Below are 224,411 nucleotides of genomic sequence, written 5' to 3'. Positions count from 1 at the left end.
AAAATAAAATGGCATGTAAGGTTTTTTGTGTTTTTCATTTTTTAATGTGAATGAATGATTGGGTTGCTTGATGTTATTCCCGTGGGCGCGGAATAACACAATAGACGGTGTTGTGGCCTCTGGAATTATGTCGGTGATTGACGTGTTGCGCGGTTTATTAGCGTGTGTGTCCTGTAAGGGCATGTCGGCCCCGTTTGATACGCGGCATTCCTCTGGAAGTCATGGGGAAAAGTCTGAAGATTCAGTTTGGTTTCCTTATATGAAGCGCGATTTCAGGAACTCGATGGCGTGATGTTCCACGAATGTAATGACTGTGAAGCAACGCCGTTGTTCGCAGCCCCTACAGACTATCGCTTCCCTGGCCAACTAACGTACGTCAGGCCGCGCTGAATAAGGAACTTGCTAATGTCGCTATCGATCAATAACTCCCCCTTTGTCAATGTTGATAAGTCGGTCTATGACCGTAGCCCAGCTTCAGCCGATGTCAATAAAAGTGCGCTGCCTGCCAAGGCAGATACTCGGGCGCCGGTTCGCAGTGACTGTTTCCAAGTTGCGCCCAATAACGTGATAGTCAATGGCGGTGCACTCACCAAGTTGTTTGACATGTTTGATATGGTCTTCAGGGCCATGCGCGAGGTGCTTTCCGGAAGAAACATAGCCGCTGATGTACTGCCCCAGTCGGGGCAATTGCCGGGCGTTAAGCCGGACGCGCGCCAGCTGCCTGTGACCCCTGACAAGGGCAACCTGCCGTTGAAACCACAGCAGCGCGACTTGCCAGGCGTGAAGCTGCCGATGGAGCCTCGGTACGTTGATCCGGCATGGGTGCGGCCTGACGAGCACGAGCACGAGCCGCATGAGGAACTGGTTTTACCTCCCCACATCAGCGTGAACAACGATGCCAAGGCCAATGTGCATGTGAACGTGAACGTCGGCCATTGCCATTGCCCGGATACGCAGTCGTTACCGGACGGCGGGTTGAAGCCGCGGGTGCTGCCGGACGTGCCCAAGCCCGTCGTGGAACCCAGGCTGAATGTGAAACCCTGGGTAACGCCCCGCCCCAAGCCCGAGGTCAAGCCAGGCGTGACGCCAAGCCCACGGCCGGAGGTCGAGCTGAATGTGAAACCCTGGGTAACGCCCCGCCCCAAGCCCGAGGTCAAGCCAGGCGTAACGCCAAGCCCACGGCCTGAGGCCGAGCTGAATGTGAAACCCTGGGTAACGCCCCGTCCCAAGCCCGAGGTCAAGCCAGGCGTAACGCCAAGCCCACGGCCTGAGGTCGAGCTGAATGTGAAACCCTGGGTAACGCCCCGTCCCAAGCCCGAGGTCAAGCCAGGCGTAACGCCAAGCCCACGGTCTGAGGTCAAGCTGAACATGAACCCCGACACAACACCCAGCCCGAAGCCTGAAGTCCAGTCGGATGTAAAACCCAACGTAACGCCGACGCCTGAGGTCACGCCACAGCCGGCACCTCCTGTTACCCCGGACTTAACCAGCCCAGCCCCTACGGATAATCGATTCGACCCCAGGAGTTGGCGGTTCGCGCCGCGTCCGAAGTTCATGTCCTGACCTGGCTTACTTGATCTCGATACTTTGAATAGAGCGCGTACTTCCTGAACTTAACCGTTTAGCGAAGTACCTGCTCGTGGAGGGCTGCATGTCGTGTTGTTCAATTAATAATATTGCGCGTGTCGGGGATATGCGCCAGGTACTGCCTACGGATTCTCTGAGTGTCAGTAATGACTCAACCCCGCCATCCACTAGTGCCGGGCAGGGTGTTCGTTTCGCGCCCACTGCGCAGGGAAGTACGATGGGAGTGGGTGATAATTCAGACGCTATCCAGACTATGGTGGCGCTGTTTTCCTCATTTTTTACTCAACTGATTAACCTGCTATCGGATAGAAAAGACAAAACAGTCCCCGATATACCGCCTCCGCGCCCCGAGGTGGCACCGCGAGTGGTACCAGAACCTGTGGCGCCACGGCCGGCGCCAGCGGTGTATATCCCAGGCCTTTCGAATAAGCGAAACGGCGCCAAGCCGGACAATATCTGGAGCGGATTTCGCCAGGGGCCCGACGGCAACTGTGTGACGGTATCGGCCATCAAGGCGGCGATGTATCGATTCGGCCAAAGCCCCACGGATATTTTCAAAGAGGTGCAAAAAACGGGCGATGGTTATCACGTGGTCATGCGTGATGACTTCCGGCTTACCCTGAGTGATCGTGAATTGATTGAAGGTGCGCGGGGCGCGAAGTTTGCCGGTACCGACAGAGGCATGCTTCAGGATGCGCAGTTTCTCTTCGCCGTCAGTGCCAAGCGGGCACAGATGGAAAACAACGATCGCACGGCGGGCCGCAGTTATCAGGCTGCGATCCGCAGTTTGAATGATGGCGAGGATGAGACCGGGCCAGGGGAGGGGTTTTTGCGACTGGGATTAAGGAAACACATGAAGCGCGTCCACGTCAGTGAACTCGCTCGCGGCCAACTGGGGATGTGCAATCGAACCGGGCATTCGGTGGCGGTCATCAATGGTCGGGAGGAGTTATGGGGCAGCCCGGGCTGGGCGCCAACCCACGGTGATGCTGTAGCGCTTATGTGACTGACGTGAAGGAAGAACGCAGCAGCCCTCTGGGGCGTACTCGATCAACGCTGGGGCGGTGTGCGTGCGTCCTGGCTGCGCGTTCTGCGGTTTAGATAAACATCAGGAATCCAGTGGATGAATATCTCGGTATTGGCTCGTCCGGTGACCCCGATGGGTGTGCAAGGCCAGGGCTTGTCGGAATCTTCCTCGAAGCATGCAGGGGAAAAGCCCGCCGACATCGCCCGGGCATTTAACGCGACGCAACGTCGGTTCGGCGAGAACTTTGATTGCAGCAGCCATGCGGCGGTCATCAAGTTGATGATGATGACCTTCGGACAACATCCTGCCGGGATGTTCAACGAGGTCAAGCGTTCAGGTGATGGCTATGAAGTCACGATGAAGGATGAATTCAAGGTTCGTCTTTCGCGCCAGGAAATGGAACAGGCGGCGCAGGCCTCACGCTTTGCCGGTGAGGACGACGGTGCGGTCAGGGATGCCAACTTTGTGTTCGCCGCCTTTGTGAAACGCAAGCAGGTGACCCAAGGCTACTCGACGTTTGGCGCGGCCTTGTCAAAGACCGTCGAGGGCGAGACGCTCAAGCGGTGTTTGCAGGGCATGGGGGTGTACGGCCTTTCGCAGTTTGTCTCGTCGAACGACATGAAGCTCAACGGGGCGGTGGGCGTCATGCAGACGCATGACTTTGGTGCCGCGTTAGTCAAAGAGGGGGGCAGGCATCAGGACTACGGGTATGTATTGTTTGACGATAGGAAACCGCTGCGCAGCGATGCCCGGGCGGTGTCCCATAAGGCCGAAAACCCGTCGCCTGGGCAAATCTGGGAGGGGTTCTATCAAGGTGCGGAAGGTAATTGCGTCACCGTTTCAGCGATCAAGGCGGCCCTGATGCGCTTCGGGCAGGACTCCCAGGGTATCTATAAGCACATTCACCTCACCCCGGATGGCTTTGACGTGACCATGCGGGATTCCTTCAGGCTGCAATTGAGCCATGATGAAGTCAGCCAGGCGACACAAGCCTCGAACTTTCGTGGCGCCCACCCGCAATTGCTGAGCTATGCGAACTTTTTGTACGCCGTCAGCGCCAAGCGCGCGCAATTGGAGAATAACGATTCGCGGGCCGGGCAGGGTTATGCGGTGGCTTTGGAAACCCTCAACGACGGGGAAACGCCAGGGGAGGCGCTGCGGCGTCTCGGGCTGTTTGGCTATATGCGCGAAAGTACTGTTGAGGAGCTGGCGAACGGTGCGATCGGTACCCTGGCGGACCGTTTCCATTCGGTCGCGGTGGTCAACGGTGCGGTTGACTACTATGGGCAAAAACACCGCCTGGCGTCATCGCGATGGATGAATACCGGGTTGCGGGCCTTGAAGCTGGCGTGAGGGCTATTCCAGCAACCGTCTGAACGCTTCGATCGGCAATGGCCGGCTGTGCAAATACCCTTGGAACAAATGGCACCCCAGCTTTTGCAGGAACGCCAGTTGCTCCGCGGTCTCCACCCCTTCGGCGATGACTTCCAGGTTCAGGCTGCGGGCCATGGCCACGATGGCACGGATGATTTCCGCGTCGTTGGGGTCGTGGGTGGCATCGCGGACAAAGGACTGATCGATCTTCAGCGCATCCACCGGCAGGCGCTTGAGGTAGGTCAGGGAGGAATAGCCGGTGCCGAAATCGTCCATGGCAAAGCTGACGCCGAGTTTTTTCAGGCGGCGCATCTTGGCCACGGTGTCTTCCAGGTTCTGGATCACGATGCCTTCGGTGATTTCCAGTTTCAGCAGGCTGTGGGGCAGTTGATGTTGCTTGAGGCTGTGCTCCACCCGTTCGACAAAATCGGCCTGGCGAAACTGCCGGGGGCTGATGTTCACGCACAGGCTGAAGTTCAGCGGGTCTACCAGACCTTCGGTAATCAGTTGCTGAAACGCGGCGCAGGCTTCATCGAGGATCCAGGTGCCCACTTCGAGGATCAGGCCACTGTCTTCCAGGACCTTGATAAATTCCGATGGCGACTGTGCGCCCAGCTGCGGATGCTGCCAGCGCACCAGGGCTTCGGCACCGACAATCTTGTTGCCGCGCGCATCCACCTGGGGCTGGTAATGCACGCTGAATTCGCCGCGTGACAGGGCCAGGCGCAGGTCGGTTTCCATGCGCAGCCGCTCGCTGGCGGTCTTCTGCATGCTGTTGTGGAACATCTGCGTGGTGTTGCGCCCGGAATCCTTGGCGCGATACAGGGCGATGTCGGCACGCTTGAGCAGGTCCGCCGGGGTCGAGCCATGGTCGGGAATCAGCGCTACGCCAATGCTTGGCGTGACTTGCAGCCGATGGCCGTCGAGGAACATCGGTTCCGAGAGCAGTTCGCGCAGGGTATCGGCCAGTTCCTGTACCTGGGCGCTGACTGCCGTGCGGGTGCCGTCCAGGCCGCTGAGCAGCACCACGAATTCATCGCCTCCCAGGCGCGCCACGGTGTCTTCCATGCGCACGCTGGCTTCCAGGCGGGCAGTGACGATTTTCAATACGGTGTCGCCCACCGGATGGCCGAGGGAGTCGTTGATGTGCTTGAAGTGATCGAGGTCGAGAAACAGCAGGGCGCCGCGCAAATTATGGCGCTTGAGCAAGGCAATCTGTTGGCTCAGCCGGTCCATCAGCAAGGCGCGGTTGGGCAGGTTGGTCAGCGGGTCGTGATAGGCCAGGTGGCGAATCTGAGCCTGCGCGTTTTTCAGCAGGCTCACGTCCCGAGCGGTCAGCAGCAGGCACGGGGTTTCATTGAGAGTGATCGGTTCGACCGACACTTCCACCGTCAATACCTCGCCGCGCTTGTTGTGCCAGAGCATTTCCAGGTGATGGATGCGCCCCTTGAGCTGCAATTCGGCCAGCAGCGCGGCGCGTTGTTTTTCATCGGCCCAGATGCCGATCTGGTAGAGCGTCAGGCCGATGGCTTCTTCGGCGCGAAAACCGGTCAGCCGGCAGAAGCCATCGTTGACTTCCACATAGCGGCCGGTGTCGCGCTCGGTGATGGAAATCGCGTCGGGGCTGGAGTGGAACGCCTTGGCGAATTTTTCTTCGCTGGCCTTCAGCGCGGCTTCCGAGCGTTGCTGCTGGGTGATGTCCCGCAGCGTCGTGACGATGCACGGCTGGTCGCCGACCTTGATCAGTCGGCTGGAAATCACGCACGTCAGGCTTTGGCCGTCCTTGTGGTGCACCACGATGGCGACATTGTTCAGCGCCTGGTCGCGTATGACTTGTTCGATTCGTTGCAGGCGCCTGCTCGACTCATCCCACAGGCCGATCTGTTCGGCGCTCTTGTCGAGCACTTCGGCGGCGGTGAAGCCAAAGGTCTGGGTGAAGGCCGGGTTGATTTCGATAAACGCGCCACTTTCCAGGCAAGTGACGCAAATCGGGTCGGGGCTGGCCTGGAACAGGCTGGCGAATTTTTCTTCGGAGGCGGTCAGCCGTTGTTCGCGCTCGACCTGGTCGGTGATATCCAGCAGGGTGCCGGCCATGCGCAGCGGAGCGCCTTTTTCGTCGCGGTACAGGCGCGCGCGGCTTTCCAGGTAGCGTGAGCTGCCGTCTTCCAGTTGCACGCGGTAAGTCAGTTGATAATTGCCGGCCGGGCCTTCGCGCAGGGTGCGATAGGCGTTGCGCATGTTCTCGCGCTCTTCCTTGGGCATGCCCTCGAAAAATGCCTCGAAGGATTCATGGAAGGGCTCGGCCGGCAGGCCATGCAGCTGGGCGGCACGGGCTGAGCCGTAGAGCATGCCGCTGGGGATATGCCAATCCCAGGTGCCCAACTGCGCCGAGTCCAGCGCCAGGTCGAGGCGTTCCTGGCTGTCCTTGAGGGCCTGCTCGGCGTTTTTGCGTTCGGTGGTGTCGAGGAAGGTGCTGAGCAAATAGGCCTCGCCCTCCAGCTCGACTTTTTGCGCGCTGAGGGTGCCATCGTGGATCTGTCCACTGCTTGCGCAGAACTGTACTTCCATGGTGATGGGTTCACCTTTGCGCTGGGTCGCCTTGACCAGTTGCGCGCGTTGCTCGGGATGGCGCCACAGGCCCAGTTCCAGGGTGGTGCGGCCTATCGCTTCGGCCAATGGCCAGCCGAACAGCATCTGGAAATACTGGTTGGCCTCGCTGATCAGGCCATCCGACTGGCGGGTCAGCAGGACCATGTTCGGGCACAGGTGAAACAGCGTCGCGAAGCGCTTTTCGGAGTGGCTGAGGGCGTGTTCCCGTTCGCGTTGGCGGGTGGTCTCGCGGATCACCCCGATCATGCGGCGCCGGCCGGCCTTGTCCGGTGCCAGGTTGCCGTTGATCTCCAGCCAGTGGTGGCTGCCATCCGGCCATTGGATGTGGTGGTGCATGGCCTGTTCGAACGGCTCGCCGGCCAGCACCGCGTGGAAGGCCCGAACGACCCGGGCGCGATCCTGCGGTGCCAGCAGGTCAAGGTAATCCACGTCCCTGGGCAGCGGCTGGTGGGGGTCGAAGCCAAACAGCGCCTGGGTGCCTCGGGACCAACTGATCCGGCCGGTTTCGATTTCCCAGCACCACGCTCCCAGCCGTGCGGCGTTCAGAGCTGCCAGCAACTGCGGAGCGCTGTCCCAGCTTCGTTCCGCCTCTTGAGGGTCAAGGGCGTAGATGCGGGGTAAGGGTGGCACGGAATCGACGGGGTTGCGCATTATCAAAGGGCCTTGGCTCGATGGGCAAACAGCGCGGGTTCAGTCAGGCCTTGAGGCCGCACAGTGTCATGCCGATGCTCCGGGCAGATCGACTTGTGCATCCAGCAGGCTCATGAACGCCCGCGCAGCGTTCGACAGCGTCCTTTCAGTGTGCACGATATAGCCTAGCTGGCGACTGAGTTGTATGCCCGGCAAAGCGATACTTGCCACCTGGTCATCGAGCATTGTGCGCGGCAGCACGCTCCAGGCCAGGCCAATGGAAACCATCATCTTGATGGTTTCCAGGTAGTTAGTGCTCATGGCGATGTTTGGCGTCAGGCCCTGGGCCTCGAACAAGCGGCTGACAATATGATGGGTAAAGGTATTGCCGCCGGGAAAGACCGCCGGGTGCCCGGCGATATCGGCCAGGTTGACCGGGCCGTTGCTGATCAGGCTGTGCTCCGGTGCCACCACGAAATCCAGTGGGTCGTCCCACACAGGAGTGGCGCGCACCAGGTTGTGGGGGGCGGGCGCCAGGGTGATCACCGCCACTTCGGCGCGACCGTGCAGAATTTCATCATAGGCGACCTCCGAATCGAGAAACTGGATGTCCAGTGCCACGTTCGGGTACGTGCGGGTGAACGTGCGCAATACCGGCGGCAGACGGTGCAGGCCGATATGGTGGCTGGTGGCCAAGGTGAGGCGCCCGCTGACTTCGCCGGTGAGGTTGGTGAGGGCGCGGCGGGTGTCGTCCAGCACGTTGAGAATCTGATAAGCGCGCGGCAGCAGGGCGCGGCCGGCCTCGGTCAGGCCGACTTCACGGCCCAGGCGATCGAATAAACGCACCTTCAATTGCTGTTCCAGGCCGGCGATGCGCTTGCTGATGGCCGGTTGGGTCAGGTGCAGGCGTTCACCAGCGCCGGAGAAGCTGCCGGTCTCGGCGATGGCAATAAAGGCATTGAGGTTGGCCAGGTCCATTGTTGTATTCCAGTTGGTAATCCAAAGCATAAAAAATATGAATTTGAGTTATTTAATGTAGCGCCATACCATCAGCCTCACAAGCCAAAGGGTTATTGAATGTCTCAAGACCCGGGGCATAGAAATACCGCTGATGAGGACCGACTGATGGCCGGCAAAACGCTTTACGACAAGCTTTGGGATTCCCATGAAGTGAAACGGCGCGACGATGGCTCGTCGCTGATCTATATCGACCGTCACATCATCCATGAAGTGACCTCGCCCCAAGCGTTCGAAGGCCTGCGGCTGGCCGGGCGCAAGCCCTGGCGCGTCGACTCCATCATCGCCACCCCGGACCACAACGTGCCGACCACCCCGGAACGCAAGGGCGGGATCGACGCCATTGTCGACACGGTGTCGCGTTTGCAGGTACAGACCCTCGACGATTACTGCGACGAATATGGCATCACCGAATTCAAGATGAATGACGTGCGTCAAGGGATCGTTCACGTGATTGGCCCGGAGCAGGGCGCCACCTTGCCGGGCATGACCGTGGTCTGCGGCGACTCCCACACCTCGACCCACGGTGCGTTCGGCGCCTTGGCCCATGGCATCGGCACCTCCGAGGTGGAACATGTGTTCGCCACCCAGTGCCTGGTCGCCAAAAAAATGAAGAACATGTTGGTGAAGGTCGAAGGCAAGTTGCCGTTCGGCGTCACCGCCAAGGACATCGTGCTCGCGGTGATCGGCAAGATCGGCACCGCCGGCGGTAACGGCCATGCCATCGAGTTCGCCGGCAGCGCCATTCGCGACCTGTCCATCGAAGGCCGCATGACCATCTGCAACATGTCCATCGAGGCCGGTGCCCGTGTGGGGATGGTGGCGGCGGACGAAAAAACCATCGAATACGTCAAAGGTCGTCCATTTGCCCCGAAAGGCGCTGATTGGGACGCGGCTGTCGAAGCCTGGAAAGACCTGGTCTCCGACGCCGACGCGGTGTTCGACACCGTGGTCGAGTTGGACGCTGCCCAGATCAAGCCGCAAGTCAGCTGGGGCACCTCGCCGGAAATGGTCCTGGCCGTCGACCAGAACGTGCCGGACCCGGCGCAGGAAGCCGACCTGGTCAAGCGTGGCTCCATCGAGCGTGCATTGAAGTACATGGGCTTGAAAGCCAACCAGGCGATCACCGACATCCAGTTGGATCGCGTGTTTATCGGCTCCTGCACCAACTCGCGGATCGAAGACCTGCGCGCTGCGGCGGTGATCGCCAAGGGCCGTAAAGTCGCCTCGACCATCAAGCAAGCCATCGTGGTGCCGGGGTCGGGCCTGGTCAAGGCGCAAGCCGAAGCGGAAGGCTTGGACAAGATCTTCCTCGACGCCGGTTTTGAATGGCGTGAGCCGGGCTGCTCGATGTGCCTGGCGATGAACCCGGACCGCCTGGAGTCCGGCGAGCATTGCGCGTCCACCTCCAACCGTAACTTTGAAGGGCGCCAGGGCGCCGGTGGTCGTACCCACCTGGTCAGCCCGGCCATGGCCGCCGCGGCTGCCGTCAACGGTCGTTTCATCGACGTTCGCGAATTGATCTGAGGAATACCCGATGAGAGCTTTTACCCAACACACAGGCCTTGTCGCGCCGTTGGACCGTGCCAACGTGGACACCGACCAGATCATCCCCAAGCAGTTCTTGAAGTCGATCAAGCGCACCGGTTTCGGCCCTAACCTGTTCGACGAGTGGCGCTACCTGGACGTGGGCTACGCCTACCAGGACAACTCCAAGCGCCCGTTGAACAAGGACTTCGTGCTCAACGCCGAGCGCTACCAGGGCGCCAGCGTGCTGCTGGCCCGCGAGAACTTCGGCTGCGGCTCCAGCCGTGAGCACGCGCCGTGGGCCCTGGAAGAATATGGCTTTCGCAGCATCATCGCGCCGAGCTATGCCGACATCTTCTTCAACAACAGCTTCAAGAACGGCCTGTTGCCGATCATCTTGAGCGATGCGGAAGTGGATGAGCTGTTCAAAGCGGTGGAAGCCGATGTGGGTTATCAGTTGACCATTGACCTGGCCGCGCAAACCGTGACCCGCCCGGATGGCAAGGTGTATCACTTTGAAGTCGATGCGTTCCGCAAGCACTGCCTGCTCAACGGCCTGGACGATATCGGCCTGACCTTGCAGGACGGCGATGCGATTGCGGCGTTTGAAGCCAAGCACCGGGCGAGCCAGCCATGGTTGTTTCGTGACGCCTGAATTGATGTAGGCAGGACCGGCCTCATCGGGGGCAAGCCCTCTCCCACATTTGGAATGCGTTCCCCTGTGGGAGGGGGCTTGCCCCCGATAGGGCCGGTACTAGCAACACAACCCTTGAAGGATGCCACCATGACCAACACCGCCCACACCCAAGTCGTGCAAAAACAATTCGGCGAACAAGCCTCTGCCTACCTGAGCAGTGCCGTGCACGCCCAAGGCACCGAATTCGCGTTGCTCCAGGCCGAACTGGCCGGGCAGGGCGCTGCGCGACTGCTGGACCTGGGTTGCGGTGCCGGTCACGTGAGTTTCCATGTGGCCCCGCTGGTCAAGGAAGTGGTGGCCTACGACCTGTCCCAGCAGATGCTCGACGTGGTGGCAGCCGCTGCCAAGGATCGCGGCCTGGGCAACATCAGCACCGTGCACGGCGCTGCCGAGCGCCTGCCGTTTGCCGATGGCGAATTCGACTTCGTGTTCAGCCGCTATTCGGCGCACCATTGGAGTGACCTCGGCCTGGCCCTGCGCGAAGTCCGCCGGGTGCTCAAACCGGGCGGCGTGGCGGCGTTTGTCGACGTCTTGTCACCGGGCAGCCCGCTGTTGGACACTTACCTGCAAACCGTCGAAGTGCTGCGCGATACCAGCCACGTGCGCGATTATTCCGCCGCCGAGTGGATGCGCCAGCTCAGCGAAGCCGGCTTGCATGTGCGCAACAGCAGTCGCCAGCGCCTGCGCCTGGAATACAGCTCATGGGTCGAGCGCATGCGCACGCCACCGGCCTTGCGTGCTGCGATCCTGCAACTGCAGCAGGCAATGGGCCAGGAAGTGCGCGATTACTACGAAATTCAGGCCGACGGCACCTTCAGCACCGACGTACTGGTGGTCTGGGCCGAACGCTGATTATTTTTCCCGACCTGCCCACGGGCGGGTCGCTTGATGAAATGAGGAACGCATGAGCAAGCAGATTCTGATTCTCCCTGGCGACGGTATTGGCCCGGAAATCATGGCCGAAGCGGTCAAGGTCCTGGAACTGGCCAACACCAAGTACAGCCTGGGCTTCGAATTGAGCCACGACGTGATCGGCGGCGCGGCCATCGACAAGCACGGCGTGCCTCTGGCCGATGAAACCCTGGACCGCGCCCGTGCGGCCGACGCTGTGCTGCTCGGCGCCGTGGGTGGCCCGAAATGGGACAAGATCGAGCGTGATATCCGCCCTGAGCGCGGCCTGCTGAAGATCCGTGCGCAACTGGGCCTGTTCGGCAACCTGCGCCCGGCGATTCTCTACCCGCAACTGGCCGACGCTTCCAGCCTCAAGCCGGAAGTGGTGGCGGGCCTGGATATCCTGATCGTGCGTGAGCTGACCGGCGGTATCTACTTCGGCTCGCCACGTGGCGTGCGTGAGTTGGAAAATGGTGAGCGTCAGGCCTACGACACCCTGCCGTACAGCGAGAGTGAAATCCGCCGTATCGTCCGTGTCGGTTTCGACATGGCCCGTGTGCGCGGCAAGAAAATTTGCTCGGTGGACAAGGCCAACGTCCTGGCGTCCAGCCAACTGTGGCGCGAAATCGTTGAAGAAGTGGCCAAGGACTACCCGGACGTTGAACTGAGCCACATGTACGTCGACAACGCCGCCATGCAACTGGTGCGCGCGCCGAAGCAGTTTGACGTGATCGTTACCGACAACCTGTTCGGCGACATCCTGTCCGACCAGGCCTCGATGCTCACCGGTTCCATCGGCATGCTGCCGTCGGCGTCCCTGGACACCCACAACAAGGGCATGTACGAGCCATGCCACGGGTCGGCACCGGACATCGCCGGCCAGGGTATCGCCAACCCGTTGGCGACCATTTTGTCGGTGTCGATGATGCTGCGCTACAGCTTCAACCAGGGCATTGCGGCGGACGCGATCGAGAAGGCGGTGAGCCTGGTGCTGGACCAAGGCCTGCGCACGGGCGACATCTGGTCGCAGGGTTGCACCAAAGTCGGTACGCAAGAAATGGGCGACGCAGTAGTCGCCGCGTTGCGGAATCTGTAATCTCTCGGGCCCGCTTGCAGTTGTTGCTGCAAGGCGGCCCACTTTTTAACAAGGTGTAGTTGCGATGAAACGTGTAGGTCTGATCGGTTGGCGCGGTATGGTCGGTTCCGTGCTCATGCAGCGGATGCTGGAAGAGCAGGATTTCGATCTTATCGAGCCGGTGTTTTTCACCACCTCGAACGTGGGTGGCCAAGGGCCGTCCGTGGGCAAGGATATTGCCCCGCTCAAGGACGCCTACAGCATTGACGAGCTCAAAACCCTCGACGTGATCCTGACCTGCCAGGGTGGCGACTACACCAGCGAAGTCTTCCCCAAGCTGCGCGACGCCGGCTGGCAGGGTTATTGGATCGACGCCGCGTCGAGCCTGCGCATGCAGGACGACGCCGTGATCATCCTTGACCCGGTCAACCGCAAGGTCATCGACCAGCAGCTGGACGCAGGTACCAAGAACTACGTCGGCGGCAACTGCACCGTCAGCCTGATGCTGATGGGCCTGGGCGGCTTGTTCGAAGCCGGCCTGGTCGAGTGGATGAGCGCCATGACGTATCAGGCAGCCTCCGGTGCCGGCGCGCAGAACATGCGTGAGCTGATCAAGCAGATGGGCGCGACCCACGCGGCGGTCGCTGATCAACTGGCCGATCCGGCCAGCGCGATCCTCGACATCGACCGCCGCGTGGCCGAAGCCATGCGCAGCGACGCGTACCCGACCGAGAACTTCGGCGTGCCGTTGGCTGGCAGCCTGATCCCGTGGATCGACAAAGAGCTGCCGAACGGCCAGAGCCGTGAAGAGTGGAAGGCCCAGGCCGAAACCAACAAGATCCTCGGCCGCTTCAAGAGCCCGATCCCGGTGGATGGCATCTGCGTACGCATCGGCGCCATGCGCTGCCACAGCCAGGCGCTGACCATCAAGCTGAACAAAGACGTGCCGATCGCCGATATCGAAGGGCTGATCAGCCAGCACAACCCTTGGGTCAAGCTGGTGCCGAACAACCGCGACATCAGCATGCAGGAGCTGAGCCCGACCAAGGTCACCGGCACCCTGAATGTACCGGTGGGCCGTCTGCGCAAGTTGAACATGGGCACCCAGTACCTGGGCGCGTTTACCGTCGGCGACCAACTGCTGTGGGGCGCGGCCGAGCCGCTGCGTCGCATGCTGCGGATCCTGCTGGAGCGTTGATCGCCTGAGGCAATACAAGAAACCCGCGACTGGTGACAGGCGCGGGTTTTTTGTTGTTCTTTCGGGCGCTATCGGGGGCAAGCCCCCTCCCACATTCGACCGAATTCCAACGTTGAAATGCTGTTCACTGTGGGAGGGGGGCTTGCCCCCGATAGCATCATCAGCCCACCACCAGCCCCAGCTTAATTGCCTGCCCCCCCAAGCACCCGGTAAAGTGCCGCTCCCCCCGCAATGCCCGAGGCAGCCTCCATGACCCAGACCTTTGATATCGCCGTGATCGGCGCCACCGGCACCGTTGGCGAAACCCTGGTACAGATTCTCGAAGAGCTGAATTTCCCGGTCGGCGTCCTGCATCTGTTAGCGGGCAGCAATTCTGCCGGTGCGTCGGTGCCGTTTCGTGGCAAGAACGTGCGCGTGCGCGAAGTCGATGAGTTCGATTTCAGCAAGGTGCAACTGGCCTTCTTCGCGGCCGGTCCGGCGGCGACACTGAGCTTTGCGCCGCGTGCCACGGCGGCCGGCTGTTCGGTGATCGACCTGTCGGGAGCCTTGCCCGCCGATCAGGCACCCCAGGTGGTGCCGGAGGCCAATGCCCACGTGCTCGAGGGTCTGAAAGCGCCATTCCAGCTGAGCAGCCCGAGCCCGTCCGCGACCAACCTCGCCGTCGTCCTGGCGCCGTTGCGCGGTTTGCTGGATATCCAGCGGGTCGCCGTCACCGCCAACCTGGCGGTCTCGGCCCAAGGCCGTGAAGCGGTCAGCGAACTGGCCCGGCAAACCGCCGAGCTGTTGAATGTGCGCCCGCTGGAGCCGCAGTTCTTTGATCGGCAGATGGCCTTCAACCTGCTGGCACAAGTCGGCAAGCCAGACGCCCAAGGTCATACGGCCTTGGAGAAACGTCTCGTACACGAACTGCGTGCCGTGCTGGAAACTCCTTTGCTAAAGATTTCCGCAACTTGCGTTCAAGCCCCGGTGTTTTTTGGCGATAGCCTGACTGTGTCCTTGCAATTGGGCGCGCCGGTCGACCTTGCCGCCGTTAACCGTGTGCTTGAAGCAGCACCGGGCATCGAGCTGGTGGAAGAGGGCGATTACCCTACTGCCGTGGGCGATGCGGTGGGTCAGGATGTGGTGTATGTAGGACGGGTTCGCGCCGGTGTGGACGACCCGGCGGAACTTAATTTGTGGCTGACGTCAGATAACGTACGCAAAGGCGCCGCCCTGAATGCCGTGCAACTGGCGCAGTTGTTGATAAAAGGCCTTGTGTAAAAGATACTTGGCGGCAATTTGTAGATTGATTCTAACCAGGCGCTATGCTTGGCCCCAAGCAGGAACAGAAGCGCGTCGGTGACCTATCGGCTCGCCATGCCTTATGGCAGCGGTTACCAACCTTCTCGCAGGCCGGGGAGTGTTCAAACAAAGGATGAGGCTATGGTTCAAGTTCGCAAACTGGTGTTAGCAATAGCGGCCGCCTCGGCGCTGTCCTCCGGTATGGCGCAGGCGCTGCAGCTGGGGGAGATGACCCTCAAGTCGAAGTTGAACCAGCCATTGTCGGTGGAAATCGAATTGCTCGATGTCGGCGGCCTCACAGCCTCCGAGATCACGCCGAGCCTGGCTTCATCCCAGGCGTTCGTGGATGCCGGCGTCGATCGCCAGGCATTCCTCAACGACCTGACGTTCACGCCGGTGATCAATCCCAACGGCCGCAGTGTGGTGCGTGTCACCTCCAGCAAGCCGCTGCCGGACTCCTATGTGCGCTTCCTGTTGCAGGTGCAATGGCCCAATGGTCGCCTCATGCGCGACTACAGCGTGCTGCTCGACCCGGCCAAGTTCGACCAGCAGGCGCCAGCCGCAGCCCCTACAGCCCCAGCAGCCCCTGCGCCGCGCCTGAGTGCGCCGGCCAATACGGCGCCCGCCGTGAGCAAGCCCGCCCAGCATACGACTACCTCCCACGACACCCTGTGGGAAATTGCCGAGAAGTACCACAATGGCGGTTCGGTACAGCAGACGATGCTGGCCATCCAGGCACTGAACCCCGACGCCTTTATCGACGGCAATATCAACCGCTTGAAAACCGGCAAGGTGCTGCGCCTGCCGGACACGGTACAAAGCACGGCACTCGCGCAACCCAAGGCGATCGCCGAAGTGTCGGCGCAGAACCTCGCCTGGCGCCAGGGGCGCCGTACGGCGAGCAATCAAGCCGCGGGCAAGCAGCAACTGGATGCCACCAGGCGCACCCAGGCAGGCAATGCGCCGTCGAGCACCAATGCCAAGGACAACTTGAGCCTGGTCTCGGCCGATGCGAAGAAGGGCGCCAAGGGCAAGGCGGGCGATAGCCAGGCCCTGAGCGACAAACTGGCGATGACCCAGGAACAACTGGACACCACCCGTCGCGACAACGAAGAACTGAAAAGCCGTGCTGCCGACCTGCAGAGCCAGTTGGACAAGCTGCAAAAGCTGATCCAACTGAAAAATGATCAATTGGCCAGGCTGCAGGCGGATAAATCGGCTGCCCCGGCGACGGCGGCGATGCCTGCTCAGTTGGCGGTTGACCCGGCCGCCGCGGCGGCAGCACCGGCTGCAACGCCGGCCGCTCCGGCCCCTGCCGAGCCTTCGCCCGCCCCTATCAAGGCGGATGCCGCCCCGACCACTGCCGAAGGCAAATTCAACGACCTGCTGACCAACCCGATAGTCCTGGGGGTGATCGGCGGTGCCGCTGGCTTATTGGTGTTGTTGCTCCTGTTGCTGTGGGCACGCCATCGCAACGCGCGCCGCGAAGAGGAAAAGCACCTGCGCATGGCGCGGGCCCTGGCCGAAGAGCCGGAATTCACCTCGAATATCGATCAAGACCTGCCGCCGGACAGCTTCGAGGGCCTTGAGGTCACGCCGCCGAACGTCAAGCTGGCGGCGGCTCCTGCGCCGGCTCCCGCTCCCGCTGCGGTCGTGGTGCCGAGCGTGGCGTCGGTGCTGTCGCCGCTGGCGGTTGCGGTCGCACCCGAGCACTCGTCCGACGCCTTGGCTCAGGCCCAGTCCCATATCGACCGTGGCCACCTGAACCAGGCCGCCGATGTTCTGGAGCAGGCGATCAAGCACGAACCCAAGCGCAGCGACCTGCGTTTGAAGCTGATGGAAGTCTACGGCCTGCAAAGTGACAAGGACGGTTTCGTGACCCAGGAGCGCCAGCTGGTGGCCAATGGTGAAAACCATGCCCAGGTCGAGCAGCTCAAGTCGCGCTTCCCGGCCATGGCCGTGTTGGCGGCGGGTGTAAGCGCTGCGGTAGCCGCTGCCGCGCTGGACGCTCAATACGTCAAGGACCTGCTGGAAGACAAGCCAGCGCCAACGCCCGCGCCAGCGCCGGTAGCTGAAGCCGATGCGCTCGACACTGACTTCGACCTCAGCCTGGATGACCTGGAAGCGGCCTCGCCAGCGAACCTGGAAGACGAATTGAGTTTCGAGTCGGTCCTGCAGCAGCAGACAGAAGCCAAGGCAAGCCAGGACGACTTGTCGGATTTTGACCTGGACCTGCAACTCGATGCGCCGTCTGCGCTGTCTGATGATGACTTCCTCTCCGGTCTTGAGGAGCAGATGAAGGATGCGCCGGCGGTCGAACCGCCGACACTGACGCCGGCCGCGTTGGACGACTTCGATCTGCCGGAAGACTTTGACCTGTCCCTGGCCGATGAGCCAGAGGCTCCGGCGACGGCCAAGCCTGATGGCTTCGCTTCCGAACTGAATGATGTCAACGCCGAGCTCGACCGCCTGTCCCAGAGCTTGGAGAACCCGCCGATCGAGCCTTCCTTCACGGCTGAAGATGCAGCGTTGGGTGACGATGAGCCGGAGTTCGATTTCCTTTCCGGGACCAATGAGGTCGCCACCAAGCTCGACCTGGCCCAGGCTTATATCGACATGGGGGATGCTGATGGCGCGCGGGATATCCTCTCCGAAGTGCTGACCGAAGGCGATGATGTCCAGCGCAGCGAAGCCAAGGAAATGCTCGGCAAAATCTGAAGTTCGACGCACGTCCAGTGTGGGAGGGGTCAATCCCTAACAAAAGCGCACGCCACTCAGCTGCCGCATTTATAATGGCCGCCTTTGCGCAACTCATCAGGCTCTCAGTTCTTGGCAAATATAGATAACGCGGCCGCCGAAATGGCGGCCGCAGGCTTTTACCGGATCGCCCTGGGCGTGGAATACAAAGGTTCGCGCTACCGCGGCTGGCAGCGCCAGGCCTCGGGTGTGCTGACGGTGCAGGAAACCTTGGAGAACGCGCTGTCGAAAGTCGCCGACTCACCGGTCTCGCTGATGTGCGCCGGGCGCACCGATGCGGGCGTACACGCGTGTGGCCAGGTAGTGCACTTCGACACTCAGGCTGAGCGTTCGATGAAGGCGTGGGTCATGGGCGCCAATATCAATTTGCCCCATGATGTCAGCGTCAGCTGGGCCAAGGTCATGCCCGCGCATTTTCATGCGCGTTTCAAGGCCATCGCCCGGCGCTATCGCTATGTGATCTACAACGACCAGATCCGTCCGGCGCACCTCAACGAAGAAATTACCTGGAACCACCGTCCGCTGGATGCCGAGCGCATGGCCGAAGCAGCGCAGCACTTGGTCGGTGTCCACGATTTCAGTGCGTTCCGCGCCGGTCAGTGCCAGGCCAAGTCGCCGATCAAGGAAGTCCACCACCTGCGGGTAACCCGCCATGGCAAGATGATTGTGCTGGATATCCGCGCGGGGGCGTTCCTGCACCATATGGTGCGCAATATCGCCGGCGTACTGATGACCATAGGCAGCGGCGAGCGGCCGGTTGAGTGGGCCAAGGAAGTGCTGGAAAGCCGCATTCGCCGTACCGGCGGCGTCACGGCCCATCCGTTCGGCCTGTACCTGGTGGATGTGGAGTACCGCGACGAGTTCGAGCTGCCGCAGCGTTTCATCGGACCACACTTCCTCACAGGTTTCAGCGAACTTGGCGGCTGACGCCCGGAAAAGCTTTTGTTACCATCCGGGACTTTCTCGGTTTCCCCCTGAGGTTTCTACAATATGTCTGCCGTTCGCAGCAAGATTTGCGGGATTACCCGCATAGAAGACGCGCTGGCGGCCGTCGAGGCGGGGGCGGATGCCATTGGCTTGGTGTTTTATGCCAGGAGCCCACGGGCGGTGAATGTGTTGCAGGCGCGGGCTATCATCGCCGCGTTGCCGCCGTTCGTGACCACTGTCGGCTTGTTCGTCAACGCCAGCCGCTGCGAACTCAACGAAACCCTGGATGCCGTACCGCTGGACATGCTGCAGTTCCACGGCGACGAAACCCCTGATGAATGCGAAAGCTATCAACGCCCATATATCAAGGCGTTGCGGGTCAAGGCCGGTGACGATATCGCTGGCGCCTGCGCTGCTTATACTGGTGCACGCGGGATTTTGCTGGACACCTATGTCGAGGGGGTACCTGGCGGCACGGGCGAAGCGTTCGACTGGGCGCTGATTCCCGAGGGGCTGAGCAAGCCGATCATCCTGGCGGGTGGGCTCAATCCCGCGAATGTCGGGGCGGCGATCGCGCAGGTTCGCCCGTATGCCGTGGATGTCAGCGGTGGCGTAGAGCAGGGCAAGGGCATCAAGGACCACAGCAAGATTCGCGCATTCATGCAGGCCGTGCGCAACAGCAGGGAGGCGATGTGACGGCGGGCAGTCTGCCGCCGTCCATAGTGACCACTGTGTAAAACAGCCCGGTGCCGCCTGCGGGAGGCCCGGAAATGAAGTGGCGACCGTGCATTGGCCGGTTGTCTGGAAGGCTGAGGATGCATGCGGGAAATGGCTGGTCGAACGCCTGACCCCGTCCAGCATGTGTCATCGCCACATATGAATTTAGCTCAAGGGCATACGCGGGGCTGTGTTCAAGCCACCGGTACTGGAGAAAGAAAGCATGAGCAACTGGTTAGTAGACAAACTGATCCCTTCGATCATGCGTTCCGAGGTGAAAAAAAGCTCGGTTCCTGAAGGTCTGTGGCACAAGTGCCCATCCTGCGACGCGGTGCTGTACCGCCCGGAACTGGAAAAGACCCTGGACGTTTGCCCTAAGTGCAACCATCACATGCGTATTGGCGCCCGCGCCCGCATTGACATCTTCCTCGACGCCGATGGCCGTAACGAGCTGGGTGCTGACCTTGAACCGGTTGACCGCCTCAAGTTCCGCGACGGCAAGAAGTACAAGGACCGTTTGACCGCTGCGCAGAAGCAGACCGGTGAGAAGGATGCGCTGATTTCCGTCAGCGGCAAGCTGCTGGGCATGCCGGTGGTGGTGTCTGCGTTTGAATTTTCCTTCATGGGCGGCTCCATGGGTGCCATCGTCGGTGAGCGTTTTGTACGTGCCGCCAACTACGCCCTGGAAAACCGTTGCCCGATGATCTGCTTCGCCGCCTCCGGTGGTGCGCGTATGCAGGAAGCGTTGATCTCCTTGATGCAAATGGCCAAGACCTCCGCGGTATTGGCGCGTCTGCGCGAAGAAGGTATTCCGTTCATCTCCGTACTGACTGATCCGGTCTACGGCGGCGTTTCCGCCAGCCTGGCGATGCTGGGGGATGTGATCGTTGGCGAGCCAAAAGCCCTGATCGGCTTTGCCGGGCCGCGAGTGATCGAGCAGACCGTTCGCGAAAAACTGCCCGAAGGCTTCCAGCGCAGCGAGTTCTTGCTGGAGCACGGCGCGATCGACCTGATCATCCCGCGCGGTGAGCTGCGTCCACGCCTGGGTAGCCTGCTGGCGCAGATGATGGGCCTGCCGACGCCGGTCTACGTTGCCCCGAAGGTTGAGCCGATGGTCGTGCCGCCGGTGCCAGCAAACCTATGACCCAACGTACCCTGGGCGAATGGCTCGCCTACCTGGAGCAGTTGCATCCGTCCGCCATCGACATGGGCCTGGAGCGCTCGCAACAGGTAGCGGCCCGCCTTGGGTTGGGCCGCCCGGCACCGCGCGTGATCACGGTGACCGGCACCAACGGCAAGGGCTCTACTTGTGCCTTTGTCGCGGCGCTGCTGCAAGCTCAAGGGCTGAAAGTGGGCGTCTATAATTCCCCGCACCTGCTGCGTTACAACGAGCGGGTGCAACTCAATGGCGTCGAAGCCACTGACCAGCAACTCTGCGAAGCCTTCGCGGCCCTCGATGCAGGGCGTGGCGAGATCTCCCTGACCTACTTCGAAATGGGCACCCTGGCGGCGTTCTGGCTGTTCGAGCGTGCGCAACTGGACGTGGTTGTGCTGGAAGTCGGGCTGGGCGGGCGCCTGGACACGGTCAACGTGGTGGATGCCGACTTGGCGCTGGTCACCAGCATCGGTGTCGATCATGCCGATTACCTGGGTAATACCCGCGAGTCCGTGGCCTATGAAAAGGCCGGGATCTTTCGCCGGGGCAAGCCAGCGCTGTGCGGCGACCTGGATCCGCCTCATACCTTGCTCGACAAGGTGCGCGAGCTGGATTGTCCGTTCTTCCTGCGCGGGCATGAATTCAATCTTGAGATTGGCGCTGAGCATTGGCAGTGGCGCGGGCGTGATGCGCGTGGCCAAGTGGTCGAACTGCATGATTTGCCGCTGCTGAACCTGCCGATGGAAAATGCGGCGCTCGCGCTGCAAGCCTACCTGCTGCTGGACTTGCCATGGGACGCCGAGCAGATTGCCGCGACGTTGTTGGCGACCCGGGTGGTCGGGCGCCTGGATCGCCGGGTGTTCAACTGGGCAGGCAAGCGCCTGAACCTGCTGCTGGACGTGGGTCATAACCCGCATGCGGCCCAATACCTGGCGCAGCGCCTGTCGCGCACGCCGCCGGTGGGTCGTCGTCTGGCAGTCTTCGGTTTGTTGGCCGACAAGGACCTGGATGGCGTGGTTTCACCCTTGTTGGGCAGTGTCCAGGCGTGGGCGGTGGCGCCGCTGGATACGCCGCGCAGCCGTGCGGCCGCCGAACTGGTAGTGGCCTTGCAGAACCTTGGCGCGTCCGTGACGTCTTATGCAAGCGTTACCGCTGCCCTTGAGGCTCAGTGTGCGGTAGCAACGGCCGAGGATGAAATTCTGTTGTTCGGATCATTTTATTGTGTTGCCGAGGCGCTTGAGTGGTTGGCCCGGCGCTCCACGGAGGAAGCTGCACATGGCATTACTGGATAGCGCATACAAGCAGCGAATGGTCGGAGCCTTGGTGCTGGTGGCATTGGCGGTGATTTTCCTGCCGATGCTCTTCTCTCGCCAGGATGAACAGCGCCAGGTTGTCGTGGACGTGCCCGCAGCGCCCCAGGCTTCGGCCGTGCCGCAGGTGCAGGTTGAGCCGGTGGTGGTGCCGGAGCCGCAGGCATTGCCTGAGGAGGAGCCGGTGCCGACCGATGATGAAGTGGCCGCCCAGCAAGCGCCTTCGATGCCGGTGCAGCCAAGTGTGCCGGTGGTCAAGCCGACACCGGCTCCGGCTGTCGCCGCGAAGCCTGTTACGCCAGCCGCGGCGCCCAAGCCGGTCGCACCGCAACCGGCTGCACCGGGCAAGCCGGATGTGGGCCAGAGCCGTATCGACCCTAATGGCCTGCCGATCAGTTGGTCGATTCAGGTCGCTAGCCTTGGCAATCGCGACGGCGCCGACGCCTTGCAGAAAAAACTGCGTAGCCAGGGGTATAACGCTTATATCCGCAGTGCCGATGGCAAGAATCGGGTGTTTATCGGGCCGCTGATCGAGCGCGCCGAGGCGGACCGCTTGCGGGATTTGCTGGATCGCCAGCAGAACCTGAAGGGTTTCGTCACCCGTTTCCAGCCTGAGCGCGGCTGAGTTCGCCTCGCGTTCAGCCTGGAATGCAGTCAAATGTGGGAGGGGGCTTGCTCCCGATAGCGATGGGTCAGTATCCGATGTGCTGACTGACCCACCGCCATCGGGAGCAAGCCCCCTCCCGCTTTGCTTTTGTGCGGGACTTGAAATGCGCTCAACTCGCCACAAACTATTGATTTGCAAAGCACCCGCAATCACAGCTTACCGATAGCCCGGAGCTCTGCTAAAATGCGCCGCCTCATCCGTCCGTAGGCTCAAACGTGCCATTTACCTGGGTTGATTGGGCGATTGTTGCAATCGTCGCCATCTCCGCTTTGATCAGTCTAAGCCGCGGCTTCGTCAAAGAAGCACTGTCGCTGCTGACCTGGATCATCGCAGGAGTCGTCGCCTGGATGTTCGGCGGTTCGCTGTCGGTCTACCTGAGCGGATACATCGAGACACCCTCGGCTCGCGTCATCGCGGGCTGCGCCATCATGTTCATCGCCACGCTGCTGGTGGGGGCAATGGTCAATTATCTTATTGGCGAGTTGATACGTGTCACCGGCCTCTCCGGGACCGATCGATTTCTCGGCATGGCCTTTGGCGCCGCGCGTGGCGCGTTGCTGGTGGTCGTGGCGGTCGGGCTGTTGAGCCTGGGGCCGGTACAGCAGGATGCATGGTGGCAGGAGTCGGTACTCGTGCCAAAATTTCTATTGGTTGCAGATTGGTCCAAGAACCTCATTCTGGGGTGGAGCAGTCAGTGGCTGGCCAGCGGAATCAGCGTACCCGCTGATCTTCCGTTCAAGGAACACCTCTTGCCGGCCAAAACGCCTCAGTAAGCAGTGTTCAGTCAAGATTCATTAAGTAGGGGTTGCGTCGCATGTGTGGCATCGTCGGTATCGTCGGTAAGTCGAACGTCAATCAGGCGCTGTATGACGCGCTAACCGTCCTCCAGCACCGCGGCCAGGACGCTGCCGGTATTGTGACCAGCCACGACGGCCGGTTATTCCTGCGCAAGGACAATGGGTTGGTACGTGACGTGTTCCATCAGCGTCACATGCAGCGCCTCGTCGGGCACATGGGCATTGGCCATGTGCGTTACCCGACTGCCGGTAGCTCGACCTCGGCCGAAGCTCAACCGTTCTACGTCAACTCGCCTTACGGCATCACCCTGGCGCACAACGGTAACCTGACCAACGTTGAACAACTGGCCAAGGAGATTTACGAATCTGACCTGCGCCACGTCAACACCAGTTCCGACTCGGAAGTGCTGCTCAACGTGTTCGCCCACGAGCTGGCCCAGCGCGGCAAGCTGCAGCCGACCGAAGAAGATGTGTTCGCCGCCGTGACCGACGTGCACAACCGTTGCGTCGGTGGTTACGCGGTGGTGGCCATGGTCACCGGCTATGGCATCGTGGGTTTCCGCGACCCGCATGGCATCCGCCCGATCGTGTTCGGCCAGCGTCACACCGACGAAGGCGTCGAGTACATGATTGCCTCCGAAAGCGTGTCCCTGGACGTGCTGGGCTTCACCCTGATCCGTGACCTGGCGCCGGGCGAAGCGGTGTACATCACCGAAGATGGCAAGCTGCATACCCGTCAGTGCGCTGTCGCGCCGAAACTCACCCCGTGCATCTTCGAACACGTCTACCTGGCGCGTCCGGATTCGATCATCGACGGCGTCTCGGTCTACAAGGCGCGCCTGCGCATGGGCGAGAAGCTGGCCGAGAAGATCCTGCGCGAGCGTCCTGAGCACGATATCGACGTGGTGATCCCTATTCCGGACACCAGCCGTACCGCCGCGCTGGAGCTGGCCAACCACCTGGGCGTCAAGTTCCGCGAAGGCTTCGTCAAGAACCGCTACATCGGCCGCACCTTCATCATGCCTGGCCAGGCGGCGCGCAAGAAGTCGGTACGCCAGAAGCTCAACGCCATTGAGCTGGAGTTTCGCGGCAAGAACGTGATGCTGGTGGACGACTCCATCGTGCGGGGTACCACGTGCAAGCAGATCATCCAGATGGCCCGTGAAGCCGGTGCGAAGAACGTGTACTTCTGTTCCGCAGCGCCTGCCGTGCGCTACCCGAACGTATACGGCATCGACATGCCGAGCGCTCACGAACTGATCGCCCACAACCGTACGACCCAGGACGTCGCTGACCTGATTGGCGCCGACTGGTTGATCTACCAGGACCTGTCGGACCTGATCGAAGCGGTTGGCGGTGGCAAGATCAAGATCGACCAGTTCGACTGCGCCGTGTTCGACGGCAAGTACGTGACCGGGGATGTTGACGAGGCCTATCTGAACAAGATCGAGCAGGCGCGTAACGACTCGTCGAAGATCAAGACCCAGGCGGTCAGCGCGATCATCGACCTGTACAACAACTGAGTAGACACCGGCCCTGAGGGGCCGGTTTTGTATCTTAAATAAAGAATTGAGTAAGGAGTCGCAGCATGAGTCAGGAATGGGATGCCGGTCGGTTGGACAGCGACCTCGATGGCGTAGCTTTCGATACCCTGGCAGTGCGCGCTGGCCAGCACCGCACCCCCGAAGGTGAGCACGGTGACCCGATGTTCTTCACTTCCAGCTACGTGTTCCGCACTGCTGCCGACGCCGCCGCGCGTTTTGCCGGCGAAGTGCCGGGCAATGTCTATTCGCGTTATACCAATCCGACTGTGCGAGCGTTCGAAGAGCGTATTGCTGCGCTGGAAGGTGCTGAGCAGGCGGTAGCCACGGCTACCGGCATGGCGGCGATCCTGGCGGTGGTGATGAGCCTGTGCAGCGCCGGCGACCACGTGTTGGTGTCGCGCAGCGTGTTCGGTTCGACCATCAGCCTGTTCGAGAAGTATTTCAAGCGCTTCGGTATCGAAGTGGACTACGTGCCCTTGGCGGACCTTTCCGGCTGGGATGTGGCGATCAAGGCCAACACCAAGTTGCTGTTCGTCGAGTCGCCGTCCAATCCGTTGGCCGAGTTGGTGGATATCGCCGCGCTGTCCGAAGTGGCCCACGCCAAAGGCGCGATGCTGGTGGTCGACAACTGCTTCTGCACGCCTGCCTTGCAGCAGCCGCTGAAGTTGGGCGCGGACATTGTGGTGCACTCGGCGACCAAGTTTATCGACGGCCAGGGTCGTTGCATGGGCGGTGTTGTTGCCGGTCGCAGCGAGCAGATGAAGGAAGTGGTGGGCTTCTTGCGCACTGCCGGTCCGACCCTGAGCCCGTTCAACGCCTGGATCTTCCTCAAGGGGTTGGAAACCCTCAGCCTGCGTATGAAGGCCCATTGTGCCAACGCCCAGGCCCTGGCCGAATGGCTGGAGCAGCAGGATGGTATCGAGAAGGTTCACTACGCCGGTCTCAAGAGCCATCCACAACACGAGTTGGCCCAGCGCCAGCAGCGCGGTTTTGGCGCCGTGGTGAGTTTTGAAGTGAAGGGCGGCAAAGAGGGCGCCTGGCGCTTTATCGATGCGACGCGCCTGATCTCCATCACCGCCAACCTGGGTGATAGCAAGACCACGATTACCCACCCGAGCACCACCTCCCACGGCCGTCTTGCGCCACAAGAGCGTGAAGCGGCGGGTATTCGTGACAGCCTGATCCGCATTGCGGTGGGCCTGGAAGACGTGGCTGACTTGCAGGCTGACCTGTCTCGTGGACTGGCGGCCTTGTGATCGAGTGGTCCATGGAGGCTGCAACAGCCAGTAACGGGCGTGTCGCCTTGGTGACGGGCGCTGCACGGGGCATTGGCCTGGGGATTGCGGCGTGGTTGATCAGCGAAGGCTGGCAGGTGGTATTGACCGACCTGGACCGCGAGCGCGGGTCCAAGGTGTCCGGGGTGCTGGGCGACAACGCCTGGTTTATTACCATGGACGTGGCTGATGAAAAGCAGGTCGCCCAGGGCGTGGCCGAAGTGCTCGGGCAATTCGGGCGCCTGGACGCGCTGGTCTGCAATGCAGCAGTGGCCGACCCGCGCAATATCACCTTGGAAAGCCTCGACCTGGCCTACTGGAATCGCGTGCTGGCGGTGAACCTCAGCGGGCCGATGCTGCTGGCCAAGCACTGTGCGCCTTACCTGCGTGCCCATGGGGGAGCCATCGTCAACCTGGCGTCGACCCGCGCTCGTCAGTCGGAGCCAGACACCGAAGCCTACGCCGCGAGCAAGGGCGGCCTGTTGGCGCTCACGCACGCCCTGGCGATGAGCCTTGGGCCGGAAGTGCGGGTCAATGCGGTCAGCCCTGGCTGGATCGATGCGCGTGACCCCGCTGCGCGACGTGCAGAACCACTGACCGAAGCCGATCATGCCCAGCATCCGGCGGGGAGGGTTGGCACGGTGGAGGATGTGGCTGCGATGGTGGCATGGCTGCTATCGCGTCAGGCTGGGTTTGTCACGGGGCAAGAGTTTGTGGTGGACGGTGGCATGAGCAAGAAGATGATTTACAGCGAGTAGGGCGGTTAGCGCTCTTGAAGCAATTTTGTCTTTTTCAGAAAAACTTCAAGCGGGCTATTGACTTAGGTCCTCTACCTGCGTAAATTTCGCGGCCTCAACGAAGCAAAGGGTGATTAGCTCAGCTGGGAGAGCATCTGCCTTACAAGCAGAGGGTCGGCGGTTCGATCCCGTCATCACCCACCACTTCTTGAGAGTTTTGCCTTCGGGCAAGACGCAACGTTAAAGGTTGCACCGACGCGCAGCGGTAGTTCAGTCGGTTAGAATACCGGCCTGTCACGCCGGGGGTCGCGGGTTCGAGTCCCGTCCGCTGCGCCATATTTTCCAGGCCTGACTTGTCGGGCTTGAGATTGAACAGCAAAGGCTGATTGATCAGATGTTTAAAGACGGTTGAGGCATCACGCGCAACCGGTCAAGCGATACGCAGCGGTAGTTCAGTCGGTTAGAATACCGGCCTGTCACGCCGGGGGTCGCGGGTTCGAGTCCCGTCCGCTGCGCCATATCTGCATCAAGGCCCACTGAACGCCTTGAAGCACAAAGAAAGCCACTGGCTACTTTGATCCGATAGCAAAGACCCTGGTCGAAAGACCGGGGTTTTTTGTGCCTGCAATTTGGTGCTGGTCAATGCGCCCGCGCAAGCCATCGCAACGCGATGGCGGCTGGCTTGCCTGCGATAGCAACGACTGGGTCTCATCATGAGCCCGCATTGTCACATCCCAGGCAAACTTTCCAATCAGAACCCCAGCTTGTCTCGCAGCCCGTAATACCAAGCCCCCATCGCCGCAAACGGCGTGCGCAGCAGTTGCCCGCCCGGGAACGGGTAGTGCGGCAGGTCGGCAAACGCATCAAAGCGCTCGGCCTGGCCTCTGAGTGCCTCGGCCAATACCTTGCCCGCCAGGTGTGTGTACGTCACGCCGTGGCCACTGCAACCCTGGGAGTAATAGATGTTGTCGCCCAGGCGGCCGACTTGCGGCAAGCGCGACAGGGTCAGCAGGAAGTTGCCGGTCCAGGCGTAGTCGATCTTCACGTCCTTGAGCTGAGGGAAGGCTTTGAGCATTTTCGGGCGGATGATCGCTTCGATATTTGCCGGGTCGCGCGCGCCATACACTACGCCACCGCCGAAGATCAGTCGTTTGTCACGGGTGAGTCGGTAGTAGTCGAGCAGGTAGTTGCAGTCCTCGACGCAGTAATCCTGCGGCAATAGCGATTGGGCCAGTTCATCCCCGAGTGGTGCGGTTGTGATCACCTGAGTGCCGCAGGGCATCGACTTGGCTGCTAACTCCGGCACCAGGTTGCCCAGGTAGGCATTGCCCGCCACGATGATGAACTTGGCCCTGACCTTGCCTTCGGTCGTGTGCACCACCGGGTTGGCGCCGCGCTCAATGCGTACAGCTGCTGACTGCTCATAGATCGTGCCACCGAGAGACTCCACGGCCGCCGCTTCACCCAGCGCCAGGTTGAGTGGGTGGATATGCCCGCCGCTCATGTCCAGCAGGCCGCCGACATAGTTGTCACAGGCTACTACTTCGCGGATACGGCGCTCGTCGAGCAGCTCCAGTTGTGTGTGGCCATAACGTTCCCAGAGGCGCTTCTGCGATTCCAAGTGGCCCATGTGCTTGCTGTTGAGTGCGGCGAAGACACCGCCGTCCTTCAAGTCGCACTGGATCTGATACTTGGCCACCCGCTCGCGAATGATCCGGCCGCCTTCAAACGCCATGTCCCCCAGCAATTGCGCCTGCTTGGGCCCGACGCTGCGTTCGATCACATCGATATCGCGGCTGTAGCTGTTGACGATCTGCCCGCCATTGCGGCCCGACGCGCCAAAGCCGACCTTGGCGGCTTCCAGCACCGTCACGCGAAAACCGTTTTCCAGTAGAAACAGTGCGCTGGACAAGCCGGTATAGCCGGCACCAATCACGCACACATCGGTTTCCACTTCGCCTTGCAGTACCGGACGCGGAGGGACCGCGTTGGCGGACGCAGCGTAATACGACTGGGGGTAGGGGGTGTTCGCCATCCTGGAACCTCTGTTTTATATTTTTTACGAGTGCCCCGATCCTACCTGAGTTGAAAATTGCCTGCCAGCCACCCGAAAAATGCAAATGCACCAGCCGCAAATAAAAAATTCGCATATTCATAGGGTTAGCTGCAAAAAAGATGTTGACACCCCTCCGAAATTCCGTAGAATGCCGCCTCACAGCAGGCACGTAGCTCAGTTGGTTAGAGCACCACCTTGACATGGTGGGGGTCGTTGGTTCGAGTCCAATCGCGCCTACCAAACAAAATCCGCTCTGCTGGGCGGTCTAGAAGGGCTCACCGAAAGGTGGGCCCTTTTTTGTTGTCTGGAATTTGGGCACGGCGTCGCCTGGCCACTGACGCGGCTCGCTTTGAAAAGTGAGGGCGGATCGATCAGCAGAAAAGCTGAGCCACCGCGAGCAGGCAGATGATCTGGGCTATCATCTGGCAGCGTATTTCACCATTCGTTGTCGCCATACCCATTTGCCCGGCGTACATGTTGGCTACCTCTTTGTCGGCAATCATGCCGTAAACGATGCGCAGGAATGCGCACCGTATTGGTTGAGTATAGTTTCGGATTGGGATTCTTCACTGTCTAGCCTCAGGCCAGCTCTGATACAGGGCTGTCTTGAGGGGGCGCGATCGCAGGGCCAACCGAGAGGTTGGCCCTTTTTTGCAGGGTTGACGCCATACTGGGCACTGTTTGAATTCAACCGGGGAGGCAGCGATGGAGCAGTTAATGGAAGTGTCGTTCGACGTGACGGCACAGGAGCGTGAGGCAATCCTCAAACCGTTGAGGGCGTATAACCTCAGTCATACCGGCGATATGGCGTTCGAAACCGTAGGGATTTTGCTGCGGGATCCTGTCACTGAAGAGGTGGTCGGTGGGCTGTATGGGAAGATTTCATACGGATGGTTGTTCATTGAGTTGTTGAGTGTTCCCGATCAGTTACGCACCCAAGGTACTGGCTCCCGCCTGATGCGCGCCGCTGAAGAGTTGGCTAGGCAGCATGGCTGCACCGGGATCTGGCTGGATACCTTCAGTTTCCAGGCGCCCGGGTTTTATCGAAAGCTGGGGTTCACTGAGTTCGGGCATATTGCCGATTATCCACCGGGACACCAACGTCACTTTTTCCAGAAACGTCTGGTCTGAATCCTGCCAGGGCGCCGGTTCACCTGGCGCCCATTACCCACAAAATTTATTGGTTTACAGCAACAACTTTTCTTGTTGGACACCCCCCGCCCCAAGCGGCAAAGATGCCGCCACCGACGCTCGACCTTCCAGGTCAACAATAAAAAACCGAGCCGACTGCACGCCACTTTCTTGCTGTGAACCCTTTGTTCACATCCTGCTGTAATGGCGCCGCAGCGCGCACTTAAGGACCTCACCGCCATGCAAACTGTTGTGAATCTATGGCCGTTGATCGGCGTACTCGTCATCGTGGTTGGCTTTGTCTTGCGCTTCAATCCCCTGTTGGTGGTCACCGCCGCCGCTATCGCCACCGGGCTCGCTGCCCATTTCCCGCTGGAGAAAATCCTCGCCACCATGGGCGATGGTTTCCTTCAGACCCGCGCCCTGCAATTGATTCTGTTGCTGCCATTGGCTGTCATCGGGCTGTTGGAGCGCCATGGCTTGCGCCTGCATGCACAGAATTGGATCGCTCGTTTCGAACGCGCCACGGTCGGGCGTTTGTTGATCATCTACCTGTTTGTGCGTGAGTCGACCGCTGCCATGGGGCTGACCAGCCTTGGTGGGCATCCGCAGATGGTGCGCCCGCTGCTCGCGCCGATGGCCGAAGGTGCGGCGGAAAAGCGCTTTGGCAAATTGCCGGACAAACTGCGTCACAAGGTGCTGGCCATGTGCGCGGCGACCGATAACGTCGGGCTGTTTTTCGGTGAGGACATCTTTGTCGCCTTTGGCGCAATCGCGCTGATGCACACCTTCTTGCTTGGTTCGGGGATAGATGTGGAACCGCTGCACATCGCGGTATGGGGCATTCCCACGGCGATTTGCGCCTTTATCATCCACGCGATTCGGTTGCATCGATTTGATCGACGGTTGACGCGGGAAATGACCGCCGTCGCCACGCCAGTGGAGGCCGCCCAATGATCATTTCCATTCAATACCTGTATTGGCTCGCCGGTGTGTTGCTGTTGATCACTGCCAGCATGATCCTGCTGGATCGTAGCCACCCGAAGCGCTGGTCCAGCACCCTGTTTTGGTTGCTGTTCGCTATTCCGTTTCTGGTGGGCGAGCGCCTGCCGTCGGTGGTGATCGGGGCGGGTGTGGTGGTGATGGCGTTGATCGCAGGGTTGGGCGGCGTTGGCCGTGGCGCCCATGCCGAATTGCACGACAAGGCTTCCCGCGCGAGTGCCGGCCGACTGGGCCACAAGTTGTTTATCCCGGCGCTGGCCATTCCGCTGACGACGGTGATTGGTTCGGTGTTGCTCAAGCACACCGAGATCGGCGGCGTACCGCTGCTGGACCCGAAGAACACCACCTTTGTGTCCCTCGGTATCGGCTGCCTGATCGCCCTCGGCCTGGCCTGCTGGTTGACTCGCGACACCCCGGTGCAAGCCTTGCGCGAATCCCGCCGCCTGACCGAAGCCCTTGGCTGGGCGATGGTGCTCCCGCAAATGTTGGCGATGCTCGGGCTGCTGTTCAATGAAGCCGGAGTGGGCACGGCCGTCGCCCACGTCACCACCACCTACATCAACCTGGATTACAAGTTGGTGGCAGTGATGGTTTATGTGCTGGGCATGGCCTTGTTTACGGTGATCATGGGCAACGGCTTTGCGGCTTTCCCGGTGATGACGGGTGGCGTCGGTGTGCCAGTGCTGGTGGGTATCTACGGTGGCAACCCGGCGGTGATGGCGGCGATCGGCATGTTTTCCGGCTACTGCGGTACGCTGATGACGCCGATGGCGGCCAACTTCAATATCGTCCCGGCCGCCTTGTTGGAGCTACCGGACAAAAACGCGGTGATCAAGGCGCAGTTGCCGACCGCGTTGATGATGCTGGTGGTCAATATTGTCCTGCTTTACCTGTTGATGTGAGGCCAGGATGCGAATCGTTCTGCTGACGGGCTTCGAGCCCTTTGATCAAGACGCGATCAATCCATCCTGGGAGGCCGTGCGTCAGTTGGATGGCATGCCGTTGGGTGACGATGTGCAAATTGTTGCGCGTCGTTTGCCTTGCGCCTTTGCCACTGCCGGCGAGTGCCTGGCCCAACTGATAGATGAGTTGCACCCAGCCCTGATCATCGCGACGGGCCTGGGGCCTGGGCGTGGCGAGATATCCATAGAGCGGGTGGCGATCAACCTGAATGACGCCCGTATTCCCGACAACCTGGGGGAGCAACCGATTGACACGGCTGTAGTGGTCGATGGGCCCGCAGCCTACTTCTCCACGTTGCCGATCAAGGCCATGGTCAAGGCCGTGCGCGAGGCGGGTATAGCAGCCTCAGTCTCGCAGACAGCGGGGACGTTCGTTTGCAACCAAGTGTTCTACCGTTTGCAGCACTCACTCGCAGGAACGGGTGTACGCAGTGGTTTCATTCACGTGCCGTACCTGCCGGAGCAGGTGGTTGTCTCGGGGCAGCCTTCAATGGCGTTGACCACGCTGGTCAAAGGGTTGCAGGTGGCTGTGCTGACGGCGTGGCAAACATCCGTGGATGTAACGGAAGCGGGCGGGCAGGTCAGCTGATCTGTCGGGTTGACTTCAGGTGGCAAGCAGTCGGGTAAGCCCGAAGGTGATCGCACAGGCCAGGCCTGTCATGGCGAACGCCGTTGCGACATACCATTTGATGAGATTCAGTTCAGTGGTTGCGAGGTCCGCCTTGGTAGCGAAATGCTTTTCCATGGAGTCTGCCCTGTTTGAAACGGTGAATAGCTTCTCTTTCATTTCAGCCAGCCTCTTTTCCAGTGAGCTCAATCGTTTTTCCACACCGGGACCTCCGTCATTTCCTCCGCCCGCTCTGCCTTGAGTCGGGGTATTCAGCGTATTCGTCGAGCCAAATCGATACTGTTTTTTCTGCAAAGCCTGACACCTGTTTTAAATCGTGTGAGAGAGCGCTTGGGAGAAAAGAATAGTGGGAGTCAGAGCAGAGGGTGACCGACAAATTTTTGCAAAATACCACCGAGGTTCTGGCCCGCGACGCTCAGTGACCCCGTTGCGGAAAGAACAACTCAAAACACGTCACGCCGTCCTGGCTGCTGACGCTGTACCGGCCGCTATGCAACTGCATGATGGTGGCCACGATCGACAACCCTAGCCCATTGGACTGTGCCGACCGCTCCCGTGACTCATCCACCCGGTAGAACCGCTCGAACAGTCGCGGCAAATGTTCGGCAGCAATGGTGTCGCCCTGGTTGCTGACCCTCAGGTGGATGCCTTCGGCATTGGGAAGCGCCTGGATCAACAGATCGGAATCAGGAGCGCCATACTTGATGGCATTGGCGCACAGGTTGGCCAATGCGCGGCGCAGCAGCATCGGCTCGGCCCAGATCACGCCCGCGCCCTCGGCGATGATGTGCATATTTGCATCACTCGCCAATCCTTCGAAGTAATCAGCCATGCGTTCCACTTCGTCTGCTGCACTTAATTCCTGGCGCTGGCGCAATGCACTTGCCGGGTCGGTGCGGGCGAGGAATAACATGTTATCGAGCATGCGGGCCAGGCGTTCAAGCTCTTCTACATTAGACGCGAGCAACTGCTGGTAGCTTTCGACGTTGCGGCTCTGTTGCAAGGCGACCTGGGTTTCCCCCAGCAAGTTGTTGATCGGTGTACGCAGTTCGTGGGCCATGTCGGTGGATACCTGGCCCAGTTGCGTAAAGCCCTTGGCCAGGCGTTCAAGCATGGTATTGAACGAGTCGATCATCGGCAGCAACTCCTTGGGCGTGCCACGACTGTCGAGGCGTTCAGCCAGGTTGCCGACACCGATGCCCCGGGCATGCCGCGCCAGGCGTCGCAAGGGCAGCAGGCCACGGTGTACCAGCAGGTAGCCCACCAGGGCGAGGAAGATTGCCGCGATGCTGGCTAGGATATACACACTCAATCGGTAGCTGGCGAGCACGGCGGTGCGTTCAGTCATCAGGCGGCCGGTGGTGACTTGCAGGCTGCCCAGGTCGCCAGAGTCGATGGAGGCCGCAACGATGGCGAACGGTACGCCATTCACGCCGGGAAAATGGTGTACGTCAGTCAACGCCAGGGTATGGTTTTTCGGCACGGGGGGGACGGATGGCACCTCGATGTTGCCGGGGTTGACGACCAGCAGGGGGGGCTGGCCAGGCGCTGTGATGCTCAGCACCGACTCGCGATTGCCCAGCATGTTCTGGAACAGCTCCGGCTTGGTCTTGATCAGGTCCAGGGTGTTGCTGTCGTTGAGCAGGTTGCGCAACTGGTCGATACGGTAGATCAATGCGGCGTCGTCGCGCATGATCAGCTCACGCTCCAGCTCACGGTACAGCGCCACGCCCAGGGTGGCCAGCAGCACAAAGGCCAGCAAGGCGAAGATCAACGCCAGGCGCAAGGTCAAGGAGTAATGTCGATTTGGGCTCATGGCTGGGTATCGAAACGGTAGCCGATGCCCCGCACACTGTGGATCAGCTTGAGCTGGAACGGGTCATCGATTTTCAGGCGCAGGCGCCGCACGGCTACGTCCACCACATTGGTGTCGCTGTCGAAATTCATGTCCCAGACCCGCGAGGCAATCAACGAGCGGGACAACGGCTGGTCCTGATGCGTGGCAAACAGGTGCAGCAGGGCGAACTCTTTATTGGTCAGGGTGATGCGCGTACCGGCACGGGTGACACGGCGCTTGAGCACGTCGATGTGCAGGTCGGCGATGTTCAGGTGTTCTTCTTCGCGGCTCGGGCCGCGTCGGGTCAAGGTGCGCAGGCGCGCGACCAGTTCGGCAAAGGAGAAAGGTTTGATCAGGTAGTCATCAGCCCCCAGTTCCAAGCCCTTGATGCGATCGGCAATGTCATCGCGGGCGGTGAGGAACAGCACCGGCGTGTCGGCCTCCTTGCGCAAGCGCCGCAGCACTTCCCAGCCGTCCATTTTCGGCATCATCACGTCGAGTACGATCACATCGAATGGCGTTTCCAAGGCCTGGTGCAAGCCATCTACCCCGTCACGGGCGAGGCTTACGGAGTAGCCCAGCTCCTGCAGGCCGTTGAGCAGGTAATTGCCGGCCTTGGGCTCGTCTTCAACGACAAGGATGTTCATGGGAAGTGCCCTGGTTCAGTGCGTGGCGCAAGTGTAGCCCGATCAATTGTCATTGGCGCAGCCGATGCCTTGGACCTGATAGTCCAGCACATGTTCGCGGTCCTGGTGGTCCAGGTATTTGAGTTGTGCCGGGACGATTCCACATTGGCCGTAAGTGTCGGTACTCGACAGGACTTTGGCGACGTCCAGGTGTACGAAGAAGCCGGTTTTGTCGTGGATCACGTCCGTGGCAGCTGGAGTGTCGGCCGCGAATACCGAACCGGTGGCCAGTAAAGCGGCAAAACCAAGGGCAAACAGTTTCATGGAGGTATCTCTCGTTAAGGGCGGGTTGCCCGGTCGTTGGCAGTGAGTTCACAGTAACCAGGCGACACAAACAGCCAACCAACAGGATCATGACAAGTTCGTAATAAGAGGAAGGCGTCCTGGCTCAGGGTGAGGTAGCCGTCGTGCTTTTCCACTCCATTGCGCACGGGCAGCCACATACACCAATGCGCTGACCTTCGGGTTTACTCCCGAGTCGCTGACCACGCTGCCGGCGTAGGAATGGCCGACCAGTACGGTAGGGGCGGCTTGGAGTCGGGTGATCACTTCGGACCAGCTGGAGCCGTCAGCCCAGGAACCATGAAATCGCTGGAGTGCTTGTCCGCCGCGTTTACAACTGCAGAGCTGACCCGTAGATTGCAACGGGCTCATCATTTGTCACCGTCCAAGAGGAAGCCCAGCAGTGTCCATCCGCGTCTTTACCCGGCCTTACCGCGCCTTCCTGTTCGATATGGACGGGACCCTGCTCAACTCCATTGCTGCCGCCGAGCGGGTCTGGAGTATGTGGGCTGAACGTCACGGCTTGGACGTGAAGGCCTTCCTGACTACCATTCATGGCGCTCGGGCCATCGATACCATTACCCGCCAGGCGTTGCCTGGGGTTGATCCTGAGGTGGAGGCGCAATGGATTACCGAGGCGGAGTTGAATGATGTCGAAGGCGTCGTGGCGATTCCCGGTGCCGTTGAGTTTTTGAACCGTCTGCCTGGCGACCAATGGGCGCTGGTGACGTCTGCCCCCCGGGAGTTGGCGTTGCGCCGGCTACAAGCGGCCGGCATCACTCCGCCTGCGGTGCTGGTGACGGCTGAAGATGTGGCCAGTGGTAAGCCTGACCCTGCCTGTTATGTGCTGGGCGCACAGCGCCTGGGGGCGGCGGTACAGGACTGCCTGGTGTTCGAAGATGCGACGGTAGGTATTCGGGCAGGCGAGGCCGCTGGCGCGGATGTGATGGTCGTGACCTCGACTCACCTGACGACCATGCACACTGCGCATGCCACCACCGATGGGTATGAACACTTGCACGTCGAGCACGACGGTGGCGGTTTGCTGCGCTTGCGGCGCCTGGCAGGTTGATGCGAAAAAGCCGAGCCCGGTTTGGCGGTCTCGGTCCTATTCGCAGGATGTATGACCAGGCGGCACCTGTTGCAGTCGGCTGCTTCTCATGCCCTGGCGTGACAGCACCATTTCCCTGAGGATTTCATTGGCCAGGCGGGCAATCGCTTCAGTCCCGCGATAATGCGCGCGCACAATGCCGGTAATCGCGAAGTGGTCGGTTTCCGGGCCGCTGAGGATGGCGGAGAGGGTGCCGTCGGCATGCAACGTGCAATTGACGGTATAGCTGGGCAGGCGGCTTGCCAGGACAGATTCGATTTGGGATTTGCTGAGGGTGTCCATCTGCGTAAGCACCTTTCACTGATCGTGCAAACCCAAGCATAGATCCTGTTGGAAGACTGTAAACACCGGTGATCTATTAGCGAAACTGCGGCCTATCAACCCGCGTTTTTTGGGTGGGCGCGGTGGGTGGCTCGCTGGCACAACTTGCGCTGGATGGCCTTCTGGATCGGTTTGAGACAGAACATGAACAGGTAGCCGCACAAAAACAAAGCCAGATCCAGCCATGAAGGGGCGTCGGTGGCGTCTGTCCTTTCAATTTCGAACCTCAAACCATATTCCAGGCCGGCAAAGGCCAACCCGATCAGCACGGCGATCGCCCAGGAATAGGTGATAAAGCGTTGTGTTGAGGTGCGCCTCATCGGCGTGCTCCTGAGTGTGCTCAGATGTCGGCAGAGTGAGTCAGGAGTTTCGGCTGCGAATCGCGCGACAAGTTCCAGGGATGAAGACAGTTTCATCTGCCAATGCAGATGCAAGGGCAGTGCGCGGGACAAGAATAAGGCGCGAGCAGGTCTAGGCAGTTTTCGCCAGCCGTTACAGAGCGAAAAGGCTGGCTACTGGAGTGCTTCAAGGAGTCTGGTTTTTGTCCGGAGCTGTCAGGCCAGCCTGGATGCGCTGGTAGATCTCCTCGCGATGCACGGCAACGTCCTTGGGTGCGTTGATGCCGATTCGTACTTGCTGGCCGCTGACGCCCAGGATGGTGATCGTAATGTCATCACCGATGTTTATGCTTTCACCAACTTTGCGGGTGAGTATCAGCATGGACTTCTCCTTGATTACTTTTAAGGACACATGTTTCAGACAGGGCAGGTGTCGGATGTGTGTAGCTTACTGCTAAGCGCTTCCCTGTGACTGCCTCTTTTTAGGACGCATAGAGGCAACATTAATTCCCATGGCGGCATCATACAGGTCTGCGATACATCATTCGCATTGTTTAAGCCAACGTTTATGACGGCCAGAATAGACAGTGAATGATAAAGTTGCCTCTTTATCCTTTAAGGAGCAGGGCAGTGCGTAAAGTAGCGATGGCAATTGCGGTGTTGGCATTGGCCGGTTGCGGTGAAGGCAAACCTGTCGAAGCGCCCAAGGCCAAGCCTGCCGTGACTGAAAACCAGGCACAGACCGGCGCGATTGCTGCCCAGGAATGGGACGTTTGGGTAGGCCCGCCTGACCACAAGCTACAGGCGATCACCGACCTGACCGCGTGGTTGCTGGAGCATGGTTTCAATTTTTATATCGTGAAGGAAAACGGCAAGGACGAAGTGTACTTGGGGCCATTCGCAACCAAGGCCGATGCGGAAGCCAAGCAGGCCCTGCTCACGGAAAAGCTGGCCCGCGCCAAGAAAAACGACACCGAATCGCAGGTTGTCGAGCACAAGACTGCGCAGTAACCGGCAGGTAGGGCGAGAGCACGCCGAGTGCTCCCGCCCGCGTTCAACCGCAGGCCTTGAGGTTCACCGGGCCGACAAACTCATTTCCACGCCCCATCACACAGGCCACGGTCTGGTTGCGCTGACGCTCCCAATGCTGCACAGGGTAGGTCTTGTCCCAGGCTTCATAAAGTTGCCGGTCCTGTTTCGACAGGCGCAAGCCGTATTGTTTGCTCATATAGAAATACGTCCGGGCAATCATTCCGCGTATGGACGGGCGCGGCATCACCTTCTTGGCCTTGAAGTCGACCTGGGTCAAGCATGAGCCGTACTGCCCGCTTTGCACCGGCAGCCAGCCAAAACTGAAGTTGTTACGATCGCCGTTGACCTCACCGATACTCGGCACCAGGTTGTGCAGGTCCGCCTCGGCACGCTTGAACACCTCATCATGGCGTGTGCAGTTCTTGCGTCCGCCATTCTGCCAGCACTGGCGCTGGTGCCCGATCTGCCAGGCCGGAACAATGTGTTCCCATTCGATGCGTGCAGCGCGGCTGGCGTTTTTACGAGGGATATAACCGCAGGCTTTCAAGTCCACGCGGTTACCGGTGTATTTGCAGCCGCAGTAGAACTCAGTGGATTGTGGGGCGTAGAGTTTCCAGGCGATTTTTTTGGCTTCGCTGAACGTTCGGGGCGCTTGGGCATGGGCGGTGACGGCAAAAAACAAGCAAAGCACAGCAATAAAACGGACACTCATTGAATCAGTCTTCCTTCGGCACAACCCAGAAAATCTGCACGCCACCGTCGTCCCGATAGGCGAGGGTAACGTTGTCGTTTTCTGCGATCTCTTCAAGCAAACGCGCCCACTCGTCCTCTGGCTCATCCGGCAAACGGAAGATCAAGGCCGCCTTGTTTTTTTGGGCATTGGTCGAATTGATGACTTTTTGCACGCGAACGGCCAGGCGTTGATAGGCATCGGGCAGGGTTGGTGCTGCGGAAGAGGACGTTGCCACGGAATATTCCTTAGTTAGCTGTACGTGCATACAGTATTTAACTGTAGGCAGTTTCGCAACTGCTTAAAGTTAAACAAGGCCGTCTGACAGTGATTTGGGATTTTTGTGTAGCGGCGGGGCGGGGGGGCGAAGAGTTGTAGGGGCGGGCGTGCTCGCGAAAGACTTGAAGGCAATAGGTTAAGCCAGACGGACCGCGTCATCGTTAACCACTTTCGCGAGCAAGCTCGTCCCTACAGGGTATGGCTAGTAATCAGTATTCCCAGAACATCCGTTGCAGTTCCTTGCTGTCCTGGGTCTTGGTCAGTGCAACCATTGCCAGGATCCGCGCTTTCTGCGGGTTCAGGTCGTGGGCGGCGACCCAGTCATACTTGTCGTCAGGCTGTTCGGCATTGCGTAGTACGAAACCGCCGGCATTCACGTGGGACGAGCGAATGATTTGCACACCTTGCTTGCGCAGCTCCTGCAGGGCAGGAACAACCTTGGACGACACTGAACCGTTGCCGGTACCGGCATAGATGATGGCTTTGGCGCCGGCCTGGGCCAGGGCCTTGGCGGCAGTGTCGCCTACGTTGCCGTAGCCGTAGGCGATTTCGACGTCGGGCAGGCTCTTGATGGTCTTGATATCGAATTCCGAATCCATGGTGTGACGCTTGGCCGGCAGGCGGAACCAGTAGGATTTACCCTCGACCACCATGCCCAGCGGACCCCATGGGCTCTTGAAGGCTTCGGTCTTGATGTTGACCATCTTGCTGACGTCGCGACCCGACTGGATCTCGTCATTCATGGTTACCAGCACGCCTTTGCCGCGGGCATCTTTGCTACCGGCAACGGCGACAGCGTTGTACAGGTTGAGCATGCCATCGGCTGACATGGCGGTGCCTGGACGCATGGAGCCGACGACCACGATAGGCTTGTCGGTTTTTTCCACCAGGTTCAGGAAGTAGGCGGTTTCTTCGAGGGTGTCGGTCCCGTGGGTGATCACGATGCCATCCACGTCCTTGCTGTCGGCCAGTTCGGCGACGCGGCGGCCCAGTTGCAGCAGGTTTTCGTTGTTGATGCTTTCCGATGCGATTTGCATCACTTGCTCGCCACGCACATTGGCAAGCTGGCTCAGTTCAGGAACACCGGCAATCAACTGCTCGATGCCGACCTTGGCTGCCTGGTAAGTAGCGCTGTTGGCCGTGCTGGCACCAGCGCCAGCAATGGTGCCACCGGTAGCAAGGATCACTACGTTGGAGAGTTTGGCCTTGGTTTCAACTTCCTTTGCCTGGGCGGCAACGGGGAACAGCAGCAGGAGGGCTAATGCGCCCGGAACAATGTTCTTCAGTGCAGATTTCATTATTTTTCTCTCTGGTTTTTGATGAGTGCGGTAGCAAGTTCATCTAGAACACCCGGGCGGTTCTGAACGCCGCGAGGTGTTAGGGAAGAGCAGGATCTGTACCAGTCTGATTGTGGCCTTGTATATAAATTAAGTTGTTGATTTAAAAAGATTTATTTTCACTGTTTCGGACCGGTTGGCTGGCCCGTTGTCCGGCTTTCCGAACATCAGAGTGGGTTCGCGTTCGGTTGTCCGAAAGCAGTGACGAACTCTCCGGACACCCTGCGCGACGGAGGCGTCATGGCCTGTCGTTTTAGAGAACGACTGGGCGCAGGTGATGTTTACTGATCGCTGCGATCGAGCGGCAAGGCAGGGGATAGAGGGCCTGGATGAAAGGTTGTTTTCCAGCGTTGACAAATCTCGACAAGGTTCTCATAGTTTGAATAACGCAAACGTTTGCGAGATATTTCACGGGTGGCTCCCTGAGTCTCGTGAAAGCTCGTTTCAGCCACCCAGGTGGGAGGGCTGCCGAAGCGCTTTTCGGTGCAAGCGTTGCTCACAATAATCATAAGATCGGAGTGAACCCATGAAGCTGCCATTTGCTGGACGTCTTCTTGCTGTCGCTGTGCTTGCTGCCGCATCCGTCGCTTTACCGCTCTCCTCTGCATTCGCTGACGATACTGCCGCCAAACCCAAGGTCGGCCTGGTGATGAAGTCCCTTGCCAACGAGTTTTTCGTGACGATGCAGGAGGGGGCGAAAGATTACCAAAAGGCGCACTCCGCTGATTTCGACATGATCACCAACGGTATCAAGAACGAAACCGATACCAGCGCGCAGATCGATATCGTCAATCAAATGATCCTTGCCAAGGTCAACGCTATCGTCATCGCCCCAGCCGATTCCAAGGCGCTGGTCACCGTGCTGAAGAAAGCCTCCGACGCCGGTATCAAAGTCGTCAACATCGACAATCGATTGGACCCGGACGTACTGAAAAGCAAAAACCTCAATATCCCATTCGTAGGCCCCGACAACCGCAAAGGCTCCAAGCTGGTGGGCGACTACCTGGCCAAGAAACTGGCCTCGGGTGACAAGGTCGGCATCATTGAAGGTGTGCCGACCACTACCAATGCCCAGCAGCGCACCGCAGGCTTCAAGGATGCGATGGACGCTGCCGGTATGAAAATCGTCTCCACCCAATCCGGTAACTGGGAAATCGACCAGGGCCAGAAAGTGGCGTCTGCGATGCTGAGCGAATACCCGGACATCAAGGCTCTGCTGGCGGGTAATGACAATATGGCCTTGGGCGCAGTGTCTGCGGTACGTGCAGCAGGCAAGGCGGGGAAAGTGATGGTGGTGGGCTACGACAACATCGAGGCCATCAAGCCGATGCTGCAGGACGGCCGAGTCTTGGCGACTGCTGACCAGGCTGCCGCCCAGCAAGCCGTGTTCGGTATCCAGAATGCCCTGAAGTTGGTCAAGGGTGAAAAAGTCGACGCCAAAGACGGTGTGATCGAAACTCCGGTCGAACTCGTTACCAAGCAGTAATCCTGGCAGCACCAACAGCGTCCGCTCGTCCTGAGCGGGCGCCTGGAGATTTTCCTATGTCATCTTCCGCCCCGAACGCTGTCCTCTCGGTCAGCGGTATCGGCAAGACCTATGCCCAACCGGTTCTGTCCGACATCACCCTGACGCTCAATCGCGGGGAAGTGCTGGCGTTGACCGGTGAAAATGGCGCAGGCAAAAGTACCTTGTCGAAGATCATCGGCGGTTTGGTCACACCGACCACCGGGCATATGCAGTTCAATGGCGAGGACTTCCGTCCAGGCAGTCGCACCCAGGCCGAAGGGTTGGGCGTACGTATGGTTATGCAGGAACTCAACCTGCTGCCAACGCTGACCGTGGCCGAAAACCTGTTCCTGGACAACCTGCCCAGCCACTGTGGCTGGATCAGCCGCAAGCAACTGCGTAAAGCCGCGATCGACGCCATGGCTCAGGTCGGCCTGGATGCAATCGACCCTGACACCTTGGTTGGCAGCCTGGGCATCGGCCATCAACAAATGGTCGAAATCGCGCGCAACCTGATCGGCGACTGCCATGTGCTGATCCTCGACGAACCTACGGCCATGCTGACCGCCCGTGAAGTCGAGATGCTGTTTGAACAAATCACTCGCCTGCAGGCCCGGGGCGTGGCGATCATTTATATTTCGCACCGGCTCGAAGAGTTGGCCCGTGTAGCCCAGCGCATTGCGGTACTGCGCGACGGCAAGTTGGTCTGTGTCGAGCCGATGGCCAATTACAACAGTGAGCAACTGGTCACCTTGATGGTCGGTCGCGAGCTCGGCGAGCACATCGATCTGGGCCCGCGGACAATCGGCGGTCCCGCCTTGACGGTGAAAAACCTGACGCGTTCGGACAAGGTTCGTGATGTGTCCTTTGAAGTGCGTGCTGGCGAGATCTATGGCATCTCCGGCCTGATCGGCGCTGGTCGTACCGAGTTGCTACGCCTCATTTTCGGTGCCGACCTCGCCGACAGCGGCACCGTGGCGCTGGGCTCCCCAGCCCAGGTTGTCAGCATTCGTTCACCTGTGGACGCGGTAGGCCACGGCATTGCCCTGATCACCGAAGACCGTAAGGGCGAAGGCCTGCTGCTGACCCAGTCCATCAGCGCCAATATTGCCTTGGGCAACATGCCGGAAATTTCTGGCGGCGGTGTAGTGAATCGCCGCGATGAAACCGCCTTGGCCAAGCGCCAGATCGATGCCATGCGCATTCGCAGTTCCAGCCCGGCGCAGTTGGTGTCCGAGCTCTCCGGCGGCAACCAGCAAAAGGTGGTAATAGGCCGCTGGCTGGAGCGCGACTGCTCGGTGATGCTGTTCGATGAGCCGACCCGCGGTATCGATGTGGGGGCCAAGTTCGATATTTATGCCTTGCTCGGCGAGTTGACTCGCCAGGGTAAAGCGCTGGTGGTGGTGTCCAGTGACCTGCGTGAGCTGATGCTGATCTGCGACCGCATCGGCGTGCTGTCCGCCGGGCGCCTGATCGAGACCTTCGAACGTGACAGCTGGACCCAGGACGAATTGCTCGCCGCCGCGTTTGCCGGCTATCAGAAACGTGATGCGCTGCTCAATGAAGCCGCGCTTAGGGATACCCCATGAAAACAACAACTTCCCCCGGTAAAGCAGCTGGCAACTTCTACGGCCTGGGCACCTACCTGGGGCTGGCAGGTGCGTTGCTGGCGATGATTGCGCTGTTTTCGGTGCTCAGTGATCACTTCCTGTCCTACGACACCTTCAGCACCCTGGCCAACCAGATTCCAGACCTGATGGTGCTGGCAGTGGGCATGACCTTCATCCTGATTATCGGCGGTATCGACCTGTCAGTGGGCTCGGTGCTGGCACTGGCGGCATCGGCCGTCAGCGTGGCGATTCTTGGCTGGGGTTGGAGCGTGTTGCCGGCAGCCTTGCTCGGCATGGGCTGCGCCGCATTGGCAGGCACGATTACGGGTTCGATCACGGTGGCCTGGCGCATTCCGTCGTTCATCGTGTCCCTTGGCGTGCTGGAAATGGCACGCGGTGTGGCGTACCAGATGACCGGCTCGCGCACCGCCTATATCGGTGATTCCTTCGCCTGGTTGTCCAACCCGATTGCCTTCGGCATTTCGCCGTCATTTATCATCGCGTTGCTGGTGATCATCGTTGCCCAACTGGTGTTGACCCGTACCGTGTTTGGTCGTTACCTGATCGGCATCGGCACCAACGAAGAAGCCGTGCGCCTGGCAGGGATCAATCCCAAGCCCTACAAGATTCTGGTGTTCAGCCTCATGGGCCTGCTGGCTGGCGTGGCGGCGTTGTTCCAGATATCACGCCTGGAAGCGGCAGACCCGAACGCCGGTTCCGGCCTGGAACTGCAAGTGATCGCTGCGGTGGTGATCGGCGGCACCAGCTTGATGGGTGGGCGCGGCTCGGTCATCAGTACGTTCTTTGGTGTGTTGATTATTTCGGTGCTGGCCGCTGGCTTGGCGCAGATCGGTGCCACGGAGCCCACCAAGCGCATCATCACCGGTGCTGTGATCGTGATTGCCGTGGTCCTCGATACCTACCGCAGCCAACGCGCCAGTCGGCGAGGCTGAGCCATGGCAACGATCAAGGATGTGGCAGCGCTTGCCGGTATTTCCTACACCACCGTGTCTCATGTGGTGAACAAGACGCGTCCGGTCAGCGAGCCGGTGCGCATCAAGGTGGAAGCCGCGATCAAGCAGTTGGACTACGTGCCCAGCGCCGTCGCGCGCTCGCTCAAGGCCAAGACCACGGCGACTATTGGCCTGCTGGTACCCAACAGCCTCAACCCGTATTTTGCCGAGCTGGCCCGAGGCATCGAGGATTACTGCGAGCGCAATGGCTATTGCGTGATCCTGTGTAATTCCGACGACAATGCTGAAAAGCAACGCAGCTACCTGCGGGTGTTGCTGGAAAAACGTGTCGATGGCTTGATCGTGACCTCCGTGGGCGGTGACGACAGCGGCCTCGCCGCGGGTTTGAGCGCGGTGCGCACGCCCATGGTCATCGTCGACCGGGCATTGGACGGCATTGACGTTGACCTGGTGCGTATCGACCACGAGGAGGGCGCTTACCTGGCCACCCGGCACTTGCTTGAACTGGGTCACCGGGACATCGCCTGTATTGGCGGCCCAGTCCATACCCGCGTGGCGCAGATGCGCCTGGCGGGGTATCACCGTGCGCTGCGCGAGGCGGGTGTGGAGGTGGCGGCTGATCGCACCCGGGAAAGCGACTTCACCAGTACCGGTGGTTATGCTGCGGCTGTGCAGTTATTGGCAGAAAACCCGCCCAGCGCAATCTTCGCCAGCAACGACATGATCGGCTTTGGTGTGCTGCGCGCGGCGGCTGAACGTAATCTCCGCGTGCCCGGCGAGCTGTCGGTGATTGGTTTCGACGATATTCAAATGGGCCGTTACGTCTACCCGGCGCTGACCACGGTCGGGCAATCGATCGTGCAACTGGGCGAGACGGCTGCCGAACTTTTACTGCGACGGATTGCGACACCCCAACTGCCGATCGATCAACGCATCGTGACGCCGAGCATCGTGTTGCGTGAGTCGACGGCGCCAATTGCCGGTGTGTTCGCCCAATACCGCTGAACCGAATTGATGAGTATTGATGTATGCCAGCAAAAGTAGTGGTAGTAGGCAGCTTGAACATGGACCTGGTGACCCGTGCCAGTCGCTTGCCCCGTGCCGGTGAAACCTTGATCGGCCAATCGTTTTCCACCGTTCCCGGCGGCAAGGGCGCCAACCAGGCCGTGGCTTCGGCGCGGTTGGGGGCCGAGGTTGCGATGATCGGTTGTGTCGGCACTGATGCCTACGGCAGCCAGCTGCGCGATGCGCTGCGGGTGGAAGGCATCGATTGCGGGGCTGTGAGCACCGTTGCCGGCTCCAGCGGCGTGGCGCTGATTGTCGTAGATGACAGCAGCCAGAACGCCATTGTGATCGTCGCGGGCAGTAACGGTGAACTCACGCCGGCTTCATTGCAGGCGTCTGACGCGGTGCTGCAGGCCGCCGATGTGATCGTCTGCCAGCTTGAAGTGCCAATGGAGACTGTGGGGCATGCGCTCAAGCGCGGTCGTGAGCTGGGTAAGACGGTTATTCTTAACCCGGCGCCGGTCAGCGGTCCTTTGCCGACCGAGTGGTATGCCTCGATCGACTACCTGATTCCCAATGAAAGCGAGGCGACCGCGCTGAGCGGTGTGACGGTCGACTCCCTCGACAGCGCCAGGCTGGCTGCGACCGAATTGATCAAGGCGGGCGCGGGTAAAGTCATCATTACCCTTGGTGCCCAGGGCGCATTGTTCGCCGATGGTCATGGCTTTGAACACCTGGTGGCGCCCAAGGTCAAGGCGGTGGATACCACGGCGGCCGGTGATACTTTTGTGGGTGGCTTTGCCGCGGCATTGGCCAGCGGCAAGAGCGAAGCCGAGGCCATTCGATTCGGCCAAGTGGCGGCGGCGCTGTCGGTGACCCGTGACGGCGCCCAGCCTTCCATCCCTACGCTGCACGACGTACAAGGTTTTGTGCCCTCATGAAAAAGACACCCCTGCTCAATATTGCTCTGTCGCGCGTGATCGCCTCCCTGGGGCACGGCGATATTCTGGTCATCGGCGATGCTGGTCTGCCAGTACCGCCGGGTGTCGAGTTGATCGACCTGGCGCTGACCCAGGGCATTCCCGATTTCATCAGTACCTTGCGCATCGTGCTCAGTGAAATGCAGGTGGAAAGCCATGTGCTGGCCGAAGAAATCCTGCTTAAGCAGCCACCGGCGCTGACTGAGCTGAACAGTCTGAACGCACAGGCCCATCTCGGCGAGCGTCGTCTGGTCAGCCATGAAGCGTTCAAGCAGCTCAGCCGTAACGCGCGCGCCATTGTTCGCACCGGTGAGTGCCAGCCTTATTGCAATATCGCGCTGGTGTCCGGCGTCACGTTCTAGCGTTTCCCAACGACAAGGAGTGTTCCATGCAACGTAGTCTTCCCACCCTGAGAAATCTGTTCCGGAGTGTCCTGCTTTTGTCCGCACTCACTGCAGCAAGCGCCCAAGCGGCGGAAAAAATCGACCTGATCATCGACACCGACCCGGGCGCTGACGACGTGGTGGCCTTGCTGTTTGCCATGGCTTCCCCGGAGGAGTTGAATATTCGCGCGCTGACCACCGTCGCAGGTAACGTGCGCCTGGACAAGACATCGCGCAATGCGCGCCTGGCCCGCGAGTGGGCGGGGCGTGAGGACATCCCGGTGTACGCCGGTGCGCCAAAACCGCTGCTGCGTACGCCTATCTATGCCGAGAATATCCATGGCAAGGAAGGCATTTCCGGTGTGACGGTGCATGAGCCGAAAAAAGGCCTGGCCGAAGGCAATGCTGTCGACTACCTGATCAAGACCCTCAGTACCGCCAAGCCCCACAGCATCACCATCGCCATGCTCGGCCCACAGACCAACCTGGCGCTGGCATTGACCCAGGCTCCTGACATTACCCAAGGCATCAAGGAAGTGGTGGTGATGGGCGGCGCGCACTTCAATGGCGGCAATATCACGCCGGTGGCTGAGTTCAACCTGTTCGCCGACCCGATAGCGGCCGAGATCGTGCTCAAGAGTGGCGTCAAGCTGACCTACCTGCCGCTGGACGTGACCCACAAGGTGCTGACCAGCGAGGCGCGCCTGAAAAAGATCGCGGACATCAAGAACAACGCGAGCAAGGTCGTCGGCGATATTCTCAATGAATACGTCAAGGGTGACATGGAGCACTACGGCATCCCAGGTGGCCCGGTGCACGACGCCACCGTGATTGCCTACCTGCTCAAGCCTTCTCTGTTCAGTGGGCGTCAGGCCAATATGGTGGTGGACAGCCGCGAAGGACCGACCTTCGGCCAGACCATCGTCGACTGGTATGACGGCCTGAAGCAGGAAAAGAATGTGTTCTGGGTTGAGAACGGCGATGCCCAGGGCTTCTTCGATCTGTTGACCGAGCGCTTGGCACGCCTGAAGTAATGCAGTTGCCGGTTGGCGCTCGCCGGCCGGTTCTTAATCGCGCTCGGGGTCGTGTGCACCCCGGTAATCGGTCGGGTATTTCTCGAATATCTGGCCGATGAATGCCTGTGCGGCTTGGGTGCCGAGTTCCTTGACCAGCAGGTCGATGCCAATGATCGCCAATTCTTCCGGGCTTCCGGGGCTGTAGGAGCTCTGTCCTTGGTGCCATTTGGCTTTGATATCGGCTTGAAGGGTTACGGTACTCATGGGCGGCTCACGATCTGAAAAGTGCTGGGCAGTGCGCTGAAACTCGGTTCTTGCGGGCGCAGTTAACCATTTTGCGCAGGGTTTGGCACTGCTACTTAGGCATGAGGGGGTGGCTGTGCGACACTGGTCGCCTGTCTAACTGCCGGGGACACCAGGTGCAGATCGATTTGAATAACCCCGAAAGCCTGACGCTGATGGCCGTGCGCCAATTGATCGCCAGTGCCAGCGACGATGAACATACCCAGTTGCGCGTGACCAAGAGCGGTATCGCCTATATCTCATCGGGCAAAGCGGTGGGTGGCGTTGATATTGATGGGTTGCTGTTTCGTCTGGAAACGTGGGCCAAGGGCTCTGGGTATGTAGGCAATGTGGCGGCCAGCGACGAAGTCTGGGTCATGCAGATTTTCAATGCGCTGAAGGAGAACTGGCCGACGCCACGGTTTGACTACATTGATATCTACTGAGTACGTTCATATGTGGTCACGATTGGCCGGGCGAATGCCCGCGCTGAGTCAGGCAGACTTGCCCGCAGGCGATTTACGTCTTGAAACCAATCCGTCTGACGGCTGTCGCACGATCTCTGTTCATTTTTTATCATTAGGAGGCTTCATGCCTTGGAAGCTCGCATCATTCGGTACTTTGTTGGCAGCACTCGCGTTGGCGGGTTGCAGCACCCCAGGTGCCTCTGAGCCAGCCAAAGACGCCGCCACGGCCGACACCGGCCATAGCCGCTGTGAGTCGAAGGCCGCCGAGTTCGCGATTGGCCAGAAAGCCTCGCCCCAACTGCTGGAGCAGGCGCGCGCCCGTGCCGGTGCGCAGAATGCACGGATCCTCAAGCCCAACGATATGATCACCCTGGAATACCGCTCCGACCGCCTGAACCTGAACACCGACGACAACCTGGTGATCACGCGGGTCAATTGCGGCTGACAGCCTCCGGGTTTTTGCGCCACCCATAAAAAACCCCGTCACATGGACGGGGTTTTTTTAGCTCAGCGGAGAATTACTCGCCGCGAACCTGTGCAGCTTGCATACCCTTTTGGCCTTTCTCAGCCACGAAGGAAACGGTTTGGCCTTCTTTCAGGCTTTTGAAACCGTCGCTTTCGATAGCTTTGAAGTGTACGAACAGGTCGTCACCGCCACCTTGAGGAGTGATGAAGCCGAAGCCTTTTTCATCGTTGAACCATTTAACGGTGCCGGTTTGGCGATTAGACATGGTGTATCTCCAAGAAACATATATTTTCAGTAGTGCTGTGCTGCTCAGGCCAACTGGGCACACCGGGCTATCATAGTCGAAATGTTCGACTTGGGAGCCCCCCCAAGGCATTGTTTGCGAGTCAATAGCGTTGCGTTTACTACCTGAATCGGCTGAAAGCCCCGATCTACGGGGCTTTTGTGCGAAATATAAGCTGGTAAAAAAAGCCGTAAAAGCTGCGTAATTTGTGAGAAATGGCAGTTTTCGAGGTGTTTTTCCAGCAAAACGGCCGTCTGATCAGGGGTGAATATTACTTTTTCTTCACGACCTTGCAGGACGAAATAGCCGCGACCGCCTTGTTTTTAAGGTCCGGGCTGGCGTTCTGGTTGGTCATCAGCTCTTTGATCTCGGCCGTGCTCAATTCGGCGTTGATTTTGTTCGCGCCACATTCGCAATGGTCTTTGGCGGTTTTGACGTCCACATTTTGGCTGGCGGCAGAGGTGCAGTCTTTAACGAAGCTGTCACGGGCACCGGCTGGCCAGTTGGAAGGCGCAGCTGCTTGTGCGCCGAGGGAAAGGAGGCTCAGGGTAGCGGCGAGAGCGAGGGTCGAGGTAAAACGCATCATGGGATGCTCCTTTGGGTCGAGGACGAACAGCGATTCTCAGTGGGTTTGAGGCGTCGCGTACAGCTCAAGTTCACTTTTACCGCTATAAAGGCTGGAATTTGTCTTTACGTCGGATGGCGCCGGCGCGATGACCGTTCATCTGTGCTAGCATCAGCCACCTGGCTATTCCCGGGCGCGCCATTTGCCGCCTTGCCATGTTCCTTTTGTTCACTCCAGTCACTCTGGTTCGATTATCGGTTTGCCGAAAGGCTCCTGCCGCTGTAAGGCAGGCGTTCGTTGCTGAACGGCCTGGTGTTGGATCTTGTACTGGCTCATCCCAACCCACGTGACCTTTGGTAGGGGTCACCACTAGGAGAGGAGGCGCCATGCCAACTATTACTCTTCCCGATGGCAGTCAACGTTCATTCGATCATTCGGTTTCCGTCGCCGAGGTCGCCGCATCCATTGGTGCCGGCCTGGCCAAGGCCACCGTGGCCGGCAAGGTCGACGGCAAGCTGGTCGACGCCAGCGACCTGATTACCTCCGACGCCAGCCTGCAGATCATCACGCCCAAGGATCAAGAGGGGCTGGAGATCATTCGTCACTCTTGCGCGCACCTGATTGGCCACGCGGTCAAGCAGTTGTACCCCACCGCGAAAATGGTGATCGGCCCGGTCATTGACGAAGGTTTCTATTACGACATCGCCTACGAGCGTCCTTTTACGCCGGACGACCTGGCCGCCATCGAACAGCGCATGCACGCGCTGATCGAAAAAGATTACGACGTCATCAAGAAAGTCACCCCGCGCGCCGAAGTGATCGACGTGTTTACTGCGCGTGGCGAAGACTACAAGCTGCGCCTGGTAGAAGACATGCCGGACGAACAGGCCATGGGCCTGTATTACCATGAAGAATACGTCGACATGTGCCGTGGCCCGCACGTACCGAATACGCGTTTCCTCAAGTCGTTCAAGCTGACCAAGCTGTCCGGTGCCTACTGGCGCGGCGATGCCAAGAACGAGCAACTGCAGCGGATCTACGGCACCGCCTGGGCTGACAAGAAGCAGCTGGCGGCCTACATCCAGCGCATCGAAGAAGCCGAGAAACGCGACCACCGCAAGATCGGCAAGCGTCTGAACCTGTTTCACCTCCAGGAAGAAGCCCCGGGCATGGTGTTCTGGCACCCGAACGGCTGGACCCTGTACCAGGTGCTTGAACAGTACATGCGCAAGGTGCAGCGTGAGAACGGCTACCTGGAGATCAAGACTCCTCAGGTTGTTGACCGTAGCCTGTGGGAGAAATCCGGGCACTGGGCCAACTACGCCGACAATATGTTCACCACCCAGTCGGAAAACCGCGACTACGCCATCAAGCCGATGAACTGCCCTTGCCACGTGCAGGTGTTCAACCAGGGCTTGAAGAGCTACCGCGAGTTGCCGATGCGCCTGGCCGAGTTCGGTGCCTGCCACCGTAACGAGCCATCGGGTGCATTGCACGGCATCATGCGCGTACGCGGCTTCACCCAGGACGACGCACACATCTTCTGCACCGAAGAACAGATGCAGGCGGAGTCCGCTGCATTTATCAAGCTGACCATGGACGTTTATCGCGATTTCGGTTTTACCGAAGTCGAAATGAAGCTGTCCACTCGTCCGGAAAAGCGCGTCGGTTCCGACGAGCTATGGGACCGCGCCGAAGCGGCACTCGCCGCTGCGCTAGACAGCGCGGGCCTTGCGTACGATCTTCAACCGGGTGAGGGCGCGTTCTACGGGCCTAAAATCGAGTTCTCGCTGAAAGATTGCCTTGGCCGTGTCTGGCAATGTGGTACCTTGCAGCTCGATTTTAACCTGCCGATCCGTCTGGGAGCCGAATACGTCTCCGAAGACAACAGCCGTAAACACCCGGTCATGTTGCACCGGGCGATCCTTGGCTCGTTCGAACGGTTCGTCGGGATCCTGATCGAGCACTACGAGGGTGCGTTCCCCGCGTGGCTGGCTCCGACCCAGGCAGTGATCATGAATATCACTGATAAACAGGCAGATTTTGCCGCTGAAGTTGAAAAAACTCTCAACGAAAGCGGATTTCGTGCCAAGTCCGACTTGAGAAATGAAAAGATCGGCTTTAAAATCCGCGAGCATACTTTGCTCAAGGTTCCCTATCTTTTGGTTATCGGAGATCGGGAAGTCGAGATGCAGACTGTCGCTGTGCGTACTCGTGAAGGTGCTGACCTGGGCTCGATGCCCGTCGCCCAGTTCGCTGAGTTCCTCGCGCAAGCGGTTTCCCGGCGTGGTCGCCCAGATTCGGAGTAATTATTATTAAGCGTGAAATGAGACAAGATAAACGAGCTGCACCGAAAGCCCCGATCAACGAGAATATCTCGGCACGCGAGGTTCGGTTAATTGGCGCTGACGGCGAGCAGATTGGCATCGTCTCGATTGATGAAGCGCTTCGTATCGCTGAAGAGTCCAAATTGGACCTGGTGGAAATTTCCGCCGACGCAGTCCCGCCTGTTTGCCGGGTGATGGACTACGGCAAGTCGATCTTCGAAAAGAAGAAGCAGATTGCTGCGGCGAAGAAGAACCAGAAGCAGATTCAAGTAAAAGAAATCAAGTTTCGTCCAGGGACGGAGGAAGGGGATTACCAGGTAAAACTGCGCAACCTGGTACGTTTCCTGAGTGATGGGGACAGGGCCAAGGTATCCTTGCGATTCCGCGGCCGTGAGATGGCCCACCAGGAGCTGGGGATGGAACTCCTCAAGCGGGTTGAAGCTGACCTGCTCGAGTACGGTTCGGTCGAACAGCATCCTAAGATGGAAGGACGCCAGCTGATCATGGTCATCGCCCCGAAAAAGAAGAAGTAATCAACAGGGCACGGCAGGCCTTCTGATTATGTTTATCAACTGAATGCGGAGTATCCGAACATGCCAAAGATGAAGACTAAAAGTGGTGCTGCTAAGCGGTTTCTGAAAACTGCTAACGGTATCAAGCACAAGCACGCTTTCAAGAGCCACATCCTGACCAAAATGTCGACCAAGCGTAAGCGTCAACTGCGCGGTAGCAGCTTGCTGCATCCGTCTGACGTGGCAAAAGTCGAGCGCATGCTGCGCCTTCGTTAATTTTTGGATCAAGACTAGAGGAAGTAACTCATGGCTCGTGTAAAGCGTGGCGTCATTGCCCGTAAACGTCACAAAAAAATTCTGAAACTTGCTAAAGGCTACTACGGCGCACGCTCACGCGTATTCCGTGTTGCCAAGCAAGCGGTAATCAAGGCAGGCCAATACGCCTACCGTGACCGTCGTCAGAAAAAACGTCAGTTCCGCGCTCTGTGGATCGCTCGTATCAACGCTGGTGCTCGTGTTAACGGTCTGTCCTACAGCCGTTTCATTGCTGGCCTGAAAAAAGCGTCCATCGAGATCGACCGTAAGGTTCTGGCTGATCTGGCAGTGAACGAAAAAGCGGCGTTTGCTGCGATTGTCGAGAAAGCTAAAGCCACCTTGGCTTAAGTACCCCCGACAGTCACCCTGGGTTACTCTGTAGCCCAAGGTGTTAAACGTCTTAAATAGGGGAAGAGCCTTCAAGCTCTTCCCCTATTTTGTATCTGGAGTCTGTACATGGAAAACCTGGACGCGCTCGTCGCTCAAGCTCTTGAGGCTGTGCAAAGCGCTGAAGATATCAATGCCCTGGAGCAAATCCGGGTTCACTACCTTGGCAAGAAGGGTGAATTGACTCAGGTGATGAAGACCCTGGGAAATTTGCCGGCTGAAGAGCGTCCGCAAGTCGGTGCGCTGATCAACGTTGCCAAGGAGCGTGTCACAGAGGTTCTCAATGCGCGCAAGGCGTCGCTCGAGGAGGCCGATCTTGCGGCCAAGCTCGCCGCCGAGTCCATTGACGTGACCCTGCCTGGCCGTGGCCAGGCTTCGGGCGGTCTGCATCCGATTACCCGGACTCTGGAGCGTATCGAGCAGTTCTTCACTCACATCGGCTACGGCATCGCCGAAGGCCCTGAGGTCGAAGACGACTATCACAACTTCGAGGCGCTCAACATCCCCGGCCATCACCCGGCCCGGTCGATGCACGACACCTTCTATTTCAATGCGAACATGCTGTTGCGCACCCATACCTCGCCGGTACAGGTCCGCACCATGGAAGCGCAGAAGCCGCCGATCCGCATCGTCTGCCCAGGCCGTGTGTACCGTAGCGACTCCGATATCACCCACTCGCCGATGTTCCACCAGGTCGAAGGCCTGCTGGTTGATCGCGATATCAACTTCGCCGACCTCAAGGGCACCATCGAAGAGTTCCTGCGGGTGTTCTTCGAGAAAGAGTTGGCGGTGCGTTTCCGTCCATCGTTCTTCCCGTTTACCGAGCCGTCCGCTGAAGTCGACATGGAATGTGTGATGTGCAGCGGTAAAGGCTGCCGCGTCTGCAAGCAGACGGGTTGGTTGGAAGTGATGGGCTGCGGCATGGTTCACCCCAACGTGCTGCGCATGTCCGGGATCGACCCGGAAGAGTTCTCGGGCTTTGCCTTCGGCATGGGCGTTGAGCGTCTGGCCATGCTGCGTTACGGCGTGAACGACTTGCGTCTGTTCTTCGACAACGACTTGCGGTTCCTCGCGCAATTTCGCTAGTCGTAACGAATCATTAGGAGAGCAGGATGAAATTCAGTGAACAATGGCTGCGTGGCTGGGTAAGCCCGCAGGTAAATCGCGACGAGCTGGTTGCTCGTCTGTCGATGGCCGGTCTTGAGGTTGATAGTGTTACCCCGGCTGCTGGCGTATTCAGTGGCGTGGTTGTGGGCGAGGTGCTGAGCACCGAGCAGCATCCTGACGCCGACAAGTTGCGTGTATGCCAGGTCAGCAATGGCACGGAAACCTTCCAGGTCGTATGCGGAGCGCCCAACGTGCGTCCGGGCCTGAAGATCCCGTTCGCCATGATCGGTGCCGAACTGCCAGGTGACTTCAAGATCAAGAAAGCCAAGCTGCGCGGTGTCGAGTCCAACGGGATGCTGTGCTCCCAGGCTGAGCTGCAGGTAGGCGAGGGCAATGATGGCCTGATGGAACTGCCGGCCGACGCGCCTGTGGGCCAGGACATTCGTGCCTATTTGGAACTGGAAGACGCCAGCATCGAGGTTGACCTGACCCCGAACCGTGGCGACTGCCTGTCCCTGGCGGGCCTGGCGCGTGAAGTGGGCGCGCTGTACGACGTCCCGGTCACCCGGCCCGTGATTACCGCCGTCCCTGCGGTGCACGACGAAGTCCGCCCGATTGAGGTGCTGGCGCCAAACGCGTGCCCTCGTTACCTGGGCCGTGTGATCCGCAACGTCGACCTGTCCAAGCCCACCCCGCTATGGATGGTTGAGCGCCTGCGTCGCGCTGACGTGCGCAGCATCGACGCTGCCGTCGACATCACCAACTATGTGATGATCGAGCTGGGCCAACCACTGCACGCGTTCGATCTCGCCGAAATCAATGGCGGCATCCGTGTGCGCATGGCAGAAGAAGGCGAGAAGCTGGTACTGCTTGACGGCCAGGAAGTAACGCTACGGGCTGACACCCTGGTAATCGCCGACCATTCCCGCGCCCTGGCGATTGCTGGCGTGATGGGGGGTGAGCACAGCGGCGTGTCCGCGACCACGCGTGACATCTTCCTTGAGAGCGCATTCTTCGACCAGATCGCCATCGCTGGCAAGGCCCGTTCCTATGGCCTGCATACCGATGCGTCGCACCGCTATGAGCGTGGCGTAGACTGGCAGCTCGCCCGTGAAGCCATGGAGCGCGCCACTGGCCTGCTGCTGGACATCACCGGTGGCGAAGCCGGCCCGATTACCGAGGCCGTGAGCGAACAGCATCTGCCGTCCGTTGCACCTATCACCCTGCGCGCCAAGAGCGTCGAGCAAATGCTCGGCCTGATGATTGAGCCTGCAGAGATTGAGCGACTTCTGTCGGCTCTCGGGCTGGGTATTTCCGCAGGTGGGGAAGGGCAGTGGCGCGTTGAAGTGCCAAGCCATCGTTTCGATATCAGCCTGGAAGTCGACCTGATCGAAGAACTCGCCCGCCTGTACGGCTACAACCGTCTACCGGTTCGTTACCCGCAAGCACGCCTGGCACCGCAACCCAAGGCGGAGGCGCGTGCACACCTGCCTGAGCTGCGTCGTCTGCTGGTTGCCCGTGGTTACCAGGAAGCCGTGACCTACAGCTTCATCGATCCGAAGCAGTTCGAACTGTTCAACCCCGGTGTCGAGCCGTTGTTGTTGGCCAATCCGATTTCCAACGACATGGCCGCCATGCGTTCGTCCCTGTGGCCAGGCCTGGTGAAAGCGCTTTCCCACAACCTGAATCGTCAGCAGGATCGCGTGCGCATGTTCGAAAGCGGCCTGCGTTTTGTCGGCCAACTGGACGGTTTGAAGCAGGAACCGATGCTGGCCGGTGTAGTGTGCGGTAGCCGTCTGCCGGAAGGCTGGGCACAAGGTCGTGATGCGGTGGACTTCTTCGACGTCAAGGCTGACGTGGAAGCCGTATTGGGTTTTGCCGGTGCATTGGGTGATTTCACCTTCGTTCCAGGCAACCACCCGGCGCTGCACCCTGGCCAGACCGCGCGTATCGAGCGCGAAGGTCGCCTGGTAGGCTTCGTCGGCGCCATTCACCCGGAACTGTCGAAAACCCTCGGCCTTGACCGTCCGGTCTTCGTCTTTGAGTTGGTCCTGGCGGAAGTCGCTTCGGGCAAGATGCCTAAATTCAGCGAGCTGTCGCGCTTCCCTGAAGTGCGTCGAGACCTGGCCCTGATCGCCGACCGCGAAGTCGCCGCCACTGCCGTCCTGGATGTAATCCGTGAAAATGCAGGGGAATGGCTGACAGACCTCAGGCTATTTGACGTCTATCAGGGTAAAGGCATTGATCCGCATAGAAAAAGCCTTGCAGTTGGCTTGACCTGGCAGCATCCATCGCGCACTCTTAATGACGATGAGGTGAACACCACGACACAAAATATCCTCACCTCGCTCGAACAAAGGTTAAACGCCACGTTAAGGAAGTGACGTATGGGGGCTTTGACGAAAGCTGAGATGGCGGAACGTCTGTACGAAGAGTTGGGTCTGAACAAGCGCGAGGCCAAGGAATTGGTTGAGCTGTTTTTTGAAGAAATCAGACACGCTCTGGAAGACAATGAACAGGTCAAATTGTCCGGTTTCGGCAATTTTGACCTGCGGGACAAACGCCAGCGGCCTGGCCGCAATCCAAAAACGGGAGAAGAAATCCCGATCACGGCTCGCCGTGTGGTCACCTTTCGTCCAGGGCAGAAGTTGAAGGCCCGAGTTGAGGCTTATGCTGGAACCAAGTCATAACGACGAGCTACCCGTCATCCCAGGCAAACGCTACTTCACCATTGGTGAAGTCAGCGAGCTATGTGCGGTAAAACCGCACGTGCTGCGCTATTGGGAGCAGGAGTTTCCTCAACTCAACCCCGTCAAGCGTACCGGGAATCGTCGGTATTATCAGCGCCAGGATGTGCTGATGATCCGACAGATCCGTGCGTTGCTGTATGACCAGGGGTTCACCATCAGCGGCGCCCGCCAGCGCATGTCTGGTGATGAAGCCAAAGACGACACCACCCAATACAAGCAACTGATCCGCCAGATGATCTCCGAACTCGAAGATGTGCTGGTGGTGTTGAAGAAATGATTCAGGCTTTTAAAATACTTCCACATTTCAAAAGCTTGCGGTATATTCCTGATCGCTTCGTTGCGAAGCGAACCCAGTAACACGCCTAGTCGGGGCGTAGCGCAGTCCGGTAGCGCACTAGCATGGGGTGCTAGGGGTCGAGTGTTCGAATCACTCCGTCCCGACCATATTATTCAATGACTTAGCCCAATCTGAAAAGGTTTGGCTTTTTCATGCCTGAAAAATACTCCCACATTTACTCCCACGGAAATCTTGGATCTCGGTGGATGTGCCACTTGAGAGGCGTTCGACGCTTGTTAAACGGGGGCCTATTTAGAGAACGGTTGATGCTGAGTCGCGCCGCAAGGCATGGTAAGCCGCAAGTCTGTAAACACAGTCAAAGGTCGTTCTCTCCAAAGAACATTTTGACTGGGCTCTAGAGCAGTATTTTCAGGCAGATAAGTTTCACATATGTTCCCAGTTTTGCCCCAGGTGTATCAGGTGCGCGAGTGGAGATCTCCGACAGAGGCCAGATGGGTTCATGGCAACTCCTGGTGTAAGGCTGTCCTGGCACGAGGGGCCAGGACTCAATCTAGCTTCCGATTTTGCCTAGGTTCGATGCAACTCAAGTGGATGCATTTGGTACCCATCGCCAAGAGAAGCGGGGCATTCAACAGCTCGTCAGAGCGTCACTTCACCCTTGAGTGGCCAGCCCTCTGGCACCAACGCCGGAGGTTTGCTCCAAGGTGCCTCGACCAGAGACTTCTGGAACCAGTCATCCCGTAGATTTGCATGCTCCGTGATGATGATCTGGAAGCCTGGTACGTCTTCGACCGTGAACTGGTATAGCAGGTTGAACAGCTTGCGTACCGAGTCCATATCGGCATCGGATTGCTCGGTGTTCAATACCGTACCGTCGACCGATTTGTAGGATTCCTCTGAGGGGAAATACACTTGGGTCGGCTGATCGATCAACAAGAAGCGCGGCATGGGTCGATTGCTCTTGGCGCAGTACCAATGCAGAGCGAGCAGCGCGGAGAGATGATAGGCCAGGTAGTTTTCACCGCCGCCTGTCCGAGCCATGGGCACAGAACGCTCGGGGCGGTCAAAAATGATGGTCAGCTTCTTCAGGTCGAATCGGGCAGGGTAGGCACTGAATTCAGATTCGAAGCGTTTGTTGTACAGATTGAACTGTGCCGAGATGCTGTTCATGATCGACGCCAGGCGGTCTTCCACATCAACATCTGCCAGTGCCTTTTCAAGTTCCTGTACGCGCATTTCCCGACGGCGATAGTCAGCCTCTTGCTGTTTTAGCGAATTGTCTGGGACGAAGCCCTCAAGGAAAAAGCTGATGCGCCCCACCACATACCTGGCTGCGTCGCTTTGCTTCTGTGCGTTCATCAGCATCGTATTGGCGGCGATGGCGGCTGTCAGCTCCGCTTCCTTCTCGACAATTGACTTGCTTGTGTCCTGAAGGCGTTGGTTTTCCTCCGCCAGGTAGCCCTGAATCTGCGGACGTTGGCCCATCACCGTCTGCATTTCTGCTTCCAGGGACGCCAGTTCGCCGATGAGCGCTTGGGCTATGGGGGTTTCCATGGCCAGATTCTTTTCGGCGAAAGGCCACTGCCATTCGCCTGTTGTTGCATTCTTCGGAAGCGACTTGATGGATAAGAGGCGGTCGATGTGTTCCGATGCCTCGCTCTGGAAGCCGCCGGCACGCCGTTCGAATATCTGGCCGGCCTCAATTTTGGATTTGATCTCGCGTTTGGTTTTCCTCAGTTTGGCCAGCTCAGTCTCCAATTTGGGTACCTTGTCCTCAGGCTGAGCGTGCGGTTTGGCGGGAGTCCAATGCGCTGCCGTTTTGAGGGCAGCAATGATCTCCTCGACCTCCCCAATGGGGGATTCTTGAGGGAGTATTCCTACCGCCTTGGCTTCAGTCAGCAGTGCGATGGCCTGGTTTCGGTTGTTGCCCACGGCTTGCTTCGCCTGCTCCAGCAGCTTTGTCTGGGCCCTCAGGTCTCGCTGAGCTGTCCGTAGCCTAGTCTGCAGCTCGTATCGCTCATTGGTTGACGCGCCCAGCAGGATGGGAAGCGTATCTCTGATCGCCTGGGGTTGGAACGGCTCGTTCTGGCGATAGAAAAGCTGATCCTTGTTGGTGACCAGGCCCTGCCTTTGGAAGAGGTAGTAGTACGAATGCTTGATGGAGGCTTCGTAGCTGTTACGCGTGTGCTCCTCCGCCACCTCTGTGCGGTTTTCCGGAATGCCAAGTTGGCGTGACAGCAACGAGGTGACGGCGACGTCGTCCGTGTTGACCACTAACTCGGAAAACTCAAGGGGCTGCACGAACTCCCCGGTACGGGTCATGGCCAGGCTGCAGCTCGCGCCGCCTGCCCGTGGGGCCGGTTTCGCCACCATGACCTGCACGTCCGGAAATTGATAGATCACTGCGAACCAGGATACCTTGTCCTGGATAACACCATCCGAAACGTTGAAGTTGGATTGGCCCATGCAGTATTCGATGATGTCCGAAAGGGCGGATTTACCTGTCGACGAGCGGCCCGTAATGATGTTGAGTCCGTCGACTTCGAAGTTGACATCGCGGCGCTGGCCATCGTGGCTGTATACGTGGATGGAGCTGATTTTCATGGTCGAATTCCAAAAGCGGTGTACACCGTAACCCTGTCTGCAATCTTGGCGAACTCTCTCCCCAACAGAGCCGCTGCACGTTGGCACGCCACTGTTTCCTCGGTGCCTTCGATGTCTGCTTTAACCCTCCTGGCTTTCGGGAGGAGTCGTCCCAACGGGGTGACCTCGAAGCAATCGGTGTAGTGCGCCAACGCAAATGCCTCGAAAGTGAACGGCAGCATTTCAGTTACCCTCTCTGCCAGTCCGATTTGCATCTGGGGGTAGGTTTCCACCGTTTTGAGCAAGTAGCCCTTGTAGTGCTTGAGCAGCGCGCTTCGAGATTCCTGGTGGAGGCTCAGCGGCAATACAAGCAGTGACATCGAAAAGGGCATCCCCTTGGGATCTACCACCGCATAGGCCTTGAGCGCACGCATCAGGACTACCGCGCAAAAGGCAGGGTTGAACAAATTTTTGGTCTCAAACGGACGCTCATCCCAGCGAATCATTCGGTCTCTCCAGCAGCCTTGGATAGGCGATCCAGAAGCTGTGGATGCCAGTAAACGGTGGGATAGGGGCGCTTGTTAGCGAGAATCTGAAAACTGCCGCGAAGTACGTAAGGCTCTGTCACACGTGCCCGGATTTTCAGGTGATCAAGCTTCTGGGCTTCTGTCTCAGCCCAGGTATACAGCTTCTTGGCAACGGCAATCAGTTCCGGGTCAGAACAGTCCTCGATTGACGCACCGAGTACATCATCGTCGAATAGGACATCTTTGGTGCGCTCCCACTCATTCGTCAGCCGGCGTTCATACTTCATGATTTCTTCAGAGCCCACCAAGCGCTGCCTCGCCCAGGCTGAGCGCTGCTCAAATGCTCGGTAGTAGTCCAGGATCGCATTTCGAATGCGGCTGGGGCTCAGTTTCAACTCACGTAGTTGACTTACGAAAAGCCGATTATCGATGCTCACATCAATGGGGGAAGTGGGGATCGCGTCCTCGAAGGTGATCGGAAGATTGTCATCCTTGTACTCTTCACTGAAGTTGAACAGCTTCTCAGAAACATCCCGGGCATATGCGGGCTCGCTCTGCGGCTCGCAGAGCATCTGGATGATCAGGTCATTCCACCATCCCTCCAGACGCTCAAAGACTGCATCTCTGTGCTCAGCACGGATTGGCCGCATTTTCTGGGCCTTGATGAGTGCTGGGAGATCGCCAATCCGAGGCGTGCTGTCAATAATCGTGATTCTCGATACGAAGTCCTCTTTTTCCAGCGCTGTCAGCTTCGAGAGCAACTCCTTGATCTTGGTGAACGATTTCGCTTTGCTGGTGGCGAGCGTGTTCTCTGTCAGTTGCCAAAGGCTGGGCTGAGCCTCTGTTGTATTGGCGCCGTACAGAAAGAATTTCAAGAATGAATCCGGTGCGACGGACGAGGTGGTGAACAGAAAAAACTGATAGTCAGACTCAACCCGCCCATTAGCCTGGTAACGAGTTAGCCAGATATTGACCGACTTCCAGAAGTCGACAGATAGGTCAGTCAGGCGTTCACCAACAGCCTTGTGCTTGAGAGAGGCCAGTGTCTTCTTTCCAGAGGACTCCAGGAAGTCGAGGTCATCTTCCTTCTCGATGAGGATCGCGGTGTCCTCTGGAAGCTCTAATGCCTGGTACAGCGCAAAGCGGGGTTGGAAGATGTAGCCCAATCCCTGTTCCCCGGCGCTATAGGGGTCGCAATCTTTCTTTTGGTCTGCGGAATCGTTGCTTGCTACAGAACTCATAATTCAGCCCATGCTCCAAGGTCGTACATGCCGCAAACAAGGCCTGATGTGTTGTGGTTGGCTATTACTGTCTGAATGAGTGCGAGCGCTGAGGCGAGCGCTTGCCCACGAAGCCACCATATATTGCGAGTGAAAGCTTGATGGTGCCGGGTAAGCGTGTGGAGACGACGCCGGCACAAGGAAAGATTCGCGTGGGATCCTATAGCTCCCTTGTGTGAGGGAATAGGCCGCTGGAGTGAAAGGAATTCGGTTGTTGGTGCTTTTGCAGCGGGAAGTCGTGGCGCGATGTTTGATGCCAGTGGGGAGACGCGAGATGAGCGGCGCTGCGACGGATACACCCTGGGCGAGGATTATCCTTGGGCTTTGCGCTCTTGCTGGCATCCTTTCCATGTTCAACGTGACCTAGCCGAAACTCCTTTGCGCACATTCTGACTCGAGTGGTAGCACAAGGCAATCACTTGCTCCAGGCGTGATGGCATTATGCCGTCGGCGCCCGTAGCTGTGATTCGCCTAAAGGGCAGACTCTGTTCGGAGCTACCAGTTTTTAAGATGGAAACTGTCGCTGGGAGCATTAAAAAAGGGGGAATCGTTTTTACCACGGGTTACATGTACCCCCGTCTATGCCCTCATATAAGGGGGGGCTCGTAAAATGAGGAGTTAACCTCGGAAGGCATGTGTGAAGCCTGTCTTTGAATAGCTTATCGGCGGTGTCAGGCATTCTTCAAATGCTCTCCGGGTCGCCAAAACATTTTGGCTTGGCTCTAGAACGGCAGTTCCAGGCAGAGAAAATTGAAGTCTACCCTCATTATTGCTCCCAACCGCACCCGATATGTGAGCGATCGAGAATGGTAGTTCATGACGAATTCCAGCATGACTCCGTTGGCTTTGTCGCTGTGCAAGCAAGAGCTGCTCCAGCTTGGAGCGATTGAGGCAGCATCCATCACGTATCAGTTATTGCACGCTTCAGCTCAATAGGATTTGATCTGCAAAACAAGGATGGAGTCTTTCATGTACCTCGCTGAGCTGACGATCAAGAACTTCCGCAAATTGCGTGACGCCAAGCTGAAATTTCAGCCGGGACTGAACGTGTTGGTAGGCCCAAACAATGTGGGCAAAAGCGCCGTAGTCGACGCGCTTCGAACCCTTCTCGCGGGTCATGATGAACCGTACCCCCGTCTTGATACTTCTGACCGACACCGTCCCAACCAAGGCGAGCCGGCAGGCGACATCACGTTCCACTTTGTCTTTAAAGGACTTAGCCATGAGGATGAAGCAGACTTCATTGCGGCGCTAACACCGTGTGAAGACAACGCTATGGAGGCGCACATCCATGTACGGTACACCGATGCGGATCAGACAGGGCGATTCAAAGTAAAACGATGGTGCGGTGATCATCAGGAGGTCGCGCTCACGTCCGATATGATGGAGAACCTTCGGGGCGTCTATTTGCAGCCTCTGCGTGATGCGGCCCAGGGGCTTCGTCCTAGCCGAAACAGCCAATTGGCCCGCTTGCTTCATCTTTTGACCGATGATGACGGCCGCAAGACGATTAATGATGCGCTGAAGAAGCTGGATGACGAGCTTCAATTGAACGAATCAATCAAGAGCACTCATGCCGCAATTTCCTCCCGTCACGGCTTGATGATGGGTGAGCAGTTGGCGCAGGCGCTTGCTATTGGCCTAACTGCCACGGACTTCCAGCGTCTTTCGGCAAGGCTCTCCATTACTGCAGAGGCGTTGGAGATTGAGCAGAACGGCCTTGGTTTCAACAACCTGATCTTCATGGCTGTGGTGCTGAGCGAGCTGGCTAAAAATCCCGATGCTGCCTATCGGAGTTTGATTGTAGAAGAGCCTGAGGCGCACCTGCATCCACAATTGCAGCGGGTTTTACTTCGTTACCTCGCTAGCGTGCCTAAAAGTGAGGGCGAAAAAACAGTTCAACTCTTCGTCACAAGCCATTCCCCCAATTTCGCCAGTAACTCAGAGCTTGAGGCGTTGGTCTGTCTGGTCGAGAACGAGGCAGGTGTGCAGACGTTCTTCCCCCGTGACATAACCTTTGAGAAGGGGAAGCGCGAAAAGCTCGAACGCTATCTGGATGTAACCAGAGCCGAACTGTTTTTTGCTCGTCGAGTGATCTTCGTCGAAGGGGCCGCCGAGCTCATGCTGGTCGATGCACTCGCAAAACTCATAAATCTCGATCTGCGTGAGTACGGTGTCAGCCTTATCAGCGTGGAGGGGCTCAATTTCGATTCCTTCCTGCCATTGTTCGGCGAAAAAGGTTTGCGGATTCCGGTTTCTGTAATCACTGACGCCGACCCTTTCGAAGAGGTAGAGATTCAGGGCGAGGCTCAGGGTGAATTGAGCGATGAAGTGATCGAAGATCTTCTCGCTGAGGCTAGCTACCAGGAAGAGGCTGGTGAGCCAGAGGAGGGGGAGCAGCCAGAGGACGAAGAGCCAGCTGAAGCCGAAGTCGGAGCGAAAAAGAAAAAGGTCAAGCGTGTTGAGGTCTTTCCTTCCCTTGGGGATGAGGTGCGGATCTCTAGCAATACAACCAAGATGAAGGGTATGGAAGATGCATTTGTGAAGATCTTCCATGGTTTAAAAACTCTGGAATATGACTTGGCGCTTCTTGAGGAGAATCGTAAGGCCATGCTGGCGGCTCTCGGCGATCCCCATCCACGAATTGCCAAGGCGCTGGGCAAGATCGTCAACGCTCAGCCAGACAACACCGCGAAAGCCAAGGCACTGTTTTGCGGCATGTTCGAGCGCAAGGATAGTAGCAGCAATGTGCAGAAAGGCCGTTACGCCCAGGCACTCGCCGAGCACATTGCTAAGCATCCTGGCTGTAAGGTACCCGAGTATCTGGAGCAAGCAATCCGGCACGTCTGCAAGGGAGTGAACAAGCATGAGGATGTCTGATGAACAGAAAAATGTCATCGGCGCCGAGTTGGGTCCGATTTCAGTAACGGCGTGTGCTGGAAGCGGAAAAACCGCTACCGCAATCAGGCGTCTGATCGCAGTTCGGCAAAAGATGGAAAAAAGCCGAGGTCGTGTCGTGCTGTTGTCGTTCTCCAATGTGGCCGTCAACACGTTCAACAAGGGATATCAACAGCTCGCGTCGGCGCTGCCGGATGATGCCAATCGCAAGCTAGTAGAGGTCAACACGCTGGATGGTTTTTTTACGCAGCACGTACTTCGACCTCATGCCTATCGGACCATGGCAGCGACCAAGGCTGCCTACCTCGTAGCAGGTTCTGAGCCGTTCCTGAGTAACTATCAGTATTGGCCAGGGGGAGATGACCGCCCGCTCACGGTCAAGGAACTAAAGGTAGGAATGGAAGAAGGGAGTCCCTTTTTCTTCGTCGATACCCACGCTGGGCCCGCACATCTTGTCACCTGGAAGGCGCTAGATTCTGTCACACGGCTTGGCAGCACAGGCGCTTACACCCATGACCTCGGACGCTACTGGGTTTATCGAACCTTGGTAGAGCAGCCGGCTGTGCTTCGAGCTTTAGTAGCCCGTTATCCGCAAATCATCGTTGATGAGTCTCAGGATCTGGGCACGCTGCATCAGGCTATCTTGGAACTCCTGATAAAGGCCGGTGCAACCGTGTCCCTCATCGGGGACGTCAATCAAGGCATCTACGCTTTCGCGGGCGCTGACGGCATGTTTCTGCACACCTACGAGGCGCGGGCCGGTGTCACCCCATACAAGTTGACTCGAAATTATCGTTCGTTACCACCGATCATCGACATTGCGAACCGACTTTGTGGCAGGAACGACAAACCAGATCGAGATCCCGAGGCGGGGGGAGCTTATTTCATTGGGTACAAAGATTCGGAACTCCCCAGGCTATTTGACTCCTTCAAAGCTCGAATCGACGAGTTGAAAATGCCGCACGACGATGCAGCAATTATCTGCAGATCGGCGGATCGAGCAGTGGTGCTGGCTGGAAAGGTCGCTCCTCCGGGACAAGGCACCGTTGCCATGTTCAGTGAAGCGGCGTTGCTACGAGATAAGCAAGGGCGCTATCAGGAGTGTTTTAAATGTGTATGCAGAGCTGTCGTCGGTTTGCTGAATGACCCTCCCCACGGACTCAGTACCGAGTTACAAGGTGCCCCGTATGAGGGATGGATGCTGCGGTTGAGGCGACTGATATGGGCCTTTATTCGCGATGAAGAAGCTGGTTTGCCATCCTCAACTCTCATTGCCAAAACCGATTGGCATCCTTGTCTTGTGAAGAATCTTAAAATCCTACTTGCGAAGATTGAAAAGCAGTTTGGATTGAAGGCAGTTGGCACCTTTGGTAACAAGCTGGCAAAGACCAAGCTCCTAGAGCTCCCGCTTGCTGGTGAAGGTGCAGATGCCAAACAGGGGCCGGGTATCAGGGTAGAGACGGTCCATCAGGTAAAAGGTGAGTCCATCGGCGCAGTGCTGTATGTGGCGAAGAAGCCCAATGTCCAAGCGTTATTGGCTGGCACCGATAGCGAAGAGGGTCGTATCGGTTATGTGGCGGTAACCAGAGCAAGAAATCTGTTCTGGTTGGCAGTTCCAATTTCCTGCATCAAAGAGTTGCGCGACGAGTTAGGTGTGGCTGGTTTTGAGGAGCTTCCTGCTTTGAAGTAGATACGCACGAGGAGCGCAGCCGCGGGGGGTAGACAGACTGCGGTAATGACAGGGTACGGTAGTCTAGATTTGCTTACCAAAAATGGTGTCATCTTCAAGGGTTTGTGTATCGCCTTTGGGAAGATGTTTGATATCGACGGGCGCTATCTCGGTTCTGAAGTTGGAGGATGTCTGGTGTACCGCCATTGCGGCCAGCATCGGGATACCAATAACAGGTCAACTCTAGGTGATAAGATTTCATGAGCACTCCAATCACACTGTCTGTAGGTGGTATTGATCTAACTTATAGTACGGGCTACATGGGTATAGACCACGGTATGCTCTATCAGGAGAGCGATCGCCGGTTCCGTCGTCACGGCAATATTGATTACGACTATGCTCATAACCCGGAAGACCTGCGCCAAATGGAGTTATGTTTTTCACGAACTCTTGGTTCTATGGTGTCACGGTTGGAACTACTCGGATACACAATGGGCTCGGTCAAATCGGAGTATGAAACGCAGGTCGTGCTCGACCGCGATCAGTTCGCCGAGTATGAACCCAACGAAGTCCGGCCCGAGCGTTTGACGTTCGAACAGTTTGTCGACTTCGTCAAGGCGTATGCTTTGAGGGACCTTAAAAACGAGTATGTCCAAGGCTATGATGCTGAGCATGCGCAGGGACAAGGCCGCTTCGCCGCTGACCCAGCGGTTTCGCTACTGCCGAGTGGGGTTTTCGACCGCGACATCGGAGGTTATTCCGAGCGCAGCCACTTTGGCTCTCTGATCGGCTTCTTGAGCCCGTATTCTACCCTTCGGGTCCTTGCTGAAAATCCTGCCAACCTGAACGAAGACGTTGTCTGGGATTACGGCATCTTCGTTGATGCAGGCTGGGCAAAAAACGAGGACTTCGTCGGCAACGCGCGTCGAACCCAGACTTATTTGGTCGCGACTGAAGGCACATCTGATACTCACATTTTGAAGCGCGGCCTATCGCTGCTAAGGCCAGATATCGAGGATTTTTTCCGCTTCATCGATATCGAAGACCGTCACCCCTTCTCCGGCACTGGAAATCTTTCGAAATTCGCTGAAGGGTTGGTAAAAATTGACGTTCACAATCGTGTGATCTTCCTCCTAGACAACGATGCTGAAGGCATTGATACCTACCGAGGCCTTCTTCAACGCTTCAAATTCCCAGTAAACATGAAAGTGATGGTGCTACCCGACCTGAATGAGCTGCGCGACTTCCCGGCCAAGGGGCCGAGTGGGGTTGCGAATGCTGATATCAATGGCTGCGCTGCAGCTATCGAATGTTACCTCGACTTCAGGTTGGAGGGCCGCCCATCACCACAGGTCACTTGGACGAATTACAAGGAGTCACTGGGTATTTACCAAGGCTCGCTCGACTACAAAGATAGCTACGCGAAGGCGTTTTATAAGACCACCCCTGAAGCTGTTGAATCAGGCACCTATGACGCGAGTAAGCTAAAAATTGTGATAGCGGCGCTTCTCGAGCAGTGCAGTGGCATAGCTGTACAGATACTCGATTCTTAGCCGCAGGTGTTATTGCCAGCCAGCACAGCATTGACCTAGTGGCTGAAACCTTATTGATTCAAGCTTCTACCTTATGAACCGTTACCACTGCTTTTTTTGCGGATTGCTGTTGGAACATCATGGCATCGGCCAATAGGTCAATTCGACGCCAGTGCCAACAGCAAGACCGTCGCAAACGTGTTCTTGCACGGCCTGCGAAATTGGGTGATCACGTCTTTGCATCTGCACTTGCTTGAGCGGATCCTGCGCGGGGCCTAACCGCGGACGACCCACGTCTCTGGGAATCTAAAAACCATGTTGTTCGCTCGCTTGGCAAGAGCTAAAGGCATCTCTCCAGGGATGGCGGTTGAGGTACGCAGCCACTATCCCGATCGTTCATATTTACCGTCATGATGGCCTGATGGTACTGTCAGCTACCCGCCGCGCTGGCGCGACAGGTCAACAGGAGGTTCGACGTATGGGTGCAATGGAAAAGACGTTGGTGTCCTCGCCTTTTCTGGCGGGTGGCGCTACGACGCGAACTGGTGAGGAAAAGATCCCAGGCTACTACTCTGCTGCCCTTGACATGTGGGTTGTCGATACCGCGGAGGGCATAAAGCCTATCATCGCGCAAGGGGCGCTGAGCGAGCTCCTCACCAAGACGAAGGTAAATGCTGAGCAGGATGATGAGGCTACCTGGCAATTGGAGCTGATGACGAAGACTGCCCAAAACGTCGAAAGCGATGACGAGCACACTCGGGAAGCAAACCATCTCCTTCAGCTCGTGACCAAGACCGATTCGACTACCGAACGCGACGACCGCTGCGAAGCCACTTATATCCTTGAGTTGATCACCAAGACCAATCTCCAACTGGAGCACGACGACAATGGCGATCCCACCTTCGGACTGGATACCCGGTACTACGAAGGCTGATGGGGAAACGCTCATGTTGTTATTGGTTACCAACCGTCGTGATATCACGATGGACTACATTGTCGCCGAGGTGCGTCGTCGTAACACTCCATACTTTCGCGTGAACACGGAGTTGCTCCCACAATCCTTGTGCACCATGGATAGTCATCCTCGTACAGCGTGGTCAATTACGCTGGATGGCAAAACCATCCGTGGCGACCAAGTGACGGGCGCCTACTTCCGCCGGCCTGGCGCCCCTATCGTGCCTGATGAGGTGGTCGATCCGGGAGAGCGAGCCTACATCGAAGCCGAATGGAGCAGCTTTTTAAAGAGTCTCTATACGCGTCTGGATGCCTGCTGGCTGAATGCACCTGCCAGGATTTTCAACGCCGAGGACAAGCCCCTTCAGCTGTTGATGGCTCACGAGATTGGCTTTAATGTGCCGGCCGTAGTTATCACCAACGACATTCGATCAGCGCGTCAGATTACCCAGGTTGATCAAGCCATTGGCAAGCCGTTGCGCCAGGCCGTTTTGGCTGGCGAACGCGAACGTGTCATCTTCACCAAGCGCCTCGATACCTTGGACGACGGTCAGGCAAGAGCGATGGCGTTGACACCTTTCATTGTCCAGGCCGAGGTTGTGAAAAAATATGACGTCAGGGTCACCGTAGTAGGCGAGCGCCTCTTCGCCACTGCGATTTGGTCGCAGGAGCACAGCGAGACCGAGGTCGACTGGCGCCAGGGCAGCAGGCCAGATTTACGGCACGAGAAAATCAATCTACCTGTCGAGATCGAACGGCAGTGCCTAGAGCTCGTCTCGCGTCTAGGACTGCGATACGGGGCAATCGATTTGATCTGCGACCGACAAGGCAAACTGTGGTTCCTGGAAATCAACCCGAACGGCCAGTGGGCATGGATTGAGAATCTAACCGGGTACCCAATCGCTTCCGCTATTGTGGACAATCTAGTCGGAATTTCTCATGGCTGATGGGTGGGGGCGGTTGAACCGAGTAATACGGTTCACATGGCCGGTTGTGGTGGATCTGTCTCCAGCACAAAAAGCTGCTGATGATGAATGGATGCGTAGCATCGCGACATCGGTAAGGCAGGGGAATTGGTCGAAGGACAGCGAGGTTGCGCTTGATGAGTCGCGCCGCCTTTTTGATGCTGAGGTTGATCGACGAAAGGGTGCTGATGCCAAAGCCGGCATTTACCTTGCCGCCATAACGGCACTTATTCCTGTCTTGGTCTCCCTGCTGCCAAGCCTTTGGAATGACAAATTGAGTAAGGTGCTTGGCTTCACTGGGCTCTTCGTCTTCGCCTGGGCAGTTACGTATTTGCTGCGCGCCGGCGCATGGGCATTCAGCACATTAAAGGTATCTGGGTTTACTCAGCTTGGGCCTGGTGAAATCGCCGCGAGCTGGAAAAAAGACAGCCCCAAAGCGGCTCTGGCCAAACAGCTATCAATAGCGGTCCTTTGTAACTACTCACTCGTGAACAGAAAAATCACCGGGATCAAGATGACTCATGAATATCTCTTGAGGGCATTCCTGGGCTTCACACTGCTGATGGTTATCCAAGTGGTGTGGCCGGTCGGGACTTGGCTGGTGGAGCAGGGCATCCGCTTGTTCAAGCCTGAGGCGATCAATCCCCTGATCATGTGCTTTTCGTGAGCAAGGGAGGACCAATGGGGCACTCCGGATACTTAATTCGTTTCGATTTTAAGAAAAGGATTATCGAGTGGCATCAATTCAAAAAATAGCTTGGGATCCTCAATCAAGTAGCCCTTCAAAGTTGTTTTCTTCCTAGGGCCTTGCACTTGGCATGTCCAGATATTTAGACCGTTGTTTCGCTTCTTGTGAATCTTCAGCTTCTCAAACTGCTTTTGCACCCAACGCCATTCTTCGATCTCTTGGCAGGTGCCCTGAGAGATACCGGGAAACTCCTGCGCGTAGCGTTGGAAGAGGCCTGGAGTGACCAGCAATACGCTGCCACTCACCGTATGGATTTTAGCCTTGCTGTCGTTGATGATCAGCTTGTGGCTGAGAATGCCTTCCTTGACCCAATTCAGGAACGCCGCGCCTGGGTTGTCTGACTGAAGCGTTGAAGTTTCGACAGCACTTTCTGACAGTGCGTCCTTGGCCTCGGGCTCTTCCAATTCGAACATGTCCAGCAGCGTGCCCAGGTAATCGGCATCCTCTACTGTCAAGGTATCCGGCTGCGGTTGACTTTGACCTGATCTTGTACTGGCTGTCTCGGGCGTTGGTGTTGGTACCGGGGTGTCAGTTGAGTGGTCATGGGCCTCAATGCTCACCGTTCCACTGAAAGCCTCAGGCCGGTCTTTATTCCTCCAAATCAGTGCTGGTTGGAGGCGCAAAAAGGTAAAACTCTGCCGCCAGTTGTCTTGCGCGACAAGCGCAGTCCAGATGGCTTTGCCTTCCGGCGTAGACTCAACCAATCCATGCGATTGCAGCTCGTCGAACACCGCGAGGTTAGACGAGGGAATGCCTTCAATCGATTGCGACAGCAGATAGGCTCGCAGCTTGTCTGTGACAGTCTTGCTGACCAGCCATAGTGAGTCGTGCGTCAGCCATCCCGCGGCACCTGGCTGGTTGAGTTTCAGTTCGTGTTGAACCAGATGGCGCAGTCCGTTGATCAAGTGATGTTGCAACGAATGGATTGGTGCGTGCAGCGCCTTGCTCGGGTTGCCACCGATGTTCTGTGCGGTGGAAACACGGTCTGCTTGCATCACCAGGTCCCCCAGCACGCCGGCACGTTCGTACTGGCCCGCCAGGACATAAAGCAGACTGGCCCACAGCGATGGAAATCCACTGAGCCAATCGAGGATCGGGCGGTCGAGAATCTGTATGTAGAGCAAGCCTGCGGCGGCGCCGTGCAGGTGGTAGTCACGACCTTTGAGGTAACGAAAACGGTAGGGTTGATCCAGGGAGCCCTGCCAAGGATGCCAAACACTGCCATCCTGGCGTTCGACCAGCAGGTCCACGGCGATTTTGCCGATGTCATGCAGCAGGGCACCATAGGCGATGCCCGCGGACCAGGCGTCGGTCTGGGCGGCTTGGTCTTCGGGTGCGGCGCCGGTGGGAAGCAGATATGACTGACGCAGTTTCAGGCTACAGGCGACCAATTCCAGTCCATGGTCAAGCATGCCGCCAAGATAAGCATGATGGTGCGTCTCGCTGGCTGGAAGCTGCTGGACCAGCTCGACGTAGCGATGGATCGGATTTAAATAGAGCTGGCTGAACTGCGAATAGGAGAGGGCGGTGTACTGCCAGATGCGATCGAGCAACTGGCGGCGGTGCTCCGCGGCTAACAAGTTATGGGGCGACTCGACGGGCAAGTAACCTTCAGCGACGTTTATGGTTGATGGCGGAGGGGGCTTCTGCCTTTTGCGGCGAAACAGACTGAGCATCGTGGCCTCTCAAGAAATGAAAGGGTCAATGGCCTTTTAGCCTTTTCGGATAGGGCTCTTACCCTTGAGTCCCCATTCCCCTTCCAACCCTTACCCGTCCTTTTGCCGTGTGTCCCTTTGTGCGGCAATCAGAATATCGATTTATCCTGGTGCCGTTTTGTTGGATGCGTGCGCTGGTACGAAAAAGGAAAGTGTCGGTACACTGCGGTGCGAATTTTATCGGGTCTTGCCATGAACCTCACTGATGCCACGCTCATACTGCTGCTCGCGGCACATATCCACGGGACAGACGAAGCTATTAGGGCCTCGGCGAAGAGTGTGCTCAAAAAGCTTCCACGCAGCAAACGCGATCTGATCTACAAGGTGATCGACAGTCGCAGCCCGCTCGATCTTGTTAATTATCTGGCACAGAATCTAGAAGCGGAATGACATGCTGCGGGCGTATCTACTTGCCTGCTCTCTGTATCAGAGCCATACGGCATGAGGCTTTTTCTGGACAAAAAAGGGCCCAACTTATGTTGGACCCTTTGAAGGGTTTGCTGCAGTGAGGTAACGATCAAGCTCCGTCGTTTGTGCATTGCGGGCCATCCATGACCGTCTGTTTCCGCTGCAGTCCCGGATTGAGCACATACTCCGAAGCACATCGGGCTTGACCACTGGCTCGGAAGATCGCGCGGTTATCAGCCTTGAGCAGGCCGAGCCAAGAGTCGATGTACCCCTCATGCCGCAGCTCCCCCTGTATACCGGCGTAGGCACATAAAAAAGCAGCGCCCATCTCGGCGATCAACTCCTCAAACGCGTAGCCTGGCGAGCCGAACGGACAGGCTGACGTCACGCCTTCGCGCTGCAACCGGGAGTGATGCCCGGTCCAGTGCGTCAGCTCATGAAGTGCAGTGGCGTAGTAACCGCCTTCATCGTGAAATTGTGCCTTTGTCGGCAGTTGGATGAGATCCCTGATCGGGTGGTAAAAAGCTTCGTCAGCAGCTCGATGAATAATGTTTGCGCCTGAACTTAACAACAGTTCCTCCGCCACGCTGTTTGGGAGGAAGGGATCGCTCGGTTTCGTCTCAAGAACGTTTTCGCTGAGCGTTTCGATCCCCTCAGTTTGCTCAATATTGAACAGAAAGTGCGTTCTGAGAATGCCAAAGTGGACGACCTTGGGCTGACCGTTTTCATCGAGTACGGTTTGACCCGACTCGGTCTGCTCCTCGCGCTCCATCGGCTTGTAGAGCACTGCCAGGGTGCTGTGCTCACCCTTACGGATGTGCCCTCCGGCTTTTTTGGCTTGGTTGAAGGTCAACCAGCGATCTTGAACGAACCCCTGCAGCCTGGCCTCGGCCCAGAGCAACGGTAAATTGATGCCCGAATAGGGGCGCTGTGTGATGGCGTTAATGGGATAGGGTTGGTGATGACCAACGTCAGCTGAGTCACTTGAGGACCACGGTTTGATCCAGGGGGCTACGCCTTGGTCTAACGCGGCAACAATTTTGTCAGTCACGTCTTGGTAGATATTACGCATGGCATTTTCCTCAAGAGGAATCGGAGGAACGCCTTGCCCGTCGGGGAAGGGTTCCCCGGTGGGCGTTGGATTGGATTGATGCAGGATTACGTGCAGTCTGAGTGTGTAAGTTCAGCGTTGATGCTCTTCCGCAAGCGCTATCAATAAGGCATCAGGCTGGTCCGGTGCCTGAAGCAAGCTAAGGCTCAGTTGCAGCAACGGTTCATGACTCGTTTCACTCGCTGAGGCAATTTTGGTTACCTCGAACACCACGTAGAGTGCGTTTGGATCGGCAAGGTGAGCTTTGAAGGCTGCCCGTACCACGTTGCTCAGCCTATCGAGCTGCAGCTTTTCAGGATGATTTGAGTCGTCGAGCAATACTGCGTGTTGCCACGCGTCTGGAGTAAACACAACGGGCAAGCGCAGCGTGTTCAGCGTTTCTGATGTGAGTAAATCGGACATGGTGTACCTCCGTTGAAGGCGCGAAGAAACCTGTCCCGTGCGGGAAAGAATTTCCCGCGGTGGGTTGAAGAAAAAACAAAAGGTTTTGGGGCGAGCAGAGCTCGAAAAGCGCTCAGAAGGGCAGTAGGCGTTCATCACCGTATAAAACGATGATCGTGCGAGCTACCGAACGCTAATCGCACTTGGGGGAACCATCACCGGAGTGACGTAGCTTTGAAGGCTCTGGCTACCTGGGAAGGTGCTGTCGATAACAGCGGCCCGTATCCTCTATGTAGCTGGATGATTTGGATGGGTCAACGGCTATAGAGGCGCTGTTGCGCGAGGTGGATCTTCTGTCTTCCAGTGAAGAGTTTTAGACCGAGCAAGCTGATAAACGGTTAAGCGTGGGCGGTTTTCAGTAGTAGGCTGTACTCTCGATTTCCACAGGAATACGCTCAGAAGAGGGCGCAATCATGCCGGCTCAGCAGCCAGTTCAAATTTCCCGTGCACACCGCTGGGCATATGCATGCGGTATGTCGGCCAAACGTGGTTATCGCAGGTTGAAAGGGTTTGAATCTCGTGTAGCCAAGCGTGCGGTGGCGGCGGGTATGCCTGCCGGTGGGCTATTGGTTCGCGGGAGCTTTCTGGTTACGAAGCTGGCATTAGTCCTTGGATTGCTCTTTATCGGTTTCTGGCTGGTCGCTTCTGTGGTGACGATAATCGCTGTAATTGGGCTTCTGGTGTCCAAGGCTGCTATTGACGCGGATCTTGACGGCAATGATCCAGGACCAGATTTTTTGGGGGCCAACTCCTATCTAGGCAATTACGACGACAATGGCCATTACATCGGTCATTCCAAATCATCGAATAGTGATATCAGATGATCCTCTTCGTAGCACCCATCAACTGATCTGTGCCTTTGCCTGCCGCGCCATGCGCTGCCTTGCTTGCACTTCCTAGCATCCCTTCAAGGCTGCTGCCAATTGAGTAGCCTGCCCAGCTCATACCAACCAGAAATAGACCTGGCAGAACCAAGAACATTGCCCCCATCACATACTCAATCACCTGCGCCGTGACCGTTCCATCCATAAATCCGGATGTCGGCAGCGACAACAGCACCTGATTGGACGCCGACACCTGGTTGTACAAGGTATCGAGCATGCTGGAGTCGACCCAGCGGGCCAACTCCCACCAGAAGGTGAGCATGTGCAGCGTGAACAGTGCGAACGTTACCGTCATGACGGTCTTCAGTTGGTAGGTACTGACCAGCAGGATCAGCGGCAAGCTGATGATGACACCCATGATCAAGAAAGCCTGCACCATCGGCAGGGCGGCGCGTAGCGCATTCATTGCCGGGAAGTTGCTGAAGGAACCGAGGGCCAGCCCAGTGTTGGTCGCCAGGTTATTGAGCCCCTGATTGATCGACCCACCGCGGGCACTGGAGCCATAGTCCTGGTAGACCTGTCCTGGCGACATGGACATTGATTGTTGGCGCGGGCTGACCAATTCGCGCAAGGTAGCGTCTTCGATCCCGTTGCTTGAGCGGCCAGTCAACCAGCCTTTCAACTGAGTCAGCAGCGAAGGATCGACCTGCTCGATCAAGCGCCCGCGCAAGCCGACACCGCTGTCGCTCCACCACTGCTTGCAGGTGGGGTAGCCCGCGCCATTCTCTAACCGAGGCAAGGAGACATCGCGGTTTTCATCATAGGGCCAGTCGACGCGCGGTGTGCGTGAACGATCCGTATCGTAGTAGCCGGGCGTGTCGAGAAAATAGCTTGAGCCTATCCAAGAGGCGTCATGACTTTGTGCCTTATCCAACTGTGGGCGGTTAGTGAACAGTCGAGAACGGGAATAGCCATAGCAGTCGCGAGTGAAGTCGGCGACTTCCTGCAGCAGTACGTGGCTGTCGATGCGCGATGTGTCAATCTCCATGCGTATTTGTCGAATATCCGGTGCGCAAGGTATGGAGGCGGTGGCTGCCGCGGTGATGCCTTTGCTCAAGGCATGCACCAAAAACCACCAGATCGGTACGTTGGCGGAGCGTTCGCCAATGGTATTGAAGGTCGTCCCCCAGGCGGTTTCCGCTGGCTTAGCCACGCTCACGCCGCAGCGCTGACTCGTCGCATCATCGAACGCCATTGACGTGAGGCTCAACGGAAAGACCGGCGCGCAACCGAATAACACGACGATGTAGGCCAGCCACAACCGGTTCTCGATCCGCGGTACCGAGAGCAATCCCTTGTTACCTTCATCCGCGCCTTGCTGACGGGCCGACAACCATTCTTGCAAGATGATTGCACCAAAGGGCGCGGCGAATAGCCCAGTGTCGGACAGGACACTCCAGAGGCCGTTGTTGATGATCCAGGCCAGCAGCGAGAGGTAAAACTCCAGGTAGCTGTTGGTGCTCATGAGCATGGTGGTGACCTCACAGTCGGGTGAGTTCGACGCAGGCAAAGAACACGAGCCCTAGTGTCCCGATGCGTTTCACGCGCAGTCGATCCTCTGGTCGATGGCGGTAGCGCCGAAGCAGATCCCACCAGAGCGCAGAGAGGGCGCCGTAGAGCAGGGCACGCCACCATCGCAGATAGGGCCGTAAGGATTCGAATGCCTGCTGCCAGGCCTCGAAACTACCCAGCGCAGTGCGGCCGATCCAGGCGACCAGTGCGGCGGTCAGAATCATCACCGCGGCAATCCCCAGACCTGAAAGTAAAGTGAATAGCGGTGCGCGTTTCATGGCTCACTTGCGCTTGGCGTCAGCATCATGGAGTCGACCGGGCTCGGGGTCGCCTTGCTCGACGGTACGCGAAGCACTGGCACCACCGGCATGCCGATCGAGCACCAGGCTGGCGGTGTTGGTGGCCAGCATCTGCCGAACCTGCAGCTCGGTTTGTAGCAGGCGTATTTCGCGCTCCAGAGCATCGATGTTTTTCGTCAAGGCCGTCTGTGCCGGTTCGGCTGAAGCGAAGTTCGGTTCGTGACTGCCCGCCAGCAGCGTGCGTAGTAGCAGCAGTGCTTTGTCGAGCACACTGGATAAGGCCGTCTCACTGGCCAGGCGCTGCGCCAACACATCCTGATCAGGATCGTCGCGCAGGGCTTCAACCACACCTCGTGTCACCGGCAGCATTGAGCTGGAGGCTTTAGCCAGATTGTCAGGGGTTAGCGGTAGAGAGCCAGACAGCAACCCTTGCAGGGCCTTAAGGCGTTCGCTGTAGGCTTCCTGGATCAGCGGCGTCAATCCGCTGCCAGCGGTCGCACGCAGGGTTTCGCAAGTGTCGCAGGTCGAGACTTCGCTCTCGCCCAATACGCGAACGGCCCATTCGGATTCCTCTTGGGGTGAATTCCATGTTCGGCAAATAGCCCCACCCAGGCAGTCGCTGCTACTAATTGAGGTGCTGTCATCCACCGACCGGTTATGCAGCAGGTTATAGCCCGCGCGCACCACGTCGGCGGTCACTCGAATGGGTGTCTGCCCATTACCTCCTGCCTTCGAACCGCCAATCCAGGACACCCCATTATCGCCATTACGAGCCTCGGTGTTTTTTACCGCGGCCACTGCATCACCGCCGGTTTGCTCCAGATTACCCTGCATCTCCTGGTTCTTGGCCAGTGCGCCCCAGCCGGCTTGACCGACCTTGTCTGCCATCTTTTCGGCCATGGCCTGGCAGGTCAGCTTGGAACGGTCGAAGTCGATACGCCCCTGCAACACCCCGTTACTGAGCAACTCATAAAGGCCGGGATTGGCGCGCTGGATGATCAACGCTGGCAGCGACATCACCGCTTGGGTCGCGTTTTGTACAACGCTGCCCATGATCTGCTGGAAACCTTCGGTGACGCCGTTCAACTGGTTCTGCAGGGTATTGGTGAGGCTCATGTTTCCGCACATCATGTTGGCTCGCCAGGACCCGCCGACCCCGAGACCGCTGGGTCGGTAAAGCGAGCTCGGTGAGCCGACTGCTGAACCGCCACCGATGGTGTACATCACCCGGTCGTCGAGCACTTCGCCCTGCGTGCCCAGCCGGTAATTATCCTCGGCGGCGGGGACATGGGGCGCAATGGCCAGCAGTCCACAGAGCGACAGACTCATCACGCTAAACCGTAATTGCGCGAAAAACCAACTCATGACGCACTGCCTTCGAAGTCGATGCTGAACAGAAACGTCTGGCCCTCGCGCTTGCAGCAGCTATAGGGACGCCACAGCGACCAGGCGTAGCCGCCATCCGCGCTCTGTACCGAATCGCTAGGGAAGATGGCGCATGTTGGCTGAACCAAGGGGGAGAGCAATTGCCATTTGTGGGTCGAAGCGTCGTTTTCAATGATTGGGCCAGGCGGCCAATAGCCATCGCGCGGTGCGGGTGTGAGCGGTAAATACACGTGTGGTTGCCAGTTGCGGGTAATGAAGTCGCCCGCTCGCTGCGCCATCACCGCAGCGGCTTTGAAGTCGTCAGGTTGTACCAGAAATCCTTGCCGGGGATAGACGTTGCCCCACATGTTTCCCGCGAGCTGACGACCGATTTCACGGATTCCCGGCACGAGTGATTCTGGATAAAGGCTTTCCGGGATGCCATGGCGCCAGGCCAGTGAGTCCCAAGTGCTCAGGTAGTAGGGCAAGAATGCCGTGGCGCCGCTGACGCATGCGTAACCAGATTGCGAGGCCAGTTGCGTGGCGGCCCAGCCTCCGGGGTGGCCGATGCCATCAACATTTTTGAAACGAAGCAGGTTATCGCGCTGGGTGTTCGGTGTGATCAGGTCACCGCCACCTTCCGCACCGCTGATGGGAGAGGAGAGAGCGGCCATCTCGGTCCAGGGATTGCTACCGGTGGTGGCATAGCTCGAGACCACCAGTTCAGGAATGAAATGTCGAACCTTGGTCGAGGTTTTGACTGTGCAGCCGAAGGGTGTGCAGAGCAGCCAGAAACAAATGCCGACGACCCTGTATTCGAGGCAGTCTGGAGAAAGCACGGAGGCGGTAATGTTGCCGGTATCCAGCGCTACGCTTGACCCGGATGCCAGCAGAATGCTCAGCACCAACGGATGCAATTTTTGGGGCGAAATGTGCGGGCGGGCAGCAGACATGATCCAGGCTCTGGGTGTATGGCCTGGACAGGTTCAATAATCGAGAGAGGGGCGTCAGTGAGAAAGCCGAACGCAGGATTGTCGGTTTATAGCGGTCTTCTAGATCAGCAGATGGTCATTCAGCGCTCAGTGTACGAGCAAGCACGTCAGACTCAATGAGCAGCTGATCCGTTTTGATCTCGAAAATGTTGGCGAGTTTGCAGAGGACCAATAACGACGGATTGCCTACCCCCCGTTCGATTTGACTCACATAGGTACGATCCACCTCGGCCATGAGCGCCAATTGCTCCTGGGTAAGGTTCTTCACACGCCGCATCGAGCGGATGTTTTCCGCCAGTTGCAGGCGAAGCTGTTCGTAGTCTTGAGTCATGCGCGCAAACTGCGCCTTGAGGGACTCTCAATCCACGGGATATAGTCTACATTGGCTCTGATTCGGGCTTTTTTGATGCTTGAGCCGAGTATCAATTTTGTTTCTATGCTGCTTAGAACAGACCGAGCATTAATAGATAATCGAAAGCTAAGGTGTCTATGGACGAAAATTACGTTTCAATTCCGGCGGCAGACGGCTGCCCCAGCCTTTTGACACCGTGGGGCAGCGAATTTGCGCCTATGATCGAACGTGGCGTGCAATGCGCCCAGGCATGGCTCGATTCACCTAGTGAGATACCGCTGTGGTGGGAGTTGGCGCAGGCGCGTAAGACCTGCCCTGCAGGAGATTGCCAGGATGCCTTCGAAGCCGGTTTTTTATTGAGAATTCAGCAACGGCTTCGGAGCGTGTCACCGTAGCCATACGGCTCCAGTCTTTAGCTTGCGGCACGAAAATTTGTTGGAAGGTATGGTTTCAGCCTCCATTCCTCTAGAATGGATATCTGACAGACGTAGCGTTGGTCTGTGATAAACAGATTACGTAGCTAGGATTCTGATAAGTGCAGATTCTGCACGCTCTGAGAACGTGGAGCGCGATATGAAAGCCGACCAAGTGTTGAGTGACGATCTGGTGAGCCGACTGGAGGGTAAAATCCCAGCCATGGCTGAAGGTGCGATCAATACGGCCTATATCAACGCGCTGGCGGCCGGACGCAGCGTGATGGAAGTCATGGACGGCAAGCTCGTTGAGACGACTGCCGACGGTAAGCACAAGGTTATTCGAGTGGCCAAGCCCAAGCATAAAGTGACCTTGGGCGGGATTATCAAGGTGCACCGCTGCTCATGACCGTCCCTCGGCTGAGGGTATTTGCCGGCCCTAATGGTTCCGGTAAAAGCACAATGAAAAGTGCCGTCCCTTCCCACCTGATCGGGATCTACATCAACCCGGATGAAATCGAAAAGGCTGCCAAAGAGGGCGGACGCCTGGAGTTCAGCGATTTTCAACTGGAAGTCGAAGGCGACGAGGTTCTCGGCTTTATCAAGGCGCACCGACTGATTCGGTCGACCCAGCTCGTTGAGGAGGCATCCAAAATTGGCTTCAGCAATAACGGCCTGAATTTCCAGTCCGTCGCGATGAACTCCTATTTTGCTTCCGTGCTCTCTGATTTCATGCGGCACAAGCTCCTTGAAGCCCAGTTGTCTTTCACCTTCGAAACGGTGATGTCTAGCGAGGACAAAGTCGCTTTTATGCTTAAGGCAAAAGCGTCGGGATATCGAACCTACCTCTACTTTGTCGCCACTGAAGATCCTGACATCAATATCAACAGGGTCAAGAACCGTGTCGCGGCAGGTGGGCACCCAGTCCCCACGGAAAAAATTGTACAGCGCTACGGTCGTTGCCTGAACCTCTTGCCAGCAGCCATCGCAGCCTCGAACCGGGCTTATATCTTTGACAACTCCGGCGCTGATCTGGTGTTGCTCGCTGAAGTAACGGACGGGACTGACCTTGAATTTAGGGCTGATGAGATCCCTGACTGGTTCATGCAAGCCTACGTGGAGAAGGTGTTCAAGGATTTGCTGCCGGGTTAATCGAAACCTAGAATCAGCTCCGTTTCACTTAATTCCTCGCATCCTATCGATCCGTTCAGCTACCCGGTAAGCCGCCTCCAATTCCGAGCAGCCGGTGCTCTGCATCAGTGTCCAGCGTTCGGCTTTTTCCTCGGGCTCCGTCATGGCCAGGGCGAGATAAAGACTGGGCGGCACAGCCCGAAACAGCGTTTCGAGCTTCTTCGAGAGCACGACTCCCTCAGTGTATTTTCCGGGCTCCTTACTGGCGGAGAGCAGCAAGGGTTTCTGTGCCGGCGTGAGCTTCTTGAACCGTGCGATTTCGTCGATTTCCGCCAGCGGCATGTTCAAACAAATCCACCATTCGATCATGTTGAGCATGGTCTGCGCGGCCGTGGGGAAGTCGGCAAGGTTTTGCGTGGCGAGCCAGAACCAAGCGCCGAGCTTGCGCCACATCTTCGTGCCCTTGACCACGAATGGCGCCAGCAGCGGGTTCTTGGTGATGATATGGCCCTCGTCGGTGACCATGATGATCGGTCGGCCTAGGTACTGGTCGCGCTCGGCAAGGTTGTTCACGGTGTTCATCAGGCTGATGTAGCTGATGGACATCTGTGCCTCGTAGCCTTCGCGAGCGTAAGTGGCGAGATCGACAATGGTCACATCGCTCTCGGGCCAAGGCGTGCCCTCGCGATCGAACAGTTCACCCTCGAAACCCTGGCAAAACAGGTCGATGGACTCGCCCATTTCCTGGGCACGCTCGCGACGCTTCTCCGGCAAGTGCGGGTCGGAGGCGACGCGCAGCAAGGCGTCGCGCACGTCGCGGGTCAGCACTTGACGGCCCGCGGTGACGCAGGTCTGCGCCGCATCGAGAATGCACTCGCGGATCAAACTGCGATCGGCCCGGCTCAGGCGGGCTTCTTCCTTGGCCTCGCCGCCGGTGATCATCAGTCGGGCGGTGATTTCCAGTTCACCGAGAATGTCACGCTGGTCTTCGCGACTGGTTACCGCCTCATCGTCCAGTTCATCGATCGACAGACTCGCCACCTGATCCGGCTGCTCAACCAGGCGCCAGGCATCGGCGAAGGGCGCAAGGCTGACCGAGGCGCCAGGTTTTAATTGGACCTTGTTGACCGACAAGCCCTGTGTCGCGAGGTAGTCACCCTGCAAGCCAAACGAATTGCCGGCCTCGACGATAAATAAGCGAGGGCGGTACACCGCCATGATCTGCATCAGCAGGGTGACCAGTGTAGCGGACTTGCCGGCGCCAGTCGGGCCGAACAACAGCAGATGGCCGTTCATGGCCCGGTCCAGGCGTGACAATGGGTCGAAGCTCAATGGCGAGCCGCCGCGGTTGAACAGGGTGATACCTGGGTGGCCGGTGCCGGTGCTGCGACCCCAGACCGGAACGAGGTTCGCCAGGTGTTGAACAAACATCAGCCGGGTGTACCAGTTGCGCGTGTCGCGGGACGGGTTGTAAGCCATCGGTAACCAACGCAGGTAACTGTTGCAGGCGGCGACTTCATCGCCTTCGCGTATCGGTTGCAGGTCCGCACCCAGTAGTGCGTTAGCCAGACTGACCGAGCGCTGGTGCAATTGCTGCTCATCGTGACCGCGCACGTAGAACGCGAGGGTGCCGCGGTACAGCTTGTGCTGGCGACCGATGATCGCACGGGCCTCTTCGACATCCTGACGGGTCTGGGCCGAGGCCAGGTTTTCACCGATGGCTTTGCGCGCCAGGCGGTTCAATTGGTCCTCAAGTACATCCTGCGGTTTGACCACCATGGTCAGGCTCATCACCGTGCCTTCGGGTAACTGGTCGAACAGCGCATTCACCGCGTCGCCCTTGCGGGTTTCTCCGGTGAGTTGACCAATCAAGGGAGCCCGGCGCAGCTTGTCCACCACAATCACCCGGTGGGGCTGATCGTCAAAAAACCAGAGTCCGTGCTGCACATCCGAACGCGGTTCGTTGAAGAATAGCCGTTCGGCAAAGTCATGATCGAAGGGGAGTTCCAGCGACTCGCCATCACCTGACTCCGGATAGGCCACGCGTTGGTAGAAATCCTCGGGTGCTTCATTGGTGAGCCTGGGCGCCGGATTGAACCAGGGCAATAACCAGGCATACAAACCGCGGCCATCGACTCGTGCCGATTGCACGCCGCATGCCTGCAACGAAGCCGCAATACGTTCGCAAGCCTGTTGCAGGGATTGCACCGGAGTGAGTCCTGTCTCCTCAGCGTCAGACTCAAGCCAGCGATAGACCACCAGGCGCCCCCGTCGGTTGTTGCCACGCCAGGGCAGGCGCGTGACGGCCTTGTCCTCGAACAGACCGCCGGGCTTGGCGATGGCCTTCAGATGTCGGCGAGTAGTTTCCAGGTACGCTTCGGTGAACACCGTGCCTCGCGCGCTGTCCTGAATATAATCGGTGAGCCGGGTCAGGTAGGGGATGAAGTCGTTGTCGTCCTGGCAGAAAAACTGCGCCACCCAAGGCGCTTGATCCAGCTCGTCAAAGCTATCCTGCAGGGCATTCTCAAGGGCATCGCGGGCAGCCATCAACCAATCGGGTTCGCGCCCTTCGGTGCCGATGGGCAGCAACTCGAACACCGCACCCACCGAGCGATTGTCATCGAGCAGAAAACACTGCTCGGTGTCGAGGTATTCGACCCAAGGCAGGTGATCGGTGAAGCTGGGGTTATGCGCATAGAGTGTGGTTTCATCGGCCAAGGTGGCGCGAGGGCGTAATGGATTGCGCCAAGCTTTCCACGCAGGAGTACGGTTCCTCGAATCGTCGGTACGCACTACAAGTCTTCCTGACGTTCACCCGGCAATGCGTACTGCACGCGTTGGTAAAACGGAAAGACGGTCGAGTACCCCGGGACCGGTGCCTGCTCGGTGCCACTCAAGTGCGGATACACGTACAGCACCAGATCGGGATTGGGCAGGCGAGGGAACAAATTGTGGATCTCGTTCGCCGCGGTGCGCGTGTACGGTTCCTGGAGAGCAACGGAGAAATCTGCCTGGGCCAGCGGGCGGCGCAACTGCTGCCGAGCATCCAACAGTTGCTGCTGAGTGCCTTGCGAACCGGCACCATTCCAGATGTCCAGCATGGTTTGCTCGCCATGGGGCAGCAGTGTCTCCTTGTCGGTGGAACACCCCGTCAGGACCCAGCAGAGCAAACTAATCCAGGTCAGGCAGAGAAGCTTGGTCTTTTTCATGGCGAACGCTCCGGCCCTTGGGCTCGTAGTCGATGGTGATCTCATGGTCGAGGTGCAGTGCGACCTGGGCGGCCGGTGGCACGTACACGGCCGCAAAAGCCTCGCCATACAGCTTGTTCACCCACTCGCGGATGTCGCTGACCCCACCACTGAGGATTGAATTCAGCGCGCTGTTACCCGTGCTACTTGTGACCCCGAGCGTACTGCCGCCCGAACTGATCACGCTGCTGTTGTTTTGCTCATTCCCGAGCAAGGCAGCGACACCCGCGCCGGCCGCAGTGATCAGACTCTGGCTGCCGAGGTACTGCTGGGCGTTCGAGCGGCGCTCACCGGCAATGCACGGAATGCCATACGGATCGGACAGGTAACCGAGTCCACCGCGGATCTTGTCGGTGTTCGAACTCTGGGTGGTGGAGGCGTTGCGGCTGGCGACTGCTTTCGGCTGAGGCACCGTGCGGATGGTGCCGTCTGTGAATACGAAAGTGATCGACTCGACCTGTCCGCGTACGCAAGACAGGGTCCAGTCACCGGAGGCTGTGCCGCTCATCACGGCCCCCGCGACGTCCGGTAGGTCGATGCCGTTGGCAGTCAGGTTCTCCGGACCGACCAGCACCTTGAAGGGATAGGGATCATTCACGGTGCCGTCCACCGGGACTCGGCCGATCAGCGCGGTCATGGCGACCGAGCCCATCAATGTCGCGTTTTCAGGAATGGTGTAGACCGGCTGCGCGCCTTCGGTACGATCAGCAGATCGTGTCGGGTCACGCTCACCCTTGGTGACTGCACGTAGCTGTTTCTGGCTGCGATCAATCGCGTTATCTTTCAGGCCTTCCAGTGAGTTGAAGGCGGTAGGCAGACTCAGTGCAGCGGAGGTCTTGGTTTTGCCTCGGGCGTCGGTGGACGGAGCATCTGAGGGTTCAATCCACTGCAGCGCATCATTGGCAGAATGCCGCCCGTCGAACTGAGCACCATCGCCCGGTTCAAGCCCCAATCCGATCGGCATGTCCTTACCCTTGCCGGTCAGCCCCGACAGCTGCTCCTGCAATTGCGTCAGCAGCCCACGGGCCTGACGACTGTCTTGTTCCGCTTTGAGTCGGGCCTCGTTGGCTTGTCGACGGCCTTCGTCGACTTGCTGAGTCACGCTGCCAAGCGCCGTCTGGATACGCGAATCGACGCTGTTTTCCCGCTCGCGCAGGCGGTTGTTCTCCGTCTGCAGTGAATCGTTGTGTTTCTTCAAACCGAGCATGTCGCTGCGCATGGCCTTCACCTGGCCGACCAGGGTGGCGACCGTGTCGCGTGGGGTATCGCCCGCAATGCCGAGCGACTTGGCTTCTTCGGTGGATAACTGAATATTGCCCTGATCAACCGGGTGCTCTGGAGCGGGAGCGTTGCCACCCGCGACCCAGCTTTTCAGGATGATCACTACCACGGCCAACAGTGCAGCCGGTACCAGCCATTTGAGCAACGCGTTAGCCTTCATCGTCAGCACCTCGCGCAACGGGCGGGAGCAGCACGGCGTGTTCGAGGCCGGCACCGCGGGTGACGAGGTAAGCGATCGTGGTGTCTTCAGCGCTGCCGACAGGCCCGAGGAAAGTATGCTGGAAGGTCGCGGCGAACAGCTTGGCCTGAAGCCGACGCGGATCGAGTTGCACCCTCGCTGAACCACGATTGCGCAACTTCACCGCCGTCACCCAGTAATCACCGAGTCGCCAGGCGGCGATGGGTGTGCTGGACACGTTTTCGGTCGGCAGCAGGGTCGGCAGTTCGGTGCGCAGCTTGAGCGGTACGCGGCGTACGCCGGGCAGGGACTCCACGGTGCGCAGCGGCGCGAATAGGCTTTGCGCGGCGTAGCGGGTCAGCGCGACCGGAATCGGCGTATGTTCTGGAACTGGGGGGGGGCTAGTTTCAACCTCGGTAGGTTGCACCTGAGCATTCTTGAGAATACGCACGGGCTCCAACGGTTGATCGCCAGGCGTGGCCGCGATGTCCAGGAGGATGATCTCACCCGTCGCAACCGATTGCAGTTGCAGGCGGGTCGGGGCAATGGCTTCCGACGCGCGCAGGTACAGCGTGCCGCCGGTTGATTGTATGCGCAGCTTGCCCGTCAGGGTTGAGGGCACACCGACTCGAACATCCTCATCGATAAAGACCACTCGTTCCTGGTTAATCACCAAAGGGACCGCGAGGGGGAGGCGTTCCCAGTGCATCAGCTCGACGGCCTGCGCTGTAGCTCCCCATAGCATCAGTGCGACGGTGAGCCCCAGGGTAGAAATCCGCTTCATGGCTCACCTCCAGGCCGGGAGATTTTTTGTGGAGTGCCCTGATAACAGTCCAGTGCCAGCCCCCACTTGTTGCGTTCGGGGTCCAGGTCGAAACGCACCACGCGTAATGGATAACGCACCACCACCCGTTTCACCGGTTCGGCGGCGTAATACTCATCGGCGTTGAGGTCGAGCGTGACCAGCCAGCTGTCGCGATCGAGTTGCTTGACCCTGAGTTCCGGATCTTCGCTATAGCCACGGCCCAGAATTTCGTAGACGCCACGCACCCGCTGGCGCAGTTCGCCGGCGGCCTTGCGGTACTCGTAGTCACCATCGAGGAAGGCCTTGCAAGAGGGTGTCAGGTAGGACTGCAAGCCGTAGATGGCGCGGCGATAGTCCTGCTCGCCATCCGAGGGCCAGCGGTTGAGTTGGCCAAAGATGTACAGGGCAAAGGCATACACATTCTCTGGTGGTACATCCCACCACTTGCGCGTGCTGCCCGAGCGCAGATCTGGGGGTACATGCACGGTCAGATCGGTCGGTGCCGAACGCCAGCCATACCAGAGACCGGCACAGACCAGGGCAAGGATCATTACCGCCAGGCGCAGGCTGAAGATGTGGGCCTGTTGGGCATCGACCTTGTTTCGAAAACGACTCATGGTTGCCACCGGGACAGGGCAGGACGCAGTCGACGCGAACGGCGAACTGTCCAGGCACCGGAGTGGAGGATCACACTCCCGCGCCCCAGGCGCCAACGGCTGGCGAGTATCCATTCGAGCTTGCGGTACAACCAGGTCTCCGGACGGGCCCGTTTGGCCCGACGCAGTAGCGTGCCACCGGCAAATAACACTACGGCCATGCCCGCGATCATGCCGGTCGGTGCCACGGCAATGGAGGCGGTGGCGATCGCCAGAGGAACGCCCAGCAACAGGCCAATGCCGGCGCCGGTGCCGAGCGCTACCCACATCTCATCATTGGTCAAACCGCGCAATACGGCGGGATCACGATTGAGTCGCTCTGGCAGAAAGACCAAGGTGCCGTCGGCAAGGCGTTCGATAGCGTCGTTCATGCCGACCTCACAGAATTGCGGCAGCCTTGGTCAGGAACCAGATGATGATCACCACCAGCAGGGCACCAATGCCGACTACGGCGCCGAGGTCTTTCCAAGTCTTGCGCTGGTTCTGCACGTCGGCATACACCGTCAGGGAATGCCAAGCCACACCGAGAAAAGCGAGCAGGGCGATCAGCAGACCGAGCAGGATGCCGCCGTCGTAGGCGTAGTTTTTGATCGTCTCGATCAACCCGGAACCTTCACCACGGGAAGGCGCTTCCATGGTGGGGAGCTCGGCAAAAGCCAGGCTTGGACCGAGCACCAGCAGCAGACCGATCAAGCGCTGGGTCGCACGATCACACAGATTGTTTTTCAGGGGGACAAGGCACTTGAGCATGACGGTGATCTCCTGGGTTAGGACAGGGTGAAGAACATCAGGACCAACAATGCGAGCAGCACGCGCGCGGCGCTGCCGCCGAAGGCGCCGAAGCGCACACTGCCGGTGGCCCAACCCCGGTAGGCCGTCCACATCACCCAGGCGCACCAAAGCAAAGCCAGAACGAGAACCAGGGACAGCCACAGCGTCGAACTGCTCTGTGCCGAGAAACCGGAGGCGTTTTGGAACGCTGCGATCTGGGCGTCAGTCATGCTCATGGCGAAGACTCCGCGGACGGGATGTCGAGGCGGTAATCGCCGACCAATTCAGCGGGATCGCGGGGTTGGGCGCGGGAAGGGGACAGATAGCCCTGCACACCGTGACGGATGCTTTGGATGTCCTGAGACAGGCGGGGATAGTCGAAGCGATAGCGATCGTTTGGTTCAGAGGTACTGGCTACCTCGGCTTGCGTCGCAAGGCGTTCGAGAGTGTCGAGTTGCTGCTGGACTAGGCTGAGTTGATCCCGCTCATGAGCAGATGCGGCATAGCTGCTGCCTTGAACGATGGTCAGTGAAACGAGCAAAAAGTTGCGATAGACGGTAATCGACATGATGCTGGCCCATGTGGAGATGGCGACAGAATCAAGTTAGGGGATGAATTATTCAGTAGTAAACGCGAGGTGGGATGGATCGCTTTTTTGGGGGAAGCGGAAGAAAATTACTCACACATACATCAGCAATCGATTTGGCGATAAAGAAAGCTCAGACAGCACTCCTACCCCAATAAAAATGTGTTGTTCATGCGTTAATGAGCGGATTAGCTCGTGCTTGAAGGCAGCATGGGTGACGAAGAGCTAATCATCGCTTAGCATTGGAATGTTCATTCCTCATTTCCCCAACCTGAAGGAAGCTTCACATGTCTCGTTTGGCTGAATTTCGTAAGCTTGAGCAACAACTGGCCGAACAGCTCGCCGAGCTTGAGTCGATGAAAAGTGATTCTGGCCTGAAAAAAGAAATGGAATTTGAGAGCAAATTGCGTGCGTTGCTTGGCGAGTATGGCTTCAGCTTGAAGAACATCCTTAGCATCCTGGATCCAGAGGCTGGCCGTCGTACCTCGACACCAATAGCAGCGCCTGTAAAGGCAGCCCGTAAAGCTCGCGATGTAAAAATTTACAAAAATCCGAACTCTGGTGAGCGGATCGAAACCAAGGGAGGAAACCATCGGCAGTTGAAAGAATGGAAAATTGAGTTTGGCGCGGACGTTGTCGAGTCGTGGCGTACTCAGTAAGAACGGTTTGACTACTAGGGCTCTGCAAGGGCCCTTTTTTGTTGGTGAAGATGCTGAGTCCCGAATGCGAATCTTGGTCCCACTTCTGCTCTAATTTTGAGGCATATCCCCAAACTGTGAAAGTTTGCCTTTCATTCACCGCTCTGCTCGAAGTGGGAGTCGAAGTCGAATACGGGCAGGTCAACACGTGCGCTGTGCCAGTTCTGGAGTCGCTGAATAACGATCCTGACACCAAGGGATATATAAAGAGAAAATATAATTTTCAGAGTCAGAGATATTTCTTAAATGTAGCTGCCGTGATTTCTACTGTGATGCCAAGCATTACAGCACAAGGCAAAAATACGACCATAGGATTGAGCGAAAAGGGTAGGGACAGGTAAATGATCCAAGGCACGATCAGCAGTGGCATCACTGCCCGTTTAGCTCGGTGATAAACGAAACTGCTTTCTCGAGCTGCTCCAAATTTGCGCAGGTCGCGGCGCATCAAGCCATCGACAAAACCGGTGAGCGTGGCCAGCAGAAACAATGGTGTGGCCAGCACCAGAATGGTTAGGCGCACGACGAAGGTAAAGATCACATACACCGCCGCCAGTACAAAACTCTCAATGCTCACGTAGAGTTGATTGATCCAGCTCCAGACGCCGTTGCCCTGGCTCGACACACGCGCTTGCTGGGCAAAATCCGCAACGCCGGTCTTGACCAGCAGCCACTGATTGAGGAAATCCAACAACTGAGCGATTGTTTGCCCGGGTTGTTTGAGGAAGAGGGACGATTTGAAGTGCTCGCTGAGCCAGCCCAGTTCGCTGGTCAGCATGGCCTGACTATGCAACCAACCTTGATCTCCCCAGAAGAGCAGCAGACCGACGAATTCGATGAGGATCGAAAACAGCAACGAGGCCACCAGCAAACCAATGATGCGCAGCATCAGACTAATCGTTGAGACAATTAGCCCTGGATGTTGGACCGGTTGTGGCGGCGTGTTTTGTGTGGAAGTCGCCATCGTTCACTCCATTGCGCGCCGCAGAGTTGATGCCGTCCCGACGCCTTCCGAATGTGTGTTTGCTTAATCGAAACCTAGTCAGAGTAGGGCTACCGCACCTGACCTAAATCGAAGTTGATTGTTGGGCCGCCACCGCTGGCGCTCCACCATTGCCCCGCTCGCTCGCTGTAGGTGGCCCGCATTCGCTGGGTGAGTTCCTGCAGATCCTTGGGCATGGCGTCGTCGTTGGAGGGTTTTGGCAACGGCATGCGGACCTTCCAGAGCTGCCCACCGGCCTGGAAGGAGAACATTTGCCCCTTGGGCAAACTGACGATGTGAGCAGGCTCGATCAGCGGCACAGTGGTGCTGCTGACACGGTCCTGTGAGGACGAGGTGAAGTCCGTGTTGGCCTCAGGATCGGAGGTGTCGGTGGCGCCGGAGACCAGGGTCTTGGTCAGCACGTTAACCTTGGGCAACTGCTGGGTGAGTAGTTCGGCAGTGGCGGTCTCGCGGACCCGCAGCATCTGCAAGGTGTTGAAGTTACCGATGACCTGGCCGGCCTTGGCCCGGTTGCCGATTCGCGCTTCGATATCGCTGAGGGTCTGGGTGTAGGCCGTCACCTGGATGCCGGCGCCGCCGCCCTTGTTGATCAGCGGGATGAATTCATCACCCATCAACTCATTGAACTCGTCGGCGTGGAGGTTGATCGGCAACTTGTCACTGTTGTTACCCGATTGGGGCAGGCCATGGTCGATGCCGTGTTTGTAGATGTGTCCGGCGACCGAGACCAGATCGGCGAACATGGAGTTGCCCACAGCGGCGGCCACCTCGGCGTCGGTCAGTGCATCCAGGCCGACATAGACGATGCCACGTTTTCGGATGATCTGCATCCAGTCGAAGATTGGCCGCGGGTCATCTAAATCGGTGTAGTTGGGAGCCAGTAACTGGGCTGTCTTGCCGGTGGTGAGTTTCTCCAGCAGCGGCAGTAGCGAGGCAACGATTTTGTCGAAGTAAGTACGGTCATATCGTACCGCCGAACGCAGTCCGTCCATTACCGGATCAAATACCCGCTTCACCGCCAGGTACTGCTCGATGGCCACCACACGCTTTTCGCGCCCGATCATATGCCGGGGGATGTTCTTCTCGGTGAGCTTGCCTTCAAGCTGAACGATCACCTCCCACGCCTTCGGGTCGGTCTTGGCGAAAAACTGCTGGGCGTACTCGATGAACAGTGCGTCGATGTTGACCACATGCCGTTGGATCTGCAGGTAGTCCGGACGCCGGCCTAACTCGATCAAGGCACGGGCGATGATGTTGACGAAACGCCAGGCAAACTCGCGAAAGGCTGCGGAGTTACCTTCGCCGCTGAGCTGCCCGGCGATGCGTGACGCCACTTCCGAGATACGCCCGAAGCGTCCCACCGCATTGTATCGAGCGGAGATCTCCGGCCAGCCTAGATGGAAAACATAAAACTCCTTATCTCGACCGGCCCGTTTGGCTTCAACGTACATCCGTTTGAGCAGGTCGGCATCGCCCTTCGGATCGAAGACGATGACCACCTCATGTTCGATGCGATGAATGTCCTGGGTGATGTACACCTCGGCGAGTCGCGTCTTGCCGACACGGGTAGTGCCGAGCACTAGGGTGTGACCGACCCGTTCGCCCAGCGGCAAACTGACTTCCGTTTCGTCGGGCTCGACCCCATGCAACAGCGGCGAGCCACCGACTGGGGGCAAAGGGCGCACCGGATTGAAGGCACTGTCCCAGGCCGTGACACGGGCCAGTATCGAGATTGGAAACGGTGCATGTTCCAGGCGGCGTTCGAGTCCTCGGGCCAGACGGTAACGGGTCGGTTGCTCGACATAGTGGGCGACCGCCGGATCCTGGGCCTCAACCAAACGTTGGGTGTGCAGGCGGGTCCAGCGAAAGCCTCGGCCCATGAACAGACGCTTGCGGCTGACCGGAATCTGCCGACTGGTCAGCTCGTAGCGGGGCAGCCGGCGAATATTGCGTCGATAGCGCAACACTTCCCAGGCTTGCCGCAGCCGGAGAAGGCCGAATAGGGTATAGGCCAACGCTGCAACCAGCCCGATCTCGGGGGACAGCGCCACAGCCCAAGGCGAGTGCACGCATAGTACTGCGGCGGCGATACAGATCGCGACGGTGTACAACTCCACCGCTGGCCTGAGCTTAGACTCCATCGCATGCTCGGCCATGCCCCGACTCACTGTTCCAATGAGGTGGCGGTGATCAAGACGGGGTAGTGCTCAATCTGCAGGCGGGTGGCGATGTCGTTGCCATTGACGGGTAGGATGGTGATGCCCGGAGCGGCTGCTCGAATCCGGGCTAGGGCTTCAGTATTGGTTACTTCGACGGCGAGGCCAGCCGCGCCCACTTCCTGCAGTTCAGCCGCACGTTGCCGCAACCAAGACAGTGATTGGGGATCCTCGCCGATTAGGAAAAAAGGCCGCAAGCCCGGCATGTTCAGAGTGCGAGACGTGATTTGGCCGGGGCTCAAGTGAGAGCTGCGTATGGGCAGTATCCAGGCTTCATCGGCAAACGTGGACAGGTCCGCATGCATGGCCCGATCAGGCTTGATCTGGTTGTTTATTGGCGGCTTGGAAACTTGAAAATGGGGGCGGGTGAAGTCGCTAGACTGGTCTTCTGCAACGGACAATTCCGACTGGACGAAAGCACCCAAGAGCAGGGTGAAATAAACGGTAATGGGGATTTGCTTCATTGTGATGTGCTCTTTTCGAAGGAAACTAGCAGTCGTCCGAGTTGCCGGGAGAAAGCTTCGCGGTAACGTGCAGCCGGCATTCCTCCCGCCGGGCGGTGATAGCGTCCCGCAGCTGATACCCAATCACCGGTGGCGGCGTGATGCTCCCGCAACAGAGCGGCAGTCACGACGAGATTGCGATAGGGATCGAGGGCTTCGCAGGGACTGGAAAAACGTTGTCCGTGGTAACCCAGGTTGGTTTGCCCGAGACCGGCATCGACCCGCTTGGCGTTATGTCGGGCGAGGGCCTGAAGCAAGGCGTTACAGGCGGCCTGGCGAGTGGCGAAGCGGTAGGGTGTTCCGGCGATGTTCAGGGTCCAAGGCCAGGGCAGCAGTCGACCACGAACGCGGATACCACTCTCCTGTAGGGCAATCGCGAACAACACCGTAGATGGGATGCCGGCGTCATTCGCCGCCAGTTGATAGGCCGGAGGCGGAAGTCCTTCAGCCTGGACTGCGAGCACCGTCAGCATGAGCGCAATACCACTCAGTCGAGGCGTTGCCATTGTCCGTTCACCTGTTGAAATGTGGCGGGCAATGGCTCCGGAGCCCCCAGGCTGAACCAGCGACCACGGTCATGGTTCAGGGTGATCTGCCGGCGTTGAACCTTGGCCGGATCGATGTCCGCTTGCCGAGCCCAGCTACGGACGCGTTCATCCTCGCCTTGGCTGCCCACCAAGTAGATATCGAACGTCGTGTTACTGTTTTGCAAACGTTGTGCTTCAGCGGTGCATGCAGGGCATTGGTCCTCCACAAACAAGGCTTGACGCGGCACGACCGCTGAGCTGGCAGGGGACGGGGATGCCATGCCCTGGATCGGCAGCAGCCCGGGAAACAGCTTGGCCCAGGCCGCCGTGTAAGCGTTTTGGTAGGCCAACTCTCGCTCAGCGCGTTTGGCTTCCAGCGCTACCTGTAATTCGGCATAGCGCTGGCGCTCTTGATCGGTCTCCGCCTCAACCCCGAGTGTGGTCAACGGATCAAGGTTCGGGCTCCAGAAACCGCGCGGGCCGGCTTGGATCTGTTCGAAGCGCGTCCACTCCTGCTTCGTCAGACCCCAGTTCGCAGCCTGTTCGGAGTCAGAGCGCCCCAGTGGAGCAGACTGCGTGTCCTGGGTCCGTGACTGTGTCGTGACAGGGTTGCCCACCGCAGCGCCCATGGCCAGTAGCGAAGCGAGACAGACAACGGCGGACAGTAGCGCTCTATTCATGATCACTTCTCAAGGGAGGTGCACGGTCTGATCTGGCTGAGCGGCCACCGCGAAGATGGCTGAGTTCAGCTCCAGCATTTTCAGGCGCCAAGCCCCTTGCTGCTCACCGCTATGTAGCAGCCGGATATCCGTGAGCGAGCGACTGTCATGAGGTGCGACCGCCAGAAAGCGCTCACCACCGCGGGACTCAACACTCAATACTGAAAACGGTGGCGAGAGCGGGGTGGGTTTGGGGCGAGCGGTCTTTTTCGGTTTGGTCGCAGAAGGCGTCGGCGATGGAGGGAATGGCTCTGTCCTGAGGTTCAGGAGTCGCTGCTCGACCTGTTCTAGGCGTGCGCGCAGCGCTGTCAGGTCTGCCTCGGTGGCGCGGGCTGCCAGACCATCGCGCAGTTCCTGTATCTCTTGCGCCCATTGATCCAGCATGGGATCGAGGGTGTTGGCCTGTTGCTCCCCGGTATCGACCATCTGCTTCAGGTCTTTCAGCGCGTACTGCAGTTTTTCCTGGGCATCCTTGAGGGCGCTTGAATCACTTTGCAGGGTGTCCAGGGTTTGTCGGTATTGCGTGTTCGTGCTCTGTAGTTCCGCCGCGCGCTGATACTGGTTATACAATCCACCACTCAGCCCGGCGGCGGCCAGGCAAAGCAATCCAATAATGAGGGTTTGAAACGTCGAGGCTTTCATGGACGTGCCTCCACCTGATGGGATGAGCTTGGTGTGGCCCGCGCGACGCCGGCCTCCGTTTTCTGCTGTTCGAAGCAGACCGAACGGCTGACTTCATCGGTCGTGAGTTGCCAGGCGGGCCCAGCCAGCACTTGTAGTGCGCTGCGCAAGGGGATTGGACCCAGCCGGTAATGGGCCGCGGGCAGGGGCCGAGTAAAAAGCACTTTCACCGCTGCGGTATCGGGACACAGCGAATAGCCCGAGCGCTGCAATAGGTACTGCAACGCATCCTGCACCGAAGGATTCAGGTTGGATGGGATACTCACGTCGATGATTTGGGCGAGAAGATCGCGTTGTTCCGTGGTGGGCTCGGTGCTGACCAGCGTATAACGGCCATAACGAAGTTCTGCCGGATGGCTTTCTTCGGCTGTGCCCCCCGAGTGCTGGGCCTGATTGGAGCCACTGTCGATTTCTGAATGGGGCTGCATCGGGGTGGGGGTTTGCGCAGTGCAGGCACTCAACAAACCCAGCAGGCAAATAGGCGTTAAAATGCGCTCCATGGAAAAACCTCATGTCAGATTCAGTGCAGAACCTGACATGGATAAAGGAGCCATTCAGTGAGAAAGTTGATTCAAGGCGGGTCGTGTTAAAGCCGAACGCGTTGTTACTCATCGAAAATGGCGAGCCCATCCAAGACGGTAGCGTCGGGGTCGAAGATCAACAATCGCACATCCGCCAATGCCGCCAGGTATAACACCGTGACCAGGGCTTCCGGTGTGCCGGCGTCGAGTTGCTCTTGTCTTAAGCTTGAATAACGTTTGCCCTCAATGTTCAGCAAGTTCTCGTCCGTCCATGGTGTACCGATCAACTTGCAACCGATGCCGCAGCAATCTGGCAACGCGAAAAGTTCGAACAAAAGACCGGTTTGCCTCGGAGCGGAGTGACTGACCCACCCTTCCAGATAGAACATCGCTTCTTCAGGAAGGTGTGCGGTACTGATCTCCCAGGCTCGACTGTAGTGTCCCGTTTCGAAGCGCAAGCGATGGACCATGGCTTGGGCTTCTTCCAGGGAGTACAGATCGCCGACGTGATGCTGCTCGTTGAACATTTCGCCCATCACGGCGTAGATCACTTGGCGCACCAGTCCGGTGGACTGGCAGCGTTCATCCAACTCATCCGGAATGGATTGATCTTCGCTGATCAAGGCGAAATCGTCATTGAACAGGCAGGGGAACAGTTGTAGTTCATCCTCGGACAGATGGGCCTGTGAGTCGTGCACGGGTCGAAAGCAGGGAGGGCAGTCGTTTTCGTAGGTGATCAGTAGCAGCCGTTCGATATGCAGGTTGTCGTAACCGCGAGCAAATGGATTTGAGGCCACCAGAAGGGCAGGGGCTTGGGGGACGGGGTTCATGAGGGTTCTCCAGGATGAAAATGAACAAGGCGCCCGAAGGCGCCTGTGAGGGTTAAAGCCAGCCATATTCGGCAAGGGAGAGAGGACGGCCTTCGCCCACGATGAAGTGATCCAGTACGTGAACCTCAATCAAGGCCAAGGCCTCTTTCAACCGTGCGGTCAAGACGCGATCTGCCTGGCTGGGCTCCGTACAACCCGAGGGGTGGTTGTGAACAAAAATGGTGGCCGCAGCGTTATGCGCTAGGGAACGCTTGACGACTTGGCGGGGGTAAACACAGGCGCCATCGATGCTGCCGTGAAAGAGAATCTCGAATGTCAGCACTCGGTGCCTGGCATCGAGAAAAATCACACCGAAGACTTCATGCTCTTGTGGGGCAAGATGCAGTTTTAGGTATGAGGCTACGGCGTCAGGCGAGGTCAGGTTAGGGCCGCGGGCGAACAGTCGACGATCCAGAATATGCAGTGCTTCGTCGATCACCTGGTTTTCTTGGAAGATACGATCAGCCTCGACATCCGAGGCTTCAATCAGGGTGAGTTGGGTGCTCATGGGGTACCTCCGAAGGGAGCAGTCAGGGGGTACACACCCGAGGGGAGTTATGTCCCCAAGGTGGATATAGAGTCGCGGCTATGTGCCGTTGACGCGCTGTTTACAGCCGAGTGAATCGGTGGCGTTGTCCGTGTAGAGGAGAGTCACAACCGTCACAGGGCAATGGGGAGAAGGTTCTTATTCCCCGGCCAGTTTCGGGATCGAAGTCGGCACTGATGGGCATCGTGCTGTAGTCCTCGTAAGCCGCAGCGAACAGGCAGTCGTCGCAAAGCCAGAAGGATTCCATGTGGGTTCTCCTGTGCGGATTGAAAGAAAGGCGCTCGATTGAGCGCCTTGATGTAAAAACACCGTGGACTGTTCAGGCGGACTGAGCAGCACGCGTGGCGACACGGCGGGCCGTGCGGGGAGCGGGTGCAGATTCAGGTTCAGCCCTGGACTCTGGTGGGTTGTCGATATCCTCAGCTTCGGCATCAGCCGATGTTGGGGAAGGCTCACTGTTTGGCGCTGGCTCAGCAGGTGCTGTTGCTTCCTGCCTGGCGGGCGCTTTGTATTCGAATATGCCGTTGACCTTAATCCAGTCGATGAATAGCAGACGACCTTTTAGGCTGGCGCCAGGTTGACCTTGTTTATCGCCTTTCTCATAGAGAAATGGATCGATCCACAGGTCGCCGATACGGAACGACAGCAAGACCTTTTTCTCAGCTTTGACGGCGTCCATATAGAGACGTATCAAGCGTTCAGCTTCGCCGCCAGCGACTTTGCAGTCGAAGCGGGTGTACTCGACTGCATCAGTGGCGCCGTGCAGAGCCGCGATATCGCAGGCCATGAACGGCTGGCCGCGACGGACTTGTACTTCGCGGACACGGTTGAGGTAGCCGATACCGACGGTGTGCAGATTGAAGTAAGTGGTCGCTTCTTGGGATTGGTTGGCGTGGGCCATGGTGGTTCTCCTATTTCATGGGAAAACGGCGACGCACAGCCCCTGACGGGGAAATGAGCCCCCGTCAGGGTGGGTAAGGTGAAGGCAAGCGATAAACGACTCGCCACCGGCAAGCCGATGACGATCAGAACGATGCGTCCGGGGAATAGCGGTGCAGCAGAGCAACGTCTGCGATGGTGATCTGCAAGCATAGGTAGTGGGCATTCATCACCGCTGAAGCGGTAACCGCGCGAGCTTCCGAACGCTGATCGCACTTGGGTAAACCACCACGAACGTGGCGTAGCCTTGAAGGTTCAAGCTACCTGGGCTGGGCTGTCAACGACAGCGAACCACGCCCTTTGTATAAGCCTGTCACAGGGGAGCGTCAAGACGCTGCAACCCGATTTTTTATGGCCAGAATACAGTGGTAGTCACTGGACTTAAGAAAGTGAAGAGCGGGCCTGGCGGGGTGCCAGGCGAGGAAGAGAAAAGCCACCTTTGGCGGTCCTACGCAGTCGACAAGCTCCTCGCAAAACTTGGTTTAACTGCGCGATGATTCGCCAACCGACCCTTGTCGTGGCCTGGGTCGGAAGCTGCTGGCACGCATCCGCGCACAAAGGGTGCCCAGTGTTTCCCCGGTGGGCTCCGGGACTGAATACGATCGCAGAAGCGGATGACCGCTATTGCCTGGCAGAGGCAACAGTGGTCATCCGCCACCGTGATCAGGTCGAGCCAAATCAGGAATGAAATTCCGCAGAAGAGAAGGCTCCGAACTCTAAGAGTTCGACCGAGCTGCCCGGAGCGAATCGGTCTTGGGTCGCCGTTGGCGGTGATCCGAAGCTACTACAGCAGAGCGGGCAATACGACGTCAAGCCAGTGAGCGCTCCTTCATAAGACGCTACGTTGATCGCGATAAAAGAGATTACTTACTGCCGAGGTGGGCAGCTAATTGTTCGACGGTGGCCAAAATGAAGGCGCGGTCACTTTCCTTCAGTCCACTTAGCAGACCGGCGATCATCTGGCCCTGGTCATTGGGACGATTGCTCGACTCCGTCAGCAGTTCATCCATCCTGCAGTCGAAAATGTCTGCCAGCTGCATCAACTTGACCACGGAAAGCTCCACCACACCTCGCTCCAGGCGCGAAATAGCTTCGCTGCCAATCCCCAAGCGTTCAGCCACCTCTTCCTGGGTCAGATTACGTTCGGTCCGGTGCTTCGCGATCATGCGCCCGATTTGGGCCTGGGTTGGATGTTTATGTGCCAAGTGATGAGTTCTCCAATTCAACCCGAATGGTTGAGCAAAGACCCATTGACATGAACATCCTTAACGGTTGAGTATCGACTTGTAAGGTTGATATATTGACTGAAATAGCTGTGTATCGCGACGTGACTTCTATTCCTCCAGGAATCGGAGCCCGAAGTGACCAGTGAGAATGAGCGGTCTGATAGGGCCAAACGGAGGAAAGGTTGAGCATGGATGAACAGGGCGAGAACGTCATGGACCTGATCTGGGATCGAACACTGGAGCTGTTCATCAAGATCCATGATTGCCCTGATAACCCCGAACATTTCGACAGCCTTGTTCATTGGCTCAACGAAGATCCTGCTCACCTGAAAGCGTACAACGAACTGGGGCAGATATGGATCGCGACAGGCATCGCTTTGGCCCGTGAAATCGGACAACCGCTAATGGACTTGGAGAAAGATCAGCCTCCCTTGATGACGCACTGACCCTGTACATCCACTCCAAGATTTTGGTGATCACCAATGGTGTGTCATGGGTGTCGCCTACCTTTGCTGATCGGCAGAGTACCTTTGCAGTCCGGGTAGTGGGCGCATGACCAGAACGGTCCTGATTTTCCCTTCCGCCTGAGCATTGATGCGTTGCAAATGGGGCAGACAGGCCCGGCTTCGACCGGTACCGACAAGGTAAGCGCTCCGCAGTTTGCGATCAGCTGCGTAATCCAGTGCGCCTGCTTGGCAACGAATGCATCCAGGGTCAGGCGTCCCGCTTCGATTTCATCCAGAGCTTGCTCCCAGATCGCTGTCATACCCGGATCTGCGACTGCTGCGGGTACCGCTTCGATCAGGGTATGGGCCGCTGCGGAGGCCGTTAATGCACGTTTTTTCTTCAGCAAGTAACCGCGATCAATCAACCCCTTGATGATGCCGGCTCGCGTGGCTTCGGTGCCGATACCGGTGGTATCTCGAAGTTTCTGTTTCAGGCGTGGGTCGTTGACCAGCTTGGCGACGTTTTTCATCGCCTTGATCAGTTCGCCTTCGGTGAGCGGTTTGGGAGCTGCAGGGTGCATGGACTTGAGTTCGACGTCGTCCACTGCACACTGTGCACCCTGTTGTAGGACGGGCAACACCTGGGACTTTTGACTAGGTTCATCGTCTTCGGGGTTGTCGGAGAGCAAGCCTTTCCAGCCTTGGACCAGGATCTGTTTGCCAACAGCGGTCAGACGCTCGGCACCGCACTCCAGTTCGACCTGGGTTCGATCAAACTCATGCGGTGAAAGAAACTGCGCGAGGTAGTGGCTACGAATCAGTTCGTAGACTTGGCGTTCTTGTTCGGACATCCGCGCCAGGTTCGCTGGCTCGCTGGTGGGGATGATGCCGTGGTGCGCGGTGACCTTGGCATCGTTCCAGACGCGGGAGTGCAGTGATCGATCGAGTCTTTCGAATGCGGGCCGCAGCGCGGGATCCGTTTTGAGTAGAGCGTCAAATACAGTGAGTACCTCGTTGAACATACTCTCTGGCAAATAACGGCAATCGCTACGCGGATAGCTAGTGGCTTTGTGAGTTTCATACAGGGCCTGGGCGATGTTCAGAGTTTCCTGAGCGCCGAGCCCCAGCTTGCGTGAACAGACTTCTTGCAGTGTGCTCAGGTCGAAGGGCAGGGGCGGCGCTTCGCGGAAATGCTCAGTCTGCAGCGAGAGTACTGTGGCGGTCTTACAGCTAGAGATTGATTCGGCCGCCTGACGGGCAAACGCCTGCTGCAGGCAACGACCTGCCTCATCACGCCCGGAGCTTGGTGGTTGCCACGAGGCGATGAATGGTTGCCCCATTGAGGACAGGTGCACATCCACGTCCCAGTAGGGTACCGAGACGAAGCTGGCAATCGCGCGATCCCGATCGACCACCAGACGTAATGTGGGTGTCTGGACGCGTCCAACCGACAATACGCCGTCGTAGCCCGCCCGACGTCCGAGGAGGGTGAACAAGCGGCTGAGATTCATACCGATCAGCCAGTCAGCACGGCTGCGGGCGAGGGCTGAGTGATAGAGCGCAAAGGTCTCCTGGCCGGACTTCAGCGACGACAATGCTTTGCGAATCGAGGTCTCGTTGAGTGCGGATAGCCAGAGACGCTGGACGGGGCCTCGATACTTGCAGAGCTCCAATAACTCGCGGGCAATCATTTCACCTTCGCGGTCGGCGTCGGTCGCGATGACGACGGTGGCGGCTTCACTGAGCAGGCGTTTGATGACTTTGAATTGTGCCGCAGTTTTGCGTTTGACCTCGACTTGCCACTGCTCGGGAATGATCGGTAGATGATCCAAGGACCAGCTCTTGTACTGAATGCCATAGGCTTCAGGTGGGGCCGTCTCCAGAAGATGACCGATACACCAGGTAACGGTCGTCTTGGATCCGATCAGGCAACCATCCCCACGCCGATTGGCCCCGAGTACCTTGGCGATGTCCCGACCCTGGGAAGGCTTCTCGCAGAGGAAGAGGCGCATAGAACTGCTCCGGATTGAGTTCGGAGCAGCGTTGTTGAAATAGCAGGTGAGGGATATGAGAAACCTGAATCAAGGATCCTCATATTAGTCAGTCAAGACAACCAGGAATGGGACGAGGTTGTACCCCGTCGCAGCCCGACGACAGTTTGCATGTTCACGAGCAGAGAGTAAAAACGTCTCAGCAACTTCGCGCAAAGGCGCAATTTTTATGCCTGAAGTCTGTCAGGCCGTAGGTGGCTGACCTCTGCGCTTTCTGGGTTTTGACGCAGGTGGGCTGGTTTGCTCTGTATTTTGCCCGATGTGTTTCGCAGATGCCGTTTGTTCAGTGGAGCGTTCCCGCATGACCACGCTGTGCACCCGGTGAGGCAGGATGCCGACTCGACGTGCCTCAATCTTGAAAGTCACCCGCGCATTGTCTTCGTTGTCCTCCCACTCATCGCGCACTGTACGACCTTCGACTAGCACGCGCATGCCTTTCTGGTACAGCGTGCTCCAGTGTTCAGCCTCGCGGTGCCAGAGTTCAACCGGCGCCCAATAGCCGCCTCGATCTTCATAGCTGCCCTCGCGTGGCACGGGGTTGTCGAAGTACACGTTCAGCCGTAGCAACCGCCGTGGCTCGTCATTGCCTGATGGAAATTCCTGGAACTCTGGCGCACTGCCGATATTGCCTTCGCCAACAAAAAAAGTACTCATCCTGATACCTCCACTACGGTTGTGAACTGGCGCAGTAGCTGTTCGGCACTGGCCATTTTAATCGCACAGGTCGTGGCCTGGCGGTAGAGTGAATGGACCACGCTCATCTGCAGGTTCAGTGCAATGCGATCGCATTCGAAATGGTGCAATCCCTCGCGCACGACCTGCGGCAGGGTTTTGTTGCGGATCTGGCGTTCCCAGACCGTAACCCCCATACGGGCGAAGTCACGGGTGCGCCAACGCAAAAAGGTGCTGCCAGCGCTGGTGTTCTGCAGCACCAAGCGAATATCTAGCAGTGAGTACGGGGGCTGTTCGGCCTGCCGTATCACAGCCTCCATCAGCTGACATAACTGCGCCTCGATTTCCCTCGCCACCTGCGCCAGGTGCTCCAACTCCCCCTTACCCTTAAAAGGCTTTAAAAGGCCTTTTAGGGAGGCAGCGTGTTCGAGCTGCCGATAGGCAGCTTGTGTCAGTGCTTCGAAGGGCATTGGTTGAGCTGAGCTTGTGGGGTTCATGCTTCGTCCCCCGGCCCGTTCACTGTCGCAGATGGCTCTCTCGCTACCTCTGCCAGCACGTCGGCGTTATCCACGGGCACAGCACTACGACGAATGATCGGTGGCGCGAACTGGGAGCGGCGATGACCCTCAAGGATGTCCAGCGGGGGCAGCCCCAATTTTTCGATCGCCGCAAAGGCGCGAGCATTATTCGCCGCCATGTCATCACGCGTGACGCCGGCATGCCGATAGCGCTGCGCCTGACCGAAGAGGCTGCGCAGCAGATGGGCACCATCATCGATCCAGGCTTCCATGTCCCTGCGGCCAATCAATGCGGTGTGATGAGCCAACAGGGTACTGCGCACCAGCGTGTCGTAATCCGTCAGCAGGTAAACAGCCAGAAAGCCGAGTTGGCTGCCGATGTATAACGGCAAGGTGACGGGGTGGATGTTGAGGTTGTCGCTCATGTCGATCTGTGTAGGCAGGTCCTGTCTGATCCGATCCAGCTGTTGGTTCAGTTCCAGCATCCCAGCCTTGGCTTGCATCAATTTTTCTTCAAGTTGCACGATGGCCCAGTCGGCATAGGGATCATCCAGGGCCGCGGTTTGTTTGATCTGGTTGGTGACACTGATGTAGCCGGCCATGCCCATGATCGAGTGGACGCCTTCGCGTGCGGTCCGACCTTGCCAGATACGGGCGGCGTGGTGGGTATGCAGGGTCAGGGTGATGCTGCTGCGCAATGAACCCAGGTTGAGTTGGTAGTGATCGGCCACGGTGTTGTCCTCGCATAGGCATGGACGGGAACGTTGCGACAGATGAGGGTTAAGGGCAGCCTAAAAGCTGAATGCGGTATGTTCGGTTTGGTGGGAGAGGGTTAACTGCGAGACGTTCGCGAGTGACGTCAGTAGCATCTTCCATCCATGGCCATGGAGGTCGGATTGCGTAGGTTTGGCCCTTTGCGATCTCACATTGGACCTCAGTAGATTTGATGCCACTGGCATCAAATCTACTGAGGTCCAGCGCGTTTGCCGCGCAGTTGGCGCAGCTCACTCAGGCACAGTTGGGCGAGAGCGGATGCAGGTTCGCCCTGTTTTCGGGATGATCGTGAGGGTGCCGTTGGGGCCGGTTCTGCAACGGGTGTGGGCTCTGTCTGACCTGCCCAAGGCCGAAAGTCGCCTTTCAGTGCGCGCTGGATCAGGCCCATCAGATAGGCCGCTGGCTTGCGGATACCTCCTGCCATACAGCGTGCACCCGCTTCGTTGAGCACCGCCTGACGATCCGCTGGTTTGAGCTTGTTAAGCGCCACGGCGACGGCCTGACGCTCGCTTGGACTCAGGTGCAGCGGATCGGGCCAGTGCAGGTTATCCACCGTCGGGGTCGCGCGCGGTACAGTACAAGTACTTTCTTTTAATACAGTACAGGCGGTGTTCGGATTCCGAACGGTGCCGCAAATACTGGCTTTCCGGCCCAATTCGGAATCCGAACGAGGGCCTGCACGATTCCGAACGAGGTGATCTTCCCCCAGCTCGGAATCGTGCACAGTGGCATCGGTTGCCTGATCCAATTCTTGCTGCGTCCAATGTTCGACCCAGCTGTCGAGCCGCGTCGGTAACCTATCCCGATCAATATTCGTGTCCCGGCGGATTTCCTCCACAACGTGCTGAGCAACAATGCGCACAGCCTTAGTCGCATGACCGAGGGCATGCCCGACCAGCTCCAGGTAATCCTGATCCAGTTCCATGGCTTCGGCGGGGGTTAACGGCTCATCGTGCAGGACGTATAGAGAGCCTTGAAGACGTCCGCTGAGCTGATCGCGGCCGCGACTCACCAAGCTGAGCCAGCGCGTCAGCCTAAGCATCGTCAAGATGCGAGCAATGGTTTCACGCGAGGCTGACGCACCGTAGGGCACGCTCGATAGGTAAGGCTGCAAATCCTCATAGCGCGGTGTGACTACGCCCTGGCCTTGCAGCATGAGTCGAAACACTTGCCATGCATTACGTTCCAACGGCGTCAACCGACTATCCAACAGCAGCCGACGTGGCACGACTTCATGAGACTGGCCACTGAACAGAAAGCCCGCCTGCAGGGCCTGGTTGGAGGGATGTTCAGTGGTGGGGCGTGCGGGCCAGCGTTCATTCAGCTGCTGGGTGCATTGCTGCAGGACACGTTGCCAGCGATTGGAAGGGGCAGTGCTCATGTTCCATTGCTGTACTGATCGATCTGCTGCCAGACGATGGTCAAGCTGATCTGTTGTTCTTCGGCCAGCATCATCATGGCGTCGAGCCGATCCTCGGTACCGTCCCGAGTGCGTAGCTGGCACCAACGCTGCCAGAGCGCATGCTCCTGCGCTTCGCTCAAATGTTGAGGGCGGCCCTTACGAGTTTCTATCTTGAGTAAACGCCGGCGCAGGGCAGTTTCCGAATGCGCCAAGCCGAAGCACTGATACATGATGGTGCTGCTGGCACCGAGCTTGAGCGCTCGGTTGATCAAGCGCTCGTTCTGCTCGTCGCGTTCGGCTTGCTCGATCAACCGATGCAGCACTGGCGAGTCAATCTTGACCTCAACCCAGAGGATGGTGGTATGGGCCAGGCGCGACAGGGTGGTGGGTGGTAACGATTGCAGCAAGAAGATGTCATCCTCACTCAGTCCGAGAGCCTTGCAGCGCTGCAGGTTACCCAGGCGCAGCTCATGCAGCACCTGGGTCAGCATGGCCTGGTTGAGCACATTGAAGGACAGGTTCATGGCAGCTCCTTCGGTGAGTTGTCTTCAGGGGTAAGCGTTAAGTCGATCAGGCGACGGGCCAAACGGATCAGCCGATACAGTTTGAGTAACAGACGGTCGGGCAGTCGCTCCAGTCCCACGTCCATGACCGGGCGATCTGGCAGAGGGAGTTGATAGACCCCTAACAACAGCTGGCCGAACAGGGCTGAGGGCAGTTGTTTGCGATCCTCCCAGTTCACGTCGTCTTGAGCACGCAGTAGGGCCAGGAGCAGCAGGTGAACGCCGGTCGCGCGTGGCGCTGCAAGATTAAGTCGCTCGATATTCAGGGCGAAGCCCAAGCCATGCTGTTGATCGATGATGCTCTCGGGATGTCCGGCATAGGCCGCCATTTCCCGCGCCAGTCCAGCAATGGCTAAGCGCAGTTGTTCGGGGGTATCCAGTGCCGGTGCAATGGTCCAGATGTCGTCGATCGCGCAGCCCTCGTCGGTCGGTGCTGCTTCGGTGGCAGTGTCGCGCTCGATCTGTTCGCGAATCTGTTGAACACGCGACGGAGGGCTGACCGCAGATAGGACATTCGTTTCGGGAGATGTGAGCAGTTCCTCTCGCGCTGTTTCGGTCTGCGTCCTGGTCTCAGTTGATTTGGGACGGGGCTCTGAGGAGGGAGGTCCGGCCGCGGCTTCATCAACACTCGGCAGATGGCTGTTCTCCGAGGGCGTGGTGACGACAACCCCTGACGTCGGGATGACCCGTTGGGTATCGCTCAGCTCCAAAGCCAACATACGGTATGACTGTCCGAGCAAGTGGCTCATGCGTTCGAGCAGTTCATCCTGGATTTGCTCCAGATCGAAGGACTCAGGGTCGGTATCGAAGTAACCCAGGGTGTCGAACCAAAACTCGGTAAACGTAACGGTGACTGTTGGATAACGGTTCCAGGTTCGTTCTGCCTGACTACGCAGACCGATCAGGCGTTCGATCTGGGGCTTACCCAATCCGGCATACAGGGTTTGTGGAATGGCGGGTAGCAAGTGTTCGAGGGTGTCCAGCATCCGGCTGATGTGCGACTGCGAAATGGGATAGCCACCAGAGGCAAGACGTCGTGCCAGCTCCCGTTGCGAGAGCACAGCCCCACCTGCTTCGAGCATGGCTTTGAGTTTGGCTACCGCCAGAGCCCGTTCGATGAAGGTGAGTTGACCGTGCAGATCGCTTTCAGCCAGATGGCCGAGTAGGGCGCTTACTTCATTAGTCCAAGGTCGGAACAGGCAGTGAATGCGGAAGTAGCGCTCGTCGCGGGTTTCCTGCCACAGCTCGCCGAGAATCGCCAAGCGAGTATTACCGCCGTTGCGGATGATGAAAGAGGTTTCTCCTGGGCGGCGGGTAATCGGTGGCGGTTGATCCAGCCCGCGTTCACGGATCGAGGCCTTGATATCGTCGTAAAGCGGATTACGGATGAAACGCGGGTTGTGTTCGTAGGGCCGCAACTGCTCCAGCGTGACCAGCATAGGTGTGTCGATGACTGGATCGGACAGCCGGTCCACTTCTGGACCCCGAGGGAAGTGGTCCTGGTGCAGCTTGTCGGTGATCTCCTCCTGACTGAGCTTCTTCATTTGAACCGCCTCAGTTAACGCCGATTACGCAAATGGTCACCGACCTCGAACTTGACGATCTCGGCAGTCCCGAACCTTCGAAATGTTGAGAAAGTTCTGCAAGGAACCAATCCATGGCCGAGCGCCCGCCCTGCAGACGAAAGACCACGGTGCAGTACTCCTCGCAAGGTGGGTGGTGTGGTCGAATGGATGGCTGAACGATGATGGGAAACTGGTCCAACATCAAAAGACTCCTTACCAAACACAGTTGGCCTCAAGGTCGAACAAACAAAATGACTTGGCGAGAAATGCGGGCTTATCGATTCGTCTCATCGAACCTCCGCGTATCTGCTTACCGTAGAGACCGCTTCGCGCCATTCCGGAAACAACTCGATGGCCAGCGCTTGCATGGTTTCCAGCGCTGATGGCGAGCGTCGTTCACGTGACTGGCGAGTCTCGATTCGGTGGACCGGCAGGCCAAGGGAGGCGGCATTGAGATACGCCACTCGGTCTGGAATTACGGTGTCTAGAACTGAAATGCTGGTAGCCCCAGCGAATGTCTCGCGCAGACCACGGATGATCATTTGGGAGTCTATTCGAATGGCGTTCACCTGGTTCAGTAGCAGTCGCAACGGTGGCGGTGTAATGCCCAGGTGACGGAATGGTTCGAGCTCACTGAACAGCCTCAAAGTGCCGCGGCGCAGTTCGCGGGCGGCGAGCATTTCCGGCGTGATGGGAGAAAGGGCGAGATCGGAAGCCAGGATGGCCATCTCCAGCAGCACGCTGCGCGCGCCTTGGGTGTCGATCAAAAGCAGGTCATAACGGGGGCGGAAACTGTCGAGCAAATTGCGCAGCCGTAATCGCCCGTCAGGGGCGTGCAGCAGCAATGAACTCAGTTGGCCTTGATCGTCGTTGGAGAGGATCAGGTCGAGCCCCGCAATCACTGTCCTGGAAACAATCTGCGCTGGCGCTGTTAAGTTGAGTGCAATGAGCTGGTATGCACCAGCACCAGCTTTCTGACTTAAGGCGTAATAGCTGGAGAGGGTGGGTTGGCTATCGAGATCGAGCAACAGGACGCGCAGGCCAGCATCCGCCAGTAGACCACCGAGATTGGCGACTACTGTGGTTTTGCCTACTCCACCTTTAGTGGAAACCACCGATACCACACGCATCACATCAGGCCTGCTGGCCTAAGCGCTCAGCGACCCACTTCTCGATTTCCAGCGAGTCCCAACCGACAGCGCGCAGTCCAATGCGTTTGGCTTGAGGGAATTTTCCGTCCTTCATCAGGTTGTAAATGTGCGCACGTTTGAATCCGGTTTTCCGCTCTACCTCGTCACGCCGCATGATGTGACGTTCGACCTGCGGTTGAGGTGCTTCAACGATGAGTGAGGATTGGCTGGACATGGTGGTCACTCCTGGCGTCAATTGGCGCATGCTGGGAAGTGACCTGAATTGAATAGTAGAAAAGTGGGGGAGTCATTGCACTGCAATCAAAGGGATTGCAGTGCAATGACTCCCCTCACGTGTTTTTTTTGAGTATGCGATTGGCTGCGGTGAACTTTGCATCCAGCGTGCGTTTGCTCAGGCCAGGTTCGTCTTTGCGATGAGCTGAGATGGAGTCGACGATGGATGTTTGGTAACCGATTTGCATGGAAGGCTTCACAGTGGAGCCTATCGGGCAACGCCGTCGCGGCGCGTCTATACCCCCAAAGCCGACGGCAGGCAGCGCCCGCTGGGCATTGCCTTTTTGGAGGACAAGATCGTACAGCAGGCGGTCGTTACCGTTCTGAATGCGATCTATGAAGGGGACCTCCTGGGATTCTCGTCCATTGACCGCACGGCATCACATCCGTTGTGGCCGTCGCCTATCCCGGTTCGCCCGACAGGCTCAGTAAGATCGCCAAGGGTTGTTATTACAGCTTCCGCCGGCTTTGGTGCTGTTCGCTGGTGGACTATGGTGCAAAAAAAGTATTAGAATTTAGTTGTTGTGAACGAATACTGTTCTAAGCGATAGACCGGGGGGCGTGAAAAAATTTCAGACACCTGATTTGGTGGCAAGAGAGACAGCCAAGCTCCTTGAACGGGAGGTCTACCTCAACCTGGTGAGAACCGTCGAAGAGGTAAAGCTTCCACTCGTTGACCTGTTGGCAGAGTTTGGTGTTTCGGGCAAGCAGTACAACGCACTTCGTGCAAGACGACGCGGGGGCGCCGGAGGGGAAAGTCCCGAGCGGGAGCCGCTGGGTACTCCTGACGGTCATCATCGGGTGGGGGGCTGGTGATGTGTCGGGGCGTTTTTCTCTCGCCGATCACAATTGGGACGAATCCTACGAGCGAATTGTCGCGGCGAGTGAGGGCCAGGACATAAAACTGCTCATACCGGAAATGGGTGAAGTGATCGATCTCGATAACGATAAAACTGACCAGGCTTTTCTCACTGGTGGAAGGAGAAGGGCGGGGCAAAGAAACAGTCTCGCCTGCGCAAAGCTAATTACTCAGGCACTGTTGGTACTCATGCGGTGCAGTGATAAAAACGATGAACTGCACGTCCAGCCATTCCCGTGCTCAGAGTAAATGCCTATGCCGCCGTCCAAGCCTGAATCGAGGGAACCGCTGATATCGATCATCTCCGCTCTGTTTCTTGCCAGCCTGTCTTTACTGGCCGGCGCGCCTGTCGAGACAGGACCGGTGGAAGGCGTGCGGCAGCCGCGCGCTTGCAGCACAACTCGATGAATTGTTGTCGCCAAGTTATCTACATGAATGCTCAGGAACAATGATGAAAGCACTTTATGCGATATTGCTTCTCTGCTTGACCGGGTGCGCACCCTCAGCGGCCGAGGTCGAGCCTTTGGCTCCAGCAAGCTTCGCTGAGTATCGCCTGCTAACCCTCGAAGGCATCCAGCGCAATCGCCACTTTCAGAGTCCTGACCACTCGCTGGAATTGGCTTGGAACACTCCACGAGAATGGGTGCCCACGCATTCGAATGGCCGAGGCATTCTGTTGGTACACGGTCTGGGAGATTCACCCGGCTCTTTCATTGATATCGCGACCCAGCTTGCCGACCGCGGTTATAGAGTGCGTACTGTGCTACTGCCGGGTCACGGCACCCAGCCAAGTGACATGCTTGAAGTCAGCCTGCGGGAATGGCGTTTGACGGTGGAGCAGCAGGTGGCGTTGTTGCGCAAAGAGGTTGACCTCGTTTATCTGGGCGGCTTCTCAACTGGTGCCAATCTGGTAACGGACTACGCCATCGACGATCCCTCGATCGCCGGCCTGCTACTGTTCTCTCCTGCATTCAAGTCCGATGCCTCATTTGATTGGCTGCTGCCATGGGTGGCCAAAGTCAAGCCGTGGCTTCGTCAACCGACCAGCAGTGCTCCTCAACAGACCCCCTTGCGTTATCAGAATGTGCCAACCAATGGTTTCGCACAGTTTTATCTGAGCAGTGCCGCAGTGCGTCATAAATTGGCATTGCACGGGTTTGACCGCCCAGTGTTGGTGGTCACTGCCGCCCATGACTCGGTGGTAGATGTGGCGTTTGTGCGGGACACCTTCAACCAACGTTTTTCACACCCTGCATCGAGGATGATCTGGTATGGCAACCCCTCCCGTGACGTGCAAAGCCCACGGATACTGGCGCGCAGCGACCTGTTGGCGGACGAACGCATCAGCCAGTTTTCCCATATGGGCGTATTGTTTTCCCCCGATAACCCACAATATGGTCGCAGTGGCAGCCAACGTCTGTGTTGGAATGGCCAGAGTGAAGCTGCGTACCAGCAGTGCCTGGCGGGTGAAGCGGTCTGGTATTCGGACTGGGGTTATAGAGAGGCTGGAAGAGTCTACGCACGGCTCACCTTCAACCCCTATTTCACCTGGCAATCCGAGGTGATGGTGAAAGTGATGGAGGCCGCGGCTCAGGAGACATGGGTATTGGAACGCCCTCAGTGATTCGATCTAGGCCAAGAATCTAACTTCGATAAACTCCGTAATCACGCCGCATGATGTGACGTTCGACCTGCGATTGAGGTGCTTCAACGATGAGTGAGGATTGGCCGGACATGCTGGTCACTCCTAGCGCCGATTGGCGCGTGGTGGGAAATGACCTGAATTGAACAGCGCAAAAAGAAGAGCGTCATTGCACCGCAATCGTTGGGATTGCAATGAAATACTTAAATCTATTTGCTTTTTTTGAGGCTGCGATTAGCAGCAGCGAACTTTTCATCTAGCGTTCGTTTGCTCAGGCCCGGTACCTCGCTATAGCGTGCGATAACTGCATCGACGATCGCAGATTGGCTCTTGAACACGGATAGAGGGTTACCAGCAGGTGATTGGTCCAGAAAGAGGTTGAGCAAAGCACCGATGATATTTTGATAGGTGAGTTCGCTACGATCGCTGAGCCGTCCATGCGTCTTAACCAATGCTTTTAGGTCATCCCGTTCAAGTCCAATCGCCTGGAGATCTGCCAAAATATCTCGAATGTGATGTTGTAGCGTGTTCAGCTCTCGTAGGAGGGCATCCCGATCTGCTTGTAACGTGAGGAAGGTTCCTAAACTGATTTTTTCATGCGCATCGCTACCGGATTCAAACAGAAAGGCAGGTTTGTGATCGGGATAGTAAACCTGCATCCAGCGGCGCAAATCGGAGTGGCGTATCGTCAGTTGATAAGGCTCCACGTAAGTCCCCATAGGAACAGAGATACCGAGACAACCATAAGGCAGCTCGCCATTACGCACTGCGTCATAGATCTTTTCGGTAGTTGCATGAAGACTCGGCCATTGAGGGAACAGAGAAGCGAGTTCTTTCGGGCAAGACCAAACAGCTTGAATTATCTCTGCTTCGTAACGAATGAGATCGCACCAGCGCAATGCCGCGTCGATGGGCCGATAGAAGGTTTTAGTGTTCGGATTGAAAACATAAGCGGACATGTGCGAACAAATCTCCATTCCTTATGGATAGGCCTCCCGCTTAACATTGGCCACCTTCCGACACGGAGGGCAGTGGCAATTCACTCAGATTTTTTACTCGGAGAGGTCACTCTATCTATTTAACACTCAAAATGGTTTTCAGGCATATCCCTCTGTCACATTGAGTACTAACAGGGAATCAAATGAATCGCTTTGTCATCGAGCTTTTCTACTGCGTTCAGAAGGGCGGTCATGTTGGGGGTAACCATTCAAAATCGGTTTCCCAGTGGCTGCGCCTGCTGACATGGTTTGCCATACGGTTTTGAAGCCTTCCTTGTTTACGTCATGAATACAAATCCATCACTTAAGATGGCGGTTGTGGAAGGTTGTCCACTTGGCCACCAAGAGCCCCGTTCACGCAGTGGTGCCGGTCATATGCTGCCTGGGCTTCTCGAACCTCAACCGTATGCTTAAGGGTCCAGTTAAATAGAGCCTTAAACGGCGCTTTGAGCGTCAGTCCTAGCGGGGTGATCCGATATTCCACGGCGATGGGCGAAATTGATGTGATCTCGCGTTCTAAGATCCCATTCCGCTCCAGTCTCCTCAAGGTCTGGGTGAGAGCTTTTTGTGAGACACCGGGAATTTTTTTCTTGAGTGAGTTGAAACGTAACGGTCCCTGGCATATTTGGGACAGGATGAGGATCGACCATTTGTCTGCTACTTGGTCGAGCAAAAGACGACTGTCAATTTGCACGTCGTCCAACTTTGAGTTTTCGAGGGGCATATGGTTTCCTCTAGGGTACTAAGGGGAGTGTAGGTGCCTAATTGACGCCAAGTGTTATATGGATACTAATCATACCCCCAACACTTGGAGTTCGTTTAATGGAATCTTCTTGCAGTAACCCTCTCTTTCAACCTTTTCGTCTGAAGAACTTGGAGCTCAAGAATCGGATCGTTATGGCCCCGATGTCGCGATACTTTGCAAACGCAGGCGTCGTGGGGGACGACGTGGCGCAGTATTACCGCCGCCGAGCTGCCAATGAGGTCGGCCTGATCCTCTCCGAGGGGGCGGTCGTAGATCGCCCTACCGCCCACAATGATCCGCGCGTTCCGTACTTTTATGGAGAAGGCCCTCTCAATGCTTGGAAAAACGTGATTGACAATGTCCATGCCGCAGGTGGACGGATGGGGCCCCAATTGTGGCATGTGGGTTCTGTTCCAGGCAGCGAGCCCGGTGCGCCGTCGGCGAGCGGGGTGGAAAGCCCTTCTGGCTTGGCAGCGTTAACAGCTCCTGACACACCTGTTGGTCGTGCCATGAGCGATGAAGATCTCGCCGATACCGTTGCGGCCTTCGCCAAGGCCGCAAGGGAGGCGAAACAGCTCGGCTTCGATGTGGTGGAAGTGCACGGTGCTCATGGTTACCTTTTCGATCAGTTCTTCTGGGACAAGACAAATAAGCGAAAGGATCGCTACGGTGGCGTTACGTTGGGTCAACGCGTGGCTTTCGCTGTCGAAGTAACGCGCGCGATGCGTGAAGCCGTTGGTCCCGACTTCCCCTTGATTTTCCGGATAAGTCAGTTCAAGACATTTAATTACTCGGTGAAGCTTGCCGCTAACCCGGACGAGCTTGCTAGTTGGCTTCAGCCATTGGCGGATGCTGGCGTGGATGTTTTCGACTGCTCACTCCGCCGCTTCTGGGAAGCTGAATTCCCTGATGTCGATGGTGCGGGGGGACTGAATTTGGCTGGTTGGGCGAAGAAGGTGACGGGAGCAGCAACCATTGCAGTTGGATCGGTTGGCTTGTCAGGCGATGTGATTGCGGCATTGTTTAATGGGGAAGGATCTCAGACGACCAGCCTCGACGAACTGATCCGCCGGATGGATAGGAACGAATTTGACCTGATCGCTGTGGGGCGTGCCATTCTCAACGATCCCGAGTGGGTCCTGAAGATAAAGGCCGGTGATATGGCTAGTCTCCGTGACTTCAATCCTTCCTGCTTGGCAGAGCTTGTATAAGCGCATCTACCTGCACGAGCCGCAACTTGAACTGGACATCCGTCACCCTCAGTACCGCATCGAGTGGTACCACCAACCGCGCACGTCATAGCTCAGATCGAAGGGAGAAGGAATTGACGTTGATTACCCAGATGTCGTCGGCGGCGTGGCGGAACCTTCTGTTGAGCGGGTATTGCACCTTCCAGGACGACGGCAAGCGCAATTGCTAGACCTTGTGGACGTCCAGGCGGATGTTGGGTGTTGAAGGCAGCGACTGGCATGGTCAATCAAGTGAGCGACCTGATTGAGCACTTGCGAGTCGTCAGCTCAAGAAACTCATCTATCTGCACTCTCAACCTCAACGAGTAATGCTGGCTTGCCGTTTTTCATTCTTTATAGCATCGCTCATTCGGACTAGGCAGAGCTAACGATTCTGTCGTGTGTCGCTGGTACCAAACTCGAAGACCATAGGGGTGTCGCTTCATGCATGCCCCATCAAACGAGCAGAAGGCGCCGCGATGGAGTTTGCATTCAGCGACGAACAGGAAATGATCCGTGCATCGGCCGAGGGCCTTCTCGCCGATGTCTCGGTTTCTGCCGCCGTGCGAGCGGCGATGGTCAGCGAGCGAGGTTTTGACGAGGCGCTCTGGCAGCGCCTGTGCCGCGAAATGTACTGGCCGGCGATTCATATTCCCGAAGCGTACGGCGGCCTGGGACTGGGCTTTGTCGAACTGTCGATTTTGCTGGAACAGATGGGTCGGCGTTTGCTGTGTTCGCCGTTCTTCGCCACCGCCTGCATGGCCACACCAGCGTTGTTACTGGCCGCCAACGACCAACAAAAACAACGCTGGCTGCCCTTGATCGCCGACGGAAGCCTCACCGCTACGCTGGCGTTCAGCAGCGCCAACGGCTGGGCGGCCAAGGATGTTCAGGCCACGGTGGTGACCGAGGGCGAGGGTTTTGTGCTTGATGGAACCCTCAATCATGTGCTCGACGGGCACAGCGCTGACCTCTTGATCATCGCCGCACGGGCTCCCGGGTCGACCGGCGAGGCGGGCATCAGCCTGTTCGCCGTGGACGCGGACCGGGCGGGCATCGAGCGTCAGATGTTGCCGACCATGGATCAGACCCGTCGTCAGGCACGGGTTCAGCTCAAGGGTCTGTATCTCAGCGCTGACTGCCTGCTCGGTGAGTTCGGCGCGGGCTGGCCGCAGTTGGAGCGGGTGCTGCAACTGGCTTGCATCGGCCTGGCTGCCGAACAGACCGGTGGCGCGCAGCAGGTACTCGACCTGAGCGTCGCCTATATGCAGGAACGCCATCAGTTCGGTCGACCCATCGCCAGTTTCCAGGCGCTCAAACACCGTGCCGCCGACATGATGCTGCAGGTCGAATGCGCACGTTCGGCCAGTTATTACGCGGCCTGCGTGGCCCAGGAAGTCCTCGATCCTGAAGGCGATCCGCAGGTGGCCGCCGAGCTGCCGCTGGCGGCGGCGCTGGCCAAGGCGCACTGCTCCGAAACCTATTTCCACTGCGCGTCCGAGTCGATCCAGTTGCACGGCGGCGTTGGTTTTACCTGGGAATACGATCCGCACCTCTACTTCAAACGCGCCCGCGCCAGCGAAAGCTTTCTCGGCGCACCTGCCTGGCATCGAGAGCGCATTGCTGTGGCGATTCTTGGGGAGCAACCATGAAAATCAGTTTCAGCGAACAGGACGAGCGCTTCCGTCAGGAAGTGGCCGACTGGTTGAGCGTGAACCTGTGCGGTGAATTCGAGCCCCTGCGTTTTCGCGGTGGCCCGGGTGATGAACATATGTTTCCCGAGGAACGCAAAGCCTGGGAACGCAAACTCGCCGAAGGCGGCTGGACGTGTGTGGGCTGGGCGCCGGAGCATGGTGGGCGTGGTCTGTCGATCAGCCAGCAAGTGATTTTCCACGAAGAGTACGCCCGTGCTGGCGGCCCGGGACGCATGGGGCATATCGGCGAGGGGCTGGCCGGACCGACCATTGCCGCGTTCGGCACTGCCGAGCAGCAACAGCGCTTTCTGCCGGGCATCGTCAACGGCACGTCCTTCTGGTGCCAGGGCTATTCCGAACCGGGGGCCGGGTCCGACCTGGCCAACGTCAAGACCCGCGCAGTGCTTGATGAAGCCAGCGGCACTTGGGTGATCAACGGACAAAAAGTCTGGACCTCCCTGGCCCATGAATCGGACTGGTGTTTTGTGATCGCTCGCACTGAACCGGGCAGCGTTGGCCATCGCGGCTTGTCCTTCTTGCTAGTGCCGATGGCCCAGACGGAGATTACCGTGCGGCCGATCGAGCAACTCACAGGCACCTGCGAGTTCAACGAAGTGTTCTTCGATGATGCCTGCACCGACGCCGCGAATATCATCGGCGCGCCAGGCGAGGGCTGGAAGATCGCCATGGCGTTGCTCGGTTTCGAGCGCGGGGTATCGACCCTCGGCCAGCAGATGCAATTTCACAATGAACTGAACGAAATCATCGCCATCGCCCGGGCCAATGGCGCTGCGCGTGACCCGATCCTGCGCCAGCGCCTGGCCGAGGCCTGGAGCGGGCTGCGGATCATGCGCTACAACTCGCTGCGCATGCTGTCCGGGGCGCAGGACGGTTCGCTGCGCAAGGAAGCGACCATCTACAAACTGTTCTGGTCCACCTGGCACGCCAGCCTCGGAAAGCTGGCGATGGACGTCCTCGGCGCCGAGGCGGAACTGCTGGAAGCCGCGCCCTATCAACTCACCCGTTTGCAATCGCTGTACCTGTTCAGTCGCGCCGACACCCTCTACGGCGGCAGCAACGAGATCCAGCGCAACATCATCGCCGAGCGCGCCCTGGGAATGCCCAAAGAACCGCGCCTGCGCACCTGACCAAGGAGTTTTCCATGTCTGTTCCTCACTATGTTGCAGGTCACGGCCTGCTGCATGACAAGTCGGTGCTGATCACGGCCGCGGCCGGGGCCGGTATCGGTTTTTCCGCCGCGGTGCGTGCCGCTGAGGAGGGTTGCCGCGCCTTGATGATCAGCGATATCCATGAAGGCCGGCTGGCAGAAGCGGTGTCGAAGATCCGCGAAACGACCGGTCTGCAACAGGTCTTCGGTCAGGTCTGCAATGTCGCTGACGAAGTTCAGGTTCAACAGCTGATTGCCTGCGCCGAGCGTGATCTGCAGGGGGTCGATGTGCTGATCAACAACGCCGGTCTTGGTGGTTCACGGCTGCTGGTAGACATGACGGATGAGGAGTGGAACCGGGTCCTCGATGTGACGCTCACCGGCACCATGCGCATGACCCGTGCGATGTTGCCGAAGATGATCGAGCGGCGTGCCGGGGTTATCGTCAACAACGCTTCGGTGCTGGGCTGGCGGGCGCAGAAAGAGCAGTCGCACTACGCGGCGGCCAAGGCCGGGGTCATGGCGTTGACCCGTTGCGCCGCGGTCGAGGCCGCCGACTACGGGATTCGCATCAACGCGGTGAGCCCGAGCATTGCGTTGCACGATTTCCTGCGTAAGTCCGCCCCTCAGGCGGTGCTTGATCAACTCGCCGCCAACGAGGCGTTTGGTCGTGCCGCCGAGGTCTGGGAAGTGGCCAACGTGATGATGTTTCTGGCCAGCGACTACAGTTCCTACATGACCGGCGAAGTGTTGTCGGTGTCCAGTCAGAGGGCTTGAACATGCCACGTATTTTCGACGCGCCCTTCGCCTTGCGCGATGCCGTGGGAGAGGTGCTGGGCGTCAGCGACTGGCTGGTTCTTGCGCAGGAGCGCATCGACCTGTTCGCCGAGGCGACCGGTGATCACCAGTGGATTCACGTCGATCCGCTCAAAGCAGCCAGCGGTCCCTTCGGCGCCTGCATCGCCCATGGCTATCTGAGCCTGGCGTTGGTCAATCTGTTTTTACCGCAGATCGTCGAGGTGCGCGGCATTGCCATGGGTGTCAATTATGGCTGCGAGCGGGTGCGCTTTCCCACGGTAGTACGTGTTGGCTCGCGGGTGCGCGGCAGTGCGCAATTGATGGCGGTCGAGGAGGTCAAGGGCGGCGTTCAGGCGACCATTCGCGTCAGCGTTGAAATCGATGGCGAGGAACGTCCCGGCTGTGTGGTCGACACCATCAGCCGTTACTACCCCGCGTGAACCCTTTAGCAGAACATTCGAGGAATCCAGCATGAAAGAAGCCGTCATCGTTTCGACCGCCCGTACCCCGATCGGCAAAGCCTTTCGCGGTGCATTCAATGACACCGACGCACCGCAGCTCGGCGGCCATGTGGTGCGCGAAGCCGTGCGTCGCGCCGGCATCGAGCCGGGCGAAGTGGACGATGTGATCATCGGCGCGGCGGCGCAGCAGGGCACGCAGTCTTATAACCTGGGGCGTCTGTGCGCGATTGCCGGCGGCTTGCCGACCTCCGTCGCCGGGATGGCCGTCGAGCGCCAGTGTTCATCGGGGCTGATGAGCATTGCCATGGCCGCCAAAGGCATCATGTGCGACGAAATCGACATTGCCGTGGCCGGTGGCCTGGAGTCGATTTCGCTGGTGCAGAACAAACACAAGAACCTGTACCGCAATCAGTCAGGCTCAGTGATCGAGCTGGATCCGCACGCTTACATTCCAATGATCGAAACCGGCGAGATCGTCTCCGCACGCTACGGGATTTCCCGCGAGGAACAGGACGAATACAGCTATCAGAGCCAGGTGCGTACCGCGCTGGCCCAGAGTAATGGATTGTTCGACCGTGAACTCGCGCCGCTGACCAGCCGCAAGGCGATCTTCGACAAGGCCAGTGGCGAAACCCGCTACGAATCCGTCACCTTGCTGCGCGACGAGTGCAACCGCATCGACACCACCCGCGAAAGCCTGGCTGCGCTGGAACCGGTGTGGCCGGGCGGTCAATGGAGTGAAAAGGGCCGCTTCATCACAGCGGGCAACGCTTCGCAATTGTCCGACGGCGCTTCGGCCTCGGTGTTGATGAGTGCCAAATTGGCCGAGAGGCGTGGCCTGGAGCCGCTGGGAATTTATCGCGGGATGGCGGTCGCTGGCTGCAACTCCGACGAGATGGGCATCGGCCCGGTCTACGCCATCCCGAAACTGCTCAAGCGCCATGGCCTGACCGTGGACCACATTGGCCTCTGGGAGTTGAACGAGGCCTTCGCCTGTCAGGTGCTGTATTGCCGCGACACCTTGGGCATTCCTCCCGAACGCATGAACGTCAACGGTGGTGCGATTTCGGTGGGCCATCCTTTCGGCATGTCCGGTGCGCGGATGGTCGGTCACGCGTTGGTCGAGGGGCAGCGCCGTGGTTTGCGTTACGTGGTGGTGAGTATGTGCATCGGCGGCGGCATGGGTGCCGCAGCACTCTTCGAGGTGATCTGAATGGTCAGTGCACAACAGATTCAAGCAACCATGGCGCGTTATGTGGAACTAGTGGACGCCGGTGACATCGACGGGATCGTCGCGCTTTATAGCCCGGTAGCTGTGGTCGAAGACCCGGTGGGACAACCGCCGTTGCAGGGCATTGTGGCCATCGAACGCTTCTATCGCGAAGGGCTGGGCATGATCAAGGCCTCGGCGACCTTGACCGGCCCGGTTCGGGCGACGTTGAACGGTTGTGGAGCGATGCCGTTTCGGGTCGATATGGAATGGGCCGGGCAACCGTGCTCGATTCATGTGATTGACGTGATGGAGTTCGATATCGAGGGCAAAGTTCTCTCGATGAAAGCCTACTGGAGTGAGGTCAACCTGACGCCACGAGGTGTTGAATGAGCCTGGAACAGGAAGGCGCCCGTCGCCTCCTGTTGTACCACTCACTCTGAAGTGGTGCGCCCTTGAACAGGGGCGTCAAGCACATCGCGATTCTGCGTTTGCCCGCTTTCGTAGCAGGCCTTGAGGTTTTCGGTGATCTGGTGCACGACATTGTTGAACGTTTTGGCCAACAATCTTTCCACCAGATGGCCACCCCGCAGGCTATAGCTCATTTGGGTGGTGAGGCGTGTCGCGTCACCCTCGGCCCGCAAGGCGTACCTGAAGCTGGCCTCGCGAAACGGGAAGGGCGCGCCGCCACTGGCCTTGTGCAGGATCAGTACGAAACCGACATCTTCCTGCCATTGCACCACGCTTTCATCTAGCCACTGACCCCCCTTGCGAAACACCCGGCGACTGGCGCCGAGCCCCTCGCGTGGGCCTGGGTGAAGCCGGCAGCCGGTCAGCCCTGGCACATACTGCGGGGCGAGGCTCAGATCCCGCAGTTTGGCCCATGCGGCTTTCGGGGGGAGGGCGAGCAGGACGCTGTGGCTGGCAATTGCAGGCATGGCGGAATTCCTTTTGTTCAACGGGGCTGGGCTGCGTCGAGGAAGGCTGGGCGTTCGCCACCGCCGTGCACGGTAATAGCCGTACCGCTGACATAAAGCGCTAGCTTTGATGCCAGGTACAGGCAGGTATCGCCAATGTCTTTAGGGGCCGCCAGCCGTTGCATCGGAATAGTCGTTGCCACCCGGTCAATGCCGGCCTGATCGCCATAATGCATGGCTGCTTGCTCGGTGAGAATCAGCCCGGCCGTCACGGCGTTGACCCGCACCTTGGGTGCCCATTCTACTGCCAGCGAACCGGTCAGGTTCAGCAGCCCGGCCTTGGCCGCGCCATAAGCGGCTGTGCCGGGCGAAGGGCGGGTCGCGCTCACGCTGCAAATATTGATAATTACCCCACCGTCAGCTTGTGTCTGCATGACCTTATTGGCCTGCTGACATAGATTCAGCGGCGCCAACAGATTAAGGCGAATGATTGCTTCGCTGAAACGCGGCGAGGCGCTGGCGGCGTCGGCGTTCGGTGAACCGCCGGCATTATTGACCAGCACATCTAGACGGCCGAAGCGTTGCACGATGCTCTCGATCAACCTTCCTGACTGCTCGACATCCCGCAGGTCGCAGGGCACAAACAGCGCTTCGCGTTCAGCGCTGGCGGGCAAGGTGTCCGGGGCTTCTCGTCCGCAGATCACTACTTCGGCGCCACAGTCGAGAAAACACTGGCTGACACCGCGACCGACACCTTTGCCTCCGCCAGTGACCAGTACCACTTTGCCGCGAAAGTCCATCGGATCAAGCATGGTTACCTCATTCTATCGCTCGGGAATGCTGTCAATGCTAGGTCTATGGCACCCGGCCGCCAACGTCCAAAAAGACTAGGGCGGTGTAGTCCTGTCGGACGATGTTGTTTGTCTGGGGGCTCGGAATAATCCGGCGACAACAACAGGCCGGGAGGACACCTTATGGGCGCATTAGCGCAGGGGCACTTCATTACGGTGGCGCAGGGTTTGCTGCTGCATTACCGGGACGTCGGCGCGGGCGAGCCGGTGATCTTTGTTCACGGCAGCGGGCCGGGCGCCAGTGGGCACGGCAACTTCAAGCAGAACTACCCGGTGTTTGCCGCTGCCGGTTTCCGGACCATCGTCCCTGACTTGCCGGGCTACGGCGCATCGGATAAGCCCGACACCCTCTACACCCTGGACTTCTTTGTCGCAGCCTTGAGCGGTTTGCTTGATGCCCTGGATATCCAGCGTTGCGTGCTGGTCGGCAACTCTTTGGGCGGTGCAATCGCCATCAAACTGGCCCTCGACCAGCCGCAGAGGGTCAGTCGACTGGTGCTGATGGCGCCCGGTGGCCTGATGGAAAAAGAACAGTATTACTTGCAGATGGAAGGTATTCAGAAAATGGGTGCGGCCTTCGCCAGGGGGGAACTGCACGATGCGGGAGGAATGCGCCGGCTGCTGGCGCTGCAACTGTTCGATGAGTCCTTGATCAGCGACGAGACGGTCAATGAGCGGGTCGCAGTGGTGCGGCAGCAGCCAGACTGCGTGCTGTCGACCATGCAAGTGCCGGACATGACTTCGCGCCTCGGCGAGTTAAAGTGTCCGATCCTCGGTTTTTGGGGCATGAACGACAAATTCTGCCCGGCGTTCGGCGTGCAAACGATGATGCAGCACTGCCAGAAAATTCGCTTTGTACTGCTCAGCGAATGCGGGCATTGGGTGATGGTCGAACACCGTGAGCTGTTCAACCGCGAGTGTCTGGCTTTTTTTCAGGAGGCACAGCGATGAGTGTGCAACTGCGCCGTCAATTCGGCGAAGAGCTTTATCAGGCGTTACTGAGCGGCACCACCCTGGCACCGCTGACCGAGCGCTGGCCATCGATCAGCATCGAAGACGCCTACCATATCTCCCTCTACAGCATAGAGCGCCGGGTGGCCGCAGGTGACCGGATTGTTGGCAAGAAAATCGGTGTGACCTCGGTGGCGGTCCAGCAAATGCTCAACGTGCATCAGCCAGATTTCGGTTTCATCACCCGGCAGATGTCCTTCGCCAACGATGCGCACATTTCCCTCGCCGCCAACAAGCTTATCCAGCCGCGCGCCGAAGGCGAGATAGCCTTCAAGCTCAAGCACGATCTGGTGGGTCCCGGCGTTACCGAAGCTGATGTATTGGCAGCGACCGAATACGTGATGCCGTGCTTCGAGATTGTCGACTCACGGATTCATGACTGGCGCATTCGCATCCAGGACACCGTCGCCGACAACGCCTCTTGTGGCGTGTTCGTGTTGGGCGATGTCCAGGTCGATCCACGGGCGCTGGATTTGCCCAACTTGTGCATGCGCGTATTCAAAAATGATGAACCCCTCAGCGAGGGACTGGGCTCGGCGGTGCAAGGCAATCCGCTGACGGCGGTGGCCTGGCTTGCCAACACTCTCGGTGCCTTTGGTATTCCGTTCAAGGCAGGGGAAATCATTCTATCCGGCTCTCTGGTGCCGCTGGAACCGGCGCGTGCCGGCGACTGTTTTTCTCTGACCATCGATGGCCTGGGCGGTGCTCGGGTGTCCTTCTGTGCCTGACCTGTGGAGTTAAACCGGATGAGCAAGAGACTCAGAGCGGCCATTATTGGCCCGGGCAATATCGGCACTGACCTGCTGATGAAAATGTACCGATCGGAATGGATTGAGCCGGTATGGATGGTCGGAGTCGACCCTCACTCCGAGGGCTTGAAACGCGCCCGCGAACTGGGGGTAAAAACCACATCCGAAGGCGTCGATGGATTGCTGCCGCATGTGTTCGACGACGATATTCGTATCGCCTTCGATGCCACCTCCGCCTATGTACACGCTGAAAACAGCCGCAAGCTCAACGCGCTGGGAGTGATCATGATCGACCTCACGCCGGCCGCCATTGGCCCATTTTGCGTGCCGCCGGTGAATCTCAAGGAGCACGCGGCAACGTTGGCAATGAACGTGAACATGGTCACTTGCGGTGGCCAGGCGACGATCCCGATGGTCGCGGCAGTGTCACGGGTGCAATCGGTGAGTTACGGCGAGATCGTCGCCACCGTGTCCTCCGGTTCGGTCGGCCCGGGCACCCGGCAGAACATCGATGAATTCACCCGCACCACGGCCGGTGCGGTCGAGCAGATCGGCGGCGCCCGGCGCGGCAAGGCAATCATCGTCATCAACCCGGCCGAGCCACCGCTGATGATGCGCGACACCATCCACTGCCTGACCGATGACGAGCCGAATCAGGGCGCCATTCGTACCTCGGTATTGCAGATGGTAAAGGAAGTGCAGCGCTATGTTCCCGGCTACAAGCTGATCAATGGCCCGGTGTTCGATGGGCGCAAGGTGTCAATTTTTATTGAGGTCGAAGGCCTGGGTGACTTCCTACCCAAGTCCGCAGGCAACCTCGACATCATGACCGCTGCGGGGTTGCGTACCGCGGAGATGTTCGCCGAAGAAGCCCACAAGGGCACCCTGCAACTGCCCGTCCGTTGAGTGGAGAATCACCATGAATTTGCAAGGTAAGAGCGTCCGTCTGCACGACATGAGCCTGCGCGACGGCATGCATGCCAAACAGCATCAAATCAGTCTGGACCAGATGATCTTAGTGGCGACCGGTCTCGATGCCGCCGGCGTGCCGCTGATCGAAATCACCCACGGCGATGGCCTGGGCGGTGCGTCGCTGAACTACGGTTTTCCCGCCCACAGTGACGAGGAATACTTCGCAGCGGTGATCCCGCGCATGAAACAGGCCAAGGTCTCGGCGCTGTTGTTGCCAGGTATCGGCACCCTCGATCATTTGCGGATGGCCCATGAGCTCGGGGTATCGACCATTCGAGTGGCCACCCATTGCACTGAGGCGGACGTCTCCGGCCAGCATATCGGCATGTCGGCGAAGATGGGCCTGGATACTGTCGGCTTTCTGATGATGGCGCACATGGTCAGCGCGGAAAAACTGCTGGAGCAGGCGCGGTTGATGGAGAGCTATGGGGCCAACTGCATTTACTGCACGGACTCAGCTGGCTACATGCTACCCGATGAAGTTACTGGGAAAATCGCTGCATTGCGAGCAGGGCTGAGTGTCGGAACCGAAGTAGGTTTTCACGGTCACCACAACATGGGCATGGCGATCGCCAATTCCCTTGCCGCGATCGAGGCGGGCGCCGCACGTATCGACGGTTCGGTGGCGGGGCTGGGCGCGGGGGCGGGCAATACGCCGCTGGAAGTGTTTGTCGCGGTGCTTGAGCGGATGGGCGTCAACAGTGGTATCGACTTGTACAGAATCATGGACGTTGCCGAGGATTTGGTGGTGCCAATGATGGACCAGCCGATCCGTCTCGACCGCGATGCATTGACCCTGGGTTATGCCGGGGTCTACAGTTCGTTTCTGTTGTTTGCTAAACGTGCCGAGCAAAAGTACGGCATTGCTGCCCGTGAGCTTCTGGTTGAGTTGGGCCGACGTGGCACTGTCGGCGGCCAGGAAGACATGATCGAAGACCTGGCGCTGACTCTGTCACGATCACGTGGCGTCTTGCCGACCTGACACTCTGCGCCGCAAAAAACCACCGGCCCTGCTTGCAGGCCCGGTGGTTTTTTATGGAAGCAGATTGCGCACCGGCGGAGGATAGCAACTGGTGGCGGAATTCAAACAATGGATGAGCGCCGTGGTCGGTCGATAGGCTTCATTTTTGAGCAGTTGGCACAAGCTGGCGATACTGCCGGCGCAGACGATGAAGAGTAGGGCGCAAGTTGCTTTCCGCATAGCGAGCCTCGACAAGATTTTATTATTGTAGAGGCACGTTATTGCGGATGGTGGGACGTGGCTTCGTCCGAATGGACTAGCCGTTGAAAATAAATCTTCGTAGGCCTGATGTGGTCGTGCGAATGGCCTGGTATTTTCCTCAACCACGCCGGGCAATGGCGCCCATGGCCATGAACAGTGCGGCAATGGCCCTGGCTTCATTGAGTTCGCCACGGGCAACTAAGTCGGGGATTTGCGTCAGCGGTACCCTCAAGCACTCCAAAGGTTCGGGTTCGTCACCGACCAGGTGGCAGGGGCTCAGTTGCTCGGCTAGCACCACCTGGTAACGATGACAAAGATGACCCGGTGCAAGGGTCAATTCGCCCAGTTCGCTAAGGCGCGTAGCGCGCAGTCCGACTTCTTCGCTGAGCTCTCGTTGCGCTGCTTGCAGATAGTTTTCATGGGGTTCCGCTCCCCCCTTGGGCAGACCGAGTACAGTTTTTTCCACACCGACCGCATATTCACGAACCAGTAATACATGCAGTGGATCGGGCATGGCTACCAGCATTACCGAGCGATAACCGGTGCCGCGTAACCGTTCGTAAATCCGCTGCTGGCCGTTGCTGAATTGCAGATGTAGTGCTTCGATCTGAAAATAGTCGCTTTCAGCCAGCAATTCAGTCTTGAGGATGGTTGGACAGTTGCGCATGGTCAGGCCCCTGGTTGGGATAAAACCACTGTGCACCGTGCCGGAGTAGCCGCCATCGTCCGAGCGGACGAGGGCGGAAAAGTGAGCGCTAGCCCAGAGTAGCCACGCTGCGTAAAATCAGGCGCACGAGCATTGTCTGGCGGGTCACGCCGGTCTTGGAAAAGGTCGACCGCAGGTGCGCCCGCGACGTGTTGCGGCTGATGCCCAGTTTGTCGGAGGCTTCGTCGAGGGTCAAACCGTTGGCCAACAACATGGCCAGTTGAGTTTCGGCTGGGGTGAAGTCGAACAGCGCGCGGACGATCTCTTGTGGTGCAGTGGACTGTTGTTCCGGATCGCTGATGAATATCACCACAGTGGGGCATTGTTTACCTTCGCTCCAATCTGACATTGGTACCGAGCGCACGATTATTCCCAAGTCCGCCCGCCCGGACGGACGTTGTACGCGAAGGGCTTCTACCACCGACGGGTTGCTGCTTTTTTGTGAGAGCAACGACTGCTTCACCAGCCGCCGAAACTCCTGGGTGTCACGTGCCGTACCGACTTGTAGGCCGTCGTTGACCAGCTTGATGCCATCTTTTTCCTGGATCAACCGATCGGCGACCTGGTTTGTCTGCAGCACTTTTCCGGCCTCGTCGAGGATAATCGTACCGACCGCCAGCTGATTCACTGCACCGGCGTAAAGGTTGCGTTCGGCTTCGATGCGATTGAGCTGCATGTGGATCTTGATCGAGCGCTCCAGATGAGGAATGAAGTGTGTGAGCAAAGCTTTCTCTTCGTTGCCGAAGGCCTTGGCATCGCGCCCGCGACTGATGCGGATACGGCACTGGGCGCCGTCGCAGGTGTTAATGTCGGCGCCGAGTATGTGGAACACGTCCACCGGTTCGAGGAAATTCTTGTAGAACTCCGATTGCTGCCAATCGTCGCTGGAGACGAACTCGGCGAGGGTCACGACCTGGCGGTTAGGCAGGTCGACGAAAGGGTCTAGGGTGAAAAAATGTTTGTTGTACGACGCCGTCGCTTCGGTTGACGTGCCGGTAGTGTTGACCATTAGGCCATCCACATACGCGCTGGGCGGTCGCAGGATGAAGGTCACATACTTGCTTTCCAGGTATACGTTGAGCTGGTTGAGAAAGGTCGCCCAGGGAATGATTTCCAACGGTCCCTGATAGAGATTACCAAGCAAATTGCTGAACGTATCGAGGCTGAGGCTCTGCGGCATAGAGAAACCGTTCTTATTATTAGTGTGGGCGGTGCCCGAGAATAAGCACCAATATCGACTCCTTGCAACGCTCGGGTGCAATGCCTGACGGGTGGCGACCGCTCAGGCACAGGAAGCGAGGAAGCCCGCTTAATCAAGCCTGTTCGCTGGCGCGCACGACAAACTGTTTGTGCTCCAGTACATCAGCTGAAAGCGCCGCGACGTCGGTGTAGAACTGCTCATACCAGCGTCGGAGCTGATAGACCGGTCCATCACCGTCACATAGCAGCGGGTTGTCGACGCGGGTCTTGCTGTGCCAGACAGCCACATCTTCGTAGAAGGCCTCCTGTGCCTGCTGCACATAAGCCTTGGCCATCGCCTGATTCTGTTCTTCGCTCAGTCCCGGGATCTTTTTCACTAGTACGCCGTAACGCAGGGTGAAACTGTCGAGGTCAATCGGCACGTGGCTGTTAAGCAGGACCGAATGAATCGGCTGACCGTTCATCGCGCCAGTCATTTCAGTGATCTGGTAGGCCGGGCCGAAGTAGGTGGAGACGGTGCTTAGCATGCTGTCGCCAGAGAGACGTTCGCTGCGGGCGCACATGGTCTGTATTGCAAGGTGCCCTTCGAACACGTTGCTGAAGGCCTCGACCGGCGCGCCGTGCACTGTCCCGAAGTGCGCCATGTCGGCAACGTTGTCGATCAGTTCCCGACAATTGGTCGCGATCTGCAATTCAGCCACTTCCCATTCGGCCCATTCGTCACTGAAGCAGGCGTCAATGCGCGGGATGCGTTGTTCCGGGATCGGCGGGTTGTTTTCCGGATCGTTCCAGACGAACAGCAGCTGGTTTTCGATCATCACTGGCCAGCTTTTGATCTTGGCTCTTGGTGGAATGCGCTTTGCGTAGGGAATGTCATCGCAGACCCCGTCGGCACCCCAGCGCCAGGCATGGAACGGGCAGCGGATCGAATTGCCTTCGACACAACCGGTGCTCAGGTCGGCACCCATATGCGGGCAATATCCGTCAAGGATATGCAGCTCGCCATCTTCGCCCTCGAACGCCACCAACCGAGTACCGAACACCTCCAGTCGGTGGGCCTTGCCGTCTCGGTATTGGGCAGCCAAGCCCAAACAATGCCAGCCACGGGCGTAGCGGTCTTCCAACTGCTTGGTTTCGATGCGGTGCAGGATGCTCATCTTATTGTTCTCCGGTTCATCGCGGGTTGGGCTGCTCCGGGTTCAGGCAAGTACTCGGCAGCTCTTGTATTGGTCAGATTCTGCCGCCCCTGTGACGCAGGGCATCGTCTGAATGGACGATGGCTGGCGAACGGCGGACGGCTCTACTGACGACATCGACCGAGAGCGGAAGTCTTCAGATGAGTAACCAATACGGGCAGGTTGCGGTGATTACCGGCGCTGCCAGCGGGATTGGCCGGGGTCTGGCCGAGCAGGCGGCACGGCGCGGGATGCGCCTGGTGCTGGCGGATGTCGATGGTGTCGGGTTGCAAAGCCTGTGCGCGACCTTGCAAGCGACAGGTACACAGGCGGTGGCCTGCATCACAGACGTGGGTCAGTTGACACAGGTCGAGCGTCTGCGGGATGTCGCCGTTGAGCAATTCGGCGGCGTTAATCTGCTGTTCAATAATGCCGGGGTGATGCAAACCGGCTATAGCTGGGAGATCAACGCGACGCAGTGGCAACGCATAATTGATATCAATCTCACCGGGGTGATCAATGGCATTCGCTGTTTTGTGCCGCTGTTGCTCAGTCAGGAGCGCGCCTCCCATGTGATCAATACCGCGTCGCTCGCCGGTTTGCTCAGCAGCCCGTTAATGGCACCTTACAACGTCACCAAGCAGGCGGTGGTCGCACTCTCGGAAACCTTGCATTACGAAATGGCCATGCTCGGTGCGCCGGTCTCGGTATCGGTGCTGTGTCCGGGGGCAGTTGCCAGCGAGATCATGTCCTCGAACCACATGGTCGAGGGGGCGGATTCATCCTTCAGCCAACTGCTCGATTCCAGCATTCGCCAGGGTATGACTCCGGCCAACTTGGCTGAGGTGGTGTTCGCCGCCATCGATGAGAAACGCTTCTGGATTCTCCCGCATAAAAACTTCAAGTTGGCACTCGAGCGGCGGGTGCAGAGCATTTTAGAGGAAACCAACCCTGTGTTTCAGATGCCCGATGAGCAAGGAGACACCTATGCCGCTCGATAGCCAGATCGCTGCCGTGCTCCAGCAGTTCCGCGACTTGCCCGAACCTGATTTCCGCCACCTTGAAGCCGCGGACTACCGAAAATTCTCCGACAACCTGATGCCCCCGATCTCGGGCGCTGCGATGCACGAAGTGCGTGAGCTGCGGGTACGGGGTGCTGAAGGTGAATTGGATGCCCGGTTGTATCGACCCTTGATCCAGGACAATCTGCCATTGCTGGTTTTTTTTCACGGTGGTGGCTTTGTGATGGGAAACCTCGATACCCACGATAACCTGTGCCGGGCGTTAGCTAGCCAAACTTGCGCAGCGGTGGTGTCGGTCGCCTATCGTCTGGCCCCGGAGGCGAAGTTTCCGGCCGCACCGCTGGACTGTTATGCAGCCACCTGTTGGCTGGTGGAGCACTCTCGCGAACTGGGAGCGGACGGGCGTCGACTGGCTTTGGCCGGAGACAGCGCCGGCGGTAACCTGGCATTAGCTGTCAGCTATCTGGCGGCGCGCTGGGAAGGGCCAAACATCCGTCACCAATGTCTGTTCTACCCGGTGACTGATGCCGCTTGCGACACCGTATCCTATGCAGATTTCGCCGAGGGTTACTTTCTTACGCGCGCCATGATGGACTGGTTCTGGCGGCAGTACCTGGAGAATGCGGCCCAGAAGGACGATCCATTGGCCTCGCCATTGCGTGCCGAAGACCTAACCGACCTGCCGCCGACCACTCTGATTAGCGCTGAGTTCGATCCGTTGCGCGACGAGGGTGAAGCCTTCGCCCAGCGCTTGCACGCCGCAGGCGTGCCAGTGCGGGTCCAGCGTTGCGATGGGATGATCCACGGTTTCATCAGCATGGCACCCTTTGTCGAAAGGGCTGCCGAACATCTGGCGCAAGCGGCTGCGGAGTTGCGTGAGGCTCTCAATTGAATGGCCTGGCATTCGACAGCGTCAAGCATTTGCTCGAGGCCTTGCGTAGTGGAGAGATGGTAGTAGTCAGCGACGACGAGCATAACGGAGAAGGCTCATTGCTGATGGCCGCCAACCATGCCGATGCGACAGCGGTCACATTTATGGCGGTGCAGGCGCGGGGCCTGATCTGCCTGGCTCTGACCCAAGAGCACAGTCGTCGCCTGGGGCTGGAGCTAATGGTGCCCAACTCACGGGCGGCTCATGGCATGGGGTACACCTATTCGATAGAAGCCGCTACCGGGGTTTCCACCGGTATTTCTGCCGCTGACCGGGCGCGCTCGATTCAGGTCGCAGTCGATCCGGCTTCTGGCCCTTCGGATCTGGTACAGCCTGGGCACATTTTCCCGATACAGGCATTGCCGGGCGGGGTGATGCAGCGGGCCGGGCATGTCGAAGCAGCTTGCGATTTAACACGGTTGGCAGGCCTGCAACCGGCGGCGACGCTGGTGACCATTTTGAATGAGGGCGGCGAAGTGGCGCGTGGCGTCGAACTGCATAAATTCGCCGAACGCCATGGCCTGAAGATCGGCAGCATCGCCGACTTGATCCATTACCGGATCCGCCATGAAGGCACCATTGCTCGAGGTGGCGTGTATCCGTTGTTGACGCGGCATGGTGAGTTCCAGGTCACCACCTACCAGGATACCTATCAGGGATTGTTGCATCTTGCGCTGGTCAAAGGGCAGATCGACAGTGAGCAGGCGACGTTGGTGCGGGTGCAAAGCAATGAAACCCTGCGTGACGTACTCGGCTGTGAAACCGAAGGCGGCCCCCAGCAATGGAACTTGGAGCGCTCACTGGCAAACATTGCTCAGGCCGGTTGTGGCGTGGTGGTGCTGCTGGCCCAGCAGGAGTCTCCACAAGCGGTGATCGAGCAATTGCACCAGCGCAACGGCGGCAAACCCCGGCCGCCGCAATTCGCGCAACGCACCCTGGGTGTTGGGGCGCAGATCCTGCGTGACCTCAATGTACGCAAAATGCGCCTGCTTAGCTCTCCGGTGCCCTACAAGGCAGTGTCGGGGTTTGATCTGGAAGTGGTGGAGTTTGTGCCGTTTCAATCATTGGTTTAGACGCTCGCATTAGCATAGAGCTGTCTGTCGCCGTCCCCTTGACATCTGATGATTAGTCTCGAATAACCAGGGTAAATCTAATTTTCCAATCGCCCGTGAAACAACCCATTCTGCTTATGCAGAATCGTTCACCTTCATCTGCAGAGATATCGGATGCTCGAACCCCATCAAGAGCGCTGACATCGACCATCAAGGCCGGTCGTAGGGCGACGTTGGGGTCAGACTCCTTCGGTGATCTTCAGTGGGGGCGCATCGTTTCATGGGTATGGTCACAACTGGCAATACCGGACCAATGATCTGTCGAATCGCAACAGCTAGTCCCAACAGACGAGCTGCGCCTCCTCGCTGCCCGATAAACTCCCTTGCAAGCGTGAGTTCACCTCTACCTGGTATGTCGCGCGATGAACGCCTATAGGAAAGAATCCACTTGATTGCGAGGCCAGCTAAATGACCCTAGAACAACGTATCGCCCGTTTGGAGGCGCTTGACGCCATTCGCCAACTCAAGCACCGCTATTTCAACGCTTGTGACTTGAAAGAGGTGGAAGTGATCCGAGACTGTTTTGCCGAAGGTGAGATCCTGATCGACTACGGTCCTTTAGGGATTTTTCGCGAGCGCGACAGTTTCGTGGCGCTCTATAAGGAGCTGGCATGCCAAGATCGGGTGATTGACTTGCATCACGGCGCCAATCCGGAGATTGAATTGCTCACCGAGGACGAAGCCCAAGGCCGGTGGGCGCTGTATTACTTCAACCTGGATGGCGAGAGTGGTGCCACACGGCAATTGGGTGGTACTTACAAGGATCGTTACCGGCGTATTGAAGGGCGTTGGAAGTTGATCGAGACCTACTTCTGCGCCCATTCCATAGTGGCCGGGCAGGTACCGATGCAGGCCTGAATCGGAACGGATTAGTGGTAACCCGTTCGGCTTCGCCGGCGATGGCACCAGTGCATTGCCGGTCGAGGTCAATTAGGGCTTGGTTCTGCGCAACTGCTCCTGCGTTACATCACCGCAGGGATGCCTTTGAGCATGGCGCAGACGACATTCAGAATGTCGGACATTTGGCCCGCGGACCGTTTTCTCTGAAGGTGCTTGAGATTACAAGGCCCCGCCGATGGCCCTTGAGCCACGCCGCAGCTCGAGACTGACGCTCACCGCACCCACCGGCGTACCAATGACCGGGGCTTGCCGGCTAGCGCGCGACAGCGGTCATCGTGTCGGCAGGATGCTTAGGGCATCGGCGTTAAGTGACAGTCCGAAGCGCGCCTGAGCTCGGGCCTTGGTGAGCAGTTTTTTCATGAGGACTTTCTGGAGGGAAACGGTACAGACCACAAAGCCCCGACCGAATGGCTCGGCCAGGGCTTTTTCAGTACTTAGCGGGTACCGAGTTTACGCAAGTTGCCTGGGGTGAAATCGTCATCAACAAAATTGTTGGCGTTGAGCTTGGCTGGTTTCTGGTCCAATAGCATCCGGTCTACCATATATGAGCCGGCGATCAGGTCATGATAGATGCCCAGGCGGGCGTGATAACGCTGCATATCGTAAGCATAGATCGAGGTTTGCATGTTAGTGCGCCACAGTTGGCCACGACTGTCGTAGTTATCCGCCAAGGTCACGGCCCAGGTGTCTTCATCCAGGTACATCATGCGTTTGGCATAGATGTGACGCGCACCTTCCTTGAGGCTGGCTTGTAATACCCAGACCCGGTGCTTCTCATAGCGCATGTACTTGGGATCGACGTGACCCGTGGTGTCGAGGATTTGATCACTGCTCACGCTTGGATCGTCGATCTTGTAGTTGTGATACGGGATATAGACTTCTTTCTTGCCGACGATGGTCCAGTTGTAGCGATCCGGAGCTCCGTTGAACAAGCGATCCTCGTCATACACTCGGAAGCCACCTGCACCGGTGGGAGAGTCGTAGCCGACGGTGGGCGCGCGGCGAACCCGGCGTTGTCCCGGGCTGTACTGCCAGGCCTGACGTGGTGCGGCGGTAGGGTTGATGAATTCGTGGCCGACAACAATTTCACCTTTCTTGCGTGCCGGCTCCAAGGTAGTGACCAGAAAACTGGTCAGAATGCCGTTGGAGGTCTCCAGGGTTTTGTCCGGGCTCGACCAAATCGAATAAATTTTGTAATTGACCTGCTCCAATACCCGCTCTTTGTTGGAGTACACCACCGCCTGCATGTAGTTCGCTTCTTCGGTGCTGGCGCGCCCAGCGAGGGTGTGGTTGAACATTAGTTCGCTGCCGTTTTTTGGGATAGGAAACGGCGAGGCAGCCCAAGCATTGGCCGTGTCGTTACCATCGTTGGCCAACTCGGCATTGAGGGCGTTTTTCTTAATGTTATCGTAGTTGCGTTGGTCGGTACGGAAATCCCTATGGGAGGGGTAAATCGGCATGTTGAAGCTGGCCGGGTAGCGTTTGAGTAGCGCCTTCTGACCGTCGGTGAGGTTGGCGGCGTACTGGTCCATGTTCTGTGCATTGATCACGAAGAGCGGTTTTTCTGCGGCATAGGGGTCCGGATATGGTGTGCCGGGACCGGCGAAGGTGAGCTGGGGTGGTACACCCAGCCATTTGCCGGACCAGGGCGGTATGCTGCCGTCGGCGTTACCGGCCTTTTCAGCGCCGGCCGGAGTCAGGTCTTGACCCAGACGGGCGGCTTCTTCAGCACTGACTTTGGCCTGCGACGCAATGCTCGCGCTCATCAGGCTCACGGCCAGCGCCGTGCGTAACAATATAAGGGTAATGCTGGACATGTTGTGCTCCTCTATCAGGGCAATCAAAACCGGTATTTGAAGTTGAGGGCGACGTTGTCTCGGTCTGCCAGCGGGGCGTTGTTGGCATTGCCAAGATAGGCGTTGTAACGGGCCTCGACGGTGAAGTTTCCGAGGTAGCGCCAGGAGCTGCCGATGCTTGCACGATCATCGCCCTGTCCCGAGTTGATCGAACCGATCATAGAGCTGTCATTGTGCGCGGCGGTGCTGTAAGTGACCGGCAGCGACATGTCCCATCCGCTGAACACGTTGTTGTAGTCAAGGTTAACCTGCACGGTGTAACCCCAGGCCGATCGGTCATAAAGTAGCTTGTCGGTACCTGGGAGGCTGAAACCCGGCGCCAGTTGGGTCGGCACCGAGTCGTTGTTGCTGAGCACCCGGTTGTAGACAACCTCTCCGGTCAGGGTGGTGTTGTCTGCCCAAGAGGTCGGGCCCAGCACGTGGATCATCGAAACCTGGCTCTGCACGGTCTTGGCCCGCACCGGACTGCCGAACCCATTGTCGACCATCACCGGCGAACCGTCGCGGTAGGCCACTTCACCTGCAATGCTGGTATCGCCCAGCACCGTGGAGAAGCTGGCGCCGTAAAGATCGATGTTGTCGAAGTACACCGCGCGGTAGCTACCTAATTGACTCTGGAAGTCCAGCGAGGGGGTCTTGTCATGGTAACGCGAGTAGTAGAGGCCGAACTCTGTGTTGTTCAATGACTCGGCGGCGTAAGTTAATGCCAGGCCGTATTGACCACTGTCGCTTGGCTCGTCGTCCTTGAGTCGGCGCACGAAACCTGTGGCGTCGTTGTAGCCGCCACGATCAATATAGTCGGTGGTGGAGAAGTAACTGCCGACACCGAACAGTTCGGTCTTTTCCCATTTATATTGGTAATAGGCCTGCAGGTCGAGGCTGTCGGTGAGGGCAAACTGGGTAAACAGTTGGCCAACCGGCAACAGGATTTCCTTGACTTCGACACCTGGGGTAGTTGCTTTGGTTGCATCCACTGGGCTTTGTGCTGCGGAGATCCCTGGGTAGAACAGGCTTTCACCCCAGCTCACCACTTGGTCTCCAACCCGTACGTTGAGGTTGTGCCCGGCCATGTCCCAAGTGCCATAAGCGTAGGCGTCGAGCATGCGCAAATCGTTGCGATGCTGTTCGATGGTGTCTTTGGAATAACGGTCAGGGCGGCTGCACTGGCCACCGGCAAAACAGTTGGATGTGCCGGTGCCGTTGTCATTGCCTCGGTCGTAGACGTTGTCGTAAAAACCTGCCGCCCGCAGGAATACTCCGTAGTCTTCCTGCCATTTGATGTCAGCTTCGGTCAGAAAGCCGCTGCGGTTGCTGATCAGGCTGCCCTTGTTGAAGGCATTATCGCCATCATTGCCGTTGGCATTGGCAACTAGCTTGTGATCGCGTGCCTCGGTCCTCCAGGCCAGGCTGTAGGTAAGCGTGGTATCCCATTCGACTTTGAGGTCATCGATGGGCTGAAAGGTCATGGCGCTGGCAGGTTCAGCCAAGCCTCCGGCCAGCATTAATACGGCCATTTTTATACGTGTCTGCAGCAGTGGTGGGGCGATTATTGTTTTTATCATGTCGTCCTCGTTTGCAAGGCTCAGGCCAGCCCGACCTGAATTCTGGGTTGGGAGGTGAGGCACGGATGACTATGGAGTCACGTTCACCACAGAACATCGTCCAACTGGACTAAGCATTTTGGCTCGGAGTTATGGCACCGTTGCGCTAGTCCCATTGGACGATGTTGGCGCCTTCAAGCCCCTCAACAATCCCCTAAACCACTGCGCCAGACCAAGCGCTGGCAGCGGCGGCTTCTTGCCTGTTGGTGCTTGTGGAGATGTTCGGATGAAAGATGCCGATGTTAAATGGGATGAGTGCTGCGATGTGCTGGTGATTGGCTCTGGGGCGGGCGGCATGACCGCTGCGCTGCGCGCCCACGACCTGGGATTGGACGCACTGCTGATTGAAAAAAGTACCGAGTACGGAGGCACGTCAGCGGTGTCCGGTGGGGGGATCTGGATACCCGACAACCATCGCATCCAGGCGCTGGGAGGCAATGATTCGACGGAGGAGGCCACAGCCTACATCCGCGCCGTGACCCACGGCGAAATCGACGACGGACGCATCGAGGCCTATGTTGCCCAGGGGCGTGAGATGGTCAAGTATCTGGAGACCCACAGCCGGGTACGGTTCGAAGCGCAATCGGGCTATGCCGATTACTACCCGGAAGTGCCGGGAGGTAAGCCGGGGTATCGCTCTATGGAGCCGCTGCCTTTCGACGCCTCCGAACTAGGCGAAGAATTCTTGCGTATGCGCGCGCCGTCACCGGGCACCCTGATGATGGGCCGCATGGCCATGACCATGAAGGAAGCGCAGGTGTTGCTGTGTCGTGGACGCGGTTGGCTGGGCTTGACGCTACGCGTGATGTGGCGCTACTGGCGTGATCGCAAAGGTCGTCGATTGTCACGTCGCGACCGTTTCCTGACCCTGGGCAATGCCCTGATCGGCGCGTTGCGCTGCTCGTTGCAGGATCGCGACAGGCCATTATGGCTCAATTGCGCGCTCGAAGAGTTATTGATTGTCGGTGATCGAGTCGGCGGTGCGCGGGTGTGTCGCGACGGCCGGGTGCAGAACATCAAGGCCCGTTGTGGCGTAATTATCGCCGCTGGTGGTTTTGAACGAAACCAGGCTATGCGCGAGCAGTACCTGCCTAAACCGTCCAAGGCGACTTGGAGCGCGACACCGCCGAACAACACGGGTGACGGGATCCGAGCCGGCCAAGCGATTGGTGCCCGCACCGCGCTGATGGACCACTGTTGGTGGGCGCCGACCACTTACGTACGGGGTGAAGAAAAACAACGGGCGCTGTTTGTCGAGCGCACCTTACCGGGCTGCATGCTGGTGAACTCGGCTGGCGAGCGTTTCGTCAACGAAGCGGCACCCTATACCGATATCGTCTATGCCATGTATGCCAACAACCGTCCAGATGCTGTGAGCGTGCCGTGCTGGATGATTTTCGACGCTGAGTTTCGTCGTAAGTACCCGTGCGGCGCCTTGATGCCGGGCTATGCGCAGCCTGATTGGCAAGTGCCGCGGCACTTGCGCGACTACTACCAGAAAGCTACGAGCTTGCCGGAGCTGGCGGTGCAGATCGGGGTCAACTCGGCTGGGTTAGCGAGTAGCGTCGAACGCTTCAACCGCATGGCGGTAGAGGGTACGGATAAGGATTTTCACAAAGGTGATTCCTTGTTTGACCGTTACTACGGCGATCCCAATGTGAAACCCAATCCCTGCCTGGCGCCGTTGCTCAAAGGACCGTTTTACGCGGTGCGCATTGACGCCGGCGACATCGGGACCAAGGGCGGTCTGCTCACCGACGTACATGCTCGGGTATTGCACGAGGATGGTCAACCTATCAAGGGTTTGTATGCCATTGGTAACAGCGCGGCATCAATGATGGGGCGTACCTATCCTGGCGCCGGTTCGACCATCGGCCCGGCCATGACCTTCGGTTATGTAGCGGCCAATCACATTCACCAGGAACGTCAGCGTCAGATCCGGTCGGGTCCGGCGATGATCGGGAGTTGCCAATGAATATCAAACGTCAGCAAGTTGCGCTCGTCACGGGCGCCAGTCGGGGGGTAGGCCAAGGTATTGCCCTGGCGCTGGGTGCCTTGGGCATGACTGTTTACATTACCGGTCGTGCGCCGGGACAGGGTGGTTCGAATCTATATGGGCACGCATTGCACAGCTCTTTGGATGAGACCGCTACCGCCATCACGGCCGCTGGTGGACGGGGTATCGCGGTGGTTTGTGATCACGGCGACGATGTACAGGTGGAGGCGTTGTTTGCACGGATCGAGCAAGACTGTGGGCAGTTGGATGTATTGGTGAATAACGCAGCTTTTATCCATGATCGTCTGATCGAACCAGGACCATTCTGGAACAAACCACTAGACCTAGTGCGAATTCTCGATGTGGGATTGCGCTCAGCTTACATTGCCAGCTACTACGCTGCCCCCTTGTTGCTGCGTAGCGAGCAGGGATTGATATGTTTTACTTCTTCCTTTGGTGCTGGGTGCTACATGCATGGCCCAGCGTACGGTGCGCAAAAGGCTGGCGTGGACAAGTTGGCCGCGGACATGGCTATTGATTTTGAAGGGCAAGGGGTGGCTGCCGTATCGCTTTGGCTCGGTCCGCAACTGACCGAACGCTCACGCATTGCCGGTGAGCAGCATGGCGAACAATATCGGGCGTTCCTGGCCGACGCAGAAACGCCGCAGTTCAACGGGCGTGTGATTCACGCCTTGCTCAACGATCCACAGTTGATGACGCTCTCTGGGCAGACGTTAATAACTGCCGAAATAGCCCTTGCTTATGGCGTCAGCGAGGCCGAGGGCCGCCAGCCACCGTCTCACCGCGCCCTGCTCGGTGAGCCGCGGCAGCAGCACCCTGCACGGGTGAGCTAATCGACACTGATCGTTTCCACGCTCTGTGTCACTAATGTCCAGTAAAACTTGAATGGGGAGCTTGCTCCCCATGCTATGCCTGCTCCAGGCTCTTCTTGTATCACTTATTCGTCAGTGTGGTTCGCAACCTATCTTCTAACGCATTTGTTCTAGACGCGGGCTGATTGCATGTTACTCGGTACCGAATCAGCGTTGATTAGGAAAACCATGTGTATCTTGAATCGATGTGACATTTCATGCTTATTCTGAGCTCTCACGTCAGCTAGGGGCTAGATGCTTTCGCAGACATCGATCTGTATAGGTAACAGCCCCTTAGGCGAATCAATTGATTTCGATGCGGTTGCCGACTCAACTAGAGCATGAATGGCCTTCTCGGCCACCTTGATAATCGGGTGCGATAACACCGTTTGGACCAGTCCTTCACTCAACGCCTGTCGCGTCAGCGGAGTCAAATCGTGGCAGACCACAACAGGCAACCTAGCCTGCTGCGCCTTGAGCTCAGATAAGGCTCGTAGCACCCCCGCGGTACCACCTCCTGCGACGTACAGGCCCGCCAGATCAGGTTCACCAGTCAGCAAGTCCAAGGTGTTGCCATAGGCGAATTCGTCATCCTCCAGAGTTAGCCGAGAGGCGAGCAACTCCCAGTTGCTGGAGTGCTCCGTCAGGTAGCTACGGAAACTGAGTTCGCAGAGTTCCTGACACTGAAAGCGCTGACTACTCACCATTACCGCCGCCGAGCCAGGCGCGTCTGCAAGCCGTGATACAAACCAACCAGCTGTACGTCCCATGCGGCGGTTGTCCACCCCCACGTAGCCGGCCCCTGCGGTCATAGAAAGCTCTGAGATCAGCGCCACGACAGGCACGCCGGCGTTGCAAAGCTGAGCAACAGCTTCGAGTACCATAGGATGATCCGCTGCGACTACACCCAGACCATCTACTTGCTCTCCCAAGGCCTGAATGCGCCTCGCCACGGTGGTCGGGTCGAGATCATCCAAATAACCGATCACTACACGGATACGTGCGCGTGTGTAGGTCGAAGCAGCATCAGCGAGCGCTTGTGCAAGGCCCTGATAGAATGCCACTCCGCTCTTCTGCAGCAGAAACCCCAACCGCACTGTCGGCATCTCGTTAAGCATCCGTTGTTCGATAACACTCTTAGCATGGAAGCCCAACCGAGCGGCAGCGGCGGCGATACGTTGGGCGGTATCGGCGCGCACGTCGGCACGTAAATTCAGAACCCGATCGACGGTTGACAGACTGACTTCAGCTTCACGGGCGATATCTGCCATGGTGGGGCGAAGTTTTCGGCGAGGTTGCTTTGACATGTATTGACATCTCTTTTTCACATTATGAAGGGTTTTGACATGTTTAGCGAACAGCCCATAGCTCCCTCTCAGACAATTCAATAGCATCGGGACCAGCGCAAAATGCGTTACGCATAACAACAATGCCGGAGTCCTCATGACCATCCACATCTCCACTGCGCCCTGCTGCTGGGGCGTCGACGATGTTAAAAATCCTTTTCTGCCTCCTTGGCGGCGCGTGCTCAGGGAGGCGGCTGAAGCAGGTTATCGCGGCATTGAATTGGGTCCCTACGGCTATCTACCGTTAGATCCTGACGTCGTTAGCAAAGCCTTGGACGAACACCACTTACACGTGGTGGCTGGGACCATCTTCGATGACCTGGTTAATCCAGCCAATCTCCCAGCGCTGCTACACCAGACTCACCACATATGTGCCCTGCTCAAGCAATTGCCCTCCGTTAAAAAAGAAACGAGGCAGCGTTTCTCCGGGCCATATCTGGTGATCATGGATTGGGGGCACGAAGAGCGCGACTACGCCGCCGGTCACTCGGACCGCGCGCCACGTCTGGACGACGCGACCTGGAATGAAATGCTGGAGCATATTCGGGCCATCGCCGAGATCGCCTGGAAGGAGTACGGGATACGTGCGGTGATCCACCCTCACGCTGGTGGCTACATCGAATTCGCTGACGAATTAGCGAGGCTGGTGGACGACATTCCCGACGAAATCGCGGGTTTGTGCTTGGACACCGGGCATCTTTATTACGCGGGCATGGACCCAGTCGCCTCGCTGAGGACCTACATACATCGTCTCGATTACATCCACTTCAAAGATATCGACCAGACCATCTTTGATCAGGTGATGAATGAGCGCATTAAGTTCTTCGACGCCTGCGCCCGGGGCGTGATGTGCCCCATCGGCCGGGGTGTGATCGATTACCCAGCGCTGCACAATCTCATCCGGGAGCTGGGTTATGAGGGCTACATCACAGTCGAACAGGAACGCGATCCGCGCAACGCCGGGAGCAGTCTGGACGACATCGCGGCCAGCCGTGCTTTTCTCGCCCGCATGGGTTTCTGATCCATAACAAGGACAACGATCATGATCAATGGCAGCAAACGTATCCCTCAACCGATCCGCTGGGCCATGGTGGGTGGGGGCAGTCAGAGCCAGATAGGCTACATCCATCGCTCAGCAGCGCTGCGCGACCGGAACTTTGAGTTGGTGGCCGGCGCCTTCGACATCGATCCTACCCGCGGTCGCGAATTTGGCGAGCAACTGGGCGTCGATCCCGAGCGCTGCTACGCGGACTACCTGAGCCTTTTTGAGCAGGAAGCCGAGCGTCAGGACGGCATTCAGGCTGTGTCGATTGCCACGCCCAACGGGACCCACTATTCGATTACTAAAGCGGCTCTTGAGGCGGGGTTACATGTGGTCTGTGAAAAGCCGCTCTGTTTTACCCTCGAACAGGCCGAGATGTTGCGCAAGCTCGCGCAAGCCCAAAACCGTATAGTCGGCGTGACCTATGGCTATGCAGGACATCAACTGATCGAACAAGCGCGCTCGATGATTGCCGATGGAAAGTTAGGCGAAATTCGTATGGTGCACATGCAGTTCGCGCACGGCTTCCATAGCGCACCAATCGAGGTGCAAAGCCAGGCGACGCAGTGGCGCGTCGATCCTCGTCAGGCGGGGCCGAGTTATGTCTTGGGTGATGTCGGTACTCACCCGCTATATCTGTCGAAAGTGATGCTGCCAGAGCTGAAAATCAAACGCCTCATGTGCAGTCGACAGAGTTTTGTCGCCAGCCGCTCGCCGCTGGAAGACAATGCTTACACTTTGATGGAGTACGAGGGCGGTGCCATGGGCACAGTTTGGTCCAGCGCTGTCAATGCAGGCTCCATGCATGGCCAGAAGATCCGGGTGATCGGCTCGCATGCCAGCTTGGAATGGTGGGACGAGCGCCCTAACCAATTGAGTTTCGAGGTACAGGGGCAACCCGCACAGGTCCTGGAGCGCGGCATGGGCTATCTGCACCCCAGTGCACTAATTGACGACCGTATCGGTAGTGGACATCCCGAAGGGCTTTTCGAAGCCTGGTCCAACCTCTATTACCGTTTTGCCTTAGCTATGGAAGCCAGTGACCGAGGTGACATTCGCGCTCTGTCGACCATGTCATACCCGGACATAAATGCAGGTATCGAAGGCGTGCGCTGGGTTGAGCGCTGCGTGGAATCTGCCGACAAGGATGCCGCGTGGGTTGACTACTGATCTTGTGGGCACGCACCACTATTGACTGAAGCCAATGCTTTGCAAGGCGTCTGTACACAAATAGGAGAATAACAATGAAAATCGCCCTTGATCCTTACATGCACCGTCACTTGAGTCTGCCAGAGCTGTGCCGCAAGACCGCTGAACTCGGCTATGAATACTTGGAACTGTCGCCACGGGATGACTTTCTACCATGGTGGGTACGCCCGCGCGCCCACAAAGAGCGCATCGCCGAATTTAAGAAAGCCCTGCGAGACCACAATTTGCAACTGGCCTCGCTGCTGCCAATGTACCGCTGGGCAAGCCCTCACGAAGACGAACGTCGTGCTGCCGTGAATTACTGGAAGGAAGCGATTCAGATTGCAGTGGAGATGGGCTGCACGACTATGAATTCCGAGTTCGGCCGGGGCCCTTCGCCTGAGCGTGGGCACAAAGTGAGTTGCTGCGGCGGTTTCCATACCCACGAATCCAGTGAGGCCGCCTGGTGGCGTTCTATGGAAGAACTGGTTCCGGTACTGGAGAAGGAGGGCGTAACGCTGAACGTTGAGCCTCATCCTGAAGATTGGTGCGAAACTCTTCACCCAGCGTTGGATATGCTTAAAACCGTTAGTTCTGACAATGTTAAGTTCCTGTACTGTACGCCGCATACCTTCTATTTCGGCGATGACATGGAGAAGATGATCGCCGATGCCGGCTCGATGATTGCCCACGTACACATTGCCGACACCTACAACCACAAGGCGTCATCGGGCTTGCGCTATATCGTCAACCCACCTGGAGCCAAGGTGACCGTGCATCAGCATATGGACATGCACCAAGGCGAAATCGACTGGGACCTGTTCTTCAGCTCCCTGGCCAAAACTGGTTTTGACGGCATCGTTACCGCATGCGTATTCGGTTGGGAAGAGCGGGCGGATGACTCCGGGAGGTTTATGCGTAAGGAAATCCAGTCCTACGTCGACAAGTATTTCAGGTGAGCAACCAGCCCAACACAAACGCTGAAAAACACGTTTTACATGCATGGGACGTGGCAATAAGTGGCGACAATCGCCACTTATTGCGAACTTAGATCAGGATACTTGACCGTCTTTTCGAACCGGTAAAACGATGCGTGGAAATGCATTCTGTGGCGCTCCGAAGCACATACGCAGTGGTCACCGGGCGTCCAACCTTTCGTTCAGGGTGGGAACGAATCTGATCAGTCAGCATCAATCCCGGCCCACTCCCGCAAAACATTCTTAGTCACTTTGCCCGCCGCATTCAGCGGCATGCTATCAAGCACCCGTATCCGGCGCGGGACTTTGTAGTTGGCCATGTGTTCGCGGCACCAGGCGAGAAACCGGGTCTGGTCGATCTCAATGCCTGCCGTTGGTAGTAAGAAGGCCATGGCCACTTCGCCTAGACGTTCGTCGGGGATGCCGATGACGGCGGCTTGGGCTACTCCGGGGTAGGTCAGCAAACAGTGTTCGATTTCCGCCGGGTACACATTAAACCCCCCAGTGATAAACATGTCCTTGAGGCGGTCCGTGATGCGCAAGTAACCGTTTTCGTCGAGCACCCCGATGTCCCCGGTGTGCAGCCAGCCGTCAGCGTCGAGGATTTGCTGGCTGGCCTGCGGATCATTGAAATAGCCCTGCATCAGGTTGTATCCGCGCACCTGCACCTCGCCGGGGATGTTGGCTGGTTGGCTGTGTCCCGCGCTGCCGACACAACGGATTTCCACACCGGGCATGGCTCGTCCGCTGGTACTGGCCACCAATTCCTGTGAATCACCAGGGCGGCAGATTGTCGCAAAACCGCAGACTTCGGTGAGACCGTAGGCAGTCACGATGGTTGCAAACCCGAGTTCGTCGCGCATTCGCCGGATCATCTCTATCGGAATCGCTGCTGCGCCAGTCACAGCAACTCGCAATGACGTTAGGTTAAATTCACTGCGTTGGGGGTGGGCGAGGAGGGACTGATAGAGGGTCGGCGGTCCGGGCAGTATGGTGATGCGTTGGCGTTCGACGCATTCGAGTACCGCCTGCACATCGAACACCTGTTGCGGCACGATGGTGCAACCGCGCATCAGTGCCGCCAGCCAACCGGCCTTGTAGCCGAATGAATGGAAGAACGGATTGACGATCAGGTACCGATCGCCCTCACGCAAGCCGACCACTTCACTCCAGTCGCGCACCACCCGAAGGTTTTGTCCGTGGCGGGTCATCACGCCTTTGGGTTTGCCGGTGGTGCCCGACGTGAACAGTAAGTCGGACAGCGCTTGTGGGCCAACGCTGCGTTCGCGGGTTTGCAACGCCAACTGTTGCACATCGGCCGCCAGCGCGAGAAACACATCCCAGCCCATGGTGCCTGGCCCGTCGCCGCGTAACGTGATGATCTGGCGCAGCGCCGGCAATTCTTCCGACGCCAGCATGCGTGGATAATCGGTGCCGAGAAACTCACCGACGACAAACAGTACACACGCGCCGCTTTCTCGCAGGATATAACCTGCCTCGCTGCCTTTCATGCGGGTATTGAGTGGCACCAGCGCGGCACCGACACTCTGTAGTGCACCAGCTGCGACGATCCACTCCCACATATTGGGTGCCCAGATCGCCACCCGATCCCCGACCTGAACGTCCAGAGCCAGCAATGCGCGGGCGGCTTGTCGGCGTAGTTGATTGAGTTCGCGATAGCTGATTGAACGGTCCGTGTCCTCAATGGCCGGGCGGTCGCCGTAGGTTTGGGCCGCATTGGCGAACAGTTGGGGGATGGTCAGTGCGTTTGCGACAGGCGGCATGGGGCCTCCTCGGTTAGAGGACAAGTGCGAAAGGAGAAAGGGTCGGGCAGGGCGCCGGCCGGGTGCAGTTCAGGCGGAGGGTGGGGCGAAGCGGCGGCCGGCGGAGAATCCGCCGTCTACGGCGATCATTTGGCCGCTGATAAAGGATGCTTCGTCCGAGGCTAGGAACAGCGCGACGTTGGCCACTTCTTCTGGTTGGCCTGAGCGGTTGAGCATGTGCTGCGATGCGAAGAAGGCGTGGAAAGCTTCCTGTTCGCGGACAATGCTGGTCATCGGCGTTTCGATCAGGCCGGGGCACAATCCGTTGACGCGAATATTCGCGTAGCCGTAGTCGATGGCCATCGAACGCGTCAGCTGATTGATGCCACCCTTGGAGACGTTATATGCCACATTGCCGTCGCAGCCTTGCAAACCGAAGATTGAGCCGATGTTGATAATCGAACCACAGCGCTGGGACACCATCGATTCCAGCGCGTATTTGCTGGTGAGCATGCTGCCCGTCAGGTTGATGTCAATCACCCGTTGCCAGTTGGCGGTGGTGGTCTGGGTTACGTTGCCCTGGTCGGCGACACCGGCGGCATTGACCAGCACGTCGATGCCCCCGAAATGGCTAACTACTTCTTGCATGACTTGCTGAACCTGTGCTTCATCGCGCACGTCGAGGCTCATGAACAGGCCGGGGAAATCCGCCGGTGCAGTGCCGATGTCCAGTCCCACGACTTGCGCGCCTTCAGCGGCGAAGCGGCGCACACAGGCCAGACCGATCCCCGACGCGCCGCCGGTGACCACCGCGACCTTGTTTTGCAAACGAGCCATAACTGCACCTCTTTTATTGTTGTGGGCTAATGCTGTGGCCGAGTTTAACCGCAGCCCCGGCCAAGGTGATCGTCCGTTGAGACTATGGCTGACGGACGTTCAATCCGGGAATTTCAACCGTACCCGGGCGCCGGTTGGACGGCTCTGGCAGGCCAGCGTCCAGCCTTCGGCCAATTCTTTGGGGCTGAGCACATCGTTGCGTGCCAGCTGGATCTCACCTTCCTGGACGACGCACATGCAGGCCCCGCAAAAACCCTCTTCGCAAGAAGAGGGCACGTCCAGGCCTGCCGCTTTGCAACTTTGCAGCAGGGTGTCGCCGGGGAGGCAGGCAATTTCGTGTTGCTGACCATCGAGCTCGACAATCAACGCCTCGCACAGTGATCCGAGGGCCGCGACCCGAGCCAGGGCTTCTTCCGCGAGTAGTACGTCGGGATCCGGAGGCGAGACAAAGCGTTCGACATGGATGCGTTCGGCGGCTTCGCCCAGTCCCAGCAGCGTGCGCTCCACGGTATCCATGAACGGCCCCGGTCCGCAGATGAAGTAGTCACCACCATCCGAACCGCGCAGCAGATGACGCACCTGGGCGTCGGTCAGGAAACCCTGAACCGAGTCGAGGACGTGCACCACGTGCAGTTGATCAGGATGCGCCTTGATCAACTGACACAGCTCATCCTTGAAAATCACAGAGGCTTCATCACGGTTGGCGTAGATCAACTTGATCGGCCGCTGGCTGCTGCGCAGCACTGATTTCAGGATCGAAAACACCGGGGTAATGCCCGATCCTCCACCGAACAGCACCAGCGGTCTATCGACCGATTGCTCCTCGTTCAGGCAGAAATGCCCCGCCGGCGGCAACACCTCCAGCCAGTCACCGACCTGTACCTCGTTCATCCAGTTCGACACGCGGCCGCCCGCGACCCGTTTGACCGTGACCTTGGGCAGCGCATCCGACAGCGGCGAGCTGGCCATGGAGTAACAGCGGGTCAACAGCTTGCCGGCGCAGGGCACGCGAAAACTCAGGAACTGGCCCGGTTTGTAACGAAAGCGCTCACGCAGATGCGGAGGTATATCCAGCACCAGCGAGCGCGCGTCGTCGGTCTCGTCGATCACCTTGCACACTTGCAATGAGTAGCTTGCCGTCGTCTGTTCGGCCGGTGTCAGGTTCTGCTGTTGCGTGCCCATGTTCACCTCGGCCTCAGAGCCCGCTGATCAATTGGGCGTTGTCGACGCGAATCTCGGCACCGTTGACGAAACGTGACTCGTCCGTGGCGAGGAACAGCACCACATTGGCAATGTCCCGGGGCGCGCACATGCGATTCATCGGGTCTTGGTCGAGGGCTTCCTGAGGGATCGGCTGGCCGCCGGTCAAGGCCTGGGTCATCGGCGTGTTGACGCCATCCGGGTGCACGCTGTTGCAGCGAATGCGGTAGCCCTGTTGTTTGCAGTGCAAGGCGATGGAGCGGGTCATGGCGGCCACCGCGCCTTTGGACGCCGAGTAGGCACAGAACATCGGCATCGCGCCTAGGGCTGCGACCGACGACATGTTGATGATCGAGCCGCCGCCGGTTTCTTTCATCGCCTGGATGGCGTATTTACAGCCCAGGAAGTAGCCGTCGCCATTGATTTTCTGCACTTTCTGCCACATTTCGAGACTGGTATCTTCGATGCTGCCCAGGGCCAGGATCGCGGCGTTGTTGACTAGCACGTCCAAACGGCCGAAGTGTTCCAGGGTAGTGCTGATCACATGTTGCCAGTCGCTTTCGCTGGCAATGTCATGGCGAATGAACAGCGCATTGCTGCCGATTTCTGCGGCGACCTGGCGTCCGGCTTCTTCGTTGAGATCGGTCAGCACGACTTTGGCACCTCCACGGGCCAGCAGCAGGGCGTCTTCGCGACCGATGCCGCTGGCGGCGCCGGTGATGATGCAGACTTTGCCTTCTACACGTTGCATTGTTGTTCTCCTGAGCGTGTGGTTTGCAGTGCGACTTGATCGGCCAGATGGGCAGCGGCTCGGCGACCTGAATAGATGCAATCGGCCAGCGACAGGCCGGAGACATAAAGGTTGGAAGCGACCCCGACTGCATTGCGGCCGGCGCTGTAAAGACCCCGGATTGGCTGACCTGCGTGGTCCAGCACCTGACCGCTGTGCTCGCAGACTTTCAGCCCGCCAAGGGTGATGACCGGGCAGGGAAACAGCCGGCTGGCGAATGACAGATCGAGGGCGTACCATGGCCCATGGTCCATGTCGGCGAGCATGGCTTGCGACTTGCCGAAGGTATCAACGACTTCACCCCGCGCGGCGCGGCTATAGGTTTCCACACTCTGTCGCAGGGCCTCGACGGGCAATCCGCAACGCTTGGCCAGCCTTGTCAAACTGTTGCTGCGCCGGGCGTTGAACAACAAGTTGAGCAGCACCGGCAGGCGCTGGAATTGCCAGACTTTGCCCGGACCGACTTGGCGCAATGCCTCGTGCACCAACGCCCGGTTGAGAATCAGAATCGCGCGACCGTCCTGCTCTTCGACCATCGCGTGGCCGAGGGTCGCACCGTAGATTTCTTCGTTGGTGTAACGCTGACCCCGAGCATTGACGATCAATCCTCGGGCCCAGGCCAGTGGTGGATTGATAAAACGCCAGGCGCTGACCTTGTCCATCCGCGTCACGCTGCCACCGGCGCTCTGGCCCAAGGCGATTCCGCTGCCGTTACAGCCGGTGGTCCCCAGCGGCAAACCGGCCAGATACTGCGGGGCATGCTGGCGGACCCACCCGCGATTGAAGATAAACCCGCCGCTGCTCAGCAATACACCCTGTTCAGCGCGAATCAGCTGGCGTTCGGCACTGGTTTGTTCGATGCGTCGCAAGCGAGCGCGCAAACGGTCGGCCAATGCCGGGGCGTACAGGTGGATGGCGCTGACCCAGCGCGAAAGCCGGGTATGTTGACGGGCTGCGCGACTACCGGGCGGCAGCTGCCAGGCTTCGACCCCCAGCACGTGATCGCTGGTGTCGAGCACCAGCCGCCGCACTTCGCACTGGCTACGCAGGCGCGCACCATGACGCAAGGCGCTGGCCTTGAGCGGGGCAAACAGACTGGCGCCGGACATGCCGGGGCCTTTGGTGCGGTGACCGCGAGGTGCCGGTTTGGCAATGGCGGCATAGGCCGGTACGGCTTCGTTGCCGGAGTAATAAAGGTAGTACTGATCGCTCGGGTACGAAGTCTTATGCGGCGGCACGCTGGATTCGAATGCGACACCCTGACGCTCAAGCCACGCCAGTTGTTCACAACTGCCTTCGCAGAAGTCCCGCAAAGTTTGGCTGCTGACAGCCTCGCCGACTTCGCGACGCAGGTAGTTGAACATCGCTTCGCTGCTGTCGTCATAGCCGGCCTGGCGTTGATACGGCGTGCCGCCACCGGCATACACCACTCCGCCACTGAGCGCGGTGGCGCCGCCACCTGCAAAGCGGTCCAGCGCCAGCACCGCCAATCCGCGACTGGCCGCTTCGATGGCGGCACAGGCGCCGGCGCCACCAAAACCGACCACCAGCAAGTCGCAGCGATCATCCCATTGCAGCTGGTCGGCGCTGCTCACTCGCAACGCCGTCAACCCGTTCAGGCTGTCCATTTTTTCAGGCCTCAGCCGGCGACAGCGAAGGAGGGGACAGGTTTGGCGGTGGTGGTGTAGGTGCCGTCGAGGTAGACCAGCGGGGTGATCGCTTCGCTGGTATGGATTTGCAGGATGCGCCCGATAAAGACGGTGTGGGTGCCGTAGCTGAAGTGGCCGTCCTGGCGGCAGAGAATCGTTGACTGAGCGTCATCCAGATACGGAATACCACCGGCACTGGTTAGCCAGTTACCGCGGTCAAAACGCGCCTCGCCTTTGATCGCACCGCTGCACAGGTGCGCCAGGTCCTGTTGTTCGACGCCGAGAATGTTCACGCAGAAGTCCGCACCGGTCGCTAGAGCCGCATGCGGCGAGGCGGTCTTGTTGACGCAAATCAGCAGCGACGGCGGTTCAGTGCTGAGAGAATCGACCGCAGTGGCGGCCATGGCGAACCGCTCGGAACCGTTGCTGGTGCTGATTATGGTGACTGACTTGGCCAGTCGGCGCATGGCCTGGAGCATGTCGGCTTTCAGATTGACGTCGTTCATCGCACGAGCCCTTTCGTTGTGCATGGAGTGCGATGAATTCTTGCGCCGACGTCCACGGTCAACATCGTCCGAGGGGACTAGTAGAAGACGTCGCAGGCTGTGCTTTTGATGCTTGCTGTTTGATCTTCGTTGTTTTCTGGATACGTATGGTCCGTTTGAGGGATGTCCGTTGTTCCGTGTGTTGCTTGAATGCCTCGAAGGAGGCGAGCACCTACTGGTGCTGCAGCCGCCCCGCTGCACGCGCGCCCCGGCGGACGGGGTGAACAGAGGAGAACAACAAAAATGCTCAACCAAGACCTGATTCGCCAGCGTCTGAGCCTACGTGCCCGCGAGCTGGTGCCGATTCTGCGCGAACGCGCCCCGCAGGCCGCGCAACTGGGCCAGTTGCCTGAGGAAACTCTGCGCGATTTCCACGCTGCCGGATTCTTTCGCATCCTTCAGCCGTCTCGTTGGGACGGCTATGAGCTTGAGCCCAAGGATTTTTTCGAGGTGCAGATGACCCTCGCCGAGGGCTGCATGTCCTCGGCCTGGGTGCTAGGTGTGGTAGCAATCCATAACTGGCAACTGGCGCTGTTCGATGACCGTGCGGCACAGGATGTCTGGGGCTCCGACTCCAGCGTGCTCATTTCTTCTTCCTATATGCCGGTGGGCAAGGTCGAACGGGTTGAAGGCGGCTTCAAGCTGAGCGGGCGCTGGGGGTTTTCTTCTGGCAGCAAGCATTGCGACTGGGTATTCCTTGGTGCGTTGGTGCCGCCTGTGGAGGCGGGCGGAGCCCCGGATTACCGGACCTTCCTGCTGCCGCGTAGCGACTACCAGATACTCGATAACTGGAATGTCATGGGCCTGGAGGCCACCGGCTCCCACGACATACTGGTAGAGAACGCCTTTGTGCCGGAGTACCGCACCCATCGGGCCTTTGACGGTTTCATGCAGGACAGCCCGGGTAATGCGGTGAACACCGCGCCGCTGTTCCGCCTACCATTCGGGCAGATATTTGTAAGGGCGGTATCGTCTTCGGCCATCGGCGCACTACAAGGTGCGGTGGACCAGTTTATCGAGCACAACCGCGCGAGGGTTGGGGTCAACGATGGTCGCAAGATGGTCCAGGACCCGGCGGCGCAGTCGGCACTGGCCAACGCCATGGTCTGTGTCGACGAGTGCAAGACCGTGCTACTACGCAACTTTGCGCTGATGTTGCAGCGGGCGCAGGGCGTAGAGTCGCTGAGCATGCAAGAGCGAGTGAAGATGCGTTACGACTCTGCGCTAGTGACTGACAAATGCGCCAAAGCGGTCTCTGAGCTGATGTTCAACAGCGGCGCCTCAACGATATTTCGTGGTCATCCCATCAACCGAACCTTCCGCGACATTCATACCGGTCGCGCGCACGTTGCCAATAACCCGGCCAAGTATGCTTGGAACCTGGGTGGTGTGAGCATGGGCTCGGACAGCAACGACTTTTTCCTCTGACCTTTCTTCTGAATCGGCTAGTCCGTTTGCGTGATTCAAGCGCTGCGTTGATGTTCGAGCATGAGGACAAGGCGTAGGTCTCAAGCGCCGACTGCGCATCCAATAAACACAAGGATTAACCATGAAATTTTCACTGATTTACGAAGCTCAGACGGTGGACTCCAGTCGTGAAGGCGACCGCCGGATTTTCGATGACACTGTCGAACAAGCGGTGCTGGCCGATAAGCTTGGGTTCGATACATTCTGGTGCGTGGAGCATACGGCGCTGAGTAACTATTCGCACATGTCCGCGCCGGAAACCATGCTGGCTTTCGTTGCCGGTAAAACCGAGCGTATTGGCATCGGTCACGGTGTGATCTGTCTGCCGCCAGCAATGAACCATCCGGTAAAAGTGGCGGAGCGCATTGCAACCCTCGACCTGTTGTCCAAGGGACGTGTGCACTTTGGCGTCGGTAAGGGCGGTACCCAACAGGAGGCCGGTACTTTCGGCTACGACCTGGCGACCTTGCAACCGCAGATCGATGAGATGATGTATCTAATCCCGAAGATGTTTGTGCAGGACGAAATCGAGCATCACGGCGATTTCGTGCAAATCCCGAAACGGCCGATCCATCCCAAGCCTTACCAAGACCCACATCCACCCATGTACTTGGCTTGCACCAACACCGAGTCGCTGAAAAACGCTGGTGGTCGTGGCATGGGCGCACTAGTGCTGGGCTTCGGTGGCCCGGAAGAAATCGCCAAGAAGGTCGAGGTCTACCACGAGGCCTGGGATAACCGAGATGAGAAAAAACAAGTGGGGTTCCGTCCCAACCGGCATATCGCGGCCCTTTGCCCGGCCATTGTGCTCGAAGACAACGAGGAGGCGCGCCGGATCGGTATTCGTGGCCAGCGTTATTTCCTGGAGTCGCTGGGCTATTGGTACGGTGGTGGCGAGCGTCCAGATCCGGAGAAGTGGAAGGATGACACCTTCGTCGATGGCAATGGCCAGAGCGTGATCAAGTCGCGCTTCGCCTCGGAAGAAGTCAGCGTCGATTTCTCCGACCCGACCATGTCCATGATGAACCCCAATCACGCCTACGGCACGGTCGACGATTGCATCGGTTACGTGCAGCGATTGATCGATGCTGGCGCCGACGAGATTCTGTTCATCTGTCAGATGGGCACTGTGCCGCAGTGGGCACAATTGGAGACTTTGCGCAACATTGGTGAAAAAGTGATTCCGCATTTTCGTAGGACTTGAGACCCGCCACTTAAGCAATTGAACACCGCAGTGCCCCTGTGGGAGCGGGTTCGCTCGCGAAGGCGCCAACACATTCGACATTGATGTTGACTGACTCAGCGCCTTCGCGAGTAAGCCCGCCCCCACAGATTTTTTTGTTTCAGCCAAGCGGGCCTTTGGGGCCCGCCTTTTTGTGCGCCCAGCATGGGCGCAATCTTGTGGGTGCAAGTCCCACCGTAAGTTGACCACAGCAAACGAAGTGAAGCGCAACTGCATGAGGGTGACCGAGTGTGGGGAGGAAGCGTGGAGCGAAGCCGCGAGCTGATGTACAAAAATCGAATATGAGGCGAAGTCGGCCAGGGCGAGCGGGCGAATAACCGCGAAGCTCTAGTGGTCAAAAGGCCGACGACGTAGATTCGGCAGTTGTGCGGTGAAGGATTGCGTTCTTACCTGGGGAGATCTCGCCTAGCGCTTGAAAGGGCGACGGCGCAAGCCGGAGCGAGAAGTCAGCAGAGGCCGTAGTAGTCTTTTTTTTTTAGACGAAGGGCCGAACGAGAGAGAGCGTTGTAGGCCACCTTGATGCGACACGACCGGAAGTCAGATGCCTGCCAAACGCGGGGCGGATGCGGAGAAAGAGCGGTGAAGCCGTGAGTCTCCCTGTCAGCGACGAGGCATGTTGCCTGCAAGGTGATACCGAAAGCGCAGGGCAAGGGTTGCTGCGATGCGCCTTTGCGAGAGAAAACCTGCAACAAGCGTGGAAGCGAGTCAAAGCCAACAAAGGTGCAGCGGGTGTCGACGGTCTGGACATTGATCAGACAGCTCAACATTTGCTGACAGAGTGGGCTGGGATTCGCCAACAATTGTTGTCAGGGGCGTATCGGCCCAGCCCGGTACGCCGAGTGGTCATCCCCAAACCCGACGGCGGCGAACGCGAGTTGGGTATCCCGACGGTCACCGACCGTCTTATCCAGCAAGCACTACTGCAAGTTTTGCAGCCTCTACTTGATCCTACCTTCAGTGAACACAGCTACGGTTTCCGTCCGGGTCGTAATGCTCATGGCGCGATTCTCGCGGCACAGCACTATGTATCCTCGGGCCGGAAAATCGTGGTGGATGTGGATCTTGAAAAGTTCTTTGATCGAGTCGACCACGACATTCTGATTGATCGTTTAAGCAAACGGATTGCAGAGCAGCCGGTTATCCGGCTGGTCCGGGCTTATCTGGACGCCGGAACGATGAAGGATGGCGCGGTTGAAAAGCGCCGTTGCGGGGCGCCGCAAGGCGGCCCGCTATCGCCCTTATTGGCGAACGTCCTGCTGGACGAAGTGGATTGTGAGCTTGAACGCCGAGGGCATTGCTTCGTGCGCTATGCCGACGATGCGAACGTTTATGTTCGCAGCCAAAAGGCAGGCGAGCGAGTAATGGCATTACTCCGGCGCCTATATGAAAAGCTGCACTTGAGCGTCAACGAGAGCAAAAGTGCAGTGGCGAGTGCGTTTGGCCGCAAGTTTCTGGGCTACGAGTTCTGGTCCAGAAGAGGCGAAGTCAGGCGCGCGGTTTCATACAAAGCACAGAAGCAGTTCAAGCAGCGAATCCGCCAGCTTACCCGGCGGAACTGCGGTCGCAGTATGCAGCGGGTTGTCGATGACCTTCGCCGGTATCTGCTGGGTTGGAAAGCGTACTTCAGTCTGTCGCAAACTCCGAAAATCCTGCGTTTGCTGGAGGAATGGATACGGCACCGACTAAGGGCTATTCAACTGAAGCAATGGAAACGCGGAACGACGGCTTTCACAAAGCTGCAGGCGCTGGGCGCCAATAGGGATGATGCGCAAAGAGCAGTGGGAAACACTCGCCGCTGGTGGCGTACTAGCTGTCTTGGGTTGAATCGGGTGCTGAATCTGGCTTGGTTTGATCGCCTGGGATTGCCGCGTCTCTCCTGACCTCAATCTCTCGAACCGCCCGGTGCGGACCCGCATGCCGGGTGGTGTGGCAGGGGAACGGCAAGGCCGTCCCCTATGCCGATTTGCCCAACCCATCCTTTCCGCTAGTCCCATTGGACGATGTTGGTTCTCCCCGAAACCGCTTGAATAGCCCCACATAAAGTCACCCTCGGCCAACGGCGAAGGGCGGCTCGGCCTGACAAAAACGAGGAGTGCTTCCATGGATATTCGTGGTCTGGGTTACGTCACCCTGTTATCCAGCGACCTGGCGCAATGGCGCCAGTACGCAAGCCAGGTGCTGGGCATGATGGTCGCCGGCAACGATAACGATGAATGCCTGTACCTGAAAATGGACGAGCGCCACTACCGCATCCTGGTGCAGAAAAGCGCCGACAACGGCTTCGGTACCTGCGGCTGGGAAGTGACGGGCAAAGCCGCTCTCGAACAGGCAGTCCTCGATCTACAACAGGCCTACGTGCAAGTCACTCGCGGCACCTTGGCCGAAGCCGAGCTGCGTAAAGTCCAGGAACTGGTGCACTTCAGCGACCCGGATGGCAATCGCCACGAACTGTTCTGGGGGCCTTTGCAAGACTTCGCACGCTTCGTCTCGCCAGTTGGGGTCAAGGGTTTTGTCACCAACGAGTTGGGCATGGGCCACGTGGTACTGCCAGCGCCGAGCTTCGAGCGTTGCCGGGATTTTTACGAGCAAGTACTCGGTTTCGGTTTGTCCGACCTGATGAAAGTCCGCTTCACCCCGGACCCGGCCGAGCCGCAAAAACGCATTCACTTCCTGCACTGCAATAACGGTCGACATCATTCACTGGCGATTTTCGAGTGCCCGATGCCGCACGGCTGCGTGCACATGATGGTCGAGGTCAACGCGCTGGACGAAGTCGGTCGAGCACTGGACCGGGTACATGCCAACGACGTGAAGTTGTCCGCCACCCTCGGTCAGCACACAAACGATCAGATGATCTCGTTCTACATCAAGACGCCGTCCGGGTTTGACTTGGAATACGGCTGCGATGGCCTGGTGGTGGATTGGGATCGCCACACACCTTTTGAAAGCACCGTGGTCAGCCACTGGGGCCACGACTTCAGTGTCGGTCGCCAATGAGGACGATGACGATGGACAAGCGAATGACCACGGCCGAGATGGTCGGCCAACTGCGTGACGGCATGACTATCGGCATCGGTGGCTGGGGGCCGCGGCGCAAACCCATGGCGTTGGTGCGGGAGATTCTGCGCTCCGACCTCAAGGACCTCACAGTGGTCGCCTACGGCGGCGCTGATGTCGGCATGCTCTGCGCGGCCGGCAAGATCAAGCAGCTGGTGTTCGCCTTTGTTTCCCTGGATTTCATTCCACTGGAACCGTACTTCCGCAAGGCACGCCAAGAGGCGGCGCTGGAGGTGATGGAAATCGACGAAGGCATGCTCCTGCTCGGTCTGCGGGCCGCAGCGATGAATGTGCCGTTTATTCCTACGGCGGTAGGCCTGGGCACCGATGTGCTGCGGCACAACCCACAGATCAAATTGATTACCTCGCCCTATGCCGATGGCAAGGACTGGGTCGCGATGCCGGCGCTCAAACTCGATGCGGCGCTGATCCACGTCGACCGTGCCGATGCGCGAGGTGTGTGCCAGATCAGCGGCCCCGATCACTACATGGACGACCTGTTCGTACGTGCCGCAACCCGCAGCTACGTGACCTGCGATGAACTGGTGGACAGCGAGTATTTCCATGCCGATGCCGGGCACGCGCATCAAGTGTTCTGGGAACGCAACCTGACCACCGCGGTGGCCCACGTGCCGGGCGGCGCGCATCCGTCTTCCTGCGCGCCGCTGTACGGTTTCGACGTGGCGCACTTCAAGGATTACAACGCTTCGGCCCAGGCCGTCGATGGCTGGCAGGCCTATGTCCAGGATTACGTCGATTGCACCCACGAACAGTACCTGGACAAGGTCGGCGGTTTGGCTGCCATCCGCCAGCTTCCTCTGCCGGTTTTCTAAGCGAGCCTCGATATGACCACTTCTGCAACGACTTACAGCCTCGCCGAATTGATGATCTGCGCCGCCTCCGAAGCCTGGCGCGACGATGGCGAGGTTCTGGCCAGCGGCATCGGCGTGATCCCGCGCCTGGCCGCCTCGCTGAGTATGCTCAGCAGTAATCAGCTGCTATTGATGACTGATTCTGAAGCCTACATGGTCGCCGAACCGGTGCCGCTCGGCGCGCGCAACGGCTACCAGCCCAAGCGCGACAGCTGGATGGGTTTTTCGCGGATTTTCGATAACGTCTGGGGCGGCAAGCGCCATGCGCTGGTCGGCCCGACCCAGATCGACCGTTTCGGCCAGGCGAACATTTCGTGCATTGGTGATTACGCCAAACCCAAGGCGCAAATGCTCGGTGTGCGCGGTTTTCCTGGCAACTCGATCAGCCACGCCAACTCGTTTTGCGTGCCCAGCCACAACCGTCGAGTGTTCGTCGAAGGCGAGGTAGATATGGTCGCCTCGGTCGGCTACAACCCGGCCCGTCTGGCGCGCGGCTGGTCGCTGGACGAAATCGATATCCGCCTGATCATCACCGATCTTTGCGTGCTGGATTTCCTGGGCCCGCACCGGCGAATGCGCATTCGCTCGCTGCACCCCGGCGTGACGGTGGCCGAAGTTCAGGACAACACCGGATTTGCCCTGCATGTGCCGCAAGACTGCCCGATCACGGCTGCCCCGACCGTCGAGCAATTGCAGCTGATCCAGCGCCTGGACCCGCACAGCCTGCGTGCCAGCCAGCTCAAAGACAACCCGCCAGGCCAACGCTGAGCGCCCCCGTTTCGGAGAAAAGTGATGGCTGAGCATAACGACAAGAAAGAGGCCGACGTGGTGCTTTACGAGGTGCGCGGCGCGGTGGCCCTGGTCACCATGAATCGCCCCGAGTACCACAACGCGCAGAACTCGCAGATGACCTACGCGCTGGACGCGGCGTTTCGCCGGGCCTGCGATGACGATGAGGTGAAAGTCATCGTGCTGCGTGGTGCCGGCAAGCATTTCTCCGCCGGGCATGACATCGGCACGCCGGGGCGCGACGTCGATCAGACCTTCGACCGTGCCAGCCTGTGGTACGACCACACCAACAAACCGGGCGGCGAGTTTCTCTACGCCCGAGAGCAGGAAGTCTATCTGGGCATGTGCCGCCGTTGGCGCGAAATGCCCAAGCCGACCATCGCCATGGTCCATGGGGCGTGCATCGCGGGCGGGCTGATGCTGGCCTGGGTGTGCGACCTGATCGTCGCCAGTGAGGATTCTTACTTCGCGGATCCGGTGGTGCGAATGGGCATTCCCGGGGTCGAGTATTTCGCCCATGTGCATGAACTTAACCCGCGTATCGCCAAGGAATTTCTGTTCCTCGGCGAGCGTATGCCGGCGGCACGCGCCTACCAGATGGGCATGCTCAACCGGGTAGTGGCCCGCGATGAGCTGGAACAGCAAACCCTCGACATAGCCGGACGCATTGCGCAGATGCCGCGCCTCGGTCTGCAATTGAGCAAGCAGGCAGTCAACAACGCCGAAGACCTGATGGGCAAGCGTGCGACCATGGACATGGTATTCGGCCTGCACCACTTCGCCCATGCGCACAATGAGCTGGTGTCGGGTGATCGACTCGGCGGATATGACGCCAAGGCTATGGCCAGTTCGCAACGCACCTCGGGCGGGGCGTGAGCATGGCGATCTCTTTGAATACCCGTCTGACCGAATTACTCGGTTGCCGCTACCCGATCATCCAGACCGCGATGGGCTGGGTCGCCGACCCGAAACTGGTGGCGGCCACGGGCAATGCCGGTGGCTTCGGTTTTCTCGCCGGGGCGACCATCGAGCCTCAGCGGATGGAGGCAGCGATCCTCGAAACCCGGCGTCTGACCGATCAGCCTTTCGGGGTCAATTTTCATATGTACCAGGCCAACGCCGCAGAGATCGTCGAGCTGGTGCTGCGCCACAACGTCAGGGCGGTCAGCTACAGCCGCTCGCCCGGCAAGCAAATGATCAGTCGTCTGAAGGACGCCGGTGTGGTGTGCATCCCCACGGTCGGTGCCCTGAAGCACGCGCAAAAAGCCGTGGAAATGGGTGCCGATGCGGTCACCGTACAAGGCGGCGAGGGCGGTGGGCATACTGGCTCGGTGCCGACTTCGTTACTGCTCGATCAAGTCGTCAACGCGGTCTCGGTGCCCGTGGTGGCCGCCGGTGGTTTCAAGGATGGTAAAGGTCTGGTCTCGGCCCTGGCCTACGGTGCCGAAGGCATTGCCATGGGCACGCGCTTTCTGATGTGCGCCGACAGTCCGGTACCGCAGGCAACCCTGTCGCGTTACCTCGCGGTCAAGGACCCGGCGGCGATCATCATCAGTCGCGCCATCGACGGTATGCCGCAACGGATGATTCGCAACGAATTGCTCAACCAGCTTGAAGCGAGTGGTGCTCTCAAACGCTTGTTGTTGGCATTCCAGAGTGGTCTGGCGTACCGCCGCCACAGTGGCATGAGCCTGACGCAACTGCTCGGCAGTGTTTTGAAAATGCGCGGCAGCGGTGAGCTGACGGCCGCTCAAAGCATCATGGCCGCCAACGCGCCGATGGTGATTCAGAAAGCCATGGTCGATGGATTACCCGCCGAAGGTGTACTGCCCGCCGGCCAGATCGCCGCGTCTATCGACAGCTTGCCCAGCTGCGCCCAATTGATAGAGCAGATCGTCCGTGACGCCGAAGCGAGTCTGGACGTGCTGTGCCGCCGTGTGTCGTGAAGGGGAAAGGCATGAAACCATTTAGCGTCAGTATCGATAACGGCATTGCCGAACTGGTGTTCAACCAGCCACCGGTCAACGCCTTCAGTTGCCAGGGATGGGCCGATATCGCCAGCGAGATCGAAGGCCTCGGTCGCGACAGTAGCGTGCGGGTGATCGTTATTCGCGCCGAAGGGCGTGGCTTCTGCGCCGGGGTCGACATTAAGGAACTGGCCGCCGACGGCAACCTCATCGTGGCGGTGAACAAAGGCAACTACGACAGCTTCAAGGCGATCCACCGCAACCCGAAACCGGTGATCGTTGCCGTACACGGCTTCGTCCTCGGCGGCGGCATCGGAATCTGCGGCGCGGCCGACATTCTGGTGGCCTCCGAGTGCGCGAGCTTCGGCGTTCCCGAGGTAGATCGGGGTGCCATGGGCGGCGGCGCGCATTTGCAGCGGTTGTTCCCGGTACAGAAGGTCCGCCATATGTACTTCACCGGCGAGATGATCGATGCCGCCGAGGCCTGGCGCCTGGGTGCGGTAGAGCGTGTGGTCAAGCGCGAGGACTTGCGTGAGGCCGCGCTGCAGATCGCCCGCACCATCGCCGCTAAGAGCCCGGCCATGATCAGCCTCGCCAAAGAAGCGCTGAGCGGTATCGAAGACGGCAATCTAGAAGACAAATATCGCTGGGAGCAGGGCTTCACGCTTGAGGCCTATCGCTCACTGGACTCACAAGAAGCACGCGACTCGTTCGTCGAGAAGCGCGATGCCCACTTCAACGGCTGAAGGCACTCTCATGGACCTGACATACACCCCGGCCCAGCAGGCCTTTCGCGCCGAGGCGCGGACCTGGCTGGCGGCCAATGTACCCCGCGAACCGCTGCAATCGTTCGACACCGAGCAAGGCTTTGCCGAGCACCGCGCCTGGGAAGCCCGGCTCAACGACGGACGTTGGGGCATGGTGACCTGGCCGACTAAACTCGGCGGGCGCGGTTGCGATCTGATCGAGTGGCTTATTTTCGAAGAGGAATACTATCGGTCAGGCGCCCCGGCACGGGTCAACCAGAACGGCATCTTCCTGCTCGGCCCGACCTTGATGGAATATGGCAGCGAGGCGCAGAAAGCCCGCTTTCTGCCGCGCATGGCCACGGGTGAAGACATTTGGGCCCAGGCTTGGTCCGAGCCTGGCGCCGGTTCAGACATGGCGGCGATCCGCTCCAAGGCCGAACGGGTCGGCGACCACTACGTGATTAACGGCCAGAAAACTTGGTCAACCCGCGCCGTGTGGGCCGATTGGGTCTTCGGTATTTTTCGCACCGACCCGCACTCTCAACGTCATCAAGGTTTGACCTTTATCCTGTTGCCACTCGACAGTCCTGGGATAACCGTACGGCCGATTCCACAACTCAATGGTTTGCCAGGGTTTGCCGAAATCTTCTTTGACGACGTCAAGGTGCCGGTGGGAAACGCCTTGGGGGGCGAGGGCATGGGCTGGCATGTGGCGATGTCCACCGCCGGTTTCGAACGCGGCTTGCTGCTGCGCTCGCCCGCGCGTTTTCAAGAAACCGCCCGGCGCCTGGTGCTGTTGTACCAGGCCAACCGGGAGCAGGCCGACCGCGATCCGGCGATTGGCGAGGCCGTGATGCGTGCTTGGCTGGACGCGGAGGCCTACACCTTGAGCACCTACATTACCGCCTCGCAACTGGTGCAGGGCGGCAAAATCGGGCCGGAATCCTCGACCAATAAAATCTTCTGGTCAGAGCTCGATCAGCGCATGCACGACACCGCCATGAGTATTCTCGGCTTGCGTGGCGAGCTGCTGCCCGATGCGTCAGCTGCCGGTGACGTCGGCCATTGGCTGGAAGGTTTCTTGTTTGCCCAGGCCGGGCCGATCTATGCCGGCACCAACGAGATCCAGCGCAACATCATTGCCGAACGCATGCTCGGCATGCCGCGTGCCTGAGGAATAGACCATGGACTTTAGTTTCAGCCGCGACCAGTTGCTGTTCCAGGACAACGTCAGAAGTTTTCTGATCAACGAGGTCACCCCGGAGCGCATTCGCGAACTGTGGCTCAGCGACAGCGGGCGCAGCGATCAGCTCTGGGCGCAATTGGTGGAGTTGGGCCTGACCGCGCTGACCGTTCCCGAAGAGCAAGACGGGATGGGCATGAATGAGCTGGACTTCATTCTGCTCGCTCAGGAATGTGGTTATGCCGGTCTGCCTGAGCCGCTAGTGGACACGATGCTGATTGGCGTGCCGTTGCTCGCCGCCCTTGATGAGCGCCACGTGGCACTCAAACAACATTGGCTGGGGCGGGTCGCAGAAGGCCGCGCGCGACTGGCGATTGCCGAACCGGGTAATCCGCTGGTCAGCGATGCTCATGTCGCCGATTTGCTGTTGCTGGCTCATGGCGATGAGGTGCATGCGGTCGAACCTAGCGCGGTGGGCCTGACCCGCAATGTGTCAGTCGATCCCAGTCGTCAGCTATTTCAGATCGACTGGACGCCAACACCCTCCACCTGCGTGGCCGCTGGCGAACAGGGCCGGCGCTTGTGGGCCGCTGCGTTTAATCGTGGCGCGCTGGGCTGTGCCGCGCAAATGCTGGGGCTGGCCAAACGCATGGTCGACCTCGCGGTGGATTACACCTTTGAACGCAAACAGTTCGGCAAACCGGTGGGTTCGTTCCAGGCGGTCAAGCATCTGATGGCCAATGTCGCGGTGCAGATCGAATTCGCCAAAGGGCCGCTGTATCGCGCCGCCTATGCACTGGCCGAGCAGCAACCGGGGCAGGAAGTGCTGGTGTCCCATGCCAAGTTAGCAACTTCGGAAGCAGCCATGCTCGCCGCGAAAAACACCATTCAGGCTCACGGCGCCATGGGTTACACCTGGGAAGTCGACCTGCACTTGTTCATGAAGCGCGCCTGGGCGCTGGACAAGGTCTGGGGTGATCGTGGTCATCACAAAGGGCGGATCCGCGCGGCTTTGTTCGACGGCAATCCAGCACTGGGTGCTGGCAAAACTTTCTGACGGCGACTGTGCCTGACGTAAACATTTACCCGAGGTACACCATGCCTGAAGCCTATATTGTCGACGCCCTGCGTACACCCACCGGGCGACGCAAGGGTGGTTTGAGCCAGATTCACGCAGCCGATCTGGGCGCCCACGTCTTGCGTACGCTGGTCGAGCGCAACGACATCCCCGATGACGATTACGACGACGTGATCTTCGGCTGTGTCGACACCATCGGTCCGCTGGCCGGGGACATTGCCCGCACCAGTTGGCTGGCCGCCGGCCTGTCCCAGGCGGTACCCGGCACCACCATCGATCGCCAGTGCGGTTCGTCCCAGCAAGCTGTGCACTTTGCCGCCCAAGCGGTGATGAGCGGCACCCAGGATGTGGTCGTCGCCGGCGGCGTGCAAACCATGACCCAGATTCCTATTTCCTCAGCCATGATCGCTGCCGAACCGCTGGGCTTCAGTGATCCGTTCAGCGGCTCCGAAGGTTGGGTCCGGCGCTATGGCGCACAACCGCCGACTCAGTTCCGTTCGGCGCAGATGATTGCCGAGAAGTGGGGGCTGTCCCGCGAACAACTGGAAGCCTATTCACTGGAGTCCCATCAGCGGGCATTGCGGGCCATCGAGCAGGGGCGGTTTAACCGGGAAATTGTGCCACTGGCCGGAGTCGTGCACGACGAAACGCCGCGCCTGACCAGCCTGGCGAAAATGGCCGAACTGGACGTTCTGTTTGGCTGCGACCGAGTGACCGCAGCAGTGTCTAGCCAGACCTGCGATGCGGCCAGCGCGATGCTGATTGTTTCTGAAGCGGCACTCAAGCGCTACGGGCTGACACCGCGCGCGCGTATCCACCACCTCAGCGTGCGCGCCGAAGACCCGATCTGGATGCTAACCGCACCCATTCCTGCCACCGCTTATGCACTCAAGCGAGCCGGGATGAAGATGGAAGACATCGACCGGGTGGAGATCAACGAAGCCTTCGCGTCGGTGGTCATGGCCTGGCTCAAGGAGACGGGTTATCCCCACGAACAGACCAACGTCAACGGCGGGGCGATTGCCCTCGGCCATCCGCTGGGTGCCACCGGCACCCGGTTGATGTGCAGCCTGCTGCATGAACTGGAACGCTGCGGGGGACGCTTCGGTTTGCAAACCATGTGCGAAGGCGGTGGTCAGGCCAACGTGACGATTATCGAACGCTTGTAAGCGATGCATTTCGAAGGGAGCAGGAACATGAAAATCTGTGAGAACCGCGTCGTGATCATCACCGGTGCCGGTGGTGGATTGGGCCGCGCCTACGCGCAGGCTTTCGCTGCCGAGGGCGCCAAAGTGGTCGTTAACGATATCAATCGTGAAGCGGCGCTGGCCGTGGTCTGCGAAATTCTCGTGCAGGGTGGAAGCGCCGTAGCCAATAGCAACGATATCACTTGCTACGAGGAGGCGGCGTTGATCGTGCGTCAGGCGATTGAATCCTTCGGTGGCTTGCATGTGGTGGTCAACAACGCCGGCATCTGCCGCGACCGCATGTTCGCCAGCCTCACCGAAGCCGACTGGGATGCCGTAGTGGCCGTGCACCTCAAAGGCCATTTCTGCATTGCCAGCCACGCCGCGCGCTACTGGCGCGAACAGGCCAAGGACGGCGTCACCGTGAGCGCGCGGATCATCAACACCAGCTCCGGTGCCGGATTGCAGGGCTCCATCGGCCAGTCCAATTATGCGGCAGCCAAGGCCGGCATTGCCTCGCTGACGCTGGTTCAGGCTGCTGAACTGGGTCGCTATGGGGTCACTGTCAATGCTTTGGCCCCAGCCGCGCGTACCGGCATGACCGAGCAGGTGTTCGCCGACACAATGAAAAAGCCCGAAGAGGGTTTTGATTACTTTGCCCCGGAAAACGTCGCACCGCTGGTGGTCTGGCTCGGCTCCGAGGCTTCCCATGAAGTCACTGGGCAGATGTTTGAAGTCGAGGGCGGTAAGTTGTCGATTGCCGACGGTTGGCGCCGAGGTCCGGAGCTGGACCGAAACGGCCGTTGGGCGGTCGGCGAAATGGGAGATGCGGTTGCACAACTGATAGCACAGGCCGTTCCGGCGGCGAAGGTGTACGGCAGCTGAACGGATAAAGACACGTCTCGGGAGGGTTGCGCATGGTGAGAATCGGCCCACGTTTCCCTTCAGTCACGACACGAGGCTGTCATAACTATTTCCCTGTACGTCGCCTCCGTTCCGGGGTTCCAAACGGAGATCGCCATTGAATTCTCCGGGGCGTTTTTGCGCGTTTGGCCGAGATCGATCTGCCAATATACGATGACACCGAAACTACTCTCACCAAGGTGCCAGCGCGTATCGCCAAGGTGCAGACTTCAGAAGCGAAATCAAACCGGGATCGACGGGCACGCCGTCGCGATGAGCAGTTAGAAAAAGCTGCTGCTGCATCTCAAGGCTTCCTGAGTTCGAAATGAGGACTCTCTCGGTCGCCGAACATCTCCCAAACCTGTCTCCTTAACCAAAGATGCCGTGGATCTTTCTGGTATCTGGCATGCCAATGGTGTTTAAGGCTATAGGGTGGTATCTCCACCGGTGCTTCAATTAGCCTGACCGCCGAATGCCTGACATATAAATTCGCCACGGTCCGTGGCAACACCACCACCAAGTCCGAACGCTCGATAATCGCCGTGATACTCATGTAGTGGGACATCTGCAGCACAATATTCCGTTCAATCCCTTTGTTCGCCAAATGGGCTTCGTACATTTCCTGACTGCGGCTGCCGTCTCGTACTTGTAGATGTTCGAGGCTGCAGAAGTCTTCAATGGAAAGTTGTGTATCGGTAATTCGGTGATCGCTTCGAATGAGGCAGACGAGGTCATGTGAGAACAGGCGTTGCTGGTAGATATTGGGAGCATCGAGGTCAGGAAAGTATCCAAGCACCGAGTCGACTTTACCTTCACGGAGGGCTTCGAGCAGGTCTTTGGGGGCGAGGCTCAGGCAGCGGATTCTGGCGTTGGGAGCTTCTGTGCGGAGGCGATCGAAGAGCGCGGGGAGAAACACCACTTCACCGATTTCGCTAAGGCAAAAAGTGAATTCTTCAGTGCTACGAGCGGGGTCGAAGGTGGGGCTGGGGAGGATTTCCTGGTCAATGGTGGTGATGACTTCGCGGGTACGCTCGACGATGCTGCGGGCTCGCGGAGTGGGCTCCATGGTTGTGCCGCTACGCACAAACAGAGGATCGCCGAGAGAGTGGCGCAAGCGTGATAACGCGGCGCTGGCAGCGGGCTGGCTGATGCCCAGGCGTTTAGCGGCAATGGTGACGTTGCCGCAATCATGAATAGCCAGTAGGACTCGCAATAGATTCAGGTCTGTGCGCATGACTATAACCAAATCAAATAGATTGAATAATTAGAATTTGCTTCTGCTATTTGAGCCCGCGGGAGAGGATCTTGTCCAGACAAGAATAAAACCAAGAGGCACCTTCATGATCAATCTGCATGACATCCGCTACGTGCGTCTGGGCACTGCGGACCTTGCCCAGGCCAAGTTGTACGCAACGCAGATGCTCGGTCTGCAAGTGGCGCGCGAGGCTAACGGTGCGATCTATTTCCGCTCCGACAGCCGCGACCATACCCTCTGCTACTACGAAGGCGATCCACGGGAAACCACCACGGCTTTCGAAGTCACCAATTGGAACGAGCTCGATCACGCTGCGCAACTGCTCGAAGACAACGGCTTTGCCGTGCGCCATGGCAGCCGTGAAGCCGCCGAGGTGCGCCACGTCAACGAGCTGATCCAATTTCGCGACCCCAGCGGCAATAACATCGAACTGGTGTTGCGCCCTCATGCCTGCGGCGCCCGATACTTTGCCAGCCGCGACGCCGGTGTCACCGGTTTCAGCCATATCGGCCTGCGCACCACCGATGCCAAGCGCGATGAAGCGTTCTGGACCACCCTGGCCAACGCTCGGGTCAGTGATCGCATCGGCGAAGCGCCTTTGCTGCGTATAGACGAGGTACATCACAAGATCGCGCTGTTCCCTTCCAGTCATGCCGGCGTGCAGCACATCAACCATCAGGTGGAAAGCATCGATGATGTGATGCGTGCCTGGTACTTCCTAAAGGAGCGCGGGATCAAGATTCTGTTCGGGCCAGGCCGCCACCCGACATCGGGGGCAATGTTCCTGTACTTCGAAGGGCCGGACGGCATGACCTACGAGTACTCCACAGGGGTTAGTCATATAGCCCCGGAAGATGATGCCAACCACCAGCCTCGCCAGTTTCCACTGGCCACCACCTCGTTCTGCGCCTGGGGCTCGAAGCCGGATATTCCGGAGTTCAAATTATGAGCGCATTGAGCCAGCAAGCTGAAGTTCGGGTCGCCGCACGCGCGTTGGCCAAGGCCGGTTTTGTCCACGCCTATGGCCATTGCAGCCTGCGCCTGGATGCCGAACATTTCCTGGTGTGTGCCGCCAAACCCATGGGGCTGATCCAGCCCGGCGAGCCCGGCACGGTGGTGCCGATTCATGGCCCGCTACCGGAAGGGGTATTGGGCGAAGTGCGCATTCATCAGCAGATTTACCAGCGTCGGCCTGAGGTCAACGCGGTGATTCGCAGCATGCCGATGCAGGTGATGAGCCTGTCGTGCGCCGGGCTCACACCCAAGTTGCGCCATGGTATGGGTGCGTATTTCCACGCTGGCGTGCCGCTGTGGGATGACCCGCAATTGCTCCGCGATGACGCCCAGGCCGCCGCACTCGCTGAACTGCTGGGGCGGTCCCAGGCTCTGGTGATGCGCGGCAACGGCGCCATCGTAGTCGGCGGCTCCCTGGTGGAAGTGCTGACCCTCAACTTCTACCTGGAGGACGCCGCGCGCATTGAACTGCAACTGCTGGCCGCTGGTGTCGCCGACCACGCGCCGCTGCTGAGCCACGCCGAAGCCCAACAGCGCGCCACCAACAGCGGCCGAATCTTCGAACGCATGTGGGACTACCTCACCGCCGGCGACGCCGAGTTGAACCTGATAACAAGAGAAGAGCGCTAACCATGACTAAGCATTTTCATAACTTTATCGATAACCAATGGGTTGAAGGCGTGCGCACCTTCGATAACCGTAACCCTGCCGACAACAGCGTGATTGGCCAGGTCCACGAAGCCGGTCGCGAGCAAGTCGATGCGGCGGTCAAAGCCGCACGCGCCGCCCTGAATGGCCCGTGGGGCAAGATGACCATCGCCCAGCGCACCGCCTTGCTGCACAAAGTGGCTGACGGCATCGAGCAGCGCGCCGAAGAATTCGTCGCCGCCGAAGTGGCTGATACCGGTAAACCCCATGCGCTCGCCAGTCACCTGGACATCCCACGCGGCGCCGCCAACTTCAAGGTCTTCGCCGACCTGATCCGCAATGTGCCCACCGAAAGCTTCACCATGGACACCCCCGACGGCGGTAAGGCGGTCAACTATGCGGTGCGTAACCCGCGCGGTGTGATCGGCGTGATTTGCCCGTGGAACCTTCCGCTGCTGCTGATGACCTGGAAAGTCGGCCCGGCCCTGGCCTGTGGCAACACCGTGGTGGTCAAGCCCTCGGAAGAAACTCCGGCCACCGCCACCTTGCTTGGCGAAGTGATGCGCGACGCCGGTGTGCCGGCGGGCGTGTACAACGTGGTGCATGGCTTTGGTGAGAACTCGGCCGGTGCATTCTTGACCGAACATAAAGACGTCGACGGCATCACCTTCACTGGTGAAACCGGCACTGGCGAGGCGATCATGAAAGCCGCGTCCAAGGGCGTGCGCCCGGTGTCGCTGGAACTGGGCGGCAAGAACGCCGGGGTGATTTTTGCCGATGCTGACCTGGACAAGGCAGTGGCGGGCATCGCCCGCGCGGTGTTCGAAAACAGCGGCCAGGTGTGCCTCGGTACCGAGCGTGTCTACGTTCAACGCCCGCTGTTTGATGCGTTTGTCGCGGCCCTCAAGGTGCGCGCCGAAGCCATCAAGGTCGGCCCGCCGAATGAGCCGGGTGTGACCATGGGCCCGCTGGTTTCCGTGGGCCACCGCCAGAAAGTTCTGAGCTACTACCAACAAGCCGCGCGTGACGGCGCCACCGTGGTCACCGGCGGCGGTATCCCGAACATGCCCGCCGAGTTGGCCGAAGGCGCCTGGGTACAGCCGACCATCTGGACCGGTCTGTCGGAAGACTCTGCTGTGGTACGCGAAGAAATCTTTGGTCCGTGCTGCCATATCGCGCCGTTCGATGATGAAGACGAAGTGGTGCGCCTGGTCAACAACACACCCTACGGCCTGGCCGCCAGCGTATGGACCAGCAACCTGCAAGTCGCCCACCGCATGGGCGCGGCGTTGGACGTAGGCATCTGCTGGATCAACTCCTGGTTCCTGCGTGACCTGCGCACCGCCTTCGGCGGCGCCAAGCAATCGGGCATCGGCCGCGAAGGCGGCGTGCATTCCCTGGAGTTCTACACCGAACTGCGCAACGTATGCATCCGCCTGTGAGTACTGCCATGACTAACTTCAATCATCTCGGCGCGCAGTTGCACCAGGCGCTCACCGACAAGCAACCGCTGGCACCGTTGACCGAACAATTCCCTGAATTGACGGTAGCCGATGCCTACCAGATCCAGCTGGCCATGCTTCAACCACGCCTGGACGCCGGGCAAACCGTGATAGGCAAGAAAATCGGGGTCACCAGTCAAGTGGTGATGGACATGCTCGGTGTCGACCAGCCGGACTTCGGTCATTTGCTCAGCGGCATGCTGGTCAGCGATGGCGCGGCCTTGTCTTGCACCGATTTCATCGCGCCCAAGGCCGAAGGCGAGATCGCCTTTGTACTTAAGGAAGACCTGATCGGTCCCGGCGTGACCCTGGCCGATGTGATGCGCGCCACGGCGTATGTGATGCCGTGCTTCGAGATTGTCGATTCGCGGATCAAGGACTGGAAGATTCGTATCCAGGATACCGTCGCCGACAACGCTTCCGCTGCCGCCTTTGTGCTGGGGGACGGCGTAGCCGACCCCCGTGAAATCGACCTGGCCTGCGTCGGTATGACCTTGGAAAAGAACGGCGAGATCGTCGCTACCGGCGCCGGTGCCGCTGCCCTCGGTCACCCGGCCAATGCGGTGGTGTGGTTGGCCAACACCCTGGGTGAGCTGGGCATTGCCTTGAAAAAAGGCGAAGTGATCCTATCCGGCTCTCTGGCCGCCATGGTTGCGGTACAGCCCGGTGATCAATTACGCATGAGCCTGGGTGGTATCGGCTCGGCTTCCATCCGATTTGTTTGAAGGACAACCCCATGAATCTCTCAGCAGCAACCATCGCCGAATTGGCCACCCACCTGGAAAACGCCGAGCTGAACCGCGAGGCCGTGGCGAAGATCACTGATACCCATCCAGACATGGACTGGGAGGACGCCTACGCGATCCAGAATACGATCCGTGCCAACAAGGAAGCCCGGGGCGTGCGCATTGTTGGCCTGAAAATGGGCCTGACGTCCTTTGCCAAGATGAAGCAAATGGGCGTGACCGAGCCGATCCACGGTTTTCTGACTGACTACGGTTCCTGTGCGGATGGTGCGGTGATCGATGTGGACTCGTTGATTCACCCCAAGGTCGAAGCCGAGATCGCTTTTGTGCTCAAGCACCCGCTCAAAGGCCCGGGCGTGCATGTGGGTGATGTATTGGCGGCTACCGACTTCATTCTGCCGGCGGTCGAGGTGATCGATTCTCGCTACGAAAACTTCCGCTTCGACCTCAAGAGTGTGATCGCCGACAACACATCATCGGCGCGTTTCGTCACCGGTGGCCAGGCCCGCAGCGCCCTGGGTATCGACCTCAAATGCCTGGGCGTGGTGATGGAGAAAAACGGTGAAGTGGTTGCCACTGCCGCTGGGGCCGCCGTGCTCGGTCACCCGGCGCAGAGCGTGGCGATGCTCGCCAATATGCTCGCCACCCAGGGCAAGGAGTTGCCCGCCGGCACCTTCATCATGACCGGTGGTGTGACCGAAGCCATCGCGGTAGAGGCGGGTGACCAGATCACCGTGCGCTACCAGCACCTGGGCAGCGTCTCCATGCGCTTTGCCTCCAAATCCGCTTGAGGAATCGACCATGCCGATCATGCAGGTTTTTCTGATTGAAGGCCGCGACGAGGAACAGAAGGCGCGGTTGATCGAGGCGTTGACCAACGCTGCCGTCGAGTCGATCCAGGCACCGCCGGAGTCCGTGCGGGTGATTATCACCGAGGTGCCGAAGACCCAGTTTGGGATTGCCGGTAAAACCGCCAAGGTATTGGGGCGCTGAAATGAGCACAGATAAGAAGAAAGTTGCGATCATCGGCTCCGGCAATATTGGCACCGACCTGATGATCAAGATCCTGCGCCACGGCAAGCAGTTGCAGATGGCGGTGATGGTCGGTATCGACGCAGGCTCCGACGGCCTGGAACGGGCACGACGCCTGGGTGTGGCCACCACCCACGAAGGGGTGGAAGGCCTGGTGAACATGCCGGAGTTTGCCGAGATCGATTTCGTGTTTGACGCAACGTCGGCCACTGCCCACGTACACAACGATGCGTTGTTGCGCCAGCACAAACCCGGCATCCGCGTAATCGACCTGACCCCGGCGGCCATTGGCCCGTACTGCGTGCCTGTGGTCAACCTGGATGCCAACCTGTCGGCCCTCAACGTAAATATGGTGACCTGCGGTGGGCAGGCGACGATTCCGATGGTGGCGGCGGTGTCTCGCGTGGCCAAGGTGCATTACGCCGAAATCATCGCGTCCATCAGCAGCAAATCCGCCGGTCCCGGCACTCGCGCGAACATCGACGAGTTCACCGAAACCACCGCCCAGGCCATCGAGGCGGTGGGCGGCGCGGGCAAGGGCAAGGCGATCATTGTGCTTAACCCGGCCGAGCCGCCGTTGATGATGCGGGACACGGTGTATGTGCTGTCGGAAGCGGCGGACCAGGCGGAGGTCGAAGCATCCATCGAAGACATGGCCAGTGCGGTTACTGCTTATGTGCCGGGCTATCGCCTGAAGCAAAAGGTGCAATTCGAAGTGATCGCCCCCGAGACGCCATTGAACATTCCGGGCCTAGGTCGCTTCAGCGGCTTGAAGACCACGGTGTTCCTCGAAGTCGAAGGCGCCGCCCATTACCTGCCAGCCTACGCCGGCAATCTCGACATCATGACTTCCGCTGCGCTGGCCACGGCCGAGCGCATGGCGCAGTCCTTGTGAGGCAGACACCATGACCTTCAATCCTGGCAAGAAGCTGTATATCAGCGACGTGACCCTGCGTGACGGTAGCCATGCGGTACGTCACCAGTACTCCATCGACAATGTGCAACACATCGCGCGCGCCCTGGACAAGGCCCGCGTCGATTCCATCGAAGTGGCCCACGGCGACGGGCTGCAAGGTTCCAGCTTCAACTACGGTTTCGGTGCCCACACGGACCTGGAGTGGATCGAGGCGGTGAGCGATGTGATCAGCCACGCCAAGGTCGCCACCCTGTTGCTGCCGGGCATTGGCACTGTGCACGACCTCAAGGCAGCCTACAGCGCCGGGGCCCGGGTGGTGCGTGTTGCCACCCACTGCACCGAGGCCGACTGCGCCCGCCAGCACATCGAATATGCGCGCACCCTAGGCATGGATACGGTGGGCTTCCTGATGATGAGCCATCTCACCAGCCCGCAGAACCTGGCTGTCGAAGCAAAGAAAATGGAAAGCTACGGCGCCACCTGCATCTACGTGGTGGACTCTGGCGGTGCCATGAGCATGCAGGACATTCGCGAGCGCTTTCGTGCGGTCAAGGCTGTGCTCAAGCCTGAGACCGAAACCGGTATGCATGCGCACCACAACCTGTCTCTGGGGGTGGCCAATTCGATTGTGGCCGTGGAGGAGGGCTGCGACCGTATCGATGCCAGCCTCGCCGGCATGGGCGCCGGTGCCGGTAACGCGCCGCTGGAAGTGTTCATCGCCGCTGCCGACCGCATGGGTTGGAACCATGGCACTGACCTGTACGCGTTGATGGATGCCGCCGATGACATAGTACGGCCGCTGCAGGACCGTCCGGTGCGTGTCGACCGCGAGACTCTGGCGCTGGGTTATGCCGGGGTGTATTCGAGCTTCCTGCGCCATGCCGAGGTCGCGGCGGCGCGTTATGGCCTCAAGGCCGTGGACATCCTGGTTGAGCTGGGCAAGCGCCGGATGGTGGGAGGACAGGAAGACATGATCGTGGATGTGGCTCTGGACTTGCTGGAGCGCTAAAGGCTCAAGGAGTACCCGTGTCAAAAAGTGGGGCGATGAGGCTCGCTCCACCATGGATCTTCACAGACCAGGAAATCGTTGTTCAACCCGTTGCTTTGCGTTAAATCTGCTTCACCCCAAAGACAAATCCAATAAAGGGGCATACCTATGAACAGCAAGACCGCCAACATTGGCGAAATGATCGATAACAACAGGATTTCCGGCTACCAGATCATGGTGCTTGTCCTGTGCTTTCTGGTGGTTTTAATCGACGGTTTTGATACCGCCGTGATTGGTTACATTGCCCCCGCGCTACGCCAGGAATGGGGACTGCAACCCAGCCAGCTTTCACCAGCTTTCGGTGCCGGTTTAATGGGCCTGATGGTGGGTGCGTTTGTGTTTGGCCCGGTGGCGGATGCCTATGGGCGCAAGAAGGTACTGTTGATGTCGGTACTTATTTTTGGGCTCGGCACGCTCGCTTCCGCGTATTCCACCTCCATCGACATGCTCACCGCCTTGCGCTTCCTGACGGGGATTGGGCTTGGCGGAGCAATGCCCACCTGCATCACGTTGAGCTCGGAGTACTCACCGGCTCGCCGACGGATGATCATGGTGACTTTGAGCTACAGCGGCTTCACCACCGGCCTTGCGCTGGGAGGCGCTGTAGCGAGTCACATCATTCCACTGTTCGGTTGGCGTGGCGTGCTGATGATTGGTGGTCTGGTGCCATTGCTGTTGCTGCCTCTACTGGCCTGGCTGTTACCAGAATCGGTGCGATTCATGGCGGCTCGTCCGCAGTACGCAACAGCTTTACGCAAGGTGATGTCAAAGATCACCGGTCGTACCGATCTGGCTGATGTGACCTTCGTTGAACCGCAAAGCCCCGTAGCGGAGCGTTCGCCGATTTCCCAGCTGTTTATCGAAGGCAGGGCGCTGCGCACGGTGTTGCTGTGGGGTACCTTCTTCTGCTCGCTGTTTGTGTTTTACCTGTTGACCAGCTGGTTACCAAGCATCCTCAAGGACTCCGGCTACGACATTGCCAGCGCGGCTCGTATCGGCGCGATGGTCCCGTTGGGTGGCACCGTCGGCGCCATTTTGATGGCGTTGCTGATGGATCGGGTCAGCCCTTATCGGGTGTTGGGTCTTGCCTATCTGGGTGCCGCCTTGGTGATTGCCTTGGTCGGCTTTGCCCTGGCCGATGCTTTCTGGCTTGGACTGACGGTGTTTATGGTCGGGTTCGGCATTGCCGGCGCGCAAAACGGTCTCAACCTGTTGTCTGCCAGCATCTACCCGACGGCAGCTCGGGCAACGGGCGTGAGTTGGGCGATGGCCAACGGGCGGGTCGGCTCGATCATCGGTTCGGTGCTTGGAGCCTGGTTGATTGCGCAACTGGGGCAGCCATCAGTGTTCTTTATTGCCCTCGCCATTCCGGCCCTGTTCGGCTCGATCGCGATCTTTTCCCTGCAACGCCTGACCGAGCGCAATAAGGCGCGGGGCCCTGAGACCCCCCCGCTACCCAACTGATTCACCCCACGTACTGACACAACCTGGAACCACTGTCGGCGACGACAGTGCGGCCACGCTTTGTCTGCGATTGGCCTCAACCCCTCATAAAAATAAAAGACACGGGTATAAAAATGAAAACCATCGTACTGAAACCGGCTTTCCTGCGTTCGAATATTGGCCCTCTGGCGTTGGCGGTTGCCGCTGTCGTGCAATTACCACTCGATGCTCAGGCCGAAGGCTTTATCGACGATTCGAAAGCCAACCTGGAGTTACGCAACATCTACTTTAACCAGGATAACCGCAGCGGTTCTGCTGCGCCCTCGAAGCTGGAGGAATGGGGGCAAGGGTTTATCCTCAACTTCAATTCCGGCTATACCCAGGGTCCGGTAGGCTTTGGTGTGGATGCACTGGGCATGCTTGGCATTCGCCTGGACTCCGGGCGCGGCACCCACGGCAACCCCACCAGCGTAAACCAGGGCGGGTTTGTGTTCCCCACCGACAGTGATGGACGCGCGGTCAGTGATTTCAGCAGCCTGGGCTTGACCGGCAAAATGCGCATTGCCAAGACAGAACTGAAAGTTGGCACGCTCAAGCCAAAGCTTCCGGTCGTGGTTTACAACGATGGTCGTCTGCTCCCGGAAACCTTCGAGGGTTGGCAGGTCACCTCACGGGATTTTGACAATTTCACCCTGATTGGCGGCCGTCTGAGCGGCGTCAAAAGCCGTAATTCGTCGAACAACGAAGATCTGGCCATCGGCGGTGCCGGTGGGGCGGCGGGCCAGCGCAGCAACCAGTTTTATTATGCCGGGGTCGACTACAATCTGCGGCCCAATCTGCTGATGCAGTACTACTACGGCGAACTGGAAAATTTCTACCAACAACACTTCGTCGGGCTGGTTCATACACTGGCGTTGCCCTCCGGCAGCCTGAAAAGTGATCTGCGTTTTTTCGACAGCTCTTCCAGTGGGCGTAATGGCAGTGCGGCCGGGCGAGCCGAGGGCTACCGCAGCAGTGGGTATCACAACAACGGTGAGGTGGATAACCAGGTGCTGGCCGGGTTGTTCACTTATAGCCTGGGTGGGCATGCGCTCAGCCTCGGCTATCAGCACCTCAATGGCTCCAGTGATTTTCCTTTCCTGAACCAGGGTGATGGTTCGGCGACTTACCTGATTACTGATCGTCAGACCGGTGCGCGCTTTCAGCGTGCCGGGGAGAGCACCTGGGTCGCGCAGTATGGCTACAACTTTGCCAGTGTCGGGGTACCGGGTCTGACCAGTCAGGTCACCTATCAGCGTGGCGACAACATCAAGTCCGACCAAGGTGAGCAGCATGAGTGGGAGCGTGATGTGGCGCTGACTTATGCCTTCCAGAACTCCGCTCTCAAGGGTTTCGCCGTGTCCTGGCGCAACGCGATGTTGCGCAGCACGGTCGCTACCCAACGCGACCTGGACGAAAACCGACTGTACCTGACGTATACCCGCGAACTGTTCTGAGGAGTTGAAGATGACCGACTTTCTACAAGTGCGTATCGCCCGACGCAAGGAAGAGGTTGAGGGCATCATCACCCTGGAGTTGGTGGACCCGCTGGGTGACCCGCTTCCGGCCTTTGAGGCCGGAGCCCATGTCGAGGTACAGGTGGCGCCGGGTTTGAGCCGTCACTATTCGTTGTGCGGTTCGCCTGACGATCTTCAGCGTTACTGTTTGGGCATCTTGCGTGAGCCTGCTTCACGGGGTGGTTCGACGCGGATTCATGAGCAGTTTCAAGAAGGCGCGTTGGTCAGTATCAGTCGGCCGCGTAACCAGTTTCGACTGGAGGAGGGCGCCGGACATTCGTTGTTGGTAGGCGGGGGGATCGGGATTACGCCGATCCTCGCCATGGCCTGGCGGCTGCAGGCGCTGGGTGCATCGTTCGAGTTGCACTACTGCGTGCGCAATCGCTCCCGTGCGGCGTTTCTTGAGCTGTTGGGATCAGCGCCGTTTTCCGACAAGGTGACGTTGCATATCGATGATGAAGGCCAGCAGCTAGATATTCCAGGATTGCTGCGCGGACCTGAGGCGCACAGACATGTTTACGTCTGCGGGCCCGGTGGTTTCATGGATGCCTTGATAGACGCTGCGCGACAACAGTCGTGGCCGAAGGCGAATGTGCATTACGAGTACTTCGCTGCAGACGTCGATACCACGGGCGAAGGCTTCACCCTGCAGGCCGAGCGCTCCGGTTTGATCCTCCATGTGCCCGAGGGCCGAAGCATCGCCCAGGTGCTGCTGGAGGCCGGGGTCGAGGTGCCGCTGTCCTGTGAGCAGGGCGTCTGCGGCACCTGTCTGACTCGGGTGCTGGAAGGCATTCCTGACCACCGTGATCTGTTTCTCACCGAGGAGGAAAAAGCCTCCAACGATCAGATGCTGCTGTGTTGTTCCCGGGCTAGCGGTTCGTTTTTGCGACTGGATATTTGAAGGAAACGATCATGAGTTTTTTGCGTAACTGCTGGTATATCGCTGGTTGGGCCGACGAGTTCATTGAAGGCCAGTTACTGGCCCGGACGTTTCTCAACGAAAAGATCGTGCTGTTTCGTGACAGCAAAGGCGTCTTGCAGGCGCTGCAAGATCGTTGCCCTCACCGCTTTGTACCACTGCACTTGGGACGCCTTGAAAATGACAGGATTCAATGCGCCTATCACGGCCTGAGTTTCGATTGCAGCGGTGCCTGTGTGCACAATCCTCATGGCAACGGTGCAATTCCCAAGGCTGCGCATGTACGGGCCTATCCCATGCATGAGCGTCACGGTTTCGCCTGGATCTGGATGGGCGAGCCGGATCAGGCCGATCCGGCGTTGATTACTGACTTCAGCCCCGTGGACCCGCAAACCGCATACATCGGCAAAAGCTACTTGCACGTCAAGGCCAACTATGTGCTGGAAAGCGATAACATTCTTGATCTGAGTCATATCGAGTTTTTGCACGGCAACTCCCTGGGCAGTGCCGCTGTGGCCCAGGGTGTCATTGAGGTTGAACAGCACGGCGAAACGGTGCATTCCAAACGTACCACCCACAATGAACAACTAACGCCCGATCTGGAGCGCCTACGCGGCATTCCCACCGGGCAACGGGTCGATCGATGGCTCGATGTACGATGGAATGCACCATCCAATATGCTGCTCAACAGTGGCTATACCCTGAGTGGAGAGCCCCGCGATCAGGGCCACTCGGTTTACGTCGCCCATGTCTTCACCCCGGAAACTGCCGCCACAACCCACTACTGGTTTGGTATTGCGTTCCCCAAAAAAATGGGTGAGGAAGGAAGGCGGCTCGCTGAAGAGAATATCCAGTGGCTGCGCCAACCATTCACCACTGAAGACATGCCCATGCTCCAAGCTCAGCAGGAATTGATTGGTGATCAGGATTTCTGGTCGCTCAAACCAGTATTGCTGGCCAGCGATGGCGGTGCGGTACGTGCCCGACGCATTTTGGAGAAGATGATCAAGCAAGAGCAAGAACTGGCCGCTACACGCCTTGAAAAGCCAGAAACTAGCGTTGGGAACAGATTTCCAGCCATTTAAAGACCTATAACAAAACCCCTATGAGGGATTAAATGAATAATTGGCTCGGTAATATTAGCGTCAACCTCAAGTTGGCTCTGGGCTTCGGCCTTGTATTAGCTCTGACCATGCTTCTTGCACTGATGGCCTGGGTCAGTCTGGACAGGCTGACTTGGCGTAGCGACCGAATGGGCGATGCCGCACAGTTAAACCTACTGCTGAATAATGTCCGAGTGTCCCGTCTGCAATACATGCTGACTAATGGTGATGAGACCGCTGCCCAGAAGGTGCAAGTGAGCGTGGAGGCGTTCACCACCCAACAGCAGAAACTGCTTGGCACTTTCAGTCAACCGGAAAACCTCAAGCTGCTCAAAGAACAAGTGGCCGGCATTGGCAGCTTCCAACAGTCGTTAAATAAAATGCGCGATGCGTTTCAAGCCGGGCACGGTGCACGCACGGCCATGGGCAGTAACGCCGAGGTCGCTAATAGGCTGATCGCCACAATCTATAGCAGTGTGCTTCAAATGAATCCAGGCAACGCGGATCGTTTCGAACAGCTGCAGGACGTCAGTCGCGTTAAAGAACAGTTCCTGCTCACCCTTAATGAAGTGAATGGTTACATCGCCAACAGCTCTCCGGATACGGAGCAGAGAGCCGTCAACCAGTTGCATGAAACCATTGAAGGTTTGAAACAACTCAGTGAAAACTTGAGTATCAGCCAGCAGGACGTACTACATCAGTTGCAAGGTGCGCTAGCGAGCTACCGTACTGCCTTACTGGCCTACAAAACGGCGAACAACCTCATAACCCTGACGGGCAAAGAAATGGTCGGTCAAGGAAGCGAGATGTGGGCTCGTAGCGAAGCTCTTTATCAAAATCAGTTGGATAGCCGCGACAGTGAAACCGCCCTGATGCGTAGACTGCAGTTGGTGTGCACACTGTTGATCTTGTTGTTCGGCATCCTCGCGGCAGTCGCCATCACTGTTCAAATTACCCGTCCGATCCGTGAAACCCTCGACATAGTCGAACGCATCGCCACGGGCGATCTCACGCAGAATCTCGTGGTCACTCGCAGCGATGAATTAGGGGTGTTGCAACAAGGTATCCAGCGGATGGGAGAAACCTTGCGTAATCTCATCAGCGGCATTCGCGACGGCGTGACTCAGATAGCCGGCGCTGCCGAAGAGCTGTCAACGGTGACCGAACAAACGAGCAGTGGGGTTAACAAGCAAAAAGTTGAAGCCGATCAGGTCGCCACCGCCATGCACGAAATGACTGCCACCGTGCAGGAAGTCGCGCGCAATGCCGAGCAAGCTTCGCAAGTAGCTTTAGAGGCTGACGATCAAGCTCGCGAAGGTTACAACGTGGTTGCCGAGACCATCGCACAGATCGAGCACCTGGCTGCACAAGTCGTGAGCTCTACAGAAGCGATGAGCGTCCTGCAGAAGGAAAGCACTAAAATCGGTAGCGTCATGGACGTTATTAAGGCCGTGGCAGAACAGACGAACCTGTTGGCACTCAACGCCGCGATTGAAGCTGCACGAGCCGGGGAGGCCGGTCGAGGTTTTGCTGTGGTCGCCGACGAAGTTCGTGCTCTGGCTCAACGCACCAGGAAATCCACCGAGGAAATCGAAGGTCTGGTCGCCGGTTTACAGAGTGGCACCGAGCAGGTGGCCACTGTCATGAGCAAAAGCCGTACCCTGACCGACAACAGTGTCGGACTGGCTCGTAAGGCAGGTGTCTCACTGGGCAACATTACGCGCATCGTATCGAGCATCCAATCGATGAATCAACAGATCGCGGCGGCTGCAGTACAACAAAATGCCGTGGCCGAAGGCATCAACCGCAGCGTCATCAACGTGCGCAATGTTTCCGAACAATCTGCTACTGCGAGTGATGAAACCGCTGCCTCCAGCGTGGAGTTGGCACGCCTGGGTAACCAGTTGCAACAACTGATTAATCATTTCAAGATTTGACGAGCGAGATCGCTCCCAGGTATTGAATGGGGAGCGATCAACCGATTAGGCAGCAATACTCTAAACAGTAGGAATACGCTATGGTTGAACGAATACTGCGACCGAGTCAGCCCGAATGGCACCCGCGCATACGAACAAGTCGGTTATCAACTTGAAAAGCACCCTCTCTGGCCTTGTGCCCTGCAAAGCCGAACACCAGCTCCCCCATTGAATGATACCTTCGCAAGCGCTTGATTCCTTTAACGATCGATAGTCCAGTGCTCTATGCGGATAATGCTCGAAGGCAATCACGCAGGTGGCGTGGCGTCCTTTTTTGTTTAGGCTGGACATGTACGCGACATTGTCGTGCTTGATCGCTTTTACGAAGCTGTCAGCTTCAGGGGGTTACGCCACGATTTCGTTTGGTTGCAAGCCGATTTCTCGGAAAACTCTGGAAAACAGTTGAGTCTGTTCAGCGGTTTAGGCCGAATTATTATCGCTAAACCACTGCACAGGCTGGATGGGTGGCTGCTCACCAAAGCACTTTTCGACTGCCCCCAACACATCAGATTGCAGATATCGTCACCGCTGTAGTCCGTTGGGTTGGCCCCATCCGATGGCTATGCGGTCGCAGCAATCTAGCGCTAAGTTTACGCTCAGCTTGGTGCTCTTCTCGCCACTAAACTCTAAGCCGTCTGAGCGCCAGCGTATGATGCTAGTTTTTACGGATATACGACTTTCGTACCGGCGCTCAAGCAGTAAGCTATGTTCCCCTATGAACGGGGAGGCCTGATTTGCGCTGTTCACAGGCCATTACGGATATGGCTTTCGACGCTAAAAACACCGGGAGGTCCAGTGCGAGGCGAAGACTACCAGCCGCCAGTCTGGCGGCTGGTGTCGGGCCGATCAGACCTGTTGCTTGCTCTTTTCGCCCTGCAAGGCCAACAGTAAGAAAGCCCCCGTGATTGCGACGTTCTTCATGAAGTTGTTGAGCTGGCCGGAGAACTGCTCAGGCTCCACTGACCAGAATGGGTGGCCGATGACGGCTGTCACCAGCGTGAACACTCCCATGCCAACCGCGACCTCACGCAGCCTCCAGCCCACTACCAGCGCGATGCTCCCACCAACCTCGATCAGAGCCACCAACGCGGCCACAACCTCTGGAGCGGGCAGGCCAAGTTTCGAAAAATAAGCAGCTGTGGCGGCAAAGGTCAACAGTTTACGTACACCGGCTACGAAGAAGATGAGCGCGATGAGGACGCGGGCGATCAGTTGCAGGTTCTTGAAGGTCATTTACTTTTACTCCTACGGGTTGAGAGCTGATTACACGTTGAATGCGGTTGCGGCCGTGTAAGCACGGCATCAAAATTGGTGGCGCAGCTTGCCCCACAAAAGAACCCTGATGAGTTGCTCCTGTTTCCGCACCTGTGTTCGAATCAGGTGCTTGGCAGTCGACAGTCTTTGCCGCCCCATGGCTTCCGGAACAGCAGAACCTCGGCAGCTATCGCGACCATATCGGCTGTGGTAGGTGCGCTGCCACTTAATGGGCGTACGACAAGGATTATTAGAACCTCCTTCGGCTTTGGTGCTTCTCGTCAAGGGAGCGTGGAGCGAAGGAACTGTAGCATTTATTTGTTGTAAACAACTACTGTTTGAAACGACCACTAGGTGACCTATCCATGAAAAAGTTCCAGACCCCCGATCTGGTGGCAAAAGAGACGGGCAAGCTTGTTGAACAAGAGGTCTACCTCAATCTTATGCGAACCGCCGAGGAGATGAAGCTTCACCTTGTCGATCTACTGGCAGGATTCGGCCTTTCGGGGAAGCAGTACAATGCGCTTCGTGCCATACGCCGTGGTGGGGCTGAAGGCGAAACTCCGAGCGGTATCGGAGCCCAGATGGCGGAGCCACGAGCTGATGTGACTCGTTTACTGGATCGCCTTGAACGGGAGGCGTTGGTAGAGCGCCGGCACGACGAACGAGATCGGCGCGTTGTACGCGTTCTGCTCAGTAAGCGCGGAAAGAAGTTGCTGGCCGATATAGATGGGCCGCTTTTGGAACTTCACCGTAGTCAATTCATGCACATGCGGCAGGAGGATTTGGAAGCCCTATCACGGCTCCTGATCCTCGCGCGTTCGCCGACAGGACTTTGAATGTGGCTCTAGGCTAACTGAGGGATGTACGGGGAGCGTGATCAACGCGGCGAATGCCACGCTTCGGGGTTGAGGTCACTGACCCCTTGAAATGCCGTCGACGACTCTCGCGAACGGCTCGAGGCATGAGCCTTGATGAGACTCAACGACAGCTAAGTATCTCTGCGCACAGCCTCACTAGAGTGGATCGGGAAACGGTCTGGGCGTCGATCTAGCTTGAGTTTGTACTGGTCAACTAATCCCTGGCACGACGTTGAGTTTTTTCTCGCCCTGAGCGGGTGCCAGCCCATCTGACTCGCTCCACATCCGGAGTTCTGCGTCTGAGGGGATGCCTGTAGTAACACGAGCGAGGCACATCAAAAGTCTTGCACAGCAACTCTAATGACTCATGAGCGCTTAGCTGATCAATTAGCGTATGCGCTCGTGCTCCTCCGACATCAAGTGCGCGCAGGCCTTCATTAAAATGGATTTCCCCCGTTCAAGGCGCGCGATCCGAGCCTCTAGCTCTTGGAGCTTCGGCTGTTCAGGCGTTAACGCCTTGCTCTATGGAGTAACCCCATTGCGCTCCTGCTGGAATTGGTTCACCCAGCGACGCAATGTGGACTCGACAACCCCAAGCGAGCGGCTGGCTTCGATATGGCTATAGCCTTGATCAAGCACGAGGCCTGCGGCCTCGAGTTTGAATTCAGCGGAAAAGGAACGACGTTGTTTGGTCATCAGACACCTTTATCTGGCGAGCATTCTCGCCTAAATGGGTGTCCGAAATCGTCAGACCGCTACAAGCTGGAGGAGTGCCTTCGCTGCATCTTCAGAGCTTGCAGGGTTTTGACCAGTAACGAGCTTACCGTCGACTACGACGAAGGGAGCCCAGTTTTCAATCTTCTCGTACAACCCACCTTGGCGTTTGAACTCATCTTCAATGAGGAACGGCACCACGTCGGTGAGCTGGACATCTGCTTCCTCGCCATTGGTGAACCCAGTCACGCGGCGACCTTTGACCAGAGGCTGGCCATTGGCAGCTTTCACATGGCGCAGCACACCAGGCGCGTGGCAGACGAATCCGATTGGCTTACCTGCACGTTCGAAGGCTTCGATCAGATCAATAGACTGACGAGACTCGGCGAGATCCCACAGTGGGCCATGGCCACCTGGATAGAAGACAGTGTCGAATTGGTCGTGGGTGACGGTATCTAATTTTACAGTGGAAGCGAGGGCGCGCTGGGTCTCTGGGTCGGCCTTGAAGCGGTGAGTGAGTTCAGTCTGAAACTCGGGCAGATCGCTTTTGGGGTCAAGAGGGGGCTGCCCACCAGCAGGTGATGCCAGGACGATCTCAGCTCCTGCATCTTTGAACACGTAATACGGGGCGGCGAACTCTTCCAGCCAGAAGCCCGTTTTCATACCAGTGTTGCCCAGTTGGTCGTGAGAAGTTATCACCATCAATACTTTCATTTGGATTTCCACATTTGCGGTTGAGTATCAGCCAGGCGACGCTGTCCGTTGCCTGGGGCTGTTGACACTGGAGAATCAGCTTTCGAGAAAACCTTGGATCGCTTGCAACTTGTTGTCGTAGGGCGCCCGGAGTCGCAGGTTCGAAGCACCGTCTTTGCTTTGCAGTACCACGGGCTTAGCGTGGGTGAAGCGACGGAAGCCATGCAGGCCGTGATAGGCGCCCATGCCCGATGCACCTACGCCACCAAATGGCAACGCATCGATTGAGGCGTGTGTCATGACGTCGTTGATCACCAAGGCTCCGGAGGTGGTATGGCGAGCGAACAGCTCTTGCTGTGTTTGATCATCTCCAAAATAGTAAGCAGCGAGCGGACGTGGGTTGGCGTTGATGTAATGCAGAGGCTCCTGGGCGTCGGTGTAGGTTTTGACCGGAAGTAGTGGCCCGAAGATCTCCTCCTGCATGATCTGCATTTCGTCAGTAACGCCCAGAATAAGGTGCGGTGCAATTTTACGAGTAGCCGCATCAAAGGGTAGCTCTCCTTTAGGGGCCAGGTTGATGATCGTGGCACCTTTTCGTTCCGCGTCCTCGAGGAGGCCTACCAGTCGCTCAAAATGGCGCTGGCTGACGATCGAGGTGTAGTCTGGATTGGCCAGCAGGGTAGGGAATGATGTGGCGATGAAGTCTTTGCTGACCTGTACCAGGCGATCTTGGTCTTTCGCTGGAATAATCATGTAGTCGGGCGACAGGCAGATTTGTCCGGCATTGAACGTCTTGATCGTGAGCGTCCGTTCTGCAGCAATGGCGATATCGAACCCATCTGCCACAACAACCGGGGATTTGCCGCCCAGCTCCAAAGTGACGGGTACCAGGTTTTCGGAAGCAGCTCTCATGACATGTCGACCAACCACGGTGCTGCCGGTGAAGACGAGATGGTCAAAATGCAAGGAGCTAAACGCCGCGCCGACGCTAGCGTCGCCCAGTACAACTGAGAGCTCTGAGGGTTCGAAGTAGGCCGGTACCAGTTCAGCCAACAGTTGAGAGGTAGCGGGAGTCAGCTCCGAAGGCTTAATCATCGCAGTGTTCCCTGCCGCGAAAACGCCTGCGAGTGGGCCAAACGCCAGGTTGATAGGGAAGTTCCATGGGCTGATGATGCCGACCACACCCAGAGGCTGCTGATCGATCCAAGCTTCCATTCCTGGCCCTGGGCTTTCCACCTGTTCTGGTTTCATCCAGGTCTCCAGGTGTTCAGCAGAGTGCTCTAGCATCTTCACCGTGGTGACGAGGTCGGCGACCATCGATTGGTAGGTGCTGCGGCTGCCGAAATCTGCACTGATGGCTTTGTTGATCGATTGGTGGTTGTCTCGGATCAGATTGGCACTGCGCTTCAATCGGTCTCGCCGAAGATCTGCAGTGGCCGGCCCCAATGCAAGGTGGGCGCGCTTCATGCTGCGCAAAATTGCTTGAAGGTCTTGAGTGACTTGGTCGCCAGGCATTGATGATTTCCTTGGATCGAGGGGCCGTCATTGTGCCCGTGATTAAGTACGTTCAAACCGCAGATCCAATGGTAGGGCAGTAGCGTGACGCCTAGTAGACAGCGTATTTTAGGGGTCATATAAATTTTCTTATGAGCTCATAATGTCGCTTGTTCGGTTGAGATCGTTCATTGAGGTCTATCGCCAGCGCTCGATCAGTGGAGCGGCTCGAACCTTAAATCTGACCCAGCCAGCTGTTTCCCAGCACATCGCGGGCCTTGAGGTAGCGATTGGGAGAGCTTTGTTTGATAGGCAGGCTCGAGGTGTTGAGCCCACATCCGCCGCACGCGAGCTGGCTGCTGACTTGGGCGATAAGCTGGACATGGCTGAGACAGCTCTGGCCACTGCAAGAGCCAGGTCAGTCGAGTTGGCCGGAGCACTGCAGATCATCGGACACGCTGATTTTCTTGCGGAGGTCGCGTCAAGGCAGCTGCGGCCACTGCTCGAAGACGGCATCCGCCTGCGCATGCGCAACGGTAATCATGAGTTGATCAGTCGAATGCTCGTTGAGGGGGAATGTGACCTGGGCATTTCTGCTTCGGCGCCTGATACCTCCCGGCTTCGGAGTGAGTTGATGTTCACGGACAAGGTAGTCGCTGTAGCAGCGCCGGGAGTAGTACGCAGAATTGCTGCGGCGAAAAATCTCCAAGATGGACTGAGCGCTGAGCCATTGTTGGCATACAGCCTCGAGCTACCGCTCGTGGATGATTGGCTCGAAAAGAATGGGGTCGAACTGCAGTCCTCTATTCCTGCGATGGCGGGACAGGATCTGCGGACGCTTCGCACGATGATGATTGATGGATTCGGTTGGAGCACGCTGCCGGCGTACCTGTGTGAGCCTCACATTGCCCGGGGTGAGTTGGAAGAAATACCTAGCCCGGTCGGGCGTACCACCCGTGACTATCATCTGCTGTGGACGCCTGCGGCCCTGCGACAGCCTCGCGTTGCTCATGCACGGCAAACACTGTTGTGGCACTTAAGGAACACCCCTGAACGGGGCCGGTAATTTCGGAAATTCTGCGACCCGAAATACCTATCGCCGTTGAACACAGAACCTGAACGGGAGACAGAGAACTGTTGAAAATTTATGAGCTCGGCAATAATTTAATTGCGGAAAAAATTTTATTGACTAAAAAATAAGGCTGAGTAATTATTTCGTTGCATCTGCTTTCACGCAGAGTCACTTTTCAGGGGCAACCCGATGAGTCAGAACACCCTGCCTTCGTTGGCACGTCTTTACGTCGAGGCGAGTGAATCACCGTCCGACACCTGCATCGCGCCACTGCTCATGCAAGGCTTTCCGGCCGAACCTCACCGCCGCGTCACCTGGAGCAACTGGATGTACCCTCCCTTCAATCAATGGGGGTTCCGCAACCTGGCGCGTCTGCGTCCTTCTATTGATGTACAGGCAGGGGCCGGGCCGATCAGCCTATTCAAACAGTCACCTCGGCCGCTGGATGAGCTGCACTTCGACAGTGAATCGGGTTTGAGCATCAGCGTGATCGAGCACCTGATCGCCAGCCAGACCGACGCCTTTCTGGTGCAGCAGGGCGATACTGTGTTGTTTGAGCGGTACTTTAACGGCCAGCGTCCTCAGGACCGGCACATCATGTTCTCGGTGACCAAGTCGCTGATCGGCACCCTGGGCGAACAGTTGGTCAGTGAAGGTGTACTGGATCCAGCGTTTTCCGCTGCGTATTACGTGCCGGAACTGATGGGCAGCGCGTATGGCGACGCCACTGTCAGGCAGCTGTTCGACATGGCGGTGGGCATCGACTACAGCGAGGTTTATGAAGATCCGGATTCAGAGAGCTCCCAGTACGGCTACGCCTGTGGTTTCCAGCCGGCTCCGGCTCAGTACGCACAATTCGAATCCCTGTACCAATACCTGCCGAGCCTGAGGAAACATGGCAGCCACGGCGGCTTTTTTCACTACGTGACCGCCACCACCGAAGCCCTGGCCTGGGTGATGGAGCGCGCCAGTGGCAAGGCTTGCGACCGGTTATTGCAGGATCTATGGAGCCAGTTGGGTTGTGAACGCGATGGCTACTTCATGGCCGACCCCTGGGGGCGCAGCGTTGCCGGTGCCGGTTTCAGTGCCACCTTGCGAGACATGGCGCGTTTCGGACGCCTGTTGGCCAACGATGGCCGTCAGAATGGACGACAACTGCTGTCGAGCGAGACGGTCGCCCGGATCGCCGCCGGTGCCGACCCGGCGCTCTACGCCACATCCCCCGACTTCTCGGCATGGACGCCTGGCGCGTCCTACCGCAGCCAGTGGTACGTCTTCAATGACCACAGCCAAGCGCTCATGGCCGGTGGTATCCATGGCCAATACCTGTTCGTCGACAAACCGTCCGGCGTGGTGATCGTCAAGCAGTCGTCGCTGGGCGATGCTGTCAGCCCATTCGACGGCGACAGCGTGCGCATGCTGCGTGCCATCGCGGCGCACCTGACGCCCTGACTTCATCCGATAAACACAAGAATTTTGCGTTCCGCTCACCTGGCCCAACCAGGTGTTGGCGCGGGTTTGCGCCGCCATTTACTGCCCTGTAACAACAATAATCACACAGGAGCTCCATATGGTTTCCATGATGCGTTTGTCCCGAACGTTCCTAGCGTTCGGGTTACCCCTGGCCGCCCAAGCCGCCTTGGCGGGCTATACCTTCGAGGACGGCGACCTCAAGGGCGAGGTCAACTTCACGGCCGGTGGCGCGGTGCTGTCTACCCGCAACGTCAATTTCGGCAGTGGCCGCGTCGATATGCGCAGCGGCAAGAATGACGGCACGAAAATCGATTGGCAGGAGTTCTACGTCAAGCCGGGTATCAAGTTGGAATATGCCCTGCAGCCGGATTTCAGCCTGCTGGCCGGCGGCTCGCTGGTGGGGGCAACCACCTTGGGTGATGGCGATGCCGGGGGCTTCACTCGCCGCTCCGATGGCGATGTCGCCACCGAAGAGCTCTACGGCGGTTTCCGGGCTGGGGAGTGGACTTTCACCGCCGGTCGCCAGAACTACATGATCGGCACTGGCTTCATCGTCATGGACGGTGACCTTGACCAGCTTGACGACGGTGCCTATTGGCTTGCCCCGAGAAGCGCGTTCAAGGACTCTGCCATCCTGGCCTGGGACCATGGCGTTTTGAAGACCCAAGCCTTCACCTTGCGGACCGACGGCGACATGGGCGACTTCCGGATGACGGGCGTCAACCTGGACTATAACCTCGACGACCAGGTGACGCTGGGCGCCATGGCGATGAAGGTCAATGCCCTAGGCCCCAAGGGGGCGACGCCATTAAGCCGGGACGGCATGCTGGTGTATAACGTTCGAGCGCTCAACGCCAAGGTCCTGGGCTTGCCGGCACTGACCCTGAATGCCGAATATGCGCTGGAGCGGGGCAATGGCGCCGGGGTCGATTACGACGCGAATGCTTGGTATGGCCAGGTGGACTATGCCTTCGATACCTTGCCGTTGACGCCGATTATCGGCTATCGCTACGCAAGCTTTTCCGGCGACGACAACCTCACTGACAACCGGCAGAAGTCCTGGGATTCCCTCAGCAAGGGCTTTGTCGATTGGGGGACCTGGCTGGTGGGGGATGTCGTCGGCAACTACCTGTTGTTCAACAGCAACGAAAACGTCCAACAGTTCTCACTCAAGACCCACCTCAACGAAACCCTCACCCTCGGTGCCATCCATTACCAGTTCTGGCTGGATGAAAAAAACTACATGGGCGCAGCCGTCAGTGATCGGCGATTTGCCGACGAGAGCGTAGTCTTCCTGGATTGGGTGCCTTCGAAATCGTGGTCGACTTCGCTGTCCTATAACTGGGTCAAGCCGATGGCCGCGGCCAAGCAGGTGTTTGGCGACGATCGGAAATTCAGCGCGCTGGAACTCTATTTCACCTACCGCTATTAAATGCCGCGAGCCTTCGCGGCCGCGCTGGAGTGTTTGATCATGAACAGGTTTTTGCGTAACACCTTGCTGGGCGCTGTCGTTTCGATGCTGGTCAGTGGCGCGGGCCTGGCCGAGGAGCGGACGGTGCGGATCTACAACTGGATCGAATACCTGCCGCCTGAAATCCTCAAGAGCTTCCAGGAAGAAACCGGCATCCGCCCGATCTATGACGTCTTTGACAGTGTCGAGACCCTCGAGTCCAAACTGCTGACCGGCAACTCCGGGTATGACGTGGTATATCCGAGCAGCTCCAATATCAGTCACCTAATCGCGGCCGGTGCTGTCCAGCCGTTGGATCGCAGTCAGTTGTCCAATTGGAAGCAGCTGGACCCCGAGTTCATGAAATCCCTGGAAGCCGTGGGTGATCCGGGCAACCGGTACGCGGCACCGTACCTTTGGGGCACCACGCTGATCGGCTACAACGTCGATAAGGTTCGACAGGTGCTGGGCGCCGATGTGCAGATGAACACCTGGGACATGATCTTCAAGGAGGAGAACCTCGCCAAGCTGTTCAGTTGTGGCGTGGGTTTCCTCGACGCCGCCAACGAGATCGTGCCCATCGCCTTGCACTACGAGGGCCTGGACCCCAACAGCCAGAAACGCGAGGACTACCCCCGGGCACAGGCCGCGATGATGAAGATCCGGCCCTACATCACCTACTTCAATTCATCACGCTACGGCATGGACCTGGCCAATGGCGATATTTGCGTCGCCGTGGGCTGGTCTGGCGGAGTGACGCAGGCCAAGCAACTGGCCGATGCTGCTGGCAAGGGCGTCAAGGTGGAGATGGCATTACCCAAGGAAGGTGCACCGATGTGGTCGGATGTGATGATGGTCCCGAGCAACGCCCCTCATATCACAGAGGCCTACGCGTTCATCAACTACATCTTGCGTGCGGACGTGATCGCCCGGATCAGCAACAGGATCGGTTACCCCAATCCGAACAAAGACGCTACTGAGCTGGTGGATGTCGATATCCGTAACAACCCCAGCATGTATGTGCCGGATGAAGCTCGCAAAACCCTGTTCGCCCTGGAACCGGTACCGGCCGCCGTGGAGCGGATCCGCACACGCACCTGGACCAGCATCAAGACGCATCACTGATCATCATGGCCCGGCGTCGCGACGCCGGGCGCTGATCGGTGGTTGCGCTCAGGCGCGCATGCCATAAAACAGCAGCTCGGTGATACGCCTGACCTGGGTGGAATGCGCCTCGACATCCGGCTGCTCCTGGTTGACCAGCCGGTACAGTTGCAGGTGCGAATAGTCGTTCAACAGGAACGCGGCCAGCTCGATGTCGAGGTCGGCGCGCAGTTTGCCGGCCTGCTGCAATTCTTTGAGTAGCCCACTGATTTCGGCCCTGAGTGCATCGTTCATGGCGCGATAGCCCTCGGGCAATCCGTTGTCGCCACCAAACAGGATCAGTGGCAGCAACTCGCGCCAGAGGCTGGGGTGCATGACCTCCAGCGCGTAACCCGTCAACAGCCGCTCCAGATAACACAGTGCTTCGACCGGATCTTCCATCGCCGGGATCTGGCTGCGGGTGTCCGTTAGTGCACGCTGGTCGGCCTCGTGCAGGATTTCCAGGATGATCTCCTGCTTGTTGCCAAAGTATTTAAAGACGGTGGGTGCCGATACCCCGGCTTGGTTGGCGATCTGTTCGATGGTGGTGTTCTGGAAACCCTGGCGCTCGAACAGTTCCACCGCCGCTTTACTGATGGCTTGGCGTCGTTCGGCCTTTTGACGTTCACGCAGTCCGCTCACGGAAGGTCCTTTATAGCTATGAAATGGGGAGTGGACAAATTATGCATATAAAATACTTAGTCGGGTAAAAATCTTAAAGCGATAATTTTATTGCGCTTTCTTACGCAACTCGAGGCATGTTCTCGCTCCAGTAAAAGCGTCATTCAAAAGCTGATGGCCAGCCCGGAAATTTGGCGCTTAGTTTAGGGCGAAAACGGAGTGCCGTTACCTCGCAGCTAAAGAAGACTGGATTGCGGCGCAATCAATTGCCACTAGTAAAAGAACGGCGCGTGAGCGCTCGCCGATGGGGTTACCCGTTCCGCTTCTCCTCTGTAGTCGGGGGGCTTCGCTATCGTTTCGCACGGTTTGAGGGCGGTTGTAGGGCCATTTTGCGGCGATTTTCATGTGAGTTTCATACGCGCGTCTTGGTTGCGTGGCTCGAAAACATCCTTTTAAGCGTTTTGATTCAGCCTCTTAAGCATAGTTTCTGATAGTTGGTACGACTCATGCTTTATCGTAATAGTGGTTAATTGGATACAAAAAGACAAAAAGGTATTTCTTATGCAATTCGCCCCCGCATACCTTGACCGTCAGCCCCAGACTGCTGAGGAGGAGGCTTATACTTTTCTGCTCGAAGCAATTTGTGGCGGCCGCTACCGCAAAGGTGAGCGACTGATCGCCGAGGACGTTGCCAGTGAGATCGGCATGAGCCGCATGCCGGTGCGCGAAGCGTTCCGCCGTCTTGACGCGCAGGGACTAGTGACCTTGCGGCCGAATCGCGGGGCGGTTGTTAGCGGGCTGGAGTTTGACGAACTGCAAGAAGTCTTCGACATGCGTAGCGCCCTTGAAGGTTTGGCGATCCGCGTAGCTGTACCGAGAATCGGGGAGCGTCAGCTGTCGGCCCTGGAGCGAATGCTTGACGAGATGGACGACTACCGTGATGAAAGCGCCGAGTGGGTCAGCCGCCACCGCGCATTCCACGAATACCTCTGCAGCCTCAGTGGCCGCCCACGTTTGATGAAGCAGATCTCGGCGTTGTACTCGCTGGTCGAGGCGCCCATGCGTTTGTGGTTGCAGCACGGCGAAAAGCCCCTCAGCGCTCGCCAGGAACATGCGGTGATCCTCGACGCGATTCGCGCCGGCGATGCCGCCCGCGCCGAAGCAGTGGTGCGCGAACATATCGAAGGCACCGTGCCGGTGCTAATCCAATTCCTGAAATCGGAAAAATAGAAGTGGGCCCGAGCCTACCCGTGTTTTGACTTTGAGTCCTGCCCCGTTAACCAACGAATTGGAGTGCCTGGTCATGCATAAACGACGCGCCTTGCTGGCGGCTGTCTCCCTCGGCCTCTGCGCACAGTGGGCCGCCGTCGCGCCCCAGGTCTGGAATGCCTGCAGAAGGTCGATAAACTCAGCTACTGCTTGGAGATGGATTCATCGCCCCTGGTGCCATCGACCTGGACCTGGAGAACGCCAGACGCCTGGGTGATAAAAAGGTGCAATGGCGGGTGATCCTGCTCTCTGGCCTGGTGCCGGCGTTGCTCGGCCAGCAGTGCGACATGATCGTCGACCAGTTGTTCTACAAGCCCGAGCGGCAGCAGGTGATCAACATCGTCAACTACACGTATTCCAGCCAGTCGGTGGTGGTACTCGATCAGGTCGAGCTCATCGAGCAAGGACCACCGGAACAGATTCTCAGCCACCCTAACCACCCTCGTACCCGGCCCTTCCTCAGCCGCGTATATGACCCTTCCAAGGAAATTCGCCATGCGTTCATCTAGCTTGTGCGCCGTCCTGTGTTGCGCCGCCCTTATGCCCCTGACCCAAGCCGCCGAGTCGGTGGTCAAGGTTTATAACTGGTCCGACTACATCGGCCCCGACACCTTGAAGAACTTCGAGCAAGACAGCGGTATCAAAGTCCAGTACGACATCTTCGACACTAACGAGATGCTCGAAGCCAAACTGCTCTCCGGGCACTCGGGTTATGATGTGGTGGTACCGTCCAACCAGTTCCTGTCCAAGCAAATACGCGCTGGCGCCTACCAGCCCCTGCAGCGGTCGCTGCTGAATAATTGGAAGCATCTCGACCCACGCCTGATGCAACGTCTGGAGGCTGCCGACCCCGGCAACCGCTACGCCGTACCGTATATGTGGGGTACCGTGGGTATCGGTTACAACGAGGAAAAGGTTCGAGCCGTGCTGGGCAAGGATGCGCTATTGGATTCCTGGTCCATGGTCTTGGAACCCGACAATCTGGCCAAATTGAAGCGCTGTGGCGTAGCCTTTGTCGATGCACCGGTGAAGGTCATTTCCCAGGTCCTGCTCTACCTCGGCCTGGATCCCAACAGCGTCAAGCCCGATGACTACCAGCAAGCCTCGAAACGGCTGATGGCGTTGCGTCCTTCGGTGACCTACTTCAGTTCGTCGAAATACACCACTGACCTGGCCAACGGCGATATCTGCGTGGCCATCGGTTATTCCGGCGACGTGATGCAGGCCCAGGCGCGCGCCCTGGAAGCCGGGAAGAATCTCGACATTCGCTACCTGACTCCCAAGGAAGGTGTGAATCTCTGGTTTGACATGCTGGCGATCCCGAAAGACGCCGGTAACGTTGCCAACGCCCATTCCCTGATCAACTACCTGTTGCGTCCCGAGGTGATTGCGCCGATCAGTGATTATGTCGGCTACGCCAACCCCAACAAGGACGCCACGACCCTGATGGATCCCAAGGTCAGCGGCAACCCGGGAATTTATCCCGGCGACGATGTGATCAGCCGCACTTTCGTCTCCGCCGATCTCCCGGAGAACATCCAGCGCCTGATGACCCGGGAATGGAACCGAGTCAAATCCGGTCAATGAACCCTTGTGTTGAAGAGCCTTTGCCATGCTGACATTTTCTGCCCACGAGTACCCTTATCCGTCGCAACGCCAGAGCGTTTTCGCCCGTCGGGGCATGGTCGCCGCGTCCCAGCCCCTGGCGGCCCAGGCGGGCATTGAGATCATGCAAAAGGGCGGCAATGCCATCGATGCCGCCATCGCCACGGCGGCGGCGCTGACGGTGGTCGAGCCTACAGGTTGCGGCATTGGCGGTGACGCCTTCGCCTTGGTCTGGTGCAAGGGCCAACTGCATGGCCTCAACGGCAACGGCCATGCCCCGGCCGCCTTGAGCATCGAGGCGGTCAAGGCGGCCGGCCATGAGCAGATGCCGCTCTATGGCTGGACCCCGGTGACCGTCCCGGGTTGCCCGTCGGCCTGGGCCGAGTTGTCCCGACGCTTTGGCAAGCTGCCCTTTACCGAGCTGCTGCAACCGGCCATCAGCCTGGCGCGGGACGGTTTTGCGCTGTCGCCGGTGGTTGCCCATCAATGGCAGGTCGCCGTGGACGAGCTCACACCCGATCGCGATCAGGTCCTGGAGGCCTGGTTCGATACCTTCCTGATCGAGGGCCGCGCACCCCGGGCCGGTGAGATCTTCCGCAATCCCGCCCAAGCCCGCACCCTCGAAGAGTTGGCCGCCACTCGCTGCGAGAGCCTGTATCGCGGCGCGTTGGCCGAGCGCCTGGATGCCCATTCCCGCGCCACGGGCGGTTATCTGCGGGCCACCGATCTCGAGGATTATCGAGCCCAGTGGGTCGAGCCGATCCACATCAATTACCGCGGGGTCGATGTCTGGGAAATTCCGCCGAGCGGGCAGGGCCTGGTGGCCTTGATGGCGCTGAAGATACTCGAAGGCTTCAGCTTCGATCACCGTGACAGCCAGCAGACCTGGCATCGCCAACTGGAGGCCATGAAGCTGGCCTACAGCGATGGCCTGCACTACATCACCGACCCGGCGCATATGCGTGTGGCGGTGGCCGATTTGCTCAGCGACGACTACAGCACGCGTCGACGCAACCAGATCTGCGAACAGGCCCAGCCCCCCGCGCCTGGGGATCCTCACGCCAGCGGCACGGTGTACCTGGCCACCGCCGACGGAGAGGGCAACATGGTTTCCTTCATCCAGAGCAACTACCACGGATTCGGTTCCGGCGTGGTGCTGCCCGACAGCGGTATTGCCCTGCAGAATCGTGGACAGGAGTTCAGTCTCGATGCGAAGCACGCCAACTGCCTGGCCCCAGGCAAGAAGACTTTCCACACCATCATCCCCGGCTTCCTCACCCAGAACGGCCAGGCCCTCGGACCTTTCGGCGTGATGGGCGGCTACATGCAGCCCCAGGGGCATGTGCAGATGGTCATGAACCTGGTGGATTTTGGCCTCAACCCGCAAGCAGCCCTGGACGCGCCGCGTTGGCAATGGCTGGGCGGGATGAAGGTCGGTATCGAACACGACGCTTCCCGCGACCTCGCCAATGCCTTGGCCCGGCGCGGCCATGAGGTGCAGATCGCTAGCGACCTGACCGACTATGGACGTGGGCAGATCATCCTGCGTGACCTCGTCACTGGGGTGTTGTGCGGGGGGACGGAGCCGCGGGCGGATTCCCATATCGCTGTCTGGTAAGCGTGTCACGGCCACGATTCTGGTGCCTAAAGGGCATCTTACAAAGACTCTAGCTGAGCTTTATAGACAGAAGGGGCATTAGACGTCTCCAGTTTGCGCGCGCAATAGTTATGGTTAGTTGTTTTGTGAGCTGTAACCCTTTGAGCGACCAAAACTCGCGGCAAGCCTCGATGTTTACCGATCACAAAAAATCTAACCTATTTGTTCGTTTTTTCTAATTACCTCCTCCTCGATTGTTTGAACGTCAGCCGGAATTTATGCAGCAGCGGTTCGGTATATCCATTGGGTTGTGCACATCCCTCGAACACCAGTGCGCAGGCCGCTTGAAACGCAACTGACTGCTCGAAGTCCGGCGCCATAGGCGTGTAGATCGGATCACCGGCGTTCTGCTGATCAACGACCCGCGCCATGCGCTGCAATATCTCTACGACCTGGTCCTGGGTGATCACCCCGTGTCGCAGCCAGTTGGCCATGTGCTGGCTGGATATGCGCAAGGTCGCGCGATCTTCCATCAGGCCCACGTTATGGATGTCGGGCACCTTCGAGCAGCCAATGCCTTGCTCGACCCAACGCACCACATACCCCAGCAAACCTTGCGCGTTGTTTTCGACTTCCTGCCGAATCTCATCGACCGACCAGGACGGGGCGGTGACGACCGGCACGCTGAGCAAACCGTCCAGAAGTGCCGGGCTGGCGCCGCCGAAGTCCGTTGTTTCAAGGGACGCCTGCACCGAGCGCACGTTGACCTGATGGTAATGCAGCGCGTGCAAGGTGGCGGCGGTCGGTGAGGGCACCCACGCGGTATTCGCGCCCGCTTTGGGGTGGGCGACTTTTTGCTTGAGCATATCGGCCATCCGGTCCGGCATGGCCCACATGCCTTTACCGATCTGCGCCCGCCCACGCAATCCACAGTCCAGACCGACGAGCACGTTATTGCGCTCATAGGCCTCGATCCACGGGGTGTTTTTCATGTCGCCCTTGCGCAGCATCGCGCCCGCTTCCATGGCGGTGTGCATCTCGTCGCCGGTGCGATCCAGGAAACCAGTGTTGATGAACGCGACCCGTGAGGAGGCTGCTGCGATGCAGGACTTGAGGTTGACGCTGGTGCGCCGCTCCTCGTCCATGATGCCCATTTTCAGGGTATGGCGTTCGAGTTGGAGCAGGTCTTCGATGCGGCTGAACAATTGCTCGGCGAAGGCCACTTCGGCGGGGCCGTGCATTTTCGGTTTGACGATGTAGACGCTACCGGTGCGGGAATTGCCGCGGCGTTGCAGGTCATGCAGGGCAATCAGGCTGGTGATGACGCCGTCGAGAATGCCTTCCGGAATTTCCAGTCCGCCGTTGTCGAGAATCGCCGGGCTGGTCATCAGGTGTCCGACGTTGCGGATGAACAGCAACGAACGCCCGTGCAGCGACAGTGAGTTGCCATCGGCTGCGGTGTACTCGCGGTCCGGGTTCAGCTTTCGTGTGATGGTTTTACCGTTTTTCTCCAGGTCCTCTTTCAGGTCGCCCTTCATCAAGCCCAGCCAGTTGCGGTACACCTGCACCTTGTCATCGGCGTCGACGGCCGCGACCGAGTCCTCACAATCAATGATGGTCGAGAGGGCTGCTTCAATCAGCAGGTCCTTGACCCCAGCGGCGTCGGCCTGACCGATAACGCTCTGCCGGTCGATCTGAATCTCGACGTGCAGATCGTTGTTTTTCAGCAGAATGGCCGTGGGATCAGCGAGCGAACCCTGGTAGCCGATGTACTGCGCGGCGTTCGATAAGCCGGTTTGGCTGCCGTCATTCAACGTGGCTTGCAGTGTGCCGTTGTCGATCCGGTAACGCGCCACCTCGGCATGGAAACCGCTGCTCAAAGGGAACGCCTGATCCAGGAAACCACGGGCAAACGCGATGACTTTCGCCCCGCGCACCGGGTTGTATGTCCGGCCCGGTTCGGCGCCGCCGTCATTGGAAATCACATCGGTGCCGTACAGTGCGTCGTACAGCGATCCCCAGCGCGCATTCGCGGCATTCAGCGCATAACGCGCGTTGACCGCCGGGACAACCAGTTGCGGTCCGGCCTGCACACTGATTTCTGTATCAACGTTGTCGGTGCTGACCTTGACGTCTGCGGGTTGTGGTTGCAGGTAACCAATACCGCTCAGGAAGCTGCGATAAGCCGGCATGTCGGTCACCGGTCCCGGGTGGACGCGGTGCCAGGTGTCCAGTTCGGTTTGCAGGCGATCACGTTCAGCCAGCAGCGCGCGGTTGATAGGTGCCAGTTCATGCACCAAGGCAGCGAAACCACCCCAGAAGATTTGCGGGTCCAGGCCGGTGCCCGGTAGCACGTCCAGATCAACAAAACGTTGCAGGACGGGCGCGACCTTGAGGCCTTGGTAGTTAACGAAATCGGTCACTTTGTATCTCCATCACACGGTGTTTATCGAGCGCTGACAGCGTTACGTTCAGTTCATTTCAAGCATTGCGCACCGGCCTTGGCCACTTGTGCATCCTGTTCGGCTTTGACGCCGGACACCCCGACCGCGCCGATCACCTGGCCGTCGACGATGATCGGCACGCCACCTTCAAGGGAGGTCAGTAATGGCGCGGACAAAAAGGCGTGGCGCCCGCCATTGACCATCTCTTCATAGCCTTTGGATTCGCGCCGACCCAGGGCCGAGGTGCGGGCCTTTTCGGTGGCGATGTAGGCGCCAATCGGAGCGCAACCGTCGAGGCGTTCGAGGGCCAGGGGATGACCGCCGTCATCGACAACCACAATAGTCACGGCCCATTGGTTGTTCTGCGCTTCGGTGCGTGCAGCTGCAAGGATTTGGCTGACTTCGGTCTGGCTCAGTACGGCTTTGCTTTTCATGGGGATTCTCCAGTGCTCGGTGAGGGCAAGGCGGCTTCGACCAGTTCGATCCAGTGCCTGACAGGGGTTCGGCCCGCACCGTCGAGGTGGGACTGACAGCCGATATTGGCCGTGACAATGACTTCGGGATGACCGCTTTCCAGCGCATTAAGCTTGTTGTCGCGCAGTTGCCGAGACAGTTCGGGTTGAGTCAGCGAATACGTGCCCGCCGAGCCGCAGCACAGGTGGCTGTCAGGAACAGAGGTCAGATTGAATCCCAGACTCGTCAGAATTGCTTCAACCGCACCCCCGAGTTTTTGCGCGTGCTGCAAGGTGCAGGGGCAGTGGAACGCCAGGCGCTGATCGCTGTGTACGCCGAGTTTTTCCAGCGGCTCGTCGCGCAGCACTTCAACCAGATCCTTGGCCAGCGCACTGACCCTTTTCGCCTTGTTGGCATACGCCGGGTCGGTGCTGAGCAGGTGGCCATAATCTTTGATGAAGGCACCGCAGCCGCTGGCGGTTTGCACAATGGCTTCGGCACCGCTTTCAATGCTCAGCCACCACGCATCGATGTTGCGGCGGGCACGATCAAGGCCGGCGGCCTGAGCGTCCAGGTGATAATCCACCGCGCCGCAACAACCGGCCTCGCGGATCGAGGTGACGCTGATCCCCAGTCGATCCAGTACGCGCGCGGCGGCCGCGTTGGTATTTGGCGACAGGCTCGGTTGCACGCAGCCTTCGAGCATGAGCACTTGCCGGGTATGGCGGGTGGTCGGTCGTGGCTTCGCCGGATACACGTTGCGAGGCAATTTGACTTGCAGCGTGTTGGGCAGCAAGGCGCGGAAAACCTGGCCACTGCTAACCAGCCCTTTGAACAGCCCCGGATTGGGCACGACGCTGCGCAATCCCTCGCGCAACAGGAGCTCGCCGAGTGGGCGCGGCACCGCCGCATCGACCACCGCCCGGCCGATGTCCAGCAAGTTGTGGTAGTCGACGCCGGAAGGGCAGGTGGTTTCGCAGTTACGGCAAGACAGGCAGCGATCCAGGTGCTGCTGGGTCTTCTGAGTGACCTCGTTACCCTCTAGAACCTGCTTGATCAGGTAGATGCGGCCCCGCGGGCCATCCAGTTCATCGCCCAGCAGTTGATAGGTCGGGCAGGTGGCGTTGCAGAAGCCGCAGTGCACGCAACTGCGCAGAATGCTTTCGGCTTCTACGGCACGGGGCAGTTGACGGGCGGCTTCGCTCAAGGTGGTCTGCATGGTTCAAAGCTCCGCGTACAGGCGACCGGGGTTGAAGAGGCCCCGTGGATCGAGTTGCTGTTTCAAGTTCCGGTGATAGCGCATCAGCGCTTCGGGCAGTGGTTGGAATGGACTGTCGATCAGGCCATGGCTGTAGCAGGTCGCATGTCCGCCGACCGCTTCGACGACCGCGCGAATGAGGGGCGCTTCGGCGTCGGATTTGAGCCAGCGCTGGGCGCCGCCCCAATCGATCAATTGAACGCCCGGCAGCGGCAGCCGGGGAGTGTTCTGCGGCAAGGAAAGGCGCCAGAGCGGCTGGTTCTCATCGAAGAAACTCAATCGATGTTCGTTCAGGTCTTGCCAGTACGAAGCGTCCAGCCACTCGCCGCCCAAACGGTCATGGGCCGCCGCCACCGAGCCTTCGCCGCCCTCGAGTCGCAGGTGCAGGCGCTGGCCATCGTGACACGCGGCGCTGATTGGCAACGGTTGCTGCCCCCATTCCGCCAGGCGCAGCAAGGCACGATCGGTGTCCATCTCCAGGCTGATACTCAACGCTTGCCGTGGTTTTGGCAGGACCTTGAGGGACACTTCGGTTATCACGCCAAGCGAGCCGTAACTGCCGGCCATCAAGCGCGACAAATCGTAGCCGGCGACGTTCTTCATGACCTCGCCGCCAAAGCGCAGATGCTTGCCCTGTCCGGTGATGACCCGCGTCCCGAGGACGAAGTCGCGGACCGATCCTGACCAGGGGCGTCGCGGCCCCGAGAGTCCACAGGCAATCATGCCGCCCACCGTGGCGTCTTCACCGAAGGAGGGCGGTTCGCAAGGCAGCATCTGCTGCGCCGCGTCCAGTACTTCAGACAAGTGTGCCAATGGCGTGCCGCAGCGAGCGGTGATCACCAGTTCGGTCGGGTCGTAGCTGACGATGCCCCGGTGAGAGCGGGTGTCGAGGACTTCACCTGCCACGCTGCGCCCCAGGAACGCTTTGCTGTTGGAACCCTGGATGCGCAGCGGAGTGGCGTTGTGCAGCGCCTGGTTGACCTGCTCCAGCAGCGCCGCGCTGTCATCGATATCGTGTTCGCTGCGCATCAGAAACGCTCCAATTCAGGAAAGGGCATCTGACCCCTATGCACGTGCATGGCGCCAAACTCGGCGCAGCGATGCAGTGTCGGAATATTCTTGCCCGGGTTGAGTAACCCGCTCGGATCGAACGCAGCCTTGACGGCATGGAACACGGTCAGCTCATCGCTATTGAACTGCGCGCACATCTGGTTGATCTTCTCGCGGCCCACACCGTGTTCACCGGTAATGCTGCCGCCGACCTTCACGCACAATTCGAGGATCTTGCCGCCCAGGGCTTCGGCGCGGTCGAGTTCACCCGGTTGATTGGCATCGAACAGAATCAGTGGATGCATGTTGCCGTCGCCGGCGTGGAAAACGTTGGCCACGCGCAGGTCGTACTCGGCGGATAACGCCGCGATCGCCTGCAGCACACCGGGCAGTTCCCGGCGCGGGATCGTCCCGTCCATGCAGTAATAATCCGGTGAGAGACGGCCGACCGCTGGAAAGGCATTCTTGCGCCCGGCCCAGAAACGTACGCGCTCGGCTTCATCGCGAGCCTGGCGCACTTCGGTGGCGCCGGCCTGTTCCAGCACCTGGCGCACGCGGCCGCAGTCATCATGGACGTCGGCTTCTACACCATCGAGTTCGCACAACAGAATGGCTTCGGCGTCGACCGGGTAGCCGGCGTGGATGAAGTCTTCGGCGGCGCGAATGGCCAGGTTGTCCATCATCTCCAGACCTCCTGGAATGATGCCCGCGGCAATAATGTCACCCACCGCACGGCCAGCCTTTTCGACGGAATCGAAGGCTGCCAGCAGCACTTTGGCGGTTTGCGGCTTGGGTAGCAGTTTGACCGTGACCTCGGTGATCACCCCGAGCATGCCTTCGGAACCGGTGAACAACGCCAGCAGATCGAAACCGGGTGAGTCGAGTGCCTGGGACCCCAGCGTCAGGTGCTCGCCGTCGACGGTGAGGATGTCGAGCTTGAGCAGGTTGTGCACGGTCAGCCCGTACTTGAGGCAATGCACACCACCGGCGTTTTCCGCCACATTACCGCCGATCGAACAGGCGATCTGGGAGGAGGGGTCTGGCGCGTAGTACAGGCCAAACGGCGCGGCGGCCTGGGAAATCGCCAGGTTACGAACGCCCGGTTGGACGCGGGCGGTGCGGGCGGCGGCGTCGATGTGGAGGATTTTGTTGAAGCGCGCCATCACCAGCAGCACGCCTTTTTCCAGCGGCAATGCACCGCCGGACAAACCCGTGCCCGCACCGCGGGCGACGACCGGCACCTGCCGTTCATGGCAGAGCCGGAGCACGCCCTGGACCTGGTCGATGTGGTGCGGCAGCACCACCAGCATCGGCGTGGTGCGGTAAGCGGAGAGTCCGTCGCATTCGTACGGTTTGAGCTCTTCGCGCTGATGCAGGATTTCCAGATCGGGCAACTGCGTTTGCAGGGCCTGCAGCAGGGCGTTTTTATCGACGTCGGGCAGGACACCGTCAACGCGTTCATCGTAGAGAATGTTCATAGTCGGTGGGCGACACTCAGTTGTTTTTATTAGAGGTCTGTTTCCGGATACAGCTGACTTGCATCATTGGTCTGAGGCGTTTTACTGTCTATGTGTTGTTTGGCTGGTCGAACCAGTTTTTTACTCGTTGTTTTTTTGTTTTTTCAAAAAAGAACTTTTAAAACAGTGGCTTATGTTTATATTTGAACAGGTTTGATTCTGGCGATGAGGCTGGTCATACCAGTTGGAGATTCGATGGGCAGCGCAGAAACGAGCCGTAATCCGCAAGTCGCCGACGTGGTCTGTGAGCGCATCGAGCGCCTGATCGTCGACGGCGTGCTCAAGACCGGGCAACTATTGCCTTCGGAGCGGCGGCTGACCGAAAAACTCGGCGTCTCCCGCACCGCCCTTCGCGAGGGGCTGAAGTTGTTGCGCGCTCGCGGGATTATCAAGACCGAGCAAGGCAAGGGGTCATTCGTGGCTGACCTGTCAGGGCATGGCTTGGCGTCACCGCTGATGCACCTGTTCAGCTCGCAGCCACGAACGCTCTATGATTTATTCGAGGTTCGCAGCCTGCTCGAGGGCGAGTCTGCGCGTCTGGCGGCCTTGCGCGGGACCGAGGCGGATTTCGTTCTCATCAGCCGCAGTTACGAGGCGTTGCTCGATGCCCACAGCCGTTCGCTGGAGGCGAGCGAACATGCCCGGCTCGATCATGCGTTTCACCTGGCAATCTGCGAAGCCTCGCACAACCCGGTGCTGGTGCAGACCTTGCGTTCGCTGACGGATTTGCTGCTCAGCTCGGTGTTTGCCTCGGTCAACAACCTCTACCACCGCGAGCCGCAAAAGCGTCAGATCGACCGGCAACACGCGCGGCTCTACAACGCCGTCACCGGCCGCTTGCCGGAGCAGGCGCGAAAGGCGGCCATCGCTCACATCCAGAGCATCTGCGAAAACCTCAAAGAAATCGAAAGCGAGGAACAACGTTTGGTTCGGGCGACGTTGCGACTTGAGGGGTGGGCATGATGCAGGACCCTGGATCACTTCTCTTAAGCCAAGATGGAACTCGGAAGGTAACCGTCTGGGCAATACACCTTCCTGACACCATTTTTTGCCTTTTTAAGCGGACGCCCATGCAACAAGAACGTCGCTTCTACTCCTAGTCCTTCAAGGCTCAGGTCATCGCTGAGTGCGCGCTGCCTGACCACTTGCATAAAAACGGCACCAGAGTACGCTTCAATCGGATTCAACAGGGGATTGCGGTGCCGAATTTTTTGTTGAGCAAGCGGGGACGCTGAATCCGTTTCAACAGTACTCCCAATTATGGATTCAGACTTGGGCAGTTGGGTGCGTTGCACCGACAGCAGTACAGGCATGCTAGATTACGGGCCAGCAGTAGTCTTCGCCGACGCCATTAAACCGGTCGAACTTTTTTCGACGAAATACTCGACTACGCTGCACAGGCCATGCTTCGTCTGAACAAGCTGGCGTTAACTTGTAGAGACTTGGTGTGAGTGACGTTCAATCCAATCTCGAAGCAATAGCGTCGTCCGCTGACGTTAAATCGTCCGGCCGTACGTAGTGCATCAACTAACTCGCGTCCTCAGATAGTCGGTCAGTAAACACTGGCAAAGCCAATTCGGGGGGGATTTGCCTGCGGCTATTTGAGCGTGCTGGTTTATGTCGAATTCAGCCAGTGCTTCAAACTTGCTGCATAACAGACGTTCGGCAGACGACTGACTTTTCACATCAATAGTCGCTGCTCGGCATAATCGTTTCGTAACCGTATGGGAAGGGGAAACAAGGTGCACGACGCAGTAGGCTTGGACGTTATTTTCGAGCAGCATCAGGGCATTGCCTTTATCACCCTCAACCGCCCTGAGACGCGCAACGCTCTCTCGGAATCAGCCCTACAGCAATTGCTGCAGGCTTTTTCGCGCTGTGTAGAGTCGCCAGACTTGCATGCGGTGATTTTGAGGGGGAAGGGGCCGCTGTTCTGCGCCGGTGGCGATGTCACTTTCTTTCGCCAGCTACTCGAGCGGCTACCCGAAGCGCGGCGTGACCCGCTGGCGAATTACATTGGACTGGCCCACCAGGCTATATTGACGCTGGCGCAGATACCAGTGCCCGTTATTGCTGCAGTTCAGGGCGGCGCTGCTGGGATCGGTATGAGTCTATCCTGCATGGCGGATTTCATAGTGGCTGAACAGGGATGCAAGTTCATACCTGCGTACCTGGCTTTGGGCACCACGCCCGATGGAGGGTTAAGTCGGTTCCTACCGGCTATAATCGGCGAGAAGCGAGCCCTAGATGTGCTGATGTTCAACCGCAGCATAGATATGGCGCAGGCCCACCAGTGGGGGCTGGTTAGTCATGTGGTGCAGCCGGGGGAGCTTGAACGCAGTGCTACGGAACTCGCGAAACGCCTCGCAGCCGGACCTTATGCCGCCAACCGGCAACTGAAACAGCTGGTTAAGGGGGTCAGCCTTGCGCAGTTGGCTGATCACCTCGATCAAGAGTTGCAGTCATTCATTGCTTGCGCCGCAACAGAGGACTTTGCGGCAGGAGTCATGGCATTTATCGAGAAGCGCCCTCCGGTCTTCGGCCAGGCCAAGGCCACTGCCCTCGATATTCGAGCCGATTTGAAGGCGCTCAATGGCCTAAATAGTTGACTCGTATGATCAGCGCTATTGCCCTTACCGGTATTGCTGACGGCACGGTAATTCGTTGCAGATCTCATTTTTGTTGTGATCTGCGCCGGCATAGGCGGAGGGGTGTGAGTTGCTCGCCACGCTACTCGGAGCACCAATAGAAATAGCGGAGCGCTAGCGAACGTTTTGTGCCAGCAGTGATTCAGTTATTCGCTGCTGCGACCGTCCATTTTGGTAATGGCTGAGCTTCACGAGTGCCAACGGTGGTTGGGAATACCCCATCTATCTCTGCGTGACGGCGTTGGGTGTCGCATTGCTGGGTGAAGGTGCCTTTGCTGCCAAACCGTCAAAAATATAGTTCTGTCTTCTCTCCTCGACCAAAACGCCTTGCCTCACGCTTCAGTCGCCTCCAGTAATCCCAGGAAATGGGTGGCTCCCATCCATCAACGGCCCAATGGCACCGTCTTTCCTAATATCCTGAATCTGTCGAGAAGGTGATCGGTATACCAAGTGAATTGGAGGAGATTTCAATTTTCAGCTCGATCAATTCGGCCAGTTTTTCAAAAAAACAATCTCCTTCGATGGAATCAAAGTCCGCGAATAAAACGACGTCCGCGCCATCATCATGTGATTTTATGCGGACCAATTGTGTGAGGAGCCCGGCCATTAACTGCTCGGCTAGGTGTTCCGACAAAATTTCGCCAAAACCTAATGAATGATAAAGCGGGCGAACGAATACGGCGTCGAGTGAGAACAAGAGCTTCAACGGTCCCTGTGTTTTGGATTCGCCGTCCAGATCTTCACTTCCATGGCTACGGTACCGACAAAGTCCCGCGAGCTCGTTGTTTATCCAACGCTCAAGATTCTCGGCATTGATAAAGTAATTGTCGTTTAGAGGAGACCCCGCAGCAGCGATTTCCTCCACCAGAGGAAACTTTTCTTCATTCGTTGCCATACCGATCGAAATAAGGGCGTTCCAATGCTGTGTCCCGTCGTAGGTGCTGTGCTGGAAAATGCTCACGCAACGTTTTTGGGGGCCCAGGGCATCGTCCTGGTGCCAGGGCTCAAGATCCGTCAGTCTGTCTGCATACTGCCCGTTGGCTGTGTGATTCATAGCTCACCCCGTGGGGAAAAATAAGAGCTTACGGTTGACGGACGACTATTGCCGTTCAGATGTTGATTAATTCGGGTTCAACTTTCCGATGGTCGAGGCAGGCGTCGTCATGGGCGCTTCGTGCTCATTTGAGTTGCCTCTACCTAGCCCCTCCAGACCGTCCTGGCCGATCATGATGTCAGTGAGCTTTTCGCCCAGCAGGTTCCAAGCTTCTTTTTTCTCTTCGGCATAATTATGGTGTAAGTAGTGACGGCGGACCCGGGAACCTGCCAGCACGTGGTTTTGGCACCGGTCTATCACGTCAAGGCTTATGCCCCAGGCTTGCATCATGGTTGCACCCGTTCGTCTCAAGTCATGGGGTGTCCATTCCCCATTGGCACCACCGGACAGCACCAGGGTGTCATCATGCCGGCGACGTGAAAGCGGCTTGCGATTTTTGAAGCGTGATTGGCGGTCTCCTACCTGTTTGCTGACGACCTTGAGATCGACATGACCATCATGATGCTTTGCGGGAAAGCACCATTGAGAGTTTCCTGTGAGCAGCCGAAGCTTGCTGAAATAGTGGATCGCAAACACAGATAGGAACACGTGGTGGTCCTGCTTTTTTCCCCGGCTACCTTTGACGTTTGCCACGGGAATAAACCAGACACCATTTTCCAAATCAACGTTTTTCCATTCGGCCTGAAGCAGTTCACCAATCCGGCATAACGTTCCCAAACAGATCCAGAGCGCAAGTTGGGATTCTGGTTTGAGTGGGCGAATTCCATCGTACTTTTTGCCGGCAGGTAGCGCTGCATAGTCGGCAGTCATTTTCTGGAAGCGTTGGTGTAATTCTTGAAGTTCAGTGGAAGAAAGGATCCGAGTTCGCTCCTCTTGGTAGTCACTGGGTATAAGCTTATTGATTTCGACCAAGTCTGCTGGATTTCCGTCGACCAGCAGTGTTCTCCATGGCTGGCGCTTCTGCGCCCATCCAAACATCTGAACGATATCCGAAAAAAGACTGATGGCCTGACGAGTAGCACCTCGAGCTATTACGCAACGCACAAGGCTCCGCAAGTCATGCTCACTGACGGTACTGATGATTTTAGAGCCCACGGCGGGGTAAAGATCTTTCGCGAATTTTCTCCGTAGCTCGGCATTACCATCCTTGCGCGCCACACCATCGCGAAGCCATTCTCCCGCGAGGTCTAGCAGCGTTAGCTCCTTAGACTTTTGCCGATCGGCCTCCGCGAGTTGTGCAGCCAGTTCCGCTTTTTGTCTGACCTTCCCTGCGCGCTTGTTCTCGTTTGGATTGATCCCTTTGGCTACAAGGTCTCGCGCTTCGTTGCGCTCCTTGCGGATTTCGGTCAACGACTTGTTTGGCCAGGTACCGCAGGAGAAGCGGGTGTAAATCCCTTCCCAGCGAAACTGGAAGTAAAAGGGAATGGCGATACCTTTTTTGCGGAGTGAAACCCTGCCCGCAAGGCTGCCTTCGTCGCGTACGATGGTACCGACATCTCGTTCGGTCAGTGCTTCCAATTCTTTGGCGGTGAGCTTGGCCATAATTAATCCCCGAAGAAATTTACTCCCACATTTACTCCCACGGATCTGTCAGCTAAGGGTAGGTCAGGATAGCGGTCGCTGGAAGAGTTAATCGCTAGAAGGCCTGATTTTACTAGGTTTAAGGATTCTATAGAAGTGTAGAACGAGCTAGGGAGATCTGGCGATTAACTGAATGGGGTGCTAGGGGTCGAGTGTTCGAATCACTCCGTCCCGACCATTATTCCTGAGTAAAATCAGACAATTGAGCCGATCTAACAGATCGGCTTTTTTGTGCCTGCGCAAAATCAGCGCAAAACTACCCGGTGATTTCACTGATATTCAGGTCCGGGATTGCTTCTGCCCAGATGATTTCATCGTGGTCCCGCTGGTGGTTTTTGGTCATGCCCTCGCTCGCATGACCAGTGATCTTTTGCTCATCCTTTCCGGCTTTCTCTTACAGGTGCACCGACAGAGCTCGCACTTCGTGGAAGCCTGGCATCTCCTCTTCCTTCCATCCCGCGTAGCCGCTCGCCGCCTCGCTGACCGCCTTGAGCGCTCGCGTCAAATATGAGCCGGCCTAATGAATTTGGACATATCAATAGGCCGCTCTGATGGCGTCCAAACCTGAGGTGTGAAGTTGCTGTTATCGACCCAGCCCGGGCATCTCTTGCGCACGACGCAACGCGACGTTGCGTCGTGTCCATATTCTCTCGAGGTGCACTGCCGCCTATGTTGTTGGCCTGGCAAACATGAATGCGAGTGACCTTCGTTGGAAGGTCACCGCTGTCGAACCTCAGGAGTCTATGGCATGGGCCTTTCTACACGTGATACAGCAGCGACGATACAAAAAGCATCAATGACAAAGGGGCTGGTGCTTCTATTTGCTTTTTGTTGCGGTGCCATCGTGGCCAACATCTATTACGCACAACCGATTATTAGCTTGATCGCTCCGGATATCGGCATGTCGAGTGGGAGCGCGAGTTTCATCGTTTCGCTGACCCAGATTGGTTATGCGCTCGGATTGTTTTTCCTGGTGCCCTTGGCGGACCTGGTAGAAAACCGTCGGCTGATGATCGCGACGATCGTGATTACGATCTTCAGCCTGGTCGCCGCCGGTTTATCCAAGCAGCCGAGTGTATTTCTAGTGGTGTCGGCACTCATCGGTTTCAGCTCAGTCTCCGTGCAGATGCTTATTCCGTTAGCGGCACATCTGGCATCAGAAGAGTCTCGCGGTCGGGTGGTTGGCGGGATTATGGGGGGCTTGCTGCTAGGGATTCTGCTGGCGCGGCCGCTGTCGAGCCTGGTTGCCGATCATTTGGGCTGGCGGGTGGTGTTTGTCGGGGCCGCCGCCTTGATGCTCGTTATCGCCATCGTGATTGGCATGACCCTGCCCAAATGGCAACCGACCCATCGTGCGTCGTACGGCCAATTGCTGATGTCCCTGGGCCAACTGTTTTGCCGCGAGCCCGTGCTGCGTCAGCGCGCGCTCTATCAAGGGCTGATGTTTGCGGCGTTCAGTTTGTTCTGGACCGCTGTGCCATTGATATTGAGTCGTGAGTTCGGCCTCACGCAAAGTCAGATTGCGATTTTCTCTCTGGTTGGCGCCATCGGTGCCATTGCTGCACCTATCAGTGGCCGTCTTGCCGATGCAGGCCATACTCGACGAGCGTCGCAGGTGGCCATGGTGCTGGGTGTATTGAGTTTCCTTCCGGCCTTCATCAATCCCTTTTACGGTGTGATTGGGTTGGCCGTCACCGGGATAGCACTGGATTTTGCAGTGCAAATGAACATGGTGCTTGGCCAGCGAGCTGTCTATGCATTGGGCACTGCCAACAGAGGCCGTCTGAATGCGTTGTACATGATCAGTATCTTTATTGGGGGGGCAATCGGTTCTTCGGTAGCCAGTTTGCTTTATGAACATGCCGGCTGGCTGGCAATTGCTGCGGTGGGAAGCGCATTGTCGCTGGTAGCTCTAGTCGTCTTCTCGGTGGTTTCTCGTCGGACCCGAACTGGCACAATGCTCAATATGAACAACGGGTGAGTCAAGGAGTGTCATGGACAAGCTGCTCGCATTGAAGATGTTCGTCCAGGCTGTGGATTCGAAGGGCTTTTCTTCTGCCGCTCGACAGTTAGGCCTGGCGACGTCTTCTGTGACTCGGATGATCGATGGGCTTGAGGCGGAACTGGGCGCTGTCTTGCTTAATCGATCCACGCGTCAAATCTCATTGTCAGATGCCGGGGCCGCCTACTACTTGAAAGCGCGGGAAGTGCTGAATGCTGTCGCCGAGGCGGATGCCTCGGTCAGTGACCGCGGGGAACTCCCTGCGGGCCATCTTCGTATTTCCGTGCCCGTAGCGCTGGGGCGTCGTCTGATTGCACCTCATATTGCCTCGCTGTTGAAGCGATACCCTCAACTTGTGTTGGACATGACGCTCTCCGATGACATCGTTGAATTACTGGGGGAGCGCGTCGATCTGGCGATTCGATTGGGATCGGCAGCCGCCATGGATGGTGTCGTCAGTCGTCCCGTCGGTCATTTCAAGCGCCGGGTGGTGGCCAGTGCCGAGTACTTGGATACACATGGCTTTCCTGAACATCCCATGGACCTCATGCAGCACGAGTGCCTGCGTTTCAGTTACGGCCCAAAGCAACAGGTGTGGACTTTCCTGAAGGAAGCTGAGGAGACTCGAGTACCGATTGAGGGCCGCTTCAAAAGCAACAATGCCGAGGTTTTGCGTGAGGTTGCGTTGGCGGGCGGTGGAGTGGCTCTGTTACCTGACTGGCTCGTCAACGACGATATTGGCAGCGGTGATTTGACTTCATTGTTCGAGTCCTTTGTTATCAATCCGAACGATGCCAGTTCGGCCATTTCCGCACTGTATCTTCCCAATCATCGTGGCTCCAAGCGCGTCAATGCGTTTATCGATTTCATCAGCGAATTGCTAGGGCCTGAAGGCTCGTTTTCGAACGATGCTGTCAGGAGATAGCATTGAAATGCTCAAGCGCCTGCAAAACTCTATCGATATTTCCCCAGCAAAGAGGCACTGATAGACCGCGTGTACGACGAGGTATATCAGTGGGATTCCTCGTGTTCGCGTTAACGGGTTGCTGCATGAGCGCCAGGCGCTGATGAGCGTGCGCCTGGCTACCGATTCAGACGTTTCGCCGGCATCGGCTGGCTGACTTGTGGCCGAAGGGCATAAAGTCGACACCGCCCGGATCGGTCATGACTCCAGCGCCTCCTGCCAGCCACGTCGCGCCAGCGGCAGATCGAGCAAGCGCTTGCCGGTGGCATCGTTGATGGCATTGCCCAGTGCTGCGGCCATGGGGCCCTGGACGATTTCCGCCGCACCAAGAAATGGCTGATCCGGCTGATCAATCAGGTGGACCTCGACCTGTTGCGGAAAATCCGGAAAACGCATGATCGGATAGCCGCTCCAGTCGAAGCTGTGCATGCCGCTGGCGTCATAGAGGATTCGCTCATAGAGCGTCCAACTGGCGGACTGCACGATGCCACCCTGGATCTGATTGAGCAGCCCGTCGGGGCTGACAATTTGCCCCACGTCGACGGCGGCGACAACGCGATCAATCGTCACCTGTCCAGTCTGGCGCTGCACATGCAACTGCACGGCGATTGCGCAGTAACCCATGATGTTTTTGTAGCGGGCAAAGGCGAAGCCGATTCCGCTGCCGGGGCCCGTTGCTTTTTGCGGCCAGCGGAACTCAGCGGCCACGCGCTCCACCACCGCCCGTGCTCGCGGATCGCTCAAGTGATTCAGGCGAAATTGTACCGGGTCGACGGTGGCCCTGGCCGCCAGTTCATCGACGGTGCTCTCGATGGCGAAGATGTTGATATGGGCACCGAGCGAACGCATGGCCGAGGTCCTGAATGGCATGGTCAGTACAAAGTTAAGATCGACCTTCAGGTTGGGGATCTCATACAACGGAACGGCATTGCGGTCGCCGTCGCCTTCGGGCTGAGCGATCGGCACCGAAGGCGCCGGGGTGAAGGGATTGGCCAACAGCCACGCCGGCAACAGGCGCCCGGCGTTGACGATACGTTCGTTGTGCGGCGTACTCCAGAGTTCGTATGTCCAGTCGCGAAGCCGCCCGCTGTCGTCCAGTCCTGCTTCCACTTCGGCAAGCATGGCCGAGCTGTAGGGCTCCCAGAGATTTTCCTGTTCGCGCATCCATTGCACCCGTATCGGCTTGCCGGGAATGGCCATGGCGATCAGCGCGGCGTCGGCGGCGGAGTCATCGGCGCCGTTGTGGCCATAGCAACCGGAGCCTTCAGCGTGGATGCACCGCACCTGAGCCACCGGCAGGCCGACCATCTCGGCGATACCCGCGCGCAATGGATAGACACCTTGAGAGTGGGTCCACACGGTCAGTGTGCCGTCCTTGAACCAGGCCACTGCGCAGGAGGGGCCGATGGAGCCGTGCATCAGGTATTGCTTGGTCACCCGGGCCTTGTAGGCGTGTGGTGTCGGTTGCGGGAGGTCACCCTTGGTACTCACCGGGTAGCGTCGCGCCGGCAATTCGGTGAGGAGTTGATGGATGTGTGTCGAGTCGGGCAGCGGGTTACCTGCTGTCCAGCGGGCCGTGGCATAGCCCTCGCGCATTGCTTTGACCGCCAGCCATTCATCGGTGGCGACCACGGCAAGGTAGCTGCCGTTGCGGATCAGTTTCACCTCACCGGGCAGTTTCCCGAGGGCGGCCTCGTCAATCTCCAGAAGCTGACTGCCGCGCCGGGGTGGCCGTATCACGCGGGCATGCAGCATATCGGGCAGGCGCATATCCTGCACGTAGGCTGCACCGCCGCTGACTTTGGCCGGGATGTCCAGTCGAGGCAGTGATTGGCCGATCAGGGTGAAACGGCTGGCTGGCTTGAAGGGCGAGTTGGCCGATGCAAAACGATGCAGTTGGACCCCTGCCACGGCTTGTGCGTAGGTCATGCTGCGGCCTTGCGCATCGTAGATCACCGCGTCCCGCGTGGTCAGGCTGTCGACGTTGAGGTGCCATTGCCGTGCCGCGGACTCGAGCAATAATTGACGCACCTGGGCCGCGGCGTTGAACAGCGCGGTGCCGCTGTCGACGATCGTATGGCTGCCGGCGGTATACCCTTCATTGGGTGTCAGTGCGGTGTCGGCGGTGAGAAAACGGATGAGCGCGGGCGGCACTTCCAGCCGCTCGGCGGCGATCTGCAGGAGCGCAGTTTTGACGCCAGTGCCCAGTTCCACTTTGCCGGTGTAGACGGTGATGCCATCTTTCGCATCAATGCGGATCCAGGCGTCCAGGTGAGGAGTGGCGCGCAGGCTGCCCGGCAGGTCGGGGGCGAGGATCTCTGTCCCCAAGGTGTCTACTTCAGTGTCGGCGAAGGCGCGAGGAATAGCCGGGAGCAGTGCGAACCCCATCACCAATGCGCCATTTATCATGAATGCGCGGCGGCTCAGATCGACTTTTTGCGTTGAGGTTTTCATACCTTGCCCCCTTGCGCGATGACCGACTTGATAGCGGCGAGGATTCGCACATGGGTGCCGCAGCGGCACAAGTTGGGTGCCATGTGGCGACGGATCGTTTCATCGTCCGGATGGGGGTTGGCTTCCAATAGCGCCTGTGCGCGGACGATCATTCCGGCGATGCAATAGCCGCACTGGGCCGCCTGTTCCTCGATAAAGGCTTTCTGCAAGGCACCCGGTTGGTCAGCGCTGCCGAGGCTCTCGACCGTGCGCACCGATTTGCCCGCCAGCGCGCCGCAGGGCGTCAGGCAGGAAAACACCGGTTTGTCGTTCACTAGCACCGTGCAGGCGCCACATTGACCCAGACCGCAGCCGTATTTGGCGCCGTTGAGCCCCACTTGATTGCGCAAGGCATACAGCAGGGGCATGTCGTCCGCGATGTCCAGTTCGTGAGTCTTGCCGTTGATATCGAGTGTGATCACGGTTGCTGCTCCTGAGCCCGAATGCTTTTGATGGTCTTGTCGAGGTCCGTCCAGGGACGGTTCGCACAGCTTTCGTTGCGCAAGTACTCGGCAAGTGCAGCCACATGGGTGTCGTCCAGGCTAGGGGCGAAGGCAGGCATGTAGTGGCTGGAAGCGGCGCTGGACATGGGGATGCCCTGCAGGATGGTCTGGATCAAATTGCGTGGCGAGTCCGCCATCACCGCCGAGGTGTTCGCCAGCGCCGGCCGCGATTCAATGACGCGCATCGGCGCCGCGCCGCCGTGGCAACTCGCGCAGGCGCCGTCGAACAATGAGGCGCCCATAAGTGCTCTGGCGCTGGGCTTGACCCCAGAAGTGCAGGGCGGCGATGGGGCATCCGATGAGGTTTTCTTGAGGTCGAGAATGTACTGCGCGATGGCATGGGCATCTTCCGTCGGTAATTGCGCGATGCTCAGATTGACCGGCAACATCGGGCCCGCTGCTGCGCCGTGTCCTTCGGCGACCTCGCCCGTCAGATAGGCGACCAACTGGGCTTCGTTCCAGGGGTGTTGCGCCTCGGTCATTCCGCGCAGGGCAGGGGCTGTCCAGCCGTCGACGACACCACCGTTGAACCGTTCGCTGCTTTTTTCCCCGCCAATCAGATTCAGGGGCGAATGGCAGGATGAACAATGTCCCGCTCCCTCGACCAGGTAGCGTCCGCGGTTCCATTGTGCTGACTGGTTGGGAAGTGGCTCCAGCGGATCTCCATGCAGGAACAACAAGTTCCAGAAGGACACCAGCGGACGGAAGTTCATGGGGAAGACCATGTGGTTCTGCGGCGCGGTGTATGTGATCGGGTCCACGCTCATCAGGTAGGCATAGGCGTCGGCGATATCGGCGTCGCTCATCTTTCGATAATGCACGTAGGGGAACGCCGGATAGAGGAAATGGCCGTCACGCGCGATGCCTTCACGCATGGCCCGTTCAAAGGCGTCCAGCGACCACTTTCCGATACCGGACTCCGGGTCCGGGGTAATGTTGGTGGTGAAGAGGGTTCCGAAAGGCGTTACCAGCGGCAAACCGCCGGCCATGTAGGCGCCTCCTGGCCGTGTGTGACAGACCGCACAGTCTCCGGCTTCGACGACGCGGCGGCCTCTGTCCAGGGTTTCGCGATCGGCCTTCAGGGGCTGGCTGACCGTGGCAATTTCCGGCCTCCACATCATCCAGAACGCAAACCCTAACCCCACGACGCCGATCGCCAGAACGACACCGATGATCGTTTTGCGCTTCATCGCCTTACCTCTCGAGCTGAATTAACGACAGATTTTTCAATCCGCCGCGTGCGATGGGCGTACGGCGATTTTCCATGACGTGAGCTTAGAGAGGGCGCTTGTGATGGAGTACCCCATCAAGGCGCAACGCTACATTGCGCCAGGCGCAACGGTGACCGAATCAACAACCGTTAACTCGCGCAGCGTGCGCCCCTGTCCAAAGACAGGCGCTCAAGGACCGTGGCGCGCCGAAGGCGTGATCGGCACATCGTTGCGTTTTGCGAAAAGCTACGTTGTGCAATCGACGGATTCTCTGGCGGCGCTCCGGCCCCTACCTTGGGGGGGTGAAACACTCAACCACGGAGACCGTCATGAGTTTGCACTCATCCACAATTCAAGTGACTTACGACTTCATCTGCCCATGGTGCTGGATCGGTGAGGAACATCTCGAACGCGCTCTGGCTGCTTCGGGTTTATCAACGGACCGACCCATCGGCTTCCTGCCTTATCAGTTGAACCCTGACATGCCCGTTCAAGGCATGGATCGCAAAGTCTATCGCTCTGGCAAATTCGGCAGTTGGGCACGTAGCCAGGCGATGGACGCACAGGTCACCCACGCCGGTAAGGCGGTCGGGCTTGAGTTCGATTACGAGCGAGTCAAAAAAACGCCCAACACCCTGGCCGCGCATCGGTTGGTATGGCGCGAGCAACAGGCGGGTCGAGACGCGTCGACGCTGGTCAAGGCCATTTTCAAGGCGTACTTCGGCGAGGGGCGGGATATCGGCGACCTCACGATACTGGCCGACATCGCCGCCGAAACCGGGCAGGACCGAGCGGTTATTGTCGACTTTCTCAAGTCCGATGAAGGCACGGCTGAAGTCTTGAAGCTCGAAGCCCAAACCAAGGCATCCGGTGTGCGCTCGGTGCCCAGCATTCAGATCGCAGATGACGTGATCAGTGGCGCCCAGCCCGTCGAAATAATGACCCGGATACTGAAACGAAGCGAAGCCGCTTAAGGCGTTTTTCCAATCCCTATTCATTCAGGAAATCATCATGACTCATCACTTGTTCAGCCCGATCAAACTTGGCCAACTCACCCTCAAGCACCGCGTCGCCATGGCGCCTCTGACTCGTTCGCGGGCGGGGCAACCTGGCAATGTACCGACATCGATGAACGTCGAGTACTACCGTCAGCGTGCCAGTGCCGCATTGATCATTACCGAGGCTACGCAGATTTCGCAGCAGGGCCAGGGTTACGCCTGGACCCCCGGCATCCATAGCGACGAGCAGATCCAGGGCTGGAAGGCGGTCAGCGAGGCCGTGCACGCAGAAGGCGGGCGCATTTTCCTGCAGCTCTGGCATGTGGGGCGAGTGTCGCACCCGGTGTTCCAGCCCAACGGCGGCTTGCCGGTGGCGCCCACCGCGCAACCGGTGCCCGGCAAGACCTTCATCCTCAATGAAGAGGGCGAGGGCGTATGGGGTGATGTACCTGTCCCTCAAGCGCTGGACATTCCCGGGATCGAAGCGATCGTTGCCGACTTCCGCAAGGCCGCTCGCAACGCGATCCTGGCGGGTATGGACGGGGTGGAAATTCACGCCGGCAATGGTTACCTGCTCGACCAATTCATCAACAGCGCCAGCAATCAGCGAAGTGATCGCTACGGTGGAAGTATCGAAAACCGTGTCCGGTTGCTGCTTGAAGTCGTGGACGCCGTGACCGCGCAAGTAGGCGCCGAACGCGTAGCTGTCCGCCTGACACCGATGGGACGTTTCATGGGGATGGGCGATGACACCCCGGAACAAACCTTTGGCTACATCGCATCCCGGCTCAATCACTGGAATCTCGCGTACCTGCACCTGGTAGAACCGATGATGGTTGGCACAGTGCTCGATGAAAGTAACGACCCACGCTGGGACGCGATCATCAAGCAACTGCGTAATGACTTCCACGGCGTTCTGATGTTGGCGGGAGGTTACTCCGGCGAAACGGCCGAACAGGCCATTGCGCAGGGGCGTGCGGACCTCATTGCGTTTGGTCGCCCGTTCATTGCCAACCCCGACTTACCGGCTCGCTTGCGCGGTCGCAACGAACTCAACGTGGCTGACGGCAACAGCTTTTTTGGTGGCGACGCCAAGGGGTACATCGACTATCCGGTGTTGGCATAACGCAACGCTAAACCGCAGCCGGGGAAATCACCCGACAATGAGGAGAAAGGTAATGAAGCGTTCAGGTGTTCCGAAGGCCTTGGTCATTGGTGGTTCCCTGGGAGGGCTGTTCGCCGCCACGGCGTTACGCGCGATTGGTTGGCAGGTCGATATTTACGAGCGATCCCCTGCGGCGATGGACAGTCGTGGCGGGGGCATCGTTCTGCAGGCGGATGTCCTGCACCATTTTCGCTATGCGGGCATTCATCCGGCAGGTGCGCTCGGCGTCCGGTCCCATGATCGTCTCTATCTGGATCGAGTCGGTGGCATCGTGCATAAAGAGCCGATGCCGCAAACCCAGACGTCCTGGAATACGCTATACAGCGCATTATTTTCTGCGTTTCCTGCCGAGCATTATCACCGTGGCAAGACGTTGGTGGATCTGACCCAGAATGAGCACAGGGTGACTGCGACTTTTGCAGATGGCGGCAGTGCAGAGGGTGACCTGCTGATTGGTGCCGATGGCGCGGGTTCAACCGTGCGAAGCATGGTGCTGCCTGGAGCGGTACCTACTTATTCGGGGTATGTGGTGTGGCGTGGGCTGGTCGATGAAGAGCAACTTCCAGACTTCGCCAAAACGCAGCTTTACGAGGACTTTGTTTTTCAACAGGACCCCGAATCGCTGATGCTGGAATACATGGTCCCGGGCGTGAATGGCTCCGTTAATCCTGGCGAGCGTCGGCTCAATTGGCTGTGGTATTTGAAAGCTGCACAAGGGCCGGAACTGGACGCTGTGCTCACTGACCGCAATGGCCATCGGCGTAGTCACTCCATTCCACCCGGGGCCTTGGCCACGGGGCAGGATGCTTACATTCGGGAAATGGGTGAGCGGCAGGCGAACCCGGCTTTTCGGGAACTGATTCGCCAGACCAGGGATATTTTTGTGCAGGCGATCCTTGATCTCAACGTCCCGCAAATGGTGTTTGGCCGTGTGCTGTTGACGGGGGATGCCGCTTTTGTGCCGCGTCCTCATACCGCCGGAAGCACGGCCAAGGCCGCCCGCAATGCACTGTCCCTGGCGCAAACAATCGATGACAGCGGCGACCTCGATCATGCACTGCTGGCCTGGCAGCGACAGCAACTTGCAGAAGGCAAGCGCATGGCGGATTGGGGAGTGAATATGGGCAATCGGATCATGGGCATCGCGCAAGCCTGATGGGTGCGGTTCACACCGGCCAACCTGTACCTGCCCCGGGATGCCACTCTATTGATCAATCGGTTATTTGTCGTTTTTTGATTGTCATCCGATCAATTGTAGGGTCGCAGGCCTCTTTAATCAGGCCATTGAGCACAGCCATGCAAGATTCCCATTGCCTGGTCATGCACAGTCGCCACCTTTACCTTTCGATTTCGGAGTCCGTTCATGGACAAGTTGCTTGCGCTGAAAATGTTTGTCGAAACGGTACGCTGTGGGGGGTACTCATCTGCAGCGCGTAAGCTCGGCATCTCCACGTCGTCGGTGACGCGGCAGGTCGCGGGGCTGGAAAGTGAGTTGGGCGCCAGCCTGCTCAACCGCACCACGCGCAATACGAGCGTCACTGTGGCGGGGCAGCACTATTTCGATAAGGCCGTGGCGATCCTGGAGGCCATCGATGAAGCGGATGCCGTCGTTGCCGATCGTGGCAGCGAAGCTCAGGGGCGTCTGCGGGTCAGTGTCCCGGTGGAGTTCGGCCGGCGAATCATCGCCCCGCACTTGGGGCGGCTGCTTGAACGCCATCCCGGTCTGGAAATCAGTCTCTTGCTGAGCGACGAGATCAGTGACCTGCTCAGCGAACAAATTGATGTGTCAGTACGTCTCGGTTCATCGGTTGTCAGTGACGACATCATCAGCAGGCAGTTGGGCGAGTTCCAGCGCTGGGTTGTGGCGAGTCCCGAATACCTGGCACGAACCGGACTGCCCCGACACCCTTGCGACTTGCTGGAGCACCAGTGCTTACGTTTCGATTACCGCATGGGCCACCACCAATGGACATTCCAGGGGGATGAGGACGTCATCCGCTTGAATGTGCAGGGACGGCTGCAAAGCAACAATGCCGACATTCTGCGCGAGGCTGCCTTGGCCGGTGGCGGGGTGACGCTGTTGGCCGATTGGCTGGTACGTGAGGATGTCAGTGCAGGTCGGCTGACGCGGGTGTTGGAGCAATATGAGGTCAACCCAGGCAGTGCAAGCACCTGCATCAATGCGCTGTATCTGCCCAACCATCGTGGCTCCAGTCGCATCAATGTATTCATAGCGTTTCTTCAGGAAATAATCACGCCCTAAGCGCGTCTCGTGCATCAGGCAAGACCGCGTTGCACATTTCCCCGCGTGCTTGAGTTCGTACAGTGGCATCCATCAACTGCCCCCGGTCGTCAACGCAGCATCCCGCGGCCACTGACAAAAAATTTCGTTTAGAACAGGACGTCAGCATGACGCAGTTGGCAGCTCAAACAGTCTTATCGGGGTGGGCAAGGGTGCTAGGGGGGCGAGTGTTCGAATCACTCCGTCCCGACCATATTTTTCAATGACTTAGGCCAATGTTCACAGTATTGGCCTTTTTCATGTGCGTGAGGCCTGCCAGCTTCCGTTCAGCCTCTGATCATGGCTAATCCTTTGACTTTTTGTGATTGAACAGGCGCGCGATGTTTTGATTTGGGGCAGAATGTCGGACTTCATCGGCTTGACAAAATACTTGGTGATCTCCTTGGTGTGTCTCTGGGCAGGATTTGCTTTCTTCCAAATCGCGCGTAAAGGTTTTGCAGATGTGTTCTGAGTTTTCAATACAGGTTAAAAGTGTTAGCAAGCATTTTCGAATATACGCCAGCCCGCGCGCGCGTCTGCTGCAGATGTTCAGTAGGGAAAAGCACTATAAGGAGTTTGTGGCGCTAGATGATGTTTCTTTTGTAATAAATAAAGGCGAGACAGTTGGCATTGTTGGTCGCAATGGGAGTGGAAAATCTACGTTGTTGCAGATGATTTGCGGCACTCTGACCCCTACTTCCGGTGAGATAACTACACATGGCCGTATTGCCGCGCTGCTAGAGTTGGGGTCGGGTTTCAATCCCGAGTTCAGTGGGCGAGAGAATGTTTACATGAATGCTTCCATACTTGGACTTTCCAATGCGGAAACTGCAGCACGCTTTGAGTCCATACTCGCCTTTGCAGAGATTGAAGACTTCATAGATCAGCCGGTCAAGAATTACTCCAGTGGCATGATGGTGAGGCTGGCTTTTGCTGTGGCTATCAATGTCGACCCGCAGATCCTGATTGTCGATGAGGCGCTGGCTGTGGGGGATGAGCTCTTCCAGCGCAAATGCTATGCGCGGATCGAGGCTATCAAGGCCCAAGGTGCGACCATTTTGTTCGTTTCCCATGCAAGTAATACGGTTGTGAGCCTGTGTGACCGGGCGATTCTGCTGGATGGTGGTAAAAAAATTACTGAAGGCACGCCCAAATCAGTGGTTGGTAAGTATCAGCGGCTGCTGAACGCTCCTGCCGACAAAGCCAAGGTCATGCGCGAACAAATGTTGGCTGGTATCGAGGCGCCTCCGAGTCCCGAGTTGGCTGAGCCTGGAGAAGTGGATGAGCTATGTCAGGAAATGGCGGGATATTTCGATCCGCACCTTGTTTCCAAGACTGTGCTGTCTTATGAATCTCGTGGTGCATTGATCTCTGATCCTCAGTTACTCAACATCCAAGGGCAAAAGGTTAATTGTCTCAAGGCAGGAGAAACTTATCGCTATACCTACCGTGTGCGCTTTGATCGTGATGCTAGGAATGTCCGTTTTGGTATGCTGATCAAGACTCCCACTGGCGTGGAGTTGGGAGGGGCTACTTCAGCCAAGCAGATCGCAGAGGGAATCGTGGTTGTTTCATCCGGTTCCGTGCTGTCGGTGGAGTACAGTTTTGTCTGTCGCCTCAATGAAGGATTGTATTTTCTCAATGCTGGCGTATCCGGGGATTGTGGTGAGGGATTCCACCATCTTCATCGCGTCGTCGATGCGTTGTGCTTTCGCGTGAGTGCGGAAAGCAAGCAGTTCGGGCTTGGTCTCGTGGATTTCTCATGTGCGCCGGAATGGTCTTTGGTAGAGTGATTGGATGTTAAGGTTTATCGGAATTGGTGCCCAGAAAAGCGGCACTAGCTGGTTATACGAAGTGTTGAGCAAGCATCCAAGTGTAAGCTTTCCAGCTGGCAAGGAAGTTCACTTCTGGGATGCTCACTACCTGAATGGTGTTGGCTGGTACAGCAGTTTGTTCAGTGAGGAACGCTGCAATGGCGACATCACTCCTGCCTATGCAATTCTGCCACTCGACCGGATTCGTGAAGTGCACCAATACTTTCCCAGCTTACGTATCGTTTATCTGATGCGAAATCCGATTGAGCGAGCATGGTCTTCTGCCAGGATGGCACTGCGCCGAGCCGAAATGGAGTTTTGTGAAGCGTCTGATCAGTGGTTCATTGATCATTTCAAATCGCAGGGATCGTTGCAGCGTGGTGACTACGCCAACTGCTTGAGAAACTGGATGTCGGTCTATCCTCGTGAGAGCTTTTTGATTTCTCGCTACGAAACGATTGCGCACGACCCCGTTGGTTTCGCCAACAGGGTACTGAGTCACATTGGCTTGGGTGAGTTTTTCTCCGAGACTCATCGTCCCGAGTTATCTCGGCCGGTCTTCGAGGGCTACAAATCTGCTATCCGACCGGAATTGTTGCAAGTGTTGCATCGGCTCTATGCTGACAAGATCGACGCATTGAGCGAGCTGCTCGAGGCTGACTTCTCAGACTGGAAGAACAGGTGTTGGCGCTGACGGAAAGCTGACCCACCCAGCCGATTGATAATTGACCCAGGACGGATTGCTGATTTTTGCCCCAGCAATTGTGGATAAGTTTAGCAGCAGTGTTCTGGTTGACGACGCATCCAGCCCCACTGACCCGCTGATATAGCGCACTATCGCTCCCGGATCAGCTGCCACTGGCATTCCATGCGCGCTGGATGCCTGGTTGGGTACTGGGTACAGTGCTTGGAGTCCAAGTTGCACTATCCGCCTGAATCGCAAGGATGCCCATGCGTAAAATCTTGATAGCGTTGTCGCTCGTTATTCCCTCGCTCCTGCTGCCTGGCTGCTCAGCTGTGTCGACTTTCGACAAGTATGCAACCTTGCGCTTTTATGAGTTCAATCGAACGGACATTAAGTACAGTCACTTTGATGGGGAGTCAGGCATGCTGAGTTCTAATCCCAATTTTCGGAATACAATGCTGCCCGCACGGATAGCCGATAACAATCAATGGATCGACTTCACTGATGACATGGGGCAAGTTTATAAGACGTTTGGAAATACCTTACATCGCGACACATTTCCAGCTGGGCTGGAACCGATAAAAGAGTTTGTTGCCTGGAGTCAGCTTCCGCCAATGCAGCGCCTGATTATGCGCGATACGTTGAATGCCAAGCCTGAGTTCACATCTATTAACGCTCGACTGGTGCTTGAGCGCGGCACGAATGAGCCGCTGCTGGTTTTTACAGGCAGTTCGCTACCTTGGGAGACAGCCCCGCAGTATGCGATCGACAAAGTCAACGCAGTCAGAATGCTGGTGAATGCGCGGATCTGGTATGAGATTTTGAAGTAGCAGGCTTCCGAGAAGGCCGATGGCAGATCTGACAGCCCAGCCCCACGCTGGGCTTTTTGCATCCGGCGGGAAATATCGATACTAATGAAAACCCAATCGAGCGCGATGTCGTTTTGCCTCTTACCCCGAAGGTAGTAGATGCGGAGCTCGGGCCTTCCATCAAGGCCGGCACAGTCGAAGAAGCGGCAAGCGCCGATATCGTGTTCGCAGCGGTGCGTTGGAGTGACGCCGAAAAAGTACTGAGTGCCTTGCCCGCCTGGAATGAACGTATCGTCATCGACGGTACCAATCCGGTCGAATTTCTTGACCCCAATTCGCCGGACGCCAACGATCCAAGTAACCCACTCGCGACCTATGGAATCAAGGCGGTCGATCTGGGTGGCAAGTACTCGAGCGAGGTATTCGCTCAGTTCGTCCCAGGCGCGCGGGTTGTCAAAGCCTTCAACCACCTTGATGTGGCAGTGCTGGCGGAGCCGGAAGTGGCGGGCGGCAAGCGCGTCTTGTTCTACTCAGGCGATGATGCAGCCGCAAAGGCAGACGTGCGTAAGATCATTGAAGAGACCGGCTTCTATCCCGTTGACCTGGGGTCGCTTGACGTTGGTGGGCATCTGGCATCGCTGCCTTTTGGCTCGCTGTCTGCGCAGAACTTCATCAAGATCTGATCGCACAACGCTGAATAACGCGCAGTATTTTCCCCGGGAGACCGGACTGCCGTTGACGAGTGATTCCCGGGACTGGCATCTGGCATTACGCGCGTGGGGTGTAGTGGTCATGCCCTCTCCCTATGGGCGTACTTATCTGTCTTCAGTTCTGGATGAGTTGGCCGAGGGTCTGCAGTTCGCCTTTTTCTACATCGGAAACAAGGACGTAGCGCATGTGCTTAGCTTGCCACGAGACGACGTTGAAGCCTCGGATTGATTGGGTTTGCTGAGGTTTGTCAGCTTCGGGGGTGGGCAGTATGAACACGTTGATAATGTGTTTCGCCCGGCCATAGCTCAGTGCTGCTATGGTCTGGTGTTGCAGATAATCAAGGCGTCCGCCCAGCAGCACAAACCCTTGCGCCGTGTAGTCGACCACCGGTGGCGAGAAGTCGAGTTTGCCGGCGAACCACGGTTTGACGGTGTGACGGTCGGAGGAAACGACGTCGTTGAGGTGTTCGCCCATCAGCGAGCGCACGTGGCTGGAGACGGCTTCGTCCATCAGCGGTTGTTCGCCGTCGGGCGTTGCGATGTAAAGCATCGCGGCCAGCGCCAACGTCGTCGCAGAGAACGCTGGGGCGAGCCATTTCCGCCAGCGTTCCATTAGGCCAATGGCAGGTGCTTCAGGCGCGAAGATACGGGTGGCTAACGCTGCCGGCGCCGGGTAATACGCAGCATGGCGCTTCACGCTGACCTTCAGCGCTTTTACTTCTTCACACACCCGCGCGCATTCCCTGCACAAAACCAGATGCGCAGACACATCCGCAGCCAAAGCAGGATCCAGTTCCTGATCCACATAACCTTGCAACCGAACCCGGCAAACCGGGCAATCAAGCTCATTCATGATCGTGCAACTTCAGTAATTCAATCTTGAGCATCGCGCGCGCCCGGGCCAGTCGCGACATGACGGTGCCCATCGGAATGTCGGCCACCAGGGCGATGTCTTTGTAGGGCAGGTCTTCGAGTTCTTTGAGCACGATCACCTCGCGATACGCTGGCGGCAGGGCGCTGAGGGCTTGCTGGAGCAACGCGACGTTTTCGGTGTGAATGGCCAGCAATTCCGGGGTCTGGCTGTGGCTGAGTGCGCCTTCATGCTCGCCGATGTCGTCTTCGATGGCCACCCAATGCCGCCCGGCCGAGGCTTTGAGCCAGGTGTAGCTTTCGTTGCGCACGATAGCCAGGAACCACGCCCTGGCATTGCCATCGGCAAAGCGCTGCAAAAACCTGAAGGCGCGCAACGCGCTTTCCTGCACAACGTCGCGCGCGGCGCTGTCGTTGCCGGTCAGCCAGCGCGCGAGGTTGTAGGCGGCGTCCAGATGGGGCGCTATCAGTTCCTCGAATTGCTTCATGGTCGGTTCCGCACCGTCACACCTCTATAACTGTGCTGCGCGGGCGTTTATTCCCGCAAAAGAATTTATTTTTTGGCTCGGAATAAACCGCCACCGCGCAAGGTTTCCCTCGTGTCAGCTACCTCACTGTAGTTCGCCCGCGAGGACACACCGATGGCCATGCACACAAAACCTCAACGCCGCACCGACGGCTTGCTCAACCCGGACCGGCGCACGCTGCTCAAGTGTTCGGCGTGGGCCGGGGCCGGCGCCAGCGTGCAGACTGCCTTGGCCTCGACAAAACCTCAGCCCCCGGAAAGCTGAAACCGATAGCCCACCCCATACAACGACTCGATGGGTGTTTCCCCAGG

215 protein-coding genes, 5 tRNA genes and 7 pseudogenes (1 of these 227 cut by a window edge) are annotated in these 224,411 nt (G+C 58.3%); 131 read left to right on the top strand and 96 right to left on the bottom strand.

Annotation, left to right across the window (positions count from 1 at the left end):
- Nucleotides 1-603: 603 nt before the first annotated feature.
- The 3 genes from QU606_RS25380 (at nucleotide 604) to QU606_RS25370 (ending at nucleotide 3,967) form a co-directional block, all read left to right on the top strand.
- A complete protein-coding gene (locus QU606_RS25380) occupies nucleotides 604-1,563 on the top strand; it encodes a hypothetical protein (protein ID WP_304997761.1) in 960 nt (319 codons plus the stop codon).
- A 241-nt stretch (nucleotides 1,564-1,804) separates the two neighbouring features.
- A complete protein-coding gene (locus tag QU606_RS25375) occupies nucleotides 1,805-2,593 on the top strand; it encodes a hypothetical protein (RefSeq protein WP_227496816.1) in 789 nt (262 codons plus the stop codon).
- A 153-nt stretch (nucleotides 2,594-2,746) separates the two neighbouring features.
- A complete protein-coding gene (locus tag QU606_RS25370; protein WP_304998652.1) occupies nucleotides 2,747-3,967 on the top strand; it encodes a hypothetical protein in 1,221 nt (406 codons plus the stop codon).
- A 3-nt stretch (nucleotides 3,968-3,970) separates the two neighbouring features.
- Here the strand turns inward: QU606_RS25370 and QU606_RS25365 are convergent, their stop codons facing one another.
- The gene (locus QU606_RS25365; protein WP_102624573.1) at nucleotides 3,971-7,249 is read right to left on the bottom strand and encodes an EAL domain-containing protein; all 3,279 of its coding nucleotides are present in this window, start codon (nucleotides 7,247-7,249) and stop codon (nucleotides 3,971-3,973) included.
- A 66-nt stretch (nucleotides 7,250-7,315) separates the two neighbouring features.
- Entirely contained in the window at nucleotides 7,316-8,206 is an 891-nt protein-coding gene (locus tag QU606_RS25360; RefSeq protein ID WP_024076510.1) for a LysR family transcriptional regulator, read from the bottom strand.
- A 147-nt stretch (nucleotides 8,207-8,353) separates the two neighbouring features.
- Here QU606_RS25360 and leuC point away from each other — a divergent pair, with 147 nt between their 5' ends.
- From leuC to QU606_RS25265, 19 genes are all read left to right on the top strand, one after another.
- Nucleotides 8,354-9,772: a 3-isopropylmalate dehydratase large subunit gene (leuC, locus tag QU606_RS25355; RefSeq protein WP_024076509.1), complete on the top strand. Its 1,419-nt coding sequence runs from the start codon at nucleotides 8,354-8,356 to the stop codon at nucleotides 9,770-9,772.
- Nucleotides 9,773-9,782: 10 nt separating this feature from the next.
- A complete protein-coding gene (gene leuD / locus QU606_RS25350; protein ID WP_024076508.1) occupies nucleotides 9,783-10,427 on the top strand; it encodes a 3-isopropylmalate dehydratase small subunit in 645 nt (214 codons plus the stop codon).
- A 129-nt stretch (nucleotides 10,428-10,556) separates the two neighbouring features.
- Complete coding sequence (locus QU606_RS25345; RefSeq protein WP_102624574.1) at nucleotides 10,557-11,321, top strand: class I SAM-dependent methyltransferase; 765 nt, start codon at nucleotides 10,557-10,559, stop codon at nucleotides 11,319-11,321.
- A 52-nt stretch (nucleotides 11,322-11,373) separates the two neighbouring features.
- Nucleotides 11,374-12,456, top strand: coding sequence for a 3-isopropylmalate dehydrogenase (leuB, locus tag QU606_RS25340; RefSeq protein WP_304997760.1), 1,083 nt, complete (start codon nucleotides 11,374-11,376; stop codon nucleotides 12,454-12,456).
- Nucleotides 12,457-12,520: 64 nt separating this feature from the next.
- Nucleotides 12,521-13,633, top strand: coding sequence for an aspartate-semialdehyde dehydrogenase (gene asd / locus QU606_RS25335; protein ID WP_024076505.1), 1,113 nt, complete (start codon nucleotides 12,521-12,523; stop codon nucleotides 13,631-13,633).
- 249 nt (nucleotides 13,634-13,882) lie between these two features.
- Complete coding sequence (locus QU606_RS25330; protein WP_304997759.1) at nucleotides 13,883-14,893, top strand: aspartate-semialdehyde dehydrogenase; 1,011 nt, start codon at nucleotides 13,883-13,885, stop codon at nucleotides 14,891-14,893.
- 162 nt (nucleotides 14,894-15,055) lie between these two features.
- Nucleotides 15,056-17,632: a FimV/HubP family polar landmark protein gene (locus QU606_RS25325; RefSeq protein ID WP_277378449.1), complete on the top strand. Its 2,577-nt coding sequence runs from the start codon at nucleotides 15,056-15,058 to the stop codon at nucleotides 17,630-17,632.
- Between the two features lie 141 nt (nucleotides 17,633-17,773).
- Nucleotides 17,774-18,598 carry a tRNA pseudouridine(38-40) synthase TruA gene (truA, locus tag QU606_RS25320; protein WP_304998651.1) on the top strand — a complete coding sequence of 275 codons (825 nt, stop codon included), beginning with the start codon at nucleotides 17,774-17,776 and terminating at the stop codon, nucleotides 18,596-18,598.
- 63 nt (nucleotides 18,599-18,661) lie between these two features.
- Entirely contained in the window at nucleotides 18,662-19,294 is a 633-nt protein-coding gene (locus QU606_RS25315) for a phosphoribosylanthranilate isomerase (RefSeq protein ID WP_024076501.1), read from the top strand.
- Nucleotides 19,295-19,538: 244 nt separating this feature from the next.
- Nucleotides 19,539-20,459 carry an acetyl-CoA carboxylase, carboxyltransferase subunit beta gene (gene accD, locus QU606_RS25310; protein WP_024076500.1) on the top strand — a complete coding sequence of 307 codons (921 nt, stop codon included), beginning with the start codon at nucleotides 19,539-19,541 and terminating at the stop codon, nucleotides 20,457-20,459.
- Complete coding sequence (gene folC / locus QU606_RS25305) at nucleotides 20,456-21,763, top strand: bifunctional tetrahydrofolate synthase/dihydrofolate synthase (protein ID WP_304997757.1); 1,308 nt, start codon at nucleotides 20,456-20,458, stop codon at nucleotides 21,761-21,763. The genes accD and folC overlap by 4 nt, the downstream gene beginning before the upstream one ends.
- A complete protein-coding gene (locus QU606_RS25300) occupies nucleotides 21,747-22,406 on the top strand; it encodes an SPOR domain-containing protein (RefSeq protein WP_102624965.1) in 660 nt (219 codons plus the stop codon). Before folC ends, QU606_RS25300 begins: the two co-directional genes overlap by 17 nt.
- Before the next feature lie 257 nt (nucleotides 22,407-22,663).
- Nucleotides 22,664-23,221 (top strand): CvpA family protein, encoded by a 558-nt coding sequence (locus QU606_RS25295; protein ID WP_024076497.1) that lies wholly within the window; start codon nucleotides 22,664-22,666, stop codon nucleotides 23,219-23,221.
- Nucleotides 23,222-23,262: 41 nt separating this feature from the next.
- A complete protein-coding gene (gene purF / locus QU606_RS25290; protein WP_024076496.1) occupies nucleotides 23,263-24,768 on the top strand; it encodes an amidophosphoribosyltransferase in 1,506 nt (501 codons plus the stop codon).
- A 65-nt stretch (nucleotides 24,769-24,833) separates the two neighbouring features.
- Nucleotides 24,834-26,045 (top strand): O-succinylhomoserine sulfhydrylase, encoded by a 1,212-nt coding sequence (locus tag QU606_RS25285; protein ID WP_102624964.1) that lies wholly within the window; start codon nucleotides 24,834-24,836, stop codon nucleotides 26,043-26,045.
- A gap of 11 nt (nucleotides 26,046-26,056) precedes the next feature.
- Nucleotides 26,057-26,821 carry an SDR family oxidoreductase gene (locus QU606_RS25280; RefSeq protein ID WP_051448900.1) on the top strand — a complete coding sequence of 255 codons (765 nt, stop codon included), beginning with the start codon at nucleotides 26,057-26,059 and terminating at the stop codon, nucleotides 26,819-26,821.
- A 107-nt stretch (nucleotides 26,822-26,928) separates the two neighbouring features.
- Nucleotides 26,929-27,004, top strand: a tRNA-Val gene (locus QU606_RS25275).
- A 55-nt stretch (nucleotides 27,005-27,059) separates the two neighbouring features.
- A tRNA-Asp gene (locus tag QU606_RS25270) sits at nucleotides 27,060-27,136 on the top strand.
- Nucleotides 27,137-27,241: 105 nt separating this feature from the next.
- Nucleotides 27,242-27,318, top strand: a tRNA-Asp gene (locus tag QU606_RS25265).
- Nucleotides 27,319-27,551: 233 nt separating this feature from the next.
- On the opposite strand, the gene QU606_RS25260 is transcribed toward QU606_RS25265, so the two are convergent.
- The gene (locus QU606_RS25260; protein WP_024076494.1) at nucleotides 27,552-28,835 is read right to left on the bottom strand and encodes an FAD-binding oxidoreductase; all 1,284 of its coding nucleotides are present in this window, start codon (nucleotides 28,833-28,835) and stop codon (nucleotides 27,552-27,554) included.
- A 184-nt stretch (nucleotides 28,836-29,019) separates the two neighbouring features.
- On the opposite strand from QU606_RS25260, the gene QU606_RS25255 reads away from it, so the two are divergent.
- The 5 genes from QU606_RS25255 (at nucleotide 29,020) to pcp (ending at nucleotide 32,540) form a co-directional block, all read left to right on the top strand.
- Nucleotides 29,020-29,096: transfer RNA gene (locus tag QU606_RS25255), tRNA-Val, on the top strand.
- Nucleotides 29,097-29,561: 465 nt separating this feature from the next.
- Nucleotides 29,562-29,987, top strand: coding sequence for an N-acetyltransferase (locus QU606_RS25250; RefSeq protein ID WP_304997756.1), 426 nt, complete (start codon nucleotides 29,562-29,564; stop codon nucleotides 29,985-29,987).
- 240 nt (nucleotides 29,988-30,227) lie between these two features.
- Complete coding sequence (locus tag QU606_RS25245; protein ID WP_024076491.1) at nucleotides 30,228-30,944, top strand: DUF969 domain-containing protein; 717 nt, start codon at nucleotides 30,228-30,230, stop codon at nucleotides 30,942-30,944.
- Nucleotides 30,941-31,891: a DUF979 domain-containing protein gene (locus QU606_RS25240; RefSeq protein ID WP_304997755.1), complete on the top strand. Its 951-nt coding sequence runs from the start codon at nucleotides 30,941-30,943 to the stop codon at nucleotides 31,889-31,891. Before QU606_RS25245 ends, QU606_RS25240 begins: the two co-directional genes overlap by 4 nt.
- Before the next feature lie 7 nt (nucleotides 31,892-31,898).
- Nucleotides 31,899-32,540, top strand: a complete 642-nt coding sequence (gene pcp, locus QU606_RS25235) for a pyroglutamyl-peptidase I (RefSeq protein WP_150054086.1) — start codon at nucleotides 31,899-31,901, stop codon at nucleotides 32,538-32,540.
- Between the two features lie 15 nt (nucleotides 32,541-32,555).
- Here pcp and QU606_RS25230 read toward each other — a convergent pair whose 3' ends face one another.
- The 5 genes and pseudogenes from QU606_RS25230 to QU606_RS33105 form a co-directional block, all read right to left on the bottom strand.
- Nucleotides 32,556-32,873 (bottom strand): hypothetical protein, encoded by a 318-nt coding sequence (locus QU606_RS25230; protein WP_223817811.1) that lies wholly within the window; start codon nucleotides 32,871-32,873, stop codon nucleotides 32,556-32,558.
- 121 nt (nucleotides 32,874-32,994) lie between these two features.
- Nucleotides 32,995-34,395 carry a heavy metal sensor histidine kinase gene (locus QU606_RS25225; RefSeq protein ID WP_168232064.1) on the bottom strand — a complete coding sequence of 467 codons (1,401 nt, stop codon included), beginning with the start codon at nucleotides 34,393-34,395 and terminating at the stop codon, nucleotides 32,995-32,997.
- Nucleotides 34,392-35,063 carry a heavy metal response regulator transcription factor gene (locus tag QU606_RS25220; protein WP_024076487.1) on the bottom strand — a complete coding sequence of 224 codons (672 nt, stop codon included), beginning with the start codon at nucleotides 35,061-35,063 and terminating at the stop codon, nucleotides 34,392-34,394. The genes QU606_RS25225 and QU606_RS25220 overlap by 4 nt, the downstream gene beginning before the upstream one ends.
- Nucleotides 35,064-35,105: 42 nt before the next feature.
- The gene (locus QU606_RS25215; RefSeq protein ID WP_041160981.1) at nucleotides 35,106-35,366 is read right to left on the bottom strand and encodes a DUF2790 domain-containing protein; all 261 of its coding nucleotides are present in this window, start codon (nucleotides 35,364-35,366) and stop codon (nucleotides 35,106-35,108) included.
- 107 nt (nucleotides 35,367-35,473) lie between these two features.
- Nucleotides 35,474-35,687, bottom strand: a pseudogene (locus tag QU606_RS33105) (alpha/beta hydrolase); the annotation flags it as partial.
- Between the two features lie 100 nt (nucleotides 35,688-35,787).
- On the opposite strand from QU606_RS33105, the gene QU606_RS25210 reads away from it, so the two are divergent.
- Nucleotides 35,788-36,456 (top strand): HAD-IA family hydrolase, encoded by a 669-nt coding sequence (locus tag QU606_RS25210; RefSeq protein ID WP_024076486.1) that lies wholly within the window; start codon nucleotides 35,788-35,790, stop codon nucleotides 36,454-36,456.
- 36 nt (nucleotides 36,457-36,492) lie between these two features.
- On the opposite strand, the gene QU606_RS25205 is transcribed toward QU606_RS25210, so the two are convergent.
- From QU606_RS25205 to csrA, 3 genes are all read right to left on the bottom strand, one after another.
- A complete protein-coding gene (locus QU606_RS25205; RefSeq protein ID WP_168232065.1) occupies nucleotides 36,493-36,777 on the bottom strand; it encodes a hypothetical protein in 285 nt (94 codons plus the stop codon).
- A 95-nt stretch (nucleotides 36,778-36,872) separates the two neighbouring features.
- Nucleotides 36,873-37,136, bottom strand: coding sequence for a hypothetical protein (locus QU606_RS25200; protein WP_024076484.1), 264 nt, complete (start codon nucleotides 37,134-37,136; stop codon nucleotides 36,873-36,875).
- A 205-nt stretch (nucleotides 37,137-37,341) separates the two neighbouring features.
- On the bottom strand, nucleotides 37,342-37,536 hold the full coding sequence (gene csrA / locus QU606_RS25195; protein ID WP_003192511.1) for a carbon storage regulator CsrA: 195 nt from the start codon (nucleotides 37,534-37,536) through the stop codon (nucleotides 37,342-37,344).
- Nucleotides 37,537-37,799: 263 nt separating this feature from the next.
- Between csrA and QU606_RS25190 the strand changes: the two genes are divergently transcribed.
- Nucleotides 37,800-38,165 (top strand): SPOR domain-containing protein, encoded by a 366-nt coding sequence (locus tag QU606_RS25190; protein WP_304998650.1) that lies wholly within the window; start codon nucleotides 37,800-37,802, stop codon nucleotides 38,163-38,165.
- A 43-nt stretch (nucleotides 38,166-38,208) separates the two neighbouring features.
- Here the strand turns inward: QU606_RS25190 and QU606_RS25185 are convergent, their stop codons facing one another.
- From QU606_RS25185 to QU606_RS25175, 3 genes are all read right to left on the bottom strand, one after another.
- Nucleotides 38,209-38,898: an endonuclease gene (locus tag QU606_RS25185; protein ID WP_024076482.1), complete on the bottom strand. Its 690-nt coding sequence runs from the start codon at nucleotides 38,896-38,898 to the stop codon at nucleotides 38,209-38,211.
- A gap of 4 nt (nucleotides 38,899-38,902) precedes the next feature.
- Nucleotides 38,903-39,154, bottom strand: coding sequence for a DUF1654 domain-containing protein (locus QU606_RS25180; RefSeq protein ID WP_172831355.1), 252 nt, complete (start codon nucleotides 39,152-39,154; stop codon nucleotides 38,903-38,905).
- A 250-nt stretch (nucleotides 39,155-39,404) separates the two neighbouring features.
- Entirely contained in the window at nucleotides 39,405-40,493 is a 1,089-nt protein-coding gene (locus QU606_RS25175; protein ID WP_024076480.1) for an asparaginase, read from the bottom strand.
- 565 nt (nucleotides 40,494-41,058) lie between these two features.
- Between QU606_RS25175 and QU606_RS25170 the strand changes: the two genes are divergently transcribed.
- Genes QU606_RS25170 through QU606_RS25140 form a run of 7 tightly spaced genes read left to right on the top strand, consistent with a single transcriptional unit; the run spans nucleotide 41,059 to nucleotide 48,025 of the window.
- Nucleotides 41,059-42,018, top strand: a complete 960-nt coding sequence (locus QU606_RS25170) for a sugar ABC transporter substrate-binding protein (protein ID WP_024076479.1) — start codon at nucleotides 41,059-41,061, stop codon at nucleotides 42,016-42,018.
- Nucleotides 42,019-42,074: 56 nt separating this feature from the next.
- Complete coding sequence (locus QU606_RS25165) at nucleotides 42,075-43,628, top strand: sugar ABC transporter ATP-binding protein (RefSeq protein ID WP_150296237.1); 1,554 nt, start codon at nucleotides 42,075-42,077, stop codon at nucleotides 43,626-43,628.
- The gene (locus QU606_RS25160; protein ID WP_069076652.1) at nucleotides 43,625-44,602 is read left to right on the top strand and encodes an ABC transporter permease; all 978 of its coding nucleotides are present in this window, start codon (nucleotides 43,625-43,627) and stop codon (nucleotides 44,600-44,602) included. Before QU606_RS25165 ends, QU606_RS25160 begins: the two co-directional genes overlap by 4 nt.
- A gap of 3 nt (nucleotides 44,603-44,605) precedes the next feature.
- Nucleotides 44,606-45,628, top strand: a complete 1,023-nt coding sequence (locus QU606_RS25155; protein WP_024076476.1) for a LacI family DNA-binding transcriptional regulator — start codon at nucleotides 44,606-44,608, stop codon at nucleotides 45,626-45,628.
- A 23-nt stretch (nucleotides 45,629-45,651) separates the two neighbouring features.
- Complete coding sequence (gene rbsK / locus QU606_RS25150; RefSeq protein WP_168232067.1) at nucleotides 45,652-46,569, top strand: ribokinase; 918 nt, start codon at nucleotides 45,652-45,654, stop codon at nucleotides 46,567-46,569.
- Nucleotides 46,566-46,970 (top strand): D-ribose pyranase, encoded by a 405-nt coding sequence (gene rbsD, locus QU606_RS25145; protein ID WP_024076474.1) that lies wholly within the window; start codon nucleotides 46,566-46,568, stop codon nucleotides 46,968-46,970. The genes rbsK and rbsD overlap by 4 nt, the downstream gene beginning before the upstream one ends.
- 26 nt (nucleotides 46,971-46,996) lie before the next feature.
- Nucleotides 46,997-48,025 carry a nucleoside hydrolase gene (locus QU606_RS25140; RefSeq protein ID WP_102625266.1) on the top strand — a complete coding sequence of 343 codons (1,029 nt, stop codon included), beginning with the start codon at nucleotides 46,997-46,999 and terminating at the stop codon, nucleotides 48,023-48,025.
- Nucleotides 48,026-48,058: 33 nt separating this feature from the next.
- Here the strand turns inward: QU606_RS25140 and QU606_RS25135 are convergent, their stop codons facing one another.
- Entirely contained in the window at nucleotides 48,059-48,271 is a 213-nt protein-coding gene (locus QU606_RS25135; protein WP_024076472.1) for a hypothetical protein, read from the bottom strand.
- Nucleotides 48,272-48,426: 155 nt separating this feature from the next.
- On the opposite strand from QU606_RS25135, the gene QU606_RS25130 reads away from it, so the two are divergent.
- Both QU606_RS25130 and QU606_RS25125 read left to right on the top strand, forming a co-directional pair.
- Nucleotides 48,427-48,735 (top strand): hypothetical protein, encoded by a 309-nt coding sequence (locus QU606_RS25130; protein ID WP_304997754.1) that lies wholly within the window; start codon nucleotides 48,427-48,429, stop codon nucleotides 48,733-48,735.
- 145 nt (nucleotides 48,736-48,880) lie between these two features.
- On the top strand, nucleotides 48,881-49,201 hold the full coding sequence (locus QU606_RS25125) for an I78 family peptidase inhibitor (protein ID WP_024076470.1): 321 nt from the start codon (nucleotides 48,881-48,883) through the stop codon (nucleotides 49,199-49,201).
- A 73-nt stretch (nucleotides 49,202-49,274) separates the two neighbouring features.
- On the opposite strand, the gene QU606_RS25120 is transcribed toward QU606_RS25125, so the two are convergent.
- Both QU606_RS25120 and QU606_RS25115 read right to left on the bottom strand, forming a co-directional pair.
- Nucleotides 49,275-49,487: a cold-shock protein gene (locus tag QU606_RS25120; RefSeq protein ID WP_003234260.1), complete on the bottom strand. Its 213-nt coding sequence runs from the start codon at nucleotides 49,485-49,487 to the stop codon at nucleotides 49,275-49,277.
- 289 nt (nucleotides 49,488-49,776) lie between these two features.
- A complete protein-coding gene (locus QU606_RS25115; protein WP_081329233.1) occupies nucleotides 49,777-50,091 on the bottom strand; it encodes a hypothetical protein in 315 nt (104 codons plus the stop codon).
- Nucleotides 50,092-50,456: 365 nt separating this feature from the next.
- Here QU606_RS25115 and thrS point away from each other — a divergent pair, with 365 nt between their 5' ends.
- The 9 genes from thrS (at nucleotide 50,457) to QU606_RS25070 (ending at nucleotide 57,912) form a co-directional block, all read left to right on the top strand.
- Nucleotides 50,457-52,379 carry a threonine--tRNA ligase gene (gene thrS, locus QU606_RS25110; protein WP_024076468.1) on the top strand — a complete coding sequence of 641 codons (1,923 nt, stop codon included), beginning with the start codon at nucleotides 50,457-50,459 and terminating at the stop codon, nucleotides 52,377-52,379.
- Nucleotides 52,379-52,930 carry a translation initiation factor IF-3 gene (infC, locus tag QU606_RS25105; RefSeq protein ID WP_169850653.1) on the top strand — a complete coding sequence of 184 codons (552 nt, stop codon included), beginning with the start codon at nucleotides 52,379-52,381 and terminating at the stop codon, nucleotides 52,928-52,930. The genes thrS and infC overlap by 1 nt, the downstream gene beginning before the upstream one ends.
- A gap of 60 nt (nucleotides 52,931-52,990) precedes the next feature.
- Nucleotides 52,991-53,185 (top strand): 50S ribosomal protein L35, encoded by a 195-nt coding sequence (rpmI, locus tag QU606_RS25100; protein ID WP_002553160.1) that lies wholly within the window; start codon nucleotides 52,991-52,993, stop codon nucleotides 53,183-53,185.
- Between the two features lie 30 nt (nucleotides 53,186-53,215).
- Nucleotides 53,216-53,572 carry a 50S ribosomal protein L20 gene (gene rplT / locus QU606_RS25095; RefSeq protein WP_002553161.1) on the top strand — a complete coding sequence of 119 codons (357 nt, stop codon included), beginning with the start codon at nucleotides 53,216-53,218 and terminating at the stop codon, nucleotides 53,570-53,572.
- A 108-nt stretch (nucleotides 53,573-53,680) separates the two neighbouring features.
- The gene (pheS, locus tag QU606_RS25090; protein ID WP_069076656.1) at nucleotides 53,681-54,697 is read left to right on the top strand and encodes a phenylalanine--tRNA ligase subunit alpha; all 1,017 of its coding nucleotides are present in this window, start codon (nucleotides 53,681-53,683) and stop codon (nucleotides 54,695-54,697) included.
- A gap of 26 nt (nucleotides 54,698-54,723) precedes the next feature.
- A complete protein-coding gene (gene pheT / locus QU606_RS25085; RefSeq protein WP_304997753.1) occupies nucleotides 54,724-57,102 on the top strand; it encodes a phenylalanine--tRNA ligase subunit beta in 2,379 nt (792 codons plus the stop codon).
- A 3-nt stretch (nucleotides 57,103-57,105) separates the two neighbouring features.
- Nucleotides 57,106-57,408: an integration host factor subunit alpha gene (ihfA, locus tag QU606_RS25080; RefSeq protein ID WP_002553164.1), complete on the top strand. Its 303-nt coding sequence runs from the start codon at nucleotides 57,106-57,108 to the stop codon at nucleotides 57,406-57,408.
- A complete protein-coding gene (locus QU606_RS25075; RefSeq protein WP_003174972.1) occupies nucleotides 57,389-57,745 on the top strand; it encodes a MerR family transcriptional regulator in 357 nt (118 codons plus the stop codon). The genes ihfA and QU606_RS25075 overlap by 20 nt, the downstream gene beginning before the upstream one ends.
- A gap of 90 nt (nucleotides 57,746-57,835) precedes the next feature.
- Nucleotides 57,836-57,912 (top strand) — tRNA-Pro (locus QU606_RS25070).
- Between the two features lie 493 nt (nucleotides 57,913-58,405).
- Here QU606_RS25070 and QU606_RS25065 read toward each other — a convergent pair.
- Genes QU606_RS25065 through QU606_RS25055 form a run of 3 tightly spaced genes read right to left on the bottom strand, consistent with a single transcriptional unit; the run spans nucleotide 58,406 to nucleotide 62,117 of the window.
- Nucleotides 58,406-60,370: a DUF3732 domain-containing protein gene (locus QU606_RS25065; protein WP_304997752.1), complete on the bottom strand. Its 1,965-nt coding sequence runs from the start codon at nucleotides 60,368-60,370 to the stop codon at nucleotides 58,406-58,408.
- Nucleotides 60,367-60,855, bottom strand: a complete 489-nt coding sequence (locus tag QU606_RS25060; RefSeq protein WP_230164764.1) for a three component ABC system middle component — start codon at nucleotides 60,853-60,855, stop codon at nucleotides 60,367-60,369. Before QU606_RS25060 ends, QU606_RS25065 begins: the two co-directional genes overlap by 4 nt.
- Nucleotides 60,852-62,117 (bottom strand): ABC-three component system protein, encoded by a 1,266-nt coding sequence (locus QU606_RS25055; RefSeq protein WP_304997751.1) that lies wholly within the window; start codon nucleotides 62,115-62,117, stop codon nucleotides 60,852-60,854. The genes QU606_RS25060 and QU606_RS25055 overlap by 4 nt, the downstream gene beginning before the upstream one ends.
- A gap of 1,008 nt (nucleotides 62,118-63,125) precedes the next feature.
- Here QU606_RS25055 and QU606_RS25050 point away from each other — a divergent pair.
- The 6 genes from QU606_RS25050 to QU606_RS25025 all read left to right on the top strand — a co-directional run bounded on the left by QU606_RS25050 (nucleotide 63,126) and on the right by QU606_RS25025 (nucleotide 70,841).
- Nucleotides 63,126-65,036: an ATP-dependent endonuclease gene (locus QU606_RS25050; protein ID WP_304997750.1), complete on the top strand. Its 1,911-nt coding sequence runs from the start codon at nucleotides 63,126-63,128 to the stop codon at nucleotides 65,034-65,036.
- Nucleotides 65,029-66,744: a UvrD-helicase domain-containing protein gene (locus QU606_RS25045; protein ID WP_304997749.1), complete on the top strand. Its 1,716-nt coding sequence runs from the start codon at nucleotides 65,029-65,031 to the stop codon at nucleotides 66,742-66,744. The genes QU606_RS25050 and QU606_RS25045 overlap by 8 nt, the downstream gene beginning before the upstream one ends.
- 239 nt (nucleotides 66,745-66,983) lie before the next feature.
- A complete protein-coding gene (locus tag QU606_RS25040) occupies nucleotides 66,984-68,276 on the top strand; it encodes a HEPN/Toprim-associated domain-containing protein (RefSeq protein ID WP_304997748.1) in 1,293 nt (430 codons plus the stop codon).
- 457 nt (nucleotides 68,277-68,733) lie between these two features.
- Nucleotides 68,734-69,189, top strand: a complete 456-nt coding sequence (locus QU606_RS25035) for a hypothetical protein (RefSeq protein ID WP_304997747.1) — start codon at nucleotides 68,734-68,736, stop codon at nucleotides 69,187-69,189.
- 13 nt (nucleotides 69,190-69,202) lie between these two features.
- A complete protein-coding gene (locus QU606_RS25030) occupies nucleotides 69,203-70,156 on the top strand; it encodes a hypothetical protein (protein ID WP_221399164.1) in 954 nt (317 codons plus the stop codon).
- Nucleotides 70,149-70,841 (top strand): hypothetical protein, encoded by a 693-nt coding sequence (locus QU606_RS25025; protein WP_304997746.1) that lies wholly within the window; start codon nucleotides 70,149-70,151, stop codon nucleotides 70,839-70,841. Before QU606_RS25030 ends, QU606_RS25025 begins: the two co-directional genes overlap by 8 nt.
- 32 nt (nucleotides 70,842-70,873) lie before the next feature.
- Here QU606_RS25025 and mobH read toward each other — a convergent pair whose 3' ends face one another.
- Nucleotides 70,874-72,598, bottom strand: coding sequence for a MobH family relaxase (gene mobH / locus QU606_RS25020; protein ID WP_304997745.1), 1,725 nt, complete (start codon nucleotides 72,596-72,598; stop codon nucleotides 70,874-70,876).
- A gap of 231 nt (nucleotides 72,599-72,829) precedes the next feature.
- Here mobH and QU606_RS25015 point away from each other — a divergent pair, with 231 nt between their 5' ends.
- Entirely contained in the window at nucleotides 72,830-73,027 is a 198-nt protein-coding gene (locus QU606_RS25015) for a hypothetical protein (RefSeq protein WP_304997744.1), read from the top strand.
- Between the two features lie 127 nt (nucleotides 73,028-73,154).
- Here the strand turns inward: QU606_RS25015 and QU606_RS25010 are convergent, their stop codons facing one another.
- Nucleotides 73,155-74,117, bottom strand: a complete 963-nt coding sequence (locus QU606_RS25010; RefSeq protein WP_304997743.1) for an ArdC family protein — start codon at nucleotides 74,115-74,117, stop codon at nucleotides 73,155-73,157.
- A gap of 111 nt (nucleotides 74,118-74,228) precedes the next feature.
- On the bottom strand, nucleotides 74,229-74,558 hold the full coding sequence (locus tag QU606_RS25005; RefSeq protein ID WP_304997742.1) for a hypothetical protein: 330 nt from the start codon (nucleotides 74,556-74,558) through the stop codon (nucleotides 74,229-74,231).
- Between the two features lie 452 nt (nucleotides 74,559-75,010).
- On the opposite strand from QU606_RS25005, the gene QU606_RS25000 reads away from it, so the two are divergent.
- Nucleotides 75,011-75,421, top strand: coding sequence for a DUF3742 family protein (locus tag QU606_RS25000; protein WP_304997741.1), 411 nt, complete (start codon nucleotides 75,011-75,013; stop codon nucleotides 75,419-75,421).
- On the opposite strand, the gene QU606_RS24995 is transcribed toward QU606_RS25000, so the two are convergent.
- The 5 genes from QU606_RS24995 to QU606_RS24975 all read right to left on the bottom strand — a co-directional run bounded on the left by QU606_RS24995 (nucleotide 75,414) and on the right by QU606_RS24975 (nucleotide 79,980).
- On the bottom strand, nucleotides 75,414-76,952 hold the full coding sequence (locus QU606_RS24995) for a conjugal transfer protein TraG N-terminal domain-containing protein (RefSeq protein WP_304997740.1): 1,539 nt from the start codon (nucleotides 76,950-76,952) through the stop codon (nucleotides 75,414-75,416). The genes QU606_RS25000 and QU606_RS24995 overlap by 8 nt on opposite strands.
- 10 nt (nucleotides 76,953-76,962) lie before the next feature.
- The gene (locus tag QU606_RS24990; RefSeq protein ID WP_304997739.1) at nucleotides 76,963-77,271 is read right to left on the bottom strand and encodes a hypothetical protein; all 309 of its coding nucleotides are present in this window, start codon (nucleotides 77,269-77,271) and stop codon (nucleotides 76,963-76,965) included.
- Nucleotides 77,272-77,274: 3 nt separating this feature from the next.
- A complete protein-coding gene (locus QU606_RS24985) occupies nucleotides 77,275-78,621 on the bottom strand; it encodes an integrating conjugative element protein (RefSeq protein ID WP_304998649.1) in 1,347 nt (448 codons plus the stop codon).
- 32 nt (nucleotides 78,622-78,653) lie between these two features.
- On the bottom strand, nucleotides 78,654-79,610 hold the full coding sequence (locus QU606_RS24980; protein WP_304997738.1) for a TIGR03756 family integrating conjugative element protein: 957 nt from the start codon (nucleotides 79,608-79,610) through the stop codon (nucleotides 78,654-78,656).
- A 115-nt stretch (nucleotides 79,611-79,725) separates the two neighbouring features.
- Nucleotides 79,726-79,980 (bottom strand): helix-turn-helix domain-containing protein, encoded by a 255-nt coding sequence (locus tag QU606_RS24975; RefSeq protein WP_047703579.1) that lies wholly within the window; start codon nucleotides 79,978-79,980, stop codon nucleotides 79,726-79,728.
- Nucleotides 79,981-80,138: 158 nt separating this feature from the next.
- On the opposite strand from QU606_RS24975, the gene QU606_RS24970 reads away from it, so the two are divergent.
- The 3 genes from QU606_RS24970 to QU606_RS24960 all read left to right on the top strand — a co-directional run bounded on the left by QU606_RS24970 (nucleotide 80,139) and on the right by QU606_RS24960 (nucleotide 81,566).
- Complete coding sequence (locus tag QU606_RS24970; protein ID WP_304997737.1) at nucleotides 80,139-80,396, top strand: LasR-specific antiactivator QslA; 258 nt, start codon at nucleotides 80,139-80,141, stop codon at nucleotides 80,394-80,396.
- 178 nt (nucleotides 80,397-80,574) lie between these two features.
- Nucleotides 80,575-80,823: a hypothetical protein gene (locus QU606_RS24965; RefSeq protein ID WP_017529804.1), complete on the top strand. Its 249-nt coding sequence runs from the start codon at nucleotides 80,575-80,577 to the stop codon at nucleotides 80,821-80,823.
- Nucleotides 80,820-81,566, top strand: a complete 747-nt coding sequence (locus tag QU606_RS24960) for a zeta toxin family protein (protein WP_047703577.1) — start codon at nucleotides 80,820-80,822, stop codon at nucleotides 81,564-81,566. The genes QU606_RS24965 and QU606_RS24960 overlap by 4 nt, the downstream gene beginning before the upstream one ends.
- A 24-nt stretch (nucleotides 81,567-81,590) precedes the next feature.
- Here QU606_RS24960 and QU606_RS24955 read toward each other — a convergent pair whose 3' ends face one another.
- The 9 genes from QU606_RS24955 to QU606_RS24915 are packed head-to-tail and all read right to left on the bottom strand — an operon-like array spanning nucleotide 81,591 to nucleotide 89,052.
- The gene (locus QU606_RS24955; protein WP_304997736.1) at nucleotides 81,591-84,338 is read right to left on the bottom strand and encodes a conjugative transfer ATPase; all 2,748 of its coding nucleotides are present in this window, start codon (nucleotides 84,336-84,338) and stop codon (nucleotides 81,591-81,593) included.
- On the bottom strand, nucleotides 84,338-84,754 hold the full coding sequence (locus QU606_RS24950) for a TIGR03751 family conjugal transfer lipoprotein (protein ID WP_304997735.1): 417 nt from the start codon (nucleotides 84,752-84,754) through the stop codon (nucleotides 84,338-84,340). Before QU606_RS24950 ends, QU606_RS24955 begins: the two co-directional genes overlap by 1 nt.
- Nucleotides 84,717-86,234, bottom strand: coding sequence for a TIGR03752 family integrating conjugative element protein (locus QU606_RS24945; RefSeq protein WP_304997734.1), 1,518 nt, complete (start codon nucleotides 86,232-86,234; stop codon nucleotides 84,717-84,719). The genes QU606_RS24950 and QU606_RS24945 overlap by 38 nt, the downstream gene beginning before the upstream one ends.
- Nucleotides 86,224-87,036 carry a TIGR03749 family integrating conjugative element protein gene (locus QU606_RS24940; RefSeq protein ID WP_304997733.1) on the bottom strand — a complete coding sequence of 271 codons (813 nt, stop codon included), beginning with the start codon at nucleotides 87,034-87,036 and terminating at the stop codon, nucleotides 86,224-86,226. Before QU606_RS24940 ends, QU606_RS24945 begins: the two co-directional genes overlap by 11 nt.
- Nucleotides 87,033-87,674 (bottom strand): PFL_4703 family integrating conjugative element protein, encoded by a 642-nt coding sequence (locus QU606_RS24935; RefSeq protein WP_304997732.1) that lies wholly within the window; start codon nucleotides 87,672-87,674, stop codon nucleotides 87,033-87,035. The genes QU606_RS24940 and QU606_RS24935 overlap by 4 nt, the downstream gene beginning before the upstream one ends.
- A complete protein-coding gene (locus QU606_RS24930; protein WP_304997731.1) occupies nucleotides 87,671-88,084 on the bottom strand; it encodes a TIGR03750 family conjugal transfer protein in 414 nt (137 codons plus the stop codon). The genes QU606_RS24935 and QU606_RS24930 overlap by 4 nt, the downstream gene beginning before the upstream one ends.
- 7 nt (nucleotides 88,085-88,091) lie before the next feature.
- The gene (locus QU606_RS24925) at nucleotides 88,092-88,463 is read right to left on the bottom strand and encodes a TIGR03745 family integrating conjugative element membrane protein (protein WP_304997730.1); all 372 of its coding nucleotides are present in this window, start codon (nucleotides 88,461-88,463) and stop codon (nucleotides 88,092-88,094) included.
- Between the two features lie 17 nt (nucleotides 88,464-88,480).
- Nucleotides 88,481-88,720, bottom strand: coding sequence for a TIGR03758 family integrating conjugative element protein (locus tag QU606_RS24920; protein ID WP_304997729.1), 240 nt, complete (start codon nucleotides 88,718-88,720; stop codon nucleotides 88,481-88,483).
- Entirely contained in the window at nucleotides 88,717-89,052 is a 336-nt protein-coding gene (locus QU606_RS24915; RefSeq protein ID WP_304997728.1) for an RAQPRD family integrative conjugative element protein, read from the bottom strand. Before QU606_RS24915 ends, QU606_RS24920 begins: the two co-directional genes overlap by 4 nt.
- Nucleotides 89,053-89,357: 305 nt before the next feature.
- Between QU606_RS24915 and QU606_RS24910 the strand changes: the two genes are divergently transcribed.
- On the top strand, nucleotides 89,358-89,729 hold the full coding sequence (locus QU606_RS24910) for a histone-like nucleoid-structuring protein, MvaT/MvaU family (RefSeq protein ID WP_304997727.1): 372 nt from the start codon (nucleotides 89,358-89,360) through the stop codon (nucleotides 89,727-89,729).
- Between the two features lie 268 nt (nucleotides 89,730-89,997).
- Here the strand turns inward: QU606_RS24910 and QU606_RS24905 are convergent, their stop codons facing one another.
- The 12 genes from QU606_RS24905 to QU606_RS24850 form a co-directional block, all read right to left on the bottom strand.
- Nucleotides 89,998-90,729: a TIGR03747 family integrating conjugative element membrane protein gene (locus tag QU606_RS24905; RefSeq protein WP_304997726.1), complete on the bottom strand. Its 732-nt coding sequence runs from the start codon at nucleotides 90,727-90,729 to the stop codon at nucleotides 89,998-90,000.
- 89 nt (nucleotides 90,730-90,818) lie between these two features.
- Nucleotides 90,819-92,924, bottom strand: a complete 2,106-nt coding sequence (gene traD, locus QU606_RS24900) for a type IV conjugative transfer system coupling protein TraD (RefSeq protein ID WP_304997725.1) — start codon at nucleotides 92,922-92,924, stop codon at nucleotides 90,819-90,821.
- 8 nt (nucleotides 92,925-92,932) lie between these two features.
- Nucleotides 92,933-93,448, bottom strand: coding sequence for an integrating conjugative element protein (locus QU606_RS24895; RefSeq protein ID WP_304997724.1), 516 nt, complete (start codon nucleotides 93,446-93,448; stop codon nucleotides 92,933-92,935).
- Complete coding sequence (locus QU606_RS24890; protein WP_304997723.1) at nucleotides 93,445-93,993, bottom strand: lytic transglycosylase; 549 nt, start codon at nucleotides 93,991-93,993, stop codon at nucleotides 93,445-93,447. The genes QU606_RS24895 and QU606_RS24890 overlap by 4 nt, the downstream gene beginning before the upstream one ends.
- Nucleotides 93,975-94,694: a TIGR03759 family integrating conjugative element protein gene (locus QU606_RS24885; protein ID WP_304997722.1), complete on the bottom strand. Its 720-nt coding sequence runs from the start codon at nucleotides 94,692-94,694 to the stop codon at nucleotides 93,975-93,977. The genes QU606_RS24890 and QU606_RS24885 overlap by 19 nt, the downstream gene beginning before the upstream one ends.
- A gap of 9 nt (nucleotides 94,695-94,703) precedes the next feature.
- Nucleotides 94,704-95,375 (bottom strand): chemotaxis protein, encoded by a 672-nt coding sequence (locus QU606_RS24880; RefSeq protein ID WP_304997721.1) that lies wholly within the window; start codon nucleotides 95,373-95,375, stop codon nucleotides 94,704-94,706.
- The gene (locus tag QU606_RS24875) at nucleotides 95,372-95,914 is read right to left on the bottom strand and encodes a PilL N-terminal domain-containing protein (protein WP_304997720.1); all 543 of its coding nucleotides are present in this window, start codon (nucleotides 95,912-95,914) and stop codon (nucleotides 95,372-95,374) included. The genes QU606_RS24880 and QU606_RS24875 overlap by 4 nt, the downstream gene beginning before the upstream one ends.
- 104 nt (nucleotides 95,915-96,018) lie before the next feature.
- Nucleotides 96,019-96,765 (bottom strand): ABC transporter substrate-binding protein, encoded by a 747-nt coding sequence (locus QU606_RS24870; RefSeq protein WP_304997719.1) that lies wholly within the window; start codon nucleotides 96,763-96,765, stop codon nucleotides 96,019-96,021.
- A gap of 52 nt (nucleotides 96,766-96,817) precedes the next feature.
- A complete protein-coding gene (gene radC / locus QU606_RS24865; RefSeq protein ID WP_304997718.1) occupies nucleotides 96,818-97,312 on the bottom strand; it encodes a DNA repair protein RadC in 495 nt (164 codons plus the stop codon).
- 100 nt (nucleotides 97,313-97,412) lie between these two features.
- Entirely contained in the window at nucleotides 97,413-97,598 is a 186-nt protein-coding gene (locus QU606_RS24860; RefSeq protein WP_304997717.1) for a hypothetical protein, read from the bottom strand.
- A gap of 72 nt (nucleotides 97,599-97,670) precedes the next feature.
- The gene (locus tag QU606_RS24855; RefSeq protein WP_304997716.1) at nucleotides 97,671-98,252 is read right to left on the bottom strand and encodes an STY4534 family ICE replication protein; all 582 of its coding nucleotides are present in this window, start codon (nucleotides 98,250-98,252) and stop codon (nucleotides 97,671-97,673) included.
- A 901-nt stretch (nucleotides 98,253-99,153) separates the two neighbouring features.
- Nucleotides 99,154-99,495: a helix-turn-helix domain-containing protein gene (locus QU606_RS24850; RefSeq protein ID WP_154973979.1), complete on the bottom strand. Its 342-nt coding sequence runs from the start codon at nucleotides 99,493-99,495 to the stop codon at nucleotides 99,154-99,156.
- 209 nt (nucleotides 99,496-99,704) lie between these two features.
- On the opposite strand from QU606_RS24850, the gene QU606_RS24845 reads away from it, so the two are divergent.
- Complete coding sequence (locus QU606_RS24845) at nucleotides 99,705-99,962, top strand: hypothetical protein (protein WP_304997715.1); 258 nt, start codon at nucleotides 99,705-99,707, stop codon at nucleotides 99,960-99,962.
- Between the two features lie 44 nt (nucleotides 99,963-100,006).
- Here the strand turns inward: QU606_RS24845 and QU606_RS24840 are convergent, their stop codons facing one another.
- From QU606_RS24840 to QU606_RS24800, 10 genes and pseudogenes are all read right to left on the bottom strand, one after another.
- The gene (locus QU606_RS24840; RefSeq protein WP_304997714.1) at nucleotides 100,007-101,974 is read right to left on the bottom strand and encodes a DNA topoisomerase III; all 1,968 of its coding nucleotides are present in this window, start codon (nucleotides 101,972-101,974) and stop codon (nucleotides 100,007-100,009) included.
- A gap of 222 nt (nucleotides 101,975-102,196) precedes the next feature.
- The gene (locus tag QU606_RS24835) at nucleotides 102,197-102,667 is read right to left on the bottom strand and encodes a single-stranded DNA-binding protein (RefSeq protein WP_304997713.1); all 471 of its coding nucleotides are present in this window, start codon (nucleotides 102,665-102,667) and stop codon (nucleotides 102,197-102,199) included.
- Nucleotides 102,664-103,182: a DUF3158 family protein gene (locus QU606_RS24830; protein WP_304997712.1), complete on the bottom strand. Its 519-nt coding sequence runs from the start codon at nucleotides 103,180-103,182 to the stop codon at nucleotides 102,664-102,666. Before QU606_RS24830 ends, QU606_RS24835 begins: the two co-directional genes overlap by 4 nt.
- Nucleotides 103,179-103,934, bottom strand: coding sequence for a PFL_4669 family integrating conjugative element protein (locus QU606_RS24825; RefSeq protein WP_304997711.1), 756 nt, complete (start codon nucleotides 103,932-103,934; stop codon nucleotides 103,179-103,181). The genes QU606_RS24830 and QU606_RS24825 overlap by 4 nt, the downstream gene beginning before the upstream one ends.
- Nucleotides 103,935-104,167: 233 nt before the next feature.
- Nucleotides 104,168-105,358 (bottom strand): STY4528 family pathogenicity island replication protein, encoded by a 1,191-nt coding sequence (locus QU606_RS24820; RefSeq protein ID WP_304997710.1) that lies wholly within the window; start codon nucleotides 105,356-105,358, stop codon nucleotides 104,168-104,170.
- Entirely contained in the window at nucleotides 105,355-105,903 is a 549-nt protein-coding gene (locus QU606_RS24815; protein WP_304997709.1) for a DUF2857 domain-containing protein, read from the bottom strand. The genes QU606_RS24820 and QU606_RS24815 overlap by 4 nt, the downstream gene beginning before the upstream one ends.
- On the bottom strand, nucleotides 105,900-107,486 hold the full coding sequence (locus QU606_RS24810; RefSeq protein ID WP_304997708.1) for a ParB family protein: 1,587 nt from the start codon (nucleotides 107,484-107,486) through the stop codon (nucleotides 105,900-105,902). The genes QU606_RS24815 and QU606_RS24810 overlap by 4 nt, the downstream gene beginning before the upstream one ends.
- A gap of 14 nt (nucleotides 107,487-107,500) precedes the next feature.
- Nucleotides 107,501-107,709, bottom strand: a pseudogene (locus QU606_RS33100) (hypothetical protein).
- Nucleotides 107,710-107,794: 85 nt separating this feature from the next.
- Nucleotides 107,795-108,637, bottom strand: a complete 843-nt coding sequence (locus QU606_RS24805; RefSeq protein WP_304997707.1) for a ParA family protein — start codon at nucleotides 108,635-108,637, stop codon at nucleotides 107,795-107,797.
- Nucleotides 108,638-108,641: 4 nt separating this feature from the next.
- Nucleotides 108,642-108,872 carry an AlpA family transcriptional regulator gene (locus tag QU606_RS24800; protein WP_304997706.1) on the bottom strand — a complete coding sequence of 77 codons (231 nt, stop codon included), beginning with the start codon at nucleotides 108,870-108,872 and terminating at the stop codon, nucleotides 108,642-108,644.
- A 232-nt stretch (nucleotides 108,873-109,104) separates the two neighbouring features.
- On the opposite strand from QU606_RS24800, the pseudogene QU606_RS24795 reads away from it, so the two are divergent.
- Nucleotides 109,105-109,293 (top strand): annotated as a pseudogene (locus QU606_RS24795) (group II intron reverse transcriptase/maturase); the annotation flags it as partial.
- Nucleotides 109,294-110,238: 945 nt separating this feature from the next.
- A complete protein-coding gene (locus QU606_RS24790) occupies nucleotides 110,239-111,414 on the top strand; it encodes a carboxylesterase (RefSeq protein ID WP_304997705.1) in 1,176 nt (391 codons plus the stop codon).
- Nucleotides 111,415-111,641: 227 nt separating this feature from the next.
- Here QU606_RS24790 and QU606_RS24785 read toward each other — a convergent pair whose 3' ends face one another.
- Entirely contained in the window at nucleotides 111,642-112,391 is a 750-nt protein-coding gene (locus QU606_RS24785) for a hypothetical protein (RefSeq protein ID WP_304997704.1), read from the bottom strand.
- Between the two features lie 343 nt (nucleotides 112,392-112,734).
- Complete coding sequence (locus QU606_RS24780; protein WP_304997703.1) at nucleotides 112,735-113,154, bottom strand: helix-turn-helix domain-containing protein; 420 nt, start codon at nucleotides 113,152-113,154, stop codon at nucleotides 112,735-112,737.
- A 98-nt stretch (nucleotides 113,155-113,252) separates the two neighbouring features.
- On the opposite strand from QU606_RS24780, the gene QU606_RS24775 reads away from it, so the two are divergent.
- From QU606_RS24775 to QU606_RS24745, 7 genes are all read left to right on the top strand, one after another.
- On the top strand, nucleotides 113,253-114,386 hold the full coding sequence (locus QU606_RS24775; RefSeq protein ID WP_304997702.1) for an NADH:flavin oxidoreductase: 1,134 nt from the start codon (nucleotides 113,253-113,255) through the stop codon (nucleotides 114,384-114,386).
- Between the two features lie 497 nt (nucleotides 114,387-114,883).
- The gene (locus QU606_RS24770) at nucleotides 114,884-116,056 is read left to right on the top strand and encodes an acyl-CoA dehydrogenase family protein (protein WP_304997701.1); all 1,173 of its coding nucleotides are present in this window, start codon (nucleotides 114,884-114,886) and stop codon (nucleotides 116,054-116,056) included.
- On the top strand, nucleotides 116,053-117,246 hold the full coding sequence (locus QU606_RS24765; protein WP_304997700.1) for an acyl-CoA dehydrogenase family protein: 1,194 nt from the start codon (nucleotides 116,053-116,055) through the stop codon (nucleotides 117,244-117,246). The genes QU606_RS24770 and QU606_RS24765 overlap by 4 nt, the downstream gene beginning before the upstream one ends.
- Before the next feature lie 14 nt (nucleotides 117,247-117,260).
- A complete protein-coding gene (locus tag QU606_RS24760; RefSeq protein WP_304997699.1) occupies nucleotides 117,261-118,043 on the top strand; it encodes an SDR family oxidoreductase in 783 nt (260 codons plus the stop codon).
- 2 nt (nucleotides 118,044-118,045) lie between these two features.
- Nucleotides 118,046-118,504 carry a MaoC family dehydratase gene (locus QU606_RS24755; RefSeq protein WP_304997698.1) on the top strand — a complete coding sequence of 153 codons (459 nt, stop codon included), beginning with the start codon at nucleotides 118,046-118,048 and terminating at the stop codon, nucleotides 118,502-118,504.
- A 31-nt stretch (nucleotides 118,505-118,535) separates the two neighbouring features.
- Nucleotides 118,536-119,738, top strand: coding sequence for an acetyl-CoA C-acyltransferase (locus QU606_RS24750; RefSeq protein ID WP_304997697.1), 1,203 nt, complete (start codon nucleotides 118,536-118,538; stop codon nucleotides 119,736-119,738).
- Entirely contained in the window at nucleotides 119,739-120,128 is a 390-nt protein-coding gene (locus QU606_RS24745) for a steroid Delta-isomerase (protein ID WP_304997696.1), read from the top strand.
- Between the two features lie 41 nt (nucleotides 120,129-120,169).
- On the opposite strand, the gene QU606_RS24740 is transcribed toward QU606_RS24745, so the two are convergent.
- Nucleotides 120,170-120,673 (bottom strand): SRPBCC family protein, encoded by a 504-nt coding sequence (locus QU606_RS24740; RefSeq protein ID WP_304997695.1) that lies wholly within the window; start codon nucleotides 120,671-120,673, stop codon nucleotides 120,170-120,172.
- 17 nt (nucleotides 120,674-120,690) lie between these two features.
- Complete coding sequence (locus QU606_RS24735; protein ID WP_304997694.1) at nucleotides 120,691-121,464, bottom strand: SDR family oxidoreductase; 774 nt, start codon at nucleotides 121,462-121,464, stop codon at nucleotides 120,691-120,693.
- 162 nt (nucleotides 121,465-121,626) lie between these two features.
- On the opposite strand from QU606_RS24735, the gene QU606_RS24730 reads away from it, so the two are divergent.
- The 4 genes from QU606_RS24730 to dmpG (QU606_RS24715) are packed head-to-tail and all read left to right on the top strand — an operon-like array spanning nucleotide 121,627 to nucleotide 125,217.
- Nucleotides 121,627-122,454 carry an alpha/beta fold hydrolase gene (locus QU606_RS24730; RefSeq protein WP_304997693.1) on the top strand — a complete coding sequence of 276 codons (828 nt, stop codon included), beginning with the start codon at nucleotides 121,627-121,629 and terminating at the stop codon, nucleotides 122,452-122,454.
- A complete protein-coding gene (locus QU606_RS24725) occupies nucleotides 122,451-123,242 on the top strand; it encodes a fumarylacetoacetate hydrolase family protein (protein WP_304997692.1) in 792 nt (263 codons plus the stop codon). The genes QU606_RS24730 and QU606_RS24725 overlap by 4 nt, the downstream gene beginning before the upstream one ends.
- Nucleotides 123,243-123,260: 18 nt before the next feature.
- Nucleotides 123,261-124,169 carry an acetaldehyde dehydrogenase (acetylating) gene (locus tag QU606_RS24720; protein ID WP_304997691.1) on the top strand — a complete coding sequence of 303 codons (909 nt, stop codon included), beginning with the start codon at nucleotides 123,261-123,263 and terminating at the stop codon, nucleotides 124,167-124,169.
- Nucleotides 124,170-124,182: 13 nt separating this feature from the next.
- A complete protein-coding gene (gene dmpG / locus QU606_RS24715) occupies nucleotides 124,183-125,217 on the top strand; it encodes a 4-hydroxy-2-oxovalerate aldolase (protein WP_304997690.1) in 1,035 nt (344 codons plus the stop codon).
- Nucleotides 125,218-125,575: 358 nt separating this feature from the next.
- On the opposite strand, the gene nudE is transcribed toward dmpG (QU606_RS24715), so the two are convergent.
- From nudE to QU606_RS24700, 3 genes are all read right to left on the bottom strand, one after another.
- Entirely contained in the window at nucleotides 125,576-126,124 is a 549-nt protein-coding gene (nudE, locus tag QU606_RS24710) for an ADP compounds hydrolase NudE (RefSeq protein ID WP_304997689.1), read from the bottom strand.
- An 88-nt stretch (nucleotides 126,125-126,212) separates the two neighbouring features.
- Nucleotides 126,213-127,343 (bottom strand): helix-turn-helix transcriptional regulator, encoded by a 1,131-nt coding sequence (locus QU606_RS24705; RefSeq protein WP_304997688.1) that lies wholly within the window; start codon nucleotides 127,341-127,343, stop codon nucleotides 126,213-126,215.
- A 133-nt stretch (nucleotides 127,344-127,476) separates the two neighbouring features.
- On the bottom strand, nucleotides 127,477-128,520 hold the full coding sequence (locus tag QU606_RS24700) for a Rieske 2Fe-2S domain-containing protein (protein ID WP_304997687.1): 1,044 nt from the start codon (nucleotides 128,518-128,520) through the stop codon (nucleotides 127,477-127,479).
- A 179-nt stretch (nucleotides 128,521-128,699) separates the two neighbouring features.
- On the opposite strand from QU606_RS24700, the gene QU606_RS24695 reads away from it, so the two are divergent.
- The 4 genes from QU606_RS24695 (at nucleotide 128,700) to QU606_RS24680 (ending at nucleotide 132,461) form a co-directional block, all read left to right on the top strand.
- Nucleotides 128,700-129,539, top strand: a complete 840-nt coding sequence (locus QU606_RS24695; protein WP_370531129.1) for an SDR family NAD(P)-dependent oxidoreductase — start codon at nucleotides 128,700-128,702, stop codon at nucleotides 129,537-129,539.
- Complete coding sequence (locus QU606_RS24690; protein ID WP_304997685.1) at nucleotides 129,526-130,452, top strand: alpha/beta hydrolase; 927 nt, start codon at nucleotides 129,526-129,528, stop codon at nucleotides 130,450-130,452. The genes QU606_RS24695 and QU606_RS24690 overlap by 14 nt, the downstream gene beginning before the upstream one ends.
- On the top strand, nucleotides 130,449-131,564 hold the full coding sequence (ribB, locus tag QU606_RS24685; RefSeq protein ID WP_304997684.1) for a 3,4-dihydroxy-2-butanone-4-phosphate synthase: 1,116 nt from the start codon (nucleotides 130,449-130,451) through the stop codon (nucleotides 131,562-131,564). The genes QU606_RS24690 and ribB overlap by 4 nt, the downstream gene beginning before the upstream one ends.
- 447 nt (nucleotides 131,565-132,011) lie before the next feature.
- On the top strand, nucleotides 132,012-132,461 hold the full coding sequence (locus tag QU606_RS24680; RefSeq protein ID WP_304997683.1) for a nuclear transport factor 2 family protein: 450 nt from the start codon (nucleotides 132,012-132,014) through the stop codon (nucleotides 132,459-132,461).
- Nucleotides 132,462-132,937: 476 nt separating this feature from the next.
- Here QU606_RS24680 and QU606_RS24675 read toward each other — a convergent pair whose 3' ends face one another.
- A complete protein-coding gene (locus QU606_RS24675) occupies nucleotides 132,938-134,320 on the bottom strand; it encodes a DUF1329 domain-containing protein (RefSeq protein ID WP_304997682.1) in 1,383 nt (460 codons plus the stop codon).
- A 23-nt stretch (nucleotides 134,321-134,343) separates the two neighbouring features.
- Nucleotides 134,344-135,873, bottom strand: a complete 1,530-nt coding sequence (locus tag QU606_RS24670; RefSeq protein ID WP_304997681.1) for a DUF1302 domain-containing protein — start codon at nucleotides 135,871-135,873, stop codon at nucleotides 134,344-134,346.
- 313 nt (nucleotides 135,874-136,186) lie between these two features.
- Between QU606_RS24670 and QU606_RS24665 the strand changes: the two genes are divergently transcribed.
- Nucleotides 136,187-137,935: an FAD-binding protein gene (locus QU606_RS24665; RefSeq protein ID WP_304997680.1), complete on the top strand. Its 1,749-nt coding sequence runs from the start codon at nucleotides 136,187-136,189 to the stop codon at nucleotides 137,933-137,935.
- Complete coding sequence (locus tag QU606_RS24660; RefSeq protein WP_304997679.1) at nucleotides 137,932-138,810, top strand: SDR family NAD(P)-dependent oxidoreductase; 879 nt, start codon at nucleotides 137,932-137,934, stop codon at nucleotides 138,808-138,810. Before QU606_RS24665 ends, QU606_RS24660 begins: the two co-directional genes overlap by 4 nt.
- Before the next feature lie 269 nt (nucleotides 138,811-139,079).
- Here the strand turns inward: QU606_RS24660 and QU606_RS24655 are convergent, their stop codons facing one another.
- On the bottom strand, nucleotides 139,080-140,135 hold the full coding sequence (locus QU606_RS24655; RefSeq protein ID WP_304997678.1) for a LacI family DNA-binding transcriptional regulator: 1,056 nt from the start codon (nucleotides 140,133-140,135) through the stop codon (nucleotides 139,080-139,082).
- 136 nt (nucleotides 140,136-140,271) lie between these two features.
- On the opposite strand from QU606_RS24655, the gene QU606_RS24650 reads away from it, so the two are divergent.
- The 3 genes from QU606_RS24650 to QU606_RS24640 all read left to right on the top strand — a co-directional run bounded on the left by QU606_RS24650 (nucleotide 140,272) and on the right by QU606_RS24640 (nucleotide 143,363).
- Entirely contained in the window at nucleotides 140,272-141,195 is a 924-nt protein-coding gene (locus QU606_RS24650; protein ID WP_304997677.1) for a TIM barrel protein, read from the top strand.
- A gap of 21 nt (nucleotides 141,196-141,216) precedes the next feature.
- The gene (locus tag QU606_RS24645; RefSeq protein ID WP_304997676.1) at nucleotides 141,217-142,386 is read left to right on the top strand and encodes a Gfo/Idh/MocA family protein; all 1,170 of its coding nucleotides are present in this window, start codon (nucleotides 141,217-141,219) and stop codon (nucleotides 142,384-142,386) included.
- Nucleotides 142,387-142,460: 74 nt separating this feature from the next.
- Nucleotides 142,461-143,363, top strand: a complete 903-nt coding sequence (locus QU606_RS24640; RefSeq protein ID WP_304997675.1) for a sugar phosphate isomerase/epimerase family protein — start codon at nucleotides 142,461-142,463, stop codon at nucleotides 143,361-143,363.
- 221 nt (nucleotides 143,364-143,584) lie between these two features.
- Here the strand turns inward: QU606_RS24640 and QU606_RS24635 are convergent, their stop codons facing one another.
- From QU606_RS24635 to QU606_RS24610, 6 genes are all read right to left on the bottom strand, one after another.
- Nucleotides 143,585-145,165, bottom strand: coding sequence for a FadD3 family acyl-CoA ligase (locus tag QU606_RS24635; protein WP_304997674.1), 1,581 nt, complete (start codon nucleotides 145,163-145,165; stop codon nucleotides 143,585-143,587).
- Nucleotides 145,166-145,234: 69 nt separating this feature from the next.
- Nucleotides 145,235-145,981, bottom strand: a complete 747-nt coding sequence (locus tag QU606_RS24630) for an SDR family NAD(P)-dependent oxidoreductase (RefSeq protein ID WP_304997673.1) — start codon at nucleotides 145,979-145,981, stop codon at nucleotides 145,235-145,237.
- Between the two features lie 99 nt (nucleotides 145,982-146,080).
- Nucleotides 146,081-147,163 carry a ferredoxin--NADP reductase gene (locus tag QU606_RS24625; protein ID WP_304997672.1) on the bottom strand — a complete coding sequence of 361 codons (1,083 nt, stop codon included), beginning with the start codon at nucleotides 147,161-147,163 and terminating at the stop codon, nucleotides 146,081-146,083.
- A gap of 13 nt (nucleotides 147,164-147,176) precedes the next feature.
- Nucleotides 147,177-147,932: a glucose 1-dehydrogenase gene (locus QU606_RS24620; protein WP_304997671.1), complete on the bottom strand. Its 756-nt coding sequence runs from the start codon at nucleotides 147,930-147,932 to the stop codon at nucleotides 147,177-147,179.
- Nucleotides 147,920-149,599: an FAD-binding protein gene (locus QU606_RS24615; protein ID WP_304997670.1), complete on the bottom strand. Its 1,680-nt coding sequence runs from the start codon at nucleotides 149,597-149,599 to the stop codon at nucleotides 147,920-147,922. The genes QU606_RS24620 and QU606_RS24615 overlap by 13 nt, the downstream gene beginning before the upstream one ends.
- Nucleotides 149,600-149,610: 11 nt before the next feature.
- Nucleotides 149,611-150,126, bottom strand: coding sequence for a flavin reductase family protein (locus tag QU606_RS24610; protein ID WP_304997669.1), 516 nt, complete (start codon nucleotides 150,124-150,126; stop codon nucleotides 149,611-149,613).
- A gap of 282 nt (nucleotides 150,127-150,408) precedes the next feature.
- Between QU606_RS24610 and QU606_RS24605 the strand changes: the two genes are divergently transcribed.
- The 13 genes from QU606_RS24605 (at nucleotide 150,409) to QU606_RS24545 (ending at nucleotide 164,642) form a co-directional block, all read left to right on the top strand.
- Nucleotides 150,409-151,593 (top strand): flavin-dependent monooxygenase, encoded by a 1,185-nt coding sequence (locus QU606_RS24605; RefSeq protein WP_304997668.1) that lies wholly within the window; start codon nucleotides 150,409-150,411, stop codon nucleotides 151,591-151,593.
- A 121-nt stretch (nucleotides 151,594-151,714) separates the two neighbouring features.
- Nucleotides 151,715-152,836, top strand: a complete 1,122-nt coding sequence (locus QU606_RS24600) for an LLM class flavin-dependent oxidoreductase (RefSeq protein ID WP_304997667.1) — start codon at nucleotides 151,715-151,717, stop codon at nucleotides 152,834-152,836.
- 602 nt (nucleotides 152,837-153,438) lie between these two features.
- Complete coding sequence (gene ltrA / locus QU606_RS24595) at nucleotides 153,439-154,755, top strand: group II intron reverse transcriptase/maturase (protein WP_304997666.1); 1,317 nt, start codon at nucleotides 153,439-153,441, stop codon at nucleotides 154,753-154,755.
- Between the two features lie 220 nt (nucleotides 154,756-154,975).
- Nucleotides 154,976-155,872 (top strand): VOC family protein, encoded by an 897-nt coding sequence (locus QU606_RS24590; RefSeq protein ID WP_304997665.1) that lies wholly within the window; start codon nucleotides 154,976-154,978, stop codon nucleotides 155,870-155,872.
- An 11-nt stretch (nucleotides 155,873-155,883) separates the two neighbouring features.
- Nucleotides 155,884-156,765, top strand: coding sequence for a CoA transferase subunit A (locus tag QU606_RS24585; RefSeq protein ID WP_304997664.1), 882 nt, complete (start codon nucleotides 155,884-155,886; stop codon nucleotides 156,763-156,765).
- 12 nt (nucleotides 156,766-156,777) lie between these two features.
- Entirely contained in the window at nucleotides 156,778-157,572 is a 795-nt protein-coding gene (locus QU606_RS24580) for a CoA-transferase subunit beta (protein WP_304997663.1), read from the top strand.
- A gap of 24 nt (nucleotides 157,573-157,596) precedes the next feature.
- Nucleotides 157,597-158,469, top strand: a complete 873-nt coding sequence (locus QU606_RS24575; RefSeq protein WP_304997662.1) for an enoyl-CoA hydratase — start codon at nucleotides 157,597-157,599, stop codon at nucleotides 158,467-158,469.
- Between the two features lie 2 nt (nucleotides 158,470-158,471).
- Nucleotides 158,472-159,539 carry a nitronate monooxygenase family protein gene (locus QU606_RS24570; protein ID WP_304997661.1) on the top strand — a complete coding sequence of 356 codons (1,068 nt, stop codon included), beginning with the start codon at nucleotides 158,472-158,474 and terminating at the stop codon, nucleotides 159,537-159,539.
- An 11-nt stretch (nucleotides 159,540-159,550) separates the two neighbouring features.
- On the top strand, nucleotides 159,551-160,306 hold the full coding sequence (locus QU606_RS24565; protein WP_304997660.1) for an enoyl-CoA hydratase family protein: 756 nt from the start codon (nucleotides 159,551-159,553) through the stop codon (nucleotides 160,304-160,306).
- A gap of 10 nt (nucleotides 160,307-160,316) precedes the next feature.
- Nucleotides 160,317-161,483 carry an acyl-CoA dehydrogenase family protein gene (locus QU606_RS24560; protein ID WP_304997659.1) on the top strand — a complete coding sequence of 389 codons (1,167 nt, stop codon included), beginning with the start codon at nucleotides 160,317-160,319 and terminating at the stop codon, nucleotides 161,481-161,483.
- A 10-nt stretch (nucleotides 161,484-161,493) separates the two neighbouring features.
- A complete protein-coding gene (locus QU606_RS24555) occupies nucleotides 161,494-162,549 on the top strand; it encodes an acyl-CoA dehydrogenase family protein (protein ID WP_304997658.1) in 1,056 nt (351 codons plus the stop codon).
- A 41-nt stretch (nucleotides 162,550-162,590) separates the two neighbouring features.
- On the top strand, nucleotides 162,591-163,739 hold the full coding sequence (locus QU606_RS24550) for an acetyl-CoA C-acetyltransferase (protein WP_304997657.1): 1,149 nt from the start codon (nucleotides 162,591-162,593) through the stop codon (nucleotides 163,737-163,739).
- A 27-nt stretch (nucleotides 163,740-163,766) separates the two neighbouring features.
- A complete protein-coding gene (locus QU606_RS24545) occupies nucleotides 163,767-164,642 on the top strand; it encodes an SDR family oxidoreductase (protein WP_304997656.1) in 876 nt (291 codons plus the stop codon).
- A 322-nt stretch (nucleotides 164,643-164,964) separates the two neighbouring features.
- Here the strand turns inward: QU606_RS24545 and QU606_RS24540 are convergent, their stop codons facing one another.
- Nucleotides 164,965-165,894, bottom strand: coding sequence for a LysR family transcriptional regulator (locus QU606_RS24540; protein ID WP_304997655.1), 930 nt, complete (start codon nucleotides 165,892-165,894; stop codon nucleotides 164,965-164,967).
- Between the two features lie 106 nt (nucleotides 165,895-166,000).
- Here QU606_RS24540 and QU606_RS24535 point away from each other — a divergent pair, with 106 nt between their 5' ends.
- The 14 genes and pseudogenes from QU606_RS24535 to QU606_RS33090 all read left to right on the top strand — a co-directional run bounded on the left by QU606_RS24535 (nucleotide 166,001) and on the right by QU606_RS33090 (nucleotide 179,779).
- The gene (locus tag QU606_RS24535) at nucleotides 166,001-166,864 is read left to right on the top strand and encodes a VOC family protein (RefSeq protein WP_304997654.1); all 864 of its coding nucleotides are present in this window, start codon (nucleotides 166,001-166,003) and stop codon (nucleotides 166,862-166,864) included.
- Nucleotides 166,861-167,559: a class II aldolase/adducin family protein gene (locus tag QU606_RS24530; protein ID WP_304997653.1), complete on the top strand. Its 699-nt coding sequence runs from the start codon at nucleotides 166,861-166,863 to the stop codon at nucleotides 167,557-167,559. The genes QU606_RS24535 and QU606_RS24530 overlap by 4 nt, the downstream gene beginning before the upstream one ends.
- A 2-nt stretch (nucleotides 167,560-167,561) precedes the next feature.
- On the top strand, nucleotides 167,562-169,019 hold the full coding sequence (locus QU606_RS24525; RefSeq protein WP_304997652.1) for a 2-hydroxymuconic semialdehyde dehydrogenase: 1,458 nt from the start codon (nucleotides 167,562-167,564) through the stop codon (nucleotides 169,017-169,019).
- A gap of 8 nt (nucleotides 169,020-169,027) precedes the next feature.
- Complete coding sequence (gene dmpE / locus QU606_RS24520; protein WP_304997651.1) at nucleotides 169,028-169,804, top strand: 2-oxopent-4-enoate hydratase; 777 nt, start codon at nucleotides 169,028-169,030, stop codon at nucleotides 169,802-169,804.
- 11 nt (nucleotides 169,805-169,815) lie between these two features.
- Nucleotides 169,816-170,616: a 2-oxo-3-hexenedioate decarboxylase gene (gene dmpH / locus QU606_RS24515; protein ID WP_304997650.1), complete on the top strand. Its 801-nt coding sequence runs from the start codon at nucleotides 169,816-169,818 to the stop codon at nucleotides 170,614-170,616.
- 10 nt (nucleotides 170,617-170,626) lie between these two features.
- Nucleotides 170,627-170,818, top strand: a complete 192-nt coding sequence (locus QU606_RS24510) for a 2-hydroxymuconate tautomerase (protein ID WP_304997649.1) — start codon at nucleotides 170,627-170,629, stop codon at nucleotides 170,816-170,818.
- Between the two features lies 1 nt (nucleotide 170,819).
- Nucleotides 170,820-171,752: an acetaldehyde dehydrogenase (acetylating) gene (locus tag QU606_RS24505; RefSeq protein WP_304997648.1), complete on the top strand. Its 933-nt coding sequence runs from the start codon at nucleotides 170,820-170,822 to the stop codon at nucleotides 171,750-171,752.
- A 10-nt stretch (nucleotides 171,753-171,762) separates the two neighbouring features.
- Nucleotides 171,763-172,782 carry a 4-hydroxy-2-oxovalerate aldolase gene (gene dmpG, locus QU606_RS24500; protein ID WP_304997647.1) on the top strand — a complete coding sequence of 340 codons (1,020 nt, stop codon included), beginning with the start codon at nucleotides 171,763-171,765 and terminating at the stop codon, nucleotides 172,780-172,782.
- A 147-nt stretch (nucleotides 172,783-172,929) separates the two neighbouring features.
- On the top strand, nucleotides 172,930-174,285 hold the full coding sequence (locus QU606_RS24495; RefSeq protein WP_304997646.1) for an aromatic acid/H+ symport family MFS transporter: 1,356 nt from the start codon (nucleotides 172,930-172,932) through the stop codon (nucleotides 174,283-174,285).
- Between the two features lie 113 nt (nucleotides 174,286-174,398).
- Nucleotides 174,399-175,760: an OprD family porin gene (locus QU606_RS24490; RefSeq protein ID WP_304997645.1), complete on the top strand. Its 1,362-nt coding sequence runs from the start codon at nucleotides 174,399-174,401 to the stop codon at nucleotides 175,758-175,760.
- A 10-nt stretch (nucleotides 175,761-175,770) separates the two neighbouring features.
- Nucleotides 175,771-176,721: a PDR/VanB family oxidoreductase gene (locus QU606_RS24485; RefSeq protein ID WP_304997644.1), complete on the top strand. Its 951-nt coding sequence runs from the start codon at nucleotides 175,771-175,773 to the stop codon at nucleotides 176,719-176,721.
- Nucleotides 176,722-176,732: 11 nt separating this feature from the next.
- Nucleotides 176,733-177,824 (top strand): aromatic ring-hydroxylating dioxygenase subunit alpha, encoded by a 1,092-nt coding sequence (locus tag QU606_RS24480; RefSeq protein ID WP_304997643.1) that lies wholly within the window; start codon nucleotides 176,733-176,735, stop codon nucleotides 177,822-177,824.
- 32 nt (nucleotides 177,825-177,856) lie between these two features.
- Nucleotides 177,857-178,921, top strand: a pseudogene (locus QU606_RS33095) (methyl-accepting chemotaxis protein); the annotation flags it as partial.
- Complete coding sequence (locus tag QU606_RS33090; protein ID WP_370531128.1) at nucleotides 178,916-179,779, top strand: methyl-accepting chemotaxis protein; 864 nt, start codon at nucleotides 178,916-178,918, stop codon at nucleotides 179,777-179,779. The pseudogene QU606_RS33095 and the gene QU606_RS33090, both read left to right, overlap by 6 nt.
- A gap of 885 nt (nucleotides 179,780-180,664) precedes the next feature.
- Here the strand turns inward: QU606_RS33090 and QU606_RS24470 are convergent.
- Entirely contained in the window at nucleotides 180,665-181,051 is a 387-nt protein-coding gene (locus QU606_RS24470) for a DoxX family protein (protein WP_304997641.1), read from the bottom strand.
- 386 nt (nucleotides 181,052-181,437) lie between these two features.
- On the opposite strand from QU606_RS24470, the gene QU606_RS24465 reads away from it, so the two are divergent.
- Nucleotides 181,438-181,911: a MarR family winged helix-turn-helix transcriptional regulator gene (locus tag QU606_RS24465; protein WP_304997640.1), complete on the top strand. Its 474-nt coding sequence runs from the start codon at nucleotides 181,438-181,440 to the stop codon at nucleotides 181,909-181,911.
- A 289-nt stretch (nucleotides 181,912-182,200) separates the two neighbouring features.
- Here the strand turns inward: QU606_RS24465 and QU606_RS24460 are convergent.
- From QU606_RS24460 to QU606_RS24450, 3 genes and pseudogenes are all read right to left on the bottom strand, one after another.
- Nucleotides 182,201-182,628: pseudogene (locus QU606_RS24460) on the bottom strand (transposase); the annotation flags it as partial.
- A gap of 51 nt (nucleotides 182,629-182,679) precedes the next feature.
- Entirely contained in the window at nucleotides 182,680-183,360 is a 681-nt protein-coding gene (locus tag QU606_RS24455; protein WP_304997639.1) for a type 1 glutamine amidotransferase domain-containing protein, read from the bottom strand.
- 75 nt (nucleotides 183,361-183,435) lie between these two features.
- Nucleotides 183,436-184,854: a coniferyl aldehyde dehydrogenase gene (locus tag QU606_RS24450; protein ID WP_304997638.1), complete on the bottom strand. Its 1,419-nt coding sequence runs from the start codon at nucleotides 184,852-184,854 to the stop codon at nucleotides 183,436-183,438.
- A 142-nt stretch (nucleotides 184,855-184,996) separates the two neighbouring features.
- Between QU606_RS24450 and QU606_RS24445 the strand changes: the two genes are divergently transcribed.
- From QU606_RS24445 to QU606_RS24430, 4 genes are all read left to right on the top strand, one after another.
- Nucleotides 184,997-185,899, top strand: a complete 903-nt coding sequence (locus QU606_RS24445; protein WP_304997637.1) for a LysR family transcriptional regulator — start codon at nucleotides 184,997-184,999, stop codon at nucleotides 185,897-185,899.
- 195 nt (nucleotides 185,900-186,094) lie between these two features.
- The gene (locus QU606_RS24440; RefSeq protein WP_304997636.1) at nucleotides 186,095-187,357 is read left to right on the top strand and encodes a serine hydrolase; all 1,263 of its coding nucleotides are present in this window, start codon (nucleotides 186,095-186,097) and stop codon (nucleotides 187,355-187,357) included.
- 118 nt (nucleotides 187,358-187,475) lie between these two features.
- Nucleotides 187,476-188,810 (top strand): alginate export family protein, encoded by a 1,335-nt coding sequence (locus tag QU606_RS24435; protein WP_304997635.1) that lies wholly within the window; start codon nucleotides 187,476-187,478, stop codon nucleotides 188,808-188,810.
- Nucleotides 188,811-188,849: 39 nt separating this feature from the next.
- On the top strand, nucleotides 188,850-189,953 hold the full coding sequence (locus tag QU606_RS24430; RefSeq protein ID WP_304997634.1) for a polyamine ABC transporter substrate-binding protein: 1,104 nt from the start codon (nucleotides 188,850-188,852) through the stop codon (nucleotides 189,951-189,953).
- A 48-nt stretch (nucleotides 189,954-190,001) separates the two neighbouring features.
- Here QU606_RS24430 and QU606_RS24425 read toward each other — a convergent pair whose 3' ends face one another.
- Nucleotides 190,002-190,613, bottom strand: a complete 612-nt coding sequence (locus tag QU606_RS24425; protein WP_304997633.1) for a TetR/AcrR family transcriptional regulator — start codon at nucleotides 190,611-190,613, stop codon at nucleotides 190,002-190,004.
- 540 nt (nucleotides 190,614-191,153) lie between these two features.
- Here QU606_RS24425 and QU606_RS24420 point away from each other — a divergent pair.
- The 4 genes and pseudogenes from QU606_RS24420 (at nucleotide 191,154) to QU606_RS24405 (ending at nucleotide 195,084) form a co-directional block, all read left to right on the top strand.
- Entirely contained in the window at nucleotides 191,154-191,822 is a 669-nt protein-coding gene (locus tag QU606_RS24420; protein ID WP_304997632.1) for a GntR family transcriptional regulator, read from the top strand.
- Nucleotides 191,823-191,895: 73 nt separating this feature from the next.
- Nucleotides 191,896-192,238 (top strand): annotated as a pseudogene (locus tag QU606_RS24415) (transporter substrate-binding domain-containing protein); the annotation flags it as partial.
- 118 nt (nucleotides 192,239-192,356) lie between these two features.
- Complete coding sequence (locus QU606_RS24410) at nucleotides 192,357-193,448, top strand: polyamine ABC transporter substrate-binding protein (RefSeq protein ID WP_304997631.1); 1,092 nt, start codon at nucleotides 192,357-192,359, stop codon at nucleotides 193,446-193,448.
- 25 nt (nucleotides 193,449-193,473) lie between these two features.
- The gene (locus QU606_RS24405) at nucleotides 193,474-195,084 is read left to right on the top strand and encodes a gamma-glutamyltransferase family protein (protein ID WP_304997630.1); all 1,611 of its coding nucleotides are present in this window, start codon (nucleotides 193,474-193,476) and stop codon (nucleotides 195,082-195,084) included.
- 218 nt (nucleotides 195,085-195,302) lie between these two features.
- Here QU606_RS24405 and QU606_RS24400 read toward each other — a convergent pair whose 3' ends face one another.
- From QU606_RS24400 to glcD, 5 genes are read right to left on the bottom strand one after another with little or no spacing between them, the layout of a single operon-like run.
- Nucleotides 195,303-197,486, bottom strand: a complete 2,184-nt coding sequence (locus QU606_RS24400; RefSeq protein WP_304997629.1) for a malate synthase G — start codon at nucleotides 197,484-197,486, stop codon at nucleotides 195,303-195,305.
- Nucleotides 197,487-197,539: 53 nt separating this feature from the next.
- Complete coding sequence (locus QU606_RS24395) at nucleotides 197,540-197,941, bottom strand: heme-binding protein (RefSeq protein WP_304997628.1); 402 nt, start codon at nucleotides 197,939-197,941, stop codon at nucleotides 197,540-197,542.
- Nucleotides 197,938-199,179 carry a glycolate oxidase subunit GlcF gene (gene glcF / locus QU606_RS24390; RefSeq protein ID WP_304997627.1) on the bottom strand — a complete coding sequence of 414 codons (1,242 nt, stop codon included), beginning with the start codon at nucleotides 199,177-199,179 and terminating at the stop codon, nucleotides 197,938-197,940. Before glcF ends, QU606_RS24395 begins: the two co-directional genes overlap by 4 nt.
- A gap of 3 nt (nucleotides 199,180-199,182) precedes the next feature.
- Nucleotides 199,183-200,247, bottom strand: coding sequence for a glycolate oxidase subunit GlcE (gene glcE / locus QU606_RS24385; protein ID WP_304997626.1), 1,065 nt, complete (start codon nucleotides 200,245-200,247; stop codon nucleotides 199,183-199,185).
- Entirely contained in the window at nucleotides 200,247-201,746 is a 1,500-nt protein-coding gene (gene glcD, locus QU606_RS24380) for a glycolate oxidase subunit GlcD (protein ID WP_304997625.1), read from the bottom strand. The genes glcE and glcD overlap by 1 nt, the downstream gene beginning before the upstream one ends.
- Nucleotides 201,747-201,980: 234 nt before the next feature.
- Between glcD and glcC the strand changes: the two genes are divergently transcribed.
- Nucleotides 201,981-202,748, top strand: coding sequence for a transcriptional regulator GlcC (glcC, locus tag QU606_RS24375; RefSeq protein ID WP_304997624.1), 768 nt, complete (start codon nucleotides 201,981-201,983; stop codon nucleotides 202,746-202,748).
- Between the two features lie 23 nt (nucleotides 202,749-202,771).
- Here glcC and QU606_RS24370 read toward each other — a convergent pair whose 3' ends face one another.
- The gene (locus QU606_RS24370; protein ID WP_304997623.1) at nucleotides 202,772-203,098 is read right to left on the bottom strand and encodes a hypothetical protein; all 327 of its coding nucleotides are present in this window, start codon (nucleotides 203,096-203,098) and stop codon (nucleotides 202,772-202,774) included.
- Nucleotides 203,099-203,527: 429 nt separating this feature from the next.
- On the opposite strand from QU606_RS24370, the gene QU606_RS24365 reads away from it, so the two are divergent.
- On the top strand, nucleotides 203,528-204,394 hold the full coding sequence (locus QU606_RS24365) for an enoyl-CoA hydratase/isomerase family protein (protein ID WP_304997622.1): 867 nt from the start codon (nucleotides 203,528-203,530) through the stop codon (nucleotides 204,392-204,394).
- A 448-nt stretch (nucleotides 204,395-204,842) separates the two neighbouring features.
- On the opposite strand, the gene QU606_RS24360 is transcribed toward QU606_RS24365, so the two are convergent.
- The 3 genes and pseudogenes from QU606_RS24360 to QU606_RS24350 all read right to left on the bottom strand — a co-directional run.
- A complete protein-coding gene (locus tag QU606_RS24360) occupies nucleotides 204,843-205,487 on the bottom strand; it encodes a hypothetical protein (RefSeq protein WP_304997621.1) in 645 nt (214 codons plus the stop codon).
- Nucleotides 205,488-205,553: 66 nt separating this feature from the next.
- Entirely contained in the window at nucleotides 205,554-207,029 is a 1,476-nt protein-coding gene (locus QU606_RS24355; RefSeq protein ID WP_304997620.1) for a site-specific integrase, read from the bottom strand.
- A gap of 295 nt (nucleotides 207,030-207,324) precedes the next feature.
- A pseudogene (locus QU606_RS24350) lies at nucleotides 207,325-207,576 on the bottom strand (integrase); the annotation flags it as partial.
- A 240-nt stretch (nucleotides 207,577-207,816) separates the two neighbouring features.
- On the opposite strand from QU606_RS24350, the gene QU606_RS24345 reads away from it, so the two are divergent.
- The gene (locus QU606_RS24345) at nucleotides 207,817-209,049 is read left to right on the top strand and encodes an MFS transporter (protein ID WP_024076460.1); all 1,233 of its coding nucleotides are present in this window, start codon (nucleotides 207,817-207,819) and stop codon (nucleotides 209,047-209,049) included.
- A gap of 13 nt (nucleotides 209,050-209,062) precedes the next feature.
- Nucleotides 209,063-209,995 (top strand): LysR family transcriptional regulator, encoded by a 933-nt coding sequence (locus QU606_RS24340; protein ID WP_304997619.1) that lies wholly within the window; start codon nucleotides 209,063-209,065, stop codon nucleotides 209,993-209,995.
- 237 nt (nucleotides 209,996-210,232) lie between these two features.
- Here QU606_RS24340 and QU606_RS24330 read toward each other — a convergent pair whose 3' ends face one another.
- From QU606_RS24330 to QU606_RS24320, 3 genes are read right to left on the bottom strand one after another with little or no spacing between them, the layout of a single operon-like run.
- Complete coding sequence (locus QU606_RS24330) at nucleotides 210,233-212,488, bottom strand: molybdopterin cofactor-binding domain-containing protein (RefSeq protein WP_304997618.1); 2,256 nt, start codon at nucleotides 212,486-212,488, stop codon at nucleotides 210,233-210,235.
- Complete coding sequence (locus tag QU606_RS24325) at nucleotides 212,485-212,949, bottom strand: (2Fe-2S)-binding protein (protein ID WP_024076457.1); 465 nt, start codon at nucleotides 212,947-212,949, stop codon at nucleotides 212,485-212,487. The genes QU606_RS24330 and QU606_RS24325 overlap by 4 nt, the downstream gene beginning before the upstream one ends.
- A complete protein-coding gene (locus tag QU606_RS24320) occupies nucleotides 212,946-214,220 on the bottom strand; it encodes a cytochrome c (RefSeq protein WP_304997617.1) in 1,275 nt (424 codons plus the stop codon). The genes QU606_RS24325 and QU606_RS24320 overlap by 4 nt, the downstream gene beginning before the upstream one ends.
- A 350-nt stretch (nucleotides 214,221-214,570) precedes the next feature.
- Here QU606_RS24320 and QU606_RS24315 point away from each other — a divergent pair, with 350 nt between their 5' ends.
- The 8 genes from QU606_RS24315 to QU606_RS24280 all read left to right on the top strand — a co-directional run bounded on the left by QU606_RS24315 (nucleotide 214,571) and on the right by QU606_RS24280 (nucleotide 222,676).
- Nucleotides 214,571-215,215 carry a DsbA family oxidoreductase gene (locus tag QU606_RS24315; protein ID WP_024076455.1) on the top strand — a complete coding sequence of 215 codons (645 nt, stop codon included), beginning with the start codon at nucleotides 214,571-214,573 and terminating at the stop codon, nucleotides 215,213-215,215.
- 37 nt (nucleotides 215,216-215,252) lie between these two features.
- Entirely contained in the window at nucleotides 215,253-216,365 is a 1,113-nt protein-coding gene (locus QU606_RS24310; protein WP_304997616.1) for an alkene reductase, read from the top strand.
- A 52-nt stretch (nucleotides 216,366-216,417) separates the two neighbouring features.
- Nucleotides 216,418-217,560, top strand: coding sequence for an FAD binding domain-containing protein (locus tag QU606_RS24305; protein ID WP_304997615.1), 1,143 nt, complete (start codon nucleotides 216,418-216,420; stop codon nucleotides 217,558-217,560).
- A gap of 207 nt (nucleotides 217,561-217,767) precedes the next feature.
- Nucleotides 217,768-218,667: a LysR family transcriptional regulator gene (locus QU606_RS24300; protein WP_024076452.1), complete on the top strand. Its 900-nt coding sequence runs from the start codon at nucleotides 217,768-217,770 to the stop codon at nucleotides 218,665-218,667.
- A gap of 479 nt (nucleotides 218,668-219,146) precedes the next feature.
- Entirely contained in the window at nucleotides 219,147-220,478 is a 1,332-nt protein-coding gene (locus QU606_RS24295; protein ID WP_069076663.1) for an ABC transporter ATP-binding protein, read from the top strand.
- Nucleotides 220,479-220,482: 4 nt separating this feature from the next.
- On the top strand, nucleotides 220,483-221,193 hold the full coding sequence (locus QU606_RS24290; RefSeq protein ID WP_069076664.1) for a sulfotransferase: 711 nt from the start codon (nucleotides 220,483-220,485) through the stop codon (nucleotides 221,191-221,193).
- Nucleotides 221,194-221,450: 257 nt separating this feature from the next.
- Nucleotides 221,451-222,014 carry a hypothetical protein gene (locus QU606_RS24285; protein ID WP_150296268.1) on the top strand — a complete coding sequence of 188 codons (564 nt, stop codon included), beginning with the start codon at nucleotides 221,451-221,453 and terminating at the stop codon, nucleotides 222,012-222,014.
- 56 nt (nucleotides 222,015-222,070) lie between these two features.
- Nucleotides 222,071-222,676, top strand: coding sequence for an NADPH-dependent F420 reductase (locus tag QU606_RS24280; protein WP_304997614.1), 606 nt, complete (start codon nucleotides 222,071-222,073; stop codon nucleotides 222,674-222,676).
- A gap of 142 nt (nucleotides 222,677-222,818) precedes the next feature.
- Here the strand turns inward: QU606_RS24280 and QU606_RS24275 are convergent, their stop codons facing one another.
- On the bottom strand, nucleotides 222,819-223,556 hold the full coding sequence (locus QU606_RS24275) for an anti-sigma factor (RefSeq protein WP_069076666.1): 738 nt from the start codon (nucleotides 223,554-223,556) through the stop codon (nucleotides 222,819-222,821).
- Nucleotides 223,549-224,061, bottom strand: coding sequence for a sigma-70 family RNA polymerase sigma factor (locus tag QU606_RS24270; protein WP_069076667.1), 513 nt, complete (start codon nucleotides 224,059-224,061; stop codon nucleotides 223,549-223,551). The genes QU606_RS24275 and QU606_RS24270 overlap by 8 nt, the downstream gene beginning before the upstream one ends.
- Before the next feature lie 153 nt (nucleotides 224,062-224,214).
- On the opposite strand from QU606_RS24270, the gene QU606_RS24265 reads away from it, so the two are divergent.
- Nucleotides 224,215-224,364 (top strand): hypothetical protein, encoded by a 150-nt coding sequence (locus tag QU606_RS24265; RefSeq protein WP_304997613.1) that lies wholly within the window; start codon nucleotides 224,215-224,217, stop codon nucleotides 224,362-224,364.
- On the opposite strand, the gene QU606_RS24260 is transcribed toward QU606_RS24265, so the two are convergent.
- Nucleotides 224,346-224,411 carry the 3' portion of a response regulator gene (locus QU606_RS24260; protein WP_024076450.1) on the bottom strand. Its footprint extends 618 nt past the window's final position, so the window shows 66 of its 684 coding nt (coding positions 619-684); its start codon lies beyond the right edge, outside the window; it ends in the stop codon at nucleotides 224,346-224,348. The genes QU606_RS24265 and QU606_RS24260 overlap by 19 nt on opposite strands.

Origin of the sequence: Pseudomonas sp. OVF7 (assembly GCF_030644265.1) — a bacterium.
GTDB lineage: Bacteria > Pseudomonadota > Gammaproteobacteria > Pseudomonadales > Pseudomonadaceae > Aquipseudomonas > Aquipseudomonas gorinensis.
This window is presented reverse-complemented; position numbering and strand designations above follow the sequence as displayed.

Excerpts from the sequence above, each read along its gene's own strand:
- truA (WP_304998651.1), top strand. The coding sequence starts at position 17,774 with ATGGCGGCCGCAGGCTTTTACCGGATCGCCCTGGGCGTGGAATACAAA.
- QU606_RS24590 (WP_304997665.1), top strand. The coding sequence starts at position 154,976 with ATGGATATTCGTGGTCTGGGTTACGTCACCCTGTTATCCAGCGACCTG.
- QU606_RS24785 (WP_304997704.1), bottom strand. The coding sequence starts at position 112,391 with ATGTCCGCTTATGTTTTCAATCCGAACACTAAAACCTTCTATCGGCCC.
- QU606_RS24840 (WP_304997714.1), bottom strand. The coding sequence starts at position 101,974 with ATGCGCCTCTTCCTCTGCGAGAAGCCTTCCCAGGGTCGGGACATCGCC.
- QU606_RS24905 (WP_304997726.1), bottom strand. The coding sequence starts at position 90,729 with ATGGCGACTTCCACACAAAACACGCCGCCACAACCGGTCCAACATCCA.
- QU606_RS24405 (WP_304997630.1), top strand. The coding sequence starts at position 193,474 with ATGCTGACATTTTCTGCCCACGAGTACCCTTATCCGTCGCAACGCCAG.
- QU606_RS24290 (WP_069076664.1), top strand. The coding sequence starts at position 220,483 with ATGTTAAGGTTTATCGGAATTGGTGCCCAGAAAAGCGGCACTAGCTGG.
- QU606_RS24540 (WP_304997655.1), bottom strand. The coding sequence starts at position 165,894 with ATGCGCACAGACCTGAATCTATTGCGAGTCCTACTGGCTATTCATGAT.
- QU606_RS25115 (WP_081329233.1), bottom strand. The coding sequence starts at position 50,091 with ATGATGCGTTTTACCTCGACCCTCGCTCTCGCCGCTACCCTGAGCCTC.
- QU606_RS24875 (WP_304997720.1), bottom strand. The coding sequence starts at position 95,914 with ATGGAGCGCATTTTAACGCCTATTTGCCTGCTGGGTTTGTTGAGTGCC.
- QU606_RS25330 (WP_304997759.1), top strand. The coding sequence starts at position 13,883 with ATGACCCAGACCTTTGATATCGCCGTGATCGGCGCCACCGGCACCGTT.
- QU606_RS25285 (WP_102624964.1), top strand. The coding sequence starts at position 24,834 with ATGAGTCAGGAATGGGATGCCGGTCGGTTGGACAGCGACCTCGATGGC.
- QU606_RS25165 (WP_150296237.1), top strand. The coding sequence starts at position 42,075 with ATGTCATCTTCCGCCCCGAACGCTGTCCTCTCGGTCAGCGGTATCGGC.
- QU606_RS24275 (WP_069076666.1), bottom strand. The coding sequence starts at position 223,556 with ATGAATGAGCTTGATTGCCCGGTTTGCCGGGTTCGGTTGCAAGGTTAT.
- QU606_RS24655 (WP_304997678.1), bottom strand. The coding sequence starts at position 140,135 with ATGTCAAAGCAACCTCGCCGAAAACTTCGCCCCACCATGGCAGATATC.
- QU606_RS24450 (WP_304997638.1), bottom strand. The coding sequence starts at position 184,854 with ATGCCTGGCGACCAAGTCACTCAAGACCTTCAAGCAATTTTGCGCAGC.
- QU606_RS24765 (WP_304997700.1), top strand. The coding sequence starts at position 116,053 with ATGAAAATCAGTTTCAGCGAACAGGACGAGCGCTTCCGTCAGGAAGTG.
- QU606_RS24870 (WP_304997719.1), bottom strand. The coding sequence starts at position 96,765 with ATGAACCCCGTCCCCCAAGCCCCTGCCCTTCTGGTGGCCTCAAATCCA.
- QU606_RS25300 (WP_102624965.1), top strand. The coding sequence starts at position 21,747 with ATGGCATTACTGGATAGCGCATACAAGCAGCGAATGGTCGGAGCCTTG.
- mobH (WP_304997745.1), bottom strand. The coding sequence starts at position 72,598 with ATGCTCAGTCTGTTTCGCCGCAAAAGGCAGAAGCCCCCTCCGCCATCA.
- QU606_RS24620 (WP_304997671.1), bottom strand. The coding sequence starts at position 147,932 with ATGCAACGTGTAGAAGGCAAAGTCTGCATCATCACCGGCGCCGCCAGC.
- QU606_RS24580 (WP_304997663.1), top strand. The coding sequence starts at position 156,778 with ATGACCACTTCTGCAACGACTTACAGCCTCGCCGAATTGATGATCTGC.
- QU606_RS24990 (WP_304997739.1), bottom strand. The coding sequence starts at position 77,271 with ATGAAACGCGCACCGCTATTCACTTTACTTTCAGGTCTGGGGATTGCC.
- QU606_RS25140 (WP_102625266.1), top strand. The coding sequence starts at position 46,997 with ATGCAACGTAGTCTTCCCACCCTGAGAAATCTGTTCCGGAGTGTCCTG.
- QU606_RS24270 (WP_069076667.1), bottom strand. The coding sequence starts at position 224,061 with ATGAAGCAATTCGAGGAACTGATAGCGCCCCATCTGGACGCCGCCTAC.
- rbsD (WP_024076474.1), top strand. The coding sequence starts at position 46,566 with ATGAAAAAGACACCCCTGCTCAATATTGCTCTGTCGCGCGTGATCGCC.
- QU606_RS24940 (WP_304997733.1), bottom strand. The coding sequence starts at position 87,036 with ATGAAGCGGATTTCTACCCTGGGGCTCACCGTCGCACTGATGCTATGG.
- QU606_RS25220 (WP_024076487.1), bottom strand. The coding sequence starts at position 35,063 with ATGAACATCCTTGTCGTTGAAGACGAGCCCAAGGCCGGCAATTACCTG.
- QU606_RS25280 (WP_051448900.1), top strand. The coding sequence starts at position 26,057 with ATGGAGGCTGCAACAGCCAGTAACGGGCGTGTCGCCTTGGTGACGGGC.
- QU606_RS25380 (WP_304997761.1), top strand. The coding sequence starts at position 604 with ATGTTTGATATGGTCTTCAGGGCCATGCGCGAGGTGCTTTCCGGAAGA.
- QU606_RS24745 (WP_304997696.1), top strand. The coding sequence starts at position 119,739 with ATGGTCAGTGCACAACAGATTCAAGCAACCATGGCGCGTTATGTGGAA.
- QU606_RS24360 (WP_304997621.1), bottom strand. The coding sequence starts at position 205,487 with ATGAATCACACAGCCAACGGGCAGTATGCAGACAGACTGACGGATCTT.
- QU606_RS25135 (WP_024076472.1), bottom strand. The coding sequence starts at position 48,271 with ATGAGTACCGTAACCCTTCAAGCCGATATCAAAGCCAAATGGCACCAA.
- QU606_RS25160 (WP_069076652.1), top strand. The coding sequence starts at position 43,625 with ATGAAAACAACAACTTCCCCCGGTAAAGCAGCTGGCAACTTCTACGGC.
- rpmI (WP_002553160.1), top strand. The coding sequence starts at position 52,991 with ATGCCAAAGATGAAGACTAAAAGTGGTGCTGCTAAGCGGTTTCTGAAA.
- leuB (WP_304997760.1), top strand. The coding sequence starts at position 11,374 with ATGAGCAAGCAGATTCTGATTCTCCCTGGCGACGGTATTGGCCCGGAA.
- QU606_RS24705 (WP_304997688.1), bottom strand. The coding sequence starts at position 127,343 with ATGCCGCAGAGCCTCAGCCTCGATACGTTCAGCAATTTGCTTGGTAAT.
- QU606_RS24930 (WP_304997731.1), bottom strand. The coding sequence starts at position 88,084 with ATGAACGACGCTATCGAACGCCTTGCCGACGGCACCTTGGTCTTTCTG.
- QU606_RS25245 (WP_024076491.1), top strand. The coding sequence starts at position 30,228 with ATGCAAACTGTTGTGAATCTATGGCCGTTGATCGGCGTACTCGTCATC.
- QU606_RS24925 (WP_304997730.1), bottom strand. The coding sequence starts at position 88,463 with ATGCTCAAGTGCCTTGTCCCCCTGAAAAACAATCTGTGTGATCGTGCG.
- QU606_RS24370 (WP_304997623.1), bottom strand. The coding sequence starts at position 203,098 with ATGCCTGTACTGCTGTCGGTGCAACGCACCCAACTGCCCAAGTCTGAA.
- QU606_RS24980 (WP_304997738.1), bottom strand. The coding sequence starts at position 79,610 with ATGTCTGCTGCCCGCCCGCACATTTCGCCCCAAAAATTGCATCCGTTG.
- QU606_RS24630 (WP_304997673.1), bottom strand. The coding sequence starts at position 145,981 with ATGGCTCGTTTGCAAAACAAGGTCGCGGTGGTCACCGGCGGCGCGTCG.
- QU606_RS24295 (WP_069076663.1), top strand. The coding sequence starts at position 219,147 with ATGTGTTCTGAGTTTTCAATACAGGTTAAAAGTGTTAGCAAGCATTTT.
- folC (WP_304997757.1), top strand. The coding sequence starts at position 20,456 with ATGACCCAACGTACCCTGGGCGAATGGCTCGCCTACCTGGAGCAGTTG.
- glcC (WP_304997624.1), top strand. The coding sequence starts at position 201,981 with ATGGGCAGCGCAGAAACGAGCCGTAATCCGCAAGTCGCCGACGTGGTC.
- QU606_RS24740 (WP_304997695.1), bottom strand. The coding sequence starts at position 120,673 with ATGCCTGCAATTGCCAGCCACAGCGTCCTGCTCGCCCTCCCCCCGAAA.
- QU606_RS24455 (WP_304997639.1), bottom strand. The coding sequence starts at position 183,360 with ATGAAAGTATTGATGGTGATAACTTCTCACGACCAACTGGGCAACACT.
- QU606_RS25015 (WP_304997744.1), top strand. The coding sequence starts at position 72,830 with ATGAACCTCACTGATGCCACGCTCATACTGCTGCTCGCGGCACATATC.
- radC (WP_304997718.1), bottom strand. The coding sequence starts at position 97,312 with ATGAGCACCCAACTCACCCTGATTGAAGCCTCGGATGTCGAGGCTGAT.
- QU606_RS25240 (WP_304997755.1), top strand. The coding sequence starts at position 30,941 with ATGATCATTTCCATTCAATACCTGTATTGGCTCGCCGGTGTGTTGCTG.
- QU606_RS24890 (WP_304997723.1), bottom strand. The coding sequence starts at position 93,993 with ATGGCAACGCCTCGACTGAGTGGTATTGCGCTCATGCTGACGGTGCTC.
- QU606_RS24690 (WP_304997685.1), top strand. The coding sequence starts at position 129,526 with ATGCCGCTCGATAGCCAGATCGCTGCCGTGCTCCAGCAGTTCCGCGAC.
- QU606_RS25045 (WP_304997749.1), top strand. The coding sequence starts at position 65,029 with ATGTCTGATGAACAGAAAAATGTCATCGGCGCCGAGTTGGGTCCGATT.
- QU606_RS24485 (WP_304997644.1), top strand. The coding sequence starts at position 175,771 with ATGACCGACTTTCTACAAGTGCGTATCGCCCGACGCAAGGAAGAGGTT.
- QU606_RS24885 (WP_304997722.1), bottom strand. The coding sequence starts at position 94,694 with ATGAATAGAGCGCTACTGTCCGCCGTTGTCTGTCTCGCTTCGCTACTG.
- QU606_RS25035 (WP_304997747.1), top strand. The coding sequence starts at position 68,734 with ATGGGTGCAATGGAAAAGACGTTGGTGTCCTCGCCTTTTCTGGCGGGT.
- dmpH (WP_304997650.1), top strand. The coding sequence starts at position 169,816 with ATGAATCTCTCAGCAGCAACCATCGCCGAATTGGCCACCCACCTGGAA.
- QU606_RS24700 (WP_304997687.1), bottom strand. The coding sequence starts at position 128,520 with ATGAGCATCCTGCACCGCATCGAAACCAAGCAGTTGGAAGACCGCTAC.
- QU606_RS24935 (WP_304997732.1), bottom strand. The coding sequence starts at position 87,674 with ATGAGTCGTTTTCGAAACAAGGTCGATGCCCAACAGGCCCACATCTTC.
- QU606_RS24950 (WP_304997735.1), bottom strand. The coding sequence starts at position 84,754 with ATGAAAAAGACCAAGCTTCTCTGCCTGACCTGGATTAGTTTGCTCTGC.
- QU606_RS25155 (WP_024076476.1), top strand. The coding sequence starts at position 44,606 with ATGGCAACGATCAAGGATGTGGCAGCGCTTGCCGGTATTTCCTACACC.
- QU606_RS24755 (WP_304997698.1), top strand. The coding sequence starts at position 118,046 with ATGCCACGTATTTTCGACGCGCCCTTCGCCTTGCGCGATGCCGTGGGA.
- QU606_RS25345 (WP_102624574.1), top strand. The coding sequence starts at position 10,557 with ATGACCAACACCGCCCACACCCAAGTCGTGCAAAAACAATTCGGCGAA.
- QU606_RS24650 (WP_304997677.1), top strand. The coding sequence starts at position 140,272 with ATGACCATCCACATCTCCACTGCGCCCTGCTGCTGGGGCGTCGACGAT.
- QU606_RS24395 (WP_304997628.1), bottom strand. The coding sequence starts at position 197,941 with ATGAAAAGCAAAGCCGTACTGAGCCAGACCGAAGTCAGCCAAATCCTT.
- glcF (WP_304997627.1), bottom strand. The coding sequence starts at position 199,179 with ATGCAGACCACCTTGAGCGAAGCCGCCCGTCAACTGCCCCGTGCCGTA.
- QU606_RS24645 (WP_304997676.1), top strand. The coding sequence starts at position 141,217 with ATGATCAATGGCAGCAAACGTATCCCTCAACCGATCCGCTGGGCCATG.
- QU606_RS25215 (WP_041160981.1), bottom strand. The coding sequence starts at position 35,366 with ATGAAACTGTTTGCCCTTGGTTTTGCCGCTTTACTGGCCACCGGTTCG.
- QU606_RS24560 (WP_304997659.1), top strand. The coding sequence starts at position 160,317 with ATGGACCTGACATACACCCCGGCCCAGCAGGCCTTTCGCGCCGAGGCG.
- QU606_RS25225 (WP_168232064.1), bottom strand. The coding sequence starts at position 34,395 with ATGAGCCCAAATCGACATTACTCCTTGACCTTGCGCCTGGCGTTGATC.
- pheT (WP_304997753.1), top strand. The coding sequence starts at position 54,724 with ATGAAATTCAGTGAACAATGGCTGCGTGGCTGGGTAAGCCCGCAGGTA.
- QU606_RS24490 (WP_304997645.1), top strand. The coding sequence starts at position 174,399 with ATGAAAACCATCGTACTGAAACCGGCTTTCCTGCGTTCGAATATTGGC.
- QU606_RS24965 (WP_017529804.1), top strand. The coding sequence starts at position 80,575 with ATGAAAGCCGACCAAGTGTTGAGTGACGATCTGGTGAGCCGACTGGAG.
- QU606_RS25315 (WP_024076501.1), top strand. The coding sequence starts at position 18,662 with ATGTCTGCCGTTCGCAGCAAGATTTGCGGGATTACCCGCATAGAAGAC.
- QU606_RS24770 (WP_304997701.1), top strand. The coding sequence starts at position 114,884 with ATGGAGTTTGCATTCAGCGACGAACAGGAAATGATCCGTGCATCGGCC.
- QU606_RS24800 (WP_304997706.1), bottom strand. The coding sequence starts at position 108,872 with ATGTCCAGCCAATCCTCACTCATCGTTGAAGCACCTCAACCGCAGGTC.
- QU606_RS24480 (WP_304997643.1), top strand. The coding sequence starts at position 176,733 with ATGAGTTTTTTGCGTAACTGCTGGTATATCGCTGGTTGGGCCGACGAG.
- QU606_RS24555 (WP_304997658.1), top strand. The coding sequence starts at position 161,494 with ATGGACTTTAGTTTCAGCCGCGACCAGTTGCTGTTCCAGGACAACGTC.
- QU606_RS25030 (WP_221399164.1), top strand. The coding sequence starts at position 69,203 with ATGTTGTTATTGGTTACCAACCGTCGTGATATCACGATGGACTACATT.
- QU606_RS24340 (WP_304997619.1), top strand. The coding sequence starts at position 209,063 with ATGGACAAGCTGCTCGCATTGAAGATGTTCGTCCAGGCTGTGGATTCG.
- QU606_RS24430 (WP_304997634.1), top strand. The coding sequence starts at position 188,850 with ATGAACAGGTTTTTGCGTAACACCTTGCTGGGCGCTGTCGTTTCGATG.
- nudE (WP_304997689.1), bottom strand. The coding sequence starts at position 126,124 with ATGCGCAACTGTCCAACCATCCTCAAGACTGAATTGCTGGCTGAAAGC.
- QU606_RS24735 (WP_304997694.1), bottom strand. The coding sequence starts at position 121,464 with ATGCTTGATCCGATGGACTTTCGCGGCAAAGTGGTACTGGTCACTGGC.
- accD (WP_024076500.1), top strand. The coding sequence starts at position 19,539 with ATGAGCAACTGGTTAGTAGACAAACTGATCCCTTCGATCATGCGTTCC.
- QU606_RS24320 (WP_304997617.1), bottom strand. The coding sequence starts at position 214,220 with ATGAAGCGCAAAACGATCATCGGTGTCGTTCTGGCGATCGGCGTCGTG.
- QU606_RS24575 (WP_304997662.1), top strand. The coding sequence starts at position 157,597 with ATGGCTGAGCATAACGACAAGAAAGAGGCCGACGTGGTGCTTTACGAG.
- leuD (WP_024076508.1), top strand. The coding sequence starts at position 9,783 with ATGAGAGCTTTTACCCAACACACAGGCCTTGTCGCGCCGTTGGACCGT.
- QU606_RS25060 (WP_230164764.1), bottom strand. The coding sequence starts at position 60,855 with ATGATTCGCTGGGATGAGCGTCCGTTTGAGACCAAAAATTTGTTCAAC.
- QU606_RS24420 (WP_304997632.1), top strand. The coding sequence starts at position 191,154 with ATGCAATTCGCCCCCGCATACCTTGACCGTCAGCCCCAGACTGCTGAG.
- QU606_RS24410 (WP_304997631.1), top strand. The coding sequence starts at position 192,357 with ATGCGTTCATCTAGCTTGTGCGCCGTCCTGTGTTGCGCCGCCCTTATG.
- glcD (WP_304997625.1), bottom strand. The coding sequence starts at position 201,746 with ATGAACATTCTCTACGATGAACGCGTTGACGGTGTCCTGCCCGACGTC.
- QU606_RS24615 (WP_304997670.1), bottom strand. The coding sequence starts at position 149,599 with ATGGACAGCCTGAACGGGTTGACGGCGTTGCGAGTGAGCAGCGCCGAC.
- QU606_RS24510 (WP_304997649.1), top strand. The coding sequence starts at position 170,627 with ATGCCGATCATGCAGGTTTTTCTGATTGAAGGCCGCGACGAGGAACAG.
- QU606_RS24775 (WP_304997702.1), top strand. The coding sequence starts at position 113,253 with ATGGAATCTTCTTGCAGTAACCCTCTCTTTCAACCTTTTCGTCTGAAG.
- QU606_RS24525 (WP_304997652.1), top strand. The coding sequence starts at position 167,562 with ATGACTAAGCATTTTCATAACTTTATCGATAACCAATGGGTTGAAGGC.
- QU606_RS25375 (WP_227496816.1), top strand. The coding sequence starts at position 1,805 with ATGGGAGTGGGTGATAATTCAGACGCTATCCAGACTATGGTGGCGCTG.
- QU606_RS25175 (WP_024076480.1), bottom strand. The coding sequence starts at position 40,493 with ATGAAATCTGCACTGAAGAACATTGTTCCGGGCGCATTAGCCCTCCTG.
- QU606_RS24465 (WP_304997640.1), top strand. The coding sequence starts at position 181,438 with ATGAAAAAGTTCCAGACCCCCGATCTGGTGGCAAAAGAGACGGGCAAG.
- QU606_RS24440 (WP_304997636.1), top strand. The coding sequence starts at position 186,095 with ATGAGTCAGAACACCCTGCCTTCGTTGGCACGTCTTTACGTCGAGGCG.
- QU606_RS24315 (WP_024076455.1), top strand. The coding sequence starts at position 214,571 with ATGAGTTTGCACTCATCCACAATTCAAGTGACTTACGACTTCATCTGC.
- QU606_RS24750 (WP_304997697.1), top strand. The coding sequence starts at position 118,536 with ATGAAAGAAGCCGTCATCGTTTCGACCGCCCGTACCCCGATCGGCAAA.
- QU606_RS24625 (WP_304997672.1), bottom strand. The coding sequence starts at position 147,163 with ATGGGCACGCAACAGCAGAACCTGACACCGGCCGAACAGACGACGGCA.
- rplT (WP_002553161.1), top strand. The coding sequence starts at position 53,216 with ATGGCTCGTGTAAAGCGTGGCGTCATTGCCCGTAAACGTCACAAAAAA.
- QU606_RS24505 (WP_304997648.1), top strand. The coding sequence starts at position 170,820 with ATGAGCACAGATAAGAAGAAAGTTGCGATCATCGGCTCCGGCAATATT.
- QU606_RS24265 (WP_304997613.1), top strand. The coding sequence starts at position 224,215 with ATGGCCATGCACACAAAACCTCAACGCCGCACCGACGGCTTGCTCAAC.
- QU606_RS24660 (WP_304997679.1), top strand. The coding sequence starts at position 137,932 with ATGAATATCAAACGTCAGCAAGTTGCGCTCGTCACGGGCGCCAGTCGG.
- QU606_RS25325 (WP_277378449.1), top strand. The coding sequence starts at position 15,056 with ATGGTTCAAGTTCGCAAACTGGTGTTAGCAATAGCGGCCGCCTCGGCG.
- QU606_RS24860 (WP_304997717.1), bottom strand. The coding sequence starts at position 97,598 with ATGGAATCCTTCTGGCTTTGCGACGACTGCCTGTTCGCTGCGGCTTAC.
- QU606_RS25360 (WP_024076510.1), bottom strand. The coding sequence starts at position 8,206 with ATGGACCTGGCCAACCTCAATGCCTTTATTGCCATCGCCGAGACCGGC.
- QU606_RS24855 (WP_304997716.1), bottom strand. The coding sequence starts at position 98,252 with ATGGCCCACGCCAACCAATCCCAAGAAGCGACCACTTACTTCAATCTG.
- dmpG (WP_304997647.1), top strand. The coding sequence starts at position 171,763 with ATGACCTTCAATCCTGGCAAGAAGCTGTATATCAGCGACGTGACCCTG.
- QU606_RS24530 (WP_304997653.1), top strand. The coding sequence starts at position 166,861 with ATGAGCGCATTGAGCCAGCAAGCTGAAGTTCGGGTCGCCGCACGCGCG.
- dmpG (WP_304997690.1), top strand. The coding sequence starts at position 124,183 with ATGAATTTGCAAGGTAAGAGCGTCCGTCTGCACGACATGAGCCTGCGC.
- QU606_RS24665 (WP_304997680.1), top strand. The coding sequence starts at position 136,187 with ATGAAAGATGCCGATGTTAAATGGGATGAGTGCTGCGATGTGCTGGTG.
- traD (WP_304997725.1), bottom strand. The coding sequence starts at position 92,924 with ATGGCCGAGCATGCGATGGAGTCTAAGCTCAGGCCAGCGGTGGAGTTG.
- rbsK (WP_168232067.1), top strand. The coding sequence starts at position 45,652 with ATGCCAGCAAAAGTAGTGGTAGTAGGCAGCTTGAACATGGACCTGGTG.
- QU606_RS24550 (WP_304997657.1), top strand. The coding sequence starts at position 162,591 with ATGCCTGAAGCCTATATTGTCGACGCCCTGCGTACACCCACCGGGCGA.
- thrS (WP_024076468.1), top strand. The coding sequence starts at position 50,457 with ATGCCAACTATTACTCTTCCCGATGGCAGTCAACGTTCATTCGATCAT.
- QU606_RS24445 (WP_304997637.1), top strand. The coding sequence starts at position 184,997 with ATGTCGCTTGTTCGGTTGAGATCGTTCATTGAGGTCTATCGCCAGCGC.
- QU606_RS24970 (WP_304997737.1), top strand. The coding sequence starts at position 80,139 with ATGGACGAAAATTACGTTTCAATTCCGGCGGCAGACGGCTGCCCCAGC.
- QU606_RS24470 (WP_304997641.1), bottom strand. The coding sequence starts at position 181,051 with ATGACCTTCAAGAACCTGCAACTGATCGCCCGCGTCCTCATCGCGCTC.
- QU606_RS25205 (WP_168232065.1), bottom strand. The coding sequence starts at position 36,777 with ATGGACACCCTCAGCAAATCCCAAATCGAATCTGTCCTGGCAAGCCGC.
- QU606_RS24585 (WP_304997664.1), top strand. The coding sequence starts at position 155,884 with ATGGACAAGCGAATGACCACGGCCGAGATGGTCGGCCAACTGCGTGAC.
- QU606_RS25125 (WP_024076470.1), top strand. The coding sequence starts at position 48,881 with ATGCCTTGGAAGCTCGCATCATTCGGTACTTTGTTGGCAGCACTCGCG.
- QU606_RS24545 (WP_304997656.1), top strand. The coding sequence starts at position 163,767 with ATGAAAATCTGTGAGAACCGCGTCGTGATCATCACCGGTGCCGGTGGT.
- QU606_RS25170 (WP_024076479.1), top strand. The coding sequence starts at position 41,059 with ATGAAGCTGCCATTTGCTGGACGTCTTCTTGCTGTCGCTGTGCTTGCT.
- QU606_RS24670 (WP_304997681.1), bottom strand. The coding sequence starts at position 135,873 with ATGGCCGTATTAATGCTGGCCGGAGGCTTGGCTGAACCTGCCAGCGCC.
- ihfA (WP_002553164.1), top strand. The coding sequence starts at position 57,106 with ATGGGGGCTTTGACGAAAGCTGAGATGGCGGAACGTCTGTACGAAGAG.
- QU606_RS25075 (WP_003174972.1), top strand. The coding sequence starts at position 57,389 with ATGCTGGAACCAAGTCATAACGACGAGCTACCCGTCATCCCAGGCAAA.
- QU606_RS24695 (WP_370531129.1), top strand. The coding sequence starts at position 128,700 with ATGAGTAACCAATACGGGCAGGTTGCGGTGATTACCGGCGCTGCCAGC.
- QU606_RS24570 (WP_304997661.1), top strand. The coding sequence starts at position 158,472 with ATGGCGATCTCTTTGAATACCCGTCTGACCGAATTACTCGGTTGCCGC.
- QU606_RS24300 (WP_024076452.1), top strand. The coding sequence starts at position 217,768 with ATGGACAAGTTGCTTGCGCTGAAAATGTTTGTCGAAACGGTACGCTGT.
- QU606_RS24725 (WP_304997692.1), top strand. The coding sequence starts at position 122,451 with ATGAGTGTGCAACTGCGCCGTCAATTCGGCGAAGAGCTTTATCAGGCG.
- csrA (WP_003192511.1), bottom strand. The coding sequence starts at position 37,536 with ATGCTGATACTCACCCGCAAAGTTGGTGAAAGCATAAACATCGGTGAT.
- QU606_RS24815 (WP_304997709.1), bottom strand. The coding sequence starts at position 105,903 with ATGAACCTGTCCTTCAATGTGCTCAACCAGGCCATGCTGACCCAGGTG.
- QU606_RS25190 (WP_304998650.1), top strand. The coding sequence starts at position 37,800 with ATGGCAATTGCGGTGTTGGCATTGGCCGGTTGCGGTGAAGGCAAACCT.
- QU606_RS24330 (WP_304997618.1), bottom strand. The coding sequence starts at position 212,488 with ATGAAAACCTCAACGCAAAAAGTCGATCTGAGCCGCCGCGCATTCATG.
- QU606_RS24895 (WP_304997724.1), bottom strand. The coding sequence starts at position 93,448 with ATGAAGCAAATCCCCATTACCGTTTATTTCACCCTGCTCTTGGGTGCT.
- QU606_RS24835 (WP_304997713.1), bottom strand. The coding sequence starts at position 102,667 with ATGAGTACTTTTTTTGTTGGCGAAGGCAATATCGGCAGTGCGCCAGAG.
- QU606_RS24730 (WP_304997693.1), top strand. The coding sequence starts at position 121,627 with ATGGGCGCATTAGCGCAGGGGCACTTCATTACGGTGGCGCAGGGTTTG.
- QU606_RS24830 (WP_304997712.1), bottom strand. The coding sequence starts at position 103,182 with ATGAACCCCACAAGCTCAGCTCAACCAATGCCCTTCGAAGCACTGACA.
- QU606_RS24355 (WP_304997620.1), bottom strand. The coding sequence starts at position 207,029 with ATGGCCAAGCTCACCGCCAAAGAATTGGAAGCACTGACCGAACGAGAT.
- dmpE (WP_304997651.1), top strand. The coding sequence starts at position 169,028 with ATGACTAACTTCAATCATCTCGGCGCGCAGTTGCACCAGGCGCTCACC.
- QU606_RS24565 (WP_304997660.1), top strand. The coding sequence starts at position 159,551 with ATGAAACCATTTAGCGTCAGTATCGATAACGGCATTGCCGAACTGGTG.
- QU606_RS25370 (WP_304998652.1), top strand. The coding sequence starts at position 2,747 with ATGGGTGTGCAAGGCCAGGGCTTGTCGGAATCTTCCTCGAAGCATGCA.
- QU606_RS25260 (WP_024076494.1), bottom strand. The coding sequence starts at position 28,835 with ATGGCGAACACCCCCTACCCCCAGTCGTATTACGCTGCGTCCGCCAAC.
- QU606_RS24920 (WP_304997729.1), bottom strand. The coding sequence starts at position 88,720 with ATGAGCATGACTGACGCCCAGATCGCAGCGTTCCAAAACGCCTCCGGT.
- QU606_RS25185 (WP_024076482.1), bottom strand. The coding sequence starts at position 38,898 with ATGAGTGTCCGTTTTATTGCTGTGCTTTGCTTGTTTTTTGCCGTCACC.
- purF (WP_024076496.1), top strand. The coding sequence starts at position 23,263 with ATGTGTGGCATCGTCGGTATCGTCGGTAAGTCGAACGTCAATCAGGCG.
- QU606_RS24760 (WP_304997699.1), top strand. The coding sequence starts at position 117,261 with ATGTCTGTTCCTCACTATGTTGCAGGTCACGGCCTGCTGCATGACAAG.
- QU606_RS24310 (WP_304997616.1), top strand. The coding sequence starts at position 215,253 with ATGACTCATCACTTGTTCAGCCCGATCAAACTTGGCCAACTCACCCTC.
- QU606_RS24345 (WP_024076460.1), top strand. The coding sequence starts at position 207,817 with ATGGGCCTTTCTACACGTGATACAGCAGCGACGATACAAAAAGCATCA.
- QU606_RS25200 (WP_024076484.1), bottom strand. The coding sequence starts at position 37,136 with ATGAGGCGCACCTCAACACAACGCTTTATCACCTATTCCTGGGCGATC.
- pheS (WP_069076656.1), top strand. The coding sequence starts at position 53,681 with ATGGAAAACCTGGACGCGCTCGTCGCTCAAGCTCTTGAGGCTGTGCAA.
- QU606_RS25010 (WP_304997743.1), bottom strand. The coding sequence starts at position 74,117 with ATGCGTAATATCTACCAAGACGTGACTGACAAAATTGTTGCCGCGTTA.
- QU606_RS24880 (WP_304997721.1), bottom strand. The coding sequence starts at position 95,375 with ATGAAAGCCTCGACGTTTCAAACCCTCATTATTGGATTGCTTTGCCTG.
- QU606_RS24435 (WP_304997635.1), top strand. The coding sequence starts at position 187,476 with ATGGTTTCCATGATGCGTTTGTCCCGAACGTTCCTAGCGTTCGGGTTA.
- QU606_RS25065 (WP_304997752.1), bottom strand. The coding sequence starts at position 60,370 with ATGAAAATCAGCTCCATCCACGTATACAGCCACGATGGCCAGCGCCGC.
- QU606_RS25005 (WP_304997742.1), bottom strand. The coding sequence starts at position 74,558 with ATGTCCGATTTACTCACATCAGAAACGCTGAACACGCTGCGCTTGCCC.
- ltrA (WP_304997666.1), top strand. The coding sequence starts at position 153,439 with ATGCGGAGAAAGAGCGGTGAAGCCGTGAGTCTCCCTGTCAGCGACGAG.
- QU606_RS24845 (WP_304997715.1), top strand. The coding sequence starts at position 99,705 with ATGGATGAACAGGGCGAGAACGTCATGGACCTGATCTGGGATCGAACA.
- QU606_RS25250 (WP_304997756.1), top strand. The coding sequence starts at position 29,562 with ATGGAGCAGTTAATGGAAGTGTCGTTCGACGTGACGGCACAGGAGCGT.
- QU606_RS25055 (WP_304997751.1), bottom strand. The coding sequence starts at position 62,117 with ATGAGTTCTGTAGCAAGCAACGATTCCGCAGACCAAAAGAAAGATTGC.
- QU606_RS25000 (WP_304997741.1), top strand. The coding sequence starts at position 75,011 with ATGCCGGCTCAGCAGCCAGTTCAAATTTCCCGTGCACACCGCTGGGCA.
- QU606_RS24790 (WP_304997705.1), top strand. The coding sequence starts at position 110,239 with ATGATGAAAGCACTTTATGCGATATTGCTTCTCTGCTTGACCGGGTGC.
- leuC (WP_024076509.1), top strand. The coding sequence starts at position 8,354 with ATGGCCGGCAAAACGCTTTACGACAAGCTTTGGGATTCCCATGAAGTG.
- QU606_RS24975 (WP_047703579.1), bottom strand. The coding sequence starts at position 79,980 with ATGACTCAAGACTACGAACAGCTTCGCCTGCAACTGGCGGAAAACATC.
- asd (WP_024076505.1), top strand. The coding sequence starts at position 12,521 with ATGAAACGTGTAGGTCTGATCGGTTGGCGCGGTATGGTCGGTTCCGTG.
- QU606_RS24985 (WP_304998649.1), bottom strand. The coding sequence starts at position 78,621 with ATGAGTCTGTCGCTCTGTGGACTGCTGGCCATTGCGCCCCATGTCCCC.
- QU606_RS24910 (WP_304997727.1), top strand. The coding sequence starts at position 89,358 with ATGTCTCGTTTGGCTGAATTTCGTAAGCTTGAGCAACAACTGGCCGAA.
- QU606_RS25050 (WP_304997750.1), top strand. The coding sequence starts at position 63,126 with ATGTACCTCGCTGAGCTGACGATCAAGAACTTCCGCAAATTGCGTGAC.
- QU606_RS24535 (WP_304997654.1), top strand. The coding sequence starts at position 166,001 with ATGATCAATCTGCATGACATCCGCTACGTGCGTCTGGGCACTGCGGAC.
- QU606_RS24820 (WP_304997710.1), bottom strand. The coding sequence starts at position 105,358 with ATGAGCACTGCCCCTTCCAATCGCTGGCAACGTGTCCTGCAGCAATGC.
- QU606_RS24600 (WP_304997667.1), top strand. The coding sequence starts at position 151,715 with ATGAAATTTTCACTGATTTACGAAGCTCAGACGGTGGACTCCAGTCGT.
- QU606_RS25365 (WP_102624573.1), bottom strand. The coding sequence starts at position 7,249 with ATGCGCAACCCCGTCGATTCCGTGCCACCCTTACCCCGCATCTACGCC.
- QU606_RS24635 (WP_304997674.1), bottom strand. The coding sequence starts at position 145,165 with ATGCCGCCTGTCGCAAACGCACTGACCATCCCCCAACTGTTCGCCAAT.
- QU606_RS25120 (WP_003234260.1), bottom strand. The coding sequence starts at position 49,487 with ATGTCTAATCGCCAAACCGGCACCGTTAAATGGTTCAACGATGAAAAA.
- QU606_RS24995 (WP_304997740.1), bottom strand. The coding sequence starts at position 76,952 with ATGCTCATGAGCACCAACAGCTACCTGGAGTTTTACCTCTCGCTGCTG.
- QU606_RS24285 (WP_150296268.1), top strand. The coding sequence starts at position 221,451 with ATGCGTAAAATCTTGATAGCGTTGTCGCTCGTTATTCCCTCGCTCCTG.
- QU606_RS24305 (WP_304997615.1), top strand. The coding sequence starts at position 216,418 with ATGAAGCGTTCAGGTGTTCCGAAGGCCTTGGTCATTGGTGGTTCCCTG.
- QU606_RS25040 (WP_304997748.1), top strand. The coding sequence starts at position 66,984 with ATGAGCACTCCAATCACACTGTCTGTAGGTGGTATTGATCTAACTTAT.
- QU606_RS24720 (WP_304997691.1), top strand. The coding sequence starts at position 123,261 with ATGAGCAAGAGACTCAGAGCGGCCATTATTGGCCCGGGCAATATCGGC.
- QU606_RS24605 (WP_304997668.1), top strand. The coding sequence starts at position 150,409 with ATGCTCAACCAAGACCTGATTCGCCAGCGTCTGAGCCTACGTGCCCGC.
- QU606_RS24610 (WP_304997669.1), bottom strand. The coding sequence starts at position 150,126 with ATGAACGACGTCAATCTGAAAGCCGACATGCTCCAGGCCATGCGCCGA.
- QU606_RS24640 (WP_304997675.1), top strand. The coding sequence starts at position 142,461 with ATGAAAATCGCCCTTGATCCTTACATGCACCGTCACTTGAGTCTGCCA.
- QU606_RS24680 (WP_304997683.1), top strand. The coding sequence starts at position 132,012 with ATGACCCTAGAACAACGTATCGCCCGTTTGGAGGCGCTTGACGCCATT.
- glcE (WP_304997626.1), bottom strand. The coding sequence starts at position 200,247 with ATGCGCAGCGAACACGATATCGATGACAGCGCGGCGCTGCTGGAGCAG.
- QU606_RS24915 (WP_304997728.1), bottom strand. The coding sequence starts at position 89,052 with ATGTCGATTACCGTCTATCGCAACTTTTTGCTCGTTTCACTGACCATC.
- QU606_RS24945 (WP_304997734.1), bottom strand. The coding sequence starts at position 86,234 with ATGAAGGCTAACGCGTTGCTCAAATGGCTGGTACCGGCTGCACTGTTG.
- QU606_RS24495 (WP_304997646.1), top strand. The coding sequence starts at position 172,930 with ATGAACAGCAAGACCGCCAACATTGGCGAAATGATCGATAACAACAGG.
- QU606_RS24780 (WP_304997703.1), bottom strand. The coding sequence starts at position 113,154 with ATGCCCCTCGAAAACTCAAAGTTGGACGACGTGCAAATTGACAGTCGT.
- QU606_RS25025 (WP_304997746.1), top strand. The coding sequence starts at position 70,149 with ATGGCTGATGGGTGGGGGCGGTTGAACCGAGTAATACGGTTCACATGG.
- QU606_RS24810 (WP_304997708.1), bottom strand. The coding sequence starts at position 107,486 with ATGAAGAAGCTCAGTCAGGAGGAGATCACCGACAAGCTGCACCAGGAC.
- QU606_RS33090 (WP_370531128.1), top strand. The coding sequence starts at position 178,916 with ATGGGAGAAACCTTGCGTAATCTCATCAGCGGCATTCGCGACGGCGTG.
- QU606_RS24805 (WP_304997707.1), bottom strand. The coding sequence starts at position 108,637 with ATGCGTGTGGTATCGGTGGTTTCCACTAAAGGTGGAGTAGGCAAAACC.
- QU606_RS24960 (WP_047703577.1), top strand. The coding sequence starts at position 80,820 with ATGACCGTCCCTCGGCTGAGGGTATTTGCCGGCCCTAATGGTTCCGGT.
- QU606_RS24675 (WP_304997682.1), bottom strand. The coding sequence starts at position 134,320 with ATGTCCAGCATTACCCTTATATTGTTACGCACGGCGCTGGCCGTGAGC.
- pcp (WP_150054086.1), top strand. The coding sequence starts at position 31,899 with ATGCGAATCGTTCTGCTGACGGGCTTCGAGCCCTTTGATCAAGACGCG.